The organism is Janthinobacterium silvisoli (assembly GCF_014200725.1).
In the GTDB taxonomy this organism is placed as follows: Bacteria; Pseudomonadota; Gammaproteobacteria; order Burkholderiales; family Burkholderiaceae_D; genus Janthinobacterium.
Window position 1 is genome coordinate 1 of the sequence record NZ_JACHCL010000002.1, and the last position, 228,114, is coordinate 228,114.

A 228,114-nucleotide genomic window follows, 5' to 3' on the forward strand; every position below is an offset into this window, starting at 1 on the left:
CAGGGGAAAACGTACGTCTTTGCTTGCTCATCAAACACCTCTCCATGGCGAGCATTCTCGCCTAAATCAGTGTCCGGGTACATTAAACCACTACAATTTAACACGCATATCGGAATTTTTGGTAATACTGGCAGTGGCAAGTCAAATACTCTAACCAAGCTTTACACCGCCTTGTTTGAAACCAAAGCACAGGATTTTGCTGGCAAGAGCAAGTTCGTACTGCTCGACTTCAACGGGGAGTACACGAATAACCAGTTAATCGGTGCTGAACAAAAGCATGTAATCCGACTTCGGACCAACGCCGAAGGCGGGGACAAGATCACTATCAATGATGACGAGTTCTGGCATACCGAGACGCTTTCAATATTGTTTCAAGCAACCACGAACACGCAGCGGCCGTTCATTAATCGTGTCGTGATGGCCAGGGCTAAGTACCGCGAACAAGAAAATAGCTTAGCACGCTTTTTTTCATATACTTGCAAGTCGGTTTTCACTTCAGCGGGACCAAAAACGGAATGCTTGGATCTTCTGCGTGTCGTCTGCAAGATGACAAAAGCATATGACCTACAAGAATTCATGGCAACGATCAAATGGCACAGCCAGCAGGGGAAGTTTTTTGTGGCGGGGCCTCGTTTTTTCGATTCTGATGGAATTGTTTACGCCGGGTTGCTTCAAGCATTGGTAAATGATGTAGACCTAGCTGACTTCAACGCTTTTGATGAATTCATCTTGCGGGCACACCTGCAGCTCACACTGGACGTTCTCAGCGGATTTGTTCAGTTCGAGCACATCCAGCCGCTACTCAAACGCGCTGAGTCTGCATTCACGAACCTGCGACGCGTCGTCGAAATTTCGGGGGCCAATCCCGAAGATCGTATCTTGACTGTGATTTCGCTTCGGAACTGTAACCAAGATACGAAGAAAGTTCTTCCCTTACTAGTTGCGAAGCACTATTACAACAGCCACCGCAACAGTGTCGCATCCCCGCCGGACAGAACGATGCACCTGATAATTGATGAAGCCCATAATATATTGTCGGAACAATCGGCAAGGGAGCATGAGGTATGGCGGGACTACCGCCTTGAGCTGTTCGAGGAGATCATCAAGGAAGGTCGCAAATTTGGCATGTTCTTAACATTGTCAAGCCAGCGCCCAGCAGACATTTCGCCGACAATTGTCTCGCAACTTCACAATTTTTTTATTCATCGCTTGGTGAATGAACGAGACCTGTATTTGATCGAAAACGCGATCAGTACGCTGGACCAGATATCGAAGGCGCAGATCCCAAATTTATCAAAGGGCTGCTGCATCGTGACCGGCTCTTCATTTGACTTGCCAATGACTCTTCAGGTAGACCTTCTGGAAAGGCATAAGCAGCCAGACAGTGAGGACGTGGACCTCGCCGAAATCTGGTCGAACAACATTGATGATCTCTTTTGAATACGAGTTGGCTTCGCGCTGGCAGTATCCGGCCAGCGTTTCACCTGACCTCTAGAAGGGACATGACGCAATGCACATGAGTAACCTGTACATTTGGTGTTCCACGGCGGAGATTACATCAAGATCGGGAAGGCAGATGATATCCATGCCAGGATCGCTGCTCTTCAGTGCGTATCGAGCGTAAGCACGCTGATACTGAATCGTTTATCGATGATCTGTGGGCCAGCGGTATCAAACTAGGCCCGTCTCAGTCACGTCACTACCAGCAAGTAATGGGTGTAATCCGCGCGAAGATTTCGGACTAGGGAAAACATAAAAATCACAAAGCATATCGGCACCCAACAATTTAAATAACGCATCGAAGACAGCAATACGTTAGAAGGAATAACTCGCCGTCTGTACGCATGGTTGCACACGCACTTCCCTGCCTATTCAAGCCCGCCCTGCCGCCCTCAGCGCAAAACAAAACACAGCACCCTTGCCCGGCTCGCTGCGCAATTCGATAGCGCTGCCGTGCAGTTGCAGGATGCGCTGCACGATCAGCAGGCCCAGGCCGCCGTTGCGGCCGTCGGTGCCGGGGCTGAAGGGGCGGCGGAACAGTTTTTCCAGCAACTGGGGCGGGATGCCGGGGCCTGTGTCGCTCACCGTCACCTGCACTTGCGGTCCTTCCCTGCGCAGCGCCACCGTCACTTTGCCGCCGGCTGGCGTATGGCGGATGGCGTTATCGAGCAGGTTGGTCAGCACGCGCTCGATCAGGCCCAGGTCGGCGTGCACCAGGTTGGCGTCGCGCGGCATGTCGGCGGCCAGGCTGACATTGCCTGCCTGCGCCTTCAACTCGCATTTCTGGAACACGTCCTGTATCAGGTCGCTGAGCAGGAAATCTTCGGCTACCGGTTCGACCGAGCCGTGTTCCAGCCGCGCCAGCTCGAATAGGGACTGCGCCAGCTTGCCCACCTTGCTGCTTTGCGCCAGCGCAATACCCAGGTAGCGGCGGCGCTCGGCCGCTTCGAGCGTGGCGTCTTTCAGCAGCAGGGTTTCCAGGTAGCCATGTAGGGAACCCAAGGGCGTGCGCAAATCGTGGGAAATATTGGCCACCAGCTCGCGCCGTTCCTGGTCTTGCCGCGACAGGGTGCGCCATTGCTCGCCTATCCTGCCGGCCATTTGCCCGAACGCCGTTTCCAGCACGGCAATTTCATCGCGCTGGCCGGCACTGGCTGGCGTTGCCGGCAAAGGCAGCTCCACCGGTTCAGCATGGGTGTCGAAACCGCGCATGGTTTCCGTCAGCCGGTGCAGCGGCCGCGTGATCAGGCGCAAGGCCACCAAGCCCGCCACCAATACCAGCAAACCGACCAGGGCCATCGACCACAGAGTGTTGCGCAGCACGGAGCTGGCCGCCACGCGCGCGGCCAGGCGGTCATGCTCTTCGCCCTGCAGCACCACGTAGATATAACCGGAAACGGGGCCATCCTGATGCGCGCCTGAACGCAAGGCGGCCACGCTGAAGACTTTTTTGCCGTCCACGCTGCGCGGGTCGTCGCCTAAAATCGGCAGCATGCCGCCTAGCAGGAAGCGGTGGATGGGCACCAGGTTCACCACCGGGCGCAGCAGGTGGCCGGCCGGCGCCGCATGGCCGATGATCACGCCATGCGGGTCCAGCAGATAGACTTCGACGCTGGGGTTGACCGTCATCAACTGGTCGAACATGCGCCGCACGGCTTCGGGCATCAAGCCATGTTCGCCCATCACCGGCGTGTCGTGCGCGATGCTTTCCGCCACCCCGCGCGACAAGCCCTGCACCACTTCCTTTTCATGCATGCTGTTCGAACGGATCTGCAGCCAGGCCGAGGCGCCGCAGCAGGCCAGCAGCAAGATGGCAAACACCAGCGACAGCCGCTGGGTCAGGGTGAGGTTCAATTTCACGCCGCACCCTCGTCGGCGGCAGCGAAACGGTAGCCACGGCCCCAGACGGTCAGGATGCGCTGCGGGTCGGCCGGGTCCAGCTCGATCTTGGCGCGCAGGCGGTTGATATGCGTGTTGACTGTATGTTCATAACCATCGTGCTGGTAGCCCCAGACCTGGTTGAGCAGGTCCAGCCGCGAAAACACCTTGCCGGGCTGTTTCACAAAGAAATACAGCAGGTCGAATTCTCGCGGCGTCAGGTCCAGCCGCTTGCCATCGGCGCTGGCGATGCGCGTGATCGGGTCCAGCGCCACGCCGTGCAAGGACAGGCTGCCCTCTTCGCCCTTGCGCTGCTTCAGCATGGCGTCGGTGCGGCGCAGCAAGGCTTTCACGCGGGCCACCAGTTCCAGCACCGAAAACGGCTTGGCCAGGTAGTCGTCGGCGCCCAGTTCCAGGCCCAGGATGCGGTGCACCTCGCTGGCGCGCGCGCTGGTGATGATGATGGGGGTGTAGGTGGGCATGGCGCGCGCCTGGCGGCAAATCTCCAGGCCATCGACGCCGGGCAGCATCAGGTCGAGGATCAGCGCATCCCAGCCGCCCTGGCGCAGCTGCTGCAAACCCAGGTCGCCATCGGCGCAATGGCATACCTCGTAACCTTCATCGCGCAGGTGCAAACGCAGCAGGTCGGCGATGGGCTGGTCGTCTTCAACGATCAGGATGCGCTTGTTCTTGTCCAATTGTCCGGGCCTTTCATAGTCAGTATGGCCGCATTGTGCCTGAGGATGCCCTTTGAAAGTATCACAAATCATTTAACTTTACGTGAGGACTTCGTCACCAGGGCAGGAACACAATGGCTACATCGAATCAACGATTCTTCAAGTAACTCAAGTTCAAGTAACCACGCCAGGAGGTCCTATGTTATCGCGCCGCACATTCTTGCTCACCAGCGCCGCCAGTAGCGCTGCCCTGATCGCCGGCTCGCTTAGCTGGTGCAACGCCACCGGCGCTACCCCAGTCGCCGCAGCCAGCACCGTATATGAAGTCATGCACTCTGACGCCGAATGGAAAAAATTGCTCACAGATCAACAGTTCGACGTGCTGCGCCGGGCCGGTACTGAACGCCCGTACAGCAGCCCCTTGAATTCCGAACACCGGCGCGGCACGTTCAGCTGCGCCGGCTGCCAGCTCCCGCTGTTTTCGTCGAGCACCAAGTTCGATAGCCACACGGGCTGGCCCAGCTTCTGGAAGCCGCTGGCCCGCGCCGTCAATGACAAGACCGACAGCACGCTGGGCATGGAACGCACGGAAGTGCTGTGCCGTCGCTGCGGCGGCCACCTGGGCCATGTATTCGACGACGGCCCGGCGCCCACCGGCTTGCGCTACTGCATGAATGGCGTGGCGATGAACTTCAGTCCCGGCGCGGCCTGAGTATTGCTATCACTTTATCCACCTATAAAAAGAAGACACCATGTTATTACTGCTCCTTTCCTACCTGGGCGGCGCCCTGACCATCGTCAGCCCCTGCATCCTGCCTGTCCTGCCCTTCGTGTTTGCGCGCAGCAGTGAACCGTTCCGCCGCAGCGGCTTGCCGCTGCTGGCCGGCATGGCTTTGACCTTTGCCGCCGTGGCGACTTTAGCTGCGGTCGGCGGCGGCTGGGTAGTGCAGGCGAATCAATATGGCCGCTGGCTGGCCATGGCGCTGATGGCGTTCTTCGGCGTGACCCTGCTGCTGCCGCGCCTGGCGGAAAAACTGACCGCGCCGCTGGTGGCGCTGGGCAGTCGTTTGTCGAACGCGGCGCAGCAACCCACCGCTGACGGCAAGCAAGGCAGCATCAGCGCATCTTTCTTGCTGGGGATTGCCACCGGCTTGCTGTGGGCGCCCTGCGCCGGCCCCATCCTGGGCCTGGTATTGACGGGCGCTGCCTTGAATGGCGCCAGCGTGGGCACTACTTTCCTGCTGCTCGCTTATGCAGCCGGCGCCGCCACTTCGCTGGCCGTGGCCCTGCTGATCGGCGGCAAGGTATTTACGGCCATGAAGCGCTCGCTGGGCGCCGGCGAGTGGATACGCCGCGGCCTGGGCCTGGCCATGCTGGCTGGCGTGGCCGCCATCGCCCTGGGCCTGGACACGGGCTTGCTGACCAAGGTCTCGAACAACAGCACCACTTCGCTGGAACAATCGCTGCTCGATAAATTCAAGCCCAAGCCAGCCGCTGCACCAGCGATGGCCGCCTCGAACGCCATGATGGCCGCCGCCTCGCATACGACTGCCCTGCCGTCCGAAGGCCCGCTGCCGCCGCTCGATGGCGCCGTGCAATGGCTCAATTCGCCACCGCTGACGGCCGCCAGCCTGAAAGGCAAGGTCGTACTGGTCGATTTCTGGACCTATTCCTGCATCAATTGCCTGCGCAGCCTGCCGTACGTCAAGGCCTGGGCCGCGAAATATCACGACCAGGGCCTGGTAGTGATCGGCGTGCATGCACCGGAATTCGCTTTTGAACGCGATATCGGCAATGTACGCAAGGCTGTCAAGGACCTCGGTATTAATTACCCGGTCGCGATCGACAACGATTACAGCATCTGGCGCGCCTTCAGCAACGAATACTGGCCTGCCCACTACTTCATCGACGCCAAGGGCCAGATCCGTGGCCACCATTTCGGTGAAGGCGAGTATGCAGAGTCGGAAAAAATCATCCAGCAACTGCTGGCCGAAGCGGGCAACAAGAACGTGGCAGGCGGCGTCGTCAGCGGCATGCCGGACGCCACCGGTGTCGAGCAAGCCAGCAATGGCGCCGATGTGGGTTCGCCTGAAACCTATCTGGGCACCGACCGCGCCAGCAATTTCGCTTCGCCAGGCGGCGAAAAGAAAGACCGCACGCAGCGCTACACGGCGCCAGCGCAACTGGTCCTGAACCAGTGGGCGCTGGAAGGCAGTTGGCACGCCAGCGGCGAAAACGTCGCCCTGACGCAAGCGCCTGGCCGCATCGTCTACCGCTTCCATGCGCGTGACGTGCATCTGGTGCTGGGCCCGGGCAAGGATGGCAAACCGGTGCGCTTCAAGGTGACGCTGGACGGCGTGGCGCCAAAAACCAATCACGGCAGCGACATCGATGCCGATGGCAGCGGCACGGTCACCGGCCAGCGCCTGTACCAGTTGCTGCGCCTGGATGGTCCGGTGATGGACCACACCTTCAGCATCGAATTCCTCGACCCCGGTGTGCAGGCCTATGCCTTCACCTTTGGCTGATTTTTCAACATTTTTAAAGGAGTAGCTCATGAACAAGCAATCCAAATTCCGTGCGCCAACGCTGTTGAAACTGGCTGGTGGCGCCGCCCTGGCAGCTGTCTTGCTGCTGCCGCAACTGCCAGCCCTGTCGGCCGAAGACGCCGTCGTGATCGCCGCGCCGACCGTCGATGAACCAGTCACTGGCCATGAAGAGACGGCGGTGTTTGCCGGCGGCTGCTTCTGGGGCGTGCAAGGCGTGTTCCAGCACGTGAAGGGCGTGAAAAATGCGGTCTCCGGCTACACGGGCGGCGCGGCGGGCAGCGCGCACTATGAAGAAGTCGGCTATGGCAATACGGGCCACGCGGAATCGGTGCAAGTGACGTTTGATCCATCGCAAGTGAGCTATGGCAAGCTGCTGCAAGTATTCTTTTCGGTCGCCCACAACCCGACCATGCTGAACCGCCAGGGCCCGGACAGCGGCACGCAATACCGCTCGGCGATCTTCCCTGCCACGCCGGCCCAGCGCAAGGTGGCCGAAGCTTACATCGCCCAGCTCGACGCTTCGCACGCCTTCAAGGCGCCCATCGTGACGAAGATCGAAGATGGCAAGCGTTTTTATATGGCCGAGGCTTACCACCAGAACTTCCTGGCCATGTATCCGGACAATGGCTATATCGCCGTCAACGATTTGCCGAAAGTGGCGAACCTGAAGCGTTTCATGCCGACTGTCTATCGTAACGATCCGGTACTGGTGAAGGTCGCCATGCAATAAAGCAATCTTGCCTGCCACTGACAGAAACTGACAGTGGCGGCAGCTAAAGTGCTGCCTTTCCGCGCGCGCACCAGAGTCTCTCCGGTGCGCGCGCCTTTGCCTAGAAAGGACAGCCATGCCACGCGCCATCACCATCCTGAGCGATAATTTTTCCGACTGGGAAACCGCCCTGCTCAATTCCACCGCCCGCCAGTACTACGGTTTCTACACCAGCTTTGCCACGCCGGGCGGCATGCAGGTGGCGTCATCGGGCGGCATGCTGGTCACGCCGCAACTGGCGCTGGAAGATATCGCACTCGATGGGCTCGACGCCTTGATCGTCTGCGGCGGCAGCATCTGGCAAGCGCCGCAGGCGCCCGACCTCACCGCCCTGCTGGCCGCCGCCCATGCGCGCGGCATCGTAGTAGCCGGCATTTGCGACGGCACGCGTGTGCTGGCGCAGGCGGGCCTGCTCGACCAGGTACGCCACACGTCGAACTCGGCCGCCAACCTTGTGCAGACAGGCTATGCGGGCGCCGCCCATTACCAGGATGTGCCGTACGCCGTCGCCGATGGCCGGGTAATAACGGCGCCAGGATCGGCTCCGGTCAGCTTCATGCGTGAAATTTTGCACACCCTGGCTTTCTGCGATGACAATCTGTTAAGTTATTGTTCCCTGCATGCGGCCGAACACGGGCAAATCTGGTGAAATTGCGCCGCATCTTGTCATCGGCACTATAATGTCAGTATCGTGTGCGGCAGCAATGGTGGCGATAGACGGTAACAATTTCATGCAGAGCTGCGTACAATAGCAGCTGGGCCGACACAGGGTTTCACTTTTGCCAGCACTTGCCAGCACATAACCATCTTTTTGACTAGTAAACACACATTATGAGTTCGATGAATGAAGAGCGCGTATTAAGCGTGCACCACTGGACGGATACCCTGTTCTCCTTTACCACTACGCGCGATACGTCGCTGCGTTTCTCGAATGGCCATTTCACGATGATCGGCTTGCGCGTGGACGGCAAGCCGCTGCTGCGCGCCTACAGCATCGCCAGCGCCAATTACGAAGAACATCTGGAATTTTTCAGCATCAAAGTGCCAGGCGGCCCGCTGACCTCGCGCCTGCAGCATTTGCAAGTGGGCGACACCGTCATCGTCGGCCGCAAACCGACCGGCACCCTGGTCTCCGATTACCTGCTGCCAGGCAAGCGCCTGTACATGCTGTCGACCGGCACCGGCCTGGCCCCTTTCCTTAGCATCGTGCGCGATCCGGACATCTACGAACGCTTCGACCAGCTGATCCTGGTCCATGGCGTACGCCAGGTCGACGAACTGGCTTACCACGACCTGCTGGTCGATCACTTGCCTAACCATGAATTCCTCGGCGAAATGGTCACCGACAAGCTGCGCTACTACCCGACCGTGACGCGCGAAGACTTCCGCAACACGGGCCGCATCACCGAGCTGATCGAAAACGGCAAGCTGTTCGAAGACCTGGGCGTGCCTGCGCTGGACCCAGCCGTTGACCGCGTGATGATCTGCGGCAGCTCCGACATGCTGCGCGACCTGAAAGAAATGCTGGAAGAACGCGGCTTCAAGGAAGGCAATACTTCCACGCCAGGCGACTTCGTGGTCGAGCGCGCCTTCGCCGAGAAGTAATTTTTTTCACGTTGAAGTAATTTTTCCACGTTGTTCTGAGGCCCGGCCTTGCCGCATACAGCGGCAAGGCCGGGCCTCAGGCGTTAACGGCCTGCGTTTTACCCTCCCATCCTGCCTCCTGCAGCATCCTTTTTGTCAATACGCATTAATCTTTTGTAGTTTTCAATCAAGCAATGCGATGTACGCTTGACATGCCTTTCTGCCTGCGATAACTTAGGCGCACTATTTCCGTACGGCAATAGTTGCCGTATGAAATAAATTCACGCACACCCCATCCCTATCAATAAAAACCGTCCCAGCACCGGATCAAACGGGGCGACATAGCGGTGGTACGGCAATATCCGCACGGGTCGGAGAAGGTGGCGTATGTGTTTGACGCAGTGATAAAAAAGGAAAAATAATGAACAATAACGCGGTACACGGGCGGAGCAGCAGCAAGCCGGCTCTGCGCCATCTTTCAACACGGGGAGTGCCTATCGCATTGGCACTATTGTTAGCTGCGTGCGGCGGTGGAAGCGATTCCAGCAGCCCGCAATCGCAGCGTCTGCTCGGTTCATCCGTATCATCAGTCGAAACGGCACTGACGCCAGTCGGCGCGACAGCCAGTTCCTCCGAACGGGGCGACCTGAATGCGGCGGCGGCCATCGACCATGACCTGAAGACCCGCTGGGGTAGCGCGTTTACCGACAATGAATACCTGACGCTCGATTTTGGCACCACGCAAACGATTACGCGCGTGCATATCGAGTGGGAAGACGCTCACGCCAGCCAGTACCTGCTGCAAGTGTCGGACGACAATAAAACTTGGACCACCGTCAAGGAAGTCAACGATAGCCAGGGCGGTATCGAGGATATTTCCGGCTTTTCGGGCCAGGGCCGCTACCTGCGCATGCAGGGCGTGCAACGCTCGGGCCGCTACGGCTATTCCATCCTGGAAATCCAGGCTTTCACTGGCACGCCAGATGCGCAGCCGCCGACCACCGAGCCGCAGCCACCTGTCGTCTTCGATCCAGGCCAGCCTGGCGTGGCCATCAAACCGGTAGCGGCTACCTCGTCGCGCCTGGAAAATCCGGGCCTGTCGGCCGCCATGACCCTCGATGGCAAGCTTGACACCCGCTGGGGCAGCGCGTTCGAAGACGGCGCCTGGATCCAGTTCGACTTTGGCGCCAAGACCCAGGTCGGCTACATGAAGCTGCAGTGGCAAGCCGCCTACGGCAAGCAATATGCGCTGCAAGTGTCCGATGACGGCCAGACCTGGACGCAAGTGCGCTATGTAGCCAATGGCCAGGGCGGAACCGAGGAATTCTATAACCTGGGCATCAACTCGCGCTACATCCGCCTGCAAGGCGTGGCACGCTCTTCGCAATACGGCTATTCCTTGCTGGAAGTGGGCTTCAAATCGCCAGGCAGCGATAACAGCTTGCCTGCCAACACCACTTCCGCACTGAAATACCCGCTCAATGGCACCGCTTTGCAGCCGCTGCCTGCCGTGGCCGAACCGCTGGAAACCTTGCAGTTCACCTTGCCCGACGGCACCCTGGTCACCCGCTTCGGCGCGCGCGGCCTGGCTCGCCACGGCCGCGAGCGCGGTGAAGAGTGGAACGAAATCGGCTATGGCCCGAATGAAACGGTGGACCCGGTCACCGGCTTGCCGGTCGATAAAGGCCCAGGCAATTACCTGACGTTCGTACCGCAATACTTCCAGAACCGTACCTGGGGCGTCGAGATCATCGACAACAGCCGCGTTGCCGGCGTGACCAAGCCGACCCTGATCGTCAACCAGTACACCACCGTCGACTTCCTGAACGGCGGCATCGCCTTCTTCCGCGGCTTCGACCGTCCAGGCGTGACCGGCTACGGCTGGATGTCGCCAGGCGAACTGGTGGACCGCAACGTGCCGGTCTGCAAACCTGTTGCCTACCCTGCCAACAACAAGCTGAGCTCACCTAACGGCATCAATGGCGCTTGTACCTTGCTGGTCAAGGAATATCCAGGCCACGGCGGCCTCGATGCGAATGGCTTCCCGAATGGCCAGGACATCAAGGCGCGCAACCTGGTTGCCGGCGACATTATCGAAGTGTCGCCATCGATGTTTACCACCACCCAGTCGATGGGCGCGATCGGCGACAACGGCGGCATCCGCTACTACTCCTACGAGTGGAGCTATGTGGTCGGCGCCGGCCTGCGTCCGTGGTATGGCGTGCAGCCGCGCCTGAACTCGGTACCATTGCCAGACGAAACCTTGTCGGGCGGCCTGGGTTCGGTGTCGTATAACTACTCGGACAATGCCCTGTTCATGTTCCAGCAGCCGCACAACAATATCGGCATGCAAAACATGCAGCGCTTTGTTGAAGGCCGCCGCCTGGTACACACCAACTTCACCACCGGTGACCATAACGAGAATGGCAACGACCGCTACCAGCCTGCTGTCGGCAAGCAAGGCCCGCGCTTCACGCAATCGGTCTGTATCGCCTGCCACGTCGACAATGGCCGCAGCCCGTCGCCAAACTCGATCAACCAGCGCCTCGACACCATGGGCGTGCGCGTCGCTGTGACCGGTCCGGATGGCAAGCAAGTGCCGCATCCGCAATACGGTACCGCGATCCAGATGAATGCCGTGTCGTCGACCGGCGCACCGCAGAACTGGGGCACCACCGTCAGCGTCGGCAGCTTCGATACGCGTAACGTCAGCCTGGCTGACGGCACCAAGGTCGAACTGCGCAAGCCTGTACTGGCCTTCGAAGGCCCGGTCCCCGAGATCTATTCTCTGCGTTCGGCCCAGCCAATGATCGGTACCGGTCTGCTGGAAGCCGTGCCGGAAGCGGACATCATCGCCCGTGCACGCACCACGCCAGACGCCGATGGCGTCAAGGGCCAGGCTAACTATGTGTTCGATCCTGAGTCGGGCGCCGTCCGCCTGGGCCGTTTCGGCTGGAAAGCCGGCAAGTCCACCCTGCGCCATCAGGCAGCCGAAGCGCTGATGCTGGACATGGCAGTGACCTCGCCGGTCTACCCTAACCGTGCCTGCATGAACGGCCCTGTCGCTTGCGCGGCGGGCGGTTCGCAGCCTGGCGTGTCGGAAGCGGATCTGCAAAAGATCTCCAACTACCTGGCACTGGTGGCCGTACCTGCACAGCGCAGCCTGCCGAGCGGCTTCCCGAAAGGCGTGGCGCCGATCGAAGAGCTCGACGTTGATCCTGTGAAAGTTGCTGCTGGTTCCAAGCTGTTCCAGGGCATGCGTTGTGCTGCTTGCCATACGGTAGAGATGAAAACCGGCAACGGCCACCTGTTTGCAGAGCTGCGCAACCAGACCATCCGTCCATACAGCGACTTGTTGCTGCATGATATGGGTCCTGAGCTGGCCGACAAGTTCACCGAAGGCCAGGCAGCGGGCAGCATGTGGCGTACCGCTCCACTGTGGGGCATCGGCTACACGGATAAAGTCATGGGTACCAGCGGCAAGGCCGGCTACCTGCATGACGGCCGCGCCCGCAACCTCACCGAGGCCATCATGTGGCACGGTGGCGAAGGCACGGCAGCCCGCCAACGTTTCGCCAACCTGTCGAAGACAGACCGCGATTCGCTGCTGGCTTTCCTGAAGTCGCTGTAACCGCAATGTAAGATCGTCACCGCCAGGTGACCGACAAGACGCCGCAAGCCGCAAGGTCTGCGGCGTCTTGCATTTCAGCGCTGCATTCAAGTACAGTCAGGCATCGCCCACGCTGAACGAGGATGGCAGTGAAGAAGACCTACCATGGCAGTTGCCACTGCGGCGCCGTGCGCTTTGCGGCCGAGATCGACCTGGCCGCCCCTACCCTGCGCTGTAATTGTTCCTATTGCCTGAAAGTTCGCTGCTGGGCCAGCCTGGTGCCTCCTGACGCCTTCCACCTGCTGGCCGGCGAGCAAGACCTGGGCATTTACCGCTTCGGCGCAGGCAAGGAAAGCCATTATTTTTGCCGTCATTGCGGCGTACGGCCCTTTGGCCAGGGCGACTCGCCCCGCGTCGGCCCCTTTTACGGCATCAGCGTGAGCTGCCTCGACGATGCCGCGGTAGCGGAACTGGCCAGCGCGCCCATCACCTTTGTCGATGGCTGGCACGACGCCTGGGACACGCCGCCACAGGAAACACGCCACTTGTAAGTCTGCGCTGAGCCATGCGATCGGGAAATGGTTGCTACCTCTTAAAGAGTTCTCCTACATACCGGCAGGCGGTGTCCCTATGGCGCACGCTGGGTCAGGCAGGGAGAATGGTCCAGGCAAGATCATTCATCCACTCAAAGAGGACATCATCATGGCAACCAATAGCAACGATAAAACCAGCAACACAGGAAAATCATCGACTACGCAAGACCAGCAGAATCAACAATCGGGCAAACAGTCGGGCAGCCAGCAATCAGGTGGCCAACAATCGGGCACCCAGGGTGGAACACATGAGCAGCACGTCGAAGCTGGCCGTCAAAGCCACAAGAACGATATGGACAAAGGCTCGGCTTCACAGCAATCGGGCCAGAAAGGCGCTAGCCAGCAGTCGGGTTCGGGTGGCAGTTCCGGCTCCAGCTCAGGTTCGGGCGCAGGTTCTAGTTCAGGCACGCGCGGCGGCACGCCCGAACAGCATGCGGAAGCAGGCCGTCAAAGCCACAAGAATGACGACAAGTCGTAATTGACCGTCATCTCGACGTTAGGCTTCGCCGGACAGTTGCCGGATCTACCGTCGGCAACTGTCAGTTTTGCCCGCTGCGCTTATCCAAGGTAGAGCGGATTGCCATCGATATACACGGTAACGTCCTTGCTATCGATGCCGGCTGGCGCGATGCGCGACAGTTTGATGCTGAAGGTGTCAGGATAGGTGTCGAAATGCCACACGAAGCTTTTGCCGTTGACATTAAATTTGATGGTTTCGCCATCTTCGACGTTGACTGACCTGGTCTTTGCATCGATGGTGACGACACGGGCCGGCATATCTGACGCTACTTGGATGCCGTAATCGGCGCTGCCGCCGGTAGGCGCCTGCGCTTGGGCAGCAGGTGCCAGCATGCTTGCAGACAGGGCGGCAATGGCCGCCGAGGCGGCGAGTTTTTTCAATGTGAACATGATGAGTTTCTTTCAATGAGAGCGATTTGTATCGGTATCGATGGTCTGCAGTATGGCCATTGGCACCGGTACATTTATTAAGCTTTCATGAAATTTTTATTAAAGCTGGGGAAGGTAAGGCGCCAGGCAGGCGGCCGATGTGACAAAATTGCCACACAGCAAGCATCGTCACTGGCCAGCAAGCACGCCCCCTAAGCATGTTCCCTAAGCATGTCCCCGTTGTCTGGATCAGCATTCTGGGCGATAATTCAGCCCATGAACGATACCACCACCTTACCCCCATTGCCCGATCGCCTGTCGATCGATCCTAGCAGCCCTTTCCACGTCGCCGCCGTATTCGAGCACGACGTCGGCATCAAGTTCAACGACAAGGAACGCCTTGACGTGGAAGAGTATTGCATCAGCGAACGCTGGATCAAGGTCGCTTCCGCCAAGTCGCTGGACCGCCGCGGCCGTCCTTTGCAAATCAAACTGAAAGGCAAGGTCGAAGCGTTCTACCGCTAAGATTTTTTGTGCGCATTGCAATTCAAAAAGGCTGATCTTGATCAGCCTTTTCCATATCCAGAGTATGGATCAGGCCGGCGTCCAGGGCCAGCGGCAGCCACAGCATGGTCTCGGCCAGTACCTCGGCCACCGGCATGCGACTATCGCGGCTGGCCTGCTGCGCGCACAGCATGACGGATGCGGCTCGCCCGGCGGCCTGCAGGAAATAAAATTGCCACGGCTGCAAGTCATGCATGGCCAGCCGATAATGCAGGCGGCTTATCGCGACATGGCTGGCTGCCGCCCCGGGCTGGTCCGGCATTTCCTCTGCTCCTGAAGCCTGCGCCTGCTGCCAGAAAGCGCGCAAGGGAAATGACAGGGCCAGCAGGCGCGTGCATGGCGCCAGGCAAATCATGGGCATATCGCCGGCCAGGCTATCGAAACCGTGGCGCATGACCGGGCGCGCGTGCTTTTCCAGCCCGGGCGCCCTGCCCGCCTCGCTACGCGCCCGCTCCAGCCGCGCCAGCTCAATGGGAAAGCACAGCAAGGCTGACGCTTCGGCCCCGGCAGCGGCCTGGCTATCAAGCAGGAAATCGGCAAAGCCAGCGCCCAAGTCATACAAGGTAGGCGAACGCGAGGGATGGCGCCAGATGTAGGCACGGGCGAAAAAGTCAAACAGCTCTTCCCCCATCGTCTTGCGCAGCACGGGATAATCGGCTTGCAGGCAGTCGAGCAGGCGCATCACATAACCGTCGGCATAGATGAACAGGCGGTCGCTGCCGTCCGGCGCAGGCCGCAGCACTTGTGCCTGCGCAAGACCATGATGTTGCCGGGCCAGCTCTGCGCCGCGGGCCGCCCCGCCCGGCGTCATCATGGCCGTCAAAAACCAGGCTTGCAATTGTTGCAGTTCCACCTGGTCGGCATTCATGGCATGGCCTGTGCATCAAGGTGGAAAGCCAGCGGCGTCGAAATGGAAGCGCTGGCGCAGATGACCGGGCTATCGCGCACGTCGCCAAGCATGGCGGCATGCGCCTTGTGCAATTCCGCCAGCAATTCGGGATAGTCGGGGATATTGGCGTCCCACTCCAGGCAAGCAGAAACACCGCCCGTCAGTTGCTGCGCCAGCGCATACAAGCGCCAGACGGCTGCCGGCACGGGCGCATCATGCGTATCGATCAGACAAGTACCGCAATCGCTGGGGCCGGCCAGGTGGATTTGCACGATGTGGGAGGCCGGCAACTGGCGGATGTAATGGGCTGCATCATAACCATGGTTAAACGCCGAGACATGTACATTGTTTACGTCGAGCAAGAGCCCGCAGCCGGTAGCCTCGCACAGGCGGCCCATAAATTCCCATTCTGGCATGCTGGAACGGCTAAATTCCACGTAGGTGCTGGGGTTCTCCAGGATCAGCGGGCGCCCCAGGAATTCCTGCACCTGCCGCACGCGCGCCGCCACATGGCGCAAGCTCGCTTCGTCGAGCGGTAGCGGCAGCAAATCGTGGCTGTTGAGCGTGGCCACACCGGTCCAGCACAGATGGTCGGAAATCCAGGCCGGCTTGAAGTCTTCCGCCAGCTGGCGCAGCTGGCGCAGGTACTGCAAGTCCAGCGCATCGCTGCTGCCGATTGACAGCGACACGCCGTGCATGACGATGGGCACCTGCGCCGCCACTTGTTCCAGCACATGGCGCGCATAACCGTGGTTGTCGATGAAGTTCTCGCTGATGATCTCGAACCAGCCGACTTGCGGTCCATGCTGCAGGATGTGTCCATAATGGGGATGACGCAGCCCCAGACCCAGGCCCAGATTGGGCAGGCCCAGGCGGGGCTGCAGCACTTGCTGGCCGCCGTCCATCAAGTCGAAGGTGGCAAGGCCAGGCGCAGGTCGGTTGGCGCCGGCTTGTCCCCTGGTGTCTTGCCGCGCGCCGCCATCACCTTGGCATACGCTTCCCAGGCCTTGTCATGCACGTTTTCACCGAGCTTGAAACTGAGCGTGTCCTTCAAGGGTAGTGACTTGTGTTCCGGTGCAGGGCCGAAGTTATACAAGGTCATGGTCTCTGGCTGTGCATTGGGAAACAGTTGCGACGCAGAAATCGGCACCGCGCAGCCGCCGAAACTGGCGCATTTATTATCGCTGGGAGCACTGTAAACCTGGCTTCCAGGCGTAGGTTTGGGCGCGCCGCACAGATTGCCCGCCACCTTGCTGACCTTGGCGGAATGGCCACAGGAAGAGCCGCCGCACTGGCCACCGCCAGTATCGAGCTGGGCAAAGCCGCAGCCACCCTGGGCCCGGCAACCGTTGGAACCGCGGCAGGTATGGTAGACGGCCAGCGCCGCGCACGACGAGGCAGCATCGCCTTCCAGCTGCATGCCCTGGCAGGCGTGGTAGAGCACGTCTTTTTCCGGCAGCGGCACGCCCGTCGCCAGGGTCGGTGCCTGGCCCAATACAGCCCAGCAGATGGCCATGCGGTCGCCCGCGCCCACCATCGATGGATAAGGAAAAACCGTATCCTGCTTGAGCCAATAAGTGTCGAGTACGGACGTGATGCCATAGATGGCACCGGTGGCTACCGTGCTCAGCATGGCTTGCGTACCGGACTTGTCCTTCAGGCGGTTCAAGGCGCCGGCCACGTCGGACGGCTTGGGAATGTTGGCCGGAGCCGTGGCCGGGTTGTAGCGTGCATTGGTCAGCATGGCTTCGTCCCAGCGATTTCCCTGCGCATGCCATGAAGCCCAGGTCTTGATGGGCAGCTTGTCCTTCACCTGGCCAAAGCGTTCATAGTGATCGTATTCGGCGCTGTCGTGACGGGCGGCGGCATCGCGCGAGGGGGCGCCCTTGCCATCATTCGTATACGACGGGTAATCGGCTTCCAGCGCGGCCAGGTCTTCGCGGTAATCGGGCTTGACGGCAGCAAGCATGACGCTGCGGCGATAGCGTTGAATGGCGGTATCGCTGCCCTCGCCCTGGTCGGTAATGGCCGCCATCATGTCGATCGCCTTGTTGAAGGAGCCGACCTGGCCGCCATCCTGGTCTTGCGGACCGAAACAGGTATCGAAGCGGGGAAATTCGGCCTTTTCATGGCCGCTCACCTTGCTGTTGAACATATCCTGCTGTACCGAGCCATTGACGAACAGCTTTTGCCACAGGGTCTGGCCATCCGTATACTCGATGCTGATGTAGCGGGCATAGCATTCATACATATAACCGATGGTGCCGAACAGGGGCAAGTCGTGTACCGACTTGCCCGGCGTCCAGCCTGGCAGCGGCACCTCGGGGAAATACTTGGTATGGTCGATGCTGTCATAGGCTTGCAGCTGTTCGCGCGCCTGCTGCTCCGGCTGCTCGATGGCCAGGAACAGGTCGCACTGGTTGTCGTTCAGCTCTTCCAGGTTGACCCGCACATGCTGGTAGCCAGCGGTGTCTTTCAGGTCGACGATATGGGGAATGATGGTGAGGTCCTTGCCGTAGCAAGTCCAGCCATGCTGCTGGTTTTGCAGCTCGGTCCCCGTAAAGCATGGCGCGGCGCCGATGGCCGTGCTCAGGTTGGCGGCCATCTGCAGATGCAGCATTTCCTGGATAAACACGCTGAAAATGATATTGAAAGCGTGCTGCTCGGGCGAGTCAGGCTTGGCCGTGGTGCTCATGCCAGGCCACTGGCGCCCATCGTAATAGTTGATGCCCTTGGAATTGATCTGGTGCGTGCCCTGTATCGAATACATGGTGCACATATACAGCGGGATGGTGAACAGTTCCACGCTGACGGCGGCCTGGGCGATGGCCCGCAGGGCGGCAGTATCGGTGGCGAGGCAGTCCAGCGGACGGTTGGTGATAGCTGGCTGCGTACTTCCTAAAACGGGCATTTTCATTCTTGTCTCCACAGGAAAGATGCGTTTCGGACGTCAATTTCTGGCTGGCAAAGTGTGCGGCTGGGAGATCATACGCCAAACAAATATGCTTATTCCATTTTTGCCATTTTATTTTTTTGTTATTGTTTTTATTGATTATTTCGCTGGTGGGCTTTTAAAATCTCTATCCATACGGCACCTTTTAATGACAATTGGATAGATTTTTTGTCCTGCAAATGTGTAAGGTCGATCCGCGCGCGCAGTGCGCACCTACCGATACAAACATTCAGACACCATCAGGTTCTCGCTGGAAAATGTCCAGATGGCCTGAATCATCACAGGCAAGTATGCTTGAGAACGTGACTTCCCTATATCCTCAGGAGAGATAGTATGGCAACTTGCACGGTGTACCACAACCGCCCAGGCGCAGGCCCTGGCCGTATGGCTGCACAAGTGGCACTCGATGACATCCGGCAGCTGCAGCCACTCTGGAACATCACGATGGATTGGGACGCGGACCGTAGTGTCTACACCGCCACGCCCAGTCCAGGTGCAACGGTCACTGCCGATGGCTTGCAAACCATCGTCGAGCCGCAGTTCCAGGGACAGGGTTATCTGTTTTCCAGCACCGCTTAAGTCCAGGCAGCAGGCGCCATGGCTGCTGCCTGATCGGCTATCAGCGCCCTTCGATGCGGATCAGTTCGATCTCGAACAGCTTGGGCCACAGCTTGCCGGTGACAAACAGGCGCTTGCCGTGCGCATCCCAGGCGATGCCGTTGAGCACAGCATCTGGATTGTCGGTGCCCCGCTGATCCGTTGGCAGCAAGCCGGTCAGGTCGATCCATCCCACCACCTTGCCGCTGGCCGGATCGATGCGGGCGATCACGTCGGCGCCCCAGACGTTGGCGAACAGCTGGCCGTCGACCATTTCCAGCTCATTCAGGCGCGTGATCGGCTTGCCCTCGGCCTTGACTTCGACGCGGCGTACTTCGGCCAGGGTTTTCGGGTCCAGCACGCGGATGAAGGCGCTGCCGTCGCTCATGTAGACATACTTTCGGTCGCTGGCCAGGCCCCAGCCTTCGCCCGTGTAGCTGAACTTGCGCTTGAGCTTAAAGGTTTTCTGGTCGAACACATAACCGACTTGCGAAGTCCAGGTCAGGCCAACGATCTCATCGCCCACATCGGTGATGCCTTCGCCGAATACATCCTTGTCCATCATGGTTCGCTGCAACACCTTGCCGGTGCTCAGTTCCACCTTGCGCAAGGACGATTGCCCGTTCTGGCCCGTGCTTTCATACAAATGGCCATCCTTGAAAATCAAGCCCTGCGTAAATGCCTGCGGATCGTGCGGATAGGTATTCTTGACAAAGTAACCATACACGGGGATAGCGGCCTGGGCATAGCCCATCTCGCTCATCAGGCCCACGGTGCATAACAAGCCCAGCAGCAAAGATCCCGCGTGGCGCTTCCAATTGGCTTTCCCGGTGATGTACATTTGTGGTGGCAAAAAGTGGAGAAGCACCTATTGTAAGCGGGCGGCGCGCGCCATGTGCGAACGCAGTAATTCGACCCAGGCGCGGGCCGCAAAGGACAGCCGGCTGCCACGGCGCCAGGCCAGCATCAAATTCCATTCCAGCACCGGTTCCGTCACGGGGACGATAGCGAACTGGGATGCGTCGAGGGTGTCGCAAAACGTTTTCGGCAACAGACACACACCCACGCCCAAGCGTACCAGCGAAGCAATAAAATCCCACTGGCCGCTGCGGCCGGCGATGCGCGGCGTAAAGCCCGCTTGCTGGCAGGCCGCCATCACCACATCGTTAAGGGCGTAGGAATCGCCATAAAATACAAAGGGGCTGTCAGACAGCTCGGCCATGGCAACGGTCTGCCGGCCGCGCCATGGCGATTCCAGCGGTGCCAGCAGGCACAAGGGCGAGCGCACCAGCGGCAGCGCTTCGAAATCTTGCCAGATGCCGGCATTGCCCGAATAGTCGAGCATGGTACCCAGTTCAATATTACCCTTGCGTAATTCACGCTCGATCGCCTGCGAGCCACTTTCATACATTTTCAGTGCTATGCGCGGATAACGCCGGTGGTATTCGGCCAGCCAGGGCGCCATCACCGAATGGGTCTGCGGCGATACACCGATGCATAGTTCGCCCCGTTCCATCTGTTGCAGATCGCGCAATTCCACGCCCAGTTCCGCATGCAGGGCCAGCAAGGCATGCGCACGCGACAGCACCACCCTGCCCGCATCCGTCAAGGTAAAACGCTTGCCCTGGCGATCCAGCAAATCAAGGCCCAGCGACTGTTCCAGCTGCGCAATCATCTTGCTGACCGTCGGCTGCGTCACATGCAGCCTGGCGGCGGCGCGCGTAAAACTGGCTTGTTCGACCACTTCAACGAAGTAGCGCAAGGAGCGTATATCCATGATGCATTCCAATATCGAATGATATCCATGATTTTAAGTCATTTTATCTTTCGATGAGTGGCCCCTACAATGACATCTCCCTCTTCCTGAAAGTGTGTCTTGAAAGCCCCCGCCCGTCCTGCGCCGTATTCCACCCTGTCTTTTCATCTATGGACGCCCATGCAAACCTTATGGCAAGTGGGGCTGCTGATCGTGATCTGGTGGCTGGCTGACCGCGCCGTCAACGCTGTGCATTTGCCGCTGTCCGGCGGCGTGGTCGGCCTGTTCGTGCTGGTGGCCTTGCTACTGTCGGGCAAGATGCGCCCGGCCAGCGTGGAACGGGGAGCCAACTGGCTGCTGGCAAACATGCTGCTGTTTTTTATCCCGCTGGTGGTATCGGTGGTGCAATTCACCCAGTTACTGAAGGACCAGGGCTTGAGCCTGCTGCTCGATATCGGCCTCGGTTTTATCTGCGTTCTGCTGGCCACGGCCTGGACTGTGGAGCATGTGTGCCGTTATGAACGGCAGCGGCGCCTGGCCATGCTGCGCCGCCAGCGCGCTGCGCGGAGAGCCGCATGAGCTTGCTGCCGCTGATATTTTTGCTGCTGACCCTGGTCCTGTTTTACGCCAACCAGGCCTTGCACCGCCGTCACCCACACTTTTTGCTGACGCCGGCCATTTGCACTTCGGCCATCCTGATCGCCACCCTGGCTCTGACATCAACCCCGTTTGCCACCTATTTTGGCGAAACGCAGTGGCTGTCTTGGCTGCTGGGCCCGGCTACGGTGGCGTTTGCCCTGCCGCTGTACCAGGAACGCAAGCTGATCCGCAAGCACTGGCTGGCCTTGTCGCTGGGCAGCCTGGCGGGTATCGCCGCCTCGCTGCTTGCCACCGTGCTGCTGGACCATGTGCTGGGCTTGCACGGCAGCATGGCGCGCAGCCTGCTGGCCCGCTCCGTGTCGACGCCATTCGCACTGGAAGCGTCACGCCATATGGGCGGCTCAAGCCAGCTAACGGGCGTGTTCGTGATCATCACCGGGCTGTTCGGCTTGTTGCTGGGCAGGCCGCTGCTGCAACTGCTGCCCTTGCGCATGCGTATCGCCCGTGGTGCGCCATACGGAGCGGCTGCGCATGCCTTCGGCCTGTCCGTGGCGCGCAAGGTGGGGGGCGAAGAAGGCGCCGTGGCCAGCCTGACGATGATTTTTTCCGGCATCGTCACGGTACTGCTGTCGCCGCTGCTGGGGCCATTGCTGGGACGGCTGCTGGGCTAATCTGTCTCCAGCAGCCTGAAAACCAGCGAGTTTTGAGCATAGTCGGCAACCAGGGTGAGGTCCGTCGCTGCCCCTGCCGACCATAATTGACACCACAGTCGCTTGGACTGCGGCTCGTCTTGCATCTCTTCGCTGTCAAACGGCACCCTGCCCGTCCTGTCTGCCTGGAACGCCAGCGCATACGGCGGCAGCGTCAATTGTTCAAGGTTGTCGCCCGACGAAACCAGCTCCTCGCTAATCTCTTCAGCAATGGCCCGGTTGATGCCAAAGTGCGCTAAAGCAGCTGCATCGCCGCTCTGGATGGCCTTCAACAGCTCGCCAGCGAGCCGATACGCGGTGTCGTTGTCAAATACTGTCATTGCCTGGTTCCCGTGTTGTGAAGCATGCCTTGCACGATCAAATCGATCCCTGCCAGAAAGTCCGCCCGGTCGTCATGCTCGCGTAATTTCGCAGCCACGCTGCGGGTAAACGGATACTCTTGCGCATCGAGCTGCGACCAGGCAGCCGACAGGGTTTCCAGGAAATGTGTTCGTTCCAGATCCTGGACCCGGGCGATCGATGCATTGGCCGCGTTCTGGCCGCCGACGCCCAGCAGATAATTCAACAAGGTACAGGCCGCAACCCATTGCCGGCTAGCCGGTACGCCCAGCGCGGCCACTTGCTGACCCAGCCGCTCGAGGAGTCGCACGGTGGGCAGCTGGCCTGGAGCCTGTGACAAGGCCGAGCCCAGCCAGGGGTGCTGGTCCATGGCATCGAACACGGCCAGCGCCAGGGTCTGGATGTTTTGCCGAGGCGTAGCAGCCGGCAAGGAAACGCCGATAGCCCGGGCCATGATCACGTCGGACGCCGCCGTAAACAAGGCATCCTTGTCCGCCACATGCCAGTAAATCGCCCCTGCGCCCGTGGCCAGCTTCGTTGCCAGCGCGCGGAAGGTCAGGCCATTCTCGCCGCTGCTATCGAGCAAGGCGATCGCCGCGTCGATGATGGTATCGCGCGATAAGGCTGCTTCACCTCTTGAGGCGCGCCTTGAATTCTTCGTTACATTTTCAGTCATCACTTATCTTGACACAGATGATGGCCAGGTGCAAAATCCGAATGGAACATTGTTCCATTAACGTTTTTACGACTTTCCTTAAAGGAAACACCATGCATACACCTATCGCTATCATCGGCGCGGGCCTGGGCGGCTTGATACTGGCCCGCGTGCTGCACGTGCACGGCATCGCCGCCACGGTCTACGAAGCGGAAGCCTCGGCGCAAGCGCGCAGCCAGGGCGGCATGCTCGATATACACGAATACAACGGGCAACTGGCGCTCAAGGCGGCCGGTTTGTTCGATGCTTTCCAGACCCTGATCCACCCGGGCGGACAAGCCACCCGCATGCTGGACAGCCAGGGTGTAGTCTTGTTCGAACAGCCGGACGACGGCAGCGGTGGCCGGCCTGAGGTGCAGCGGGGCGAGCTGCGCCGCATCCTGCTCGAGTCCTTGCCTGCCGGCACGGTGCGCTGGGGCCACAAACTGACGTCCGTTCACGCACTGGGCGACGGCCGGCACAGCTTGACCTTTGCCGATAACACCATGGCCACCACCAGCCTGCTGGTCGGCGCAGACGGCGCCTGGTCCAAAGTCCGTCCACTGGTTTCCGAGGCAAAACCGGTGTACACAGGCACCTCCTTCGTTGAAACCTATCTGTTCGACAGCGATAAACGCCACCCGGCTAGCGCGGTCGCCGTGGGCGGCGGCTCGCTGTTTTCCTTGACGCCTGGCAAAGGCATACTGGCCCACCGCGAACCCGATGGTCTGCTGCATACCTACGTGGCCTTGAGTAAGCCGCAAGAGTGGTTTGCCAGCATCGACTTCAGCGATGCGGCCGCCCTGGCCCGCGTGGCGGCAGAGTTTGCCGGCTGGGCGCCAGCGCTGACCGCCCTGATCACCGATGGCGAAACCACGCCCGTGCTGCGCGCCCTGCATGCCCTGCCCCTGGCCCACCAATGGCCACGCGTACCGGGTGTGACCTTGCTGGGGGACGCAGCCCATTTGATGGTGCCATCCGGCGAAGGCGCCAACCTGGCCATGTACGACGGCGCCGAGCTGGCGCAAGCGATTGCCGCCCACCCAGGCGACGTGGAAGCGGCGCTGCTGGCCTATGAAACAGCCTTGTTCGTGCGCAGTGCAACAGAGGCGCAAGATGCGGAAAAGCTCTTCAAGATCTGCTTTGGTGATGAGGCGCCGCATAGCCTGGTGCGCTTCTTCAGGGGTTTTCAGGAAGCAAAGTGACACGCACTGACGCCGGCAACGTTTATCGGGGATAATAAGCGTCCACGCCCTGTCAACTTTGCCACAATGAAATATCCAGCCATCTTGCCGTTTGGCGAGATCCTGCCGAGCCTGAACGCCTTCGATGCCATCATCGATGTGCGCAGCCCTTCCGAATTTGCCGAAGACCATTTGCCGGGCGCCATCAACTTGCCCGTGCTCAATGACGAGGAACGCGTGCGCGTGGGCACCCTGTACAAGCAGACCAGCGCTTTCGAAGCAAAGAAGCTGGGGGCGGCCTTGATCGCCGCCAATATCGCGCGTCATATCGAAGAGCATTTCCTGGGCCATGCACAGAACTGGAAGCCGCTCGTGTATTGCTGGCGCGGCGGCAACCGCAGCGGCGCCATGGTGCATATTCTGGCGCGCATAGGCTGGCCTGTGACGCAACTCGATGGCGGCTACAAGCAATACCGGCGCCACGTGAATGCCGAGCTGGCCGAACTGCCCGCGAAGTTTGACTTCATCAACGTGCTGTGCGGCCCTACCGGCAGCGGCAAGAGCCGTTTGCTGCAAGTGCTGGACCGGCAAGGCGCGCAAGTGATCGACCTGGAACACCTGGCGGCCCACCGCGGCTCGGTGCTGGGCGGCTTGCCCGAGGCGGACCAGCCATCGCAAAAAGCGTTTGAAAGCGGCTTGTGGCAGCAATTGCGCCATTTCGACCCGGCACTGCCCGTGTTCGTGGAGTCGGAAAGCAAGAAAGTGGGCCGGCTGCGCGTGCCCGACGCGCTGATGGAAAAAATGCGCGCCGCCGACTGTACTGCCGTGCAACTCGATACCCGCCACCGCGTGCAGTTGCTGATCGACGATTACGGCCATTTCGTGTCTGATCCAGAGCAACTGAACCTGCAATTGAGCCATTTGACGCAGCTGCACGGCCGTGAAAAGATCCATCACTGGCAGCAACTGGCGCTGGCTGGCCGCATGGCCGAGCTGGTGGAAGAATTACTGCTCCAGCATTACGATCCGGCCTACCAACAATCGATCAAGCGCAATTTCAGCCGCTACGAACAGGCCGCGCCGCTGGTCTTGAACGATATTTCAGGGCAAGCTTTTGAACAAGCCGCGAGGGCATTATGTGCTATCGTCGGCAATAAAAACCCGCTTTGAATTTGCTCCCCGTACATCTTATCCGCAGGAACCCTTATGTCAGATAGCGCAGCAACCCAAAACACCCCTATCCGCCTGACCGAGTTCGCCCACGGTGGCGGCTGCGGCTGCAAGATCGCGCCCGGCGTACTTGCCGACATATTAAAAGGCAGCGGCGGCTTTCCCTTGCCGAAAGAATTGCTGGTCGGCATAGAAACCTCGGACGACGCCGCCGTCTACCAGCTTAACGATGAACAGGCGCTGATCGCCACCACCGATTTCTTCATGCCCATCGTCGACGATCCATTCGACTTTGGCCGCATCGCCGCCACCAATGCCATTTCCGATGTGTATGCCATGGGCGGCACGCCCATCATGGCGCTGGCCCTGGTCGGCATGCCGATCAACAAGCTGCCGGTGGAAACCATCGGCTTGATTTTGAAAGGCGGCGAAACCGTCTGTGCCCAGGCCGGCATCCCGATTGCGGGCGGCCACACCATCGATTCCGTCGAACCTATCTATGGCCTGGTCGTACTGGGCCTGGTGCATCCGTCGCAAGTCAAACGCAATGCGGGCGCGCGCGCTGGCGACAAGCTGGTGCTGGGCAAACCTATCGGCGTGGGCATCCTGTCGGCCGCGCTGAAAAAAAATGCACTCGATACAGATGGCTACACCTCGCTGATCGACAACACCACCAAATTGAATACCCCGGGCAAGAAACTGGCCCTGCTCGACGGCGTGCATGCGCTGACCGACGTGACGGGCTTTGGTTTGCTGGGCCATACCCTGGAACTGGCGCGCGGCGCCCAATTGCAGGCGCAGATCCAGCTGGCGGAAGTGCCGCTGCTGCCGCAAGTGCGGCAACTGGCCGACAACGGCAATATCACGGGCGCATCGAACCGCAACTGGCAAGGCTACGGCGCGCAAGTGCAGCTGGCCGACAGCCTGAGCGCCATCGACAAGGCAATATTGACCGATCCGCAAACGGCAGGCCCGCTGCTGGTGGCATGCGCGCCGGAGGCTGTCGAGCAAGTGCTGGCGATCTTCCGCGATGAAGGGTTTGCCGAGGCAACCGTGATCGGCGAGATGGCTGAAGGCAGTACCGGGGTTTCCGTATTTTAATCAGTTAATAAAGAGACACACACCATGAGCGCTTTTTCCAAATTTACTGCCATCCTGGTCACCGTGGCCAGCACCTTGACCATCCATTGCGGCCTGGCGCAGGCGCAGCAAGTGCTGCGCGTATCGGCCATTCCCGATGAAGCGCCGACGGAATTGCAGCGCAAGTTCAAGCCGCTAGGCAATTACCTGGAGAAAAAGCTGAACATGAAGGTGGAATTTACGCCCGTGACCGATTACGCGGCGTCCGTGGAAGGCTTGATCAACCACAAGCTGGACATGGTCTGGTTTGGCGGCTTTACCTTCGTGCAAGCCAATGAGCGCAGCGGCGGCAAGATCATACCGCTGGTGCAGCGCGAGGAAGACACCAAGTTCCAGTCCGTTTTCATTACCACCAGCAAGGACATCAACAAGCTGACCGACTTGAAGGGCAAGAACTTCACGTTTGGTTCTGAATCGTCGACTTCCGGCCACTTGATGCCGCGCTACTACCTGCTGGCCGCCAAGATCAACCCGGACACTGACCTGAAACGCATCGCGTTTTCCGGCGCGCATGACGCTACCGTGGCCGCTGTCGCCGGCGGCAAGGTCGATGCCGGCGCCTTGAATATCTCCGTGTGGGAAAAACTGGTGTCGTCCAACAAGGTTGATCCAAGCAAGGTACGCGTGTTCTACACCACGCCCGGCTACTTCGATTACAACTGGAGCGTGCGCGCCGACATGAATCCCGCCGTGCGCCAGAAGCTGACGGACGCCTTTTTGTCGCTGAACCCATCTACGCCTGAAGGCAAGGAAATCCTCGACCTGCAGCGCGCCAGCAAGTTCATCCCGACCAAGGCCGAGAACTACAAGGATATCGAAGCAGCCGCGCGCAATGCGGGCTTGCTGAAGTAAGAAAGCCAGAGGCACAATTCTGGGGTCAGTCCCGACGGGTCTGCCCCCGGCTCTTTGTCGCTGGCTTAATCAATGTAAATGGTCCCCACCCACCGCATGACATTTCAACTTAACAAGCTCAGCGTCCACCACGCCGGCGCCGCCACCAATGCGCTGGCCTTGCGCGAGCTGGACCTCGTCGTCGCGCCGGGCGAACAGATTGCCCTGATCGGCCCTTCGGGCGCGGGCAAGACCAGCTTGCTGCATACCCTGGCTGCCGCCTTGCGCCCCGCTTCAGGCAGTCTGGAAATTCTTGGCGTGCAACCGTGGCAAGTAAGCAGCGCCGAACGCCACGCCTTGCGTACCCGTCTATTCCTGGCGCCGCAAACGCCGCCGCTGCCGCCGCGCCAGCGGGTAGTCAATGCCGTGCTGGCAGGCCGCTTGCCGCAATGGAGCTTGTGGACCGCCATCCGTTCGCTGTTCGTGCCGCTCGATCCGCGCGCCGCGTGGGAAGCGCTAGGCAAATTCAATCTGCAAGACAAGCTGTATGCACGGGTGGACCGCTTGTCCGGCGGCGAACGCCAGCGCTGCGGCATGGCGCGTGCGTTGGTTTCGGATGCCGAAGTGTTCCTGGTCGACGAACCATTGTCCGCACTCGATCCCACCCTGGCTTTGCAAACTATCGCCGTATTACAGGAAGAAGCAAAGGCTCGCCAAGCAACGTTGATTTGCAGCTTGCACCAGGTGGATATCGCCAGGGCTTGCTTTCCCCGCATTATTGGTTTGCGCGATGGCAAAATCGTCTTCGACGCGGCCCGGCTTGATGTCAGCGACAACATGATTGCCGCACTGTACCAAAACAAGGACGATGTTCCTTCCCCCTTTACAACGATCGATGCCGATGGTGCTGCCGTGAGGCTGCATTGTTGAAGTCTGCCACCATGCCGCGCGACCCCGCCTGGCGCGGCCGCCTGATCACTACGGCAGTCGTCCTGATCGTGCTATGGCCGATGCTGGTGCAAGCCGAATTCAAGCCCTGGATTTTATGGGACGCGCAAAGCCTGTCAGCCACCTGGCAATTTTTGTCCAGCTTTGTGCCGCCTGCCCACAGCGCCGAATTCCTGGCCATTGTTGCCACGTCCACCTGGGAAACCATCGCCATGGCCACGGCTGGCATGGCGCTGGCCATGTTGGGCGCCATCCCTTTGACCCTGCTGGTGACGGAGCGGTTATCGATTTCGCGCCTGGGCAGCGGCAAGGTGGCACCTTTGTCCGCCGCCATCCGCCATGCCGTGCGCACCCTGCTGGTGGTGCTGCGCAGCGTACCGGAACTGGTCTGGGCTTTATTGCTGGTGCGCATAGTGGGCCTGGGACCGACGGCCGGCGTGATCGCCATCGCCCTCACCTATTGCGGCATGCTGGGCAAGGTCTACGCGGAAATCCTCGAATCGTCGGACGCTGCCGCCTGCAACGCCCTGCTGAACAACGGCAGCGGCCGCCTGGCCGCGCTGCTGTATGGCGCCCTGCCTGAAGCGGCCGCCGAACTGGTGTCCTATACCATCTACCGCTGGGAATGCGCGATCCGTGGTTCCGTCGTGATGGGTTTCGTCGGCGCGGGCGGCCTGGGCCAGCGCATGGATGAATCGATGAAGATGATGGCAGGCGACGAACTGGCCACCATGCTGATGGTGTTCGTGGTGCTGGTGGCAGGCGCCGATGCCGTTTCGGCCATGCTGCGCAGGAGGCTGTCGTGAACTCCCTGCTGCCAGTCCCGCCTCGCAGACACTGGTCCACCTGGGCCTTGCTGGCTGGCTTGTTGCTGCTCGTCATCACCAGCTTCGCCACCCTGCCCCTGAAATGGGGCGACTTTTTCAGCGCCGACGCCGTGCGCACGACGGCCGACTTCCTGCACGGCTTTGCGCCGCCCGAGTTGTCACCCAATTTCCTGCTCAAGGTGGGCACCGCCACGTTTGAAACGCTGGCCATGTCGGCCATTGGCACCATCATCGCGGCCGTGTTCGGCGCCCTGCTGGCCTTGCCTGCCAGCGGCCGTTTCGGCAAGGCGGCCCGCCAGGCCACGCGGGGCGTATTGAATGTGCTGCGCTCGATACCGGAACTGGTCTGGGCGTCCATCCTGCTGATCGCGGCCGGCCTGGGGCCATTCGCCGGCACCCTGGCGCTGGCGCTGCATACGGTAGGCGTGCTGGGCCGGCTATTTGCCGATGCCTTTGAAAACTGCCCACCCCTGCCCGCCGCCAGCCTGCGCATCAATGGCGCGGGCCCGGCGGCAACGTTTTTGTACGCCACCTTGCCCCAGTGCAGCCCGCAAATGCTGTCCTACACTTTGTACCGCTGGGAAAACAATATCCGCGCCGCCGCCATCCTGGGCGTGGTGGGCGCCGGTGGCCTGGGGCAGATGCTGAAATACCATTTATCATTGTTCCAGATGCAGCCAGCGGCCACCGTCATTATTGCCATGCTGCTCATGGTGGCTGCCGTTGACGGCCTCAGCTATGTGCTGCGGCGCGCCATGACACGCTGATCAAATCAACATGGACGCTGGAAAATCAGCGACAATACTGCGTCAGATAACTATTCTTTTGATTTATGCGCGATATCATTGCTGGTTTTTTACGTTTCCAGAAAGAAGTTTTCCCGCAACGCCGGGAACTCTTCAAGACCTTGGCCACAGGACAAACGCCCAAGGCCCTGTTCATTTCCTGCTCCGATAGCCGCATGGTGCCGGAACTGGTGACGCAACGCGAACCGGGCGAACTCTTCGTGATCCGCAACGCAGGCAATATCGTGCCTTCGTTCGGCCCGGAACCGGGCGGCGTCAGTGCGACCGTGGAATATGCGGTGGCCGCCTTGAAGGTCACCGATATCGTCATTTGCGGCCATTCCGATTGCGGCGCCATGAAGGCCATCGCCACTTGCGCCTGTCTCGATCATATGCCGGCGGTCAAGCATTGGCTGCACTACGCCGATGCAGCGCGCATGATCAATGAATCGGTCGAGCATCCGACCGAACAACATCGTATCGACGGCATGGTGCGCGCCAACGTCATCTCGCAACTGAACAACCTGCGTACCCATCCTTCGGTGGCGCTGGGCATCGCGCAAAAACGCTTGAACCTGCATGGCTGGGTATACGACATCGAGAACGGCTCGCTCGATGCGCTGGACGAAGCCACCGGCCAGTTTGTGCCGCTGGCGGACCACCCGGCTTCGCAGCCGTAAGTGGTGAAAGGCTATGGGTCGACTCTCAGCAGCACGTCGGCGTGATGATGCCCCGTGAAACTGGAAAATAATTGCCCCCGCAACTTGAGCTGCTGGCCAAGTTGCGGCCTCAACGAGGCGTACTGTTCTTTTGATAGCACCAGTTGTACTTCCCGAACGGACTCATGCGCCTGGCGGTCTGACCCGCTATCTGCCTGCGTGCAGATCGGCTGCGCGAGCGTCAGGTAAAAACCGGTTTCCCGCTCGTCGCCGTCAGCCACGCTTTCGAAGTTGGGACTACCTGGAAAAGTCTCCCTGTGCAACTTGCCGGCCAATGTGACTTCTTCCGGCTCATATTTCAGGCAGGCCGCGTTGACTGTCATATAAGAAAAACTGCATAGTGCAATACTTGCAATTTTTAATACGGTGCGCATCGCATCTTTCCTTTCCGACATGCAAATGATACTAGCATGGCTTCGACACATCGCAAGCTTGCCGGCCTTTTCATACACAACCCAATCAATTGCTTAACACTTAGCCCAGAATTTCAAAAATAGACTGCAGCAAACATAGGCGGAGAACGCTCAAGAATAAGAAAAAGGCTGGCGTTTCCAACCTTTTTCTTCGAAAGTGTTATTTTATCAAGCGTAGCTTCCCAAGCGCTGCAGCTTGAACGCACTGACTACCTGCGCCAGATGGCCCGCTTCGCTGCGCAACGCCTGCGAGGCGGCCGCCGCCTGTTCGACCAGCGCGGCATTTTGCTGGGTGGCTTCATCCATTTGCGTGATCGCCTGGTTCACCTGCTGGATGCCGACCGTTTGTTCCCGGCTGGCGGCGCTGATGTCGGCAATGATTTCAGCCACCTGGCGCACGCTGTGCACGATTTCATCCATCGTGCTGCCGGCCTTCTCCACCAAACGGGTGCCCGAGCCGACTTTATCCACTGAATCGTCGATCAAGCCCTTGATTTCGCGGGCGGCGGCGCTTGACCTCTGCGCCAGGCTGCGCACTTCGGTCGCGACCACGGCAAATCCCCTGCCCGCCTCGCCTGCGCGGGCCGCTTCCACGGCCGCATTCAATGCCAGGATATTGGTCTGGAAGGCGATGCTGTCGATCACGCCGATGATGTCGACGATCTTGCGTGAAGAGTCATTGATGGACGACATGGTCTTGACCACCTCGCCCACCACCTGACCGCCTGCGGCCGCCACCTTCGATGCGCTGGCCGCCTTGCTGTTGGCCAGGTCGGCGTTGTCGGCGTTCTGCTGCACCGTGGTGGTCAATTCCTCCATTGCCGCCGCCGTTTCCTGCAGGGAGCTGGCTTGCTGTTCCGTGCGGCTGGACAAGTCCGCATTGCCGTCGGCGATCTCGCTGGCGGCGGTGGCAATCGCGCCCGTGCCGTCGCGTACCTGGCTGACGATGCTCAGCAAACCCTGGTTCATGTCCTTCAGCGAGTGCAGCAATTGGCCCGTTTCATCGCGGGTATCGGCCACGATCACGCTGGTCAGGTCGCCATCGGCCACCTTGCGCGCCACGGCGACGGCATTGGCCAGCGGTTCGGTAATCGAGCGCGTGACATACCAGGCCACGCCGGCACCGATGGCCAGGGCAGCCAGGGTCAATGCCAGCACCAGTTCCTTGGTGTTCGAGGCGTTCTCGATGGCCTGCTTGCCGGACTGCTGCATCAGCTTGTCTTCATGCGCGACCAGTTGGTCCAATACGCCGTAATAGGCCATTTGCGTCGGCCCCACTTCATCGAACAGGGCGGCGTAGGCTTCATCGACTTTCTGCTCGCGCACCAGGCCTGCAAAGTGCGTGCGCGCCGTCACGAATTTGCCGCGCACCTGCGCCAGGTTGGTGATGAATTGGCGGTCTTCATCCGTGCTGGCGCTCTTTTCCAGCTGGTTTATCGAGGCAACGATAATTTTCGCGCCCGTTTCTATGCTGTCGAGCTCGCGCTTGATCTGCGCCGGATCGGACAGCAGCATGGCATTGCGCATGCTGATGACGGCTTCCGTGACCTTGCCCTTGATCTGGGTGGCCAGCACGGTTTTCGGGTACAGATAATTATTGGTGGAATCGATATCGCGGTCCAGCGCATCGATACGTACAAAGGTCAGCGCGGCGATAATCGCCAGCAACGCCGCCACCACACCGAAGCTCAGGCTCAGCCTGTGCCCGATGCGCAAATTCTTGACATCCATTTTCTTCCTTGAGTGATAAATATCGGTACGTAAATACGCACGCTGACCGTCGCGTTGCCCTTGCTAATGATCATGATGATCTTGAGGCAATCTACCAAAATAGCATATTAGACAAATGTTTCACTAAGGAATTATTATTGCGGATTGTACACATTGCGTTACATTGGAAAGAATACGATGGCAGCCTGCCCCCTCATGGGCAGGCCATGTTTTGATATCAGATTGGCGCAGTGAACAGCTGTTGAAGACGATCGACCGTGCCCGGGATACGCTCAAGCCGCGGATAGCGCAAGGAATCGAAATAGTTGATGGCCACCGCATGCGTTGCGCCGTCGGCGTCGTAAGTCAGTTGTATCGGTTTCCTGGACACGGCAGCGGCCTTGATCGCCTCCTTCAAACCCTCATCGGTATAGGCTTGGTCGCCAACTTTCAGCAAGCGCGCGCCCAGGCTGATACCGGCGCGAAATGCCGGCCCCTCCCACGCAACACTTTTTACCAAGCCCTTCTTGCCTATCGTCACACCCAGCGAAGTCGACAGATCCACGGCGCCCAGGTCGGCTTCGTGGTAGCCAAAAAACTCGGTTGGCGTATCCGAGTACACCAGGCGATAGCCGGCACGCTGCAAGCCATCGAGCAGATGCACGTCATCGTGTGCCTGCAAACGGGCCGTGAAATAGGCTGGCCAGTCATAGGACGCGATATTGTTCAGTGCCTTGCAGACATCCTCGAAGGTATAGGTGGAAATGGTGCGCGTGTTTTGCCCGGCGCCAAAGAAAGTCGATGCAAAGTCGGCCATGTTTTTCTTGTCGTGCGTCAGTTCGCGCAGCAGCATATCTACATCCAGCCACAGCAGGACGCCATCACCGTAGTAATCGGTGCGGCGCTGCCAGTCGCGCCAGAAGACAGCCTTGCCTGGCATATAGATCGCGTCCACGTTGCTATCCTGTAGCGATTTCCATTGCCGGCCCACCCGCGCCTTCGATATGCTGGCCACCACCGCCAGCGCATCCCTGCTTTGCTGGACGGATTGCAAGCCTATGCGCGGCGCGATAACGCTGCCCCAGAATTCGGTTTGTCCTTCGTACAGCCACAGCAGGCTGCCGCCTATCGGCAAGTTCAGGTTCGGCTGCCACAGATCGGCTGGCTGGCGCGTACGGCCATTCCAGGAATGGGCAAACTCGTGGATCATCAGGCTGGCCATGAATACTTGCGTGCCGGTATTGCCGAAGTAATCGGCAGGCAGGTTGATCTCGGTTGACTCCTGATGCTCGGTGCCGCCGCCGGACAGCATGACATCGGACAGCGACATCAGGAAATCAAAATGACGGTAGTGGCGCGAACGGAACAAACGTGGCAGCGCATCGGCCATGGCGCGATATTTCGCCAGCTGCTCCGGTGTAATGGCCAAGGCCGATTCCGTATCGCCAAACAGGTTCAGGCGCACTGGCCTGCCCTCCGCTTCACTGAGCAGATAGCGCTTGACGTGCAAGCCTGCATACACGGGCGCATCGACCAGGTCTTCCAAGCTGGCCGCCTTGAAGCTGATCCGATTACCCAGCACCTGATCCGTTTCCAGTGCGCTGGCAAAGTCAAAACCTTGCGGCACCGTCAATTGCGCTTGTACCGCAATATTGCGAATGAACCAGCCGGCTGGATACAGGACGACTTTTTGCCACGGCAGCATCAGCATCGCCGGTGACAATAGCTTGGGGCCGTTCATGGCCGGCACATGCTGGAATTCAAGGTCCAGTTGATGCACGCCGGCGGGTACCGTCAGATGGAAGGCAAACGGATTGGCGGCATCGCGCTGCCATTCAATGCGCTGCCCGGCACCCTTGATGAGCAAGCCCGCCAGGGGCGCTGCCTCCAGCGTGGGCGAGTGGCTGGCCGGTTCCCACTGCGGATACAGCAAGACCATGGGACCAGCTTGTTGAACGGGTATCGATTCCCTGACGCGCAGGATCTTGTGCACGTGGTCGGTCGCATCCACGGCGAGATTGATGGTTCCAAGGAAAGCGATATCTTGCGGCGCCTGGATCGGCGGGACAGGCGGTAGCGGTTGCGGCCCGGCGCTGGCATGGGCTGTGCCTATACTGAGAAAGGCAAGCAAGGCGGCGGCGATGATTTTCATTAAGCAATGGGGCATAGTTATGGGTGGTGAGACTCTACACCTATGTTCCTTTCCATTCATGCCTAAATACTTTTCAGGCTATACAAATTACATAAATAATCGTTGTGTCCGCAAAAACAGTTGTCAAAAATATGGCCGCTGGCGATACTGCTACCCAACAATGCTTCCTTTGATTTGAGCAACCTTGAAGGCCATATGAAAAAATTATTCCTCGGTGCACTCGCTACCTTGAGCCTGCTTGCCGCTGGCGCCGCCAGTGCCGGCACGGTAGATGACTTTATCGGCACCTGGAAACTAAGCAGCACGACACGCCCGGACTATGTGGTGATCAAGAAAGACAGCGTCGGCCTGGTCGCGCTCACCTACAGCCGCAATAGCCTGACCAACAAAATCGTCGAACAGCGCTTTCCAGCAGCCTATGCCGCCGACCAGTTGCTGATCGCTGCCGGCGACCTCAAGATCGATGCCAAAGTCATCGATGGCGTGGCATCGCTGAGCTATCTGGGTTATGCCTATGCCAAGGTGTCAAACGCTACCGATGCGCCACTGAGCTGATGGCCCTGGCAGCTTCCATCACCGTCCGCGCCACGACGCCAACCGACTGGCGCGCGCTGAAAGCCATCCGCCTGGCTGCCCTGCTGGACGCGCCAACGGCGTTTGGCGTCAGCCACGCCAGCGCGGCGGCACAAACCGATGAAGAGTGGCATGAACGGGCCAGCAGTTCCGAGCAGCGAGCCTTTTTCCTGGCCTGGGATGGTCAACAGGCGGTCGGTATCGCCGCCCAGGTCGTCAGTAGTGTTGGGGAATGCCAACTGATCGCCATGTGGGTCGATCCCGGATACCGGGGCATGGACGTAGCGGCACAGCTGGTCGACGCCGTCAAGCAGCGCGCCGTGGCTAGTGGGCATCGCCGGCTGGTGCTCGATGTAGCGCCAGACAATGCCCGTGCAGCAGCGTTTTATCTGAAGCAGGGATTTGTGTTTTTGCCGGAATGGGAGCCATTGGCCAGCCATCCGCATATCCAGGTGCAAAAGATGGAGTGGCTGGCTACTGACAGAAACTGACAGCAGCATGGATCATACTCGCGGCTCTCTGCACTGGAACCCTGCGTCATCATGACAACATCCACCAATACGCCACTCAAACAATCGATGGGCGCGCAGCAACTGCGCACCCTGTCGGCCACCCTGGCTGCGATCGCGCCCGCGTTTGATGAAACCGCTTTTCTTGCCACCGCACTCGACGGGCTCGAACAGCTGAGTCTGATGCAGCGCGTGCGCCGCGCCAGCGAGGCGATTGCCGCAGCCAGCCTGGCCATGGATGGCTACGAGGCGGTCTTGCCGATGCTGATGGAAGCGGCGCCGCGCCTGGGGAACGGTTTTGTTTCGCTGGTGGCGCCCGACTATGTCAGCCAGCATGGCCGCCATGCCTTCGAGCGCTCCATGGATGCCCTGAAATTTTTTACGCGCTACGGTACTTCAGAGTTCGCCGTGCGCGACTTCCTGCGCGACGAACCACAGCGTGCGCTCGATATCATGCAGGGCTGGTCGCGCGATACGGACGCTGCCGTGCGCCGGCTGGCCAGCGAAGGCTCTCGGCCACGTTTGCCGTGGTCATTCCGTTTGCGCATGATCGAACAGTCGCCCGAACTGGCTGCCCCCATCCTCGACAATCTGCGCGCCGACACCAGCCTGTACGTGCGCAAGTCGGTCGCCAATCACTTGAACGACGTCACAAAAACACACCCTGCATGGGTACTCGAACGGGCGGCGTTATGGGGTGTGGAAGATGCAAACACCCGCTGGATCGTGCGGCACGCCTTGCGCACCCTGCTCAAACAGGGCAACCAACAAGCACTCAGCATGCTGGGGGCGGAAACTGCAACGGCGATTGTCGTCGGCAAGTTTGAAGTCACGCCGGGCCAGATCAACCTTGGCGACTCCGTGATCCTGGCATGCCAGTTGAGCTCGACCGCTGCCGAACCGCAAAAGCTGTTGATACACCACCGCATCAGCTATGTGCGGCAAAACCAGTCCACCACGGCGAAGGTTTTCAAGCTCAAGGAAGTGACTTTGGAACCTGGCCAGCATATTGCATTTGAGCGCAGGCAGCAGATCCGCGACTTCACGACGCGCACGCATTATGCCGGCCATCACCAGGTGGAATTGATCGTCAATGGACAGTTGGTCGCGCAGAGTTTTTTTGATCTGGTCCGCTAGTGTTCATCTGGCCTTCCCCAGCATGATGTTGCCCGGCAACATCTGCTTTAAAAGACTATGCCCTGTGATATCTTTGCGATAATCTGTAAGAATATCAACATTTTCCATCGCTACCATGAAAATCCTGTCTGCCCTGATCGTCGCCGCTACTGTGTTTGCCGTTCAACCCGTAATTGCCCAGGAATCGCCAGCCGTCACGGCCGCCAAAATATCGGCCGATGCCTGGCTCAAGCGCATGGATGCGGAAGACTATGCGGGCACCTGGGATACCAGTTCATCCAGCATGCATAAGGAAATGTCGAAATCGAGCTGGAAGATGTTGATCACAGCCCTGCATTGGCCACTGGGCGACTTTAAATCGCGCAAATTCAAGTCGGCCGTGCTGCAAAAAGCGCCCGCCAGCAAGCCGGGCCCAGACCAGGTCGTCATCGATTACGTGAGCCAATATGAAAACAAGGCCGACGTGAAGGAAACTGTCACGACGACCCTGGAGAAAGACAATAGCTGGAAGGTGTCTGGCTTTAATATTAATGGTTGATTCAGCTGTGGTGACTGAGACTAGACTGGCATGAATCCGCTGCAACTTCACTCTGCCGGTGCCACGGTCGCGCATACTAGTCCATTTGCCGCACTTGAGGTGCCGATGGACACGGGAATGCTGGCAAGCGAGCTGCGGGAAACGTGGGTACAGCCTCTCTATTTTGGCATCCATAAAGCTGCCGCTCAAGATTTTCTGGTGGGGAATGCGCACTGCATAACAGTCGAATTGATATCGCAATTATTAGCCAACTTCGACTGGCGTTCGCGAACAGTTGGCGCCTACCTCGTCGCCGTGTCAGACAAAGCGGAATTGACGACCTGGATCGACCGCCTGTTGCTCAGGAGCGATGTGTGTTATGCCGGCGCGGCGTATTGCTTCGCACTCGCGGCCATCAATTCGGAAGAATCTATTGCCTTTCTTGAAGAATACCTGTCCTACTACCTGAGCCAGACCGAGCTCTGGTTCGACCAGGCGCATGCGATGGCCGCGCTCTCTTACCTTGACGATGTAAATGGTACGGCACGCGCCGCTCATTACGGCGAGGAATGGGCCAGCTTCGTGGCAAACAAGACAAACTGGAATCTTGAAGAAAGCATCGCTCGCTTTAAAGAGTCCATGATCAAGCTGCAAAACATCAGATCGCGCATCGCTTTGAACGACGCCCTTTAGGCAGCCCCCTGCCAGAAGAAGACGTTCAAGCCATCGCTAACAGTCAATCATTATTCACGCTTACATTCAATCCCGACAATGAGTATTTGTATTTCAGCTTTCCTGGGTAAAAAAACCGATGACCTGGATGCGCGCTTCATTCAAGCATTTTCAAAGCTTGGCTTTGATGTGCAACTGCATCCGGAGCTCACATTGGCAAAGTCTTCGGCGCAGGGAATTCTTTATCTGCGAATTAGCAAGACGCCAGCTGAGTTCCTGCGCATAGAAGCCGGCACGCCTTTGCTGATTGCGTTTGAGTTTCACATGCAAAAAAGAGAAAAGAAAGAAGCTCGCAGCATGTCATGGCCACCCAGGGGCGTTGCTGCTTATAGTTATACGGCGAGTTCCAGGACGGCCGCAGGAAGAAGCCACTCCGCCGCTACCATGCAAATACTCTCGATGGCCATACTGGCGAAAGAAAGCGATGGCTATTTCCATGCAGACGACGAGGAAGTCGCCTCCCCGGGCGAGCTTGCCCTCGACCGTGCTGTTCAAGAGCAGCATCTGTTTAATAGAATAAACTTCGACGCTGACGCTTATCGTTTTGAATCCTGGCCGCCTATTGACGGAATGACTGCGTTTGTATGGCCCAAAAAAATCGCTCCACCAGAGTCCGTAACGAAAACAATTCCAAAACGCCGCTCCCGATTCAGATACAAATTTTCATGGCTCCATCTAGTGAGTGCATTGTTGGTTAGTTATCTTGTCTTGATCACACTGCTATATCCATAACAACGAGGACTTCCTGATACGATTACACTATGACACTAAATTATAAAATTCGCCCAAGGATGCTGCGCACAGAAGAGGATTTACTAATTCGAGTCTTGCTTAGTTCACAGCAAAACAAGCTCGACTTTTTAAGGCAACTGGATATTGCTTTAGTTAGCGATATGCAGGATGGAGGAATGGGAAGTATCAGGTTCGTCTGTGACGAAAACCGTCACCTGGGACGTGCAATCGTGGAAGCCGACTATGTTGATAGTGATGACGTGCTGGTTAGTATCGTTGTCAATGTGGATCAGAACGAGAGACTTTTTGAAGTGGATATGTGGAAGGTCAATTTTCTTCCACTTAGACGCTATCCATCGCCCGAAGCAGTCACCATAAAAAAGCCAGTTTGAAATTTTCTGCAATCGGCCAGGAGTAGCCGCTTGAACGTTTTGGAAGAATTGATGCCTTTTAATGCTCTACCAATCCATGACGCTACGGTGTCAGCCATTCACATCAGTTGGGAAGCCGCCAGATGCGATACCCGTTTGCGCCCCGTTGGCTTGCCACCTCATTTGCTCGTATTCGAAGGTTTTACAAAGATCAAACCTCCACGACGCGAGAGCTGGGGCCCATCTTCATCGGTCAATAGCTCCATGGAACTGGAGGGCAGGCAATTTGAAACTGAGCTTCAATCGGCTGATACGCTAAGGATTGAAGCTGCGCATTGGACATTTCGGCCGGAAATCGGTTGATAGTTACCAGCCAAAAGCAGACTTACCATCCCTACTACAATTTTTATGAACATAGATGAACTTACACTCCGCCGTGTTGAAACCGCTCTTCTGGACTGTGATGGCTCTTGCAGAGATATCAACTTCACCGAAGACATTTCGACATCTGCAGCCATTGACGTCCTGGCGTATCTGGCATTGTCCTGGACTATGGTACGGTCGATTACAAGCGAAGGCGATGAGATTGCAAACGCCGAATTGCTAGCCTATCTTCGAAAGACATACGGTTCGCTATCGACTGCCTGGAATGGCGGTAACAACCCTGAGCATATTCAAGCGTACTTCCACTGGGATGAGCCAGAAAAAGTGTTTTGCGAGATTACGTTTTTCCCCCAAGACATTGACTCTGAAACCTTCAATATCCTGGACTTTCTGTCGACGCTAAGCAAGTTGACCTTGGCCGCATGCAGCACTGAATATTACGTGCGCTACGAAGATGCGTCCTGGCGTCACGGACAGCATGAGAAAGAAAGCGTTATTCTTTCTCATAGTTAGACTATGGGAAAATGTTCCTCCCGAAGAGCAAGAGCGTCGAGATAGACTGCTTGCTGCATTTTCAGGGTTGTCAAATCATACCCGCCGCAGACAAGCTATTGTGCCTGCCTTAGTCTGCGTTAGCAGAATAGCCCGCTTACTTCACCCTCTGCTTCTCCAGCTTCCTCGCCAAAGTGCGCCGGTGCATGCCCAGGCGGCGGGCGGTTTCGGAAATATTGAAATCGGTTTCGGCCAGCATTTCGTGGATGCGTTCCCATTCCAGGGTCTTGATGTTGGTGGCGCGACTGGTCAGTTCGATCTCGGCGCTGCCGGCCACATGGCCGAAGGCCGCTTCGATATCGTCTGTGTTGGACGGTTTGGCCAGGTATTGGCAAGCGCCCAGCTTGATCGCCTCCACCGCCGTGCCGATACTGGCGTAGCCGGTCAGCACCACGATCAGCATGTCCTCGTTGCGCTGGTGCAGCATCTGCACGCAGGCCAGGCCAGACGTGTTGCCGTTGAGCTTGAGGTCGACCACCGCATAATCGGGCTTGTGGTGTTCCAGCAAGGTACTGGCTTCATCATAATTGGTGGCGTGGATCACGGCGTAGCCGCGCCGCTCGAACGAGCGGGCCAGGGTGCGCGCAAACGCCGCATCGTCTTCCACGATCAGTAATAAACGCTCGTCAGTCATCGTTCTTGTTTTCTATATCCAGTTTGATGGCCGCCAGCGGCAAGGTCAGGTGGACCACCGCCCCGCCCTGCACGCGGTTGCGCGCCGTTACCGTGCCGCCCAGGGTGCGCGCCACGTTGACCACCAGGAACAGGCCCAGTCCGCCGCCAGGCTTGCCCTTGCTGGACTGGTACGGTTTGCCCAGATGGTTCAGCATCGAAGGCTCGAAACCGGGGCCGGCGTCGGTGACGACCAGATGCAAGGCATCCTGTTCGCGCGTGGCTTCGAAGCGCAGCCAGTCCGGCGACGCTTCCAAAGCATTATCGAGCACATTGCAAATGGTTTGTTTCAGGGTCGAATCAAACACCACGGGCACATCGTGCTCGATGCGGTTATCGTATTCAAAATCATGTATCGGGCGGCTGCCGCGCCACTCATCCACCAGGTCACCCAAAAAGGTATTGATGGTGGTTTTCACGGAAGATTCACCGCGCGCCTCGCCGGCCGACAGCAAAATGCCGCTGACGATGCTCTTGCAGCGTTGCAACTGCGCCTGCATTTCGGTGATTTCTTCCAGCAACTCGCCATTCTTGCTCAGCTCCGGCATGCGGCGCCAGTCGCCCAGGATCACGGACAAGGTGGCCAGCGGCGTGCCCAGTTCGTGCGCCGCGCCCGAGGCCAGCAGCCCCATGCGGATGATATGTTCTTCTTCAGCCGCGCGCTGGCGCAAATCGGCCACCTTGGCATCGCCGGCGCGCTGGTTACGGTTGATGCGCGTGATAAACATCACCAGCAAGGCCGCGTTCAGGATAAAGCAGATCAGCAAGCCCTGCACATACAGGCTGGAAAAACCGCGCTCGGGATCGATGGGCAGGATTAGCGGTGGCCCCGGCAGCAAGGCCAGGCCGGCCAGGCACAGGCCGGTGATGGCCACCATGATCCAGGTCGACCACACTTCCAGCAGCACGGCGCTGAGGATGACTTGCAATAAATACAGGAAGGCAAACGGGTTGCTGATGCCGCCGCTCAGGTAGAGCTGGGCCGTCAGCACGGTCACATCGACCAGCAAGGCCAGGAACAGCGCCGTGTTCGACACGGGCTGACGTTCGTGCCAGCGCAACAGGCTGGCCAGGTTGAAGGCGATCAGGCAAGACAGCACTTCCAACATATAGGGCACGGGCAAGGCGATCCCGAGGCCCACGCCGACGCCAAAAATCGTGCTGATCTGGCCGATCACGGCCAGCCAGCGCAACTGGATCAGCAGCTTCATGTTTTGGTGGCCGGCCGGATGTTCCATCTCGGCCGCCACCGCACCGCGTTCCAGCACGGCGCGGTTAGGCAGTATTTCCACCTTAGCCGCCATGCTGTGCAGTTTGCGCTTCCGCCGCACGGGCACGGCGCTTGCGGTCTTCACGCAGCAGCCACCAGCTGATGCCGGCCACCATCAGGGCCAGCGCATACCAGGTGAAGGCGTACACCAGATGGCTGTTATGGAAGGAAATCACGGTCAGGCCACCGACGGGTGCATCGGCTGCCGTTTCCTGATTTTTTTCGGCATCGACAAAATATGGCGCCACCTTGGTCAGCATATTCGAGTTGGCAATCGCCGCCACGTCGCGCGAATACCAGTGTTGCGTGGCAGGATTGTTTTCACGCAAAAAGCCGCCGCCCGTCTCGCTCAGGCGCAGCAAGCCCGTGACGGTAACGATGCCGGCCGGTGTGCTGGCGGCGATGCCGTCACGCTTGGGCACGAAACCGCGGTTGATCAGCACGGTGCTGCCGTCTTGCAGGCGCAATGGCGTCATCAGCCAATAGCCGCTGCCGAGTTCCGTGGTGGCTTGCACCAGGGTATTGAATATGGGGAGATAGGTACCGGACAGCCGCACATGGCGGTATTCATCCGTTTGCTGCGTAATGCTGGCCCATGCTGCAGGTCCAGGTGCGTCCGTTGCGGGCGCATGTACGCGTTGGTCGACGCGCGCGATCAGGTCAAGCTTCCATTGCAGGCGCTTGACTTGCCAGGTGCCCAGGGCACAGAAACCGGCAAACAAGATCCCCGCCAGCAACAGCCATACATAACGCATGACTGTGCCGCGTGGGCCTGGCGCGGCATCTTGCGATGCAGCGCCAGGGGCGCGCCCGATACTGCCTGGGCGCGGTTGACTCATCATGGAGCCGATTGCATGTGCATGGCGTCAGGCATCATGCTAGGCATCATGTTGTGGTTCATGTGGTACATGACCCACAGCGAACCAGCCATGGCAATGACCACCACCATGATGGTGAAGACCAGTGCCATCATGTTCCAGCCGCCTTCCGACTTGGCGTTCATGTGCAGGAAGTACACCATGTGTACCACCACTTGCACTGCTGCAAACGCCAGCAGGACCAGACCCATGGTGCCCGAATCGGTGATGACCTTGTTCATCACCAGCCAGAAAGGAATTGCCGTCAGGATCACCGAGAGGATGAAACCGATGCTGTAGCTTTTCAGGCTGCCATGATCGTGGTTGTCATGGTGGTGGCTGTCATGGTGGCCATGATCGCCGTGTGTGTGGTGCTCGCTCATGGCAGGACTCCCATCAGGTAAACAAAGGTAAATACGCCGATCCAGATCACGTCCAGGAAGTGCCAGAACAGCGACAGGCACATCATGCGACGACCATTTTCAGGTGTCAGGCCATGTTTCTTCAACTGGAACATCAACGTCACGAGCCAGACGATACCGAACGTCACGTGCAAGCCGTGGGTGGCAACCAGCGCGAAGAACGAAGACAGGAACGCGCTGCGTTGCGGGCCTGCGCCTTCGTGGATCAGGTGATGGAACTCATACAGTTCCAGCGACAGGAAGGCCAGGCCGAACAGGCCGGTGATGGCCAGCCATACCAGGGTGCTGCCCAGTTTCTTGCGCTGCATGGCCAGCATGGCGAAGCCGTAGGTGATCGACGACAGCAGCAGCATGGCCGTGTTGACGGCCACCAGCGGCAGGTCGAACAGTGCAGCGCCGGTCGGACCGTCTGCGTAGTTGCGGCCCAATACTGCATAGACGGCAAACAGGCAGGCGAAGATCAGGCAATCGCTCATCAGGTAAAGCCAGAAACCCAGCAAGCTGCCGTTTTCCGGGTGGTGCTCGCGCACAAAGTAGCTGCGCGATGGTGTGGCGCCAGCGGCGCCGGTGTTATGGGCGATGGTATCAGACATGGCTGCTCAGCAATTTAGTGTAAGCGTCTTCGGTACGGGTAACTTCTTCCGCCGAAATATAGAAATCGCGATTGTAGTTAAAGGTATGGATGATGATGGCAGCCATCATGACCACGAAGCCGAGACCGGCGACGAGCCACATTTGCCAGATCAAACCAAAACCAACCACGGCGCTCAGTGCGGCGATCACGAAACCAGCCCAGGTGTTCTTAGGCATGTGAATCTTCGTGAAACCGGACGTAGGACGCTGGTAACCGTGTTTTTTCATGTCTGTCCATGCATCGAGTTCGTGCACTTGCGGCGTGAAGGCGAAGTTGTAGTCTGGCGGTGGCGACGAAGTCGACCATTCCAGCGTACGGCCGCCCCATGGGTCGCCGGTCACATCGCGCAGTGCTTCGCGGTTGCGGAAGCTGACATAGAACTGCACCAGCATCGAACCGATACCCAGAGCAATCGAGACAGCGCCAAACCAGGCGATGATGGTCCACACTTGCAGCGATGGATCTTCAAAGTGGTTCATGCGGCGGGTTACGCCCATCAGACCCAGCACGTACAGCGGCATGAAGGCCAGGTAGAAGCCGACGAACCAGAACCAGAACGAGCATTTGCCCCAGAACACGTTCAGCTTGAAGCCGAATGCTTTCGGGAACCAGTAGTTGATCGCAGCGAACACACCGAACACCACGCCACCGATAATCACGTTATGGAAGTGGGCGATCAGGAACAGGCTGTTGTGCAGCACGAAGTCGGCAGGTGGTACCGCCAGCAGCACGCCGGTCATGCCGCCGATGGTGAAGGTGACCATGAAGCCGATCGTCCACAGCATAGGCAGTTCGAAGCGGATACGGCCGCGGTACATGGTAAACAGCCAGTTGAAGATCTTCGCGCCCGTCGGGATCGAGATAATCATGGTGGTGATACCAAAGAAGGAATTGACGCTGGCGCCCGAACCCATGGTGAAGAAGTGATGCAGCCATACCAGGTAGGACAGGATCATGATGACGCAGGTGGCGTACACCATCGAAGCATAGCCGAACAGGCGTTTGCTGCTGAAGGTGGCAACGACTTCCGAGAACACGCCGAACAGTGGCAAGATCAGGATGTAGACCTCTGGGTGGCCCCAGATCCAGATCAGGTTGACGTACATCATGGCGTTGCCGCCCAGTTCGGTGGTGAAGAAGTTAAAGCCAGCGATACGGTCCAGCGACAGCATGGCCAGAACAGCGGTCAGCACTGGGAAAGCAGCAACGATCAGGATGTTGGTGCACAGGGCGGTCCAGGTGAACACTGGCATTTTCATCCAGGTCATGCCAGGCGCGCGGAACTTGACGATGGTAGCGATCAGGTTGACGCCAGATAATAGCGTCCCGACCCCGGCAATCTGCAAGGACCATATGTAATAGTCTACCCCCACATCCGGGCTGGCAGCGATGCCAGACAATGGTGGATACGCCAGCCAGCCGGTACGGGCGAATTCACCGACGAACAGCGAAGCCATCACCAGCACGGCGCCGAAGGTCGTCATCCAGAAGCTGAAGTTGTTCAGGAATGGGAAGGCCACGTCGCGGGCACCGATTTGCATCGGCACGACATAGTTCATCAGACCCGTCACGAACGGCATCGCCACGAAGAAGATCATGATCACGCCGTGGGCGGTGAAGATCTGGTCGTAGTGGTGTGGTGGCAGGAAGCCAGGGTTGTCGCCAAAGGCGATCGCCTGCTGGGTACGCATCATCAGCGCGTCGGCAAAGCCGCGCAACAGCATGACCAGGCCCAGGATCATGTACATGATACCGATTTTTTTATGGTCGATACTGGTGATCCAGTCGCGCCACAGGGTACCCCAGACGCGGAAATACGTCAGCGCTGCAAGCAGCGCGACGCCGCCCACTGCGACCATGGCAAAGGTCGCGAGCAGGATAGGTTCGTGAAATGGAATTGCATCCCAAGTCAGACGGCCGAATATAAGCTTCGTCAGATCAATATGGTCTAGCATTGTTACTCTCAGAGAAAAAAGGGAGGCGCCAGGCAAACGGCGCCAGTATCTGCAGCGCTAATACCATGCGCTGCCTGATTCATGCAGTTGTTACTTGGCTTGAACGCCCTTTTCAACGACTGCATCGCTAGCGACTACTGCCGTTACGGCCGCTACCGGGCTGTTTGCCACCGGCGCCTTGTAAGGCTCGACCGGCGTAACACACAGGGCGTCCGAAACGATGGTGCGATTCAGGATAGCCTTGTACAAATCAGTCGGCACATTGCTGTAGCGGCGCACAGGTTCACGCTCGCTCGGCTTTTCCAATGCCAGGTAATCGTCGCGGTTCAGCGCGCCGCCACCGGCACGTGCCGTTTCTACCCATTTATCAAAGTCCGCGTCGCTCACGCCATGGAACTTGAAGCGCATGCCCGAGAAGCCGGCGCCGCTGTAGTTCGAGGAGAAACCGTCATACACGCCAGTCTTGTTCATCACGGCATTGAGCTTCGTTTCCATGCCCGGCATGGCGTAGATCTGACCTGCCAGTGCTGGAATGAAGAACGAATTCATGACGGACGAAGCGGTGATCTTGAAGCGGATAGGACGGTCGATCGGCGCATACAGCTCATTGACCGTCGCGATACCTTGCTCAGGGTAAATGAACAGCCATTTCCAGTCCAGTGCCACGACTTCCACGATCATCGGCTTGGTGCTGGCCGGAATCGGGCGGTTGGCGTCGATACGGCTCAATGGACGGTAGGGATCGAGGGTGTGGGTGCTGATCCAGGTCAGCAGGCCCAGCACGATGATGATCAGCAGGGGCGCGCCCCATATGATCAGCTCGAGGCGAGTCGAGTGGTCCCAGTCCGGCTCATATTTGGCCGCGGTGTTGTTTTTACGGTAGCGCCATGCGAAGAGCAGGGTCAGGGCGATGACCGGAACGATAATCAACAGCATCAGCAATGTCGATATAACAATCAGATTGCCTTGCTGAATAGCAATGTCACCGGACGGATTCAGTACCACTGTATTGCAACCAGCCAACAGAGTCAGGGGTAACAAAGCCAGTCCGTGACGAACTTTTAATGAAAACATACAGGAAAATCCAGTACAGGGGATGAAGATATGTTACTGTATTCTCACTGGAGCGCGTTGGCAATTGGACGTTTTGTCCACCCCCTGGCTCGGACTTTTACTCGGCAATAGCTAGCTTTTCAGCCACTACCGCATGAATAGTCCACCTCCGGGCGTGAGACCCCCGGGGTAGTGAGCAAACGCGTTGGCCGAACTCGAAACTATATTGGAGACGATCATCATGTCCAGCACGCGCACACACAACGGGGACGTTCCTGCCGATTTTTCCCCACATTCCCTGCGCGACGCACGCGGGGCCGGCACCGAAGAGTCGCACATCGACCCCGGCGAAATTGCCGTCGGAGTCATCATCGGCCGCGCTTCCGAATACTTTGACTTCTTTGTCTACGCCATCGCCTCGGTGCTGGTGTTTCCGCGCGTCTTCTTCCCGTTTGAAGAGCGGCTCGAGGGCACTTTATACGCCTTTTTGATCTTTTCCTTTGCTTTCATCGCCCGCCCGTTCGGCACCGTGATCTTCATGGAGATCCAGCGCCGCATGGGCCGCAGCGCCAAACTGACCATCGCCCTGTTCCTGCTGGGCGTGTCGACCGCCGGCATCGCCTTCCTGCCCACCTACGCCCATCTCGGCTTCGCCGCCATCATCTGGCTATCCGTGCTGCGTATCGGCCAGGGCGTGGCGCTCGGTGGTTCCTGGGATGGCTTGCCGTCCTTGCTGGCACTGAACGCGCCAGCCAACAAGCGCGGCTGGTACGCCATGCTGGGCCAGCTGGGCGCACCGGTCGGCTTTTTGCTCGCTGGCGGCCTGTTCTTCTATATGCTGGTCACCCTGTCTGACGATGAATTCCTTGACTGGGGCTGGCGCTATCCTTTCTATGTCGCCTTCGCCATCAACGTGGTCGCCCTGTTTGCGCGGCTGCGCCTGGTGTCGACCAATGAATATGCGCGCCTGCTGGACGAACGCGAATTGCAGCCCGTCAGCGTGTTCGAGATGAGCCGTGGCCAGGGCCGCAACGTGCTGATCGGCGCCCTCGCCGCACTGGCCAGCTACGCCCTGTTCCACCTGGTCACCGTGTTCCCGCTGTCGTGGATTTCCGTCTACCAGACGCGTTCAGCGCCCGACTTCCTGAAAGTCCAGATGCTGGGCGCCGTACTGGCCGCCATCGGCATCGTCCTGTCGGGCTTGCTGGCGGACCGCTTCGGCCGCCGCACCACCTTGGGAGTGCTGGCCGTGCTGATCGCCATCTTCAGCGCCTTCGTGCCAACCCTGATGGGCGGCGGCAATACCGGCCAGGACGTCTTCATCCTGGTTGGCTTCAGCCTGCTTGGCTTGTCCTACGGCCAGGCCGCCGGCGCCGTGACAGCCAACTTCCCTGCCCGCTTCCGCTACACGGGCGCCGCATTGACGTCCGACCTGGCCTGGCTGGTCGGCGCCGGCTTCGCCCCGCTGGTGGCGCTGGGACTGTCGGCCAACTTCGGCCTGGCCTACGTCAGCTTCTATCTGCTGTCGGGCGCCGTCGCTTCGCTGGCGGCATTGAGCCTGAACCGGGCGCTGGAGATACGCGACTGACGTATAGATATACAGTCAGCGCTAAACCGATAAAAAGCGCCGGACAGTTCACTGTCCGGCGCTTTTTTCATCTGCCCAATCGCAAGGACATCAAACGATCATGGCAGTGCATGCTCTGGATGCCTCATGAATGATGAGGAAACGACAGCTTTTGTGACATCAATGATAACCATCCAGGCATGCTCACGCCTGGTGCGCTCCCGTGCATGAAAAACATTGCACATCAGTTAAAATCCTTCCCACCGCTTATCCACCCCGGACCCGATGAATACCAAGACGCCTATCGATACCTTCAGTTTCCGCCGCATCCTGGCCCGCAACGTCACCCTGCCCCTGATCGTGGGCGTGGTGACGGCGCTGGTCTTTGTTGGCCTGATCGCCTACCTCTTGTCCTCCTTACGCTCTGTGGAGCATTCGGAAAGGGTGATCGGCAATGCCAATGAAGTCATGAAACTGTCGGTCGACCTGGAAACGGGCATGCGCGGCTATTTGCTGACAGGCGATGAAGCCTTCCTGGCGCCCTATAAATCGGGCAAGGCCAAGATTGCCGTCGAAATGTCGACCCTGCTGGAACTGGTGGCCGACAGCCCGATACAGATCGACCGGCTGCGCCGCATCCGCGCCTTGCAGGGCCAGTGGATGGACTACGCGGAAAGCGTGATCGCGCAGCGCCGCAACAACCAGGAATTCCTGGCCCGCGTGCGCCAGGGCGAAGGCAAGCTGGAGTTCGATGAAATCCGCCGCGAATTTCTCAACTTCATCACCATGGAACAGCGCTTGCGCCAGGAACGCAGCGACCAGGCCGAAAATGGCACCGCGCTCACCGTACTGGTGTTTCTTTTCCTGAGCCTGGGCTTGTCGGGTCTGCTGGCCTACCTGGGACGACGCGAACTGCTGCACTTGTCTTCCATCTACAATGGGGCGCTGGAGCAGCGCGGCAAGGATAATGAAGTGCTGCAGGAACAGGCATGGCTGCGCACGGGGCAGACCGAACTGGCGGAACACACGCGGGGCCAGCTTGCCCTGCCGCAGCTGGGACGGCAAATACTCGATTTCCTGTCCAGGCGGCTGGACGTGGCCGTCGCCACCTTTTATGTGATCGATGACGATGGCAGCCTGCGCCGTACGGCCGTATATGGTTTCACCGAGCAAGGTGCGCGTGAAAAGCAAGTCTTCAAGCTGGGCGAAGGACTGGTCGGTGAAACGGCACGCGAAAAACGCCTCAAGCATATCCGCCAGGTGCCTGGCAACTATCTGACCGTCAATTCCAGTATCGGCCATGGCGCGCCGCTGGAACTGGTGCTGTTGCCGGTGGACAATGAAGGCACGGTGAATGGCGTGATCGAGCTGGCCTTTACGCACGCCGTCGGCCAGCGCGATCTGGAATTGCTGCGCCTGATCGCCGCCAATGTGGGCACCTCGGTAGAAGCGGCCCAGTATCGCCAGCGCCTGCAAAATGTGCTGGAAGAAACACAGCAACTGAATGAAGAGCTGGAAGTGCAGCAGGAGGAATTGCGCACTGCCAACGAAGAACTCGGTGAACAGTCGCGCGTGCTGGAACAGTCGCAAGCGCACCTGGAAGCGCAAAAAGCCGCGCTGGAACATTCCAACGAGCAACTCGCCGTACAAGCGCTGGCGCTGGACCAGAAGAACATGGCCATCGGTGAAGCGCATACCCAACTCGAAGCGCGCGCCGAGGAATTGCAAAAAGCCAGCCGCTACAAGTCTGAATTCCTGGCCAATATGTCGCACGAGCTACGCACCCCGCTCAATAGCTCCCTGATCCTGTCGAAATTGCTTGCCGACAATAGCAACGGCAACCTGACGCCCGAACAAGTCACGTTCGCGCAAACCATTTATTCAGCCGGCAACGACTTGCTGACCCTGATCAACGACATCCTCGACATTTCCAAGGTCGAGGCCGGCAAGCTGGAACTGGTGCCGGAATCCGTGCCTTTCGAGGAATTATTAAGCAGCATGAAGATGATGTTCGGCCCGCAAGCGCAGCAAAAGCACCTGGAATTCGTAGTGCAAGTGGCGCCCGATGCGCCGCCAGCCTTGGTCACCGACCGCCAGCGCCTGGAACAAATCCTCAAGAACCTGCTGTCGAACGCCATCAAATTCACCGATGCCGGCACGGTAACCCTGCACGCCGGCGTCGATGAAGCCGGCAATGCGCGCTTCCAGGTGCAAGATTCCGGCATCGGCATCGCCGACGACCAGCAGCAACGCATCTTTGACGCCTTCCACCAGGCGGACGGCACGACCAGCCGCCGCTATGGCGGCACCGGCCTGGGCCTGTCGATTTCACGCGACCTGGCAGCGTTGCTGGGCGGCAGCATCGAACTGGCCAGCACGCCTGGCCAGGGCAGCACGTTCAGTTTGATCTTGCCGCTGGCCTGGCAAGCAGCAGTGCCACGGCGCCCAGCCTCCGTCAGCGCGCCAGCCATCGAGCCTGCCGCAACGGCCACTGCACCTGCCGCTGTAGCGCTACCTGCCAGGGCCGTACCTTTACCCACCTTCAAGGATGACCGCGACCAGGCGATCACCCCCAAGACCGGCCAGCGCTCGGTGCTGGTGATCGAGGATGAACCGGCGTTTGCCGGCATCCTGTTCGACCTGGCGCATGAGATGCACTACCGCTGCCTGGTGGCGCACGGCGCCGACGAAGGCTTGCGCCTGGCGCTGGAATTTTTGCCCGACGCCATCTTGCTTGATATCGGCTTACCCGATCGTCCGGGCTTGCTGGTGTTGCAGATGCTCAAGGAAAACCCGCTGACCCGCCATATTCCCGTGCACATCGTGTCCGGCAACGACCAGGTACAAGCGGCCATGCAACTGGGCGCCATCGGCTACGCAACAAAGCCGCGCACGCGCGACCAGTTGAAGGAAGTCTTCCTCAAGCTGGAAGCGAAATTCACGCAAAAGATGAAACGCATCTTGCTGGTGGAAGACGATGAACGCCAGCGCGAAAGCGTGGTGCGCCTGATCAGCGACGATGACGTCGAAATCACCGCCGTGGCGCTGGGCGAAGAAGCCCTGGCCCTGCTGAAAACCCAGACCTTCGACTGCATGATCATCGACTTGAAACTGCCCGATATCCAGGGCAACGAGTTACTGGAACGCATGGAACACGAGGAATTGTGTTCCTTCCCGCCCGTCATCGTCTACACGGGACGCAACCTGAGCCGCGAAGAAGAAGCGGACCTGATGAAGTATTCACGCTCGATCATCATCAAGGGCGCCCGTTCGCCTGAACGCCTGCTCGACGAAGTGACCTTGTTCCTGCACAAGGTGGAATCGGAACTGTCGAGCGAGCGCCAGGGCATGCTGCAACAGGTGCGCAGCCGCGAACGCGTGTTCGAAGGGCGCAAGATCTTGCTGGTTGACGACGATGTACGCAACATCTTTGCCTTGACCAATGCGCTGGAGCAAAAAGGCGTGCTGGTGGAAATCGGCCGCAATGGCTTCGAAGCCATCAGCAAGCTCAATAGCGTGGACGATATCGACCTGGTGCTGATGGACGTGATGATGCCCGGCATGGATGGCCTGGAAGCGACGCGCCAGATCCGCGCGGACGGCCGTTTCAACAAGCTGCCCATCATCGCCATCACGGCCAAGGCCATGAAAAATGACCAGGAAGAATGCCTGCAGGCAGGCGCTTCCGATTATCTGGCCAAGCCTATCGACCTCGACCGCCTGTATTCGCTGCTGCGCGTGTGGATGCCAAAGATGGAACGCATGTGACGCAAACGATGCATGCCTCGGTAGTACCCTATACAGATGCGCAACTGCAAGCGTTGATGGAAGCGCTGTACCAGCGCTATAGCTACGACTTTCGCGACTACTCCCTGCCATCGCAGCGGCGCCGACTGAATCACGCACTGGAGCGTTTCCAGTGCAACAGCCTGTCAGCGCTGCAGCGTATCGTGCTGGACGACGCGGTTGCCTTTGGCCAGCTGCTGCAGATTTTGACCGTGCCAGTGACGCAAATGTTCCGCGACCCCGGCTTTTTCCTGGCCTTGCGCCAGCAAGTAGTACCGGTGCTCAAGACTTACCCCTCACCCAGGATCTGGGTGGCCGGCTGCTGCACGGGCGAGGAAGCGCTGTCGCTGGCCATTGTGCTGCACGAAGAAGGCTTGCTGGCGCGCAGCCTGATCTACGCCACCGATATCAATCCGCAAGCGCTGGAAAAAGCAGCAACAGGCGTGTACTCCATATTGCGCATGGAACAGGCCAGTGCCGATTACCTGGCGGCAGGCGGCACGGGCCGGCTGGAAGACTATTACACGGTAGCGCATGCAACGGTGCGTTTCGACGCCCGCCTGCTGGAACACATCAATTACGCCGATCACAGTCTGGCGACGGACAGCGTTTTCGCGGAAACGCAATTGGTCTGTTGCCGTAACGTCTTGATCTACTTTAACAAAACCTTGCAAGACCGGGCACTGGGCCTGTTCCACGAATCGCTGTGCCACCGGGGTTTCCTGGGACTGGGAAGCCGCGAAGTACCGAATTTTTCCAGTGTTGCCGACGATTTCGAGCCGCTGCCGGAAGCAGAAAAGCTGTACCGCAAGCGCGCCAGGAAACACGCATCAGGAGTACACCATGACACATGACAGCAGCACCAAATTATTGATCGTCGACGATCTGCCTGAAAACCTGCGCGCGCTGAACGCCCTGATCCGCGAACACGACCGCAGCATCTATCAAGCGTCGTCGGGCGAAGAAGCGCTGGCCTTGCTGCTGGAACATGATTTCGCGCTGGCCATCCTCGACGTACAAATGCCGGAGATGGATGGTTTCGAGCTGGCGCAATTGATGCGCGGCACCGAAAAAACCCGCCATATTCCCATCGTCTTCGTCACGGCGGCCGGCAAGGAAATGAATTTTTCCTTCCAGGGTTATGAAAGCGGCGCCGTCGATTTCCTGCACAAGCCGCTCGACATCAATGCCGTGCAAAGCAAGGTCAACGTCTTCGTGGCCTTGCACCAGCAGCGCATGGAAACGCGGCGCCAGGTCTTGGCGCTCGAAGAAAGCCGCCGGCAGCAGGAAGCGCTGCTGCAGGAATTGCGCACCACCCAGGCTGAACTGCAGCGCTCGCTACGCATGCGCGACGAATTCATGTCGATGGTGGCGCACGAATTGCGCACGCCCTTGAATACCCTGTTCCTGGAGACGCAGATGCGCACGCTCAATCTGGAGCGCGACAACCTGGCCGCGTTCGCGCCAGACAAGCTGCAAAAGATGGTCGAGCGCGACGGGCGCCAGATCCGCAGCATGGTGCGCCTGATCGACGACATGCTCGACGTGTCGCGCATCAGCAGCGGCAAGCTGTCGATACGCCGCGAGCCGGTCGACCTGAGCAGCCTGGTGCGGCGCCTGGCCGACGATCTGTCACCGTATGCGGCGTCGACCGGCAGCACCCTGGCAGTGCAGGCGCTGGAGCAGGTCAGCGGCTACTGGGACGCCTTCCGCGTCGAACAGATCGTCGTCAACCTGATCAGCAATGCCTTGCGCTACGGCGAAGGTCAACCGGTGGAAATCAGCCTGGCCGCCACCCAAAACAGCGCCGTGATCGAGGTGCGCGACCATGGCATTGGCATCAGCGGCAAGGACCAGGAACGCATCTTCGACGCCTTCGAGCGCGTGGTGCAGCATGACCGCAGCGGCGGCCTTGGCCTGGGACTGTTCATCACCAAACAGCTGGTCGACGCCCACGGCGGCGCCATCACCCTGCAAAGCCAGCCCGGCCATGGTGCCCTGTTCAGCGTCACCTTGCCGCTGGCGGGAAGCTGAGGCCGTCATGACTGCGATGAATAAACCAGCCGGCGGAGCTTTTTTGCTGCAACTGGAACGCCGCGTACGCCAGTTGCAGGGCACAGACGATATTGTCTGCCTGTTGACGCAGATGCTGGGCCAGCGCCTGGGCGCCCAGCAAGTTATGTGTTTTGACGTCGACCAGAAACTGCCGGCCCCAGCCTTGCTGCATGCCTGGAGCGACAACCAGAAGTTCGGCGCCGTGGGTGAATATATACTGGGCGACGAGCTGCGTGCACAATTGCTCGATGAGTGGCTGGCAGCCTGTCCGGTTGCCGTCAGCGACGTCAGCCATGATCCGCGCACGGCCGCGCCAGCCACGCTGGCCACCTTCGCCCGCCTGTCGATCCAGGCCTTGCTGCACGTGCCCATCATCAGGGACAGCCGGCTGGCCGCACTGTTCGTGATACACAGCCGTTCGGTACGCCTGTGGCACGCCGACGATATCGAACTGGCCGTACACGTGTCGGAGCGCATCTGGTCGACCATCGTGCGGGCCCAGGCTGAAGAACAATTGCGCACCTTGCGCAGCGACATGGAACGCCTGGTGGCCGAGCGTGCACGCGCATTCGGCCGCACCTGGAAAGTCAGCCCCGACCTGCTGGGCGTGCTCAACCTGGAGGGCTATTTCGAACACTCGAATCCCGCCTGGCAAGCCACCCTGGGCTGGAGCGAAGAAGAAATCCGCAGCACGCGCTTCCTGGACCTACTGCATCCCGACGACCTGGAACGTACCCGGACCGGCTGGGCAGCGGCCAAACAGGGCCAGCCGGCATTGCGCTTTGAAAACCGCTACCGCCACAAACTGGGTGGATGGCGCTGGCTATCGTGGGTAGCCGTGCCCGAGGGAAACAAGGTGTATTGCAGCGCACGCGACATCAGCGTGGAAAAGAAAAACGCTGAAGAACTGGCAGCGCACCACCGCCTCGCGGTCCCACCTGCGCCAACCAGCAGCCTGGCCCACGACTTCAACGACGTGCTGCAGACTATTGCTGGCAAGCTGCAACTGCTGCAGACCAGCGTGGCTAACAATGAACAAGCGGCGCTGCAGCTGGCCAGTTGCCAGGCGGCGGTCGAACGAGCGGCCACACTGGCGGCACAGTTACTGTCCCGCCGAACAGACTGTTAGCTTGCCGGCACCACACTTTTGCGCTTGAGCGCGGTTGCCAGTTCGTCCAGGCCGTAGGGCTTTTGCAGGAAATGGGCGCGCTGGTCCTGCGCCAGGCTGGCGCCCCAGTCGTGGCCTGAGGCGAACACCACGTCCAGGTGGGGCCAGCCGGCGCGCGCATGGCGGGCCAGCTCGGCGCCGGACATGCCGGGCAGGCTGATGTCGGTCACCAGGATATCGAGTCCCGGCAAGGCCAGCAGTGGCAAGGCTTCCTCTGCGCTACGCACGCCGTGCACCGTATGGCCGAGGATATTGAGCATTTCCGTGCTCATCACGCGGGCATCGTCATTGTCTTCCACCAGCAGCACGCGCCGGCCCGACGGATCAGGCGCGCCAGGCAGGCGGCGGTCGGCCAGCAGATGGCGCACGGTGCGCGCCAGGTCTTCACGCCGGTAGGGTTTGCTCAGCAGCTCTACGCTGGGCGCCAGGCGGCCATCCTGCATGATGACGTTGTGCGTGTAGCCCGAAGTAAACAAGACGGCCAGTTCAGGCAGTAGCTGCCGGGCCTGGCGCGCCAGTTCGGTACTGCCCACGGGGCCGGGCATCACCACATCGGTAAACAGCAGGTCGACGCTGACGCCGCCGCGCAAGATCGTCAGAGCGGTCGCGCCATCACCCGCATGCAGCACTTCATAGCCAAGTCCGCGCAGCATGTCGACTACCGTGTTGCGCACGGCGGCGTCATCTTCCACCACCAAAATGGTTTCGCCGCCGCCCAGCACGGGCCCGGCCAGGCCAGGCGGCGGTTCGGCCAGGCGCTCCAGCGAGCGCGGCAGGTAAATCTTGAAGGTGGTGCCAGCGCCGGGCGCGCTGTCTACCTTGATGTGGCCAGCGCTCTGGCGTATGAAACCATAGGCCATGCTCAACCCCAGACCCGTGCCATCGCCCTCTTTCTTGGTGGTAAAGAACGGCTCGAAAATCTGGTCGATCACGTCACGGTCCATGCCATGGCCCGTATCGGTAATACTCAGCAAGACATACTGGCCGGGCAACACATCGGCATGCAGACGGGCATAGGCGGCATCCAGGGTCACATTGCTCAAGGCAAAAGTGATCCGGCCGCCGTCTTCCATCGCGTCGCGCGCATTGATCGCCATGTTGAGCAGCACGTTTTCCATCTGGTTCGGGTCGACCAGCGTATGCCATAGTCCATCGCTGATAAACGTTTCTTCGGCAATTTGCTCGCCCAGGGCGCGCCGTATCAATTCATGCATGCGGCGCAGCAAGCGTCCCAGGTCGGTCACCAGCGGGCGCAAAGGCTGGCGGCGCGCAAAGGCCAGCAATTGCGACGACAGCTTGGCGCCCCGCTCGACAGCCGCAGCAGCCGACGCCAGGCGCTGCGCCGCCTGCGAGTTGTCGGCCAAAGTCAGTTTCAGCAGTTGCAGATTGCCCGAAATAATTTGCAGCACGTTATTGAAATCATGGGCCACGCCGCCCGTCAGCTTGCCGATCGATTCCAGCTTTTGCGCCTGCAGCAAGGCTTGCTCGCTGCGCACCAGCGCCAGCCGGGCGTCACGCTCATCGGTCACGTCGCGCCCTATCGCATGCACCAGCTCTTGCGCGGGCACCGCCGTCCAGGAGATCCAGCGATAGCTGCCATCGCGGCGCCGGTAGCGGTTTTCCATGCGCAAGGTGGCGCCGCAGCGGGCCATGCGCGCCAGGTCGTCGAGCGCCGCGCTGCGGTCTTCGGGATGCACCAGGCTAATGAAATCCATGCCTAGCGACTCGATTTCAGGCCGCTCCAGTATATTGGTCCAGGCAGGATTGACTGCGATAATCTTGCCGCGCATATCGGCCACCAGCATGATGTCGGTCGACAAGCGCCACATGCGGTCCCGGTCGGCCGTGCGGTTGGCCATTTCCTCTTCCAGCGAGGAATTCAGATAGGCCATCTTTTCCAGCAAATTCTTTTGTTCCTGCACGTCCGTGTTGGTGCCGACCCAGCGCAGGACCAAGCCTTGCTCATCGAACAGCGGCATGGCGCGCGCCAGGAACCAGCGGTAGCTGCCGTCGCTGGCACCGCGCATGCGGAATTCATTTTCATAGGCGCTGGCCTGGGCCACGGCCTGCCGCCAGCTATCTTTGGAAGCCTGGCGGTCGTCGGGATGCACGCATTCGCGCAAACCGCCCTCCACCAGCGCTTGCAGCGACAATCCCGTGTATTCGCAGACGCGCTCGTTGACCCAGTAAGTGTTGCCCTGGCTGCAGGCCAGCCAGGCCTGGTTGGGCATGGCCGAGGCCAGCGAGCGGAACTGGGCTTCCCGGTCGAGCAAGGCGTGGCGCGCATGCCAGTGATCGTCGATGTCTTCGGTAGAGCCATACCATTTCATGGGCTGGCCAGACTCGTCGCGCCGGCAATAGGCGCGCGCCCTTACCCAGCGGTAGCGCCCGCCGCGCCGCTGCACGCGCAATTCCACGTCGCAGGGCTGGCCACTGGCCACCGCCTCGCCCCAGGCCGCTTCGGTGCGCGCCAGGTCTTCCGGGTGCACGGCATCGCGCCAGTCATCGCCCAGGCCTGGGTTTCCCGTCCATTCACGCCAGCGCTGGGCCACGTAATCGAGCTGGCCCGCCTGATCCGCCGTCCACAGTACCTGGGCATTGAGTTCGATGGCGTACTGGAAATGTTCGCGGCTGGCGTGCAAGGTCGCTTCCAGCTCGCTGCGTTCGATCACATGGGCCATGATGCGCGCGGCCACCAGCAGCAGCTCAGTCTCGTCTTGCGTAGGATGGCCAGGCGCCTGGAACAGCAGGCCCAGCACACCGAGGATGTGGCCCTTGGCGCTGAACACGGGGGCAACCCAGCAGGCGCGATAGCCGTGCAACAACGCTTGCTTGCGGCCCAGGCTCCAGTTTTGCTCGCGCGCAATGTCGCCGCAATACACGGGCGCACCGGAAAATGCCGCCACGCCGAATGGCGACAGCGGCGATGGCGGCGTATCTTGCTGCAGGCTATGGCAAAGCTCGTGCGGCAGGCTGGGAGCGGACAAACCACTGATGCGGTCAGCCTCGTCGATCGTGACAACGCAGCCGTGCATGGTTTCCTCGGACTGGCCTTGCAGCGCCAGCAACAGTTGTTCCAGCACATGCGCCAGACTGGCGCCTGCAGCGATGCTTCCCAAGGCGCCATGTTCGGCGTCCAGCAGTTGGATGATGTTGTTTGCGTGCACCTTATCGATAAGCTATGTCACTGATGCCCGGAATATACCATGGTGCAAGCCTATCAAGACAGAAAAGCATAACAGCGTTTTCTATCTGGCCGCCATCTTCAGCGTCTCTGGCAAACGTTGTTGCAGCAGCGCCAGCAAGGCGCGCGTCTTGGCCGCCAGGTGGCGATGGCTGGGATAACAAGCCACCACGTCAAGCGGCATCGCTTCAAGATCGAGTTTGACATGCACCAGATTGCCTTTCTCCAAGTCAGCCTCGCAGGCAGCGCGGGCCAGCAGTGCATAACCTATCCCTGCCAGCGCCGCGCTGCCCGCCATCTCGCCGCTATCGACCCGGTAACGGGCCTGCACGTCCGTGTGCAGTGGCCGGCCATCGGCAGCGCGAAATTGCCAGGCCTTGCCGTGCAAGGCAGCCCGCGTGGTAATACAGGGCAAGCTTGTCAGCTGGCTCACCGTCTGTGGCATGCCGTGCCGTTCGACTAGTGACGGCGAGCCCACCACAATGCTGGGAAAGGACAATAAAGTCTGCTGGATCAATGAGCTGTCGGGTGGCAAGCCGCGCTGGAACACGATCGCCAGGTCCACGTCGTCGCGCACCGGTTCGCTGCCCGTCATCGTGGTCTGGCATTCGATCTCCAGCAAAGGATGCTGGGCCGCAAACTCGGCGACCAGAGGACCGATTCGCCGCGTGCCGAACTCTCCAGGCAGGCTGAGCTTCAATACACCGCGCAAGGTAGCGTGCTGGTCCTGCAACTCGGCTTCCAGCAACAACAAATCGTCCATCAGCGGCCGCGCCCGCGCGTGCAGCAGCCTTCCCTGCCCCGTCATGCGCAATTGCCGCGTGGTCCGCTCCAGCAGCCGCGATCCCATATCCGCTTCCAGCTGGGCGATATGGCGGCTGATGTTTGAAGTGGGCAAGCCCATGGTCCGCGCCGCAGCGGCAAAACTGCCTGCGTCCACGACCGCCAGGAAATAGCGTAAGTGATTCAGATCGATGGTGTTATTCATCCAGATTATCCCGATATTGCAAAGATGCATGCCAATTATCACCCATTCCGCCAATTGCAATGCTGATCTACCATGCCTGTCCTTGATCAACTGGGAGTAAACATGCATATTTTGATATTGGGCGCCGGCATCGCGGGCGCCGCTTGCGCCTTGACCTTGCAGCGCCAGGGCCACCGGATTACCGTACTGGAGCGCCAGCAGGCGCCAGACACCATGGGTGGCGGCGTAGTGCTGTGGCCGAATGCCAGTTGGGTGCTGGAGCAGATGGGTTTGCTGGACGCGGTGGCTGCCAAAGCTGGTACACCGGTGCAGATGCGCCGGCTGGATCGTCACGGCGAATTACTGAGCGCGCTCGATATCGGCCAGCTCGACCGTGCCATGGGCCAGGCCAGCCATGCGATCTTGCGGCGCGACCTGCAAGCCATTTTGCTGGGCAAGCTGCAAGAGCTGGGGGTGGAGGTGCAATATGGCAGGCCAGTGGTCTCGGTGTCTCACGGTGCGGACCAGCAAGCACGGGTGCACTTGTCTGACGGCCAGGTGCTGCAGGCAGACCTGATCCTGGGCGCCGAAGGCCGCATGAACTCAAGCGCGCGGCAGTTTGTGCTCGATGGTGCAGCTTCACCGCGTTATCAGGGGTTTCTTAACTGGGTGGGTATGACACAGATGCCTGCCGATCAGCCGCCCCTGTTCGATGCGATGGCCATCCACGATTACCTGGGCCAGGGATTGCGGTTCGGTATCGTGCCTGTATCTCCGCACGCGTTTTACTGGGCGGGCGCGCAAACGGCGCCGCTTCTACCGGAGTCGGCGCCGCCCAATCTGCAAACCCATCTGCTTGATCTGTTCCACGACTGGCCCGATCCCGTGCGCAGGGTCATAAAGCATAGCCAGCCACAAGCCATCCGCCAGATCGCTATTTACGACCACGATCCCATCGAGCGCTGGCACCGGGGCAACGTCTTGCTGGTAGGCGACGCCGCCCACGCCGCCCTGCCTACTTCAGGCCAGGGCGCCTGCCAGGCGCTGGAAGACGCGTATCACCTGGCGCAGTGCCTGCAACAGTGTCTGCAAGGAAGTGACCTGGAGACGGCCTTGCCTGCGTTCACGGCCCGCCGGCAAACCAAGACAAGCCAGATCACCTTGCAGGCGCGCGCCGTGGCGCAAGCCTTGTTCAACACGGACGAACACGCCTGTCGGCAACGCGACGAACAGGCGCGCCAGGCCGATGCACGGCAAATCATGGCCGATATGGCGCGCGGCTGGGGCAGTGGATTGCCGCTCTCTTCATAGCTATAAGCCTGTGCTACAGTGTTGTTATTACTTCCAGACAACATGAATACGCCCATGCAGCATTCCCTGATCGCCACCGCCCTGCTCGCTTCCATCCACGGCGCCGTCGCCGCGCCCATGAGTCTCGATGACTATCTGGCCTTGCATGGCCCCGAACCGACGGTGCAAATCCCGTATGGCGCGGCGCCCTCGCAATATGCGCAATTGTTCCGCCCCACTGGCGCGGGGCCGTTCCCGGTGGTGGTGCTGGTGCATGGCGGCTGCTGGACGGTGGCGTTCGGCGGCATCAGGCAAATGCACAATGTGGCAGGCGCGCTGGCTGCGCAAGGCATTGCCGTGTGGAATGTGGAGTATCGCCGCGTCGATGAAGCGGGCGGCGGTTATCCCGGCACCTACCAGGATATGCATGCAGCGCTCGACAGCCTGCAAAGCCATGCGACGCAATATCAGCTCGATACCAGCCGTATCGTGGCCATGGGCCATTCGGCCGGTGGGCAACTGGTGCAATGGATCGCCGGCCGGACAAAACTGCCGAAGACCAGCCCGCTGTATCGCGACAACTTCCTGCCCGTCAATAACATCATCAGCCTGGGTGGCCTGGCCGACCTGCGCCATGAAAAAGACTTGATCAAGACTAGTTGCGAGCGCGAGATGGTGCAACTGGCGGGCAGCGCCAGCAGCGAGCGGCCGGACATCTACAGCGACACCAACGCGGCCGAGCTGATGCCCAACGGCAGCCGCACCGTGCTAGCCACCGGGGAACTGGACACCATCTCCCCGCCGAGGGTCGCGCACGACTATGCGGCCAAAGCCACACTGGCTGGCGACCAGGCGGAAGTGCTGATCCTGCCTGGCGCCAGCCATTACGATGAAATCGCCGCTACCTCGAATGCGTGGAAGATGATCTTGCCGGTGATCCGCCAGATGCTGGGTATGGAGGCCGGGGAGATTCGCCCATGAAGGAACTGAAATTCAATATCTTCGGTGCATTGATTTCCGTGCGCGGCGCTCCCGGCGCATGGTCTGCGTTTTATTTCGGCGCCGAAGGCAAGCGCCGCCCCGCCGACTTTGTCATACCCGGCAACTTGGCGGAAGAGGAACTGTGCGAATACCTGGCCGACCTGTTCCATGAAGACGCCACACCGCGCAATCATTCGGCAAAACAATTATCATGAAGCGGGCCATCGCCTTCATGCTGCTGGCCGCCGCTTCCACCCTGGCGCATGCCGGGAATGCACAGCAACTGGAAGACAGCCTGATCCACGCACTGCAACTCAAACCAGGCACGAACGAGCGCAGCGGCTATTCCGGCAAGGCAATCCAGGCCTATAAACAAGCTGGCCTGGTCGGCAGGAGGCCGAACCAGCGCTTTGACTACACCGATTACTATCTGGTGGCCAAGGGTGCCAGCTTCCTGGGCCATGAACTGGTGCTGATCGAAGAGGAATACATCACGCAATATATAGGCTGCTGCGTCAGTCCCGGCGTTGGCGTCACGGTGAAAGTGAACAGCAGCACAAAAAACCTGGCAGCCTTCGCCAAGGCCAATCACTGCACCTTGCTAGATCCGGTCGATCTCAACCATGCACTGCGCGACGTCGCCATCCAGGCCAGGTTTCCCAAGGCACACTATGCCTCACTGAGTTGCAGGGAGCGCGATGCCGATCGTGACGATGACTGATTAGTATCTATACCCAGCGGGACTAAGAATAGCCAGAAGTTACTCCCCAGCTCCGCCCAAGATAACAATCAAACCTGGCGCCGGCGTAAAGCTAAGCCTATCAACGCCAGCCCAGCCAGCGACATCATCACACTACCGGGCTCCGGCACAACCGAAATGGCTTGAGCATCGAATATCCATTTGCCGCTCGTTGCCGTTGCGCTGGTGATCACATTAATACCGCCATTTTGTCCGCCATCGAAAATACTGAAATACATGGCATAAGAAAGGGCTGACGTACTCCATTGCGGGAGATCATCATCGCCATACCACTGGCCGCGCCAGCTTGCACCTTTAGCATCAGACAAAGTATATTCCTGTACACCAGACTGGCCGTTATACAGATTCATAGAGTTCACCGCAACAGTAACCCTGGTCAAGCCATCGGCCTCGGGACGGACCACAAATTTCCCGTCTGCGAAGGTCCCAAACATCGCATTGTGCGCAACCAGGGCATAAGCGCCACCCTCCCCTCCCCCAAAGCGAGCCGTCTCATATGTACCGCCCATCACCATCGTGGGCGCGACACTAACGCTGAATCCGGCATGCGGCACTACGATCAGACCGCCGAATGAGCGCTCAAAGCTACCAGTCGGATAGGAAAAGTGTAAAGGGATGTCCAGCGTATTGCCATTGACGCTAAGGCCGTCGACGCCATATGTATCGGTGTCGTAATAAAAATCCATATTACTACCAACCAACTTTTCATAATTAGCAGCCTGCACAGGAAAGATACAAGCCAGTGCCAACGCTGCGGTAGGCAGGCGACGAAGCAAGTTCAAAGTTTTCATTGAGTGTCCTGAAATATAATCAAGACATAAAGATAACTATATTGTTTCTTTTGGTATACAAATTTTTAATATTTATCAATATCATGTACGGCAAGCCCAAGCAACGCAGCCATGGACAACTCTCAGGCCCGCGACTCAGGCCCGCACTTAAAATCATTGAACAGTGGCAAGGTAACGGGCTAATTGGGCAAAAGTGGCCTTGAACCCTTCCGTCATGGACGAATGCCCCTCAACAAAAGTCTTATGCTGTTCGTCGTTGGCCTGATGCGGCGTCGAGCGCAAGGTCATGGTCGTCTTGCCATCCTCTTCCGTGAGCGTCATGGTATTGAACGATTCCAGCGGCCAGGTCGCGCTGCCTGGATGCTGCACAGGATTGCCCTGCTGATCCGCAAACGACAGGATAGAAACGATGCGCTCCGGGGCATCGATCTGCTGATAGGTGAACTTGCCCCACATCTCATAGCCATTATCGGCCCGCATGCCGTAGTGAAAAATACCGCCAGGTTTGAGATCCAGCGCCAGCACGCTGAGGGTAAAGCCGGACGGGCCCCACCATTGCGCCAGGCGTTCCGGCTCCACCCACGATTGAAAAACCAGTTCGCGCGGGGCGTCGAAAGTCTGGCTGATGACAAAGTCGCTGCTGTCGCGGTACTGGCCCTGCTGGTCTGCCGTGCTCATGCTGTCTCCCTTTGAAGTTAGTCTTGTCCCAGCACCTAATGTAGCAGCGCGGTCAAAAAACAGGAAGGCCCGCACGCGGCATAAAACGGCATGCTAGAATATTAGTTCGAAACCTAACTATTAGACGACTCACCTTATGACCTCTATCGAAGAGCGCTTCTCGACCGCGCTCCACCGGACGGCGCGGGGCTGGCGTAATGCCATCGATCGGCGCCTGAAAGACCTGGACCTTGGGCAAGCGAGCTGGCTGACCATCGCCATGATCGCCAAATCGCCCCAGCCACCCTCGCAAAGCGAGCTGGCGCAGCAACTGGGCGTGGAAAACCCTACCATGGTGTCCATGCTGGACCGGCTGGTGAAATCGGGCTTCGTGTTGCGCCAGCAATCGGAAACCGACCGCCGCGTCAAACTGGTGGTGCTGACGGAATCGGGCACAAAAGTCTATGACACCGTACGCAAGGAAGCCGATGGTTTCCGCAAGGAATTGCTGCAAGGCATAGATCCTGAGCAACTGCGCATCGCCACGGAATTGCTGGAAACCTTGCAGTGCATGACGGAACTGGGTGGCACCGAGGGCGGGTGTTCCTGATGAGTTCAGTTTCCACCGCCCTGCCCGCTTCGCAGGACCCTAGCCTGAACCGGCGGATGATCACGATTTCGATCATGCTTGCCACCATCATCCAGGCGCTCGACGGCACCATCGCCAACGTGGCGCTGCCGCATATGCAAGGCAGCTTGTCTGCCTCGCAAGACCAGATCACCTGGGTATTGACGTCATTTATCGTCGCCGCCGCCATCGCCACGCCGCTCACGGGCTGGCTGTGCGACCGCTTCGGCCAAAAAAATACTTTCCTCGTTTCCGTTGCCGGTTTCACGATCGCTTCGGTGCTGTGCGGCCTGTCGGGCACTTTGTCGGAAATCGTCGCCGCCCGTTTATTGCAGGGCGTGTTCGGTGCGGCGCTGGTGCCGCTGTCGCAAGCGGTGCTGCTCGACATCAATCCGCGAGAGAAACACGGTTCGGCCATGGCCATCTGGGGCATGGGCGTGATGATCGGCCCGATCCTGGGACCGACCTTGGGTGGCTGGCTGACGGACAGCTATAGCTGGCGCTGGGTCTTCTTCATCAATATTCCCATCGGGGCGATGGCCTTTTATGGCATCTGGCGCTATATCCGCAAAGATGCGCCGAAGGGCCGCATGACGTTCGATATGTTTGGTTTCGCCACCCTGAGCCTGGCCATCGGTGCGCTGCAAATGCTGCTGGACCGGGGCGAGCAGAATGACTGGTTCTCGTCCCCGGAAACGTGGATAGAAGCCATCGTGCTGGCCATGAGCTTGTGCTATTTCATCGCCCACACGGCGCTGCGCCCGGCCGGCAAGTCCTTCCTCGACTACCGTTTATTGAAAAACTCGAACTATGTCAGCGGCTTGCTGTTCATCTTTATCGTCGGCCTGGTGCTGTTCGCTACCCGTGCGCTGACGCCGTCGATGCTGCAAGGCTTGATGGGCTATCCGGCCGCGATTGCCGGTCTGGTCACCGCCCCTAGCGGCCTGGGAACGATGATGGCCATGCTGGTGGTCGGCAAGGTGACGGGCAAGATCGATACCCGCATGTTGCTGGCGGCAGGCTTTTCGATTACCGCGTTTTCGCTGTGGCAAATGGCTAACTTCACCCTGACCCTGGTGCCCAGCACGGTGGTGTGGAACGGCATTATCCAGGGCATAGGCCTGGGCCTGGTGTTCGTGCCGCTGAGCGCGGCCACGTTTGCCACCTTGTCGCCCGAGATGCGCGCCGAAGGCACGGCGATTTACAGCCTGGTGCGCAATATCGGCAGCAGTATCGGTATCGCCCTGGTGCAGACCCTGCTGGTGCGCAACACGCAGATCGCCCACGCCTCGCTGACGGAACACATCACGATTGCCAATCCGGCCCTGCAAGATCCGGGCATTGCCAGCGTGTTTAACCTGAGCACCGGTACCGGCATGGCGGCCCTGAATAATGAAATCACGCGGCAGGCATCGATGATTGCCTACCTCGATGACTTCTGGATGATGATGTGGCTGACCATCCTCGTCCTGCCGCTTCTGTTACTGATACGTCCCCCCAAGAAAAATGCGCCTGTCGTGGTCGACCACGCGGCCATGGAGTAAGCATCATGCATAATAAAACCATCAAACTTTCCCTGACCGTCATCGCGTTCAGTCTGGCCCTGGCCGGCTGCGCCAGCATTCCGCCCGATACGCAAGTGTTGCCGCAGCAAGACCTGGCCAAGGTGCAACTGGCGGCCGACATCCACCTGGCCAGCGAAGGCTGGCCTGCCGCCCAGTGGTGGCGCCAGTTCCAGGACGACCAGCTGGACGGCTTGATCACCCAGGCGCTGGCTGCCAGCCCCAGCCTGGACGTAGCCAATGCGCGCATCAACTCGGCCCAGGCCGCGTTCGACTTCCAGCACGCAGACCGCGACGCCAATGTCAGCTTGAGCGCCAATGCCAACCGCCAGCGTTATTCGGGCAATGGCTTGTTCCCTGCCCCCATCGGCGGCAGCTACTATTCGGAAGAAACAGTGGGCGTGCAAGCCCATTACGACCTGGACTGGTGGGGCAAGCACAAGGCGCAAATCGCTTCGGCCTTGGGCGAAGTCAATGCGCGCCGCGCCGAATTCGCCATGTCGGAACAGATGCTGGCCGCCGAAATCGCCAAGCATTATTTCAGCATCCAGACCAACTGGGCGCGCATGGATAACCTGCATGCGCTGGTGAAATTGCAGCAAGACCTGGTGATCGACAAGGAAAAGCGCATCGCCAATGGCCTGGGCGTGAACGACGAACACCTGTCGGCGCAAACCCGCTTGAGTCTGATACAGCAGCAGATCGCCTTGCTGGAAACGCAGATCATCACCGAGCGCGAAGCCATACGCGCACTACTGGGCGCCGACAGCACCGCGCTGGCCAATTTGCAGCCGCGCACGGCTTTAGCCTTGCCGCACGCCATGCCGGGCAAGCTGGGCATGGAATTGCTGGCGCGCCGGCCCGATCTGCAGGCAGCCCGCTGGCGGGTGCAGGCATCGCTCAGCCGCATCGATGCAGCCAAGGCGGCGTTTTATCCCGATATCGACCTGGGCGCATCGTTTGGCCTCGATGCCGTCAAACTGGGCAAGCTGCTCGAATCAGGTAGCCGCACGCTGTTTATCGGCCCCGCCCTGTCCTTGCCGCTATTCGATGCGGGCCGGCTGCAGGCGCAGCTCGGTGGCGCGCGTACGGAACGCAACGAGCTGATCGCCGATTACAACCAGAGCGTCTTCAATGTGGTACGCGACGTGGCCCAGGCCGGCGCCAAATTGCAGGGCGTGGAAAACCAGCTGCGCCTGCAAGATGAAAACATGCGCACCAGCGAAAAACAATTGAGCAACGCCAATGCCCGCCTGAAACAGGGCCTGGCCGACCGCGCCACGCAGCTGAGTGCGGAAATGACCGTGCGCTTCCAGCAAGACCTGTTAATGCAATTGCAGCAGCAGCGGCAAAACGCGGAAATCAGCCTGAACCTGGCCTTGGGTGGTGGCTACCGCGGCGCCAGCGATTTTCCGGACACCAGCACGGCAGCAACTACCTCGACAGCTACACACCAATAACATTGCGAACTAGAGAATTCATCATGAGCAACGATAACAATACAACTACCGTCCAAGCTTCCGACACGCCTGTCGAAGGCAACAACAAGCGCAAGAAAGTCTTGCTGGGCATCACAGGCCTGTTCGTGCTGGCGGGCCTGGGCTGGGCCGGTTACTACAAGCTGGTGCTGTCGAAGGAAGAGCAAACGGATAACGCCTATGTGGGCGGCAACCTGGTCACCCTGTCGTCACAAGTGACGGGCAACGTCAATGAAATCCGCGCCGACGAAACGCAGATGGTGCAAGCGGGCGCACCCCTGATCACCCTGGACGGCATCGACGCCGACCTGGCGCTTAGCCAGGCGCAGGCACGCTTGGGCAATGTCGTGCGCCAGGAGCGCGAACGCTATACGGGCGTGGCGCAATATGAGGCCGTGGTCGAGCAGCGCCGTTTGGCCCTGGCCACGGCGCAGGGTAATCTGGCCCGGCGCGCGCCGCTGGCAGCCGACCATACGATTTCCGGAGAAGACCTGGCCCATGCGAAACAAGCCGTGGATGACGCCAAGGCCGCCTTGACGGTAGCCCAGCGCCAGGCCGATTCCATGCGCGCCGGCGTGGCAGGCGTGCTGCTGGCCAGCCACCCGGCAGTGCTGTCGGCCAAGGATGATCTGGTGCAAGCCTGGCTGGCGGTGCGCCGCAACGCGGTGATCGCGCCTGTCTCCGGTTATGTGGCCAAGCGCAATGTGCAGCTGGGCAGCCACGTCACGCCAGGCACGCCGCTGATGTCCATCGTACCGCTCGATCAGTTGTGGGTCGACGCCAACTTCAAGGAATCGGAATTGCGCAACATCCGCGTCGGCCAGGCTGCCACCATCGAGACGGACCTGTATGGCAGCAAGGTGGTGTACCACGGCAAGGTGCAAGGCATGTCGGCTGGCACCGGCAGCGCGTTTTCCCTGCTGCCAGCGCAAAACGCCACCGGCAACTGGATCAAGGTGGTGCAGCGCGTGCCGGTGCGCATCGCGCTCGACCCGAAAGAACTGGCCACCCACCCGCTGCGCATCGGCCTGTCGACCACCGTCACGGTCGATACCAGCCACGGCGAAGGCGCAACCCTGGATCAACCGATGGTGGCCTCCACCGTGTACAGCACCAAGGCCTTGAGCCAGCCGGTGGATGAGGCAGTGAAGATGGCGGATGCGATTATTGCGCAGAATCTCGCGCATTGAACCATCCATTGAACTCAAACGACATCCGGGGTCAGTCCCTTCGGGATCGGAATACGCTCCATTGGAGTGTATTCCCCCGTCGGGTCAGCCCCCGGTACGTACCCTTCGGGTTAAATCGACCTTACTTCGCCTTCCCCGCAGCAGCAACCTGATCCAATATATGCTTGGGCACGGCGGCGTAGTGCTTGAACTCCATGGTGTAGGTCGCCCTGCCCTGCGTCAAGGAACGCAGGGTGGTGGAGTAGCCAAACATTTCGGCCAGCGGCACCAGGGCGCGCACGATGCGGCCGGTGCCGCCAGGGATGTCGTCGACGCCCTGCACCATGCCGCGCCGGGCTGTCAGGTCGCCCATCACGTTGCCCATGAAGTCTTCCGGCGTTTCCGCCTCGACCTGCATCATCGGTTCGAGCAGCACGGGCGCCGCCTTGCGCATGCCTTCCTTGAAGGCGATGGAACCGGCCATGCGAAACGCGTTTTCATTCGAATCGACGTCGTGGTAGGAACCAAACGTCAGGGTAGCTTTCACGTCCACCACCGGATAACCGGCCAGCACGCCTGATTTCAGCGTTTCCAGGATACCTTTATCGACGGCCGGGATGAATTCACGCGGCACCACGCCACCCTTGATGGCGTCCACAAACTGGTAGCCCGTGCCTGGCTCCAACGGTTCCAGCTTCAGCACCACGTGGCCGTACTGGCCCCGCCCGCCTGACTGCTTGACGAATTTACCCTCGATATCTTCCACCGTGCGCGTGATGGTTTCGCGGTAGGCCACCTGCGGTTTGCCCACGTTCGCTTCCACGCCGAATTCGCGCCGCATGCGGTCGACCAGGATTTCCAGGTGCAGCTCGCCCATGCCCGACATGATGGTCTGGCCTGACTCTTCATCCGTATGCACCTTGAACGACGGATCTTCCTGCGCCAGCCGGTTCAGGGCGATGCCCATCTTTTCCTGGTCGGGCTTGGTTTTCGGTTCGACCGCCTGCGAGATCACGGGTTCCGGGAAAATCATCTTTTCCAGCACGATGATGTGATCGATGGCGCACAGGGTGTCGCCCGTGGTCACGGCTTTCAAACCCACAGCGGCAGCGATGTCGCCCGCATATACTTCCTTGATTTCCTTGCGTTCATTCGCATGCATCTGCAAGATGCGCCCCAGCCGCTCGCGCGCGCTCTTGGTGGGGTTGTAGACCATGTCGCCCGAATTGACCACGCCCGAATACACGCGGAAAAACGTCAGCTGGCCGACAAACGGGTCGGTCATGATCTTGAAGGCCAGCGCCGAAAAGTGTTCATCGTCGGCCGGATGGCGCTCCACCTCATTGTCGTGCTCGTCATGACCCATGATGGGCGGCACTTCCAGCGGCGAAGGCAAGTATTCGATGACGGCGTCCAGCATCGCTTGCACGCCCTTGTTTTTAAAGGCGCTGCCGCACAGCATGGGCACGATTTCATTGCGGATGGTGCGCGCGCGCAAGGCTTGCTTGAGCTCCGCTTCCGTAAAACTGTCGCCATTCAGATAACGCTCAGTCAATTCCGGCGTGGCTTCGGCCGCGTGCTCGACCAGGTTGTCGTGCCACTGCTGCGCCTCTTCCTGCAAGGCGGCGGGGATGTCGCCATAGCTGAACTGCACGCCCTGGCTGGCATCGTCCCAGGTAATCGCGCGCATTTTGACCAGGTCGATCACGCCCGTAAAATGGTCTTCGGCGCCGATCGGCAGCTGGATCGGTACGGCCACGCCTTTCAGGCGGTCGCGGATCTGCTGGCGCACGCGCAGGAAATCGGCGCCCACCCGATCCATCTTGTTGATGAAGGCAATGCGCGGCACATGGTATTTATTGGCTTGCCGCCACACGGTTTCCGACTGCGGCTGCACGCCGCCCACAGCGTCATACACCATTACGGCGCCATCGAGCACGCGCATCGAGCGTTCCACCTCGATGGTGAAATCCACGTGGCCCGGCGTATCGATGATATTGATGCGATGTTCGGGGAAATTGCCAGCCATGCCTTTCCAGAAGGCGGTAGTGGCGGCCGAGGTAATCGTGATGCCCCGTTCCTGCTCCTGCTCCATCCAGTCCATGGTGGCGGCGCCGTTATGCACCTCGCCTATCTTATGGTTCACGCCGGTATAGAACAGGATACGCTCGGTAGTGGTGGTCTTGCCGGCGTCGATGTGGGCGCTGATGCCAATGTTGCGGTAGCGCTCGATAGGTGTTTTGCGGGTCATCACAATCTCCATTGCTAGCCATAGTGCACACAACTTCACGCGGGGATTGCCGGGGAGCGTATGCGGGTTTTTCAGTGTAGCAGACATCGATTTCACCGGCATGACACGGCCGATTTCAGGTGCGCACGTTAGCCACCCCGTAGAAATAAAGCTTTCCGCTATACTTTCCACTAATTACCAAGACAATAAGCAAGACTAGTTGATCAGTATCAATACCGGTAATTCCTTCCCTGCTATGGCGCCTATGAAAATTGAAATAAGAACCCTCATCCTGACCACCTTGCTGGCCTCGCCGACATTTGCCATGGCTGGCGAACTGGAACAACAAATGCAGCGCTGCGCCGTGCTCGGCGACGCCAGCGCGCGCCTGGGCTGTTTTGACACCTTGGCCAAGGCCGTCGAAGAAGCAACCATCGCCAATGGCGGCAACCCGCATGCCACGGCCGCGACCCTCGCGGTGGCCGCCGCCTCGACCACCAGTTCCGCAGCCAACCCTGCCGCCATCGTCACGCCAGACGCCGTCAACGCTGCCATTCCGGTGGTCGCCCAGGCTGGCGCCGCGCCGCCGGAAGCGCCGATATCGCGCCTGACGCAATTGTGGGAACTCGATGACGCATCCAAGCGGGGCCTGTTCAATTTCCGCCCGCACCGCGACAATTACTTGCTGCTGGCCAATTACAGCACGTCTTCGAACGATGAACCGTTCAAGGACTTCACCCCGGGTGGCATCAAGAGCCAGCACGTAGAGCTGACCTACCAGCTGAGCTTCAAGATGAAGATGCTGGAAGACATCGCCGGTACGCCGATCGATATGTGGTTTGGCTACACGCAGCAAAGTTTCTGGCAAGCCTATAACCGCAAGGAATCGAGTCCCTTCCGCGAAACCAATTACCAGCCGGAAGTCATGCTGGTCATGCCGATCGACAAATCACTGGCGGGCCTGGACTTCAAATACCTGAACCTGGGCCTGGTGCATCAGTCCAACGGCCAGACCTCGACCTTGTCGCGCAGCTGGAACCGGCTGTATGCGGAACTGGGCATGGAGCATGAGAACGTGGCGATCGCCGCGCGCATCTGGCGCCGCCTCGACAATGGCGTGGCGGACAATGACAATATCGACATCGTCGACTACATGGGCCATGGCGACGTGAAGGTCAGCTACCGCAACGACGGCCACGAATTCTCCGTCACGGCGCGACGCAACTTCAGCACGCGCCACGGCTCCGTGCAGGCGGGCTGGGCTTTCCCGTTGAAAGCCAACCTGAAAGGCTATCTGCAACTGTTTTCTGGCTATGGCCAAAGCCTGATCGACTATAACTACTCGCAAAAATCGATCGGCGGCGGTTTCCTGGTCGACTTCTAAATGCAAAAATGGCGCCGATGGCGCCATTTCTTCAGGATAGTTCCAACTTAACGCCGGCCGCCACCCAATACACGAGCGGGCAGCATCACGATAGCGCGCAGCAACTCAAACACGCCTTCGACACCGATACCGATCAAACGAAATGGCAGCAGCATCAGCCAGGCCAGTGGATACAGCACCAAGGCCAGCAAGGCCAAGGGCCAGCACACCATCAACAGCAGCAGCCACAGCACGAATCCCAGCATGACACTCTCCCATTTCTCCGAATTAATGAGCGGGGCAAGCTGTCTGGCTCATCCCGCTACTGTGAGCACACTATATAAAAGCGCCACTTCCACGGCAATCGCCATGCGATGAACTGCATGCAGACGGGATGGACGGGGTTAAAGCTGGAGTGAACTGCGCAAAATGAAGGACTATTGGCCGACGCAGATCACTTTAGTGACGTACTCGTGCGCGTTCGGCTTCTTGCTGGTGGCCCATTTGATGGCCTGATTGGCTTCGGCGATGGTCATCACCGTGGCCTTGTCTTTTGACTTGATGAAGGAAACGCCCTCAAACACGCCTTCCTTGCTGCGCATCACCTTGGCAAACACGGGCGGCTTGGTTTCGCCGTCGCTGACTTTGTTTTGTTGCACGAGGTAACGCTGATCGATCTGTTCCATGATAGTAAAGCTGTTCAGTGATAAAGCACGCAATATACCCTGAATGGACAAAGACCGCAGGACGAAATGCCCGCGGCCTTATCTAAAAAACTACTCCAGTAATCAGGCAAACACCGGATTCTGCACCACCGGCTGCAGGCTGGCATCATAGACCACCTGGGCTTGCATGGACGCTTCCAGCGAAGGAATCGAACCGCCCGCGCGGTACTGGAAGCGCACTTGCAGCACATCGCCCGCCTTGACGGCGATCGGCGTAGCCAGCGGCAAGCACATATAGTGGTTGAGCCAGTCGATGGTGGTCGAGTGTTCGGGCACCACCGCCAGGATGTTCTTGGTGACGAAACGCAAGGCATTCAGGGTACCGCTGCGCTCAACCACAAACTTGCCGTCAAAGCCGAACACGCTATCAACAGCTTGCGTAAAGTCGATGATGCTGTAGACGGATGGCGGCGCCAGTTCCAGCACGCCCGGGTGGATGGCGGTGGTTTCCTGGAATTGCACGATGGGCGCATGGAAACCTTCGAAATCATATTCCTGCTGCATCGGCTGCACGGCCATGATCACCGCTTCCGGCAAGAACAGGGGCAGCGGGCCGCCAAAACGGGCCAGGTAGCGGCGCTTGAACGATTCGATCACTTCGACCTGCTTTTCACGCAGCATGCCCACATGGATCATTTCGCAAATGACCACATCGACCGGTTCGGGCGGCAGATACTCAAATGCATCCGCATGCACGACCTCGACTTTTTCACCGTTGGGATTGAGCGCCAGCATCTTGCGCGCTTCTTTCACCATGTCCGGATTGAACTCCACGCACCATACCTTGTCCGCTTTTGCCGCCGCAAACCAGGATAGCACGCCCGTACCGCCGCCCAGTTCCAGCACTTTCATGCCCGGCTTGACCGCGTAATCGATGGCCGACTTGAAGCCATGCATGCGATTCTGGTCCATCAGCATATTGTGGTGGTAATGCACGGGGATAAATTGCCCCAGATAACAACTCTCAATTTCTCGTTCATTCAGCATATCTGTCCTCTTGGAGCCTGGCTCCGATGGCCGATCAATTTTGTCGTTCCAGAAAGCAGTGAGATCGCAGGGGCTGCGTGAGGGGCGGCGACAAAACAGCCGGCGCCTGACGTGCGTATTGTGTGCCATGCGAAAGATCTCCCGATTAATGCGACGGGATCATTATCGTTAATCAGGAGCAAGGACAAAGGGCTGAGATGAGAGGCAATTCCATGCCACTTCCAGCGCTGGCATGGAAACCATTAGTAAGCAGATAATTGCTGACCTTGTTACCGACCTTATTACTTAGCTTATTACTTAGCAGCTGCGCGTGCTTTTTGCGCCGCCGTGATGATGGCTGCCACACGGGGTTTGTCGGCCGCCAGCGCAAACTGGTCGGCAGTCCAGCCATGGTCACTCTTCAGGCTGGGGTCGGCGCCCCAGGACAGCAGCAGCTTGACCGCCTCTTCCTGTCCTTCGCGGGCGGCAAACATCAGCGGCGTGATATTCGTGGTGGCGCGCGCATCGACCACCGCCTGGCGGTCGAACAGAATCTTCATGATGGGCAAGTCGCCGGCCGAGGCTGCGTAATGCAAAGCCGTCCAACCTGGTTGATTGACTTTGGCGCCCTTGGCCAGCAAGGCTTCCACCAGCGCCTGCTTGTGCCTGTAGGCAGCCAGCATCAAGGCCGTATTGCCATTGGCTGCAGGCGTTTCCAGATTGATGCCTGGCGTATTGAGCAAGACCTGGAAGACCTTGTCGGCATCGTCGCGCACGGCCAGCACCAGCGCGGGTTCATCGTAGACCGTCGAGATCAGATTGGGATTGATGCCGTCAGCGAGCATATCGCGCACGGCGCCGGCATTATCAACCGAGACGGCGCGGAAGAAAGACACGGGATCGGGCGCTGCGCAGACGGCAGTGGCAGAGACCATCAAGGTGGCCGCGACGGCCATGCGCAGGGCTCGATTTAACATGAGGAAATCACCGTACCTGGTTGAATAATTTGAAGAAATTATCAGTCGTCTGTTCGGCCACCTGGGCCAGTGGGATGCCTTTCAAGGTCGACAGATACTCGGCAACATGGGCCACGTAACCGGGCTCGTTCATGCGGCCACGGAAAGGCACGGGCGCCAGATAAGGCGAGTCCGTTTCGATCAGGATGCGCTCGAGCGGCACTTCCAGCGCCACCGCCTGCAAGTCCTTGGCGCTCTTGAAGGTGACGATGCCGGAAAACGAGATATAGAAGCCCATGTCGATGGCCGCTTTCGCCACTTCCAGCGATTCAGTAAAGCAATGCATGACGCCAGCCACGCCGCCGTCCGCTACGCCCGCGCCCTCTTCGCGCATGATGCGGATGGTGTCTTCACTGGCTGCTCTTGTGTGAATAATCAAGGGCTTGCGCGTGATTCTTGAAGCTTTGATGTGAGTGCGAAAACGCTCGCGCTGCCACTCCAGGTCACCGGTCAGGCGGAAATAATCGAGGCCAGTCTCGCCGATGGCGATAATCTTCGGATGATCGGCCAGACGCACCAGGTCTTCCACGGACGGTTCAGGCGTGTCCTCGTAATCGGGATGCACGCCGACGGACGCGAAAATATGCGGATACTGCTCGGCCAGCGCCAGCACCTGTGGAAAGTCCGGTAAGTCCACGGACACGCACAAGGCGTGCGTCACCTTGTTCTCCGCCATCTTGGCAAGAATTTCGGGCATGCGAGCGGCCAGCTCGGGGAAATTGATATGGCAATGGGAGTCGATATACATAAGGCAGGATTGTACCGGAGGGCGGGGAAACTGGCAGGGGAAAAAGGAAATCCTGCAGCGACGGACCGGCAGCTGTTTCAAGCACGCGCCGCCCTTGCCCGCTCAAAGCCCCTGGTCTTCGGCGGCCAGGACAGATACTACAGGCACGCGGGCGCCCACATGCAGCCAGGTACAAAGGCAACGATAAGGTAGGCCAGGCAAGACCAGACACCAACCGCCGCAATGCGGCACAGCTTCTTCACCCAAGAGCCTGGAAAGTAGCTGGCTGCCCATGCTGCCGCTCCCAGAGCGAGAAGCAAGGCCAGGGACTCAATAAGCGGCGCCAAGGGCCACCGCAAACGGTATTCCCAGTACATCAGGGCAATCTTGGCGACGGGAACACATGCAATCGCCAGGACAAGTACAAGGAAGTCCGATGGTCGATGGCCTTCTTTAAAATACATGGGCCTACTGTCCCTTTGGTGGCTGCCACAATTCCACCTTGTTGCCCTCGGGATCGATAACCCAGCCGAACTGGCCATATTCCGAGTCCGGCGCCTTGTCCAGCACTGTGCAGCCTTCGTCGCGCAGCGCTTGCAGCAAGGCGTCGAGGTTGTCGACGCGGTAGTTGATCATGAAGGATGCCTTGCCGGGGGAGAATTGCTCGCGGTCACCGCCAACCGACCAGATAGTGCTGCCGCCAGCATCATCCCAGGAAAACGCGGCGCCGCCCCAGGCTTGCACGTCGATGCCCAGATGCCGCTGGTACCAGGCGCGCAGCGCGGCCGGATCCTGTGCGTGGAAGAAGATGCCGCCGATACCGGTTACGCGTTTCATGTCTGTCTCCGTTCAAGGCAAAGAATTTTCCTGAACTGTAGCACGCCCCACTTTATCAGCCTACCCGCTTGCCCAGGATAATCAGGTCGCGCTCCACGCCATCGAGGTTCGCCACTTTCGGCAAATTGGCCCATATGTCAAAACCGAACTTCTTGAACAGGCCCAGGCTGGGCGCGTTGTGGCCGAAGATGAAACCCAGCACCGTATGCACGCCCACCGAGGGCGCGTGGGCGATCGCCTGCGTCAGGCCGTAAGCGCCTATGCCCTTGCCGCGCGCCGCTTCGGCGATGTAGACGGACAACTCTGCCGTGCCCGAATAGGCGGGGCGGCCATAAAAATTCGAGTACGACAGCCAGCCCAGGGGCACAGGTTCAGCCGACGTATCGTCGGCCGCTTCGATAATCCACAGGGGGCGGCGCTCGGGCGTGTGCTCGTGGAACCAGGCCAGGCGCGACTCGACCGTCACCGGCTCCGTATCGGCCGTGACTTCACGCGAAGCGATCGTGGTGTTGTAGATGGCGACGATGGCAGGCAGGTCGGCAAGCGTGGCGATGCGGTGGCGGTAGCTCATATTATGGATTAAATGATGAATTCAAGTGATTGATTTTACTGATAATTCGCGGTGTAATCGAGCAGCATATCTTCCAGGAACAGCTTGGGCGACAAGGGATGCTCGGCGATGGCGCGCCGTTCATTGGCAGCCTTGATGGCGGCCATCAGCCGGCTCACATTGATGCGTGCAGCCAATGCTTCCAGCTCGCGCCGATGGCGCGGGTAATAGCGGATAGTGCCCGACAGCTTGACTGAAAACACGTCATACAGCCAGCGCTGCAAGGAAGCAACCAAGGGCGCCAGCGGCGCTTTCTGCAATTTGTCCGCCGCCTTCAGGGCCGCTTCCACGCCGGGATGGGCCAGCACCTGCAGCAGCTGTTCCGTTTCTTCACGGCTGCCCGATTCGGACTGGGCCAGGGCCGCCAGCGGCGCGCCGCCCTGCTCGCGCAGCCAGCTGTCGGCGTCGTTCAAGCCTTGTGCCTTGAGCCAGGTCAAAGCCTGTTCGTGGCTGGGCATTGGCAGGGCGAACTTGCGGCAACGCGATAATATCGTCGGCAGCAATCGGTCCAGGCTGTTTGAAGACAGCAGAAACAAGGTGCCCGGCGGCGGCTCTTCCAGGGTTTTCAGCAAGGCGTTCGAAGCGGGCGTGTTCAGCGCTTCAGCCGGATACAGCACCACCACCCTCAAGCCCTGGCGGTGCGTGGAGATATTCATGAAATCGGCCAGGTTGCGGATCTGCTCGATCTTGATGTCTTTCGATGGCGTCTTGCTCTTGGCCGCCTTCTTTGCGCCTTCGCCCTCGCCTTCAACGTCGTCAGCGACTTCGTCTTCCAGCGCTTCCGGGCGCACCCGGCGGTAGTCGGGATGGTTGCCCTGGCTAAACCAACCACAGGAAGCGCAGGTGCCGCAGGCATGGCCATCGGGGCGCACGTTTTCGCACAGCAGCGCTTGCGCAAAATGCTCGATAAAGTCAGCCTTGCCGATGCCTTGCGCGCCATGAAACAGGATGGCGTGCGGCATGCGCGGGCGCAAGGCCTGCAATTGCTGCCAGGCATCCTGCTGCCACGGATAGAGTTGACTAGTCATAATTAATCTTTGTAAATCAGTCCATTACAAGACTTTGTTCAAGCAATCCATCAAGCAATTTCGCAAGCTGAACTTGAATGTCCGCAATGCTTTGCGTGGAATCGATGATGCGGAAACGCTCGGGGAACTGCGCGGCGCGGCGCAAATATTCATTGCGCGTGGCAGCAAAGAAGTCGGTCTGTTCCTGCTCGAATTTATCGAGAGCGCGCGTAGCATCCAGGCGGGCGCGCGCCACGGCCAGCGGCACGTCGAACAGGAATGTCAGGTCAGGTTGCAGATGCGGGTGCACCCAGGCTTCCAGCGCTTCCATCTTGCTGATATCCAAACCGCGGCCGCCACCCTGGTAAGCAAAACTGGCGTCCGTGAAACGGTCGGAAATCACCCATTTGCCGCGCTCAAGCGCGGGAGCGATCACTTGCGCGATATGTTCGCGGCGGCTGGCGAACATCAGCAAGGCTTCCGTTTCCAGGTGCATTTTTTCATGCAGCAGCAGTTCGCGCAGTTTTTCACCGAGCTGGGTACCGCCCGGTTCACGCGAGGAAACAAGGTTGACGCCGCGCTGGCGCAGATAGTCGCTCACAAAACCGATATGCGTGGACTTGCCCGCGCCGTCAATGCCTTCGAAGGTGATGAAGCGGGCTTGATGTTGTTGTGTCATGAAACGTCTTTTTTAATAATGTATAAGCACTTTAGCGCTGGTATTGATTCACGGCGCGGTTATGGTCGGGCAAATTAGCCGAGAACTGGCTGGTGCCATCGCCGCGCGCCACGAAATACAGCGCTTGCGTGCGGGCCGGCGCCAGGGCAGCCGTCAGCGATTGCGCGCCCGGCAAGGCAATCGGCGTGGGCGGCAAGCCACCGCGCGTATAGGTATTGTACGGGGTGTCCGCTTCCAGGTCGCGTTTGCGGATCTTGCCCTGGTAGTTATCGCCCATGCCATAGATCACGGTCGGATCGGTCTGCAGCAGCATGCCTGTTTTCAGGCGGTTGACGAACACGCCGGCAATCATGGCCCGCTCGGATTTTTGCCCGGTTTCCTTTTCCACGATGGACGCCATGATGAGGGCCTGATACGGATTCTTGTACGGCAAGGCCGGATCGCGCTTGTCCCACGCTTCCATCAGGCGGCCTATCATGGCAACATGCGCTTGCTTGAAGATTTGCATCTCGCTGGCGCCCTTGGCAAACAGATAGGTGTCCGGAAAGAACAAGCCTTCCGGCTGCGGATACTCGGGGCTGATTTTCGACATCAATTCCGTATCGCTCAAAGTTTCCGTATCGTGCTTCAAGCCCGGGTGATTGGCCATCGCCTGGCGCATCTGCTTAAAAGTCCAGCCTTCGATGATGGTCAGCGATTCCTGCGCGAACTCGCCGCGCGCCAGCTGCATGATCAGGCGCTGCGGCGTGGTGCCCGGTTTCAGCTCGTAGGAACCAGCCTTGATCTTCGAGGTCTTGCCTTCCAGGCGAGCGAGCAGGTTGAACAGAATCGGCATGATGGGCACGCCCGCGTCCGCAATCTGCTGGCCCGCCGCATGCGCGCCGCTGCCCGGGGTGATCGCAAAGGCAATTGCATCGCCTTCCGTGGTGATGGGTTGCTGGGCCCAATACACAAAACCGCCACCAGCACCGATGGCGACAATCACTGAACTGACTACCAATTTTTTAAAGAAAGCCATTGTTCCAATTCTTGTTATGCGAGCTGTAAAAAGCGGGACAACATGCTCGCTGTGTTTGATCCTGCATTAATCATTCTTTAATCGTTCATTTATGAAGAAAAGCATCGTAAAAAGCAGCAATTCTTGCCAGTGTCGACGCGATTTCCGCGACATCACTATAATGAACCCGTAATGATAATGCTTAATCGCTGATCTAATGGAAAATATGGATAACTGGAATCAATTTTTAATCGCGCAAGGCGCCCGTTCCACTCACGTTGACGGTGCCGTGCCTGACACCAATATCGCCGATTTCGGCCAGACCCTGACCACGGTCCAGTTGCAGGATGGCTTCGTCTCCACGGTCACCGACCAGGGTTTGATCGGCATTACTGGCGACGATGCAGCCACTTTCCTGCATAGCCAATTGACCAATGATGTGGAACACCTGAACCAGCAGCAAGTACGCCTGGCAGGTTACTGCACGCCAAAAGGCCGCTTGCTGGCCAGTTTTCTGATGTGGCGCAACGCCACCACCATTTATCTGCAATTGCCGCGCACCATACAGCCAGCCATACAGAAGCGCTTGCAAATGTTCGTGCTGCGCGCCAAGGCCAAGCTGCATGACGCTGCCGGCGATGAAGCAAGCCAAATCGTGCTGGCCATCGGCGGCGAGCGCGCCAATGCGGCCCTGTCTGCCTGGTTCGAACAACTGCCAGCTACGCCTTTCAGCAAGGTCGAGCATGCGCTGGGCACCTTGCTGCGCGTAGCCGATGCCTTTGGACAGCCGCGCTATCAGTGGCTGCTGTCGGCGGCCAACGCTCTCGATATCTGGACGCAACTGGCCGGCACGCTGAACAAAGGCGGCAATGACGCCTGGCGCTTGTCAGAAATCCATGCAGGTGTGCCGCAAATCAGTTTGCCCACGCAAGAACAGTTCGTGCCGCAAATGGTCAACTTCGAATTGCTCGGTGGCGTGAATTTTAAAAAAGGCTGCTACCCGGGCCAGGAAATCGTCGCGCGCAGCCAGTACCTGGGCAAGCTCAAGCGCCGCACTACCCTGGTCAGCATCGCGGATGCTGGCGCGCAAGCGGGCAACGAACTGTTCGCCGTCAGCGATCCTGAGCAGCCATGCGGCATGATCGTCAACGCCGCGCCGAATGGCGCCGGCGGCGTCGATGCGCTGGCGGAAATGAAGCTGGCCGCCATCGAGCAAGGCTCCGGCGAGGTTGGCGCAGTACGCCTGGGTTCGGCCCAGGGTGCGGCCGTGCAATTCCTGTCCATGCCCTACGTGCTCGACGCACTGGACCTGTGAGCCAGCCATGAAAGATCTGTATATTTATTACCAGGTAAAAGACGAGCACGCGCAAGCGCTGGAAGCGCGCGTGCGCGCGCTGCAAGCCAGGCTGGCCGAACAATCGGGTGTGGCGCCGCAACTCAAGCGCCGCCCCGACAGCAAGGATGGCTTGCAGACGTGGATGGAAATCTATCCCGTCGTCGGTGAAGGCTTTGCCGGCGAGCTGGCTGCCGCAACAGACGAAGCAGGCTTGCTGGCACTCACGCATGGTCAGCGCCATACGGAAGTGTTCATGGATTTGCCCCCATGTGCCTGATCGTCTTTGCCTGGAAAGTCAATCCGCACGTGCCGCTGATTGCCGCCGCCAACCGCGACGAATTTTACGACCGCGCCAGCGCCCCTGCCGGCGCCTGGCCTGAACACCCGCAAGTCTACGCAGGCCGCGACCTGCAGGCCGGCGGCAGCTGGATGGGCATCACCCAGCCTACGAAAGAAGACGGATGTTCGCGCTTTGCCGCCATCACCAATATCCGCAGCCCGAAGGATCACCGCGACGATGCGCCATCACGCGGCGCGCTGGTGGCCGACTACCTGGCGGGCAATATGTCGGCGCAGGAATACATAAGACAGATCGCGCCTGGCGCCGGTGACTACAACGGTTTTAACCTGGTACTCGGTGATAGCGACACCCTGATCTGGTTTTCCAACCGGGGCCAGGACGATGCCCGCAATGGCCAGCCCCTGGAGCCGGGCATCTATGGCTTGTCGAACGCCCTGCTCGACGCGCCCTGGCCCAAGGTGCTGAAAACCAAGGCCCAGTTTGCCAGCCTGCTATGCCAGGGTGCACCGGACGAAGCCTATTTCGATATGCTGGCCGACACCACCCGCGCGCCGGACTTCCGCCTGCCCGACACCGGCGTGCCGCTCGACCTCGAGCGCGTACTGTCAGCCGTCTGTATTGAAACCCCTGGCTACGGCACCCGCACTTCCACCGTCGTCAAGCTGTACGCCGATGCGCCGGGCGAGTTGCATGAGCTGCTGATTCAGTAACTGTTTTTCTCCCCTCCCCCTCAGCTTGACTGCTGAGGGCACTCCCTCCTGATCTTGTTCGCAGTGAAATAATGCGTTTTTTTCATCCACGAAAACGTTTGCGCGAAAAAAGAAAGCGCTTGCGCAAGCGCTTTCTTTTGTTTACGATAGATTCAAACGCGGCACGAAAGCAGTACAAAACGTAGCCGCACAGCAGTAACAACAAGAATATTCTGGAGACACCATGGCCACCATGGAAGATGTAGCGAGAGCGGCAGACGTATCGTTGTCGACCGTCTCTCACGTACTGAACGGCACCCGCAAGGTCAGCCCGAAAACCGTCGCCGCCGTCAACGCGGCGATGCAGCAGATTGGCTATGTGCCCAATATGCTGGCGCGCGCGCTGGCCGGTTCGTCTTCCGGCACCATCGGCGTGGCCATTTCCGCCTTCACCAATCATTACTTCAGCGAAACCGTACGCGCCATCGAAGCTGCCTGCACGCGGCATGGCTTGATGATGCTGTTTTCCGATACACACGACGATCCGGCCCAGGAATTGAAAGTGGTGCAAAACCTGCACCAGCGCCGCGTCGACGGCATCGTGCTGGCGCCCTCGGGCGATCCGGACAACCTGGCCCTCAATTACCTGAGCAGCAACAAGATCGCTTCCGTGCTGGTCGACCGCATGTCGCCGCTGCCGTTCGACCAGGTCGGCGTGGAAAATATCGAAGCGACGGCGCAACTGGTCAGCCATCTGATCACCGTACATGGCCACCGCCGCATCGGCTTTATTGCTGGCGCGGTCGGTTTGTCGACCACCAATGAGCGTGTCGAAGGTTATCGTTTGGCACTGGAGCGCGCCGGCATCAAATTCGACCCGGCCCTGGTGCGCCCAGGCGACTCCAACCTGGCGCGCAGCGGCGCGGCCACGCGTGAATTATTGCAACTGGACCAGCGCCCTACCGCCATCGTGGCCGGCAATAACCTGATGACCATCGGCACCATGCATGCGCTGCGCGATGCGCATATTGCCGTGCCACAAGAAGTGGCGCTGGCCGGCTTCGATGATTTTGACTGGGCCGATTACTTCAGTCCGCGCCTGACCGTCATGGCCCAGCCGCTGGAAGAACTCGGTTCGATGGCGGTCGACCTGTTAATCGAACGCATCGCCAACCCGGGCCGTGAACAACACGTGAGCCGCCTGGCGCCAACCTTGCGCGTGCGCAATTCCTGCGGCTGCGCTTAAACAAACTTTCTTCTTAACATGCCTACCTCTGAACACATGGACAACGCCATCTCTCTAGGCATCGACCTGGGCACTTCCGAACTGAAAACCGTGCTGATGGACAGCAAAGGCAGCATCCGCGCCCAGGCGTCCGTGCGCCTGGGCGTCAGCCGACCGCAGGCGGGCTGGTCCGAGCAAGACCCGCAAGACTGGTGGGCTGCTTGCGTGCAAGCCCTGAGCCAGTTGCGTGCGGCCCATCCGCAAGACTATGCGGCCATCCGCTGCATCGGCCTGTCGGGCCAGATGCATGGCGCGGTGCTGCTCGACAAGCACGATCAGTGCATCCGCCCCGCTATCCTGTGGAACGATGCGCGCGCCCACGTCGAAGCGGCCGCCCTGGCGCATGACCACCCTGCATTTGCTCTCGTTACCGGCAGCCTGGCCATGGCAGGCCTGACGGCGCCCAAACTGCTGTGGCTCCAAGAACATGAACCACAGGCGTTTGCCGCGATTGCCTGCGTGCTGTCGCCAAAAGACTATCTGCGCCTGCAATTGACGGGACAAAGCATCACCGATATGTCGGATGCAGCCGGCACCCTGTGGCTCAATATTGCCGAGCGGGCCTGGTATGGACCGATGCTGGCCGCCAGCGGTCTGCGCCCTGATCAAATGCCGCCGCTGGTCGAAGGCGATGCCGCCACGGGTCTTGTGCACGCTGTCGGCACCGAACTGCTGGGCTTGCCAGCCGGCGTGATCGTGGCCGGCGGCGGTGGCGACAATCCTGTGTCGGCCGTCGGTATCGGCGCCGTGTCCGCTGGCGACAGCTTTATTTCGCTGGGCACCAGCGCGGCGATTGTTTCCGTCACCGAGCAGCCCTTGGGCAACCCGGCCGCCGGCGTGCACAGTTTTTGCCACGCCCTGCCCGGCCGCTGGTACGCCATGGGCGCCATTTTATCGGGCGCCAGCTGTCTGCGCTGGGCCACGGGCGTGCTGGGAATGCCGAATGAAGCGGCCTTGCTGGCGCTGGTCGAATCGGCCCTGCCGCTGGTCCAGGGCGTACCATCGTCCGCCCCGCTGTTCCTGCCTTATCTGTCGGGCGAACGCACACCCCACAATGACCCGCAAGTGCGCGGCGCTTTTTTACAGTTGGGCCATGATAGCAATACCGCGCAACTCGGTTATGCGGTGCTGGAAGGCGTGGCCTTTGCCCTGCGCGACGCCATGGCGGCCGTCACCTCGACCGGCGCGACCGTGACGCACTGCCTGCTGGTCGGCGGCGGCGCGCGCAGCCAGTACTGGGCGCAGTTGCTGGCCAATGTGCTGGGCGTGGAAATGCGCACCCTGCATGACAGCGAATTGTCGGCCAGCATAGGTGCGGCCAAGCTGGGCTTTGCCGCCATCGGCGAGCGTAGCGTGCTGGAAACGGGCCTGGCCATCAAGAATACGTTCGCACCGGATGCCGCACAACATGCGGCCTTGCAGGTGCGCTATCAGAAGTACCGCAGCCTGTTTCCCGCCGTACAGGCTTTACATCAAGCAGCGTAGTTTCCTGCGCATGCACTTATAAGGACGAATAGCGATGAATCAACTGCAACAATTGAAGCAACACAGTACCGTTGTCGCCGACACCGGCGATTTCCTGCAACTGGCGCGCTTTGCCCCGCAAGACGCCACCACCAACCCATCCCTGATCCTGAAGGCGGTATTGCAGCCCGACTATGCACCCTTGTTGGAAAGTACGGTCGCCGCCCACAAGAACGCCAGCCTGGACGATATCGTCGACCAGGTGCTGGTGCGCTTCGGCCTGGAAATCCTGAAAGTGGTGCCGGGCCGCGTATCGACCGAAGTCGATGCCCGCCTGAGCTTTGACACCGCTGCCACCGTAGCGCGTGCACGCCGTTTGATCGCCCTGTACGAAGCGGCCGGCATCGCCCGCGAACGTGTATTGATCAAGATCGCTGCCACCTGGGAAGGCATACAGGCGGCACGCGAACTGGAACGGGACGGCATCTTTTGCAACCTGACCCTGCTGTTTTCGTTTTGCCAGGCGGTTGCCTGCGCCGACGCCAAGGTACGTTTGATCTCGCCATTTGTGGGCCGTATCTACGACTGGTACAAGAAATCGGCTGGCGCCGCATGGGACGAAGCGGCCCGTTCCCTGTCCAACGATCCAGGCGTGCAATCGGTCACGCGCATCTACGATTACTACAAGCAACACGGCATCGCCACCCAGGTGATGGGCGCCAGCTTCCGCAACACGGGCCAGATCACGGCGCTGTCCGGCTGCGACTTGCTGACCATCAGCCCCGACTTGCTGGCCAAGCTGGAAGCGTCCGACACGCCATTCGAGCGCGCACTGGGTGGCAACGCTGCACCACAAGCTGCCGTGCATTACGACGAAGCGGCCTTCCGCTACGCCCTGAACGACGACGCGATGGCAACCGAAAAACTGGCCGAAGGCATCCGTGGTTTTGCCGTCGATGCAGGCAAGCTGGACGCCATGATCGAAACCTTACGCAGCAAATAATCAGTAACAAACAATGAGTCATAGTTAAAAAGAAATCAGTTTTTACCTGCAACACCTTGTACCTTGCACCCTAGTAGCTGAGTTTATTTCAACACAATAAAAACCTTGGAGATTCATATGAAAAAGATTCTTACCGCCTCCCTGCTGATGTCCATCGCCTGTGGCGCGTTTGCTGCCGACAAGCCTTTGAAATCGATCGGCATCACCGTCGGCGACCTGGCCAACCCATTCTTCGTGGCCATTGGCCGTGGCGCGGAAGAAAGCGCCAGGAAAATCGGCGGCCCTGGCGTGAAAGTGACCACCGTGTCAAGCAAATATGACTTGAACACCCAGGTCGACCAGATTGAAAACTTTATCGCCAACAAGACCGATATCATTATCCTCAACGCTGCCGATTCCAAAGGCATCGGCCCGGCCGTGAAAAAAGCCCGCGATGCCGGCGTGATCGTGATCGCTGTCGACGTGGGCGCACAAAACGCCTCGGCCACCGTGATGTCGGACAACACCATGGCAGGCGACGTTTCGTGCGCCTACCTGGCCAAGCAAATCGGCGGCAAGGGCAATGTGGTCATCCTGAACGGTCCACCGGTCACGGCGGTGATCGACCGCGTCACCGGTTGCAAGAAAACCCTGGCCGGCTTCAAGGATATCAAGATCCTGTCGGATAACCAGAATGCGGGCGGCAGCCGCGATGGCGGCCTGACGGTGATGTCCAACCTGCTGACGGCCCATCCGAAAATCGACGCCGTGTTCGCCATCAATGACCCGACCGGTATCGGCGCCGAACTGGCCATCAAGCAAGCCAAACGCAGCGACATCAAGCTGATCACGGCAGTCGATGGCGCACCGGACGGCCAGAACGCGCTGAAAAACAAGGCCGGCCTGTTTGCCGCCACCGCGTCGCAAAACCCGTACCGCATGGCGGCCGATGCCGTGCAAGTAGGCTATGACCTCATGAATGGCCGCGCACCGAAACAGACGACGGTGTTGCTGCCTACGCCTATCGTCAATAAGGAAAACGTTGCCGCTTACGCTGGCTGGGTGAAAAACTAAGCAAGCTTGCACCACGTGGAGTTCGCCGCCGTCGCCATGACGGTGGTGGGCGCCAGTTTCAACAGCGAGGACACGTCATGAGCGACGATATTATTTTTGAAATGCGCGGCATCGAAAAGCGCTTCGGCGCCACGCGCGCGCTGCGCGGCGTGCACCTGGTGGTGCGCAGCGGCGAAATCCACGCCGTGATGGGCGAAAACGGCGCCGGCAAGAGCACCCTGATGAAAATCCTGTCCGGCGTCTACACGCCGGATGCAGGAGAAATCCTGCTCGATGGCAAACCCATCAAGATACGTAGCCCGGGCGAAGCACGGGCGCTGGGCATCAACCTGATTTACCAGGAACTGAGCGTCGCCAAGAACATGACGGTGGCGCAAAACGTGTTCATGGGCAGCGAGCCGCAAGGCCGCTTCTGGACCGTCAATGCAGCCGAGATGCGCGAACGCACCAATGCCATCCTGGCCGACCTCGGCTCGCGCTTCCATGCCGACAGCATGGTGGGCGGCCTGTCGATTGCCGAACAGCAGCAGGTGGAAATCGCCCGCGCGCTGGTGCACAAGAGCCGCATCCTGATCATGGACGAACCGACTGCCGCCCTGTCAGACCGCGAAACGGAGCAGTTGTTCCGCATCATCGAGGCCCAGCGCGACAAGGGCCTGGCAGTACTCTACATCAGCCACCGCATGGCCGAAGTCGAACGCCTGGCGCGCCGTATCACGGTGCTGCGCGATGGCGCCTATGTGGGCGAGCTGGGCAAGGATGAACTGGATCAAAAGAAAGTCGTACAAATGATGGTCGGCCGTTCCGCCGACGATTTTTACCAGCACCAGCGCCGCAGCACGCGCGGCGCCGAGCGGCTGCGCGTGGAAAATGTGGGCGGTGGCAAGGTCAAGCCTGCCTCATTGACCCTGCATGCAGGCGAAGTGGCGGGCCTGGCAGGCCTGGTGGGCGCGGGCCGCACGGAATTGGCGCGGCTGATCTTTGGGGCCGACAAGAAACAAACGGGCCAGGTCTGGCTCGACGGCCAGGAAGTCCATATTACGGAACCGCTGGCCGCGATCCGCCACGGCATCGGCTACCTGCCGGAAGACCGCAAGAGCCTGGGCTTGTTCATGCAATTGTCGGCGATGGAAAACATGTCGATGAATATCCTGTCGCAGCACGCCACGGCGGGCGTGGTCAACCATGGCGCCCTGACGGACCTGGCGCGCGAGTCGATTGCCAGCCTGAACGTGAAAGTGTCGGGCCCGGAAGGCATCGTGGGTGGCTTGTCGGGCGGCAACCAGCAAAAAGTCTTGCTGGCGCGCTGGCTGGCCATCAAGCCGAAAGTGCTGATCCTCGACGAACCCACGCGCGGCGTGGACGTGGGCGCGAAAAGCGAAATCTACAAGATCATCCACCAACTGGCCGATGCAGGCACCGCCGTGCTGTGCATTTCCAGCGAACTGGCCGAGCTGGTCGGCATCTGCGACCGCGTGATGGTGATGTGCGAAGGCCGCTTGACGGGTGAAGTCACGGGCGACGATATCACGCAGGAAAAGATCCTCGCCTACGCCACCCTGGTGGACGCAGCTTAAAGAAAATCAATAAGGAGATTCATCATGACTACCCCTACTACAACCAGCGGCGGCGCCGCGCGCGCCAGCTCATCCTTCAATGCATCGGGCCTGATGCGCCGCCTGGGCATGCTGCCCGTGCTGGTCGTGCTTTACCTGGCCATGTACGGACTGACCGTGTACTTTGCGGGCGATGGTCAATCGACCTTCATGACCAGCAATAACACCATGAACATTTTCCGCCAGGTATCGATCAATATCGTGCTGGCGTCGGGCATGACTTTCGTTATCCTGACCAGCGGCATCGACCTGTCGGTCGGCTCCGTGCTGGCAGTCTCGGCGGTGGCAGGCATGCTGATGTCGCTGTCGGCCCAGTTTGCAGGCTTCTCGATTCCCGTGTTTCTGGTCGTCGGCCTGCTGCTGGGCGCCTTGAATGGCGCGCTGGTGGCGCTGGTGGGCTTGAATCCGTTCGTCGTCACCCTGGGTACCATGACCGCCCTGCGCGGCGCAGCCTATCTGCTGGCCGATGGCACCAGCGTGCTCAACACGGACATCCCCAGCTTCGAATGGATGGGCAACGGCACCTTTTTGGCCCTGCCCTGGCTGATCTGGCTGGCCGCCCTGGTTGTCATCATCACGTGGTTCATCTTGCGCAAGACCACCTTGGGCCTGCATATCTATGCGGTCGGCGGCAACGTGCAAGCGGCGCGCCTGACCGGCATCAAGGTCGGCCTGGTATTGATGTTTGTCTACACCATCAGCGGCCTGTTCGCCGGCCTGGGCGGCGCCATGTCGGCCAGCCGCCTGTATGCGGCCAACGGCAACTGGGGTACAGGTTACGAACTCGACGCTATCGCTGCAGTGGTGCTGGGTGGCACCAGCCTGATGGGCGGCGTCGGCTCTGTCTGGGGCACCGTGATCGGCGCCCTCATCATCGGCGTGATGAACAACGGCTTGACGATCCTGGGACTGTCGTCGTTCTGGCAGTATGTGGCCAAGGGTGTGGTCATCGTACTTGCGGTGATACTGGATAAATGGCGCCAGTCGCAAGCCCAGAACTGATTAGTTTTACGCATTGGGGGTCAGACCCGACGGGTCTGACCCCAGCACTATTTAAAACTCCAGGCGCATCTCCACATGCGCTATCCCCGCCTCTTCAAACTGTTCCCCCTGCTGCACAAAACCATGGCGCGCATAGAACGGCGCGGCAGCAGCCTGGGCATTGAGCACCACAGCAGCATCGCCCCGCTCGCGGGCCTTGCTCATCAGCAGCTGCAAAATCTCGCCACCGACACCCGTACCGCGACCCGCCTTGCGCACCGCCATACGGCCGATATGGCCATCGGGCAACAAGCGGCCCGTACCGATGGCGCGACCCTCGGTATCGTAGGCAACAGCATGCAGGCAAACAGCGTCCATGGCGTCGAGCTCGATCTCGGCCGGCACTTTCTGTTCATCGACAAAGACTTCAAAACGGATGGCGGAAGCGTCCTGGCCCAAAGTGGCCCAGTCGCCGAGGCGGATGTTAATAGTGGTCATGATTATCAGAGGTAAAAGACAGGCGGCTATTGTCGCATGGCTGGGCTGGGATCACTCCTGTCTTTCAAAAACCTTGGCTTTTGAAAAATAATGCTGCGTTTAAGCAGTCTTGGCCTAGAAAGCTGCCATCACTTGGCTCTGCTTGTTTTAGTCGCGATCAGCACCTCCAGAGCATGCGCCTGCGCAACACCGATCTGCACCAAACGAGCAAGCACATCATCGATTTGTGGTCTTAAAGGGTAGGAGGCCGATTGGGGCACAGTATCGATTTGCAGAACACCTTCCAGCCACGCGACCATCCGTGAACCAAGCCCGTTATCTACCCAAAGCTGTTTGTTAGCAGGTTGGCGTTGAAGCCAAACTAGCGCACTTGATAGGAAGAACTCCAGATGTGTGGACCGTGGAGATACTTCAAGAAGGTTCATTGTTAAAAGCGCGGAAAACGTAACTGGTCCCATCCCAATCAACCGCCCCAGTTCAGGGAAGAACGGGGCAATCTTACCTATCCCGCGCTCAAACAAATAGCACGACGCATCGCTGAATGGACTATAGTTATTAAAGAAAAAGACAGCAATCGCTGCACCGACCCGGGTCTCGATATTCATTTCCGATCTATCTTGCTCCCTCCTCCACCCAGCAGTATCAATCAAGCGATCAGCAAGGAGCACGCGTAGCTTGAGTGCAATACCGACGTCCAGACCAAGATCACTAAAGTAGGCCTGATCGATCGCGGGTACCAGTCTAGTAACAATATCGAAGAAGGAATCTTCGGGAACGGCGGACACGCGCAAAATATGGGTAACAGTCTCATCGGGTGACATTCGTGTAAAAGAGCGCCCCATGATCGAGAAGAAGATACTGTTCCACTCGCCAGGTCGATTGTCGATATTAGTATCCGGCGCTAGCCCGACCCCGTTCGCCTCAGCCGTCCAGTCGGCATAAGCGTTGACAAAGCTAACACTCCAGGCTGGGTCTACAATCTCCGAACTGAGCGTCAGTTGTCGAAGCCATAGCGCAGCGTTCTGGGAATGAAGCTGCCCGCTCGGTTCAGCAACGCGAACCGGTTGTATCGTAGGGGCATTTTCGCTGCTCCCGAGACTTTGCCGGACTGAAGGTCTCCTAGAAGGCAGTGGTGGCCAAATCGGTTCCGAAGCTGTGTTGTTAAGCCATGCCACCTCGGCTTGGATTGCAGCAGCTACGTGCTGGCGATGTCGCACCTGATTCGCCTTTTTTGTATCACCAAAGTCATCATCCTCATGCATGGGCTGGACTTGAGCCACCAACGCACATCGAAGCAAAGCTGGCACAAAACGTGGATCGATTTCGTAAATGACCGCGAGAGCTGCACCGAAGCCATGCGCTGCGTGCGGATCGTCACGCCCCGCGAGCTCAAGTAATAAGTTCCGATCTTCTTGGCGACCATGTCGACGCCAAAGGTGAATGAGGCCAAGCGCGGCAATTGCAACGGGATTGAAACGCATACCGTGACGTGTCCGGGAAACTGAAATCCCATCTGCCCGGGAAAACATCCGCGCAAACACATCTCGAGCCCACTCTTCGTGCTTGCTCAGCATTACATCGGAACCGTCGCGGGTTAAGATCATAGCCGTAGAAGCGATGGCGCTCGCTCGCGAAAGGGGAATATCTTCCGGCATATCAGACATGGTCTCGAGACGTTGTGCATACGCCAAGGCCTGCTCCACGAGTTCGGAACTTGACTTCGATCCATCCTCTACAGCATTTTGGATTGCCGCGTCAATTCCAGAATCCCTTGCTCGCGCCGAGTTTTTCTTTTGAAGCGTCTCGATGTGCCTCACCTCCTCCGTTGGAGAAACATAAGCAAGGGAACCATTGATAGCTTGCCAATTCATAGGGTTAATCACATTAAGAGCGTGGTGCGCCATGAACCTGGGAGTTGCGAAGGTATCATTAGGTTTTACTGGCCCCAAACGTTCCGAGGCAGCGATAAGCAAACCATGGAGAAGGCTGCGATCAACCGATTCGTTAATAGCGAAATTCGAAAGCAGCGCTTCAAGTGCCCAACGGCGGGAGGGGCGACTTTTTAGGTCGGCAAGCATAATCGAAGCAGTTGGCTCCTTCGGGCCGATTGCCCCCCACTCTCCGAAATCAATTTCCGGAGTGACCTCGAGAAACTGACGAGTTCTATCAGCCGTGAGCAGTTCAGGCGAACCGAGAAACGGTATGGCAATCGCCATTGATTTAGGCCAGTGCGAAATCAAAATATCAACTGCCACCATTAGAAATGCTGCGGGTGAACCTTCAGGACCAAGAACATCAGAAATGATCTGAGCAGGCTCTTCGTTTTTTTCGATACGCGTGTGAGTCCATGCCTCTAATGCAAGCAGCGCTGACTCGACCGCATAGCCATCGCCAGCTTGGCGCGACCATAGATAGGACTGCTCACAAGGAAAGTAGCGTGGACCAGTTGGAAACACGAGCGTAAAACCATCGGTACCTGGCTCCCCTATATCGGGCAACGCAATGATCGCGTGATCAAGCAAGCGACGGATAAGACTTAGGCCATGTTCCGGCGCGACATTAAGTAGTTCAAGGAATGGCCCCTGCGCGGGAGATGACGGAAGAAAGTCGTTATCAAGATGGGTGAATGCCTCGGGCTGGGGTGTTCGTGTGTGCTCTTGTTTTGGGATCAGCCCGGCTAAGGTAATCTCCACGAGCTCTACGGGCGCTGCAACCGCCAACGTACCGCGAAACTTCAGGATCTCACGGATGATGTAATCTGAATTTCGCCGCCCAAGCACACTCCGGAGATAGCATTGAGCACGCTCTGGTACGCGTGCTGCCATAAGAAGAAATGCCTGACGAACATCGGTTTCGAGTTTCTGCAGATCGTAAGAACGAAACGCCTTCGCAAATCGCGGCTTATCACTTGCAAGCAGATGGTGATTTTTTGCATCTTCGATTTCCTCAAGCCAGTCAGCAAGAACGATTGCCATTTTCGGCGTCATCGGCCCCATCCAAAATATGGCTGTTGAAAGGCTTCGGAACAACTCGACAACGTCAGGAAGCACGCAAAGCGGTAGATGTGATCGCCTTATAAGTAACCAATCCGTTAGCTTCGTCCATGAGCCATTGATCGGTCCATATAAAGTGGCAGGAATCTTCTCTGCATCCTCCACATACTCGGCAAGCATTTCCACGAGAGGGCGTGACTCGACAGCGAGCGCCGTACGAATCAATTCGCGTAGAAGCACACCGTCATTCTCCATCAGATATGCAGATGCACGATCCAGTAGCGTAAGAGCAAGCTCGGAGCGCAGAATTGCAAGTAATGCCCAGCGCCGCCACGATGCATGAGCTCCATCGCGACTGACCCGGTTTAAGTACTCTCTCCACGGCTCTCCATCCTCAGACCGTTCCAATGCAAAGCGGGCCCCAAGTTCAATGCCCCGGGCCAAGGATACCGGCACCGCACGATCAAGCGGAAGCTGATCGATGCGGTCAGGGGAATCGTGCAAACGCGACGCCACACCCCACTCACGCAAGACATCATGATGAAATGATAATTGATCGAGACTTAATTCACGTAGCGTTCTACTAGAAACAAGTGCATCCACAACCAAGGCCTCGGCCGTAGCTTCCAAATAGTCGCGGCCCGCCAGAATGGCATCGGAAAGGTTTGCAAGAAGCCGCTTGCGTTCGCGCCGATTTACTTGGGGACCATCAGCTGTGGTCCACCATCGTTCGAGTAGATCTATCTCCGAACGAAGCTGATCGGTGCGTCCATCCACTTCAAGCAAACGGGATAATCGGAAAAGGTTTCGGGCAACGGCATTGGCAGGATGCATGTCGCTGAGCAAGGCCGAGAGAGTTGGGGCTGCAGCTTTGAGCTCCTCTATCTCCTCCGCTCCAAGGTCATCAATGATAACCGGGCGAGCATGCCCCAGCTTTGCCAGGATGTCTGACGGCAACCAGTTTGGCTCATCTTTATCGAAGTCTGTCCTGACTGTAACGATAACTTGGAATGCCGGAATGATCGCTGCTGCCCTCACCAGATCGGTGACTGTAGCGCGCTTGCCAGGATCGTCAAAGAAATCAAGGCTATCGACGAATAGTGTGGCACCGCCGTCGCAAGCAAGATCAGAGAGAAAGGACGCTATCCCACCATCAATCTGAAATTCGGCCTTGAAAGCTGGCCATCCCCCGGGGGTTGTCCGCTCTGGCGTAAGAACAATTACACGACCTTCGGTGGAAACTTGTTCTACAAGCGTCCCCAAAAGACCCGACTTACCGACGCCAGGAGCACCACGAATTTCGATATAACGGCCTTGATCGCGCGCTTCCCGTACCGCATTAAGCTGGGTAGAGCGGGCCAATACTATTCCAGCGATACTCCGACGAAGATCAGCAGCCGCAAGGCCAGCAGCTTCGGCCAAAGTCTCTCGTGATGCTCGGTTTCGCGGCGAGCCCCGTAGTCGGAAACCGTCAATGCCTGAAACTTCACTCAGAAGCTTGCTTCTTTCAAAATCGCCCCCCGAAGCCGCAGCCCGAATAGAAGTCTCGGTTAGAATCTTCCAGAAGACCCCGGCTCGCGCCGAATCAATTGGATCGAGAAAATTTCGGGCTCGCTCAAGCGCCAATTCAATTGAATGTGATCCGGGAGCATCAAAGTCGAAAGTCAGTATCTGAAAGCGACGCAAAACCTGCCAGACTGTTTCGTCGTCACCCATACAACCAGCACTCAGAAGATGACTACGCACCGTTTCTACAAAGGAGCGCATATCGTCATTGCCAACTTTCTTACGCTTAATTCGTCCGTGAAAAACCGATTCAGAGCCAACCTCTCGCGCCCAACGCAGTACATCTTGATATGGACCCGTTATCTTGAAGGATGTTCGTTCAGTCGCGACGGCAAACTGGTGGCGCTGGTGTGTAAAGTCGAGCTTCTGCAGTGCTTGGGCAAGCTGCTCTACGACGCTTTTAAATACCGCATCATTGGGAGAAAATGTGATTGTGCGCTTTACCTGAACCTCAAGAACTGCAGGCTCACCCATATGCGTCACGCCGCGAACGATCACATCATCGAGAGGATGTCCCTCGCCTGCACGCTGTAATTCAACGCTGCCAATCAACACACCCGGTAGGCCGCGCGGATCAGCCTCCGCAAGCATCGTTAGCAGATAATGCGCGGCTACCTGTCCTTCAAAAAAAGCTCCCGCAGGGCCACTGGCCGAAGGGCTTGTTGCGGTTTGTTCGTTAATCGTCATCGTCTGATTCTGGCGGACCGTAGCACAGGAATTAATTTCTTCACAATTATGCCCGAGAATTAATGAACTCAAGGAAACATTACCCTCTTGAATACCTCATGCCGACGCCTGTCAATATCAAAGATGTCTCCAAGTAGAATTTTTGGACGATACGATTTAATAATTACCCCAGCTTCACCACCTGCTTGCCAAAATTCTGCCCTTTCAGCAAACCGATAAACGCCTGCGGCGCACTAGCCAGCCCTTGCGCCACGGATTCGCGGAAGATCAGCTTGTCCGCCGCCACCAGATCTGCCAGTTCCACCAGCCCTTGCGGCCACCATTCCATATGTTCGGAGACGATAAAGCCGCGTACGGTCAGGCGGTTGGTGAGGATCAGGCGGAAGTTGTTGATTGGTGTCGCTTCGCCGTTGTAGCCGGCGATCCAGCCGCAGATGGCGATCCGGCCGAAAGCGTTCGTGCGGGCCAGTACGGCGTCGAAGATGGCGCCGCCCACGTTTTCAAAGACGGCGTCGATGCCGTCGGGCGTGGCCGCTGCCAGGTTGGCTTCCAGGCTGCCGGCCTTGTAGTCGATGCAGGCGTCGAAACCCAGGGTGTCGACCACGTAGGCGCATTTCTCGGCGCCGCCGGCGATGCCGACCACCTTGCAGCCTTTCAATTTCGCCAGTTGCCCCACCACGCTGCCGACCGCCCCGCTGGCAGCCGAGACCACTACCGTTTCGCCCGCCTTTGGAGCCATGATCTGGTTCAAGCCATACCAGGCCGTCATGCCGGGCATGCCCACCGCACCCAGGTAGGCCGAGGCGGGAATGCGCGTGGTGTCGACCTTGCGCAAGATGCTGCCGTCCGAGACAGCGATTTCGGTCCAGCCCAGGCGGCCTTCGACCATATCGCCGACGGCAAACCGGGGATTCTTGGATGCAATCACCTCGCCCACCGTACCGCCGACCATGGTCTCATTCAAGGCTTGCGCCGCCGCATAACTCTTGCCCTCATTCATGCGCCCGCGCATATACGGGTCCAGCGACAGATAATGATTGCGGATCAGGACCTGGCCATCGGTGATTGACGGGATTTCCAGCGTTTCCAGACGAAAATGTTCGGGTTGCACTTCGCCCGTCGGGCGGGAAGCGAGGACGATGCGTTGGAAGGTGGGCATGTGTGCTCCTGTCTCAAACGTAAATTCAGCCCCTAAAGTAAAGGCTGGGGTCAGACCCGACGGGTCTGACCCCGGATTTAAACCTCATAATCCATGCACTGCCGCGCTTCACGCACCGCACCAAAGAATGGTTTGATCTTCACGTGTTCGGGATGGTTCTGATAAGCGTCGAGCGCCTCGCGGTTGGCGAATTCACTGTAGAGCACGATGTCGTAGGTGGCTTCCAGGCCAGGTTGGGCGACGATGGCTTCAAATTTCAAAATACCGGGCACGACGTTGGAACAGCCGTCCAGCAAAGCCTTGAGTTTCAATGCGTTGGCAGCGCGGTCAGCGCCTTCGGCGTGGTCCTTGAGTTTCCAGAAAACGATGTGCTTGATCATGATGGCAGTGCAAGATAAAAGTAAAGCATCACTGTAACCGCTATTGCCATGCCTTGCTGACGATGAAAAAGGCGGCCCCGCAGGCCGCCCCAGACTGGGTTCCAGCAAAAATCAGACGACTTCGAACAGCCCTGCCGCACCTTGCCCGCCGCCTATGCACATGGTGACGACCACGTATTTCACGCCGCGGCGCTTGCCTTCGATCAGGGCGTGGCCCGTCAGGCGCGCGCCCGATACGCCGTACGGGTGGCCGACGGCAATCGCGCCGCCGTTCACGTTCAGGCGGTCCAGCGGGATGCCCAGGGTATCGGCGCAGTACAGCACTTGCACGGCGAACGCTTCATTCAATTCCCACAGGCCGATGTCGGCTACCGTCAAACCCGCTTTTTTCAGCAGTTTCGGGATCGCGTAGACGGGGCCGATACCCATTTCATCGGGTTCGCAGCCGGCCACGGCGAAGCCGCGGAAGATGCCCAGCGGTTGCAAGCCTTTCGCTTCGGCCACTTTCGCATTCATCACGATGGCCATCGAGGCGCCATCGGAAAACTGGCTGGCGTTGCCCGCACTGATCACACCGCCTTCGATAGCCGGGCGGATCTTCGACACGCCTTCGTAGGTGGTGTCGGCACGGATGCCTTCGTCGGAGGAGATCGTCACTTCGCGCGAGACCAGCATGCCGCTGGCCTTGTCGGCCACGCCCATGATGGTGGTCATCGGCACGATTTCGGCGTTGAACAGGCCGGCCGCCTGTGCGCTGGCGGCGCGCTGCTGGCTTTGCGCGCCGTATTGATCCTGGCGTTCGCGGCTGATGTGATAGCGCCTGGCGACGGTTTCCGCCGTTTGCAGCATGGGCCAATACACTTCCGGCTTGTGCTGCTGCAACCAGGTTTCGCGAACCATATGTTTGTTCATTTCATTTTGCACGCAGGAAATCGATTCCACGCCACCGGCCGCATAGATATCGCCTTCGCCGGCAATGATGCGCTGCGCCGCCAGGGCGATCGCCTGCAAGCCCGAGGAACAGAAACGGTTGACGGTCATGCCCGCCGTGCTGACGGGGCAACCGCCGCGCAGGGCAATCTGGCGCGCAATATTGCCGCCCGTCGCGCCTTCAGGAAACGCGCAACCGGCGATCACGTCTTCCACCTCGCCCGCCTCGATCTGCGCGCGCGTAATGGCGGCCGCCAGCACGTGGCCGCCCAGGGTGGCGCCGTGCGTCATATTGAACGCGCCCTTCCAGGACTTGGCCAGGCCCGTGCGGGCGGTCGATACGATAACAGCGTGATTCATTTCATGTCTCCTGTGTGGATTGTTTTAGTCGTCTCTACCAGGAAGAGAATAGCATGCTTAAGTACGGTCGTTCGCAAAAAATGACACCCGATTTTGTAAGCTTGGCGTAAGTTTCAAGCAAGCCTGACGTAAGGTTCGGGGAACACACTGCCTTGCAGCTGTTGCAAGAATGGTCAAAATAGACCTCGGCAACGGTTCCATAAATGGTTCACCATAAACAGGGAGACAAAACCATGGCATCATCACCCGGCTCGGCCGACGTGCGGAAGGTTTCTACCAAGGGAACGCCGATCACACCCGAGGAACGCAAGGTCATCTTTGCATCCTCGCTCGGCACCGTTTTCGAATGGTACGATTTTTATCTGTACGGCTCACTCGCTTCCATCATCGCCAAGCAATTCTTTATCGGCGATCCCACCACCACCTTTATTTTCGCGCTGCTGGCCTTTGCCGCCGGCTTCATCGTGCGCCCATTCGGCGCGCTGGTGTTCGGCCGCCTGGGCGACATGATCGGCCGTAAATATACCTTTTTGATCACCATCCTGATCATGGGCGGCTCCACCTTCATCGTCGGCTTGCTGCCCGGCCACGCTTCGATCGGCATTGCGGCGCCCATCATCCTGGTTTTCCTGCGCATCTTGCAGGGCCTGGCGCTGGGCGGCGAATATGGCGGCGCGGCAACTTACGTGGCCGAACATGCGCCGGAAGGCAAGCGCGGCGCCTTCACGGCCTGGATCCAGACCACTGCCACCCTGGGCTTCTTCCTGTCCTTGATCGTGATCCTGGGCACCCGTTTGGCCACCGGCGAGGCGGCGTTTGAGGCATGGGGCTGGCGCGTGCCTTTCCTGGTTTCCATCGTGCTGCTGGGTATTTCCGTCTGGATCCGCCTGGCCATGAATGAATCGCCAGCATTTGCCAAGATGAAAGCGGAAGGCCGCACCTCGAAAGCGCCGCTGACCGAAGCGTTCGGCCGCTGGAAAAACCTGAAGATCGTTATCCTGGCCCTGATCGGCCTGACCGCCGGCCAGGCCGTGGTCTGGTACACGGGCCAGTTCTACGCCCTGTTCTTCATGACGCAAACCTTGAAAGTGGACTTGGCCACGGCCACCATCCTGGTCGCCATCGCGCTGCTGCTGGCCACCCCATTTTTCCTGTTCTTCGGCAGCCTGTCGGACCGCATCGGCCGCAAATACATTATCCTGGGCGGCTGCCTGATCGCCGCGGCGACCTACTTCCCCATTTTCAATGGCTTGACGCACTTTGCCAACCCGCAGCTGGAAGCGGCGCTGAAGAACTCGCCTGTGGTGGTAGTGGCTGATCCTGCATCCTGCCACTTCCAGTTCAACATGACGGGTACCAAGAAGTTCCCATCGTCGTGCGATATCGCCGCCGGTTTCCTGTCGAACAGCTCGGTGAACTACACCAAGGAAGAAGCACCAGCTGGCAGCATCGCCAAGGTACGCATCGGCAGCAAGGAAATCACCTCGTTCAACGCCGTCATGACGGCCGACGGGCTGAATTTCGACGCCGACAGCAAGGCCCACGAAGCAGCGCTCAAGAAGGAAATCGGCGCCGCTATCAAGGAAGCGGGCTACCCTGCCAAGGCTGATCCTGAGCAGATCAACAAGCCGATGGTGGTCTTGCTGCTGTTCATCCTGGTGCTGTATGTCACGATGGTCTACGGCCCGATCGCCGCAATGCTGGTGGAAATGTTCCCGACCCGCATACGCTACACCTCGATGTCGCTGCCCTACCATATCGGTAACGGCTGGTTTGGCGGCTTGCTGCCCACCACGGCTTTCGCACTGGTGGCCTTCAAGGGCGATATCTATTATGGCTTGTGGTATCCAATCATCGTGGCCCTGGCCACGGTGGTGATCGGCACTCTGTTTGTCGGCGAAACCAAGGATAACAATATCTACGCCGACGATTAAGTTCATGCAGATGCCCCGGCCGCAAGGCTGGCGCTGCAAAGCAAAACGCCGCTGAAACTCTCAGCGGCGTTTTTTATTGGAAAGAGGTTTATTTGCCTGCAGAGGCCGTGCCCTGTTGCCGGCCGCGCTGCTGCACGTATTCCTGATAACTGGTCTGGTTACGTTTGCGGCAAGCGTTGCGGTCATCAAAGTTATTGAGACTGTTGCAATATTCACCGATCTTGTCCCGATTCGCGTCATACAGCACTTCGCAGCCGGTGGTGGCTAACAGACAGCTTAAGATCAGATATTTCATTGCATCTCTCATAGCGGGTTGTGAACACATGGCAAAGACTATCAACTTGCCAGCTTGATAAACCGGCGACTCAATCTTAACGCGATCTGGCCGTTCCCGACAAGCCTGGCAGCATTACTTACTGGAAAGGCTGTGGGGAAAGCGATGCCGGGTCCTCATCGCGCAGCAAGGGATTTCCGGCCGCAAACGCCGCCAGGTGCTCCAGCAACACCCGCACCCTTGCAGGTAAATAGCGCCGCTGGGGCCAGACGGCGTAGACATGGCGTGGCAAGGGCATCCATTCGGGCAGCACCCTCACCAGCCTGCCATCTGCCACGGCATGACGGCATTGCAGTAGCGGGCACAGCAAGATACCTATGCCCGCCTCGGCCATGTCGACGGCCAGCCGCATTTCATTGACGCGCAGCCGCGCCTGCGGTTGCAGCACCATCTCTGCCCCATCACCGGGGCGCCGCAAGCGCCAGCTGCGTAAAGGCTCGGCCACGATCAGCTCATGGCGCTCCAGGTCCAGCAAATTGTGCGGCACGCCAGCCCGTGCCAGGTAGGACGGTGCGGCCACCATCACCAGCGAGGCACTGCCCAGGCGGCGCTGCATCAGCGAAGAATCGTCGAGCGAGCCCACGCGGATGGCCATGTCGGCGCCGCTGACGACCAGGTCCTGCAGCCGGTTCGACACTTCCAGTTCCAGCTGGATATCGGGATATTGCTGCATGAAACTGACCCAGGCCGGCGTTAGCAAGCCACTGGCAAAGTCAACCGGCGCCAGCACGCGGATGCTGCCCGAGACGGCCGACAGGCTGGCGTCGAGCTGCTGCGTGGCCTGGCGCAAGGCATGCACCAGGGGCCGGCATTGTTCATAGTATTGCCAGCCTTCCGCCGTCGGCTGCAAGCGGCGCGCGCTGCGGTTCAGCAAACGGTAGCCCAGCTGGCTTTCCAGTTTTTGCAAACGGCGCGTGACTGTGGCAGGCGGCAAGTTTTCCTTGGCGGCCGCCGCGTTCAGGCTACCGGCCTCCACGATGGTCACGAACAGGGCGAGATCGTCGAGCATGATTTCATTCCTGGAATTTGAAATTAAAAATTTGACTCTAGCATAGATTATCGCAAGTCTTTACGCTGCAATCTTCTCAACTGAACAAGAAAGAAAGACCATGTCCGACGCCATGCGCCTGCGCTTAGTATTTTCCCTGATGATGTCATTCGTGATGAGCCTGCTGATGAGTGCCTGGGTCACCTGGCTCAATATCGGCCTGCATCCCGACTTCATGCTGCGCTGGCGCCACGCCTTCCTGGCCGCCTGGCCGGTGGCGTTCACGGTCGTCATCCTGTGTGCACCCACGGTGCAAGGACTGAGCCACAAACTGATCGGCAAGCTGATCAGTAAATAAGACGGCGGTGACGTGCCGGGGTAGGCTATGCTACGGCTTTTACTACGGAACTTGCCCATGCTCGATCATGTTTCCCTCACCGTTAGCGACCTGGTGCGCGCCGAACGTTTTTATGACGCCATCTTCGCCGCGCTGGGCGTAGTGAAGGTCGGTAGCGAACACAGCGAAGCGTGGATAGGCTACGGCGAGCGCAGCAATGCGGACCACCCCGGACGCAGCTACTTTTCCGTGCGCCTGGGACCACAGCCCGACGATGCGCCACGCCGCCACACCTGCTTCAAAGCCCCCACACGCGCAGCCGTCGACGCCTTCTGGCATGCGGGCGTGCACAACGGCGGTATCGACCTGGGCGCACCGGGTTTGCGCGATTACCACGCCAGCTATTACGCAGCCTTCCTCTACGATCCTGACGGCAACCGCATCGAAGCCGTATGCCACCAGGCAGATAAGTACTAAACAAAGGAATTTCCCCTCTGCCCGGCGTTTCCAGATGGGCACGATTTGCCTATAATGGCTGGCACGCATTCATGAACCTTAAAGGAAATCCATGCCGTCTTTGATCGCAGCGCGCCCCGCGCAGGCCATCCTGCTCAGTTCCCTGAGCCTCTTGCTGTCTGCATGCGCTACCTCTGGCGCCAAGCTCGATACGACGGCCAGCGCCATCCTGCCCGATGCCACCATCGCCTATACCCTGGCGGGCCATGGCAAGCCGGCCGTGGTGTTCCAGTCGGGACTGGGCGATGGCAAGGATGTGTGGGCAGGCGTGCTGCCCGACGCGGCGAAGCACTACACGGTGCTGGCGTATGACCGGCCAGGTTATGGCGCCAGCCCGAAAACCACCGCGCCGCGCGACCCGTGCACGGTGGCAGAGCAGCAACACCAATTGCTGGCAAAGCTGGGCCTGAAGCCGCCGTATGTACTGGTAGGCAATTCGCTGGGCGGCTTGTACCAGTATGTGTATGCGAAACTGTATCCGCAGGAGGTGGCCGGCCTGGTCTTGCTCGACCCCACCCATCCCGACCACTGGCGCCGCATGCAAAGCGATGCCCCCGCCTCGGCCATGGCCATGAAAACCAAGCGTACAGTGATGTTCAATGCCACGGAAACAGCCGAGTTCGATGCTCAGGCGCAGTGCCTGGAACGCATCGATATGCGTACGCCGCCGCGCTCACCGGCCATGCTGCTGGTACGCGGCAAGTTCAGCATCGATGAAATGGGTTCCTATGAAACCATGGTGCATGCACAGGAGAATGACTGGCTGCGCCTGTCCGGCGCGCCCAGGGTCGAGCCCGTCACGGGCGCCGGCGCCGCCATCCAGAAAGACAATCCGGTGATCGTCAACGAAGCGATCAAGACGGTGTTAAAGCAGAAGTAACACTCAAAACAAGGGCAGATGATTCTGCCCTTGTCGTTTTTAGCCAGCAATTCAGCCGTTAAAACCCTTGCCCTCGCCCGCCAGCTTCACCAGCAAAGGCGCCGGGGTCCAGGCCTCGCCATGGCGGCCGCGCGCGTAGCCAGCGATGCTATCGAGCACATTCGGCAAGCCCACCGTATCGGCGTAGAACATCGGGCCGCCGCGGAACAGCGGGAAGCCGTAGCCGGTCAGGTACACCATATCGATGTCCGAAGCGCGCAGGGCGATGCCCTCTTCCAGGATGCGCGCGCCTTCATTGACCAGTGCATACACCAGGCGCTCGACGATTTCCCGGTCGCTGATGGTGCGCCGCGTTACGCCAATCTCGCTGGAATGCTGGATGATCATGGCGTTCACCTGCTCGGATGCATACGCCTTGCGGTCGCCCGGCTTGTAGTCATACCAGCCAGCGCCTGTCTTCTGGCCATAACGCCCCAGCTCGCACAGCAGGTCGGCTGTCTTCGAGTAGGTGACATCCGGTTTTTCCACGTAGCGGCGCTTGCGGATGGCCCAGCCGATGTCGTTGCCGGCCAGGTCGCCCATGCGGAACGGGCCCATGGCAAAGCCGAATTTCTCGACCGCCTTGTCGACCTGCTCCGGCAAGCAACCTTCTTCCAGCAGGAAACCGGCCTGGCGCACGTATTGCTCGATCATGCGGTTGCCGATAAAGCCATCGCACACGCCCGACACCACGCCGGTCTTTTTCAATTTTTTCGATAGTGCCAGCGCGGTGGCCAGCACATCCTTGCCGGTCTGAGCGCCACGGACGATTTCCAGCAGCTTCATCACGTTTGCAGGGCTGAAAAAATGCGTGCCGATCACGTCTTGCGGGCGTTTGGTAAACGCGGCGATCTTGTCCAGGTCCAGGGTCGAGGTGTTCGAGGCCAGGATGGCGCCCGGTTTCATGACGTCATCGAGTTGCTTGAAGACTGCTTCCTTCACCCCCAGTTCTTCGAACACGGCTTCGATCACGATGTCGGCCTGCGCAATATCTGCATAAGCCAGGGTGCCGGACACCAGCGCGATGCGCTGTTCGGCCTTGTCTTGCGTCAGCTTGCCCTTCTTGACCGTGTTTTCATAATTCTTGCGGATGGTGGCCAGGCCCTTGTCCAGCGCTTCCTGCTTGGTTTCCAGCAGAGTTACAGGAATACCCGCATTGGCGAAATTCATGGCGATGCCGCCGCCCATGGTGCCCGCGCCGACAATGGCCGCTTTGGCGATGGTCCGCACCGGCGTGTCGCTAGGCACGTCCGGCACCTTGCTGGCCACGCGCTCGGCAAAGAAGGCGTGGCGCAAGGCTTTCGACTCGGGCGACTGCACCAGCTGCATGAACAGTTCGCGTTCGAATTTCAAGCCATCATCAAATTTCATCGTCACGGCGGCCGCCACCGCTTCCACGCATTTCAACGGCGCCGGGAATGGGCCGGACATGGCTTGCACGGTGTTGCGAGAAAATTGCAAAAAGGCTTCGTGGTTCGGGTAATCGACCTTGCGCTCGCGCACTTTCGGCAGCGGACGCACTTCGGCCACTTTGGTGGCGAAGGCCACCGCGGCCGTCAGCAAGTCCACGCCAGGCGCCGTGACTTCATCGAACAGGGCCGTACCGGCCAGCTTTTCGGATAGCACGGGCGTACCGGAAACAATCATGTTCAGTGCCATTTCCAGGCCCAGCACGCGAGGCAAGCGCTGCGTGCCGCCCGCGCCAGGCAAGATACCCAGCTTGACTTCCGGCAAGGCCATTTGCGCACCTGGCGAGGCCACACGGTAATTGCAGCCCAGCGCCAGCTCCAGGCCGCCACCCATGCATACGCTGTGAATGGCCGCCACCACCGGCTTGCTTGATTGCTCGACCACATTGATCAGGGTATGCAGGGTCGGTTCGGTCAGGGCTTTGGGCGAATTGAATTCCTTGATATCGGCGCCGCCCGAAAAGGCCTTGCCGGCGCCTGTGATGACGATGGCCTTCACGGCCTCATCTTGCAGCGCCTGCCGGATGCCCGCGACAGCGGCCGTGCGGGTCGCCAGGCCCAGCCCGTTGACGGGCGGATTACTCAGCGTAATGACGGCTACGGAGCCATGAACTTGGTATTCGGCGGTCATTGTCTCTTCCTTGTTATATGAGGTTGCATGGGAATGAAGCTTTACTATACCGTAAAAAGTACGCCCGTATTATTTCACTGCCTCCAGAATGACCCTGGTTTGCGCCTGCCCAGCCAGCAGAAGCTATCAAACGGATACCCATTAAGATAATAAAATATTAATTTCAGTAACAAGCTTGCATCGGCTTAAAAACACATGCATTTATCCCAAAATGCGAAGAAAACCACGTGTAAAACATTATTTATGTGCTCCCCTTGTTTTTCACCAATCGCTGGGGAATAATAAAAAATATTGATTCAAATCAATACTCTGCAATTGGTTTACCATAAGGCAGTCCATACGAAAAATAATTCCTGCCGATTAGCGATCAGATATTCTCACCAATTATCACGGATTGATATGTTAATACTATAACATTCTCTCCATTTGTAACGAATCAGCAGTATCAGCATACATCGTTAGTTATTCCTCGACCCCATTGAAGGAAATATTATGGACGCTGCAAGCCATGTCAGTCACTCTCAGGATCTGGACCTACAAGCGATCAATACGGCGCTCAACAGAGTCCAGGCGGTGATCGAATTCGAACTCGACGGCACCATCCTGCACGCCAACGACAATTTTCTGAAAGTGCTGGGTTATACCCTGGCCGAGGTACAGGGCAAGCATCACGCCATCTTTTGCGATCCCGAGTATGCGCAAACGTCGGAATACCGCGACTTCTGGGCCCGGCTGGGACGCGGCGAATTCGACCATGGCGATTACAAGCGCCGCGCCAAGGATGGCCACGACGTCTGGATCAACGCTTCCTACAATCCCGTGTTCGACGCCGATGGCAAACCGTATAAAGTCATCAAGTTCGCCACCGACATCACGGAAAGCAAGCGCCGCAACGCCGAATATGAAGGCAAGGTCAGCGCCATCGGCAAGGCGCAAGCCGTGATTGAATTTGACACGCACGGCGTGGTGTTGGACGCCAATCCGAACTTCCTGGCCGTGATGGGCTATGAACTCGATGAAATCAAGGGCGAACATCACCGCATGTTTTGCGACACCGAATTTGCCAACAGCCCTGATTACAAAAAGTTCTGGCAAAAATTGGCGCGTGGCGAATTCGATAGCGGCCGCTACAAGCGGATCGGCAATCACGGCAAGGTGGTGTGGATACAAGCGACCTATAACCCCATCCTCGACCTCAATGGCAAGCCGTATAAGGTCGTGAAATTCGCCATCGACATCACCGACCAGGTCAACCTGGAAAACAGTATCCAGACCCGCGCCGCCAATGACAGCCGCAAGGTCGACGCCCTGCTGGCCTGCGTGGCGCGCGCGGCGCAAGGCGACCTGACCTGCAATATCACGCCCGAGGGCGACGAGCCGATCGACTTGCTGGCGGGCGGCATCGGCAAGATGATCATCGACTTGCGCGGCGTGATCGGCACCGTGGTGGCCGCCGCCAACGGCTTTGCCGACGCTTCGCATGCGATCGCCGAACGGGCCACCGGCGTGGCCGTGGGCACGCAGGCGCTGGGCGCCACCGTGGAAGAAATGAACGCCTCGATCGATGGCTTGACGTTTTCCATCAATTCCATCGCGGAAAACACCTCCAGCGCCGATTTCCTGGCCAAGGCCACGCAGCAGGAAGCCGAAGCGGGCGCGCGCGCCGTCGCCAAGTCGATCGAAGCGATGGACCTGATCAACCGCTCATCCGAGGACATCGGCGAAATCGTCAAGGTGATCAGCGAAATCGCCAGCCAGACCAATATGCTGGCCTTTAACGCGGCCATCGAAGCGGCCCGTGCAGGCGAACACGGCCTGGGCTTTTCCGTCGTTGCCGACGAGGTGCGCAAGCTGGCCGAACGCTCATCGCAGGCCACCAAGGAAATCTCTAAGCTGATCAACGAGTCGGTCAAGCGGGTCTCCACGGGCAGCGAAATTTCGAAACAGGCCAGCGACGCCTTCGACAAGATTGTCTCAGGTGTCGCCAAGACGACGCTGGCCATTTCTGACATTTCCAAGGCTGCCAACGAGCAATTGCTGACAGCGCGCGAAGTGTCCACGGCGATCCAGTACATCGCCGAGGAAACGGAGAAATCGGCCGCCAACTGCGACAGCATCGCCCGCTCGACCGATGGCCTGAACGAGCGCGCAGGCGGCTTGAACCAGACAGTCTCCGGCTTCGTGGTGTAAGCCATGACGCATGCTCCCGCCCTGACGCCCGAAGTCCTGACGACTTTGATCGCCCTGGTGCGCGAGCATACGGGCATTGCCATGACGCAAAGAAAAAGCATCTTGCTGGAACGGCGCTTGCAGCCACGGCTGCAGGCGTTGTCCCTGCACAGCTATCAGGACTACCTGGACCGCGTGGTGAGCGACCGCGATGAAGTAGCGCATTTCATCGATCTGGTGACCACCAACGACACCCTGTTTTTCCGTACACCGCAGGTATGGGATTATTTTCGCGACCGCTACCTGCCCGGCTGGACCCGTGCCCATCCGGGGCAAACCCTGAAAATCTGGTCGGCGGCGGCGGCCAGCGGCGAAGAACTGTATTCGATCGCCATGCTGTGCGAGCAATTCCAGCAGCAAGTACCCAGCTTTCGCTACCAGATCCTGGCCAGCGATATTTCGCAGCAAATCCTGAACGCCGCCAAGGCAGGCCAGTACAGCGGGCGCTCGGTCGAACGCATCCGCTTGTCGCACCCGGACTTGCTGCGCAAATATTTCACGGCCTCGCCGTATGGCGTGCAAGTGAATGAACAATTGAAGCACAACGTCAGCTTTGCGCTGCACAACCTGCTCGAACCGCTGCGGCCCGCGCAACGTTTTGACGTGGTATTCCTGCGCAATGTGCTGATTTATTTCGATGCCGAGCACCAGGAAACGGTGTTGCGGCAGGCGCGCCATAGCCTCAAGGATGATGGCCGGCTGATCCTGGGCGAATCGGAAACGATCGCCCGCCTGGGCACTGGCTACCAGTTCGAGTTTCCCATGATCTATAAAACAGGTGATGCATGATGCAGACGATGACGACTGGCGGCGGCCGCGCCCGCGCGCCGCGGCAGGAACACTTGCAGCAGGTGGCCATGGGCCAATTGAGCGTTGGCACGCATGAAGAGCAGCTGCAAGCCTTGCTCGGTTCCTGCATCGGCATCGGCTTTATCTGGAAAAAAGGCGGCTGCTGCGGCCTGGCCCATTGTCTGCTGCCAGAGGCGCCCGCAGGTGGAAGCGCAGGCGAACGCAGCGTGGGCGCCCGTTATGTGAGCCAGGCCGTGCCTTCGCTGCTGCGCCTGATGGGTGCGCGGGTAGCCGACTACCCAGACATCGAAGTGGTGCTGGCCGGTGGCGCCAGCATGTTTGGTCCCAGCACCAGCCAGAGCCGCTTGCAAGTGGGCAAGAAAAACGTGGAAGCGGCGCAGAAATACCTGGAACAGTGCGGCTTGCACGTGAGTTTTTGCGCACTGGGCGGCCGGCGCGGGCGCCAGTTGCTGATCGATTGCGCCCACCACAGCTACGCCGTCACCGAAGTGGCAGCCGATGAACCACCGGCACGCGTACGCAAGGGGAGCCCGTATGGACATTGAAGCGGCCACCGTGCAAGCCCCAGCGCGCAATGATGCCAGCACGGAACTGTTCGGCTCGTTTTTCCTCGGCGACGATGAATTCGCCCTGCCCGCCAGCTGCATCCGCGAAGTGGTCAACTTCCCCGACAAAATCACTGCCCTGCCCCTGTCGCCGACCTACCTGGAAGGCATGTTTACCTTGCGCGGCAGCGTGATTCCGGTGGTCAACCTGGCGCGGCTGTTTCACGCCGATGCGCCGCCCGCCGCGCGCAGCCACAAGATCGCCATCCTGGATTTTCAGCAGGTGCTGGTCGGCATTTTGTTTGCCGACACGGGCGAAATCCTGCGCGTGCCCGCCGCGCAACGCAGCGCGCTGCACTATGCGGCCGGCGATACGCACGCCGTGATTGCCGGCACCATCTTGCTAGACGGCGGCGCGCGCCTGCTGCAAGTGCTCGACCCGCAAGCCCTGATCCGTATCGAAAACGTGCCGCATGTGCTGGCGCGCCAGGCTGGCGCTGGCAAAGCAGTCAATCAACTCATCAACGACCGCTATCACGCACAAAGCGAGCGGCGCCAGTGCGTCAGCTTCCACGCGGCCGGCTCTACCTTTGCCTTCGAGATGGGCGCCATCCAGGAAATTATCAGGGTGCCTGAGCTGCACAGCTCGGTATTGAATAGCGAACTGTGCCTGGGCCGCATCCATTTCCGCGGCAGCCAGGTGGCGGTGGTCGATTTCAGCGCGCTGCTGCATGCCTCCACGGCGAACCGCCCAGCCACGGCGGAACAGCGCATTATCGTGGTGCGCCTGGAAGACGCCACGGTAGGTTTCCTGGTCGACTCAGTCGATAGCATCGTGCATTTCTTTGGCGACGAAGTGCTACCGATACCGTTGCTGAGCAAGGCCCGCGCCGCCATGTTTGCCGGCTGCATCACAAAACAGGGCCTGGGAGACATTATCTTCCTCGATCACCGGCAAATCCTGTCGCAAGCGGAAATTGTCGAGATGCGTCAGGGCCACGCGCGCCTGTATCCAGCCCAGGAAGAAGCGGCCAAGGCCAGCGGGCGCAAGATCCAGCGCCAGGTCTATATCACTTTCACGGTGGAAAACAGCTTCGCGGTGGAAATCAAGCAAGTGCGCGAAATCATCGATTTCAGCGGCGCCATCACCAAACCACCCGGCATGCCGCCGTTCATGCGCGGCATCCTGAACTTGCGCCAGCAAATGATCAGCATCATCGATCTGCGCCAGCTATACGCGATGGCGCCCTTGGCTGACGAAAGCGCCGCCAAGATCCTTATCATCGAACGGGGCGAAGACCGCTATGGTTTCCTGGTCGATGCGGTGGACAATATCATGACCATTTCCGACAGCCAGCGCTTTGCCGCCCCGCAAATCATCCGCACCGGCACGCACGACGACTTGCGCAGTGAAATGGACGAAATGATCGACATCGGCAGCAAGGAAAAACCACAAACCCTGAGCGTATTCCGCTGCGACCATTTGCTGGAAAAACTGGCCCAGGCGCTGCCGCGCGCGGCCTGAGCGCCAAGCTTTACAGGCCCGGCAGCTGATGCCCCTTGAACTGCTCGCGCAGCTTGTTCTTTTGTACCTTGCCGGTGGCGCCCATGGGCAAGGCGTCGACAAACAGCACGTCGTCCGGCGTCCACCACTTGGCGATCTTGCCTTCAAAAAATTGCAACAAGACATCGCGTTCAACCTTCATGCCAGGCCGCAAGACCACCACCAGCACGGGCCGCTCGTCCCATTTTGGGTGGAACAGGCCGATGCAGGCAGCCTGCAGCACGGCCGGGTGGGCCATGGCCAGGTTTTCCAGGTCGATCGTGCCGATCCACTCGCCACCTGACTTGATCACGTCCTTGCTGCGGTCGGTAATCTGCATATAGCCATCCGCATCGATGGTGGCCACGTCGCCGGTGGGAAACCAGCCATCCTGCAGCACATCGCCGCCTTCCTGCTTGAAGTACGAAGAAATGATCCACGGCCCTTTTACCAGCAAATGGCCATAACTGACGCCATCCCACGGCAATTGCTTGCCCTCGTCGTCGACGATCTTCATGTCCACGCCATAGATCGCATGGCCCTGCTTGTGCAAGATCTTGCGCTGCTCTTCCTTGCTCATGGCAAGGTGCTTGGTTTGCAAGCCGCCTGTGGTGCCCAGCGGCGACATTTCCGTCATGCCCCAGCCGTGTATCACTTCCACGTCGAACTTGTCGATCAGGATATCCATCATCGCCGGCGGACAGGCCGCACCGCCGATCACCGTGCGGCGGAAGGTAGAAAATTTCAAGTCATTCTGCAAGGCATGGTTCACCAGGCCCAGCCAGACGGTGGGCACGCCGGCCGAAAACGTCACGCCTTCCGACTCGAACAACTCGTACAGCGACTTGCCATCGAGCGCCGCGCCGGGAAACACCATGCGCGCGCCCGACAGGGGTACGGAATACGGCAAGCCCCAGGCATTTACGTGAAACATGGGCACGACAGGCAGGACCGTGTCGGTGGCGCGCACATTGAGCGCGCTCGGCATGGCCGAGGCATACGCGTGCAGCACCGTCGAGCGGTGCGAATACAGAGCGCCCTTGGGGTTGCCGGTAGTGCCCGAGGTGTAGCACAGGGTGGCGGCCGAGTTTTCATCGAACAGCGGCCATTCATACTGATCGGAATGGCTGGCGATCAAGTCTTCATAGCACAGCAGGTCTGGAATGCTGCTGGCCGGCATGCGGTCGCGGTCGCACATCAGCACAAAATGGCGCACCGTCTTGCAATCGGCGGCGATTTTTTCCACCACCGGCAAGAAAGTCAGGTCGAACAGCAATACCTGGTCTTCCGCATGGTTGGCAATATAGGCGATCTGGTCGGGAAACAGGCGCGGATTGATGGTATGCAGCACAGCGCCCGAACCGGAGGCCGCGTAATACACTTCCATGTGGCGATAGCCATTCCAGGCCAGGGTCGCCACCCGGTCGCCCATCACGACACCGAGGCCGCGCAAGGCATTGGCCAGGCGCCGCGTGCGCTGGTGGCAATCGTGATAAGTGTAGCGGTGCAGATCGCCTTCCACCCGGCGCGACACGATTTCACTGCCCGCATAATGGCGCGCCGCAAACTCGAGAATGCTGGAAATCAGCAGGGGCTGATTCATCATTTGGCCCATCACTGGACTCTGTGGAAAGCTCATCGTGTCTCCTCTGGTTAGTATATTTTCATGCAGTTTCGTACGGTCGTGCGTAAACGGTCAACGGATTTCGATATTGCGGTGCAGCATGGAATATTTCATTCCGTTTTTTGCAATGTTTTTAGTCAACGTAAGCCGTCCATTCCACGCCTGAAAAAGCACGCGGCGATACGGTGCGGTAAAATCTCCGCTCTGGGCCGGCACGATCGCCGGTGCACTTTTTGAATGGAATCATCATCACCGCTCATAACCTTCCCCTGGACAATCACTTCGCGTCCCTGCCGCCCGCGTTTTACACGCGCTTGATGCCTACGCCGCTGCCTGCACCCTACTTCGTGGCGGCCAGCGCGCAAGCTGCGGCGCTGGTCGGGCTCGATAGCGCGTGCCTGGCCGAGACCGATTACGTAGCACTGCTCAGTGGCAATAGCGTGGCCGAGCGCTCTTTGCCGCTGTCGGCCGTGTATTCGGGCCACCAGTTCGGTAACTGGGCCGGCCAGCTGGGCGATGGCCGCGCGATCTTGCTGGGCGATATCGCCACGCCAACTGGTCCCATGGAATTGCAGCTGAAAGGCGCCGGCGCCACGCCGTATTCGCGCATGGGCGACGGCCGCGCCGTGCTGCGCTCGTCGATCCGCGAATTCCTGTGCTCGGAAGCGATGGCGGCGCTCGGCATTCCTACCTCGCGCGCGCTGGCCATCATGGGGTCGCAGCAAGGCATCATGCGTGAAACGGTGGAAACAGCGGCCGTGGTCACGCGCATGGCGCCCAGCTTTGTGCGCTTCGGTTCTTTTGAGCACTGGTTTTACCGCAAGAAGCCGGAAGAGCTGAAAATACTGGCCGATTATGTACTCGCCAGTTTTTATCCGCAATTGCGCGATGCAGCAAATCCATATCAAGCCTTGCTGACGGAAGTGTGCGTGCGCACGGCCGAGATGATCGCCCACTGGCAAGCGGTCGGCTTCATGCATGGCGTGATGAACACCGACAATATGTCCATCCTGGGCCTGAGCCTCGATTACGGCCCCTTCGGCTTCATGGAAGCGTTTGATGCCGAACACATCTGTAACCACACGGACCAGCAGGGCCGCTATTCCTATGGCAACCAGCCGCAAGTGGGCCACTGGAATTGCTATGCGCTGGGCCAGGCCCTGTTGCCGCTGATCGGCGAAGTGGCGTTAGCGCAGGCGGCGCTGGACAGCTACCAGCCGGCATTCGCCGCGAAGATGAGCCAATTGCTGCACGCCAAGCTCGGTTTGCTGACCGTGCAAGACGACGATACGCAGCTGTGCGACGGCATGTTTGCACTGATGCAAGCCAACCATGTGGACTACACGAACTTCTTCCGCGCCCTGGGCAATCTGCAAGTGGGCGCGCCGGAAGCAGACACCCAGTTGCGCGACATGTTTATCGACCGCCCTGCGTTCGATGCCTGGGCACAGCAGTACCGTGCCCGCCTGCGCGCGGAAAACAGCGTGGACGCCACGCGCAAAGCCGCGATGGACAAGGTCAATCCAAAATATGTGCTGCGCAACTATCTGGCGCAAGTCGCCATCGAAAAAGCCCAGCAGCAAGACTACACTGAAGTAGCACGTTTATTGGCGATTCTGGAAAAGCCATTTGACGAACAGCCTGAACACCAGCACTATGCGGCCCTGCCGCCCGACTGGGCCAGCCATCTTGAAGTTAGTTGCTCATCCTGAGGTATTACCATGACCATCGAAAAAGTCAAAAAAACCGACGCCGAATGGCGCGCCATGCTCGACTCCATGCAATATCAAGTCACCCGCCACGCCGCCACCGAACGCGCCTTCACGGGCAAGTTCTGGGACCACCATGAACACGGCATCTACACCTGCGTCTGCTGCAATACGCCGCTGTTTGCGTCCGACACCAAGTTCGATTCCGGCTGCGGCTGGCCCAGCTATTTCAAGGCGCTGGACCCGGCCAACGTCACGGAAATCGTCGACCGCAGCCACGGCATGGTGCGCACGGAAATCGTCTGCGCCGTCTGCGACGCCCACCTGGGCCATGTATTCCCGGACGGCCCACCGCCAACCGGCTTGCGCTATTGCATCAATTCGGCATCCCTGCGTTTCGATCCACAGCCCTAAGCCCGCTCTAAGGCGATTTTTATACGACCATAGTAAAGTGTCACCATGAAATTTTTATTCGACCTCTTCCCGCTGCTCGCCTTCTTTGCCGCCTTTAAACTGGGCGGCATGTATGAAGCCTCCACGCATGCCTTCGTTCAGCAATATCTTGGCGGCATCGTCTCGGGCGGTCTCATCAAGGCCGAACAAGCACCATGGGTACTGGCTACCCTGGTCGGCATCATCGCCACCGCCTGCCAGGTCAGCTATCTGCTGCTGCGCGGGCGCAAGGTCGACGGCATGCTGTGGCTGTCGCTGTTCATCTTCGTGGTGTTTGGCGGCGCCAGCATTTATCTGCATGACGATTTCTTCCTGAAATGGAAACCGACCCTGATCTACTGGCTGTCGGGCCTCGGCCTGTTGATCGCGCATTTTGGCTTCAAGAAAAACATGATACGCAAGACCATGGAAGCGCAGGTGCAATTGCCTGAAGCGGTGTGGAATCAATTGCTGGCAGGCTGGATCATTTTCTTTGGTGCCATGGGTGCATTGAATCTGTTTGTCGCTTTCGTACTCTACAAAGGTGACATGGCGGCCTGGGTCAGCTTCAAGGCGTTTGGCGCGACCGGCATTTTCTTTGTCTTTATCGTCGTCCAGACCTTGTTCCTGGCTAAACATATCAAGGAAGAAGCGTAATGACGAACAACAGCGTAAATAACTCTCCGGAAACGCGCATGGAACGCATCCGTGGCCGCCTGGAAACGGCATTATCTCCATTGGAATGCGTGCTGGAAGACGATTCGGCACGCCACCGCGGCCATGCGGGCGCCGCCTCTGGCGGTGGCCATTACAATCTGCGGATTATTTCTAGCCAATTTGAGGGCCTCAGGCTCGTCATGCGTCATCGTCTGGTGTATGATTCCGTGCACGATATGATGCATAATGAGATACATGCATTAGCTATTGTTGCATTGGCGCCGTCCGAAGTATGATATGGATGGCGTTTTTGGCGTAGCAAGAGTATTTTGGCTGACGCAACAACAAATGCTGTATACAAGATTTCTTTCATGCGTTTTTTACGAAACTTTCCCTAACAGGATTTAATAATGACTTTTAAGCCAGCCCGCTTGCTGATCGCACTTCTCGCCGTAGTCGCGGTACCTGTTTTTGCGCAAAATATTGCAGTTGTGAATGGCAAGCCTATCCCGTCGTCGCGCGTTGATGCAGTCGTCAAGCAAGTCGTCGCCCAAGGCCAGCAACCGGATTCGCCGCAGCTGCGCGAAGCCATCAAGAAAGATTTGATTGGCCGCGAAGTGCTGATGCAAGAAGCGGAAAGCAAAGGTTTCGGTAAAGATGCAGCAGTAAAACTCCAAATCGAAAACGCACGTCAAGCCATCGTCATCAATGCACTGGTCGGCGACTACCTGAAAAAGAATCCGGTCAGCGACGCCGACATCAAGGCTGAGTACGACCGCTTCGTCGCCCAAACCGGCGACAAGGAATACCATGTACGCCACATCCTGGTGGGCACGGAAGCCGAAGCGAAAGACATCATCGCCAAGCTGAAAGGCGGCGCCAAGTTTGAAGACCTGGCCAAGCAATCGAAAGATACCGGCTCGGCTGACAATGGCGGCGACCTGGACTGGGCAGCGCCATCGTCCTACCCGAAAGTTTTCTCCGACGCTTTCGTGAAACTGCAAAAAGGCCAGGTTACCGATACCCCGGTACAAACGCCTAACGGCTTCCACGTGATCAAGCTGGACGACACCCGCGCGGCAAAACTGCCGACCCTGGAAGAAGTCAAGCCACAGATCGCTGAAGCGCTGCAACAGAAAAAATTGCAAGCGTATCAAGAAGAAATGATTAAAAAAGCGAAAATTCAGTAAGAATTGACCTCACCCGGCGCCCTTTGTGGCGCCGGTCGTGTATTCTGCATTTGAATGCGCACTGCCAGCAGGCGCAAACCTTTGTACCGAACCAATAATAGGAATGAACATGATTTTGAAGCCAGCCCGCCTGATCTTAGCCTTGGTAGCCGTAGCGGCGATCCCTGCTTTCGCACAAAACGTTGCCACCGTGAATGGCAAGGCGATCCCTGCATCGCGTGTTGACCAGGTCGTCAAACAAGTTGTTGCGCAAGGCCAGCAAGCGGATTCGCCGCAACTGCGCGAAGCCATCAAGAAAGACCTGATCGGCCGTGAAGTGCTGATCCAGGAAGCCGACAAACAAGGCTATGGCACCCGCCCGGAAGTCAAGGCGCAACTGGATAATGCCCGTCAAAGCATCATCATCAATGCCCTGCTGGCTGACTACATCAAGAAAAATCCGGTGAAAGATGCCGACATCAAGGCCGAGTACGACAAGGTCAAGGCGCAAGCCATGCAAGCTGGCGGCCAGGAATACCATGCACGTCACATCCTGGTGGCGACCGAAGCCGAAGCCAAGGACATCATCACCAAGCTGAAAGGCGGCGCCAAGTTTGAAGACCTGGCCAAGGTATCGAAAGACGGTTCCGCAGCCAATGGCGGCGATCTGGGCTGGGCTAACCCAAGTTCCTACGTAAAACCATTCGCCGATGCGCTGGTCGCCCTGAAACCAGGCCAGATCACGCAAACGCCGGTACAGTCGCAATTCGGTTTCCACGTGATCAAACTGGAAGAAACCCGTCCGGTCAAACTGCCTACGCTGGAAGAAGTCAAAGACCGCGTGGCTGAATCGCTGCAACAGAAGAAACTGGCCGCTTACCGCGACGAGTTGATGAAGAAAGCCAAGATTCAATAATTTTTGAATCCCTCGTAAAAAGCGCTCCCCGGAGCGCTTTTTTTATGCCTGCAGGTTTCCTACCCAGCAAGCTTCAGGCAAAACTGAACCAGGCACGCGCGATGCGGCCATCGATCACCTCATAGGTCGCCACCAGCTCTTGCTTGCTCGTGCCTTCCGGCGTCACGCTGGTGACGATTTCATGGTCGATCACCAGCTTGCCGCAAGCGATGCGGTTCAGCAACTGCGCCTGCGGCTTGCTGGCTGCAAAACGGGCCGTGAAGCGCGGGCCGATCTGTGCACTGCCTTGCGCCAATAAGATATCGGGATGCTGGAATTGCTGCGCATCGTCGGCGTAGATGGCCAGTAAAGCGGGCACATCATGGGCGTTGTAGGCGTCCAGTTGAGCCTGGACCACCGAGGTGGGGGAAATAAACGTGTCGTGTGTGGTCGTCATGCAGTGATACCATGGTGAGAGTGGAAAGTTTTAAAGGGTAACATCATGTACCCTGCTGCGCTGCACTTTGTTGGCAACGCTACTGGTAAAATCCGCGCCCATCATCAATGCAACAGGAGTTAACACCATGAAATGGGAAGGCAATCGCGAAAGCGACAACGTGGAAGACCGCCGCGGCGAAAATGACGGCGGTGGCAATGGTGGCGGAGGCGGCTTCGGCTTTGGCGGCCGCTCGATCGGCATCGGCACCATCGTCGTCGCCCTGCTGGGCTCCTACGTGCTGGGCGTTAATCCCCTTACCCTGCTCAATGTCCTCAGTGGCGGCGGCGGGCAGCTCAGTACGCAGCATACCCAGCAGACACCCCACCCTCCTGCAGACGACCGCACCACCAGCTTCGTCCAAACCGTGCTGGGCGATACGGAAGATACCTGGGGCGCCCTGTTCAAGGCGGAAGGCAGCAGCTATGTGAAACCCACACTGGTGCTGTACACAGGCCGCACAGAGACCGCCTGCGGCCGGGGCCAGAGCGCCAGCGGCCCCTTCTACTGCCCGGCCGATCAGAAAGTGTATCTGGACCTCGATTTCTTCCAGCTGATGCAGGACCGCTTCAAGGTCTCCAGCGAATTTGCGGAAGCGTATGTGATCGCGCATGAGGTGGGCCACCACGTGCAAAACCTGCTGGGCTTGTCTGAAAAAGTCGACCAGGCGCGCCGCACGCAATCCGAACGCCAGGCCAACGCCATGTCCGTGCGGCTGGAATTGCAAGCCGACTGCTTTGCCGGCGTGTGGGCCTATCACGCCAACCTGGACCGCAAGATCCTGGAAAAAGGCGACGTGGAAGCAGCGCTCAAGGCCGCCAGCGCCATCGGCGACGACGCCCTGCAACGCCAGGCGCAAGGCCACGTCGTGCCCGACTCATTTACACACGGCACGTCGGAACAGCGCGTGCGTTGGTTCGGCCGTGGCATAGCCAGTGGCGAGATTGCGCAATGCAACACCTTCGAAGCGCGCCAGCTGTAGGCGACAAGTCAAAAGCGACTACTTCAGGTCGATACGCCCGTAGCGCCCGTGAGCCTCATCGTTCGGCCCGGCCGTATAGAACAGCGTGTTGAGCGGCTGGCTATTGAGGCCATTGCCAAAGGCGATACCCCACAGCCCGTCGATCACCAGCGGCGTACCGTCCGCCGTGGCGAGAACGCCGATGATGGCGCCGGTATCGGGATCGTAGGCGTTGATCTTGCCGTCGCCAAAATTGCCGATCAACAGCGTATTGCTGGCGCCGCCGAAATTGGCCGGCGCCATCGCCATGCCCCATGGCGCATTCAGGGCGCCACCGCTCACCAGCCGCTTGAGGAATCTTCCACCGCTGTCGTACACATTCACGATGCCCAATCCGGGTCCCGCTTGCTCATCGTCGCCGCTGGCGGCCCGTTTGGCGTAGGCCACATAGATGCGCTCGCCGATCGTCTGAATGCCGAACGGCGCATAAGCGGCTGGCAGGCCCGGATCGTTGAACGCGCCAGGCAAGACGGCCCTGGCAAAGCCGGCATCGAAGACATCGATGCGATTATTGTGGAAATCTGTTGCGTACAGATAGTTGGCGCCGGCGTAGCTGCTGATCGCCAGGCCCTTGTAGACGCTGCCGCCAGCACTGCCATCGAACACTGTCACGGCAGTAGCCGGGCTGACCGAGGGGGACCAGGCTGAAATGCTGCCGCTTTCGCTGGCAAAAATAAACGGGCTGGCCGCGCTCACGCCGTTCTGGCTGAGCTTGAAATCCTGCGTGCCGTTAAAAACGATACCGGTCGGCCCGGCAGGCGTGGTGACCACCAGCGATTGCAGGACACCATTGCCGTCGTACAAGGTGGATTTCGCCGTGCCGTTGTCCGCCACCCAAACGAAACCCCGCGGATTGAAGGCCAGGCCCCAGGCGTTGACCAGGTTAGGATCGGTATGCGCGGCGCTCACCTGAACCACGTCGGACACCAGGCTGGTATCGGCGTAGGCGCTGATGACGGACGGCTGGTGGTGATGGTGGCCGCCGCACGAAAACAGCGTTCCCGCGAGCACAGCAACGAGGCAGACACTGGCGATCCTGAAGGCATGGTGCGTATTCATGGCGCTTCCTTTCGAGGTAGTGAACACTGTCTGTCCCACCTTACGGCGAGTTTCCCCCTCAAACGATGACGCCGCTCAAAAGCAGGTGGAAGTCCGCCTTGCTCCGCTCCCGGTCATTGGCCGTACTTGAATAAACGTGCGAACAATTGCTGCTGACTATGCTGTAACATGCAAACTGCAAGTAACATCTTGGTATTATCCATCACAACAAGATGTCTTGCTAACAGGAAGCTCCATGAACGCACTCAAAAAATCGCCTGCCTTATTCACCGCTGCAGTCTTGATCGCCTCGGCCTTGACTCTGGCGGTACCGGCCGCAGCCCGCGCCGATGAATTGTCGTCGGCCATCGATGCCGGGCCGGCGGCGGTCAAACAATATCGCGACAAGCTGGAACAGAACAAGAAAACCGTCATTGCCTTTTATAACAAGGCCCTGAACGACAAGGATGCCGAAGCTGCGCTGCAATTTGTCGGCCTGACCTTCCGGCAACATAACCCGGCCGCTGACGATGGCCGCGATGGCTTCCGCAAGTTCATCAAATGGGTGCATGACGATCACCCCAACTCGCATGCCGAGATACGCCAGGCGTTTGCCGATGGCGATTATGTGATCCTCAATACCTATATCAAACGCTTTCCGGACGAGCGTGGCCTGGCTGTCGGCGAAATTTTCCGCCTGGAAAATGGCAAGATCGTCGAACACTGGGACCGTATCCAGGCATTGCCGGAAACGTCGAAAAATACCAATACCATGTTTTGATCCATGCATGCCGGCTTGTCTGTTTCCAATGACGCCGTTTCTCCCGCCCCAATGGGCGAAAGGATCAATGGCGCATGGCAAGAAGCACCGGGCTTGATGTTTGCCGACCGCCAGCGCCTTGGCCCGCGCGACTGGGTGGCGGAACATGCCGAAGCGACTGGCAGTTATCAATTTTATGTGCAGGCCCAGGCACATCGGCAGTGCGGCGAATTCAATGGTCTGCCGCAACATGGCTGGTGCCCGGCTGGCGCTTTGCAATTACTGCGGCCCGATGAATTGGTGTTTCCGGCTGGCGCCGGTCCGGCCCGATTTCTTCACATCACGATCTCGCCCGGCTTCCTGGCGCAGCAGTTGGCGGAACATTTTCCCGGATTTGCAGGCGGCGAGTTCAAGCGCGGCTATCGCAGCGACCTGGCCCTGCACCGGTTGGCGCGCGCCCACGAAACCGGCATCGACCATGGCCTATCCGGCCAACAACTGTACTTTGATCAATTACGCGCGGCCATCTTGAGCCGGCTGCTGCTGGCGTTGACCACGCTGGCCGGCCATGCCTCAACAATTGAAAAAGAAGGTCTGGCGCCATTCAGGGCACGCCGCGTGGTCGATTTTATCGAAGAGAACCTGGCACAAGACTTGCGGCTGGACACGCTGGCGGACATCGCCGGCACCAGTAAATTCCATTTTTCACGGGCCTTCCGCAATACCATGGGCACCACGCCGCATGCCTTCGTGATGCAGCGCCGCTTGCTGCGGGCGCTGGGATTGTTGCGCAGCAAACAGCCGGTGGGCGAAGTGGCGCGCCTGTGTGGCTTCGCCGATCACGCCCATTTGACGCGCCTGTTCAAGCGCAGCTTCGGTATGCCGCCCAGCAGCATTGCCGCTGGCGATGGACTCACGGCACGGTCACATCAAAGCGCCTGGCCAGCCTTTTCAATTCGCCGCTATTGATCAGGCTATTGAATTCCTGGTCGAATTGCAGGCGCAGCTTGTCCGATTCAGTGGAGCGGGGAAAAGCAAAATAGCCGTTCTGTACGTCGATCACCTTGGGCAGCGCCTTGATTTGCCCCTGCAGCCCGAGGCGCACAATCACCGGATCGGTATTGCGGCGGTTGCTGATGAACACGTCGACATGGTTATGGACCAGCATATTGAGACCATTTTCCACGCTGTTGGCCACGCTCACTTGCAGGCCAGGACGGATACGCTCCCAGTCCGCGCCATAGGCCCAGCCATTGAGTAGCACCACGCGGCGCGTCTTCAGCGCAGCGTAATCGCCATCCCAGGCAAAACCGCCCTTCTGGCGCGTGTAGAAAATGATCTGGTCTTGATAAAACGGCTGGGCGGAAAAAACCATGTGAACCATGCGCTCAGGCGATTTATAAGGGCCGATCAGGATATCGGCCTGTCCCTGCGCCAGCATGGCTTGCGCACGCGCCCAAGGCACCACGCGAAAGCGCACCGTATTGCCCGTGCGCGCCGCCATCAGCCGCAACAGTTCTGCACCCAGGCCCGTATAGTCACTGTTGTTCTTGTATTCAAACACGCGTTCAAACTGGGCGCCGACGGCCAGCAATTCGCGCGCCTGCACTGGCAATGCAAAGGCAGGCAACAGCAGCGCCAAGGCCAATAGCCTCTGGCGCAAGCCGTGCTGCCCAGGCCGTTTCATCAGGCGACGATGCGCAGTGAATAATCGGTGGCCCGGATATCCTTGGTCAGGCTGCCGATCGAGATGCGGTCCACGCCCGTCTCGGCAATCGCCCGCACGGTATCGAAGTTGATGCCGCCGGACGCTTCGAGCAAGGCACGGCCAGCCGTCAGGGACACGGCGTCGCGCATCATGTCGTTGCTGAAGTTGTCTAACAACACCGACACAGCGCCCGCCTCCAGCGCTTGCTGCAATTGTTCCAGGCTTTCCACTTCGATCTGCACGGGCACACCTGCATCTAGCGTGCGCGCATTGTCCAGCGCCTGGCGTATGCCGCCCGCCGCCGCGATATGGTTTTCCTTGATCAAAATGCCGTCATACAGGGCCAGGCGCTGGTTCTTGCCGCCGCCCACTCTTACCGCATACTTTTGCGCCAGGCGCAGCCCAGGCAAGGTTTTGCGCGTATCGAGAATCGAGGCCCTGGTGCCGGCGATCACCTCCACGTACTGGCGCGTGGCCGTGGCCACGGCCGACAGCAATTGCAGGAAATTGAGCGCGCTGCGTTCAGCCGTCAACAAGGCGCGTGCCGGCGCTTCGATGGTGCACACGGCGCTGTGGGCCGTCATCATGTCGCCTTCGGCGTAATGCCAGCTGATATCGATGCTGCGGTCCAGGCTTTTCATGATGCCTTCAAACCACGGTGCGCCGCACAGCACGGCTGCTTCGCGCACGATCACGCGGGCCGTGACGATGTTGTCTGGTGGCACCAGCTCGCCCGTCAGGTCGCACTGGCCCACGTCTTCCAGCAAGGCTGCCAGCAAGTTCGCTTCAAAGGCGCGCGCCAGGGCAGGATCGAAAGGGGCGAAAGAATTAACGAGGGTACTCATCATGCGGGACCGATTCCTTGGAACAATTGGGTTTCTTTTGCCAGGTCAGGACCTGGCTGCACGCCGGCCTTCTTGGCGGCGGCAAAGTCGAGCATGCGATTGATGGAGCGCACAGCCAGCTCACCGACGGCAGGATCGACATGGATTTCATTGTGCATGTTTTCCAGAGTCTCTGCCAGGTTCAGCAAGCCATTCATGGCCATCCACGGGCAATGCGCGCAGCTCTTGCAGGTGGCGCTATTGCCAGCCGTCGGCGCTTCGATGAACCGTTTGCCCGGTGCGGCGGCGCGCATCTTGTGCAAGATGCCGTTGTCGGTAGCAACGATAAAGGTATCCGCATCCATATTTTGTGCGGCAGCAATCATTTGCGAGGTGGAACCGACCATATCGGCTTGCGCCACCACATTGGCCGGCGACTCGGGATGGACCAGCACCTTGGCGTTCGGGTATTCTTCCTTCAGCAAGTCCAGTTCGATACCCTTGAACTCGTCATGCACCAGGCAACTACCCTGCCACAGCAGCATGTCGGCGCCCGTTTCTTTCTGGATATACGAACCCAGGTGTTTATCAGGTGCCCACAGGATTTTTTTACCCTGCGCATGCAAATGGGCCACGATGTCGAGGCCGATCGAGGACGTCACCATCCAGTCGGCGCGCGCCTTCACGGCGGCGCTGGTGTTGGCATAGACCACTACTGTGCGGTCCGGGTGCGCATCGCAAAAAGCCGTGAATTCATCGACCGGGCAACCGAGGTCGAGCGAACAGGTCGCGTCGAGGTCGGGCATCAGCACGGTTTTTTCAGGACTGAGGATCTTCGCCGTTTCGCCCATGAAGCGCACACCGGCCACGACCAGCGTCTTGGCGGGATGGTCGCGCCCGAAACGGGCCATTTCCAGCGAGTCGGAGACGCAGCCGCCCGTGGCTTCCGCCAGGTCTTGCAGGTCAGCATCAACGTAGTAGTGGGCGACCAGCACGGCTTCGCGCTCTTGCAGCAGGCGCTTGATGCGCGTGATCAGTTCGGCTTTTTCGGCTGGGGAAGGTGTGGCTGGCGTGCGTGCCCAGGCGTGGGCTGTGCAGCTGGCACCGTCTTGTGGATGTTCATACTCGACGGGTTTGATCGATAAGGTTTGCATGGATGTGTCAAACAAAAACGGGATAGACCGGCACTATCGCATATCGCAGCAAGTTGCGCCGGACCTAGATAAAGAAGCGGTAACCGCGGCGCATCGGTTTGGGTAGCCAGGCTACCCGGCGCACGCCTTGCACCTTGTAAAAGGCAAGACGCGCGCGGCTCAAGACATGAGATTAATCAATGCCCTGGCTAGTCAGATATTCCTCGTAATTGCCACGGAAATCAACCACTTCGTTTTCCTTGATCTCGATGATGCGGTTGGCCAGCGAAGAGACAAATTCGCGGTCATGCGACACGAAGATCAGGGTGCCGGCGTATTTTTCCAGCGCCACGTTCAACGATTCGATCGATTCCATGTCCATATGATTGGTCGGCTCATCCATCAGCAGCACGTTGTGGCGGCCCAGCATCAGCTTGCCGTACATCATGCGGCCTTTTTCACCACCGGACAGCACTTTGACCGATTTCTTGACTTCGTCGCCGCCAAACAGCAAGCGGCCCAGGATGGAACGCACGGCCTGGTCATCGTCGCCCTCTTGCGTCCACTTGCCCATCCAGTCCGTCAGGATGGTGTCGGCAGCGAACTCTTCGGTCGGATCTTGCGGCATGTAGCCGACGTTGGCGTTCTCGGCCCACTTCACGCGGCCTTGATCGGGCTGCAGGCTGGCGATCTCGCCGGCGATGCAGCGCAGCATGGTGGTCTTGCCGGCGCCGTTGGCGCCGATGATGGCGATACGCTCGCCCGCTTCGACCATCAGGCTGAAGTTCTTGAACAGCTGGCGGTCATAGGCTTTCGAGATATTCTCGACTTCCACGGCCAGGCGGTGCAATTTCTTCTCGCCGTCGAAACGCACGAACGGGTAGGCGCGCGACGATGGCTTGATATCGTCAACCTTGATCTTTTCAATTTGCTTGGCACGCGAAGTAGCCTGGCGCGCCTTCGATTTATTCGCCGCAAAGCGGCGCACGAAGTCTTGCAGTTCGGCGACCTTCTCTTTGGCCTTGGCATTGTTGGCCAGTTGCTGGTTGCGCGCCTGGGTCGAGGCGAACATGTATTCGTCGTAGTTGCCTGGATAAATCTTCAAGGTGCCGTAATCCATGTCGGCCACGTGGGTGCAAACCTGGTTCAGGAAGTGGCGATCATGGGAAATGATGATCATGGTGGAATTGCGCTCGTTGAGCACATCTTCCAGCCAGCGAATCGTGTTGATGTCCAGGTTATTGGTTGGTTCGTCGAGCAGCAAGATATCCGGATTCGAAAACAGCGCCTGTGCCAGCAGCACGCGCAGCTTCCAGCCTGGCGAGACATTGCTCATCGGGCCATGGTGCAGATCGATCGCTACACCGGCGCCCAGCAGCAATTCACCGGCGCGCGACTCGGCCGTGTAGCCGTCGTACTCGGACACTTTGCCTTCCAGTTCGGCCGCCTGCATGTAGTCGTCATCGGTCGCTTCCGGGTTCGCGTAAATCGCATCACGCTGCTGGATGGCGGCCCACATTTCCGTGTGACCCATCATGACGACGTCGAGCACGCGCATGTCTTCAAATGCAAACTGGTCCTGGCGCAGCTTGCCCAGGCGTTCATTGGTATCGAGCATGACGTTGCCGCCCGACGGTTCCAGGTCGCCGCCCAGGATCTTCATGAACGTCGACTTGCCGCAGCCGTTCGCGCCGATCAAGCCATAGCGGTTGCCGTCGCCGAACTTGACGGAGATATTTTCAAACAATGGCTTGGCGCCAAACTGCATCGTGATGTTAGCTGTAGAAAGCATGTGGTATTGGGTCTTTATCCAGTGAAAACAGGTAGTTAAATACTTTCCTCCCATTATACAGCACGCACTATCAACTACTGTATAAGCCCACCCAGGAACAATGACTGGCAAGCGCACGCCATCCGGCCTCTCTCCGTATTGCTTGCCTGGCCACGGTATAGTGTATTTTTACATAAGGAAGACAGCATGAAATCAATGACCGCGATGATCGCAGCCATCTCCATGATGGCCCTGACTGCCTGCCAATCGAAGCAGCCCACGGAGCAGAGCCAACAGGAAACCAATGAATGCAAAAACTATCGCGCCATGATGACCGCTCCGATGGCGCCGGACGCCATGCAGCAATTACAGCTTAAATGTGAGCAATCCATGGAGCATGAAGTGAAGGACTAGGCACGATATGCGGCTAACAACAGAATGACATCATTAGAAATTAATATGTCAGTGTCGGCTACGTAAATACAGTAAATATTATTGCTGATTTTTTATTAAAAAACCAATCTCTTTCCGCCTGTCGCTGCATGGACAGCGATGCGAAACAGCCATTTTCCATCCTTTACTTTTTATACATCTTCAGCACTTGAAAAAATTGCCCTTGCCGCTGCTGTTGCGGCGATCGATAACGGGCGGCATACAATGCAGCAGTTGCTTCCTTGTAGGTACTATGCTGTATGGCGACGCTTCCGCTATCGGCTCAACACCACGCCCTTAACGGTTTGCGGATTATTTTGCGGCTGTAGCTGGTAGCTTGCTATATACCAGGGCTTATTCTGCGTTCCGACGTCGCCCCCATCATCACCCCCTTCGTTAAGCGCATCGACAAAACGCACGAGCGCCTGAGTGTCGAGCGCCTCGAGCGTTATCTGGGTCAGCCCGGTCGTCTGCTCATGCGATAACGACAACATCGCCACATCATTTGCATCAGCCTGCTCAATCGATGCCATGACGCGCGTCCACGGATACCGCAGGGTAGCGATGATTTTCGCCTGCTCTTTCTGCTGACGCTGTTTTTCCGGATCGTTTTTGGCCTGCTGCTGCAGAATGGAGCGCCGACGCTCCTGCAACGCCTGCTCAAGCTGGCTGGCGCGCTGCACGTGGCTCGACGCCGCTTCCCGCAGCGCAAGCGACTCAGTCAAGGCCACGCCCGCGCCCCCCAGCGAGATCGCAAGGAATAGCAAGCCCAGCCAGGGTACGCGCCGCTGTTCAATGAATTCAAGCTGCAATATCATGGCGCCACCTCTAGCGGCGGCAAAAACAGCAGGTCGCGAAAATCCATGTACTGGCGCTGTTGCAAATAATCATCACGCAACACTACTTTCTCACGATGCAAAGACGCCAGCGGCATCAGGTCAGCGGCGATAGCCAGCCGGATATGCTGCTGCGCCTGATCGCCCAGCGCATACGCCAAGCGCCGCACTTCCCGGTTAATGAGGTCCGCTTCGCGGCGATGCGCCAGCGCATTCATCGCATCGATCGCACCGTCTTTTTCAATCACAATGGTAAACGCGTCTTTTTCCACCAGCATCAGCGCGCCGGCAGAATCAGGCGCCCTGCTTTGCTTTTCGCGCTGCAATTGCAAGGCATTCCACGCGGTGGCGGCAAATGGCCGTAAAGAAACCAGCCGCATATTACGCTCGCGTGCCAATTGCCGCAGCCGTGCAGCAACGTCGGCGCGCAACGCGCAGGCCACCACCTTACCCCGCGCTGGCAGGTGATCGAGGCGCAATTCCCACTGCGCCGGATTCAAGCCAAGCTGATGCTGCATCTGCGCTTGCGCCGCCGCGTGCTCTTCCAGTCCGTCCTCCAATCCGGCCGGCAGTTCAAGTACCATGAATTTTGCCAGCGCCGAGCCCACATGAACGCTCAGGGTCGCATGGCGGCGCCTGCGCAATGCCAGCGCATCCAGGTTCAGGCTGGACGGCGCAGTAGCATTCCATTGCCATCGAAGCAATTCCTCCTGACGGCGCCAGGGTCCCCAACCGCACTGCCGCCGTGCTAATACTTCACTGCTATTGAGATAGAGATGGTAAGCGTCAATCATGCGCCACCACCCGGTCAATTTCCTCGATGGTGGTGGCGCCACTGGCCACCAGGTCGAGTGCACGCACGTTCAGCGGACGCACACCCAGTTCCAGCGCGTAGCGCTTGATCTCGGTGACATCGGCGCGGTTCAGTATCATCGTGCGCAGCGTATCGTCGAACGGCAGCACCTCGGCCAGCGCATGGCGCCCCTTGTAGCCGGTATGGCGGCAATGCTCGCATCCGCGTCCCCGCGCCAGCGTCAGGTGTGCCAGGTTCCTGTTGGCCAGTTTCAGCCGTTCGATCAACCCCGGGCTGGCGGCCTCGGGTTGGCTGCACACAGGACAGTTGGAGCGTATCAGGCGCTGGGCCACCACGCCGTTCAGGGCCGACATCAGGCTGTATAAATCGATATCCATGTGCGCGAAGCGGCTGATCACGTCAAATACGCTGTTCGCATGCACCGTGGTAAACACCAGATGGCCGGTCAAGGCCGCCTGGACGGCGATTTCAGCCGTTTCCGCATCGCGTATCTCGCCCACCAATATCTTGTCGGGATCGTGGCGCAGGATGGAACGTAGTCCTTGCGAAAAGGTCAGTCCCTTTTTTTCGTTTACGGGAATTTGCAATACGCCCGGCAATTCGTACTCCACCGGATCTTCGATGGTGATGATCTTTTCCTGGCCGGTCTGGATTTCCGTCAGCGCCGCATATAACGTCGTGGTCTTGCCGCTGCCGGTAGGCCCGGTCACCAGCAGCATGCCGTGCGGCTTTTTCGCCAGCCGGCGTATCCGCTCGATCGCATCGGCGTCCAGGCCCAGGCTGGCCAGCGAAATCGCATGGGCGTCGCCGCGCAGCTGGGTTTTATCAAGCAGCCGCACCACGGCATCTTCGCCAAAAATGCTCGGCATAATAGAGACACGAAAGTCCAGCTCACGCGCACCGAGTTCGATGCGGAAGCGCCCATCCTGCGGCACGCGGCGCTCGGCGATGTCCAGCTGCGCCAGCACCTTGATGCGCGAAATGACCTCTTCGGCACGTATCCGGTCCGGCAATTCGGAGGCAGGCACCAGCACGCCGTCCAGGCGCAGCTTGACCTTGACGCCATTACGGTCGCACTCGAAGTGGATATCGCTGGCGCCGGCCTTCCATGCATCATAGATCGCTGCATCGACAAAACGCACGATGGGGCTGCTACTGCGCTCGATGGTTTCGATCGAAATCACATTTCCTGCACCATCGCCAGCGGCACTTCGCTGCTCGGGCACGCCACCGGACAGACCACTCGATGCCTTGATGCGGTGCTGCGCCTGCTCCAGCGCCGCCAGGATGTCGGCCTTGCTGCCCCAGGCCAGCGCCGGATAACTACCCACCTTGTTGGCCAGCCATTGCAGAGCGTGGTCGTCCCAGGGATCGTCCACCACGAAACAATCGCCGCCGTCCAGGCGCAAGGGATAGATCACGCGTTTGACACAGTCGGTAAAGCTCAGCAGCGAAAATTCCGGCGCGCTGGCCAGCATGGCCGCCAGCGGATAGAAAGGCATATCGAGCTGGGCGGGTGCGGCAGCCGCGATGGCGTCAACGCCACATCCGGCCAGCGCCGCCAGTTCGCTGACCAGCGGCTGGCCACTATCGCGCGCGCGCGCCCTCGCCCGCGCCAGCAGGGCGCTCAAGGGAAGCAGGCCCGGTAAACCGGAATCGCTTTTCATCTGTCAAATTCCTCCAGCCAGGTCGAAAACCGGCATATACATCAAAATAATAATCGCACCGATCATCACCCCCACGGCCATCAGCAGAATCGGTTCGGCCACGCGCGTTGCGCGGTCGATGAATACGGTGAATTCCTGGCGATAGGTCTGGGCGATGATGTCCATGATGCGCGCCAGGTTTCCTGACCTTTCGCCGACCTGCAGCAGGCGTTCGGTCACGCTGTCCGTCAAGCCGTTCTCGGCAAACGCCGTCGACAGGCGCTTGCCCTCCTGGATCACGCCGCGCGCGCGCAGTATCTGGTCCTGCAATTTTTTCTCGAAGGCCAGGTTCTGCGCCAGCGGAATGGCGTCAGACAGCGTGTAGCCGCCCTTGAGCAGCATCGACATGGTCTGGTAAATGCGCGCCAACTGGTACAGGCGCAGATAATACTGGACGAACTTGAATCGTCCCAGCGCCCGCAGCAGGAAAATCTTCAGCTTGCCGTTGCGGTGCCCAATCACCGCCAGCGCGGCCAGCGCGGCCAAACCGGCCAGGATCAGGCCCAGGTAATCGCTGGAAAGCTGGCCAGCCTTCATCAGCACTACGGTCGAAAAGCTCAGCTTCTGCGAGAAATCGTCATACACCTTGGCAAAGCGCGGCACCACGTAAGAAATCATGAACAGGCAGACCAGCATGCCGAAACCGATCACCAGGCTGGGATAGATCGCCGCGCTGACCACCTTGCGGCCCAGGTCCTGTCCCACTTTTTCATACGCCACATACTCTTCCAGCGCCTCGTCGAGACGGCTGGTGCGCTCGCTGGCGCGGATCGAGGCAATCAGCAAGGGCGGAAAACCCAGGCGATTCAGTTCCAGCGCCGACGACAGCGGTTTGCCCTCCAGCAGCATCTGCCTGATCTCCAGCAAGACGGTGTGCTTGGCGTCGTCGTTATCCTTGGTGCACAAGGTGTCGATCGCCTCCACCAGCGACATCCCGGATGACAGCAAGGTGCGCAGCTCGTCGCAGAACAGCACCAGGTTGAATCCCCTGAGGCCGGACGCGCCGCGTACCCGCACGCGCCGCCCCTGGGCAGTGACCGACAGTACCGCGTAGCCTTGCTGCTCCACCATGCGCGTGACGGCGGCAGCGTCCTCTCCTTCCAGCGTACGCTCGGCAATGGCGCCCGAGGCGGCGTGGAAAGTACGTATCTTAAATTGCATCGGTATCAAATCCGTTCAGGCAGGCAGCTGGCGCCGCAACAGCGGCCGCCGTCATGGCGCCGCCACATAGACAAACTTCCAGTCGGCGTAACGCGCACCCATCACCGGTGCGGCGCCCGGCAACAACAACGGCTGCCGGCGCAAGGGGACGCCCTCATTCAGGCTGTACACGCCGGCAATGCCGCCATCGGCCGCCTTGACCAGCCCCCATTGGGCGCCCTTGCCGACCGGATCCAGATACACCTTGCGCAGGTGGCGCCGTACGCCGACAAAGCGGCGGTCCTCGACCAGGTCTTGCAGCGTGGGGGGATACGTTTTCACCGAGCCAGGCGCCTGCGCATAGTAGTCGCCGATGGCGCGCACATACGCCTGACCGATCTGGATCAATTCTTCCTCCCGTTCGCGCTGGGTGGCAGCGCTCCACGAGACGCCAACGGCAGCCAGGCCGATGCCGAACATCGCCAGCGCAAACAGCATCGCCACATAGGTAAAGCCGCGCTGGGCCGCAAAAACATCACCACGACGCATACTCGCTCCCGTCGCGCGCGCGGCCGGTGGCACCGCTCTTGACATCAAACACATTGCCCATGTCTTTTTTTTCCGGCGCCACGACGATCCAGCTGTCACTGCGGTCGGTGATCGGATCGACCGGCATCTTGCGCAGGTAATGGCGCACCACGATTTCATCAAGCGTATCGGGATAGCGGCCGTTATCGCCAAAATACTTGTCGATCGCGTCGCGCGTCTGCGCCAGGTTTTGCCGCAATACCGACTCCTTGGCCTTGTCGACATTGCCGAAATAGCGCGGCACGGACAACGACAGCAGCATGCCGATCAGCGCCATCACCACCAGCAGTTCGATCAGGGTGAAGCCGCGGCACGGGCATGGCGGCGGGAATTGCTTCACCATAAGCGGTACGCGATGCCGTTCATGCCCACCTTGTCCGAAGTGGAGTAGACGTCGAACACGTCCTCGCCCTCCTTCGGCGCTTCCGGCGGCGACAGATAGCTGCGCAAGCCCCATGACGCTTCCGCCTTTGCATCGGCTGGCGCAAACGGGTCCCTGGGAAGGCGCCGCAACAGATACATGGTCTGGCCGCCTGCCGTCAGGTCAGGCACGCCCTGCACCAGGACCGCCAGCGACGGCGGATAGCCATTGCCCTGGCCAGTCTTGCCGATACGGCCGGCATCATAAGCTTGCTTGTAGCCATCGATGGCGCGGCGGATTTCCCATAAAGCCTGCTTCAGTTCGCGTTCCTTGTTGCGCGTCGCCGTCAATTCAACCAGCGGCATGGCCGCCGTCGCCAGGATGCCCAGCACGGCCATCACCACCAGCAGCTCGATGGTGGTGTAGCCGGCGCGCAGCGCATGGCCAGGACGGCGCGACTTAAACATGGCTAGCACTCACTTGACCATCACGCGCAGCGGCGCAGGCAATGTCTCGGCATCGATCGGCGTCGAGGAAATCGACTTGGCCGACAGGACGCGAATTTCGGCCGGGCCGGCGGCCAGGGCCTTGAACTTGAAGCTCATCATCGTGCCCTCGCCCTTGACGCCGGCAGCGCCCGTGCGCAAGACCGCCATCGATGCCAGGCCCTTGGCCTGCTCCATCGATTTGCTGGAACTGGCCGTGGCGCCGTCCTGCGTGAAAAAGGCGCCCTCGTCCACGTCGACCACTTGCAGGGTTTGCGGCGAGAACTGCAGTTTGAGCGGCATGCCGCGCAAGGCGGTAGCCGCCTTCACATTGACATGCACCGTGAAGGTATCGCCAGCCTTGACCTCCTGCGGCCCCACCAGCGACACGGCCACTTGCGGTACAGCCGCCGCAGGCGCCGCGCCCTGTTGATCGGGCGCCATGCCAGGTGGCGCGCCGGGCGCGACGAAAGGCGGCATTGTGCCTGGCAGGCCCGGAGCCGGCACGGCGCCCTTGGCCGGCGACGGCTTTTCCACGGCAGGCAAGGTCAACGGCCGGCTGCGCACATCATTTTCGGTACCGGACCAGAATTCGGCCTGGTTCAGGTCTGGGCGGCGAATATTGTGCACGATGCGCGGCGTAACCGACAGCACGATCTCGGTGCGCTGTCCATCGTCGCGCTGCGATGAAAACAGCCGCCCCACCAGCGGCAGGTCGCCGATGCCCGGCACACGATTGGCGCTCATGCGCTCTTCGTTGCTGATCAAGCCGGCCAGCAGCTGGGTTTCTCCATCGCGCAAGCGCAATACCGTGCTGGCCGTGCGGGTGCCGATCTGGTACACCAGCGAACCACCGGCCGTCTTGATTTCGCGCACCAGCGAACTGACTTCCAGGCCAACCTTGATCGCTACTTCATCGTCAAGATAGATATTCGGTTCAACCTCGAGTTTCAAGCCCACATCGACGTATTGCACCGATTCGGAAATGAAGCTGTTATTGTTGGAGCTGCCGGTGGTGGTCACCACCGGCAGCTTGTCGCCGATCAGGATCTTGGCTTTTTCGCGGTTGCGCGCGCGTATCTTGGGATTGGCCAGGATATTCACGTCGCCCACGTCGCGGTGCAGGTTGATGCGCACATCGGGCAGGTTGATGCCGATGGAATCACGGTTCAGGCTTTTCAGGTTACCCAGGGTAAAACCATCCGAACCGGCAGGCGCGATCGGCGTCAGATTAAAGCCGTCGGGATACTTGATACCCAGTTCGGTCAAGCTGGAACGCTTGATTTCCAGCACCTCGACCTCCATCATCACTTCCGGTTCCGACATATCGTGCAGCGCGATCAGGCGTTCGGCCAGGCGTATGGTTTCCGGCGTTTCACGCACCATGATCAGGTTCAGCTTTTCATCGATGAAAGGCTCGCGTATCTTCAGCATGGTTTTCAACAGCAAGGCGGTTTGCTTGACGTCCGCACTGGACAGATAAAAGGCACGGATCACCAGGTCCTGGTATTCCTTGGCCTTTTCCGGCGTTTTCGGATAGATCAGCACGGTGGCCGCATCGAGCACCTTGTAGGTCAGCTGGCTGGTCGACGTCAGCAGTTCGAGCGCATCGTCGAGGCGCGTCTGGCGCAGGAACACGGTGGTGCGCAAATCCTGGCGCACATCCTTGTCGAGCACAAAATTGATGCCGCTGTTGCGCGTCAGCGCTTCGAGCACCATGCGCAGATTGGCGTCGCGGAAGTCCAGCGAGATGGGACGCGTCTCGGCCAGCCGCGCCGCGCTCAGCTCGGATTGTTTGCTGGCCAGTTCCAGCTGCCGCTGCAAGCCCCGCAGCTCTGCATTTTTAGGCGTGTCTTTCAGCGCCGCCTCGATCACCAGCATGGCGCGCTCGCGCATGCCTTTTTCTATCAGCTCGCGGGCGCTGGCAATGGCCGCCTTTTGCCGGGCATCGCGTTCGATTTCCAGCAGCATGGCCCTGGCCCTGTCGTCGTTTGGTTGTATCGCCAGCGCGCGCTGCAGGATTTCCTGCGCCTGCGTTTCATTACCGCGCGAACGCGCCGCCGTCGCTGCCGCCAGCAGGCGCGCCAGGATGGTGTCGCGCGCCGCGAGCTGCCCCGTGCGCAGGATCACGCTTTCCGGATCGTTCAGCAAAGCCTTGTCGTAAGCCTGCAAGGCTTCCTCAAACTTGCCGGCGCCGATCTGGCGCTGGGCATCGTCGCGTATATATTGCGTGCTGCAGCCCGTCAGCAAGGCGGCGCTGCACACGGCGCCAGCCCAGCCCAGATAAATTCCCTTGTAACGCAATGCCTTACTCCCTGTTATTCATAAACGCCGCATCGGCGCCGGCCATTTAATTGCCGGTCTGTACGGCGATCATTATTTTTTCTTCCAGCGGCACATACGTCACCACGATCTGCGTTTCTGTCACTGCATCGATGCGGTATGTATTATCCAACAACTGACGCACATGGATGGGAATAAGTGCATCGCCACGCGCCAAATAAGTGACGGTTTTGCCATCGACGTCGACCATGCGTCCAAAATAGCGATAAGGGAAGCTGGGCGCGCTCGGTGCTGGCGGCGGTGGCGATGGCGGAGGTGGCAGGGCTTTCGGTGGCGGCGGCTGGAAACTGACGAAGCGGAACAGGTCTGTCTTCGACTCCACCAGCGGGTCGCGCTCCAGCAAACCATCCGCCCCGGCGCTGATAACTGCAGCTCCGGGCGCCGGGGAAATAGCAGGCACGGCCCGCCTGTGCGGTGCGGCATTGCTGGCAGACGCAGACGAAGCGCCGTCGTCCTGTTCGCGCCAGGCGGTCCAGCCGCATAGCGCGGCCGTGAGCAGCGCCGCCAGCCATAAGCCTTGCCTGCGGGTCGGCAAGACGGGCATCGATATCGCCATCAGGCTGGCTTCCTGTAAAAATAAGTAAAACGCACATCGATATCGGTCACGACATCGCTGGCGCGCGTGCGCTGCAGCGACAGCGATTCCAGCGCCAGGCCTGCATGCGCAGCCAGCATGGCGGCCAGGGTTTTCTTCAACGGCAAATACGCGCCCTTGATGCGCGCATTGACCTCGACCCGTCCTATTGCGGCATCGGCCTGATTCTCGCCAGCAGGCTTGAAGGATGCATCCGACATCAGCAAACCGTTTTGCGCCGCCAGCGACTGCAGGTCGGCCATCACCAGCGACAGGCTGTCAAAACCGGCCAGCAGCGCCGGCAAGTTTTGCGGCTGCGTTGCCGCCACGTTCGATTGCGCCAGCAATTGCGTCTCCAGCATGCGCACCTTGGCCTGCGCAGCCTGGGTCTCGGCGCGCTGGGCGGGTAGTTCGGCAAAAAACAGCCAGGCGGTGGCGCACAGTATGGCGGCTGTGGCTAGCCAAGGCCAGTGTTTCGAACTGGAAAAATGGAGCTTCTTTAGTTTCTTTAAAGAATACATCGAATATAAACCACAATATATATACTATCAATAAACTATAATCTTCAAAAAATTTCACGGCGCCCAATACCCGCACATTCAACATAGTAAAAATTAAAAACAATATTACCAATCTATTTTTTTCGCCAAATCATGTCAATCCACGTTCTCGCCATTCCGAAAATAAAAATAAAAAAAGCAATCCATACAATAATCGCACCAAATTCACGATTTATGTAAATCGCAATAAGAAGTCCAACGCATGCCACACAAAAACCAGCAAAACTTATTTTTCCACCTACAGACTTTTTTTTATCTTCCATTCTGTCCCATTTCCCACGATTGAAAAATTAATCACTAACACATAAGTTTCTTACAGTACAAGAGAGGACTCCTCCTCCGATAGTCAAACTATGACCAGGCCCAATAATAGCACGACCATATACAATGTTTCCATTTTGATCACGTAAAATTTGACCTGTTCCAGCAAAACCTTTTCCGCCTGCCCAAAATGCTCCATTGTATTCAGTAACTCCAGTAGTCAAAGGCCCAGATCCGACACTCCCTACAGCACCGTGCGAAATCATTGCCGTTCCACCAATCATATTGCAAGAAGTAACATACGCGCAAACATTAAGGTTTGTATCCACAGCAAATCCACCATCTACTGAGTATCCCACTGGAGCAAGCAGGGCAGAAGCACCATAACCTAGACTTGCATTTATAACAGGTGGAGGAGATGTCGAATACAAGGGAGGATTTAAGAAAGAATCCATAATATTAGTAATGGTTTTAATTACCCTGCCAAATGGAGAGTTCTTAAGTCTTTCTGAGCGCGCACAAGCCTTGTCACAATCCCCACTATGCATAGCTTGATTAAATAAATATCCAAACGCTCCCGTCTGCGCACCGTTCCAGAACTCTCCCCCTCCCAATTTGGAGCTCGCTCCACCGACAATTGCCGATATCGTGGTATTTTGCGCCAGGATTGCAGGAGTATTACCGGCCGCATAGCCAAGTCCGTAATTTCCCCAAGCTGCAGAAAAGCTGCCACTCATCGCACCGCTTTTACAGCTACCTCCGTTCGCCAATGCAGATCCACAGCCAACGGCAGCGTGACCCACGGTATTCATGAATTTCGAATAATCTGTGTAACCTTCTGTTCCGGCACCAGCCCAAGTGGATCCCACGGCGTTCATCGCCATGCTGGTTGCACCGCTCACCAAGCCGATGCGAACCGAGCTCATAAATGATTGACCCGAAAAACCAGCCCAAGCTGCCTGCCCAACGGCATTACATGCTGCGGCACCGCCCTCACAGAAAACCACCGACACGATGCTGATGGCTACAGAGCCTAACTGATAGCCAATTTTGGTTCTCGCAATCGCACGGGCGGTAATAAAACTGAGAGGATCCAGGACAAACAAACCAATGCCGACTGTTTTTTTCAAGAAACCACCGAGACTGAAATACCCGCTCGGATCCGTACACGTCATCGGATTGTTATAGCAATAGGCATACCGGTTGTAATTCTGCAGGTTCATCGGATCCTGGATAAAGGGATCGCCCTGCATGAACATGCCCAGCCGCGGGTCGAAAATGCGGCCGTTCATATGAATGACGCCCACGTCGTCCAAGTGCTCATGGCCCGTATAGCCCCGGTCGGTGCCGCTACTGCTATTGTTCCAGTCATACACCAGCTTGCCGCTGGCGTCGTAATTGCCGCCGGCCGTGCGACGCTTGCCAAATGGATCGTAGGAATAGCGCGCCGTCAGCGTGCCGTTATGGTCGGTGGTACTGATCAGGCTGCCCTGCATATCCTTATGCCAGTACTCCAGTTTCACGATGACCAGGCTGGCTGGCACCCATGGCTCCATCTGCCCCGCACCCAGCGCTGGCAGGCTGCCCGTCGTCACCAGCACGCCCAGGCTCATGCCACCGATTGACAGGTAATGCCGGTTGCTGATACTGCCGCCGTTTTGCTCGCTTTCGAACGCCAGGCCGCCGGCATTGTCCGGATGCATCATCCACGTCACGCGCGTGCCGCTGGCACTGACCCGGGTTTCCTTCACGCGCTGGTGATTTTCATCATACTGCCAGCTGTAGCGCGGATAACCGTTCGGTCCTGCCAGGCCATTCTGCGCATCCGGCAAGTTAAAGCTGGTGTAGCTGATCTTGCGGTAGCTGCCCGCACTGGCGTCCGTCAGGTTGCCGTTCGCATCATAGGTATAGCTGGCCGGCACTGCACCGCTGACGCTGGTCAAGGCATGCGGACGCACCACGCCCGGTCCCGACGCCGGATAGCTGTAGGTACCGACGTCGCTCTTGTACAGTATGCTGCCCAGGGCGTTGTATTGCAGGGTAACGATACGCTGGTTACCAGGAATCGCTGTCGACGATACCGTATCGCTGACCAGGCGGCCGATAGGATCGTAATCGTATTTATCGGTAACAGCTACATTGTTTCCCTCTCCGTTCGCATCGGTCCGCGTGACGAGGTGATTCAGGCTGTCCCACTCATACTGGTAATTCAGGATCGCTGCGTTTGTTCCCGTAAAGGCGGCCGTATTGCTGCGCACACGCCCGGTAACCGGTTCGAAATCGGCGCGCACCGTGACGTTGTTGCCATAGAATTGCTGTTCAGCCTGCCCTCTGGCGTTATAGAACTGCCCTTGCCATAACAGGCTGCCCGCTGCGCGCGCTGTCGGTGGCGCGGTGGCAGCGCCGTTTGCACCCGGCAGTGGCGTGATGCTGGCCGACTGCGCCAGGGTCGCCGAGGACAGGAAACCCTTGGGCGTATATTGATAGTCGACCTGCACGCCGGTGGGATAGATCTGGCTTGCCAGGCGGCCATTCGCGTCGAAGCGCGCGCCGCTGGCAAAACTGGGCCCGCCGGCCACGTCCGTGCGTGTATTGACCGGCCGGCCGAGATTGTCGTACGTTACCTTGCGGCTGATCCCGTTGCTGCTGCCACTGGAGCACAGCTTGCCGATGCCCTTGCTGCATGCGCTGCCGTCCAGATAACGGTCATAGCGCCAGTAACTGGCATATTCCGGCTCGGAACGGTTAATCAACCGCCCCAGCAAGTCGTATTCCATGGTGGTCGACTGGCCCAGCACACGCTGGTTTGGACTTTGCTGCCACACCAGTTCACCCAGCGCGTTATAGTCGTACTGCCACAGCCCGGTATCCGGATCGTTCATCGACGTCTTGCGGCCGCGAATATCGTATTGCACGGTAATGATATTTTGCAGCGCATCGCGGGTCTGGATCAGGTTGCCGAACGCATCGTACTGGTGCGCCAGCTGGGCGCCCAAGGCGTTGGTCACGCGTGCGAGCTTGCCATCGATATTCTTTTCTTCCAGGCGCTGCTGGCCATGGTCGTTCTCGTACGTCGTCGACAGGCCCTTGTAAAAAATAATTTCCTTCGCAGCATTCATGGTGCGGCGCTTGCCGAACGTCAAACTGCCATGCCGGCCCAGCGGATCGCTGGTATACACCCGCACTACGCGGCCCAGCGCATCGTAGACATTCATGCTCATGCCATAGTCGCCGCTGCCACTGCTGCTCGACGACTGCGAATCGAGGAAGTACGGCTGCGTGCTGATCAGCGCTGCGCCCTGCTCGTTATAGTCGGTGTCCTGCACCACCAGGCGGCTGGTACCGCCCGGTTGCGCCGCGCCATCGTAGGCTTCCGTTACCGTGCGCACCTTGCGCCCGGCCCGGTCGATATACACGCGTGAAAATGGCCCGATCTTGACATCGGCGCTATTGCGCAGTTCGACATGCACGAAGCTGATCGCCTCTTTCGTCCATTCGGTGCTTGACGGTGCCGGACAGTTGGGACTGTTCGAGCTGACGTCGTCAATATTCCTGTCCGGCAAATAGCAGTAGGCGGTAATGGTGCTGCTGCCATCGGCGCGCGTCTCGCGCACGGTACGGCCAAAGTCATCGAGCTGCACCTGCGTGGTCAAGGCATTCGGCCCCGTCAGGGCCGTCAAGGCGCCAAAGCGGGGGTCGAATTGCTTGCTTTCCTTATGCCCCAGCGCATTCATCGCGGAGGTGGGGAAAGTGCCTGCCGGTACACTAACATTGCCGATGCCGGCTACCGTAACCGTGCTGGCGGCATACACGCTGCTGTTGCTACGGCTGGTGAACGCGGCGCGGCCGCCGGAGCCGCAATCGGAAGTGGTCGCGGTGGTTTTATTGCCGTAAGCGTCATACACATAGCTGGTGGTGACGCAGGACGACGTATCCGGCTCGACCACTTCGCTTTTCAGCAAACCCGTCGCCGGGTCATATTCGAAGGAACTGGAGCGGCTATAGGCCAGCGGATTGGCCGGCGACTGCGCCTGGGCTACGCTAGCGCCGAACGCGCACAGCGCGATCAGCAAGCGGGGAAGTTGACGCATCGCGACCCTTGCCATCGCTGGCAGAGAATGATTGATTTTATTATGAAAGTGAAAGGCCATCTCAATCATCTCCCAGGAGCAGCTCGATGATCGACATCATCACTGCAGGATTGAACGACGGCGTGACCGGCGTGACATTCGGATCAGATCCCGTGCCCGTGGTCGGCGCACCGCCTGACACCGTCGGTAGCAGGCTCGAACTGCCTGTGACATCGCTGAACGCCGTGGCTTTTTTCAATCGGCCCAGTATCCAGCTGTCGCCGCTGGTATTTTCCGCATGGTATTCATTCTTCGTGCGTTTACTGCTGCTTTGTCCCAGGCTAACCGCGCTGGTGACGGTCTCAATCTCGGTCGCGTCGCCGCTGTTGTTGAAGCTATTGGTGGTCGTTACCGTCGGCAATTCCACCCACTCCAGGTCCCAGCCCTGTTCTATGCTTTGGTACAGATACGGGCGCTGCACCTTGGCGCTGGTGGCGCATGGCGCGCCGGGGCTGGCCGACGCCTGGGCGCCTGCTGCCGCCGTCTTGTCGCAATAGATAAAGCTGCTGCGGCTAAGCAACTGCGCATTCGGCTGATCCAGTGCACCGCGGCGGGTTTCCGTGACGCTGGCCGGACCAGGATTCGGGCCATTCTGTATAGTTTGCGTGGTGACCGTCAGGTTTTCGCCATTCGGCGCCGTATTCTGGACTGAATTAGTACGGAAACCCAGCCAGCCGCGGCCGTCGTAGGCCATCTTCATGCCGGCATACGCATATTCAGTCTTTTGCAGTGCACCGGCAAAACCGGAGTCGGCCGTCAAGGTCGCCACCACATAGGTCGGCACCAGCACATCAACCATCGGATACACGGCCGCCTCGGGCGTACCGCGGTCGCTCTTGTAGCGCGCGCCCAGGCTGCCGCTGACCGAATTGGTCAAGGGTACCCAGGTCAGGCTGGTGGTAATGCCGCTGCCCGATTTCACCGCCATCAATTGATCGGCTGGCGTGGCGTCGTTCTTGGCGTACAGAATATTACGGCTGGCATCGCTGCTGGCCGACGGCGAGGCCTTCAGGCGCAGGATTTCGATCGTACCGCGTCCCGTAAAATCGCCCAGCACAAACCGCGCGCTGCCATCGCTTTTTTGTAATTGGTCGTTCGCCGTATTGAGATTGAAGTCGCCGACGCTGAACGTGCCGTCGCCATTACTGACATAAATCACGTTCTTGGACGGATCGTCTTTCCATTGCAGGATATCTGAACGGCCATCGCCGTTAAAATCGGCTACCTGGATGCCTTTAACTTGCCGGTTATACATGTCAGTTTCAACCAGTCCCTGCCCCATTTCTGCGAGATTGGAATTGCCAGCGCTCTTCTGTATATAAGTGCCATCGGCAATCCATAATTTTTGGAAACTGGCATTGGCAGCAGGATTAATGCAGTCAGTACGTCCATCGCCATTAAAGTCCATAGGAAAGTCGCAAGCGTAGACCAGTCTATGTGCCGGGTCAAAATCAAAGTTGCCGTCGCCTCTGGAAATCCAGATGCCGCTATTGACGACAAGATCGGCCAGACCATCACCATTCACATCACTGACATAGGAGATATCGGCACTAGATATGCCTGGTGGTTCACCATACAGCGATACATGAGTTAGGTTAGTCGACTGAAGTTCAACAAACGATCCATCTCGTTGCCCAAGAAACACCTTGCTGCATACCCGATTGGCGCACAATTCGGCATTACTCAAAGGGTTCTTGGTTACTGTATAGGAAGGATTGACAGTCGTAACAATATCCAATAAGCCATCATTATTTACGTCCATCAGATAATATGTAATTCCTAGCGAGCGTGCAACGCCCAGATAGATGCCACTTTCCTCGCATGGAAGCGAAGGATCGCGAGGCCTGGAACAGTCATAACGATCCTCCTCGGAGCTTGCCATCTTCCACAAATCGTTATCCATGCCAACGATAGGACGGACATTGAATGATCCGTCCCCGTTGGAAAGATATAAAATATTCGATACATTGCCACAGCCGCTAGTTTTACTTCCGCGCGTACGCAATATATCGGTCAGGCCGTCACCATTAAAATCAGCGGCAACAGAAACAAAGCAACCATCGCTCTTGAATATATTTTGATCCGTGATATTGAACTGTCCTGCGCCTGCTCCGTTTGGAATGGCCGTAAACTTGCCATCGCCATCGCTGCGGAACAGCCGGTTTTCACCGGGCACATCCGACCAGCGCAGGATGCTGGTACGGCCATTGCCGAAGAAGTCACCCGTCAAGACGCCATAATCGCCTTTCAGGCTGGTCATGACCGTGGTCGACAATTCTGAGCTGTTAAACGTTTCATTCGACGCGTACTTCAAGCCACCGCCAGCCGCATAAGTGAATGTGGTACCCGGCAAACACCTGGTGATATTGCTATCGGCGCATTCGCGCACCTTGACCAGCCGGTTACGTGACGTCACCGGACCATTGTCATAGTCAAGCTTGATCGATTTGACATGCACTGCATTAGCAGGCTTGGCAGCCTGGTTCGCCGGCCAGTTTATATAGGTCGACACCTTGTCGAGCAGCCAGATACTGACGTTCTTGCCGCCCTGATGGTAGGCTTCCGAGCGGTCTTGCGCGGTTCCACGCGGCCGGTCAGGTCGTTCGGTATATTCGAAGACCACCCGGTTCACGGGCAATTGCGCCGCCGTGCCCGTGTAGAGAATTTCTTTCAAGCGCCATTCGTGACCCAGTGTCGCATTGTTCACGGCCGGGCCGCTACCCCAGGCCACATCGCGCTGATCATAACGAAAATCGATGTAATTGCCGACCGTATCGCTGATGCGGCTAACCGCCCACGCCGCCAGTATGTTTTTGTTCGTTACATTGATCTGCGCGCCCGAAGGTGCATTTCCATACTCATAAATCTGGCCGCTCTTGGTCCATACCTTGAAATAGGCCGGCCCATTGGCTGGATCGCCATTTGCGCCGTAGGCGCGAATGCGGGCATAAATATCCTTGTCCGTACGGTATTCGCGCACCATGCCGGCGCCGCCCAGGCTATCTCCCTGCTGGTTCGCAACAGGATTGCCGGCCGCATCGGTCTGTATCAGCCGCTGGCCATCGAGACATAATTTGTCATTGCCCGTATATTCAACACTACGGGCCACGCCATCGGTGCGTTTATTGCCCGCACAACGGGTAATGAGCGAAATGCCCTGTACGCTCCAGCCATAACCGACCGGCCCATTAACACCGCTGGCGCTATACAGCAGGCCGATATTCGGCGTCATGCCGCCTATGCCCGGCGGTACGGCGATCGGTATCGCATAGCTTGGCGTGCCGCTGCTGGACACGCTGACGCCTTGCGCCTGCACGCCAAGACAGACAATAGAAAGAACGGCGCCAGCCAGATAGCGCTCCAGGGAACCCGCAAATCGTCCTTGCTTGCCGATGGTACAAAATGTCATCAATCTATTCTCCATGCCAGCGCAAGGCGCACTCCACATACAAACAGGGCAGGACACCGCTTTCTCAAGCGGCCTCCTACCCTGTGCGAAGAAGTACTGAAGCACTAGCGATATTTGTGAAATAACAACTTCACAGAATATTACTCGATGGAAAATAAAACTTGCAAACAAAATATTAAAAAATAATCACACCTAAAACTTGCGATATTTTTTTGAAAATGATAGAAATTTCTTTCCTTATATGCCGAATACATCGCGTCACTATGGCAAACATATAAAGGAATGCAACGATCAGCCGATAGCAGCAATGTTGATGTATCTAAAATTAAAGACCATCAATGCAACGCCTCATGCTAATTTTCATTTTAATAAGTAGATCAGCACGGATTCACTGTTTACTACTGGGCTCACCGGGCTGCGGCCAGCCATCTGTTTCAAACGCTGCCGCTTTTCCGGCTCCTGAGTACATTGAGCCTCGAAGGCCGTAACATGGCGGTGTTATCATCCAGCCTTTGCTTTTTAAATAGACAGGCAACACTTGAAAAAAATCACTCTCGCCGCCGCCGTTGCGGCCATCGCCCTCGTTGCCAGTGCTTATGCCTCCCCTTACTACGCCTTGCATCAAATGAAAACCGCCATCGCCGAGCGTAATGTCGATGCGCTGGCGCCGCATGTGGACTTCCCTGCCCTGCGCGAGAGCATCAAGGGCCAGCTGGAAAAAACCATGGCCGACAGCATTAAGGCGGCCACGGCCAGCGACAACCCGTTTGCGGCGATGGGCCAAGCCATGGTCACGACCATGCTCGGGAAAATGGTCGACGCCATGGTCTCGCCCGAAGGCGTGGCGGCGATGGTCAGCAAGAGTGCGGTCGGCACAGATGCCGATCAAAACACGCCAGCGGCCGGTGCCGCCCAGGAAAAGGCGGATTATTCCGTGGCGTATGCGGGCTGGGACAAATTTGTCGTGCGGGCCAAAACCGGTGGCGATGAAAAAGGCAGCCTGGTCTTGCAGCGGCATGGATTGTGGAACTGGAAACTGAGCGCGATTGAACTGACGCCAGCGGTGGCAGGGCATTAAACGCGTCGACGCCGCCCTTGTTGAATCACCAATATACTGTATATAATCACAGTACATCAGGTATTCGGTAGAGGAAAACAGCGCATGACAGAATTAAACACCCGGAAGCCAGACGCGATACCTTACGCCATTTCCGTCAGCGATACGATAGAGAGCGAAGTGGAGCAAGTCATCCTGGGTGGCTTGAATGCCTATAACGACAACATCACAGGGACAAACGACAGGCAGGCCTTGACGGTGGTGGTGCGCGACCCGGATAGCAAGCAGGTGCTGGGCGGCGCCATTGGCAGGACGTCGCTGGGCCTGCTTTTCCTGGACTTGCTGTATTTGCCCACGCACCTGCGCGGTAGCGGCCTGGGTAGCCAGATACTGGAGGAATTCGAGCAGGAAGGACGCCGGCGTGGCTGCGTCTCGGCCGTGCTGTACACGATCAGCTTCCAGGCGCCGGACTTTTACGCGCGGCGCGGCTGGCGCCAATTCGGCGAGATCGGCTGCAATCCGGCAGGAACCAGCCGTATCTTCATGAGCAAGAATCTTTAGCGAACAGCGCCAGCGCGGATTTGACGACTGACGGCCTTACATGCCCAGTGACTTTAGCAGGTCGGAATTGTCGTCTTCGTCCGGCGCTGCCGCTGCAGGCGCGGCGGCGGCGTTTTCCTGGTTCGCGTGCTCGGTGGCCATCAGCGCATCGGGGTCGGATTCTCGGGAATCGAAATCATGCAGCTTGATGAACTCGGTGCGGTCGATGGCCAGTTCCAGATAGAAAATATTGTTCTTTTCCGTGTAGAAGGTCACGCGGCGCATTTCCGGACGGTCCAGCGGCGTATCGACGCTGAGCATCACCTGCTTGTTCAGCACCAGCATCTTCGGCTGGTTCTGCGTGATATTGGTTTGCAGCTCGCGCCGGATCTTGCCCGTGAAATCGCCGACGATCTGATTCATCAGCTCGCCCATGATGTTCGACACTTCATCGGAGGTATAGAAGCTGGCCAGCTCCGACTTTGGCATGCCCATGTGCAGCATGTAGCGCTCATAGATTTCCATCGCCGTATCGGCGGCGAAGTTGAGCACCACCAGGCCCGTAAAGCCGCCGTCGAACATGACGAAGCAGCCTATGTCGGGCTTCAGGCCGGTCTTGGTGATGCGCTGCACCATGCCGGAATAATTCACCTTGCTTTGTGTTGCGACGTTGAGCACCCGGACTACCGAGTTGCACAAACTCATCAACAAATCTTCTGTACCGTATACAACATGCTTCTCTGCGCTCATGGCTAACCTCTTTACTTTTTATCGATGACAGCACTGTCCTGTTACAACGCGGTCCGGCATGGCCGCCGCTGATGCTGACAATTGCGTCGTTTATTTCTGTGTAGAAATAACAATCAGAACCGCAGAATACCGAGATGCAAGATTCCCGTCCAGCCATACCTGCATTTACTTGATTATCAGCATGCAAATATGCGCACACTGTGGCTGACGGGGCAAATTGGGTGCCTGTTTTATAATGCTGCGCGAATCGATCATCAACCTCGATCATCCATCAAGAAAGGCATGCAGGAATGACGGCACTGGAACAGCAGATCACAGAAGAAATGACGTCGGCGATCCACGCCTGGTTCGATGAGCGTTTACTACGCACGGACCTGGAACAGGCCGTGCAGCGCACCAGCTTGCAAGTGGGCATCTTCAGCGATTTCCTGCTCGACTACAAACCGGGCCGTACCATCGTCGATGTCGATCTGGATTTCGGCGATGATGAACAGCCGGCGACACCGGCGCGCCTCGACGAAGCACTGATGCGCGACAATATTGCTCCACAGCTCAGCGCATTGATACAGGCGCGGCTGGCGGAGGTGGCCGACACGCCGCTGATCGACTACCGTTTTACGGCCAAAGGGAAATTCCAGACGGCCCAGGGCAAGCTGCACCTGACCTTGCTGGAATACCTCAATGAAAACAAGCGGCAACTGCTGCTGGACCGCATACACACGTATATCGAGCAAAAACTGTTACGTGGAGACAAACCGACGAAACCGCTGGAATCGTTCTTTTTGACGCGACACCTGCTCGATACGCAACTGTTCCCCGTACTCGATGTGGCCTGGACCATCGCTCAGTTCGAGCGCATACAGCAATTGAACCGGGAGCGCCCGCAAGCGCTGGCGGAACACCGTTCAAATATCACCCAAGCCGTGGTGGACTGGGCGGAAAGCGATTTCCTGCCCCGCTATTACGATGTGCAGGCATCGGCCTACCGCGCGGCGGAATATACGCTTAAACCAGGTATGGCGGCCGAAAATGCCGCAGACCAAATCGACCTGCTGTTATATGGCGCCGTGATGATCTTGCGGCATGAACCCAGCTATGCCAAGGCAAAGGGTTTGAAATTTCTCGACATTGCCAAACAGCTGGGTAGCGAACGCGCCATGCGCATGCAAAACGAAGGCAGCGGCCATTTCGCGCCAGACGCCATCGCGCTGAAAACCGCGCAGGTGGAATGCCACGCCCACGATATTTTTGCTGTCATGACCATCGCCATCAAGCAAGAGGAAGCCTCCGCCTACGAACAGGCACTGCTCTTCGTCACACGGCTGCTGCAACAAGGCTTCCCGAAAAGCTACCAGATCAAGCTCAAGTCCAAGGCAAAAAACTATCTGCCGCTCAAGGGACTGGCCAAATCGGATACCCATCGTTTCTTTGCCAACGCCCTCGCCTACCCGGCGCTGCAGCCGCTGCTGCACGACTATGCGCGCGCGGCCATAGGGCAATTCGAATGGTATGCGGATACGGAAGGCGAAAAAAATTGCATGCCTGGTACGTATGCCGTCTTCGGACTGGCTCTGGCCGATGCACGCAATTTCCCCTTGCTAGGCTATTACATGGAAAACGTGGATGAAGAGCATCAATCGGTACAAGACGCCATGACAGCCGCGTTTGCCGTCCAATATGGAGTGACGGCCAGTTCCGTGGCAACCCTGGTGGCGTGCCTGCGCCGCTCCACCGACTCGTTAAAACTCAAGCTGCAGGCCGAGCTGGAAGATGTAGAGAAACTGGGCCTTCTATACCAGCAAGTGCAGGGAATGGAAGGCTACGAGGTGGAAAGCGTGCTGTACCCGATCTGGGGCAAGGTAGAAAAGCTGGCGGCGCTGGCGCGCAAGGCGGAAGGCAAACGCAAGGCACTGCTGGAAGCCTTGCTGGCCAAAATCAGCGCCACCTGAACCAGCCGTGCGTGCAGTGTGCAAACTTATTCATTTCACCATATATAATGCGCTCGCCAAAATTTCCTTAAGGTAATTTTGGCGATGAACATACTAATATGGAGAAACGCATGCATCAAGCCCGGTATTTAAAATCCCTCACCTTGCTGGCAACCCTGGCCAGCGCGGCGCTGGCCCCGCCTGCCATGGCAGCAGAAACTGCAAACACTGATCTGGCGCCTGTCGAGGTAGCGAACCTGTATATCAAGACTGTGGTCAATGAAGACGAGGCCAGCATCGCTGCTCTCAACGATTACCTGCGTGCTACCCGCCTGGCAGGCCATCAGCCTGCGGAATATGCCTCGTTCAGCGACCTGCGAAAAGCGGCGGCAGAGTTTCCCATCGAAATGGGCAAGACCATCGCCGGATTGTTCCCGGCTGCGATGCAAGCGAGTTTGACCCCGGCAGCCCGGCAACTGGCGGCGAATGTGCTGGCGGCAAAAAACGGCGCTATCTGCAAGACCACAGGCGCCGAGCCGGTCAAGGAAGAGAGAGGCATCCAGACTTCCGCCGTCAGTTTCGAATGCCAGATCGTCAAGGCGCCGTTGTCGTGGGCACAGGCGGCGCAGCAACTGGCCAAAAGCGGCTGCAAGGCTGAGCAATGCGAAGCCGGCCTGAAAAAGATTGCCGACAGCTATGCAACTGGCCCGCAACAGACCTGGAGCGCCGTGTTTCCTGTCAGCCGCGAAAAGAGCACGGAAGCGTGGCGTAATGATTTCGCACGAGAAACGTTTAACGACATCTGGGAATACTTGTAAGCCTATAGTGCGCAAGCGGACAGGAGCATCTTTTATAATAGCTTCTTACCATCTCGAAAGGAGCTTCGATGCTATCTATACCTCCTCGCCTATGGTTAGGCCCTGCCATACTGGCCCTGTCCGGTTTGACCGCCTTGCCGGCGGTACAAGCCCAGCAACCGAGCGCTGTCGATGCGCGCGCCATCTGGCCTGAACGCTCCTTGTCGGCCTGCCGCACTGCGCAAGCAGAGGCTGTCGATACCTGTCTGCTGCGCACCATGCAAAAAAGCGGCGCCCGTCCGCAAGCTATCGCGGCGGCAAAAGGGCTGGTCGCCGCTGGCAATCCGGGCTTTATTTCCGCCTGGCGGCCGCTGGGCAAAGCTGGCCTGGCCACCGTGACGTATCCGTTCCGCGCCAATACCAATCAAGGCAGCCTGCTGGTCAGCAGCGATGGCACTGCCGTCGATATAGACTGGGAACTGCTGCGCGATGAAGACCGGGCCACCGATACCTGGCGCACGTTTGCCAGCGCCCACCCTGACTCGCTGCCGTTTGCGCCAGCCTCCTTCGTGGGCACGACGGACAGCGAAGATGGTGGCCACAGCCTGCTGTTTTCCACGCCGCTGAAAAGCTGCCACGCCTGCGCCACCGATGGCAGCTTGCTGGTGTCCTACGAGATCGACAAAGAGGGTGTCGTGCGTAGCCGAAAACTCTTGGCAATTAAATAAATCTGTCAATACAATAGGCCAATGGCCTGCTCATGCCCCGCGCATGCCATCCATCTTTGACTATTGACAGGAATTCATGCGCCGCTCCCGCCTTTCCCTTTTCACCGCCCTGTTGCTATGTCTGGGCGCCAATCACGCGGTCGCCCAGGCAAGCCAGACTGCAGCCGTTACCAGCAGCGCCACGCCTTTGGTGATCGGCGAAAGTTTTACCTTAGCCTCCAAAGCGCTGGGCGAAACCCGTCACATCAATGTATATGTGGCGCGCGCCTGGGATACGCCACCCGATGCGCCGCTGCCCGTGCTGTACATGCCGGACGGCGGCATCCAGGAAGATTTCTTGCACGTAGCGGGCTTGCTGCAGGTGTCGGTTGCGAATGGCACGATGCGGCCCTTCATGCTGGTCGGCATACAAAACACCGAGCGCCGCCGTGACTTGACGGGGCCGACCGATAATCCCGAAGACCGCAAGATCGCCCACGTGGTGGGTGGCTCGGCCGCCTATCGCAGCTTTATCCGTGATGAACTGATGCCGGAAGTCAAACGGCGCTACCGCACCACGCCGGAAACAGCCATCGTCGGCGAGTCGCTGGCGGGCCTGTTCGTGGTGGAAACCTTTTTACTCGAACCGCAACTATTCGACCATTACCTGGCCTTCGATCCCAGCCTGTGGTGGAACCGCAGCGCCTTGCCAGCCCAGGCCGCTGCCCTGCTGGCCAAACAGGGGCCAGGCAAGCATAGCCTGTACCTGGCCAGCAGCAGCGAAAAAGGCATCGCCATCGAAGTGCAGCGTATGGAAGACATCTTGCGCAAGCAGGCGCCAGCGGGCTTGTTATGGCATGTGGAAAAAATGCCGGATGAAACCCATGGCACGATTTACCAGCCTGCCGCCCTGAAGGCATTCCGGGCAGTCTTTCGTCCCGCAGTTACGATAAACTAAGCCATGAACCGCCGAACATGGACAAACTGTAATGTTTCATGGCCGGTGTGCCGCGGGCCTGCCCTGTAAAATGCGCTGCCGGAAAGACCATAAAATACACTGTTTTTTTCGGCACGAAAACTCTCCTGCCTGACGCCTACCCGAGTACAAAACATGACCTTCCTGCAATTATTCATCCTCTCCATCGTCCAGGGATTCGCAGAACTGCTGCCCGTGTCCAGCTCTGCCCACGTCATCATGGCTGAAAAGCTGATGGGACTGGATCCGACCTCGCCCGAACTGACCATGCTGCTGGTGATGTTGCATACCGGGACCATGTTTGCCGTCATCGTGTACTTCTGGAAATCCTGGCGCGCCACCTATTTCAGCTCGACTGCAGCCTTCCGCAGCAATGTCTTGCTGCTGGTCGCCGCCACGGCCATGACGGGCATCGTGGGCCTGGGTTTACTAAAACTGATTACCCATGTGGTGATGGCCGATACGCCGGGCTTTGAAATCGAACACCTGTTTGGCAATGCCAAGCTGATGGCTGCCGCACTGGCCGCCGCTGGCGTGCTGATCATCGTGTCGTCGCGCATGAAAGCGCGCGACACCGGTGTGCTGAGTGTGCCGAAAGCCATCGTCATCGGCGCCGTACAAGGCTTGTGCCTGCCATTCCGCGGTTTTTCGCGCTCCGGCGCCACCATTTCCACAGGCATCGCCATGGGCGTGCCGCAACGCCGCGCCGAAGAATTCAGTTTCGCGCTGGCCGTCGTGCTGACTCCAGCCGTGCTCGTCAAGGAAGGCTGGCGTTTCTATAAAGCCATCGCCGATGGCACCATCGCCCATGCCGGCGGTGTGGGCCACCTGATTGCGCCCAGCCTGATTGGCATGGTGCTGTCTTTCCTGGCGGGTTTGCTGGCCCTGCGCTGGCTGTCGAGCTGGCTGGAACAGGGCCGCTGGCATTTCTTTGGCGCGTATTGCCTGGCCGCTTCGCTGGTGGTGCTGTGGGTGGGGTAAAATCGCGGGGGCTTCGGCCCCAGCCATGCCTCACTGAAAGTCTCTGATGAATTTTGCCGCCACCGCCGCCCTCTCCCTTGCCATGTCCACCGATGCCTTTGCCGCCGCTGTCGGCAAGGGCGCAGCGCTGCACAAGCCGCGCTGGTCGGAAGCCTTGCGAACCGGGCTCATCTTTGGGGTGATCGAAGCCATTACGCCCGTGATCGGCTGGGCCTTGGGCCGGGTGGCCGCGCCTTATGTGGAAGCCTGGGACCACTGGATCGCCTTCGGCTTGCTGGCCATCATCGGCCTCTTGATGATACGCAACGCTCTCGCCACACCCGACGCCGACGAGGCGCCCGCGCAGAAGCATTCCTTCTGGGTACTGGCCGTGACCGGCTTTGCCACCAGCATCGACGCCATGGTGGTGGGCGCCGGCCTGGCCTTGCTGGGCGCCAATATCATTGTCACTGCCGCAGCCATCGGCTTTTCCACCTTCGTGATGGTCACCCTGGGCGTGATGCTGGGCAGAGTTTTGGGCACCGTGGCCGGCCGCCGCGCCGAACTGGTCGGCGGCGCCATCCTGATCATCATCGGCTGCGTGATCCTGTACGAACATATCGGGCACGCCGCCTGAACAGGCGCACGCCGCTGACAGCTGCGCTGCGCGCCCGCGCATTATGCTACATTGAGATCTCTTCGCTCACGCTACACAGGTGACTTTCATGGAAACACTGGAGCTGCTGTTTGCCTCACTGGTGCGCGAAACCGCCGCATCGATACGCGACCATCACGTGCCGTTCGGCATCCGGCACGATGAACAGGCGTATTACGCCTGGATGGATGCGCATCCGATCGATGGCTATGTGCAGGAAGCGTACCGGGAGATCGAGGAAACCGCCCAGCAACTACGTTCCATCCGCGCTGGATAGCTGGCGCCTGACCAAACCTGCTGCGCGTTGGTATAGGCGGCCTGCGATGCTCACCGTACATGCGTACGGTTGCGCTTCTTAGCCGCCTCTACCTGCCGCTCGCGACGGTTTTGTCAGGCGCTGTGACTTTTAGATCGAGGTGTTCATTTGATAATTTAGTTTTGATAAATATCAAATACTCTGCAGTTTTGAATCGAACGGCGGGTCAAGACCGGGACAATGAGGGCTGGCAATAGCATCCTATGGGTCACACTATGGATCAGCAACAAAAACACCATATCAAGGGCTATGAATTCCATGTCACGGGGGCGCTGGAGAAGGATGGGCGTTACCGGGGGCTGATATTGCTCAGCCGGCGAGGCGATACGGCGCAGGTGTATGCCAAGCCCATTCTGATTGAAACGCATAGCAGCTTCAAGTCCGTGCATGCGGCGCTGATCGAGGCGTCGGCGTATGCGCAGGAAATGATCTTCAATGGCGCCATCAAGGCCTTGTTGCCCCCTGCCGATACGCCTGGTGCTGAAAAACCGGCGCCACAGCCATCGAACCTGGCCGGTCACTGAAGGCCAGGAAGGCCAGCGGCTGCGCAGGTATAATCATCGGCACCGCTGGGGGCGCTCTACTGCCCTCCCCGGCTTTCCCTGACCTGATGAGACCTTGCCTTGATGGATACAATAAACTGGCCGCTGGCCTTCCTGATCATTTGCGCGCTGGTTGCCTTGCTGGCCAAAAAGAATGGTCACTCCTGGTATCTATTCTTCTTTGCCGCCAGCGTGCCTTCCGTGCCGCTGTTGCTGTTGTTGCCACACATACTAGACGAGAGCATTTCCGCGCTGCCCGCCGTCAGGCTGGCGACGGTGCTGGTATGCCCAGCCATCGCCCTGGTGCTGGGATTTCGCCAGAAAGCACGCAAGCCCTGACCGTTGATGCTTAGTGGATGCTTGGTGGATACTTAACGGGCTGGGCCTGCATCGGCCAGACGCCAGCCGACCGATAGCGCCACTTGCTGTGCTTCGCGTTCATTGCTGCAATCTTCATAATCGCAGGTATCTTCGTACGCGCCGCAGGCAAGGTTCTGGCTGACAAATGAACCTACCCAGCGGCCATCACGGCGCTGACGGGCCGTGGCACTGATGGTAAAACCTTTGTGGGTGGTCGGGTTTTCCAAAGTCATAATTCCTCCGCATAAAAAGCGTCAGCCACCTGACAGAAGTCCAGTCTGCGCCTTGCCGTGTGGATAGTCTGTGCGCTTGACCACACTCATGCCGAAGCGCCGTCGGCATGCATGAAAACACCGGCGATCAGGTATGATTTCGCCATGTGTGGACGACTCAATCAAAATAACACGGCGCGTGAACTGGCGTCAGCGATGGACTGGACCGACGCGGTGTTCGACAGCGAGGCTGAGCCGTATCTGAATGTAGCGCCCGGCACTTACCGGCCCGTTTTGCATATCCAGGACGGCGTACGCCGCATCGACGATGTGTTCTGGGGCTACCGGCCGGCCTGGGCCACTGCAGCTGCAGCCATGCCCGGCAAGAAGAAAATCCCGATTGCCATCAATGCAAGACTGGAAAAACTTAGCGGTGCGTATTGGAAGCCCTTGCTGCGGGCGGGACGTGGCATCGTCTGCGTCTCGGGCTGGTATGAATGGACGGGCGAAAAAGGCGCGAAACAGCCCTGGCATATCCACCGCCGGGACCGCGCGCCCCTGTTCCTGCTGGCCATGGCCCATTTCGGCCCCTATTTACACAACCGTGAAGAAGCCGGTTTCGTGCTGGTCACGGCCGACAGCATGGGCGGCATGGTCGATATCCACGACCGACGCCCCGTCGCTGTCAGCCGCGAAGATGCCTGGCGCTGGCTCGATCCACAATTGACGCCCGACGCGGCGCTGCACCTGGCGCGCAGCTGCATGCTCGCTACGGCATTGTTTGAATGGCATATAGTCGATAATCCACTGGTAGCGGCGGCCAGAGTCAAACCACTTGCACCACCTTCCGCTCAAGCTTCTTTCGACTGGGATTGAACAGGCGCTTGCGCCTGCATCCGGTAGCGATGCGGCGTAGTGCCCGTCCATGACTGAAATGCGCACACAAACGAATTACCGTCATCGAAAGCCAGCAACAAGGCAATTTCCGCGCCCGACATCGACGCATTCTTCAGATAATGCAGGGCCAGCTCCAGTCGCAGCCCGTCCAGAGTCTGCTGATAATGCTGTCCTTCCACCTGCAGCTTGCGCTGCACGGTGCGTGTGCTCAAGCCCAGCTTGCGTGCGACCGCGCCCAGCGCGGAGACGCCTGCCGGTAGCAATTCCAGCAAGGCGGCGCGCACCCGGTCGGCTGTGCTGGCGCCCTGGTCGATATCGTGCAAGCGCTGGCGCAGGCCGGGCTCGAAAAAGGCCCACATGCTGTCATTGGCAGTCATAAAGGGAGCGCGCGCATCCTCGGCACTGAAAGTGAGGCCATGGATCACTCCCGGCAGCGGCACCACGCCAAAATATGGAGCATAGTCAGCCATGCGTACCAGGGACCGGGGCAGCACCACACGCAAGGGCACGATGGCGCTGCGTGTCGCCAGGCGCGCCAATTGCACGAAAAATACAATTTCAGCAGCCACCAGCACGGGCGGCGGTATCGAGGTCTTGTCGCGCCATGTCAGCGTGACGTGCGTGCGGGCCTCCGTGCGGGCGACGTCGAGTACCACGGGTGAACACAGGCGCTTGAATTTCTGCAGCCGGGACAGCGCCATGTCCAGATCCACGCTGGACAGCGCGGCAAACGCGGCAGGGTCAAACCACTCGACCGACATGGCCCCGGCGATCAATAGTGGCAAGGGCAACCTTGCAGCGGCCGTTTCTTGCTCCAGTGCCAGCCACAGACAATAGTAATCCGCGATGGCAATCTGCCGCCGCTCACCCTGCAGCAAATCGAGGGGCAAGCCAGCGCGCCGTAACAAGCGTGACTGGGGTATCCGTAAATCGGCCAGCAGCAAGCGCCAGCCCAGCGGATGCAGGCTGGCAACGGCATGGCCAGGGCGGTGATGGTGCAAGCTGGTATCGGGCATAGACAGTAATTGTAGCGTGCCTGCAATCATCTCAACGGACATAGGCGCGATCGGCAGCCGCATTGGCGCGTTTCGCCGATGACGGCGCGCCACCGGCCCGGCAAAGTACTCTCCTGCCATTTGGCATGACCAACAAGGACACGGCAATATGAACAAGACCATACTGATCACCGGCGCCAGCAGCGGCATTGGCAACATCACCGCGCGGCATTTCCAGGCCAGGGGCTGGAACGTGATCGCCACCATGCGCGACCCGGCACGGGGAGCGGCACTCGCCGGGCTGGACAATGTTTTCGTGACCCGACTCGACGTGCGGGATGGGGAATCGATCCATGCGGCCATCGCAGCAGGTATCGCGCACTTCGGCAGCATCGATGTATTGCTGAACAATGCCGGCTATGGCGCCAGCGGACCACTCGAGGCGACGCCAGCGGAAAAGATCCGGCGCCAGTTCGACACCAACGTCATCGGTTTACTGGAAACGACCAAGGCCGTGCTGCCGCTTTTCCGTGGCGCGGGGAAGGGCATCGTCATCAATATCTCTTCGCCTGCGGGCAAGGCCGGTTTTCCCTTGAGCTCCCTGTACTGCGGCAGCAAATTTGCCGTGGAAGGCTTGTCGGAAGCGTTAAGCTTTGAGCTTGGCGCCATCGGCATAACGGTCAAGATCGTCACGCCCGGCCATATGGCCACCGAATTCGGCGGTGCTTCCTTTGATTTCAATAACGAGGCCAGCCTGGCCGAATACCAGCCTTTCGTACGCAAATTCGAAGCAATACGGCAAAACTACCCGGCCGGTGGCGATCCGGCTACCGTGGCTGAAGTCATTTATCAGGCAGCAACAGACGGCTCACGGCAGCTGCGTTACATCGCCGGCAACGATGCGCGTGCACTGATCGCCGCCCGCCATGCCAGCGATGACGCCACCTTCATGCAAGGCATCGCTAGTCAGTTCGGCTTGTAAGCCGAAGGTAGCCTTGCCAGACTGCGCCACAGCGCTTCAAACGGCCCCTGCCTGAAATACCTGAGCCAGTAACGGCTCAACACCACCTGCCCCGCCATGATCAGCACGGTCAAGCCCAGCATCCCGGCGGGGCTCAGGCGCGCGGCCCAGCCCAGGCCGGGGCCTTGCAGCAACCAGGTGCCAATGAATGATTGCAGCAGGTAATTGGTCAGCGCCATGCGCCCCACGGGCGCCAGCCAGGAACCCAGCCATTGCAGCATGAAGGGACCAGCCAGCATCAGCGCCGCCACATAGCCCGCCGCCAGCAGCGGTCCGCCGATAAAGAGCAGGACGCCGAACAGCGGTTCGTTCAACAAGGTTTGATATGGGGACAAGGTTTGCCACAAGGTGGCGCTGGCCGATAGCAGATTGAACGGCAAGCCTACAACCAGCCCGACAAGCAATACCCAGCGCCATAGCTGACGGTGGCGCCGGGGCTGCACCAGCCAGCCGAAACGCACGGCCAATATCCCCAGCAGGAACAGCGCAATGATGTGCGGCAGCATCACGATGGCGTACAGCAGCTGCATCGCATAATCGCGCGCGCGCAGCGACGCCACGGCAGCCAGCCCACCTTGCGTGTACGTGGCATAACGATTGGCAAAGGTTTGCAACTCTTCGGCGATAGCTTGCGGGCTGACCCTGGCGCCAAACGGATATAGCAGGCATATGAACAAGAGAAAGCCGCCCGCGACCAGCCAGGCCCGGTTGCGCACGCGGCTCAGGCGAGCAGCCGCCAGCGGCAGGATCAGCATGCCGGCCACCGCATACGAGGCCAGCACGTCGCCGCTCCAGATCAAAAAGCCATGCAGCAGGCCGAACACCAGCAGCCAGCGCAAACGCCTTTGATACGCCGCTTGCGCCGCCGGCCAGGTTCCCAATTGACGTTTCAGCGAACGTGTCTGCAGGGCAAAACCGGCGCCGAACAAAAAAGCAAAGATGGGATAAAACTTGAGTTCGGCGAACGCCGCCACAAAAAAGATGGCGGCCCGGTCCAGCCACGGCGCATCGGGTGCCAGGGTGCCGTAGCGCAAGGACAAGCTGCCCCAGGCAAAGGCCCACACGTTCACCAGCAAGATGCCAAACACGGCCAGGCCGCGCAGCACATCGAGCTGCAACAGGCGGCCGGGTTTGCTGTTCACCGCTTAGCCGCGCAAGGTCGGGTAATCAGCCACGGTCAACTGGAAACCAGCCTGATCCGATTGCAAACGCGCGTGGCCGCCAAACGGCAACGTCACCCTGCGGCGGATATGGCCAAATTCCAGCCCCGTCAACACGGGCACAGGCAGGCGCTGGCGCACATAGGCCAGCATGGCATCGAAGTCATAACCATTGTCGAGCGGACTGAGTTTATACGCAGAAAAATCGCCCAGCAACACGGCTTGCTGGCGGCCGATCACGCCCGCGTGCAGCAATTGCAGCAGCATGCGTTCGACCCGGTACGGATGCTCGTTGACATCTTCCAGGAACAGGATGCCGCCCTCGATCTCGGGAAAGTACGGCGTGCCCAGCAGATGCACCAGCATGGCCAGGTTGCCGCCCCACAGCTTGCCTTGCAGGTCGACCTGCGGGTTGCCCTCGGCCACACCCGTCACCGTATGCGTCGGACCGGCCAGGCAATCCCACAACTGCTGCTGCGTAAATTCAACCGGCTCGTCGCGGATAAAATCGTCGCACACCATGGGACCGGCAAAGCTGATCCGGCCGGTCTTGGCCATCAAGCCCATGTGGAAGGCTGTGAAATCGCTATAGCCGACAAACAGCTTGCCGCTATCGGCCATGGCCTGGAAATCGATCTCGGGCAAGATGCGGCTGATGCCGTAACTGCCGCGCAAGGCGATCACCACCTGCACATCAGGGTCGGCAGCGGCTGCATTCAGTTGCGCCAGCCGCCCTGCTTCCGTGCCGCCGAAACGCTGGAATGTATGTGCCGGGTCGTAATAATTGTGGATAGTGGCGCCTTGCGCCTGCAAGCGGGCGATGCCGCGCTCCAGGGCTGCTTCATCGGGCGCGTAACCGCCGGGCGCCACGATGGCGATACCAATTTCAGGTGTAGTCAAGATAAAATCCGGGCGTGGAAAAAAAGACCGCGCGCCTAGGCGGGCTGGGAGCGCAATTGCTCAGCCATCTTACCTTGCAGATGCATATCGATCAAGGCAAGCAGGCGCTCGATCAGCTGCGGCGGCAGGTCGTGGCCCATGCCTTCGATCACTTCCAGCCGCGCACCCGGGATCAGGGCCGCCGTATCGATGCCGCAGGCCACGGGGATCAAGGGATCGGCCGCGCCGTGGATCACCAGCGACGGGCAGCATATGCTTTTCAACAATTCTGTGCGCTCGCCCGAAGCCACGATCGCCACCATCTGCCGGGCCATGCCTTCAGGGTAACTGCCCCGCTCGAGCGCCGCGGCGATGCGCCGGCGTAAAATTTTTTCAGCAATGGGATAGGACGGGCTGCCGATCACGCGCATGGTAGCCGCCATGTGGTCCATCACTTCCTCGCGGCTGGCCTTGCGCTTCGGCCCCTGCAGCAAGGCCAGCCTTGCCGCCCGCGTGGGGCCGGGCAAACCGCGCCGGCTACTGGTCGACATGATCGATGTCAGGCTCAATACCTGCTCGGGTGCGCGCGCCGCCATCACCTGGGCGATCATGCCCCCCATCGAGACGCCGATTACGTGCGCCGCTTCGATACGCAAGGCGGCCAGCAAGGCGAGCGCGTCTTGCGCCATGTCATCGAGGGTGTAGGCACTTTTCAAAGGCCAGCCAACCAGGTTTTTCAGGTAGGCCAGCGGCAGATGCGGTTTGCCCGCCTGCGTCATCTTGCTCGACAAACCAGCATCGCGGTTGTCAAAGCAGACAACATGGAAACCTTGCTCGACCAGTCCTTCGACGAAGTCTTCCGGCCAGGCGATCAATTGCATGCCTAGTCCCATCACCAGCAGCACGCAGGGATCGGTCGGCTTGCCATGCGTTTCGTAGGCAAGATTGAGGCCATTGGCCATGATGGTTGCCATGCTTGCCTTTCATCCAGTAATAGCCCGCCAGGGCCCTGGAATCAGCATATCACCATTGCGGCCCAGCCATGGCGCCGCACGCGGCAGCCGGGCTGGAGTGTTGCAACTTGACTACGACTACTTGGCGCGAGGCAAACCCTCGGCCAGGTCCATCCACGCTTGCGGCTGGGTCTTGCCCCGCTCGCGCACGCCAAAGAAGGACAGCACTTGTGTGCCTTCATTGTCGAAGAACTCGACCGAGGTCACGCCGCCGCGCTTGACGATCCAGCCGCTGCGCAGCGCCGTGTCGCGGATATGCAGGTTGAAGTCGGGATCGAGCACATTGTAAAAGCCGCCGGCGGCCATGGTTTTTTCCACCTTGCCGCTGTAAATCTGCGTCAAGCCTTCGTTGCCCAGGAACACCATGATGGCGACCTTGTTCTTCGCCGCGCCTTCGAGCAGGCTGCGCAGCGCTTCCGGCGTTACGCGCTCGACGGCACCGGCGGGCGCCAGACGCAAGGCTTGTTCGCGCGACAAGTGGAATTCACGCATGATTTGCGCAAACTGGTGCACGTCCGTCATGTCTTTCCATGCCAGCTGGAATTCTTTCAAGTCGATTTCAGCGTCCGGCTTTTCAGCGGCTTTCGGCACGGCTGCGACCACGTTCAGCTCGGCGCTTTGTTCCGGCAAGCGGAATTTGGCGGCGATCTGCTCAAACACGGCCACGCCAGGCTCGTTGCGCAGGAAAATCTTGTGCACGGCCATGCCGTTGGCATCAAAGAATTGCAGGCTGCGCGTCAGCTTGCCGTCGCGGCCAGGCTGGGCCACGGCAAACGCGTATTTCCAGTTTTCAAAATGAAAACGCAAGTCGATCGCGCCGCCCAGGTAGCCACCGGCGATATTGCGCTGGCGCGCTTCTTTTTCAGGGTCCTGCTTATTGTCGGCCTGGTCCGCCTGTTCGGACTTGTCGCCCGACTGCTTGAATTTGCTGGCCGTGCCCGTGGTTTCGATCACGCCATTTTCATTGCGCGTAATCGCCTGCACCAGACCCAGGTCCAGCGCGGCGCGCATGATTTCGCGCGGCTGGTTGCCATCGGCTTGCAGGCGCGTGACGCCATTGCCGAGATTGGTCGCCAGCAATTGCGCCTCCGACACGCCCAGCGCGCGCGCCGCGTCGCGGATCTGCAGCTTGGGCTGCTCGGTGCGCAGGCTGGACCAGCGTTCTGCCAGGGTGGCTGGGGCCGCGTATGCGTTTGCAATCAGCAGGCTGCCTAGCAGGGAAAGAACGAGTTTCGATAACTTCATGGATAGTCCATTCTATAAAACATGGGAGGCAGCTAAGTAAAATGCCTCCCGGTGGAAAAATTAATAGTTGACGCTCAGGCTGGCGGCGATATTGCGGCCCGGTTTGGCATAGCGCTCGATTTCACTACGGGTGGCCACCGTGGTGCCGGCCGGCAAGGAACGCGCAGCCGAGTAATCCCAGTACTTGCGGTCGGTCAGGTTGTAGACGCCGAAGATGACCTTGGCATGTTTGTTGATGTTCCAGTAGCTGGACAAGTCAAAGGTGGTGTACGACGGCACCTTGAAGCGTGGCGTGGCCACGCCCGAGATCACATCGTCCGGCGCCTGCTTTTCACCGGCATGCAAGGCCACCAGTTCCACCCCGAACAACTGGTTGGCATGGTCATAACCGAACGACAAGGCTGTCTTGGCTGGCGCCACCGACGCCAGGCCAGCCGTCTCGCCCGTCAGGGTGTTGTAGGCGCGGCCCTTGGCGATGCCGGTGGCCAGGTTGGTGTGATAACCCTGGAAAGCAGGCAGCCAGGTACCCAGTTCGGCGCGCAGGTTCAGCTCGCTACCCCAGGTGCGCGCATTGCCGATGTTTTCAGGACGGTACAAGCCATAGGTGATGGTCGGGAAATTGACCGGGTCTGGCGGCTGGATCACGTACTCGATCATGTCCTTGTATTCCGTCTGGTAGACGGACAGGTTCATGCTCAAGCCCTTGCTCACATCGCCCTTCAAACCTAGCTCGAAAGCCGTGCTGGTTTCCTTGCGCAAATCGGCATTGCCCAGGATGGCGTAACCATTGCCGGTGCCCGTATAGCTGAAGGAATCATAGGTGCCGGTGCGTTCGGCGGCTGTCGGCAAGCGCGTGCCACGCGTGGCGGTGGCGTAGGCATCCAGTTGCGGCAGCACTTCTACCGACAGGCTCAGGCTAGGAGTGAAATAGCTTTCGCTTTCCTTGCGCACTTCTTTCGACGCGCCAGGTACGGCAATCACGTAATTTGTCAGATTCTGCGGTTCCAGCTTGCGGTAGTCGCCGCGCAAGCCTGGCGTCAAAGTGGCTTTCTTGCCGGCCAGGTTAAACGTGTAATCGTCGCGCAGATACAGCGCCAGCTTGGTGGTATCGATATCGGCCATGCGGTTCTTGCGCGTGATCTGGTGTTCGCCAGTGGCGATCACGGTGCGGTCTTCCACCCATGGACGGCGCGACTGGGTCTGTTCCAGTTGCGCCCCATACACCAGGGCATTGTCGGCGTTGAGCTGTTTAAAGGCTTCCGAGGTCAGGCCCACGCTATTGTTGGTGAAGCTGGTATCGATATTGCGGAAATACGGCTTGCCGCCCGTGATATAGCGGGCATGGGTTTTATCCTGCACCTTGGAATCTTGCAGATAGACTTTGGAGGTCAGGCGGTCGAACAGGGCAAAGTCTTTCAAGACGATGTCATGGCCCAGGCTGATACGCGTGCGGCGCGTGACGGAATCCTGCTTCACGCCTTCCGGATACGAAGCGCTGACCTTGTTGTCGACTTCGCGCTTGTTCATGCGTTCAAACATGTCCACGGTCAGGTCCAGCTTTTGTTCGCCCGGCAAGGCCCACACCAGCTTGGACAGCAAGGCGTTCGAGTGCCAGTCGTCCGGATTGACGGTGGTATCGCCCCGGCTTTCCGTCTGCTTGCCATCGCGGCGCACATACACGGCCAGCGCTTGCAGGCTGTCGCCAACCTTGGCGGCGCCCGTCAAGGTGTGGGCATTGCTGCGGTTCGAACTGGTGCGACCGAATTTATAGCCGGCGTAATAATCCTGCCCTGCCCCCAGGTAATCCTCGGGCGACTTGGTGATAAACGTCACGTTGCCGCCCAGGCCAGGCGTGCCGGCGCCGACGGAAGTGGTGCCCGAATCGATGCGCACTTCGCGGAAAGTTTCCGGATCAAAATAATCGCGGCCGGTGGCAAACGCGTTCAAGGTCGTGCCATCGGGTTTAGGAGCAGCGTCCGGCAGCGAGATGCCATCGACGTCCAGGCTGACGCGGTTGCCTTCCATGCCGCGCACGTTGTAACCGGTATTGCCCGAGCCATCCCACACGTTGCCGCTGCCCGAAGCGGCGGCCGGTGCACTGATCAAAGGCAGGTAGCGCACCACGCCGCCCATGTCGGTCACGCCCTGGCGTTCCAGGTCGGTGCTGCTGATGACGGTCTTGGTGCCGGCGCGGCGTTCGTATTCCTGCTTGCTGCTGACGACGATTTCCGGGAAGGTCGGCAGCTTGGCCGGTTCCTGGGCAGCCGTGCCGGCGTTGACGGCCGCAGCCGTTTGGGCTTGGACTGGCAGCAAAGGCGCGGCGAACAGGCCCAGCAAGGCGGCACGCAGCACCAGGCTATGGCGGCGAGCGGGTGTGATGGAAATGGAGCGGGCAGCAATACGCTGCGAATGCACTGGTGTCATGATAATCCGGTCTAAGAGTGAAGGCTGGCTCTTGAACCCGGATCGACGAAGTGACGCGAGGAAAGTTTGCTGGCAAAACAATACTGTAACACGAATCATTCTCATTTGAGAATGAGCAAATCGTCTATTCAGAGGTTATTTAGCAACAGTGATCGTGGAAACCGCCAGCCTGGACGGCTGGCGCAAAGACTTATTTTGCCGCCAGGCGGGCTGCCGCCTGCGCGCGGCGGCGCTCGACAAAAAAACGTTTCAAAAAGGCGCCGCACTCGTCGGCCAGTACTCCGCCACTAATCGCCGTCTGGTGATTCAGTGCCGTCTGCTCGAACAGGTTCAGCACGGAACCGCAGGCGCCCGTCTTCGGGTCGCTGGCGCCAAACACCACGCGCGACAGGCGCGCATGCAACATGGCGCCCGAACACATCACGCACGGCTCCAGGGTCACGTACAGTTCACAGCCGGGCAAGCGATAGTTGCCCAGCTTATCGGCGGCGGCGCGCAAGGCCTGGATTTCCGCATGCGCCGTAGGGTCGTGGCGGCCGATCGGCTGGTTGTAACCGACGGCGATGACGACCCCATCCTTGACGACCACGGCGCCCACCGGCACTTCGCCCAGATCCCACGCATGCTGCGCCTGCTCCAGCGCCAGCCGCATAAAGGCTGTATCGGTGGCGCTATCCTGCATTTCAGTCATTGGTGACTTCTGCCCAGCAATTCGGGGTTTCATGCAAGACCAGCTTATGCAGGTGCAAGCCGGTGCCGAAATGGTCGGTAAACGCCGCTTTCAAGATCTCGAAAGCGATGCGGGCCAGGTTTTCCACGGTGGGAATGCGGTCGATGACCACCGTTTTATGGTCGGGCAAGCTGGCCAGGAAGTCGCGCACGGCCACATCCTTTTCATAGACCAGGAAGGCGTGGTCCCAGACGTCGACCAGATGCTGTTTGGCCAGGGTTTTCACGTCGGAAAAGTCCATGATCATGCCGTTGTCGGAATTGCCTTCGGCCTCGATGACATTGCCAACCAGGGTGATTTCCACCGTGTAGCGATGGCCGTGCAAGTTGCGGCACTGGCTTTTATGGTCGGGAATGCGGTGGCCCGCGTCGAATTCAAGCTTGCGTGTGATAGTGAGCATAATTTTTATATTAAGGAATTTGCAGGAGTTTATGGGTTTGCAGGCTCAGCTTCCACTTCGGGTTGCTTTTGCATGTCTCGATGGCCAGTTTCATATTGTGCGCGGCCAGCGGACCGTCCATGGCTTGTACGAAGAAATTCTCGAAATCGAGTCCTTCGTAGGCGGCCAGGTCTTGCTGGAATTGGGGTATCACCACCTTGATCTCGTTACCCTTGTGCACCACCAGGGTGGAGCCCATCTTCGGGCTGACGCAGATCCAGTCCACGCCTGCCGGCACCGGCAAGGTACCGTTGGTTTCGATGGCGATGGTAAAACCGACCGCATGCATGGCGTTGATCAGGGCCGTATCGAGCTGCAACAGCGGTTCACCGCCCGTAAACACCACGTATTTGCTGGCGGTATACTTTTCCGGCCACAGGCTGTTGATCAGCTCAGCCAGTTCCTGCGGCGTCTTGAACTTGCCGCCGCGCTCACCGTCCGTGCCGACGAAGTCGGTATCGCAAAACTGGCAGACGGCCGTGGCGCGATCACTTTCGCGGCCAGTCCACAGATTGCAGCCGGAAAAACGGCAAAACACGGCCGGCCGGCCCGCGTGCGCGCCTTCGCCCTGCAGCGTGTAAAAAATCTCTTTGATGCTATAAGTCACTGTATTTCCTAAGAGCTGGCTGGCGCCACCGCGCGGGCGGGCACATGGATACGGTGGCCGCGCAGGGCAAGCCGGGACCGCAAAAGCCGATTGACAACCCTCTATTATAAGCGTGCAGCACGCTTCCCGTGCAAATACGCCCCGGCCACCGGCCAGCGCTGCTGTCCCCAGCACGCCACAGACATGGGAATAATCCCGAAGTTTTTTGCGTTTAGACAATATAAATATTCTTAAGTTAATATATTTTCAAGTGATGGTATTTCCTGCTGGAAAACAATCAGGGAGCAATAACATGATGCAATGGACGGCACAGCTGAGCAATCGCCTTTGCCTCTTCGCCTGCGCCAGCACTGCCGGCCTGGCGTTCGCAACTGTTGCCGGGCAGGCAGATGATGCCGAGGCGCCATGGCCAGCCAGCGATGCCGATCTGTTCAACCTTGTTACAGTCTGCGCCATTTTGCTGGGCTTGCTTACCTTGCTGCTGTTATGGCGTCAGCGCCAATTGCGCAACAGTAGCGCACAGGCGCTGCTGGCCACGCATGGCAGGCTGCGTCAATTGAACAGCGAGCACCAGCAAGTGCGTGAAGAGGAGCGGCGGCGTATCGGCCGCGACATCCATGACGACCTGGGCCAGCACTTGCTGACCCTCAAGATGGACCTGGCAATGCTGCAAAAGAATGCCCATGGCGCCTACCCGCTGCTGGCGCGGCAACTGGCCCTGATGGTACAGAATGTCGACCTGAGCATCGCTTCGCTGCGTAGCGTCATCGACGACTTGCGTCCGCCCGCGCTGACACAGGGCTTGAGCGCCGCCTGTGGCGCCTTGCTGGAAGAATTTTCGCGCGTTAACGACATCGGCTACGACTATGCACTGGGCTACGATGATGGCACCCAGGCCGAGGCCATTGCCGGACCGCATGACGCCCTGCTCTACCGGGTGCTGCAGGAAACGCTGGCCAATATTGCACGCCATGCCCAGGCAACACACATCAAGGTCAGGCTGGAAAGGCCAGGCGCCGACGGCGCAGTGCATCTCGACATCATGGACGATGGCATCGGCATGCCAGCCCTCCCCAGGCAAGGAGGCTGCGGCCTGGCTGGCATGCGCGAACGTCTGGCCGCTGCAGACGGCACCCTGGAGATCGCCAGCCAGGCTGGCGGCGGCACGCGCATCCACCTGACCTTGCCATTAAGCACATAAGCGCACATCACCCTATCATTGAAACTATTGCTTATCATCAATAACAAAAGCGGCACGTATTGCATCATGGTTCTCCCCTTGCTCCTCCTCCCCTAAGGACCCGCTCATGCCGGACAGCCACGCATCCCTGCCTGGAACCGCTACGCCGCTCGCCGCCGCACATGGTTTTGCGGTACACATGATGGAAATGCTGGTGGTGCCCACCTTTGCGCTCGATGTTGCAGGCAAGGTGATACTCTGGAACCGCGCCTGCGAGCGGCTCACTGGCGTGCCAGCCAAGGAAGTACTGGGCACGGACCGGCACTGGCGCTGCTTCTATGTCCGGCAGCGCCCTACCCTGGCCGATTTGCTGTTGCAAGGACGTGGCAGCGACTTGCACGCCTTGTACCAGCAGCAGCAATACCGTCATAGCACGGGCAATAACCTGTGTGCCGAAAACTGGTGCGACATGCCGCGCACGGGCCGGCGCCGCTACCTGGCCATCGACGCCAGTTCCATCTTTGACGGCAGCGGTGCGCTGATTGCGGTGATGGAAACCCTGCGCGACATGACCGATGAAAAACGCGCTCAGGTGGCGCTGGAACGGCTGGCCACGCGTGACGGCCTGACGGGCCTGGCCAACCGGCGCTGTTTTGACGACACCCTGCACGCCGAGTGGCAGCGCGCCCTGCGCCAGGACCAGCCACTATCGCTGCTGATGGTCGATGTCGACAACTTCAAGCAATACAACGATAGCCATGGCCATGTGAAAGGCGACCAGTGTTTGCGCAAGGTGGCAGGTGCCGTCTCGGGTGAAATGCGCGCCAACGACCTGGTTGCCCGCTATGGCGGGGAAGAGTTTGCCGTGATCCTGCCCAACCAGACGCTCAAGGGGGCGGCCATCGTTGCCGAACGCATACGGTGCCGAGTGGAACGGTTGCAATTGCCGCGTAGCACCGCCGGCGATTTCCGCGCCACGGTCACCGTCAGTATCGGCGCGGCCACTGCCCTGCCCGGCCCCGGAACGGAACTGGGCCAGTTGATACACACGGCCGACAGCGCCCTGTACCGCGCCAAGCACCTGGGCCGCAACCGCATCAGCCTGCCGGAAGCACCATCGTTTCCACAAAGAGCTTGACGATGGAGAACGATCGTTCTACTATCTCTGCATGGATAATACAGATACCTCCTCGTCTGCCCGCCAAACTTTGCTGGCGACAACCGAAGCGCTGATTTACGCTGGTGGCATCAACGCCACCGGCATGGACGCCATCGTCAAGGCGTCCGGCGTAGCCCGCAAAACCATCTACCGCCATTTCGGCACCAAGGATGCACTGGTGGCGCAGGCGCTGCGCGAGCGCGATGCGCGCTGGATGCGCTGGTTCAGCGAGACAAGTTGCCATGCTGAACCAGGCACGGCACGTTTGCTGGCCAGTTTTGATGCGCTCACGCAATGGTTCGCCACGCCGGACTTTCGCGGCTGCGCCTTCATCAACGCCGCCGGCGAGATCGGCGACCCGGCCGATCCCATCCGCATGGTGGCACGCGAACACAAGACCAGCCTGCGCGCCTTTGTATATCAACTGGCCATCGACGCTGGCGTGACCCAGGCTGATGCACTGGCCGATGCCTGGCTGATATTGATCGACGGCGCCATCAGCGTGGCGCTGATCACGGGCGACCTGCAGGCCGCCAGCCGTGCGCAAGCCCTGGCGCGCTGCCTGCTACCCACCTTTTTTGCTCCCATCACCAAGGAATCCCCATGAACGACAGCACCTTGCGGCCACCACTGCCCCCTTTTACACGCGAGAGCGCGATTGAAAAAGTCCGCCTGGCCGAAGATGGCTGGAACAGCCGCGATGCGGCCAGGGTCGCGCTGGCCTACAGCCTCGATACCCGCTGGCGCAACCGGACCGAATTTGCCGTCAACCGCGATCAGGCACGCGCCTTTCTGGAACGCAAATGGAACAAGGAACTCGATTACCGCCTGATCAAGGAACTGTGGGCGTACACGGATAACCGCATTGCCGTGCGTTATGCCTATGAATGGCATGACGATGCCGGCAACTGGTTCCGTTCCTACGGCAATGAAAACTGGGAATTCGGCCCTGACGGCTTGATGACAAACCGCCACGCGTCCATCAACGACATGCCGATCAAGGCCAGCGAGCGCCTGTTCCACTGGCCGCTGGGGCGCCGCCCGGACGACCATCCAGGATTATCGGCACTGGGACTGTAAGCTAAACACGACAGCGAGATGGCGGCCATGCCATCTTGCACTATGCACAGCCTTGCGGATATTCTATGCTCCTTTGTTGCAACCCGTTCAACAACAGGAGACCCTGTGTCAAAAATCAAGCCCGCGTTTATTCCGCTCTTCGCCCTGGCCTTATCGGCCATGGCGTCTTCCAGCCTGGCCCAGCATACCGCTACCGCCACGCCTGCCACTCAGACCAGCAGCGCCAAAAGCGCCGCCAAGGCTGACTTATTACCCTTCAAGGCCACTGAAAAGACCTTGGCCAATGGCTTGAAGATCATCATCGTGCCGACCGGTTTCCCGAACATCGTTTCGCTGCAAATCCCCGTACAGACAGGTTCGCGCAATGAAGTGGAAGCGGGCAAGTCCGGTTTTGCCCACTTCTTCGAGCACATGATGTTCCGCGGCACCAAGGCGTACCCGCCAGAAAAATACCAGGCCATCATCACCAAGGCCGGTGCGCGCCAGAACGCCTACACCAGCGACGACCTGACCAATTACCACACGACGTTTGCCAAGGACGACCTGGAAACGGTATTGAAGGTGGAAGCCGACCGCTTCCAGCACCTGGACTATTCGGAAGACGGCTTCAAGACCGAATCGCGCGCCGTGCTCGGCGAATACAACAAGAACAGCGCCAATCCGGTCTCTAAACTGTTCGAAGTCATGCGCGACAGCGCCTACACCACGCATACCTACAAGCATACGACGATGGGCTTCATCAAGGACATCGAAGACATGCCCAACCAGTATGCCTACTCGAAGATCTTCTTCGACCGCTGGTACCGCCCGGAACGCACCACCGTGATCATCGCCGGTGACGTCGATCCGCAAAAAGCCATCGCGCTGGTGGAAAAATACTGGGGCCAGTGGCAGCGCGGCAAGCCGCAACCGGCCGTGCCGGCCGAACCGGCGCCGCATGGCCCCGTCTACACGCACGTGGCCTGGCCGACGCCGACCCTGCCATGGGTAGCGGTCGGCTTCCATGCGCCAGCGTTTTCCGTGAAGAACAAGGACCAGGCCGCGCTGGCGACCCTGCTGTCCCTGTCGTTCGGCAATACCTCGCCGCTGTACAAGCGCCTGGTGCAAAACGAGCAAAAGGTGGACCAGCTGTTCGAGATGACGCCGGACCGCGTCGATCCGACCCTGGCCGTGATCGGCGCACGCGTGAAAAACAGTGACGACGCCGTATATGTGCGCGACGCCATCCTGAAAACCGTGGCCCAGCTGCGCACCACGCCGGTCAGTGACAAAGACCTGGCGGACGCCAAGTCGGCAGAGAAATACGGTTTGATCCGCTCGCTGGACAATACCGAGCAAATCGCCGGCACCCTGGCATCCTTCGTGCATTTCGACCGCTCCTACGCCACCATCAACCAGTACTACCGCCTGATCGACTCGCTCACGCCAGCCGACCTGCAAGCGGCCGCACAAAAATACCTGACCGACGACGGCCTGGTGGTCAGCACCCTGTCGCACCAGGCTTTGCCAGCGGCGATCGCCACCACGCCTAAACTGGCCAGCCTGCTGCCAGCAGTTTCCACCACCAAATTCGACGTGCTGGTACAAAAATCGGCCTTGCCGCAAATCCGCTACAAGCTGCTGTTCACCGTGGGTTCGGCGCAAGATCCGCAAGGCAAGGAAGGCCTGGCTGCGCTGACGGCTGCGATGGTCACGGCGGGCGGCTCCAGCGAGCGCAAGATCGACGAAGTCAAGCAAGCCCTGTTCCCGCTGGCCGGCAGTTTCAACCAGCAGACGGACAAGGAAATGACCACGTTTACGGGTTCCATCCACAAGGATAACTGGGCACAGTTCAACCAGATCGCGCTGCCGCTGCTGCTCTCGCCCGGTTTCCGCGAAGACGACTTCCGCCGCCTGAAGGATGCGCAAAAGAACGCGCTGCTGCTGGACCTGAAAGACAATAACGAAGAGGAATTCGCCAAGGAACGCCTGCAAACGAATGTCTACGCGGGCACGCCGTATGGCCACCCTGTGCTGGGCACGGTAGCAGGCATCGATGCGATCACCCTGGACGACGTGAAACAGTTCTGGAAAACCGCTTACACGCAGGGTGCCGTGAAGATCGGCATTGCCGGTGATGTTTCAGACGCCATGACGGCCTCGCTGACGCAGGCGCTGGCGGCACTGCCGGCCGGCCCGGGCTTGCCAGCGATTGCCAAACCGGCAGGCCACAAGGCCAATGGCCTGGAAGTGGAAATCATCGAGAAAAACACGCGCGCCACGGCCATCTCGTTTGGCCTGCCGCTGGACGTGACCCGCACCGACCCGGACTTCCCTGCCCTGTGGCTGGCGAAAACCTGGCTGGGCGAGCACCGTGCCTCGAATTCCTATCTGTATCAGCGCATCCGTGAAATCCGCGGCATGAACTATGGCGACTACGCGTATATCGAAGCCTTCCCGCGCGGCATGTTCCAGTTCTTCCCGAATCCTAACCTGGGCCGCAAGGCGCAGCTGTTCGAAATCTGGATCCGCCCGGTCGCCCCGGAAAACGCCCATTTCGCCCTGCGCGTGGCGCTGACGGAACTGGGCAAGCTGGTCGACAATGGCTTGACGCAGGAAGACTTCGCCACCACCCGCGACTACCTGATGAAAAACGTGTTTGTCATGACCTCGACGCAAGACCAGCAACTTGGTTACGCGCTGGACTCGCAATGGTATGGCACGCCGGAATTCACCAGGCTGATGCGCGACGGCCTGTCGAAACTGACCTTGGCTGACGTCAACCGCGCCATCAAGCAGCACTTGTCGGCGAAGAACCTGTCGGTCGTGGTAATTGCCAAGGACGCGGCCGGCCTGAAGGAAAAGCTGGTCAGCGATGCCTTCTCGCCGATCAAGTACGACGGCAACAAGCCGCAGTCACTGCTCGATGAAGACAAGCTCATCGGCGCCATGAAGCTGAACATCAAGCCCGAGGCCGTGACCATCACGCCAGCGGCTGCGGCGTTCGCGCAGTAATCGTCGTACCTGCCCGCATGCATCCGGCACTGGCTGCCGGATGCATGTGGCCTGGCCAGCGATATATCGATGAGGGCGATGAGGGCGATGAGGGGAGCTAGGCGCGGGAACGGTACTGCTCTATCCACTTCACAGACTGTGCGATGCCGCCGAATGGAAAGAAATGCAGGCTGACCTTGCCATGTGCTTCCGTCAGGCCGCTGGCCAGACGATCAACAAACAGGTCCGGCCCCGCCGTGCCGAACAGCTTGCCAATTGAAACGCCGTATTTGGACCACATCGATGCGCAAGCGCTGACGCCGCACAGGGCGGCATAGCGCGCCAGCACGGCGATGTTCGCGGGGCCAGGTACGCCCACGCGTACGGGATGGTCAATGCCACGCTCGCGCAGCGCTTTCAACCACGCCAGCACAATCTCGGCGTCAAATGCAAACTGCGTAACAATCAAGGGCGCCATGCCGCGCTGGCCTATGCTGTGGCACTTGCGTTCGAGCACATCCCACTGCTCGGCCTTGTTCATGACCGGATGGCCTTCCGGGTGGCCGCCCACGCCGATCAGCTTGATGCCCGAGCGCTCGAAAACGCCTGTGTCGATTAGCGAGGCACTGTCGGAAAACGGCCCCATCGGGGTGGATGGATCTCCAGCGATCACGAAGCAGCGCTCGACGCCCGCTTCAGCAGCCGCGCGCCTGACGAAAGACTCAAACTCGGCCAGCGAAGCGATGCGGCGCGCAGAAAAGTGCGGCATCGGTTCAAAGCCGAGCCTGCGTATGGCCAGCACTGCGGCCAGTCGCGCGTCATTGTCTTCGCGTGGCAGGTAGGGAACCGAAATGGTAGACGCGGGCAATATCCGGGGCGCCGCTGCGCTCAAGGCAGCAATATCCTTCGCACTGACTTCCAGGGAATAGGCGTCCGTGATGTCGCTGGCGGGCAGCGGAAACGGTTTGCGTTCGACGGCGACACCCATCAGTTGCTCTCCTGCGTAATGGCGGCGGCAGGCTGGCGGGCCAGTTCGATGAAAGCCCGCACATAGTCGATGGTGGTGTCCGTCTCGCGCGCGCCAAGGAAAATCTGCTTGGCGACGCCGCGCAGACCCAGCCGCACAGGCACCACGTCCATCTTGACCGCGTATTCCTCGACCAGCCAGCGCGGCAAGGCCGCCACACCACGGCCGCTGGCCACCATCTGCAGCATGATGTCGGTGGTTTCGATGGCTTTGTGGCGCCTGGGCGCTACACCGGCCGGCAACAGGAACTGATTGTAGATGTCCAGGCGTTCGATATCCACTGGGTAGCTGATGAGCACTTCCTGGGTCAGTTGCTGGGGCTTCACATAGGCCGCGGTAGCCAGCGCATGGCCCTTGGCCACCACCAGCACCTGCTCGTAGTCGAACACGGGTTCAAACTTCAGCCCCGGCTTGAACAGCGGATCGGGCGTGACCAGCAAATCGATTTCATAGCCGAAAAGCGCGCCGATCCCGCCGAACTGGAACTTCTGCTTGACGTCCACATCCACGTCGGGCCATGCGGCCAGATAAGGGGAAACCACTTTCAGCAGCCACTGGTAGCAAGGGTGGCACTCCATGCCGATGCGCAGCGCACCGCGCTCGCCCTGCGCGAACTGGCCCAGGCGTTCTTCGGCCAGGTCCAGTTGCGGCAGCACCCGGTTCGCCACCGCCAGCAGATACTGGCCAGCCTGCGTCAGGCGCAGGTTGCGCCCTTCGCGCAGCCAGACGTCGGTGCCCAGTTGCTGCTCCAGTTTCTTCATGCTGTGGCTCAGGGCCGACTGGGTCAGGTTCAGCACGCCCGCGGCGGCCGTCAACGACCCTTGTTTCTCGACCTGCTGAACGATGCTGAGGTGGATGCGCTCAAGCATTTGGATGATCCTTATTCATGGATGTATGAAATAAAACCATTATACTTCATAGATCTGCGCCGCTATCATCTGCTATCGATACATATGAGAGCAAAAATGACACGTCCACTGCGTTTAGTAGCGGTTTCCGGCGGGCTGCAACGCCCCTCCAAGGCTGCCGCCCTGACCGAGCACCTGATGGACCTGATCGCCGGCGAATTCCCGTGCGAACAACGCCTGGTCGAACTGGGTCAGCTCGCACCACAGCTTGCCGGCGCGGTCTGGCGCTCCCATCTACCCGATACGGTGGAGCGGGAACTTGCAGCGGTCGAGCAAGCTGACATCCTGGTGGTGGCAACCCCGGTCTACCGCGGCTCCTACACCGGACTGTTCAAGCACTTCTTCGACTTCATTGATCAAGACGCCCTGATCGACAAGCCAGTCTTGCTGGCTGCCACCGGCGGCAGCGAGCGCCATGCCTTGATGATCGACCACCAGTTGCGGCCGCTCTTCAGCTTCTTCCAGGCACGCACATTGCCGCTGGGCGTCTACGCGACCGACAAGGATTTTCTCGACTACCGCCTGCAGAACGAGGCCCTGATCGAGCGGGCTACGCTGGCAGTCCAACGGGGCTTGCCCTTGATCGAATTGACGCGCCATGCAAGATATGCGACCGCTGAAGAGATGGTCGCGGCCTGAAAAGAGCAGGAATTTTAAAGCACTGAATACGCAATCAACCTATTCAGATTTTTTCGCAGATTAGGACACCAGAGCACAATGAGCAAAGATTTTTCATTCAACATCAAGAGTATCTCTTTCGATGAAAACTATCATCCATCAGAAAATACACGCCTGACAACCAACTTTGCCAATTTGGCCAGAGGGGCAAGTCGCCAGGAGAACCTGCGCAATACCCTGAAGATGATAGACAATCGCTTCAACAACCTGGCGCATTGGGACAATCCGAAGGGCGATCGCTACTCTGTCGAACTCGACATCATTTCCGTTGAAATGAATATTGATGGCGAAGGCGGCAATAATCCACTGCCATTGATCGAGATATTGAAACCGAATATCCTCGATAAAAAAACTGGTGAACGTATTGATGGTATTGCGGGCAACAACTTCTCCTCTTACGTACGCGATTACGACTTCAGCGTGCTGCTGCCAGAGCACAATAATGATAAATCCACCTTCAGCATCCCGGATGATTTTGGCGATTTTCACGGCAAACTGTTCAAACACTTTGTAAATTCAAATACGTATAAAGCGCACTTTAAAAAACCGCCGGTGATCTGCATCAGCGCCTCGAGCAGCAAGATCTATCACCGGACTGAAAATAAGCATCCCATATTGGGCGTTGAGTATCAGCAAAATGAATTTTCCTCGACGGATCAATATTTCGAGAAGATGGGCATGCAAGTCCGCTACTTCATGCCGCCAAACAGCTTTGCACCGCTGGCTTTTTATTTTATCGGTGACCTGCTGGGCGACTACACGAATCTCGAGCTTATCGGCACCATCAGCACGATGGAGACCTTTCAAAAGATTTATCGCCCCGAAATTTACAATGCCAATTCTGCGGCAGGACAACTTTATCAGCCTAGCCTGAAGAACCAGGACTATTCATCGACGCAAATTGTCTATGACCGGGAAGAGCGCAGCCAGCTGGCTGTCAAACAGGGAAAATATACAGAGGAGCATTTCATCAAGCCCTACAAAAATATTCTTGAACAATGGGCTTCCAATTACGCTCTCTGATTAACCAACATACACGACATCACTATCATGAAAAAATTATTACCTACTTCAACTGCCGGCAGTTTGCCTAAACCTTCCTGGCTTGCACAACCTGAAAAACTGTGGTCACCGTGGAAATTGCAAGATGATGAATTAGTCGAGGGCAAACAAGATGCCCTGCTGTTATCCCTGCAAGAACAACAGCAGGCTGGCATCGATATTGTCAGTGATGGCGAGCAAACCCGTCAGCATTTTGTCACCACGTTTATTGAACATCTCGATGGCGTTGATTTTGAAAAACGCGAGACCGTCAGGATTCGTGACCGCTATGATGCGAGCGTGCCGACCGTGGTTGGCGCAGTGAGCCGTCCAAAGTCGGTGTTTGTTGAAGATGCCAAGTTTTTGCGCAAACAAACCAAGCAGCCGATTAAATGGGCCCTGCCAGGTCCGATGACGATGATCGACACGCTCTACGATAACCACTACAAGAGCCGTGAAAAGCTGGCCTGGGAATTTGCCAAGATCCTCAATCAGGAAGCCCGGGAATTGGAAGCGGCTGGCGTCGACATCATCCAGTTTGATGAACCCGCATTCAATGTCTTCTTTGATGAAGTCAATGACTGGGGCGTTGCTACCCTGGAACGGGCGATTGAAGGCCTGAAATGCGAAACCGCCGTGCATATTTGCTATGGCTACGGCATCAAAGCCAATACGGACTGGAAAAATACGCTGGGTTCCGAATGGCGTCAGTATGAGGAATCTTTCCCCAAGCTGCAGCAATCGAATATCGACATCATTTCGCTGGAATGCCACAACTCGCACGTGCCCATCGACCTGATTGAACTGATTCGTGGCAAAAAAGTGATGGTGGGCGCGATTGACGTGGCTAGCAATATCATTGAAACGCCTGAGGAAGTGGCCAACACCCTGCGCAAGGCGCTGCAGTTTGTCGATGCCGACAAGCTCTACCCTAGCACCAACTGCGGCATGGCGCCACTGGCGCGTGCAGTAGCAAGAGGCAAACTCAATGCGCTCAGTGCTGGCGCAGAAATCATCCGCAGGGAACTCTCGGCCTAACAGTCTGCTGAAATAGCATGTCGGTCCATCGTTTACAGCGATGGACCGATTTTTTTTGCACGCCCACTTTATAGGCAACGCATCCACGACGCACTTCAGCCGATTATGAAGGGCGACAAATTTCCTGGCTGTCATAACACCTGTCTTTTTATTGTGTCACATATTTTTACATATCCGGCCTGAATGAAAGTACATGGCCATGCTATCTTGCAACTTTAAAAACTGTTGAGAGATAAGCCATATGTTGCAATGCCTGTTGCCTGCCCTGTGCCTGTCCTTGGCTGTGTCGTCCGCCTGGGCGCAAACCGATACTGCTGCCGTCGCCAGCGAGCCTGAAGTCGTCGCCGCCGGCGAGCAAATCCTGGTGGTGGGACAGCGACCAGGACCGGGATTGTGGAAGGTAAGCAAGGACAACCATGTGCTGTGGATATTTGGCACATATTCACCCCTGCCGCAAAAAATGGAATGGCGTTCGCAGCAGGTGGAAACCATCCTGGCCCAGTCGCAAGAATATCTGACGGCGCCCAGCGCCAAGGCCAGCGTGGGCTTTTTCCGGGGCCTGACCCTGTTACCGAGCCTGATCGGCCTGAAGAAAAATCCCGATGGCGCCACCTTGCACGACGTGCTGCCGGCCGATGTGTACGCGCGCTGGCAGCCGCTGAAAGAAAAATACCTGGGCGACGACGATAGCATCGAGCGCGAGCGGCCTATATTCGCGGCCGACACCCTGTTCGAGGCTGGATTAAAGCAAGCCGGGCTATCGAAGGGTTATGAAGTCAACCGCAAGATCGACAAGATGGTCGAGCAGCATAAACTCAAGGTCGTCCAGACTGGCATCGAACTGCCGATGGATGACCCATCGAAGCTGTTGAAAGACTTCAAGAAATCGCAGCTGGCTGACGCCCAGTGTTTCTCAAAGACCCTGGCGCGCCTGGAAAGCGATATCGACGCCATGCGCCTGCGCGCCAATGCCTGGGCCAAGGGCGACCTGCAAGGCATACAGAAACTCGATTACGCGGACCAGGAAAACGAATGCAGCAATGCCATGAGCAATGGCGAGTTCGCCAGGAACCAGCCGGGCTTCCAGAATATCAAGGAACGCATGCAGACGGCCTGGCTGGCCGCCGCCGAAAAAGCGCTGGCAAGCAATGCCAGCAGCTTCGCCTCGCTGCGCCTGGCCGACATTCTCGATCCACACGGCTACCTGGCGTCGCTGAAGGCCAAGGGGTATCGCGTGGAAGATCCGGATGGCGAGGTGTATTAAAGTCCCCTTCTCGCCTTATGCAAACGGATTGGCCACGGTCGTCACCACCGGCGGTGGCAACTGGTCCGGCAATGCTGCTTTTTCGAGTTGCGCTACCACATCGCTCAACAAGGTTTGCAGTTGCCGGGCCAGCGCCAGGCCAGCCTGGTCCTGGGTCAGGTCGATATCGCCGCTGATGCTGATGCGGTCCAGCCGGTTTTCTATCGACAGGCCGCCGATGGACAGCACATCGCTTTCATTAGCGTAGGGGATGAATTTCTTTGCGCTCATGGTTTTCTTTCTCCAGATTCAGGCAGATTATTTCTTGGACTTGCGGTTCACCTTGGGCAAGCTCAGCATGGACATTTTTTGCTGCCGCGTCAGCGACGGTAACAGATTGATGCCTATCCTGTCTTCCAGTTGGGCGATGCTCAGCACTTCGTAATCCTTGGTGTCGACATTGGCGATGAAGTAAGCGGCGCCAGCGCGCTGGCGCGGGCTGTAGACGGCCTTATACAAGTGGCTGGGCACCAGCACATTGCCCACCTTGCGCAAGTTACCGCCAATAAAGGCTGGCCCCGTGAGCACATACAGGTCGCCCTCTTTCTTGGCCATCTTGCGCACGGCGCCTTCGATGCCGGCCCAGATATAGCGGTTGTTGGCGCTGTCTTGCGGCACCATATTGGCCAGGGTAAAACTGTCTTGCTGGCTGATGCGGTCCGGCATGTCGCCATTGGGCGCCATGTGGCCCCGGTCAAAACCGCTGCGCGCATAGTCGCTGAGCTCGGCGCGCTGGCCCGCTGGCAGCCGGCGTTCGGCATGGAAGGTGTTTTCGCGCGACAAAGCCTGCGCCGCTGCCACATTGCTCGCTGTCAAATGTTCGGCCGACCACAGCGGCGTGCGCGTCAGGCCTGAATGCATGACGCCAAACACCGTGTAGCACAGTTCGGTAGTTTCCACGTCCATCCTGGGATTGGTAATTTCCGGCTTGCGGCCATCGACATACATGGCGGGACAGGCGTCGGCATGCGCCAGGTTCGCGGCAAAAGCAGAGGCCAGCAAGCCGCACGCCAGGGTCAGCCTGGCGATCGATCGTTGAATCATAATTCCTTAGTTGAAATCTTTGCGGGCCAACATTCTAGCGGACGATGACGCCGCACGACAACGCGCTGTGCAAGCTGATACCGAGGTGGCGCAAATAATGCGGCGACCGAATGGCGCGCATGGATTGATATCTGCTAAGATTGAATCGATTTGTTCGTATCGTATCTACTATTATAATTTGGAGAGCATATGATCAAGAAGACCCTGCTAGTCATCGTCGTCATCGTCGCCGCCATCCTGGGCTACGCCACCACCAAGCCCGATACCTTCAGCGTGCAGCGCGAAGTGTCCATCAAGGCGCCTCCAGAAAAAATCGCCGGCATGATCACCGATTTCCATTACTGGGCGGCCTGGTCGCCATGGGAAAAACTCGATCCGGCCATGCGCCGCACCTTCAGCGGCCCCACCAGTGGCCTGGGCGCGCAATATGCGTGGCAAGGTAACGACAAGGTGGGCGCCGGGCGCATGGAAATCACCGAAGCGGCCAGCCCTGCGCGCACCGTCATCAAGCTCGATTTCCTGAAGCCGTTCGAAAGCCATAACACGACCACCTTTACCCTGACGCCCGATGGCGACAACACGAAGGTAAACTGGACCATGACCGGCCCCAGCCCTTACGTGAGCAAGGTTATGAATGTGTTCGTCAGCATGGATACCATGATAGGCAAGGATTTTGACAAGGGCCTGGCCAATCTGAAGGCCGTCTCGGAGCGCTAGGCGTTACGCCTGCACAGGCACACTAACAGGGCCCGTGCGGCCCTGTTTCCTGTTGATGTATCGCGATTGGAAAGCACCGGCATCAAGTACGTGCCAATATCCCTATTTCAGGAAAAGAATACTGGCATCTTCAACCACGCCATAAGTCACACAGGTGCCTTTCCCCATCCCATAAACAGTGGCGTCGCTCGATTTTGCAAGCAAGGCCATGGCATACATGGCCTTGCCGCCGGCGGTTGCCGCATCAAATGACATGGAATGGTTATAACCGGCAATAGCGCAAGCCGGCTGTGTACCCACGATGGTATCGGCAAATGTTACCAACCCCTTGCCATCGAAATCAATGCGTACCTCGACGACCTTGCCAATGATTGCCCCTTCGGCATGGACTGGCGACGCCACGAATGACGCCGCAAAAGCCAAACTCAATAAAATATGCTTCATCTTCAGATAGATAAAATAAAAATATATTTTATATTGAAAGGTGCCCTGAACATAGCCATTTTGGATATCAATAGTATTAACTTTGAAGCCGCAGCGTTCATTACAAGAGAATTACCCGCGACCAAACCGCCGGCAGAATCGTTGGCAAACGGAGCGTTACTTAAAACTGCTCGATCCAGGCAGCGAGGTGGTCCGGTTTGAGGGCGGGTTCGGCCTGCACCAGCCTGCCCTGCAGGCCCTGTTCGGTGGAACTCAGTTGCAAGGACCAGCCGCGCCGCGCCAGCCATAGCAGGCTGGCCAGCCAGAACGCGTGCACGGGCGAAACAGGCGTGCTGGTCGGTGTTTCCAGAAACTCCGTCAACAAACGCGGTTCGAGAAACAGCGCCGTGCCGCCCCTGTCTTGCAGGGTTTCACCAAACACGGCGTGCAGCAGTTCAATCGCTTGCTCCACCCCAGGACCGGGATGCTCGCGCTCCAGCGTGGCCAGTTGCTGACGCACGGCAGCGCCAAACGCCGTGCTGCGGAACGCTTCCGAACTGACCAGGTCGGCATGATCCATCGTCAGCCAATCGGGTTCGGGCGGCGTCACGCCGGCCGTCAGCGCCGCCGACAGATACGCTTCCACCGGCAATTGCTGCTCCGGCCCGGCCAGGCTGGCGCACAGCAGGTACAGGCTGCCGATGCGGTTGGCGGTCACCTGGCGCTGGCGCACCAGCAGTTTTTCACGCAGCAATTGTGCGTGCTCGTTGCGCAGCTGCGCCAGGTCCAGCGCCTGCTTCAACTCCATGCGCAGCGCAGCGATATCCCACGGTTTCTGGATGTAGCGGTGGATCTGCCCCTGGTTGACGGCTTCCACCGTATGCTCCAGTTCGGAATACGCAGTGGTCAGGATACGCACGATGTGCGGGTGGCGGTCCCAGGCATACGACAACAAGGCATTGCCGTAGGCGCCAGGCATGCGCTGGTCCGATACCAGCACGGCAATGCGTCCGCCCTGCTCGTCGAGGATGCGCTTGCCCTCCTCGACCGAGGTGGCAGTCAAAACTTCGGCCAGCGGTGCGATGGCACGCTGGAAATACTTGAGGGCGTTGGCTTCGTCATCGACGTAGAGTATCGTCGGCAGTTCCTGCTCCGGCGCGCGCTGGGGCGGCAAAGGCAGCTTGGCGTCAATCATGCTCGTTCCTTATATGGACGGGGAAACTCAAGGTGACCGTGGTATCGCTGTCAGCGCCATTGCTAACAATACCGATATCGATATTGCCACCAAAAGAATGCATCATGCGCTGACAGAAAATCATACTCCAGGCAGGCTCTGCAACGCTATCGCTACTGATGGGATCATGCAACAGACGCTCGGGCAAGTCCGGCAAAATGGCGGGCCCATTGTCGCTCAGGCTGATATGCCGGTTGCCTACGTTGAAAACCAGCCGCGGATGCGGGTGCGCCGCCAACCTGCGCAAGGCATACCCAAGCACGGAAGACAGGATCAATGCAACGCAATTGGGCGATTCGGTAATGGCGAAGTCATCTTCGATCACCAGCGTGATGGCCGCACGCTGGGTGGCAGACAGCGGATATGTGTCGAGCAACCCTGTCAGCATCTGGCCAGCACTGGCGGCACGGCGCCCACGCCCGCCACGCATGCCTGGTCCCGCGCTGGCCAGGCGCACGGTATCGACAAAACTGGCCAGTATCGCCAGGCAATAGCGGGCGTTGTCATGCATCAGGGCCGCCGCTTCGACGATCTCGGCCGCTGGCGCCTCGACCATTTCCACCACCGCGGCACGCCGCTCGATACCGCGCGCGAAATTGGCGATCGCCCCCAGCGGCGTGTTCAACTCATGCGCCAGGAAGGCCAGCGATTCGTCGATGGCCATCAAACCCTGGCGGCGCGCCGCCCGTTCGCGCCCGGTCTGCACGGCCAGTTGCAGCGCACTCAACATGGAAGGCATGTCAAACGGCTTTTCCAGCAGGCGGAAAAGGCTGCCGCCATTGATCAGTTCAAGCAGCACCTGCTTGTCGGCATAGGCCGTCACCAGCATGCACACGATATGCGGATACCAGCGCGCCACTTCCTGCAGCAATTCACTGCCCAGGCGACCCGGCATGCGGTAATCGGTGACCAGTACATCGACTTCGCCGCCCACGCCGACCAGCAAGGCCAGTGCGGCATCGACACCGGGCGCCGTCAGCACACGGTAGCGTGCGCCGACAGCTTGGCTGAAATACTTGCACGCCAGTTCCTCATCATCGACGTAGAGCACGGTGGCGCGGCTATCGTCCGTCATGTTGACGCCCCTCCCAATCCGGTCGCGGCAAGTCGAAATTCATGCTGGCCCAGGAACCGAACTCACTTTCGGCGCTCAGGGTGCCGCCGTGGCGCTCGATCACGCCATAGCTGATGCTCAGACCCAGACCCAGTCCCTGCCCCACTTCGCGGGTAGTAAAAAATGGTTCAAACACGCGCGCCAGGTTTTCCGGTGCGATGCCGGGGCCATTGTCGCGCACGCTGATTCGCAGCCGGTCGCCATCCCAACGGGCGCTGATGCGGATCTCGAACGGCGGCACATTGCGCTTGCGCATGGACAGTGCGGCATTGCCCAGTAGATTGATCAGCACGCCAACGATGGCGGCCTCGTCGCCGCGCACCATGGTATCGTCGGGCAACTCGCGCACGATGCTGACGCCTTTCGTTTCATGGCCCACCAGGCGGATGGCTGCGTCGAGCGCGCGGGCCAACGGAAAATGTCCATTTTCCAGCTGTTTGCCATTCTTGCGATAGGCAAAGGTTTTCAGGTCCGACACGATGTGCTGCACGCGCTGCATACCCTGCCTGGCGTCGGCCAGGCATTCACTGATCAGCGCGCTTTTCTTGGCGGCCGGGTCTTCGATGGCCACCTCGATGGCCATCATGCAGAAATTGACAGGGTTATTGACTTCATGCAGCAAGCCCGCCGCCAGGGTGCCGATGGCGGCCATCTTTTCCTGCTGCAGCATCTGCCCCTTGATATCAGCCAGGTTGCGGTTGGTTTCCTCGAGTTGCATGTTCTTTTGCGCCACTTCCGCCTTCAATTGAAACAGCATGAAGCGGGCGCGTTCATTAAAATAGGTAAACACGGTACTGATGCTGGCCGACATGATCAGGAACAAGGTATTGACGACAAAGGCCGCCCGCAAGTCAAAGCCCCGCGCATACCAGACGCAGGCGCAGACATACAGCAGGCAGGAAATGGCGCCAAAGACCATGTTTTGCCACAGGCCAAAGGCCAGCACGATGCCCGAGGAATAAATCGCCAGGGTCATGCCCACATAATAGATCGAGCCTGCGCCTTCGGTGACGGCGATCATCCAGGCGATCATCAATTGCGGCAGCAGCAGCCAGATAAACGTCAGCCACTGGATACGTTCCTGCGCCCAGCGCGTGCGCATGGCCAGCACCACGCACAGTATCAGGGCCGCCACCAGGATGCGCGCACCCGCGAAGGCGGCCTGCTTGCCGGGATACAGGGCGGAATCGAGACCCATGCCCAGCAGTATCAGCACAATGCCCGTATAGGCGCCGCCACGGCTGAATTCCAGGCGAAAATTACGCAGGGCTGCCGCGTAGGCCTCCAGCAAACCTGCGTTATCCATCATGAAATACTCACTTCGGCAAAGACATTGACGCCGGTGGCGTCGACATAGATATGATGTTCCGTTGCATGCGCTGGCAGCAAGGCGGACAGAGACTCTTCATTGCGGTAGATCAAATGCCACTCAAGCAGATGTTCCATGCCGAACTTTCCGGGGTTACTCGAATGCACATTCGTCACCAGCAAGCGGCCACCCGCTACCACCCGGCCGGCGAAATGCTGCAACAAGCGCATGCAGACCTTATCGGACAGATAGTCGAACAGGCCGGCGCAATACACTACGTCGCAACGATCGGACCGGGCAGCAATACCGTTGCCGCGGCGCCGCTTGAGCAGATTATGCACGGAATCGTGCACATAACCGATATCGACCTCTTGCCCCGTACGCTGCAGGATGGCGCCCAGGCGCGCACGCGTCCAGTCCAGCGTTTCGGCGCTGAAGTCCACCAGCTCAAAGCTCAGCCATTGCGCATCGGCACAGTTTTCCAGGAAACGCTGCACTTCGATGGCCGGGCCGCAACCCACATTGAGCACCCTGAAAATGCGCCCCGCCGCGCGGGCCTGGGCTGCCTTGCGTGTCAGGAAACCGGTCAGGATATCGATGCGGTTGCGGTGCGCTGTCGCCACCGCAGCCTGCAGGAAAGCCGCGTTGACGATCTGGAAGTAGGTCGTTGGCCCCTGGCGCGGATCGTCCAGCAGCTGGTTGACCATCTGGTAATCGCCGGCATAACCGAGCGGTTTGGTGAATGTACGAAACACAAACGGCGCGCGCAGGATCAGCGGGTGCAGGGCCGCCTGGGCAAAGGCCCGATGGGCCGGCGCATGATCTGCCTCGACCAGGGCCGCCGCTGCCTCCAGTTGCCGCAGATAATGCTGGGTTTGCTCCATCAGCGGCAGCGCCAGTTCATAGAAGACATCAGGCCTCAGGCGGCCGTTCTCCTTTGGCAGCGCTGCGGACAAATCGACCTGTTCGACCCAGCGCGCCACTTCCGACAAGAAGGCGCGCATCTCGTTGACGACGATCTGGTAATCGCCGCGGATACGGAAACGCTCGCTCCAGCCCGATACAAAAGCCGTGGCCTCGCGCGCCACGGCGCCCTTCACCAGCACCACATCGCTCAATTCACGCCACGGGTCGATCAAGGTGACCGAGATGATCGCCGTCAAACCCGTATTGACGCTACTGATGACGACTGCCTTGCCGACGTAGGCGTTTTTCGCACCCATGCGTACCGTCAGCTCATTGAGCACTTCGCTCACCTGCACGATGGCATCGGGATTGTAAATCTCCATCACCATTGAATTGCGCTGCAGATTGAAAATAGTGCCGCGGATTGCCTCACCCCCGGTAGTGCGGAAACTGACGACTGGATCGATTTGCGATTGTGAATACACGATAGGACATGGTCAAGATGCCTGGTCCCGGACGCACTGCTTGCACGGGCGCGCCTGAGGCCAAACGGGTTGAGGGCAAGGCGCGTGGGCGGCAGCCGCCAGAGCGCCATCCTTTGAATCGAGCTAAACCATATAAATCATTAACGGCGTGACGCCAAGGCGCGTCTTTGCAGTATCTCTTGCCGAGTGTACACTGTATGTAAGAGCACGGGCAATCGTTGCTGAACGGAAGGCATTTCCAGTGCGCAAACGCCACACCAGTACAACTTTCCCTCGCTACACCGCATCGAACAGCGCCAGCGCATGGCTCAGCAATTGCGGCGCCTGCTCCGTTCAGCGCTTGAAGCAATAGCGAAAATTGGTGGCGCCGTGAAAACCGGCATAGGCGGTCACGGCCTCGTTATCATCACCATGCGCCTGAAATGGACAGACAGCTTTGTGCGCGCGCACGAGATCGGGCCCGGCCTGGAAATAACTACCGTGATGCGCAAGATGCAGCTTGCAGCCCCGTACCCTTGAGCAACGGCGCCGTGGTCAATAGCGTCAGGCCGCTGCGGTAGCCGATACCAAGGGCGGCGTCTCGACCGAACGGCTCAGCTCAGCCAGCACCACTTCCGGCACGCCATCAGCCAGCGAACAGGCATGGCGCAAGCTCAGGCGAATTATGCGCTTGTCATTGGCGTGGTGGCGCATCTGGCCCACCATGAAACACAAATGGCGCGCGGCCACGGCCGCATCTTCACGCGGCACACCCGGCATCAGCACGGCAAAGCGGTCGTCCGCGTAACGGCACAGCAAGTCGTCGTTACGCAAGTTCAGCAGCAGCATGTGGCCCACGGCCTGCAGCACGCGGTCGCCTTCGCGGTGGCCATGTTCTCGTTGAATCAAATGAAAGCTATTAATATCGAGCAAAACCAGCGCGCAATCGACGCCCGGATGGCGTTCTTGCTCCAGGCGCATCTGCGTGCGCAAATAGCTGGCATCGGCCAGCTGCGTGATACGCTCGAACACGCGGTGATCGCGGAACAAACGCTCGCCTTTTTGCAAGTGCCCGCTCAGGCGGAGCTGTTCCTGGCGCCAGTAATACATGCCGATGGTCAGCACCAGCATGCCCAATGGTACCAGCGCTTCACGCCAGCTGCCCCACATTTCACGCTTGTCGACGGCAAAGAATTCGTCCAGGCAAGCGGCCCATGAACCGAGCATGATGGCGCACAGGCCGCCCGCGATCAGCCGCATCGCCAGCCCCCGGGACCGGCTGCTGAGCGCATATAAAAACCACACGCCGGCAATCACGGCCGTGCCCCCTTCGGTAACGATGTCCATCCACTTCCACGCATGCGATGGCCTGACGGCGCCCGAGGTGGCATACAGCACGAAAAACAGGGACAGCGCGAGCGCGGCGCCGATCAGGCTGTTGCGGTGAAGTTGCTGCATGACGTTATCCTTAAAACAAAGCTGTCTCAACGATAGCGTTTGCCGATGACGGCACGATGACATGTCCGCCTACGGTGCACAGGATAGCCATCACTCATCACAAGGCATTCAAATTGCCCAGCATCTTCGCCGCCTGCTGTTTGAAGTCAAGAATCGCCGCATCCTCCATTTTCTCCAGCTGGCGGTAAGCCATACCGATGCGGGGATTGCGTTCCAGCACACGCGCATTGCGATGGAAAAAATCCCAATACAGCGCATTAAATGGACATGCCTTGTCACCGATACGTGCCTTTTTATCGTAATGGCAGCCTTTGCAATAATCGCTCATGCGGTCGATGTACGCGGCGCTGGAGACATAAGGCTTGGTGGCCAATAATCCGCCATCGCCAAACTGGCTCATGCCCACGGTATTGGGCAGTTCCACCCATTCAAAGGCATCGATATAAATCCCCAGATACCAGTGGTGTACTTCGGCCGGATCCAGGCCGGCCAGCAAAGCAAAATTACCGATCACCATCAGGCGCTGGATATGATGGGCGTGGGCTTGTTCCAGCGACTGGCTAATCGCCTGTGACAGACAATGCATTTTGGTTTTGCCATCCCAAAACCAGGATGGCAATGCACGCGTATGGCCAAAGAAGTTTTTACTCTCATAGCCTGGCATATGCGCCCAGTACACACCGCGCACATATTCTCGCCAGCCCAAAATCTGCCGGATAAAGCCTTCTACTGCGGCCAATGGCGCATGGCCCGCATGGTAAGCCGCTTCTGCCCTGCCCACGACTTCGCGCGGATTGAGCATTTTCACATTCAGCGCAAACGATAACAAAGAGTGAAACAGGCGCCAGGCCTGGCTGCTCATGGCATCCTGGAAGTCGCCGAAATGCGGCAACGCATTGCCAATAAAGGCGTCGAGCTGCAGCAAAGCTTCTTCGCGGCTCAAAGCCCATGGCAGACAATCTGCCCTGGACGCACCAAAACTTTTTACACCCGCCGCCACGATGGTGTTCCACAACAGAGAATGGTCGTGCAAGATGCGGGGGTCTATGGGTTCGGCCGGCGTGCCGCGCCACGGCTTGCGGTTATCGTGGTCAAAGTTCCACTGGTCACCGACCGGCTTCTTTGCATCAGCCATCAAGACCCCGTGTGCAACACGCATCTGGCGGTAGAAAAACTCCATCAGCCATTGCTTGCGTCCGGCGAAAATATCGGCCGCTTCATTACGGGTGGTATAAAAATGGTCGCTGTCGACCATCAGCCACGATATGCTGGAACGGCGCCCCTGCTGGTACAGCTGCTCATCAAGGCGCCACTCGTCGGGCGCCTGGTATTCAAACGCGCTGGCGCGATAATGCGTAATCAACGCCTCGATATTGTCCGGTATCGAGCGTACGCTCTCCACATCATCGATCGTGATGTAATGCACCCGGTGCCCGGCCGCGTGCAGCTGCCGCGCCATCTCGCGCATGGCGGCAAAGATGGCCAGGATTTTTTGCGCATGATGCAGCACATAATCCGTCTCTTGCCGCACTTCCATCAGGATGTAGGTGGTGGCGTCGTCCACTTCGCTGAACCAGCGGTGCTGCAGATTGAGCTGGTCACCCAGTATCAATCGCAGGGTGTGTTTTGCTTGGGGCATGATGATGAGGTGCTGTGGCTCAGTAAAACCACACTTTAATTCCGATCCCCGACTTTACCGCGCAAGTTGGGAATCGTGGCCATTTTTTTATGCTGGCGCTGGTGTTGTTGCTCAGCCAATATACTGCAGCATGCGCTGCTCGATGAGCTATTCTGATCTAGCCTCAACACCGGCGAAATATCAGGCTGGCATTGACGCCACCAAAACCGAAGCCATTCGAGATGGCGTAGTCCGTCGCTATTTTCCGCGCCAAGCCGCTGACGATGTCGAGGCCCTTCGCAGCCGGATCGGGCTGTGCCAGGTTCAGGGTGGGCGGCGCCATTTGGTCGCGCAGGGCCAGCACGGTAAAGATCGCTTCCACGCCGCCAGCCGCGCCCAGCAAATGTCCTGTCGCAGACTTGGTGGCGGAGATGGCGGGGCCGCTCCCCGTGCCGAATACGGCCTTGATGGCGGCGAGCTCACTGGTGTCGCCAACCGGCGTGGAGGTTGCATGGGCGTTCAGGTGCCCGATCTGCCCGGGGGCGATGTTGGCTTGCCGGATCGCCAGTTCCATGGCGCGCCGTCCGCCGGCGCCGTCGTCGGGTGGTGACGTCATGTGATACGCGTCGGCGCTGGTGCCATAACCGACCAGTTCCGCGAGTGGCGTGGCGCCACGGCGCAAGGCGTGCTCCAGTTCTTCGATCACCAGCATGCCGGCCCCCTCCCCCATCACAAAACCGTCCCGTTCAAGATCGAAAGGGCGCGATGCCTGGGTGGGGCGGTCATTGAAGCCGGTAGACATGGTTCTGGCTGCGGCGAAAGCGCCGAAACTGACGCGATCGATGCAAGCCTCGGCTCCGCCGCACACGGCAATATCGGCTTCACCGGCACGTATCAAGCGGGCGGCATCACCTATCGCCTGAGCGCTGGCGGCGCAAGCGGTGACGGGTGCACCCAGCGGGCCACGAAAGCCATGGCGAATCGAAATATGGCCAGCCGCCATATTGGCCAGGAAACTGGGCACGGTAAACGGAGACAGCCTTCTTGGCCCCCGGCCATCGGTGGTACGCACCGCATCGACGATGGCGCCGAAGCCGCCCACGCCGGACCCGACGATGGTGGCCGTCCTTTCGCGCGCATTGTCGGTGTCGGGCTGCCAGCCCGCCTGCTGCAAGGCTTCCTGCGCGGCCGCCAGGGCAAACAGGCTGAAGCGGTCCATTTTCTTGTGGTCCTTGGCTTCCACCGCGACGGCAGGATCGAAACCCCATGGGGACTCTGGCGTTAATCCCGGCACGGCGCCAGCGACCTTGGCGGCAATTGCTTCCGTGAGTTCTTCGGGCAGCAGCGCCAATCCCGAATTGCCATCGAGCAGGCGGCGCCATACGGCCTCGGTTCCACATCCCAGGGGCGACACCACGCCCATGCCAGTCACGACAATTCGTCTTGTGTTCAAAACATGCTCCTCTTGGACCCGAAAAATGGGCAGATAGAAATTGGCAAAATACGCCATGCAACGGCCAAGTCACGCCGCAGGCGTCTTGGAAATCAAAGCTTAGTATAGGGAGATACTCGAGAAGGAATTGACACATCGCGCCAATGAATATGCAAAATGCGCCATAATGCAAAGACCATGACGCTATCCCGGCAAAGCACCGTTACTGTTTCATCCCACTTCCTGCACGGGATGCTGGACTTTGTTCGCACCCGTCACGGAGAAAAAGTGATGGCGCAGGTACTCGCCAGCGCCGCCATCCCCCAGTCCCTGTTGCTGCAGCCTGATGCCCGATTGACGCGCCAGCAATACGTGGCGCTGTACCGGACAGTCGCAGCGACACTCGATGACGAAATGCTGGGGCTGTGGTCACGGCCCATCCGCACTGGCACCTTGAAATATCTCATGCTCAGCCTGCTGGACTCTCCAACCTTGCTGGTCGCCCTGCATCGTTTTGTGCGCTTCTGGAATCTGCTGCTCGATGATTACCGGCTACAGATTTCAAGCAAGAATGACCTGGTGCGGCTGGCGCTGGTGGAAAGAGCGCCTGGCACGCCAGTCACGCCGCTGGGGCATGAGTTGATGATGAAGCTGATACACGGCATCGCATCCTGGCTGCTGGGCAGGGAAATCAGCCTGCAGAGGGTCGAATTCAGCTACGCCAGGCCCAGGCACGTGGGAGACTATGCCTTTCTGTATCCCGGCGAGGTGGGCTTCAATGCCGGCATGACCAGCATTTTTTTTGCTTACCAGGATTGTGCGGCCTCGTTCAAACGCGAGAAGCACGAGCTATGGGCCTTTTTGAAACGCGCACCGGAAGACTGGACCTTCAGTGTTTTGCAGCGCGCTTCCATTGCAGCAAGAACACGCGAATTTCTTGAGGCCCATATTACACGGCCGGTGACGATACACGATCTTGCGCAGGCATTACACACCTCCGTGCGCACGCTGAACCGTCGATTTGCAGAAGAAGGAACGCATTTCCAGGCGGTGAAAGACGGCCTGCGGCGCGATATGGCAGTCCATAGCCTGAGCAATTCCAACATGAGCGTAGCAGCGCTGGCGTTTGATCTGGGTTTCTTCGACGCCACAGGTTTCTGCCGCGCATTTAAACAGTGGACTGGCAGCAGCCCCTCGGAGTATCGCAAGGGCAGCCGCCAGGGCGATTGATGATGGGAGCAAGCCGCCTATCATGCGGCGGTCAAGTCACGCTCACTACTAGCTTGACGTACTGAACCATGGCCAGTTTTGCCCTATTGTGTTGAAGAAGTCGAGCGGTAATAATTTCGGGAGATCTCAGACTTCCAAGCAGTCGGTGATCGTTCAATAGCCGCGGTTCTGGCCATTCTGGGCTGGCAGGATTTCTATCTAATCGTCAACGTACCTGCGTTTTTCAACACAACAGGCCATTAGCTAACGATTCTTCGACTTGACTTTAGCCTGTTTGACAATGCACAGCCAGAAAACCGTGATACCCCTGCATAAGCGACGCCATCGATGAATCCCTATCTATGACCATTCTGTCAGTGGTTATCTGGCTCTTACGTATTAAAATAGCAGCCCATGACCTCCACCACCACGACTTCTCCCGTTCCCGACAGCTTCCTGCTCCCTTCCCTGGCCGTTCTGGGAGGGCAGATTTCTGTCAACCTGGGGGCGGCGATGGCCAAGCATCTGTTTCCGGTAATTGGCGTGGAAGGCATTACGGCGTATCGGGTGGGATTTTCGGCGCTGATCTTGCTGGCGATCGTGCGGCCGTGGCGCTTCCGGCTTGAGCGCAAGGATGTAGTCAATCTGCTGGTCTACGGTAGCGTGCTGGGACTGATGAATTTGCTGATTTACCGGGCGTTTGCGCTGATACCGATTGGCATCGCGGTAGCCATCGAGGTGACGGGGCCGCTAACGGTGGCCATGCTGTCGTCGCGGCGGCCGCGCGACTTGCTGGCGGTGGCGTGCGCCGTGTTTGGGCTGTATCTGCTGCTGCCGCTGCAAGGCGGTGCGGGCGGTTTGAACCCTGTGGGCGTGGCCTATGCACTCGGTGCGGCGTTGTGCTGGGCGCTGTATATCGTGTTCGGCAAGCGCGCTTCGAGCTTGCAAGGAGGCCAGGCCGTAGCCTGGGGCATGACGGTGGCCGCCGTATTGATGGTGCCGCTCGGCGTCAGCTATGCCGGCACGGCCTTGCTGGCGCCATCGATTGCCTTGATGGGACTGGCAATCGCCATGCTGTCGAGCGCCCTACCCTATTCACTGGAAATCTTTGCCTTGCGCCGCTTGCCACAAGGCGTGTTCGGCATGTTCAGCAGCGCCGCTCCCGCCATCAGCGCGCTGGCCGCCATGCTGGTATTGGGTGAACACCTGAGCCTGATCCAGTGGCTGGCGATAGCCTGCATCGTGTTTGCGTCGGCCATGGCTGCCTTGGGAGCACAGGGAGCTAAACGATAAGACCTCAATGAGCGCAGGCAGGCTATTGGGCTTGTACCCTGCCCTGTAAAATAGCTGCTTGTCACTCAAGCACTATTCTGCCGCAACCATGAAAAGCTTCCTGAATCAGTCCCTCCAGACTCGCCCTTCCCGCCTGCTGCTGTCACTGGCCATTGCGCTGCTGACGCCCCACTGCGCCGTCGCTCACGCTGCCCCGGCCGCACCAGTCCCTGCTCTCAAGGGTAATGCCGAAGCGGGCAAGACGGCATTTCGCAAGTGCGCGTCCTGCCATCAGGTGGGGCCATCGGCACGCGGCGGCTTTGGGCCCAAACTGACGGGCGTGATTGGCCGCAAAGCCGGCTCGACCACCGATTACAAATATTCGCCCGCCATGAAGAATGCAAATTTCCTCTGGACCGAGCAAAACCTGGCCAGCTTCCTGAAAGCGCCCAGCGACTTCGTCCCCGGCAACAACATGCGATTCTGGGGTATCAGCGACCAGCAGCAGGTGGCCGATCTGTTGGCTTACTTGCGCACACAATAGTCCCGCTACCAGGCATTAGCGATGCCTTAGCCATCCAGCGCATCGAGCACGCCTTTTCTCTTCTTGTGCGCTGCTTCATAGTCGCGCACCTGCTTTAACTGGGCGGCTGTCAAATCATCGAGCTTCTTGCGAATTTGCGCCACCGTCAGGTGCTGATAGCCGTCTATGGGCAGATCGCGGTCAGGCGCCTTGCCAGCCTTTTCGGTATTGCGCGCAGCTTGGGTTTCGCCCTGTTCGGCCCGCTGCTTGTTGACGATGCGGGCCGCGACTTCTTCTTCGCGGCCACGATAACGCCCTTCCTGCTTGAAGCTTTTTTCCAGCTGCTTGAATTCGCGCTCGCGTTTTGGATTGGCGCCGGTAGGCATGCCTTCCTCCGGTTTCAAGATTGGACAGTCAAATCAGGGCGTGGCTGGCAGCTTTTTCACGCACAGATAAATCGAATAGATCGCCGCCAGACCCACCAGCACATACACGCCGCGCGAGGCTGTGCTCATGACGCCCAGGATGCGGGCCACGATGTCGATATCGAACAAGCCTATCAGCGCCCAGTTCAAGCCGCCTATGATCAACAGCACCATGGCGATCCAGTCCAGTGCATTCATGCGCCGTGCCACCCGCTCTGTGCTGACTATGCCATCCGTTCCCGCTTGAATATTCGCCATCTTGCCCTCCTGAAGATAAACCAAAGAAAGCCTGTCGCCAGGCTCGTCGAGATCACAGTGTAGGCGCGCTGGTAGCAGGCGCCAGTCAGACGATACCCGGCATCTGCGTAGGAGAACTCTGGAATTGATCAGGTGATTTTATCCGGCAACAGCATGGCAGCGAGCCCGGCTACAGCTGCTTGTACATGATGGTAGTGGCGTCCAGTCCGCTATGGTCGGCTGACAGCGCATAGCCAGGAATCACGCCTGCCACGGCATAACCGAGCGATATATACAGCGGTTCGGCATTGTCATCCGTGCGCGTATCGAGGGTCAGCAGGCTGCGCGGCAACTGGCGTGCCCGGGCTTCCACTTCCAGCATCAGCAGCCGCGCAATGCCGCGCCGGCGAAAGGCGGGACCAACCATCAGCTTGCGTACTTCGGCCCGGTGCTGCTGATTGGCCGGGCTATCCCAGTCCAGTTGCACCGTGCCCACAATCTGCCCCTCCTGTTCGGCCACCAGCAGCAGGCGCCGGCCACCTTGCACGGCTGGCAACACGTTTTGCGTCCAGAAGACCGTGCTTTCGGGTGCCGTAAAAGGCAGGATGAAACCGATGCTGGCGCCATCGTGCACACAGTCTTGCAGCAGCCCGGCCAGTTGCGGCAGTTGCCGCTCGATATCGGATACGGCGTAGGAGCGGATCAGGATAGAATTGGCGGCGGTCATGGCAATCTCAGACGATGAATAAAAAATAGCGGGCGCCGGTTTCTGGTCCGGCATCGAAGGCGCTGGGGCCAGATAATTGATAGCGCAGGCAATCGCCAGCATGCAGGAGATGGCTTTTACCCTCCACCGTCACCGTCAACACGCCTTCCTGCAGCAACAAATGGTGTTCCATGCCGGGCCGGGGCGAGGCCGCGTAAGCGAGATGCGCGCCAGCGGCCAGGAAACACTCGAGCGCCTCGCCAGCCAGCGCATGCGATGGCGGCGATACGGAGCGGCGCTGGAAACCGGCTTGCGTATCCTTCCAGACTGGCTGCTCTTCACGCCGCAGCAACGGCGGAAAATCGTCTTCCACCATGCGCATCAAGCGCGACATGCTCAGGCCATACACGGCGCACAGCCGGCCCAGCACGCTGGTGGTGGGACTGACTTCCGCATTTTCCAAACGCGACAAGGTGGCGCGGCTGACCTGGCTTTGCGTGGCCAGCTGGTCCAGCGACCAGCCCTGTTCGACACGCAGCTGCTTGAGGCGCTGGGCCAGCCGCTGTTCGGCACTATCGTCTTGTTGAGTAATATTTTCCATATTTGGGAATATATTCCACATATGGGATTTCAGCAAGCAAAGTTTAGGCAGGTGCGCGCCTTGCCTGCCGGCACAGTTCCAGGAAACTCGACAGCCTCGGCGACAACACTTTTTTTGCCTGCCGTATCAGATAAAAATTGCGCTCCAAAAGCGGCAGCATGGTGTCGAGCTCCACCAGTTGCCCGCTGGCCAGCAAGTCCGCCACCACCACACGCGATAGGCAGGCAATGCCCAGGCCGGCCGCGGCGCCATATTTGATCGCTTCGGAATTGGAGAATTCAGCCGCCGGCCGCAGATAATGCAGATACGGCAGCAGTGCCTGCTCCACCGCCTCCCGCGTACCGGAACCTGCTTCACGCAACAGCCAGCCGGCCTGGTTCAGTTCGGCAAAACTCAGCAAATGCCGTGATTGCGCCAAAGGGTGCGTGGGTGCGGCCACGACCAGCATCTGGTCGGCCAGCCACGGCTCGACCAGCAATCCCGCCTCATGGCATGGTCCTTCGATCAGCCCGATATCGACGCGAAATTCCGCCACGGCAGCGGCGATATCGGCCGTGTTGGCAATCGTCACTTGCGGAATGCTGGGGCCGTATAGACGCGCCGCCTGGGCCAGGATTTGCGGCAGCAGATAGATACCGATGGTAGTGCTGGCGCCGATTTGCAGGCTGACGGGAACCGATGGATCGGTACCCGCGAACTGGCGTTCGATGCTGCCGGCCGCATCGCGCATCTGTCGCGCCTGTGGCAACAGCAGGCGGCCATTGTCGTTCAGCATCAGGCGCTTGCCTACCCGGTCAAACAGTTGCGCCCCCAGTAAGGTTTCCAGCTCGTTCAAGGCCGCGCTGGTGGCCGATTGCGATAGCGCGATCAGCCCGGCAGCGGCACTGGTGCTGCCCGTATCGGCCACGGCCAGGAATATCTGTAATTGCCGTAAGGTCAGCGACATGGGTTTATTACCTATTTTTCAGGTTAAATGTACAAAAACAATCCGTTTTACCATTTAATAAGCACTCTGTACAGTGATGGCATACGCATACAAAGTAATGGAGCACAACATGTTTTCCCTATCGACCACTGGCAGCAACCGCTTTTACGACCGCTGCGCCCGCCTCCTGCCCGGCCTGCTATTGAGCGCCATCATCGCCTACGCAGCGATACAACTGGGCAAGCTGGACTGGATGCAGACGCACGGCATGAGCGCGCTGACCCTGGCCATCATCGTCGGCATCACCCTGGGCAACACCACTTACGCAAAACTCGCGCCCGCATGCGATGCCGGCGTCACGCTCTCCAAGCAAAATCTGCTGCGCTTGGGCATCATCCTGTACGGCTTCCGCCTGACCTTCCAGGATATCGGCCAGGTGGGCCTGGCCGGCATCGCCATCGATGCGCTGGTATTGACGTCCACTTTTGGCCTGGCAATATTGCTGGGCACCAAGGTGTTCAAGCTGGAACGCAATAGCGCCATCCTGATCGGCGCAGGCAGCTCGATTTGCGGCGCGGCAGCCGTGATGGCCACCGAACCCGTGCTCAAGGGGCGTGCGGAAGACGTGACGGTGGCCGTATCGACGGTGGTAGTGTTCGGCACCCTGGCGATCTTTGTGTATCCACTGCTGTATCAAGCCAATCTGCACTGGCAGTTGCTGGGCGCCACGCCAGCTACCTTCGGCGTGTACATCGGTTCGACCGTGCATGAAGTGGCGCAAGTAGTGGCGGCCGGCAAATCGATCAGCCAGGACACGGCCAACGCCGCCGTGATCGCCAAGATGGTGCGCGTGATGATGCTGGCGCCCTTCCTGGTGATACTGTCAGCCGTACTGGCACGCAGCAAAGGAGCGGGCGCAAGCAAGCCTGGCGCCAGGCTGGCGATACCCTGGTTTGCCTTTATCTTTATCGCCGCGGTGGCCTTCAATTCGATGAACTTACTGCCCGGCAAACTGGTGGCGTCCATCACCGATATCGACACGGCCTTGCTGGCGATGGCCATGGCAGCGCTGGGCTTGACCACGCACCTGTCAGCCATCCGCCGCGCCGGTTTCAAGCCGCTGCTGCTGGGGGGCCTGCTGTTTGGCTGGCTGATCGTGGGCGGCGCCGTCATCAACCATCTGGTCGCCGCCCTGTTCACGCTGCTGGCCTAAGCGCGCTACAATGAAGGGCTGTGCCTCCATTGCCTTCAGAAAATACCATGCATATCTCGAACTGGCTGCTTTTTTGCAGCGTCTCCCTGCTAGTCACGTTTTCGCCCGGCCCGGCCGTGTTGCTGGCCATTTCGAATTCCATCGCCGTCGGCCCGCGCCGCGCCATGATCAGCAGCATGGGCAATGGCACAGGATTATTCATTATTTCCGGCATCGCCATGGCCGGCATGGGCGTGGTGCTGGCGACGTCGGCCACCGCCTTCATGCTACTGAAACTGGCTGGCGCCCTGTATCTGGTTTATCTGGGCGTCAAGCAATGGCGCAGCAAGACCAGCATCGTTGCCAATGCACCGGTGCAGCCAGGCGCTGCCAATCCGAATTCGAATGGCAAGCTGTATCGCCAGGGCATGATGGTGGCACTGACCAATCCCAAGGCCATCCTGTTCTTCTCTGCCCTGTTTCCCCAGTTCATCGTGCAAGGCCAGCCGGTGGCAATGCAATTTACCGTGCTGACCACCACCTTTGTTGCCTGCGCGATGGCGGCCCATCTGTTTTACGCCCTGCTGGCACGCTTGCTGAAAAGCCAGCTGGCCAACCCGACGCGTGCACGGCTGTTCAACCGTATCTCGGGCGGCGGCTTCGTGCTGCTGGGATTAAGCTTGCTGCGCCTGCGTGCCAAAGCCGCTTAAGAACGCCTCGATGCTGGCCACCAGCACCAAAGGTGTTTCATTGATCGGATAATGACCCGCATTGGCCAGCACTTCCAGCCTGGCTTGCGGGTAGCAGGCCAGATAAGTCTGCTCCATCAAGCTCCGGTCGAAACGGGGATCGTATTCACCGACCAGCACCAGCATGGGCAACGACACTCTCCGCGCCTGCACCTCGGCACTGAAATCGGTCCCGCTCCAGGCCAAAAAATAGGCGGCAAACGCCGCCGCATCGCAACACTCCCAGGAATACGCCGCCTTCCAGTCCAGCCATGTGCCAGGCAAGCGGCCGCCCGTGCTGCGGTCGATGATGCTGCGCCGGGACGCCAGATTATCTGCGGCGTCCAGGAATAGCTCGCGGGCTGCCTCATCCATCGCTACGCCGCAACTGGGCACGGGCGCCACGGCCACCAGTTTGTCAATACGCTGGGGCGCCAGCAAGGCCATCTTTTCCGCCACCATGCCACCCATGGAATGGCCGATCACGCTGAATCGATCGAAGCCCAGATGGTCGGCCAGCGCCAGCGCGTCAGCAGCCACCTCGTCTATCGTGTAATCGCTATCCACACTGCGCATGCCGCCATAACCGCGCTGATCCATGAACACATAAGTGAAGGCCGCGCCATCGAGCCATGCTTCCATAGCAGCAAACGAATGCGCGTCGCCAAACCACCCGTGCAGCACGATGATGGCGTGGGGGCCGTGGCCCACGCGGTGAAAGGTATTGACCATGACAGTTCCTGCGCAGATAAAAGAAGTGCATGGTAGAACTGCATAAGCATGCCCGCTTTCGATGTCAGGTCAAATAGTATAGAGTTCAGGCCATGTCCGACTTCGATCATCCCCATTTCTATACGGAGCTGCCACGCGAGCTGATTGCGACGGCCCGCAACTATGCGGCAGGCGCGCGCTTTCCCCTGCATAGCCACCCGCGCGGCCAGTTTGCCTATGCTGCCACGGGCGCCATCAGCGTGTTGACGCCGCAGGGCAACTGGCTGGTACCGCCGCAGCGCGCCTGCTGGCTGCCTGCCGGCCTGGAACACGGCATGCAGATGCATGGCCAGGTGACGATGCTCAATGTCTTTATCAGCACGCAAGCGGCGGCCGGCCTGCCCCACCATTGCAGCGTACTGGACACATCGCCTCTGCTGCGCCAGTTGCTGGCCGACGCCGTCACGCTGGACGCTTTGTATGTGGAAAATGCGCGCGATGGCCGGCTGATGGCCTTGCTGCTCGATGAAATCGCGCTCATGAGGCCGCTGGCCTTGAATGCGCCGCTACCGCAAGAACCCAGGCTGGCCCGTTTGTGCACGGAACTATTCCAGCAACCCCGCCTGGACATCGACGTGGATGCGATGGCGGCCAGGGCCAACATGAGCCGGCGCACTTTTACGCGCCTGTTTCGCCAGCAAACAGGGCTGGGTTTTGCGCAATGGCGGCAACAAGTGTGCCTGCTGAACGCCATCACGCGCCTGGCGCAGGGCCAGGCTGTCACGCGCGTGGCGCTGGACCTCGGCTACAGCAGCCCCAGCGCCTTTACGGCGGCATTTCGCAAGGTGCTGGGCAAGGCGCCCAGCGACTATTTATCCTGAGAAATGATGGCCTCTATTCTGCGCGCAATGTCTTGCGCCAGCTTCTGGATATGGTAGCCATCGACAAAACCATGGTGGGCCTGGGCTGAAAACGGTATTTTCATACGGCCATCTTCTTGCGCAGGACCAAACTTACCCCAGGTAAAAGTCGGGATATCGGCGTCACGGTGGTGGTACACGGGATGCTCGATGGCCGCCAGCTCCAGCCATGGCAGGCTGGTGATGTAGACATTGTTGCGCCGCTCGCGCTCACTGGCATCTTCGCCCGTGTTGATCAATGCGGAACTGGCTTCAGCAAACCGCTTCGCTTCCAGGCTGCGTTCGATAAACAAGTCCAGCTGATCCGTCATCACGAAACGCGTGTAGTTCAGGTTATCGTCGCAATTGATGACCGTGTAAGACGCCGGAAACTCATCGATCTTGATGACTTCATCGCGGTAGATGCGATACAGGAAATTATCGCTCTCCTTTACCGTGTTCAACACGCAAAACAGGAAGAAGTGGAATACGGGTATCTGGCGCTGCTTGCACCATGGCCGGAAATCCGGCACATCGAGCTGGAAGCAGAGATTGACCAGGGGATTTTCAAATTCGCGGAAGAGCTCGTAGCGGTCGCGCCGCTTTTCAAAATTTTTCATGCGCCGAGTGTAGACGATGGCTAATACCTCCGGCAAGGGTCGGGTCAACTGCATATCTTTATGGTTAAAATAAATTTCTCAAATGTAATGTTTTCCAAAGAAACCATCTAACATTTCATGCTATATTGAAATTAACCAAATAAAAACCGGTCCAGCTGCCGCCGCCCCGACCACTCCCACCAACCACCACTGCAAGGAAGAGCGACTCCATGAAGCGAAGCAAACATACCATGACTATATTGGCCACCGCCGCCAGCCTGCTGGCCGCGTCCCATGCCCAAGCCGGCGTGGGGGCGACCACACCCTTTACCAGCTATGAGGCGGAAGCCGGCACCCTGGTCAACGGCGCCAAAGTCGTGTCAGTAACAACGGCGCCGACCACGCGCTTCGCCAGTCCGGAACTGGAATCCTCGGGTCATGCTTATGTTGCATTGACGGGCAATCACCAGGAAGTGTGGTGGACCAATAATACCGGCAAGCCGATCAGTTTCATCAACGTGCGCGCCAGCATCCCCGACGCGCCGGGTGGCGGCGGCATTACCGCCACCTTGAACCTGTACGTCAACGGCGTGTTTCGCCAGCACCTGAACCTCAATTCGCGCCAAAGCTGGATTTACGAGGGCCAGGAATACCAGGCCAGCGACCAGAACCCGGCATCGGGCAAGCCGCGCGCCTTCTTCGACGAAAGCCATGCCTTCATCGTCGGCGATCCGATTGGCCCGGGCAGCACTTTTTCGCTGCGCAAGGATAGCGATAATACAGCCGACTTCTACAATATCGATGTGATCGACGTTGAAAACCCACCGGCGCCGCTGGCCCAGCCCGCCAATTCGATTTCCATCACCAGTTGCGGTGCGGTTGCCGATACGGCGCCGACCAACGGCATGGGCAATCCGAATGCAGTGGATAGTACCAACGCTATCCAGAGTTGTATCAACCAGGCGCAGTCGCAAAACAAGAGCTTGTGGATACCGCCAGGCACGTTTTACCTGAAAGGCACGAATGGCCTGGTGGCCAAGGGCATTACCATCGAAGGCGCCGGCATGTGGTACAGCACGATATACCGCGACGTGCCCTTGCCGAACGCGAATGGCCTGGGCGCCATCTTCCAGGTGACCTCATCGACCGTGCGCAACTTCCATGTCGACTCCAACTCGCGCAGCCGCGAACCGGTCGATGGCGCGGGCGGCGCAATGGATACCACCGGCACCAATTGGCTGGCGGAAAACATCTGGACCCAGCACGTCTTGTCTGGTTTCTGGGCTTCGGGCACTGGCGGCACCGTGCGCAATAACCGGCTGACCTCGATCTGGGCCGATGGCTGCAACCTCAATAACGTGGCGCTCGACGCCACGGTCGGCAACTACCTGACCGCCACCAATAACTTTGTGCGCGGCACCGGCGACGATGGCATGGCGATCAACTCGGTCAACTATAACGATACCGACCATGGCCGCGTGTTTTACTCGCCGATGAGCAATATCACCCAGACCAACAACACCATCATTGGCGCCTGGAATGGCAAGGCGCTCGGCGTGTATGGCGGCAGCGGCCACCTGGTGGCGAATAATTACATCGCCGACACGGCCCGTTATACCGGCCTGGGCGTAGGCCGCTTCGGCGTCAATGGCAGCGACTTGCACTCGTCCCGCATCACCGGCAACACCATCGTTCGCTCCGGCGGCAATGGTTTCGACCAGGGCCAGCCAGCGCTGCATATCGGCAATGGCAGCGATGGCCAGAACGTGGGCATCGTCGACGATATCGAAGTCAGCGACAACACCATCGTTGGCTCGCTGTATGACGCCATCGGCTTCTCGACGTCGACCAATATCCGCCTGGAACAAAATACCGTGACGGCCCCATGGCGCAACGGCGTGGTGATCGGTGCACCGTTCTACCCGGCGCCTACAGGCAGCGCGGCCATCAGCAACAACACGGTGGGCGGCATCAGCGCGGGTAAAGTTCCATACGCTAACTACTCGACCGGCTACCAGGCCACGCTGAGCGGCAACAACTGGTAACTTCAGCTGTCGATGCCCTTCTGCACTTTCCACGCCAAGGGCAAAGTCAGCAGCAAGACCGCCGCCAGCACCATCAATGCGATGGGTACGCTGGCGGCATCACCGAGCGCACCGAACAGCACCGGCGACAGCGCACCGCCGCCGATGGTGCCTGTATAAAATAGCGCGAACGCATGCTCACGCTTGCCAGGTTCCGCCAGTTCCGGCACCACGCCATACAACACGGACGAAGTGCCATTCAGCGCCAGCCCCAGCAAGGGCAGCATGGCCATCACGCCAAATAAGGGCAAACATAAAACCAGAACGATCAGCAGCGAAGTCATGGTTTCCGTGATCCACACGGTTTTCATCATGCCGATGCGCGCACCCAGATAACCGCATAGCAGCTTGCCAAAGGCGCCGCCCACGAACAGCAGCGACAGCGCTACACCGATACCGGCCGTGCCCGCGCCCTTGCTTTTCAGCAGGAACGGTAAAAAAGTCAGAAAACCCATGCGCACGGCGCTGTCCAACGTACCGGTCGCCAGCAAGGCGCGGAAACCGCCCTTGCTGCCATTGCCGACGATAGTCTTGCCGGCCTTCTTCTGATTAACGTGCAATTCACCTGCCTTGGGCAATAGCCACCACAGCAAGCCGGCCGCCGCCAGGCCCAGCAGCCCGATCAGGCTGACGCTGGCTTGCCAGCTGCATACCAGCAACAGCAAACCGACCAGCGCCGGGATCAGGGTCTTGCCGATATCGCCGGCAAAATTGTATTGCGACAAGGCTTCCTTCACGCCGCCGCCCGCCTCGTGCGTATCGGTGACGATGGATGAGGCCAGTGGATGCTGGGTGCTGGCGCCCAGGCCACCGAGCAGCAAGGCGAATAGCAAGACGGCCAGCCCACCGGCCTGCCCCGCCACCAGATACGCCACACCAGCCAGCGCCGTGCCGCCTATCAGCAACCGCTCGCGTCCCCAGCGCTTGGCCAGGCGGCTGGCCAGCAACTGGAAACCAGCCATCATGCCCGAATACGATCCCCGCAACAGCCCCACCATGGCGTAGCTGATGGCAAATTGCGCCTGCCAGATGGGCAGCAGCACATAGATCACATCGGTCAAGCCGTCATGCACGGCATGCGCGCTGCAGGCGGCGATCAGCGAGCGGCGGCGGGTGGATTTTTCTGTAGGGTCAAGGGACGGCGCGGCGGCGGGATTGGTGATGGTCATTGCTCTGCATGCGTAAAGATCAACAGGTGATCAGCTTACTATATCTGGCGACCGATTAAGGTCTTGAGTTTGCATGGGCAATCGCTACTGGCTGTAATCGCAGCTGACGCAGCCCCCTGAATATGTTACCGTCCGATAACGATATCAAGCATTGCTTAAAAGCATATGTTCGCGGAAATTTCAAAGGGCAAACTATGGGCAAAATGTGGAAATTTCTTTTGCTGTATGCGATCACGCTACCTGCGGTGGCAGCTGAATACACCCAATCTGCGACCAGTTTTGAGGCGGCAGTAAGCAATATAAGCACCTCGCCGTCTTACGTGATGGTGACGATAGCCGATGCCAATACGGGGTTGGAGCGGCAAACATGCACAACGGCCAATCTCCTGGCAGGCGCCATACACTTTGAATACGGCCTGGGGAATGACCATGCAGGACTCAAACGTGCCACGGAGCTGGCATTGTCAAATACCAGCCATCATTTTGTCTTCACAAAACAGGCGGCCTTGGACAATGTGCGTATCGATTTTTCACCGCAGGATCTGGACAATGTGCGCGCATGGCTTGCGCCCGTGTCGAACCAGGACCTGATGGCGGGCGCGCATCCATGGACCGGCCGTGACACGCCCTATTCAGGGCGCCGTTACAGGAGCGCCGTCGCCTGTGTATTGATAGAACGGGGTTTATCGCCGTATATGGCGGATATGACAGGACAAGTGGTAGTCGCGGGCAGCAAGGATATCCCGGTCTATGCACCGGCTAAAGGACCAGTCCATCCTTAAGCGAATACCAGCAGCTCCAGCCTTGCGCCACCCCAAGGCGGCGCAAGCCGGCTAGCCTTACTTGGCCATCGCATCCTTGGCCATGCCATCCTTCTTCATTTCATCCTTCTTCATGCCGTCCTTGGCCATCGCATCTTTAGCCATGGCATCTTTCTTCATGCCATCCTTGGCCATATGATCCTTCTTCATGCCATCCTTCTTCATGCCGTCCTTGGCCATGCCATCTTTAGCCATCGCATCCTTGCCCATGGCATCTTTTTGCATGGCGCTGGCAGGCGCAGCCATCGCATCTTTCTTCATTGCGTCCTGAGCAAAAGCAGCGCCCGACATGAGGATGGCGGAAGCGATGATAGCGGTGATAGTGGTTTTCATGGTGTTTTTCCTTAGAAATAAATGAGCGAAATTGCCCGGTACTACAATTAAAAAATTAGTTTTCTATCAAACAAACAACGTCACGGCGGCAAGAAAATAACGTCTCGGCGGCAGGAAGAAGCGTCGCGAGCGGAAGGCAGAGGTGGCTAAGAAGCGCAACCGTACTTCAGTACGGTGAGCATCGCAGGCCGCCTATGCCGACGCGCAGCAGCTTATTCCAGCCGCCATCACGACCCGCCAAACCAGTTGTATCCCTGGTCTTCCCAATACCCGCCCGTATAGGTATTGCTCACATAAATGGCGCGGATATGTTTGGGGTTCTTGTAGCCGAGCTTGGTCGGCATGCGCAGCTTCATCGGGTAGCCGTATTTCGGCGGCAATTCCTGGCCGTCATAGGTCAGGGCCATGATGGTTTGCGGATGCAGCGCGGTCGCCATATCGATGCTGGTGAAATAATCGTCGTCGCACTTGAAGCCCACGTATTTGGCCGTCTTGTCGGCGCCGATCAGGTTCAGGAAGTGCGCGAACGGCACGCCGCCCCATTTGCCGATAGCGCTCCAGCCTTCCACACAGATATGGCGCGTCACTTGCGACTCTTGCGGCAAGGCGCGCAATTGCGCCAGGCTCCAGGGCGTACGGCGCGTCACCAGACCGCTCAGTTCCAACCGCCAGCTGTCGCCGTCGATCTGCTTGACTTCGTCTTCGCCATAAAAGGCATTGAACGGAAACGGCTTGGCGATCATCGAATCAGGGTACGTCGGCGCCAGTCTGTTCGGATCGAACAGCAGGCCCTGCACCTTGTCATTGAAGCGCGATACCTTGTTCAAGCCGGCTTCGATGCTGGACTCGTCGCTGACGTCGCAGCCGGTCAGCAGGGCCAGGCCGCCCAGAGTCAGGCTGCGCTGCAAGAACTGGCGGCGCGATGGTTCTTTGATCTTGCGCAAGGCGTCGGCCAGCATGGCTTGTCCCTGCTCTTGCACGATGATGGTTTTTTTCATGGGAATACTCCTCTTAGCGGCCGCGCAGCATGGCGATCAGGGTCTTGGGTACCAGCGCCACCATCACCAGGTGGATGCCGACGAAACCGACTAGGCCTACCATGGCGATGAAGTGCACGCGGCGCGCGCTGTCGTAGCCGCCCAGCAATTCACGCAGGATGGGGAATTGCACCGACTTCCACAACACCAGGCCAGACATCACCAGCACGATGCAGTCAAGCATCACGAACAGGTAGGCGGCGCGCTGCACCATGTTGTAGTGGCGCGGGTCGGCGTGGGCCAGCTTGCCTTTCAGCGCCGCCAGCAAATCATGCAAGATGGCGCGTGGCGACAGCGGGAAAAACTGGCGGCGCAAGCGTCCGGTGGCAATATTGATGCCCAGATACAGCAAACCATTGGCCAGCAGCAACCACATGGCGGCAAAATGCCATTGCAGCGCGCCACCGAGCCAGCCGCCCAGGGTCAGGCCGCTGGGCAAGCTGAAGGGGAAAAACGGCGATGCGTTATAAATGCGCCAGCCGCTGGTGGCCAGCACCACCACGGCCACGGCGTTGAGCCAGTGGGTCAGGCGCAGCCAGGCCGGGTGGATGATGTCTGTTTTCAAGGATGGGGATCGCATCACAGTACTCCTTTTTCACATTGAGGCGTGCTGACGGCTTGTAAAATGGCGCCGCCACCTGCCTGTTGCACAAAAGCGGCGACCTGCAGATGGTCGGGGCGCCAGCCGGCCGGTATGCTCAGTTCGCGGTGCAGGCTGGCATGCCCCTGCTGCAGGGCAACCGGTCCCAGCCAGACGCGCACTGCCGCGTCATGGTGCAGGGTGGCGCCCTGGTTTTCACCGCGCAGCACGGTCGAAGACAGCGCGTTTTCGCTGAGCGCCAGGTACAGCATGCCGCTCGTGCGGCCATCGGCTGCGCTGGCGTCGGCAGCCAGTTGCAGCTTGCCATCCGGGCCGCCCGCCGCCGACACGCTGATGTTGACAGGCGCTGTGACGGCGTTGATGCGGCGGATGGCGGCAGGCAGTTGTGTGTCCCAGCCGCGCAACTCGCTGCCGCCCACGAAGAACTGCGGCGTGTAGGCGACGTGGCGCGGCTGGTAGGACAGCAACTCGGCCTGGCGGGCGTCGAATGGCTTTTGCGCCAGGCGGTCAGCCCAGCCGATCTGGTCCCAGTACGTCACATGCAAGGCCAACGGCACGATCAGGGCGTCAGCACCCGCTTCCCGGTGCAGGGCGCTCAGGCGCTGGTCCGCCGGCGGGCAGCTGGAACAGCCTTCGCTGCTATACAGCTCCACCAGGGCGGCGGTCTTCACGCCGCTCTTCGCTTCGCAGCGCGCCGCCGCCATTTGCGCAAACGCTGGCCCGGCCTGGCCCAACATGAGCACGGAAATGATACTGGCGGTACTGAGGCACTTGATGTTCATGGTGACTACCCGTTATAGTGGTTCGGTAAAGTGAAACAGATGAAGTTCGCATAACTAAACTACGAAATCATGCTAGCGACACTGGTCAATTCGCCCCATGGCGCGGATTGGTTACAGCCACCATCAAATATTTTTTCGTGAATTTATTTTTAAACACCTGTCACCAAAGGCTGGCATGCAACGAATACCTGTAAGCGAGCATCTGCACGGCACCGAGTTGCGCCTGCACGGACTGATGCTGCGCGGGCTTGATGGCGATGCAACGGCCTACCGTAGCTTCTTGCAGGCAACGGCGTCGCATTTGCGCGCCTTCCTGCGGCGGCGTTTGCAGAGCTGGCCCGATGAAGTGGAAGATATGGTGCAGGAATGCCTGCTGGCCATCCACAACCAGCGCCTGACGTACGATATGGGCGTGCCACTGACGTCGTGGATACACGCGATCGCCAGGTATAAGCTGATCGACTGGCTGCGGCGCCATGCGCGGCGCGATGCGCTGCATACGCCGTATGACGAGGAAGATGAAACGCAGGACTTGTTTTCCAGCGCAGATGCGGAGGCGGCCGAAGCGAGCCGCGACCTGAGCCAGCTGCTGGCCACCTTGCCGGCCCAGCAGCGCGACGCCATCGTACATACCAAGCTCGATGGCTGGTCCGTGCGCGACACGGCCCAGGCAATGAATATTTCGGAAGCCAGCGTCAAAGTAGCCGTGCACCGCGGCTTGAAGGCACTGGCGGCCAATTTGAGGACAACATCATGAAAACAGACGATTTGATCGCCATGCTGGCCAGTGGGCCAGACGTGGCGCCCACCCCGCCACCGGGCGCGCACTGGCGCATGGCCGCCACCCTGGCTGCCGGCGTCGGTGTCAGCGTGGCCCTGATGGCCACCTTGCTGGGCGTGCGCCCCAACCTGGGCCAACTGCTATTTTTACCTGACTTCTGGATCAAGGTCGGCTTTGTGCTGTCGGTGACGCTGGCGGGCGCCTATGTCGGCCGCCGCGCCGGCTTGCCTGGCGCGCATGCGCAGCCGCTGCTGATCGCCGTCCCCCTGCTGTTGATGTGGGCGCTGGGCGCCATCATCATGATGGAAGCGCCGCCGGAGCAACGGGCGGAACTGTTCTGGGGCACCACCTGGCGCGCCTGCCCCTTCCTGATCGCCATGCTGTCGCTGCCCATCATGGTGGCCGTGCTGCGCCTGATGCGCCAGATGGCGCCTACCCGCTTGCGCCTGGCCGGTGCGGCAGCCGGTTTTGCGTCGGGCAGCGCGGCCGCCCTCGTGTATTGTTTGCACTGCCCGGAAATGGCCGCCAGCTTTATCGGCTTCTGGTATGTACTGGGCATGCTGGTGCCAACCGCCATCGGCGCGCTGATCGGGCCGAAAGTGCTGGCCTGGTAGGCTGAAAGCTTGCCGCCTATCGACTCCATACCCTCAAGTTCACACATACTCACGGCGGCCGGCATCCTGCCCGGCCCGCCTTTCCCACCTGCATGCCCCGCAATAGCGGTTCAAGGCTGCCAGCAGCGTGTGTCTTCCCATCCAAAAAAGATTTATTTCTGCCAACACCCAAGGCAGGCGTAGATTCAAGCTGCGCGCGTCTACCGTTCCAGCCAGGAACATTCAATCTGCCTCCCAAAAAATTGTAAGCAATTGAATCTGATCTTGCTTGCCGTCCGTACAAGTCAGGCAGCCCGCAATTCCTTGTAGTTATGTTACACAAACAACAATTCAGGGAGAATCGACATGTCTTTGTTACGTTCGAAAACCGTACTGGGCGCCGCCATACTGGGCAATCTTCTGGCACTCGCCTTCACCCCAACCGCTTTTGCCTCCAGCCACCGCGAGGCGCCATTCATCACGCAAAACCCGAAAGTGGACGCCACCGACTTCTATATGTTCCGCAGCTACGAAGCGGGCCGCAGCGCCTACACCACCCTGGTCGCGGACTACGTGCCGCTGCAGGATGCGTATGGCGGGCCGAATTACTTCGCGCTGGACCCGGCCGCCCTGTATGAAATCCATATCGATAACAATGGCGACGGCAAGGAAGACATCACTTTCCAGTTCCGTTTCAGCAATACCAACAAGGACGGCCAGTTCACGGTAGGCGGCAAAAAAGTGTCAATACCGCTGGTAATCAATGGCGGCCCGATCGACAGCGTCAACCCGGCCGGCCTGAATGTACGCGAAACGTATAGCGTGACGGTGGTGCGGGGCGACCGCCGCAGCGGCACCAGGAGCGCCGTGACCAATGCCAGCGGCGGCGGCACCGTGTTCGACAAGCCGGTCGACAATATCGGCAATAAATCGATTCCCAACTACGCCGCCTATGCCGCGCAGCACGTGTACACCGTCAATATTCCCGGCTGCGCCACGCCGGCGCGCATGTTCGTCGGCCAGCGCAAGGACCCCTTCGTGGTGAACCTGGGCGAAACCTTCGACCTGATCAACATCAAGGCGCCCGCCACGGAATTTGCCGCCAATGCCGAATCGGCAGCCAAGGATGACCTGGCCCTGAAAAACGTCACGGCGATTGAAATGGAAGTGCCGACCGCCTGCCTGACGGCCGGTACCGACCCGGTCATCGGCGGCTGGACCACGGCCAGCCTGCGCCAGGGCCGTTTGCTCAACCCGACGCCGAACACCGCCACCAGCGCCTCGAAGGAAGGCGGCGCCTGGGTGCAGGTATCGCGTCTGGGCATGCCACTGGTGAATGAACTGGTGATCGGCCTGAAGGACAAGGACCGCTTCAACGCCAGCAAACCGGTGAACGACGCCCAGTTCGCCGACTATGTGACCAACCCGACCGCCCCGGCGCTGGTAGAAGTGCTGTACGGCTCGGCCGGCGCCAAGGCGCCCACCAACTTCCCGCGCAATGACCTGGTGGCGGCCTTTTTGACCGGCATCAAGGGCGTGAACCAGCCTGTCACCGTTGTGGCGTCGGAAATGCTGCGCCTGAACACCTCGATCGCCCCCACGGCTGTCGGCTCGCAAAACCGTCTGGGCGTGATCGGCGGCGATAACGCCGGCTTCCCGAATGGCCGCCGTCCCGGCGACGACGTGGTTGACGTGGTGCTGCGCGTGGCCATGGGCAAGCTGTGCACACTTAATATCGGCTGCGCTCCCAGCGATGCACCGGCTGGCGGCCTGCACTTCACCGATGGCGCTTATCTCGACGAGACGTTTTTCACGGCGGGTTTCCCCTACCTGAAAACCCCTGTCGCCGGCTCGCCGCAGCAATAGTCATCCTCAATAAAGGAGTAGATCATGAAAAAGCTCTTGATGACAGGCGCCGTGATCACGGCGGCGCTGGTAGCAGGCTGCGGCGGTGGTAGCAGCAGTAGCGACAATGGCAGCGGCAACGGCGGCGTCAATCCACCGCCGGTGGTCTTGCTCGATAGCTTCTTTGTCGCCGTCAGCAATCTGATCCTGACGACCAGCGATGACAAGGAACCGGTCAGCATCGACGCCATCGTCGCTACCGCCCCGGAAGATACCGAGCCGGTGCCGCTGTAAGTCTTTGCAGGCATCGGGAATGCACTCCCGGTGCCTGTGCCCTCCACCGTTCGCCCGAAAGCGTCCGCGATGAGATTATCTGTATTCATGCTCTGTATTTGCCTGGCCGGTTCAGTGCAGGCAGCCCCCTACACGCCCAAGGATGGCAGCGCCGTTATCGAACATTTGCCGCGCCGCGCAGACGCTACGCAGATCGAATTGCGGGCCCTGCGCGCGCGCCTTAACGCCACGCCGCAAGACATCGCGCTGGCCACCAGCCTGGCGCAGCGCTATATCGGCTTGGCCCGCAGCGAAACCGATCCGCGCTACCTCGGTTATGCGCAAGCCGCGCTGGCGCCGTGGTGGCGGCAAACGGCGCCGCCGCCCGCCGTGCGCCTGCTGCGCGCCACGATTTTGCAAAGCACCCACCAGTTTGGCGCTGCCCTGCAAGACCTGGACGCCGTCATCGCGCAGGAACCCGCCAATGGCCAGGCATGGCTGACGCGGGCCACCGTGCTGACCGTGCAAGGCAATTACAGCAAGGCCACGGCCGACTGCGCCCGCCTGTCCGCCTTTACCGCGCAACTGGTCACCGTCACCTGCATCGCCAGTGTGGCGGGCGTGACGGGGCGCGCCGCCAAGAGCGAGCAATTGCTGGACCTGACCCTGCGCCGCAGCACCGGGGCGGCGCCCGAAATGGAAAGCTGGGCCTTGACCCTGCTGGCCGAAATGGCCACGCGGCGTGGCGAAACGTCGCTGGCAGAAAGCCGCTACCGGCAAGCGCTGGCCCAGCATCCGCGCGACAGCTATCTGCTGGGCGCCTACAGCGACTTTTTGCTCGACCAGCAGCGTCCGCAAGAAGTCATCAAGCTGCTGAAAGACCAGCAGCGCATCGACGCCCTGCTGCTGCGCTACGCACTGGCGCTGCAGGCGACACCCGGCCAAGCCGCAGCCCTGGCGACGGCGACCGATGAATTGACGGCCCGCTTCAACGCCGCCATGCAGCGCGGCGATACCGTGCATCAGCGCGAGCAGGCGCGTTTTACGCTGTTGCTGCAGCACGATGCACGCGGCGCCGTGCAACTGGCGCAGAAAAACTGGGCCATCCAGAAGGAAGTACCCGATATGCGCATCTTGCTCGAAGCCGCGCTGGCCGCGCGCGACTGCCCGGCTGCAGCCCCGGTGCTGGAATGGATCAACGTCCATCAGGTGGAAGACGTGGCCTTGCAGGCGCTGGTGAAAAAGCTCGGCGCTGCAGACCAGCGGGGAACCGTATGATGGTGCGCGCCATGAAGCGGTTCCTGCTTTGCCTGGCCCTGTTTGCGTGGCTGAGTCCTGCGCAGGCGCACAAGCCCAGCGACAGCTACCTGAGCATCGATGTACGCGGCCAGCAGATAGCCGGCCAGTGGGACATCGCCTTGCGCGACCTCGATTTTGCCATCGGCCTCGATGGCAATGGCGATGGCGAGCTGACCTGGGATGAAATCCGGGCCCGCCACGCCGCCATCGCGGCGTATGCACTGCAGCGGCTGCAAGTGGCCAGCGGCGCTGGCCCTTGCCCTTTGCAGGTCACGCAGCAACTGATCGATGACCATACCGATGGCGCCTACAATGTGCTGCGCTTTCATGGCCTGTGTCCGGGCGCCGCCCCGAGCAGTCTGTCCATAGGCTATACCCTGTTCGCCGACCTGGACCCGCAGCACAAGGGCCTGTTAAAACTGAGCAGCGACGGCCACATGCAAACGGCCATCTTCGACCCGGACAGTCCCCGCCAGACCCTGTCACTGACCGCGCCCAGCCGCCTGGCCCAGTTCGGCGCCTATGTCAAGCACGGCATCTGGCATATCTGGATAGGCTACGACCACATTTTGTTCTTGCTCTCCCTGCTGTTACCAGCAGTGCTGCTGCCAGCGGCACGCGAACGGCAGCAAGGCTTGAAGGCCGCCTTTTTTGACGTGCTCAAAGTCGTCACCGCCTTTACCCTGGCCCACTCGATTACCCTGACCCTGGCCAGCCTGTCGGTCATCTCGCTGCCCTCACGCTGGGTGGAATCGGCGATTGCCGCGTCCGTCGTGCTGGCGGCCTTGAACAATCTGTTTCCGCTGTTCCGGGGCCGCCGTCCGGTGGCGGCCTTTGTCTTCGGCTTGATCCACGGCTTTGGTTTTGCCAGCGTGCTGCTGGACCTGGGTTTGCCGCAATCGTCGCTGGTGGCCAGCCTGTTCGGCTTCAATGTGGGGGTGGAAATCGGCCAGCTGGCGATTGTCGCCGTTTTCCTGCCGCTCGCCTGGCTGTTGCGCAAGACCTGGTTTTACCGGCAGTTGATGACGGTGGGCTCGCTGCTGATCGCCATCATCGCCGCTATCTGGCTGCTGGAGCGGGTAGCCGATATCAAGCTGATCTCAGGCTGATCTAAGCTTGATCTCCTTTGACAGCACTTTCGGGATACAATACGAATCATTCTCAATTGCATTGAAGTCCATCCGTCCTGCCGGACCATGGCACAGGAAGCTTGCATGGTTCACCCCGAATTGGAACTGCATCAGCAAATCAAAGTGCTTTATAGCGACCACCATGGCTGGCTGCAGGGCTGGTTGCGCCGCAAGCTGGGCAATGCCTTCGATGCGGCCGACCTGACGCACGATACCTATTTGCGCATCATCACGCGCGGCAGCGCTCCCCAGCCCGAAGAGTCGCGCCAGCAACTGGCGCAGATCGCCAACGGCCTGGTGGTCGACCTGTTCCGGCGCCGGCATATTGAGGCCGCTTATCTGGAAGCGGTGCGCGCCATGCCGGAAACGGCCGTCCCCTCGCCGGAAATGCACGCGCTGATCATCGAAGCGCTGGTGGAAATCGATACCATCCTGGCGCGGCTGCCGGCCAAGGTACGCGAGGCTTTTTTACTATGCAAGGTCGAGGGCCTGAACTACCGCGAGATAGCGCTGCGCCTCGATGTCTCGGTATCGTCGGTGGAAAAATACATGGTGCGCGCGCTGCTGGCCTGTTGCGCGGCGCAGCAAGCATGAGCATGTTGAACAGCCAGGCCGACAATACCCCCATTTCGCCAGCCATCATGCAACGCGCGGCCGAATGGATGGCGCGGCTATGGTCGGACGACGCCAGCGAGGCAGACGCCATCGCCTGCGCCGACTGGCGCGCTGCCCACCCTGAACACGAACGGGCCTGGGACAGGCTGCAACGCTTCACGCAGCAATTCGACACCATCCCGAATGTGGTGGTGCGCGGCGCGCTGTCCAAGCCGCCACGCCCTGGCGGTGCGGATCGCCGCCGTGCGCTGCAGCTGCTAGGCCTGGTGATCGCCGGCGGCGGCTCTGCCTTCCTGCTGCACGAGTCCAACATGTGGAAACGCAGTACCGCCGATTACAGCACTGCCCTCGGTGAAGTGCGCGCGGTGCTGCTGGCTGACGGCACGCACGTGGTGCTCGATACCGCCAGCGCCATCGATGTGCGCTACAACGATCACGAACGGCGCATCATCCTGCGCACCGGCGCCATTCTCGTTACCAGCGCGCCCGATACGGCTGCCATCCACCGGCCGCTGCTGGTGCAGACCGAGCAAGGCACGGCGACAGCACTGGGCACGCGCTTCAGCGTGCGCGCTGGCGATGGCGTGAGCAAGGTGGCTGTGTTCCAGGGACTGGTCGAACTATGGCCGGCACAGGCAAATATGGCCGGCGTGCGCTTGCGGGCGGGCCAGCGCGGCAGCTATGGCATGCATGCCGTGCACGAAGTAGCAGCCGTCGACGACAGCGCTGCGGCGTGGACGCAAGGCAGGCTGGTGGTCGAACGCATGCGCCTGGCCGACCTGGTGGCGGAGTTCAGCCGCTACCGCCATGGACTGCTGCGTTGTGATGAAGACGTGGCCAATCTGCGTGTGACGGGCGTATATTCCTTGCACGACATCGACCGCTCGCTGGAAAACCTGGCTTTGAGCCTGCCCGTGCAAGTGCGCTACCGCACGCGTTTCTGGGTTACGGTAGGTGCGCGCCAGCCAGCATGAAAAAATAAATCCAAATGAGTTGAAAATAAGTTGAGGGTTTTCTTGTCTCGTTCGGAATACGGGAAGAACAAACATTTCTTCTCACCGTACAAAGGACACCCTTCATGACAGCTCGCACGCCTGCGCCGACCAATCTGCGTCCCTCTGCCCTTGCCATCGCTATCCAGGCACTATTCCTCGCCGGTGCCGCCTATGGCACCCTGGCAGTCACGGCGCCCAGCACCCACGCACAAACATTGGACAGCGCGGCAGCCAAGCGCCCGTACGCGATACCGGCCGGTACGCTGGAACGTGCACTGACCAGCTTTGCCAGCGCAGCCGGGGTGGAATTGTCAGCCGATGCGGCGCTGTTGCAAGGTAAAAGCAGCCAGGGTTTGACGGGCAACTACACGGTGCGCCAGGGTTTTGAGGCCTTGTTGCGCGGCCAGGGCTTGCGCCTGGTGGCCGGTGCAAATGGTGCGTATGCACTGCGCGCCGAAGCGACATCTGCATCGGCGGCGGCCAGCATGGCATCGAGTGACACCACGGCCGCCACCCTGCCCGCCATCACCATCAATGCCACGACGGACCGTGAAACGGCCACCGGCCCGGTGCGCGGTTATGTGGCGCGCCGCAGCGGTTCAGCCACCAAGACTGATACGGCGCTGAATGAAAATCCGCAATCGATCTCGGTGGTGACGGCAGATGAAATCAGTGACCGCAATGCCGAATCGCTCGATGAAACCCTGCGCTACACGGCGGGCGTGACGCCGAACCAGCGCCCGCTGGGTAGTGACGATTCCTCGCTGCTGCGGGGCTTTACGATAGAGACGACCGGCATCCTGCAAGACGGCTTGCGCAATTCTGGTCGCACTTTCGGGGCAAGTATCGAGCCATATGGCCTGGAACGGCTGGAAGTGCTGCGCGGCCCCGCTTCGGTACTGTATGGTCAAATCCCGCCGGGCGGCGTAGTCAATGCCGTCAGCAAGCGCCCCAGCGCAGACGCGGTGCGTGAAGTGGGCATCGAATACGGCAGCTACCAGCGCCGCCAGCTGAAAGCCGACGTGGGCGGCGCCATCGATGGACAAGGCGCCTGGACTTACAGAGTCGTCATGCTGGGCCGCGAGGCCAATACCCGGCTGGACCACGACAGCGACAACCGTTTGTATTTCGCGCCCTCGCTGACCTGGCAAGCCGATGCCGATACGCGCCTGACCTTGCTGGCGCGCCATGAACGCGACAACCAGCAATACGCGTTTCCCAACCAGCTGCTGGAACCAGGCCCGCGCGGCCAGGTCGATCCGCACGTCAACCTGATGGGCTACGACAACCGTTTCAAGCGCAGCAACACCATGCTGGGCTACGAGTTCGAACACAAATTCAACGATACCTGGACCTTGCACCAGAACCTGCGCTACACGCGATTGAAAAACGAACGCACCGACATGTTCCCGCTGGGCCTGAGCGACGATGGCATCGTCAAACGCTACTTCCGTCCGGTCGACACGGAATCGACCAGCGTGCTGGCCGACACCCAGTTGCAGGCGCAGTTCGCTACCGGCGCCCTGAGCCACCATGTCTTGCTGGGTATGGACTATGCGAACTTCCGCAATACTGACGATTATATTTACCAGGTAGGCTTTATCGCGCCGCTCGACCTTTACCATCCCGTGTATGAAAAGCAGCTCAAGCAGCCCTCTAAAAATCCCACCATCGTCTACGCGCCTGCACGCCAGCTTGGCCTGTATGCACAAGACCAGTTGAAATGGGACCGCTGGGTGGTCACGGCAGGCCTGCGCCGCGACAAAGCTAACCAGTCGCAAACCACCACCAGCGTGCTCACCGGCGCGGTGCGGCCCGACTACGAACTATCGCCATCGGCCACCACCGGTCGTTTGGGCGCCGTGTATCTGTTCGAGAATGGCTGGGCGCCGTATATCAGCTATGCCAGCTCGTTTTCGCCCGAACTGGGCAAGGCCATCGATGGCGGCGCACTGAAACCATCGCGCGGCAAGCAGGTGGAAGCGGGGGTACGTTATGAACCCGTGGGCCAGCGCGCCAGCTACACGGCGGCCATATTTGACCTGGTGCGTAACAATGTCTCCACCGCCGCCATCGGCAATCCGGGCTTCCTGCTGCAGACAGGGCAAGTCACTTCGCGCGGGCTGGAACTGGAAGCGCGCACCGAGTTCGCCAGCCAGTTGAGCCTGATCGCCCAATACACCTACCTGGACACCAACATCAACCGTAGCACCAATGGCGACCAGGGCTTGCAGCAGCCAGGCGCACCGCGCCACAGCGCGTCAGCCTGGGCCCGGCAGGCATTCAAGGTAGCCGATACCCTGCCCGCCTACGCGGCGCTGGGCATGCGCTTCCTGGGCGCCATGCGTTCCAATTCCGATGGCGACAACCTCAATATCCGCAATGGCGGCATCACGCAATGGGATGCCGCGCTGGGCGTGACGCGGGGGCCGTGGCAGTTTTCGCTCAACGTCAACAACCTGCTGAACAAGCAGTCGCTGTATGACTGCGGCTACCTGCCCGGCCTGTGCTACCGCAATGCAGAACGCACGGCCAACGTCAGCGCCATGTACCGCTTCTGATGCCGCTTCAGATGCGCCCCGTCCTGGCAGCGCTGCACCGCTATGCCGGCCTGCTGATGGCCGGCTTTTTGATCGTGGCCGGCCTGACGGGCAGTCTGCTGGCGTGGAAGGATGAACTGGAAGGCGCGCTGCTGCCGGGCGTCTTCAGGGTCACGCCGCCCGCGCCGGGCGCGGTGCCGCTGGACGCCCTGCTGCTGCGCGAGCGGGTGGCGGCGCACTTCCCGCAGGCGCAGATCAGCTACGCACCGCTGTCGGCGCCTGCCGGCCACAGCATGCAGTTTTACCTGCCCCACCGCGACGATGCGCCGCTGGCCAGCGATGAAGTATTTGTCGACCCGTACACAGGCGCGATTTTGGGCCAGCGCCGCTGGGGCGAGATCAACCAGGGCCTGATCAACCTGCTGCCCTTTATCGAACGCCTGCATTACGCGCTGGCGCTGGGCGACACGGGTTTGCTGATCTTTGGCCTGATCGCCATCTTGTGGACAGTGGACTGCTTTATCGGCGCCGCCCTGACCTTCCCTGCCCGCCTGAAAAAACGCGCGCCAGGCGCCAAGCCATGGCTGCAGCGCTGGCGCCCTTCCTGGCTGCTGCGCCGCCACGCCGGCAGCTATAAACTGGTGTTCGACCTGCACCGCGCAGGTGGATTATGGCTGTGGGCGATGCTGCTGGTGTTTGCCTGGAGCGGCGTGGCCTTCAATCTGTATGACGTCTATGCGGCCGTGATGAAGCCCATTTTTCCCCATCAGCCCACCGAGGAAGTCGTGGCGCAGCATACGCCCACGCAGGGGCCGCAGCTGGACTGGCAAGCGGCGCGCATCCAGGGCCGCGTGCTGATGGCCGCGCTGGCGGACCAGCAGCACTTTTCGATTATCGAAGAAAACGCCCTGTCGTATGAGCGCGCTCTGGGCCTGTACAGCTACAAGGTGCGCAGCAGCCGCGACGTGCGCGAACAGAAGGGACTGACCACCGTCATCTTTGACGCGGCCAGCGGCAAGCTGGTGACTAGCTGGCTGCCGACCGGCACGGCCAGCGGCGACACCATCCGCAGCTGGATCAGCGCGCTGCACATGGCGTCGATGTGGGGCTGGCCCTTCAAACTGTTTATCTGCGCCATGGGCGTGGCGGTGACGGGCCTGAGCGTGACGGGAGTGTTGATCTGGCGCCGCAAGCGCCAGGGCAAACTCAAAAGAACTTAAAAAGCATACGCCAGGCTCAAACGCACCGAGCTTGGTTCGACCGGATGAAAATGCCGGTCGTTCACGCCATTGACGGCTTCGCCGGGCAGGCGCGAGGCGTAGTAATAATCGATGTCGCTGGCGCGCTTGTCGAACAGGTTGAAGACATCGAGCGAGATGCGCGTCTTGCGGTTGAGCTGGTAGGCCAGACGCGCATACGCCAGGGTGGTCGAAGCGGAGCGCACGGAGTTGTCTTCGATCAAAGGGCGCGGACCGAAGTAGCGCAGCTGGAAGGCGCCCGACCATGGCCCCTGGTCGCTCACCGTCACGCCGAACGAAGCCACCTTGTCAATCGAACCGGGGATATAGTTACCGAGCGGGTCGTCCTGCGTATAGCGCGAGCGCGAGGCGGCCAGGTCCAGGTCGAATAGCAGCCACGGCGCGGCGATGTAGTGGTTATTCCATTCGATGCCGTGGCGGCGGCTGGCGCGGCTCGGTTCCGTCTCCCCGGCGTCTCCCACGAACAGCAATTCCGAGGCGATATCGAGGCGCCAGAGCGCCAGCGAACTTTGCAGGCCCGGCAGCCATTCCGTGCGTGCCCCCAGTTCCATGCCCTTGGTAGGCACCAGCGGCGTGACCGGTGTCGAGACGCCACCGTCCGGCAAACGCGTTTGCGTGGTGCCGCGCGCGTCGTTGCTGTGAAAGCCCTTGCCATAATTGGCGAACAACTCAGTCTTGCTCCAGGGACCGAAGATCAGGGAGAGCTTGGGCGAAAACACATGGTCGCTGGCCGTGCCGCTATTGCCGTCTATGCTGCTATTCACATTGAAACGGTAAGCGTCATAACGCAGGCCCGCCACCGAGCGCAGCCACGGCAGCCATAACACGGTGCTTTCGCCATACAGGCCCAGGCTGCCCTCGCGCACCGTGTCTTCACGCACCGTGCTTTGCCGCACGCGGTCCAGCGTGTCATACAAGCCTACCGGCGAGAGCCAGTCATAACGGCCTTGCAGGCCCAGCTTGTTGCGCATAGACAGGCCCGCCAGCTGCGTGTTCCAGCTTTCGCTCATATTGAAACCGGCCACCGTGCGCCGTTCGCTTTGCTGAAACTGGTCGCCCTGCCCGGGATTATTCAGGAAATAGGTGAAGTTGCTGTACAGGTCCAGCCGCGAACGTATCAGATAGGCGTCGAACTCGAACAGCCGGTTATCGGTGCGCTTGCGCATGGCATAGGACAGGCTGTAGCGCGCCGTGTTGCCGCCGTCGCTGGGGTCGAGCGCGCCAAAGCGGCCGACCAGGCCGGCATCCACCGCGCGCTGCGGTATCTGGTCGGTGGAATTCCAGCTATTTTGATAAGCCATGGCAGTGACGCTATAACCATCGTCCTGCGTGCCCTGGCTGTAGCGCAGCAGAGCACTATATTTTCTGACGTTTTCCGGGCTGTCCCAGGGGCCATTGTTGCGGTTTACTTCCAGGCCGTACAGCAAGGTGCCCTGCCCCGCATCGACGGAATCGGCCACTACGCCGCGCAGATAACCATGCTGGCCGACAGAGATACTGGCCTGCCCTTGCGGCAATTTGTCGGCCAGGCGGATATGCGCGCTGCCGGCCGAAGCGAAATCGCCTTCGCTGGCAAAATACGGTCCCTTCTTGTAATCGATGCGCTGCACCAGTTCCGGGATCAGGAAGTTGAGGTCGGAATAACCCTGTCCATGCGCATGCGTGCGCATATTGACGGGCATGCCGTCGACATAGGTGGCAAAGTCTGTGCCGTGGTCGAGATTGAAACCACGCAGGAAATACTGGTTGGCCTTGCCGTCACCACTATGCTGGGTAACGATCAGCCCCGGCACGAATTCCAGCAATTCACCGGTGCGCAAGGCAGGCCGATTGACGATCAGATCAGTAGTGATGACACCCTGGCTGGCCGCATCCGAGGTGCCGACGGCATTGTCGTAATGGCCGCTAACTCTTACCGTGCGCCCCTCATCTTCTACCTCGGCTGCCGCATCAGAGGCCATGGCCAGCAATGCCAGGCTTAAAGCTGCCGCCAGTTTGCTTTTTATCAATCGCATTACGCCCCCAGTTTTTATGATGAAAGCAGCTACCCCGACTATATACGGGATGCGGCTTTCTCCGGATTCAATATTGTCAGCAAATTCAGGAGCTTTCGTGGACACCATCAGCACTAGCAGCCGGCCAGCCCTGGCACCCCGCAAGAAAGACGTGCTACCGCTGATCCTGTTATCCATCTTGCTGGCGGGAATCGTTTCCGTGATCGCTGGCGCCGCGCTGGCGCCGCAATACCGGGCCGTGCCCGCCCTGCTATGGAGCCTGGGCTTTTGCGTCAGCGGCATGTTGCTGGGATTTTTATTCGGCATACCCCGCACCCTGCCATCGGGCACAGTCAATGTCGCGCCCCCCGAAGCGCACGCCAACGACGGCGCCCCTGCTGCCAGCACAAGCATTGCTTCGGGCAATACCAGCAATACCCTGTTCCTTGGCACGCCAACGCCGATGGAAATCAATTCCAATCTGGTGGAAGTATCGGACTGGCTGACCAAGATCATCGTCGGCGTGGGCTTGATCGAACTGAAGTCCTTGCCGGCCACGGCCCGCGGCGTGGCCGCCTTCATCGCCCCCAGCCTGGGCGTCGATGCACCTACCGGCATGGCCGTGGTGGGCGGCATCATGCTGTTCTTTTCCGTGCATGGTTTCCTGATCGGCTATCTGCTGACGCGCATCTACCTGTCCATCATCATCAAGCGGGCCGATAGCATCGTCAAGAATGAATCGGTACGCCTGGAAAGCGGCAAGGAAATCGATGTGGCCGAACTGAGCCGCTTGCAGCAGAAATCGCTGGACGACTTGCAGGAAGCGGTGACACGGCTGCTGGTGGCGCCGCCGCCAGGTGGCGCAGACGCCGTGTCCGCCATGGCCAGCCTGCCCGCGGCCGTCAAGCCACTCAATAATCTGCTGTGGGTGGATGACCATCCCAGCAAGAACACCTTGCTGGTGGAACAGCTGGAAAGGGACAATATCAAGGTCGACCAGGCCGTGGCGAGCCGGCAGGCGCTGGCCATGCTGCAAAAGAAAGCCTACGACTTGATGATCACGGATATGGCGCGCCTGGAAAATGGCAGCGCCGTCAAAGATGCAGGCGTGCACACGGTGCGCGAGGCACGCCAGCTGAAACCCGAGCTGCCCGTCATCATTTACTGCAACAAGGACACGGCGGCCCTGTACAGCACGGAGGCGGAAGCGGCCGGCGCACGCTTCATCACCACCTCTGGCACCAGCTTATTGGCCGCCGTCAATAAACTGCTGCGCACCGCCCCCTGATACGGCTACAGCTTCTCCATCTTTTGCCGCACGGCCGGCGCCGTGGCCGAGGTCGGCGCCAGTTCCAGATAGGTCTGGTAAGCCGCCCTGGCCTTGGCTGCATCGCCGGCCTTGGCGTAAGCGTCACCCAGGTTCAGATAGGCGATCGCACGCGACGGGTCCATCTTGACGGTATTTTCAAACCAGCGGGCCGCTTCGCGGTATTTTTCCTGCTTGTAGAAAACAAAGCCCAGGTTATTGGCCGCCAGCGCAAAGTCAGGCCGCAGTTTCAGCGCTTCCGTAAATTGCGCTTCTGCCTGTGCGTAGTGCTTTTCCTTGTACAGCTGCAAGCCACGGTCGTTGGCCCTTTGCGCCAGCTGGCGCGCCGAGGTCGGCACGGCGCTTGGCGTGACGATCTTTTGCTCGCCGCCCTGCAAGTCCTTGACCGTGACGCTGGCAGCTGCCGGTTTGGCGTCCAGCTTGCTGTTCAGGGCAATCGCTTCCGTCGACAACTGCGTCGTATTAGGGCTGAGGAATTCCGTTTCGGCCGGCAATTCAAACACGAAGTCGCCCCCTTCCGAACCGGGCAAGCTGCCAAAGGCTGGCGTCTGGTTCGATACGCTGGACACGGCCGGCGCCACATAGGCCGCCAGTTCCGTGGCCGTAATCAAGCCATCGCCGTTCAAGTCGGCCTTGCCGGCCAGGCCTTGCAGCAAAGTCCAGGTGAAGACGGAGTGGCCGTTCGGGCCGCCATCGGCGACCAGCTGGTCGCCGCCGCCCGCTGTCAGCATTTGCCGGCCGATACGCTTGGCATTATCGCGCAAGAAATTGGTGGAACCGGCGCCGCGCGTCAGACCCAGGCCGCTGTAACAGGCATCCATCACAAAGAAGGCATGCTTGGCCGTCAGGCTTTCGGCAATATTCTGGATTTCCGTCATCGGTATCGCGTCCGTGGCAAATTGCGCCGGATCGGAATCGACCGGCACGATATAGCCGAGGTCGCGCCCCGAACTGAGTTTGCGCGTGGCGCCGTGGCCGGCAAAGAAGACGAAGATGCGGTCATTTCTTTGCACGCCGCCATGGGCAAGCTTGTCATGGAAGGCGGCCAGAATATTATTGCGCGTCGCTTCGGCGTTTTTCAGGGTCACCACGCGCTCGGCGGCAAAACCAAACTTGTCGATCAAGGTTTCGCGCACGCTCTGGGCGTCGCGCACCGCATATTGCAGCTTGGGCCACCTGGCATAATCGTCGATACCGATCACCACGGCCCAGGAATTGGCGTAACCCGTACTGACAGGCACTTTTTCAGCTGCCGGCACCGTGCTTTTCGCCACCTGGAAACTCGTGCCATCCCAGCCCGCGAATTGATAACCTTCCGCCACCAGGCGGTCCAGCACGGCTGGCAAGGCTTTTACCGTGCGTTCATGAATATCGTGGAACAAAATGATGCCGCGCCCCGCCTTGTCGACCGAGGCCAGCACCCGGTTCGTGATGGAACTGGGCACGGGGTCGGCCCAATCGAGCGAATCGATATTCCACATCACCGATTTCAGATGGGCACTGGCCAATGCCGCCATGCCCTCGCTATTGCGCGCCCCATACGGGAAGCGGAATAGCGCGGCGCGGTCCGGGCTGATGGCTTTGAGCAAGGTGTCGGTACCGAGGATTTCGCCTTTCAGCTTGTCACCCGTCTCCTTCGATAATTGCGCATGACTGAAACTATGGTTGCCCACGGCATAGCCTTCAGCCATCAGCTTGCGGGCTACTTCCGCGTTTGCGCCCAGCTTGGCATGCCCTTCCGCATCGATGGAACCCAGGTTGCGGCCCACGTTGAAGAACACGGCCGGTACGCCATATTGTTTCAGGATTGCGCTGATTTCTTCCGTGTAGCGGCGGTGCGGGCCGTCGTCAAAGCTCAGCACGATGGTTTTCTTTGGCAAACCCAGTCCAAAGATTTCCGCTTCGTCTTTTTTCACCTCAGGTTTAATCTCGCCGCCAGGAGGCACGGCATACGGCACGACGATGCCGTTTTCCTTGAGGATTTGCTCGCGGTTATACAATTTTTTCAGGTGCGCCACATAATCGTCCCAGCGTTCGCGCTTGAGCTCGATCGCGCGCTGGCCCAAGTTGCCAAAGATCTGGCGGATTTCCTTTTCATAATTGCGCTCGATCTCGCCCAGCGCATCGAGGTCTTCCGAAATGCGCTTGTGCACCTTGATCGCTGGCAAGGAGCCATCCCTGGCCACATCGGCCAGCATGCTTTGCAGCAGTTCGCGAAAAGCCAGCCGGTCCGCATCGTACAGGCCGGTATCGGATTCGATATACGTCAGCAGACTGTCGAGCGCCTCGAAGCGGCCCGGATTGCTTGATGCCGTCAGCTGGTCCAGCATGGCATCAAGTTTGGCGATGCGCTCCTGGTTTTCATGGAACAGGCTTTGCCCCACCTTGCGCGCCTGGTCGCGGGCGCCGTCCGGCAAGGATTGCTCATCGGCCAGCAAGACGATGATCTTGCGGAAATTGGCCAGCAAGTCGCGCAATTGCGCCGAAATGGCAGCAGCATCTACGGCGCCTTGCGGCGTTGTGGCAGGAGCGCCTGCATGGGGCGCAGCAGGCGTGCTGGTCGCGGCAGGACGCATGAATGTGTAGATGCCGGCACCGGCGGCCAGCGCCACGACCATGGTGGCGGCTATCTTGATCGGCTTGGAAGTCACAGGCTAGTCATTCCCTTCACATACTATTGAGCAAATTATTGCAGTGCAAACGCACAAGGCCCATTATTGTAGAGCACGCTTGGCAATTTGATCAGCCCGCTCTGATGGAAGTGGCAATATAATAGAGGATATATGCCGCATTGCAACACCAACACTCTGGGACAGGACAGACGATGAAAAAGAAACTCTGCGCAGGTGCGCTCATGCTGGGCATGGCGCTGATGGTGCTGCAACTGCGCGCGCATGCCGGCGATGGGATAGCCTCGGGCATGGCGTCGGCTGTCACCTGGGATGAAGAAGACTAAGGACGAAAATGCTTGCGCAGCCCCTGCCAGCATTCGAAATAATCGTTTTGCAGTAAGCCGCCATCGAGTGCAAACGGCGTGGGCCGGAGGATGCTGCGGGTTTCAAACATGAAAGCCATGGTGTCGCCCACTTTCACCGGCGTGGCCGTATCGCTGTGCGAGGCTTTTTCAAAGGTTAACGCATCGGGGCCGTGGCCTGACATGCAATTGTGCAGGCTGGCGCCGCCCGGCACGAAACCGGCAGCCTTGGCGTCATACACGCCATGGATCAGGCCCATGAATTCGCTGGCCACGTTGCGGTGAAACCATGGCGGACGGAAGGTATGTTCGGCGGCCAGCCAGCGCGGCGGGAATATCGCAAAGTCGATCGCACCGAGCTGCGGGTTTTCACTGGGCGCCTGCAGCACCAGGAAAATCGATGGATCGGGATGGTCGTAGCTGATCGAGCCTATCGTATTGAAGCGGCGCAAATCATATTTATATGGCGCGTAATTGCCATGCCAGGCCACCACGTCCAGCGGTGAATGATCGAGCGTCGTGCGCCACAGATGGCCGCCAAACTTGGCGACCAGTTCACATTCGCCATCGATATCTTCATAGGCCGCATGGGGCGTGAGAAAATCACGCGCATTGGCCAGGCCGTTCGATCCGATCGGTCCCAGCTCAGGCAGGCGGAAAGCGGCGCCAAAATTCTCGCAGATATAACCGCGCGCCTGGCCGTCCGGCAGGCTGACCCTGAAACGCACACCGCGTGGTATGACGGCGATTTCCTGCGGTTCCACTTCGATCAGTCCCAGTTCCGTGAAAATGACCAGCCTGCCCTGCTGCGGCACGATCAGCCATTCGCCATCGGCCGAATAAAAACAACGCTGCATAGCCCGGTTCGCTGCATACAGGTGTATCGCGCAACCGCTCATGACCTGCGCGCTGCCATTACCGGCCATCGTCACCAGGCCATCGATGAAATCCGTTTCAGCGTGTGCCGGTGGCAGCGGCAACGGGTCCCAGCGCAGCTGGTTCGGCGGCGTGGGGGGCATCGTATGGAAATCGCTGACGATGCGCGTATTGTCCAGCAAGGCAAACGGCCGGTGCTGGCTGGCGGGGCGGATACGGTATAGCCACGAGCGCCGGTTCTGCGCACGCGGCGCCGTGAACGCCGTACCCGACAACTGCTCCGCATACAGCCCCAGAGGGGCGCGCTGCGGCGCATTCTGCCCTTGCGGCAAGGCGCCAGCGAGTGCTTCGCTGGCAAATTCGTTACCAAAGCCGCTTTGATAGCGCGCCGCCGTCATGCTGCTGTCCTGTCTTTTGGATGATGCATGCTGTCTCCTTCATGCGTTTTTCGCTCATGATACGCCGCTTTTCAGGCAGGAGCCCAGACGTGAAAACGGCGGCGCCCTGTCAGGAACGCCGCCGGTGTATCAATATAGCAAGATGCCGATGTTTCGATTATCCGCGTGGTTTGATCGGCACATCCTTCACGACTTGATCGCCATAGGTGAAGGTGCCGCGGCCTGTCCAGTCATTATCGGTGACGAAAGTAGCCGTGAACTTGGCCAGATAGGTACCGATGGCGGGTGGCGGCACGGACACCGTATATTCGCCGCTCAAGGTAAACACACGCGTGTAATTTTGCAAACCCAATCCGTGCGCGTGGCCGCTGACGGGACGGATCACCACGCGGCCATTTGGTGGAGCGATGGCCTGTGCAATCAGCGCCTCGCCGCTTAGCGCGCCATCGGCCGAGTTGTACAGCACAGCCAGATTCAGGATCGGGGCACCGGGCGAGCCCAGATTGCCGGCCGTCAGATACAGGTGTTCGACCACGTTTTGTTCAGGTGTTGCCATTATCTACTCCTTTTCGGGTGATGACTCCTGAGCCATGAAAGAGATCGCGGATCGCGACAGGCGCTGGCGATGGCCTTGCCGAAGGTGAGCTTACATGCAAGTCATTCGGCACTCTGCAACCATCATAGGTGCAATTTTAATGTCAATATACTCACATTATTGCCTTGTATTTCGGGAGTTTTATGCACGCCCATCAGAAAGCGGTTTGTTGGCGAAACGTGGCAACACCATTTGATCTGTCGCAAAGATTGTGCAGATAGAGAGCAGAAATAAAAACGCCCGGCTAAGCGGGCGTTTGGATAAAACAAGCAGGCTTTGTTAGCCGCGCTGCGGCAGCACCCAGTCCGGGCGCACGAAATGGCAGGTATAGCCATTTGGCAAGCGCTCCAGGTAATCCTGGTGCTCGGGCTCTGCTTGCCAGAATGGGCCGGCCGCTTCCACTTGCGTGACGACCTTGCCTGGCCACAGGCCGGAAGCATCGACATCGCGGATGGTGTCCTGCGCTACCTGCTTTTGCGCTTCGCTGGTGTAGAAAATGGCCGAGCGGTAGCTGGTGCCCAGGTCATTGCCCTGGCGATTTTCCGTGCTGGGGTCGTGGATCTGGAAAAAGAATTCGAGGATCTTGCGATAGCTGATGACGGCTGGATCGAAGACGATTTCGATAGCTTCGGCGTGCGTGCCATGGTTGCGGTAGGTGGCGTTGGCCACGTCGCCGCCGCTGTAGCCCACGCGCGTAGTCAGCACGCCCGGATAACGGCGCAGCAAGTCTTGCACGCCCCAGAAGCAGCCGCCTGCCAGGATGGCGGTTTCAGTGTTGTTGTCATGTGCCATGGTGGTTGGTTCCTTGTTCAACATTACGTAAAACAGCCATCTTACCGCGTCGTGGATTTTTCGGCTGGCCGTGCCAGCAAACGCTGGAGTTGCGCCGCCTGATAAGCGCCGATGGCGTCGTTGAACAGGCAGCGTATCAAGGGATCGTCAACGATATCGGCTTCGTCCAGCAGCGCCTGCGTGGCCGCATCGAAAGCATGATCGTTGATGCGCATATACATCGACGTCAGCGATTCACCGAGCACCAGCGCCGCATGGCACTTCACCAGCGGTACTTCGGTAGTCCAGCCGGGCGCCTCGTCCGTCTGTTCCACCAGCGCGATCTGGTCGCCATGCGTGCGGTAATAAAGCACGGTGGCCGCACCGTCATGGCCATACAACGACAAGCGCCACAGCCGCGGCGCCTGGAAATAGCTGTCCTCAGCCAGTTCCATGTCGCGATAGCGCTGCAGCAAGCCCTCACGGCAAAAATCCAGCACCAGCGCGGCGTCAGGCTCGCTCAAGGGCGCGAAGCGGCGCGCGATGTCCGCCGTGGCGGGCGGGATCAAGCCGGGCCGGTAATCGAAGTCCACATCCTGCGGCCCCACCGGGATCACCCACGGCAGCGGCGCGGCGGGTGTCAAGCTCTCGCGATCGAGCAGCACAGAGGTGGATGGATCGAGCCTGAGTATCTGCGCATCGGGCAGCGCGGCGCCGATTTCCTGCGCAAACTGGCGATAGCTGACGGGGAACATGGCGTGGTTATACCAGGACCAGTCTTCCTGCACGAACTGGCAGGAACTGGGCACGATGTAGCGCGGCGCCAGCGCGCGCAGCTGCGGCAGCCAGTCGTCGGGCAGCTCCACCGGACCTGGAATGGCGCGTGATGGCGCGATCACGGCGATTTCACGCATGGTCTGGAAGGGCCACAAGACCATGTCCCATGGCGCGTAGGCCGCCAGTTGCGCGATGGTTTCAGGGCCGATCCAGGAATCGACCACGTTCAAGACATTCAGGCCCGCCGCCCGCACCTGGAACAGGGAATCGACATCATCGTCTAACGCGCGGCGCGCGATAATCTCGATGCTGCCCACCTGCACCGGCAGATCGACCTGCAGGCGGTGCACCTGCGCAAAGCCCAATGCTTTGATCATCGCGAACAGCTCGTCGAACACGCAATACAAGTAGATGGGCGTGCTGCGGTCGAATTGATCGAGGCTGTCGAGCGACAGATGATCGTCATGCAAATGCGAGATGAAGATCGCATCGAGGCGCAGGCTGCGCACCTGTTCCAGCTCGAAGCGCACGGAGGGAAACGCGTGGCAGTTGCGGCTGAACGGATTTTCGACGATGGGATCGAAAGCGATGGACGTGCCATCGTTTTCAAAGACATAACCAGCGTGCAGGATGCGGGAGATTTTCAGGGACATGGGCAGCTTATTATTCAACAGCGCGCCATCATAGCGGAAATGGCGCGCCCTGCCCTATTCAAGCCGATTTCTTAGTATGGATTGGTCAGTACATCCATCGCAAAATAGCTAAAGATCATGTCAGCGCCCGCACGCTTGATGGCGCCCAGGGTTTCCTGCACCACGCGGCGTTCATCGATGGCGCCTGCCTGTGCGGCAAACTTGATCATCGCGTATTC

Annotated in this window: 220 protein-coding genes (1 of these 220 only partly in view); 115 read left to right on the forward strand and 105 right to left on the reverse strand. The window is 59.2% G+C overall.

Annotated elements, in window-relative coordinates; all coding sequences use genetic code 11:
• A partial coding sequence (locus tag HDE75_RS10105) for an ATP-binding protein (RefSeq protein ID WP_183677965.1) occupies window positions 1-1,440 on the forward strand: 1,440 nt, incomplete at its 5' end.
• A gap of 432 nt (window positions 1,441-1,872) precedes the next feature.
• On the opposite strand, the gene HDE75_RS10110 is transcribed toward HDE75_RS10105, so the two are convergent.
• Both HDE75_RS10110 and HDE75_RS10115 read right to left on the reverse strand, forming a co-directional pair.
• Window positions 1,873-3,360 carry a sensor histidine kinase gene (locus HDE75_RS10110; protein WP_183677964.1) on the reverse strand — a complete coding sequence of 496 codons (1,488 nt, stop codon included), beginning with the start codon at window positions 3,358-3,360 and terminating at the stop codon, window positions 1,873-1,875.
• Complete coding sequence (locus HDE75_RS10115; RefSeq protein ID WP_183677963.1) at window positions 3,357-4,076, reverse strand: response regulator transcription factor; 720 nt, start codon at window positions 4,074-4,076, stop codon at window positions 3,357-3,359. The genes HDE75_RS10110 and HDE75_RS10115 overlap by 4 nt, the downstream gene beginning before the upstream one ends.
• Window positions 4,077-4,254: 178 nt before the next feature.
• Between HDE75_RS10115 and msrB (HDE75_RS10120) the strand changes: the two genes are divergently transcribed.
• The 8 genes from msrB (HDE75_RS10120) (at window position 4,255) to HDE75_RS10155 (ending at window position 13,638) form a co-directional block, all read left to right on the forward strand.
• Complete coding sequence (msrB, locus tag HDE75_RS10120) at window positions 4,255-4,767, forward strand: peptide-methionine (R)-S-oxide reductase MsrB (RefSeq protein WP_183677962.1); 513 nt, start codon at window positions 4,255-4,257, stop codon at window positions 4,765-4,767.
• 40 nt (window positions 4,768-4,807) lie between these two features.
• Window positions 4,808-6,583, forward strand: coding sequence for a cytochrome c biogenesis protein DipZ (locus HDE75_RS10125; protein ID WP_183677961.1), 1,776 nt, complete (start codon window positions 4,808-4,810; stop codon window positions 6,581-6,583).
• Window positions 6,584-6,611: 28 nt separating this feature from the next.
• Window positions 6,612-7,334, forward strand: coding sequence for a peptide-methionine (S)-S-oxide reductase MsrA (gene msrA, locus HDE75_RS10130; RefSeq protein WP_183677960.1), 723 nt, complete (start codon window positions 6,612-6,614; stop codon window positions 7,332-7,334).
• A gap of 115 nt (window positions 7,335-7,449) precedes the next feature.
• Complete coding sequence (locus HDE75_RS10135) at window positions 7,450-8,022, forward strand: DJ-1/PfpI family protein (protein ID WP_183677959.1); 573 nt, start codon at window positions 7,450-7,452, stop codon at window positions 8,020-8,022.
• 182 nt (window positions 8,023-8,204) lie between these two features.
• Entirely contained in the window at window positions 8,205-8,978 is a 774-nt protein-coding gene (locus tag HDE75_RS10140) for a ferredoxin--NADP reductase (protein ID WP_183677958.1), read from the forward strand.
• 481 nt (window positions 8,979-9,459) lie between these two features.
• Window positions 9,460-12,588: a di-heme oxidoredictase family protein gene (locus tag HDE75_RS10145; RefSeq protein ID WP_409254910.1), complete on the forward strand. Its 3,129-nt coding sequence runs from the start codon at window positions 9,460-9,462 to the stop codon at window positions 12,586-12,588.
• 122 nt (window positions 12,589-12,710) lie between these two features.
• The gene (locus HDE75_RS10150) at window positions 12,711-13,118 is read left to right on the forward strand and encodes a GFA family protein (protein ID WP_221291841.1); all 408 of its coding nucleotides are present in this window, start codon (window positions 12,711-12,713) and stop codon (window positions 13,116-13,118) included.
• Between the two features lie 151 nt (window positions 13,119-13,269).
• Window positions 13,270-13,638 carry a hypothetical protein gene (locus tag HDE75_RS10155; protein ID WP_183677955.1) on the forward strand — a complete coding sequence of 123 codons (369 nt, stop codon included), beginning with the start codon at window positions 13,270-13,272 and terminating at the stop codon, window positions 13,636-13,638.
• Between the two features lie 80 nt (window positions 13,639-13,718).
• On the opposite strand, the gene HDE75_RS10160 is transcribed toward HDE75_RS10155, so the two are convergent.
• Entirely contained in the window at window positions 13,719-14,069 is a 351-nt protein-coding gene (locus HDE75_RS10160; RefSeq protein WP_183677954.1) for a CzcE family metal-binding protein, read from the reverse strand.
• 255 nt (window positions 14,070-14,324) lie between these two features.
• Between HDE75_RS10160 and HDE75_RS10165 the strand changes: the two genes are divergently transcribed.
• Window positions 14,325-14,573 carry a DUF3297 family protein gene (locus HDE75_RS10165; RefSeq protein ID WP_183677953.1) on the forward strand — a complete coding sequence of 83 codons (249 nt, stop codon included), beginning with the start codon at window positions 14,325-14,327 and terminating at the stop codon, window positions 14,571-14,573.
• Between the two features lie 22 nt (window positions 14,574-14,595).
• Here HDE75_RS10165 and HDE75_RS10170 read toward each other — a convergent pair whose 3' ends face one another.
• From HDE75_RS10170 to HDE75_RS10180, 3 genes are read right to left on the reverse strand one after another with little or no spacing between them, the layout of a single operon-like run.
• The gene (locus HDE75_RS10170; RefSeq protein ID WP_183677952.1) at window positions 14,596-15,480 is read right to left on the reverse strand and encodes an HvfC/BufC N-terminal domain-containing protein; all 885 of its coding nucleotides are present in this window, start codon (window positions 15,478-15,480) and stop codon (window positions 14,596-14,598) included.
• Entirely contained in the window at window positions 15,477-16,406 is a 930-nt protein-coding gene (gene bufB, locus HDE75_RS10175; protein ID WP_183677951.1) for an MNIO family bufferin maturase, read from the reverse strand. Before bufB ends, HDE75_RS10170 begins: the two co-directional genes overlap by 4 nt.
• On the reverse strand, window positions 16,406-18,418 hold the full coding sequence (locus tag HDE75_RS10180) for a ferritin-like domain-containing protein (protein ID WP_183677950.1): 2,013 nt from the start codon (window positions 18,416-18,418) through the stop codon (window positions 16,406-16,408). The genes bufB and HDE75_RS10180 overlap by 1 nt, the downstream gene beginning before the upstream one ends.
• 369 nt (window positions 18,419-18,787) lie before the next feature.
• On the opposite strand from HDE75_RS10180, the gene HDE75_RS10185 reads away from it, so the two are divergent.
• Window positions 18,788-19,033 carry a hypothetical protein gene (locus HDE75_RS10185; protein ID WP_183677949.1) on the forward strand — a complete coding sequence of 82 codons (246 nt, stop codon included), beginning with the start codon at window positions 18,788-18,790 and terminating at the stop codon, window positions 19,031-19,033.
• Window positions 19,034-19,073: 40 nt separating this feature from the next.
• On the opposite strand, the gene HDE75_RS10190 is transcribed toward HDE75_RS10185, so the two are convergent.
• Complete coding sequence (locus HDE75_RS10190) at window positions 19,074-19,892, reverse strand: glutaminyl-peptide cyclotransferase (protein WP_183677948.1); 819 nt, start codon at window positions 19,890-19,892, stop codon at window positions 19,074-19,076.
• Window positions 19,893-19,919: 27 nt separating this feature from the next.
• The gene (locus tag HDE75_RS10195) at window positions 19,920-20,828 is read right to left on the reverse strand and encodes a LysR family transcriptional regulator (protein ID WP_183677947.1); all 909 of its coding nucleotides are present in this window, start codon (window positions 20,826-20,828) and stop codon (window positions 19,920-19,922) included.
• 159 nt (window positions 20,829-20,987) lie between these two features.
• On the opposite strand from HDE75_RS10195, the gene HDE75_RS10200 reads away from it, so the two are divergent.
• Both HDE75_RS10200 and HDE75_RS10205 read left to right on the forward strand, forming a co-directional pair.
• A complete protein-coding gene (locus tag HDE75_RS10200; RefSeq protein ID WP_183677946.1) occupies window positions 20,988-21,386 on the forward strand; it encodes a CidA/LrgA family protein in 399 nt (132 codons plus the stop codon).
• On the forward strand, window positions 21,383-22,078 hold the full coding sequence (locus HDE75_RS10205; protein ID WP_183677945.1) for an LrgB family protein: 696 nt from the start codon (window positions 21,383-21,385) through the stop codon (window positions 22,076-22,078). Before HDE75_RS10200 ends, HDE75_RS10205 begins: the two co-directional genes overlap by 4 nt.
• Here HDE75_RS10205 and HDE75_RS10210 read toward each other — a convergent pair.
• Window positions 22,075-22,437, reverse strand: coding sequence for a hypothetical protein (locus HDE75_RS10210; protein ID WP_183677944.1), 363 nt, complete (start codon window positions 22,435-22,437; stop codon window positions 22,075-22,077). The genes HDE75_RS10205 and HDE75_RS10210 overlap by 4 nt on opposite strands.
• A complete protein-coding gene (locus tag HDE75_RS10215; RefSeq protein ID WP_183677943.1) occupies window positions 22,434-23,132 on the reverse strand; it encodes a TetR/AcrR family transcriptional regulator in 699 nt (232 codons plus the stop codon). The genes HDE75_RS10210 and HDE75_RS10215 overlap by 4 nt, the downstream gene beginning before the upstream one ends.
• Before the next feature lie 92 nt (window positions 23,133-23,224).
• Here HDE75_RS10215 and HDE75_RS10220 point away from each other — a divergent pair, with 92 nt between their 5' ends.
• From HDE75_RS10220 to HDE75_RS10255, 8 genes are all read left to right on the forward strand, one after another.
• Window positions 23,225-24,355, forward strand: a complete 1,131-nt coding sequence (locus tag HDE75_RS10220) for an FAD-dependent oxidoreductase (RefSeq protein WP_183677942.1) — start codon at window positions 23,225-23,227, stop codon at window positions 24,353-24,355.
• 66 nt (window positions 24,356-24,421) lie between these two features.
• Window positions 24,422-25,504 carry a tRNA 2-selenouridine(34) synthase MnmH gene (mnmH, locus tag HDE75_RS10225; protein ID WP_183677941.1) on the forward strand — a complete coding sequence of 361 codons (1,083 nt, stop codon included), beginning with the start codon at window positions 24,422-24,424 and terminating at the stop codon, window positions 25,502-25,504.
• A gap of 36 nt (window positions 25,505-25,540) precedes the next feature.
• Window positions 25,541-26,605, forward strand: a complete 1,065-nt coding sequence (gene selD / locus HDE75_RS10230; protein ID WP_183677940.1) for a selenide, water dikinase SelD — start codon at window positions 25,541-25,543, stop codon at window positions 26,603-26,605.
• Window positions 26,606-26,629: 24 nt separating this feature from the next.
• The gene (locus HDE75_RS10235; protein ID WP_183677939.1) at window positions 26,630-27,496 is read left to right on the forward strand and encodes a putative selenate ABC transporter substrate-binding protein; all 867 of its coding nucleotides are present in this window, start codon (window positions 26,630-26,632) and stop codon (window positions 27,494-27,496) included.
• 96 nt (window positions 27,497-27,592) lie between these two features.
• Window positions 27,593-28,405: a phosphonate ABC transporter ATP-binding protein gene (locus HDE75_RS10240; RefSeq protein WP_183677938.1), complete on the forward strand. Its 813-nt coding sequence runs from the start codon at window positions 27,593-27,595 to the stop codon at window positions 28,403-28,405.
• Window positions 28,406-28,416: 11 nt separating this feature from the next.
• Window positions 28,417-29,229: a PhnE/PtxC family ABC transporter permease gene (locus tag HDE75_RS10245; RefSeq protein ID WP_183678170.1), complete on the forward strand. Its 813-nt coding sequence runs from the start codon at window positions 28,417-28,419 to the stop codon at window positions 29,227-29,229.
• Window positions 29,226-30,017, forward strand: coding sequence for a phosphonate ABC transporter, permease protein PhnE (gene phnE / locus HDE75_RS10250; RefSeq protein WP_183677937.1), 792 nt, complete (start codon window positions 29,226-29,228; stop codon window positions 30,015-30,017). Before HDE75_RS10245 ends, phnE begins: the two co-directional genes overlap by 4 nt.
• A gap of 65 nt (window positions 30,018-30,082) precedes the next feature.
• Window positions 30,083-30,715, forward strand: coding sequence for a carbonic anhydrase (locus HDE75_RS10255; protein ID WP_183677936.1), 633 nt, complete (start codon window positions 30,083-30,085; stop codon window positions 30,713-30,715).
• 11 nt (window positions 30,716-30,726) lie between these two features.
• On the opposite strand, the gene HDE75_RS10260 is transcribed toward HDE75_RS10255, so the two are convergent.
• The 3 genes from HDE75_RS10260 to HDE75_RS10270 form a co-directional block, all read right to left on the reverse strand.
• Window positions 30,727-31,128 (reverse strand): DUF4431 domain-containing protein, encoded by a 402-nt coding sequence (locus HDE75_RS10260; protein WP_183677935.1) that lies wholly within the window; start codon window positions 31,126-31,128, stop codon window positions 30,727-30,729.
• Window positions 31,129-31,335: 207 nt separating this feature from the next.
• Entirely contained in the window at window positions 31,336-32,898 is a 1,563-nt protein-coding gene (locus tag HDE75_RS26935) for a methyl-accepting chemotaxis protein (protein WP_183677934.1), read from the reverse strand.
• Window positions 32,899-33,115: 217 nt separating this feature from the next.
• Window positions 33,116-35,029 (reverse strand): M61 family metallopeptidase, encoded by a 1,914-nt coding sequence (locus tag HDE75_RS10270; RefSeq protein ID WP_183677933.1) that lies wholly within the window; start codon window positions 35,027-35,029, stop codon window positions 33,116-33,118.
• A 195-nt stretch (window positions 35,030-35,224) separates the two neighbouring features.
• On the opposite strand from HDE75_RS10270, the gene HDE75_RS10275 reads away from it, so the two are divergent.
• The 9 genes from HDE75_RS10275 (at window position 35,225) to HDE75_RS10315 (ending at window position 40,497) form a co-directional block, all read left to right on the forward strand.
• Window positions 35,225-35,584, forward strand: coding sequence for a hypothetical protein (locus HDE75_RS10275; RefSeq protein ID WP_183677932.1), 360 nt, complete (start codon window positions 35,225-35,227; stop codon window positions 35,582-35,584).
• Window positions 35,584-36,093 (forward strand): GNAT family N-acetyltransferase, encoded by a 510-nt coding sequence (locus tag HDE75_RS10280; RefSeq protein WP_183677931.1) that lies wholly within the window; start codon window positions 35,584-35,586, stop codon window positions 36,091-36,093. The genes HDE75_RS10275 and HDE75_RS10280 overlap by 1 nt, the downstream gene beginning before the upstream one ends.
• Window positions 36,094-36,144: 51 nt before the next feature.
• On the forward strand, window positions 36,145-37,248 hold the full coding sequence (locus HDE75_RS10285; RefSeq protein WP_183677930.1) for a DNA alkylation repair protein: 1,104 nt from the start codon (window positions 36,145-36,147) through the stop codon (window positions 37,246-37,248).
• A 115-nt stretch (window positions 37,249-37,363) separates the two neighbouring features.
• The gene (locus HDE75_RS10290) at window positions 37,364-37,786 is read left to right on the forward strand and encodes a DUF4019 domain-containing protein (protein ID WP_183677929.1); all 423 of its coding nucleotides are present in this window, start codon (window positions 37,364-37,366) and stop codon (window positions 37,784-37,786) included.
• Window positions 37,787-37,816: 30 nt separating this feature from the next.
• Window positions 37,817-38,458 (forward strand): DUF6000 family protein, encoded by a 642-nt coding sequence (locus HDE75_RS10295; RefSeq protein WP_183677928.1) that lies wholly within the window; start codon window positions 37,817-37,819, stop codon window positions 38,456-38,458.
• A gap of 78 nt (window positions 38,459-38,536) precedes the next feature.
• Window positions 38,537-39,229 (forward strand): hypothetical protein, encoded by a 693-nt coding sequence (locus HDE75_RS10300; protein ID WP_183677927.1) that lies wholly within the window; start codon window positions 38,537-38,539, stop codon window positions 39,227-39,229.
• Window positions 39,230-39,258: 29 nt separating this feature from the next.
• Window positions 39,259-39,621: a DUF6984 family protein gene (locus tag HDE75_RS10305; protein ID WP_183677926.1), complete on the forward strand. Its 363-nt coding sequence runs from the start codon at window positions 39,259-39,261 to the stop codon at window positions 39,619-39,621.
• Between the two features lie 30 nt (window positions 39,622-39,651).
• Window positions 39,652-39,963 carry a hypothetical protein gene (locus tag HDE75_RS10310; RefSeq protein WP_183677925.1) on the forward strand — a complete coding sequence of 104 codons (312 nt, stop codon included), beginning with the start codon at window positions 39,652-39,654 and terminating at the stop codon, window positions 39,961-39,963.
• A 45-nt stretch (window positions 39,964-40,008) separates the two neighbouring features.
• Window positions 40,009-40,497 (forward strand): hypothetical protein, encoded by a 489-nt coding sequence (locus HDE75_RS10315; RefSeq protein ID WP_183677924.1) that lies wholly within the window; start codon window positions 40,009-40,011, stop codon window positions 40,495-40,497.
• Window positions 40,498-40,633: 136 nt separating this feature from the next.
• Here the strand turns inward: HDE75_RS10315 and HDE75_RS10320 are convergent, their stop codons facing one another.
• The 7 genes from HDE75_RS10320 to cyoA all read right to left on the reverse strand — a co-directional run bounded on the left by HDE75_RS10320 (window position 40,634) and on the right by cyoA (window position 47,420).
• Window positions 40,634-41,170 (reverse strand): response regulator transcription factor, encoded by a 537-nt coding sequence (locus tag HDE75_RS10320; protein WP_183677923.1) that lies wholly within the window; start codon window positions 41,168-41,170, stop codon window positions 40,634-40,636.
• On the reverse strand, window positions 41,163-42,512 hold the full coding sequence (locus HDE75_RS10325) for an ATP-binding protein (RefSeq protein ID WP_183678169.1): 1,350 nt from the start codon (window positions 42,510-42,512) through the stop codon (window positions 41,163-41,165). The genes HDE75_RS10320 and HDE75_RS10325 overlap by 8 nt, the downstream gene beginning before the upstream one ends.
• Entirely contained in the window at window positions 42,502-43,320 is an 819-nt protein-coding gene (locus HDE75_RS10330; RefSeq protein ID WP_183677922.1) for an SURF1 family protein, read from the reverse strand. Before HDE75_RS10330 ends, HDE75_RS10325 begins: the two co-directional genes overlap by 11 nt.
• The gene (gene cyoD / locus HDE75_RS10335; RefSeq protein ID WP_183677921.1) at window positions 43,317-43,718 is read right to left on the reverse strand and encodes a cytochrome o ubiquinol oxidase subunit IV; all 402 of its coding nucleotides are present in this window, start codon (window positions 43,716-43,718) and stop codon (window positions 43,317-43,319) included. Before cyoD ends, HDE75_RS10330 begins: the two co-directional genes overlap by 4 nt.
• The gene (cyoC, locus tag HDE75_RS10340) at window positions 43,715-44,350 is read right to left on the reverse strand and encodes a cytochrome o ubiquinol oxidase subunit III (protein ID WP_183677920.1); all 636 of its coding nucleotides are present in this window, start codon (window positions 44,348-44,350) and stop codon (window positions 43,715-43,717) included. The genes cyoD and cyoC overlap by 4 nt, the downstream gene beginning before the upstream one ends.
• Window positions 44,343-46,346 carry a cytochrome o ubiquinol oxidase subunit I gene (gene cyoB / locus HDE75_RS10345; RefSeq protein WP_183677919.1) on the reverse strand — a complete coding sequence of 668 codons (2,004 nt, stop codon included), beginning with the start codon at window positions 46,344-46,346 and terminating at the stop codon, window positions 44,343-44,345. The genes cyoC and cyoB overlap by 8 nt, the downstream gene beginning before the upstream one ends.
• Window positions 46,347-46,436: 90 nt before the next feature.
• Entirely contained in the window at window positions 46,437-47,420 is a 984-nt protein-coding gene (gene cyoA, locus HDE75_RS10350) for a ubiquinol oxidase subunit II (protein WP_260173934.1), read from the reverse strand.
• Between the two features lie 220 nt (window positions 47,421-47,640).
• Between cyoA and HDE75_RS10355 the strand changes: the two genes are divergently transcribed.
• The 5 genes from HDE75_RS10355 (at window position 47,641) to HDE75_RS10375 (ending at window position 55,936) form a co-directional block, all read left to right on the forward strand.
• On the forward strand, window positions 47,641-48,987 hold the full coding sequence (locus tag HDE75_RS10355) for an MFS transporter (RefSeq protein WP_183677918.1): 1,347 nt from the start codon (window positions 47,641-47,643) through the stop codon (window positions 48,985-48,987).
• Between the two features lie 264 nt (window positions 48,988-49,251).
• Window positions 49,252-52,734, forward strand: a complete 3,483-nt coding sequence (locus HDE75_RS10360) for a response regulator (RefSeq protein WP_183677917.1) — start codon at window positions 49,252-49,254, stop codon at window positions 52,732-52,734.
• Window positions 52,735-52,742: 8 nt separating this feature from the next.
• On the forward strand, window positions 52,743-53,606 hold the full coding sequence (locus tag HDE75_RS10365; protein WP_183678165.1) for a CheR family methyltransferase: 864 nt from the start codon (window positions 52,743-52,745) through the stop codon (window positions 53,604-53,606).
• Complete coding sequence (locus HDE75_RS10370; RefSeq protein ID WP_183677916.1) at window positions 53,596-54,786, forward strand: hybrid sensor histidine kinase/response regulator; 1,191 nt, start codon at window positions 53,596-53,598, stop codon at window positions 54,784-54,786. The genes HDE75_RS10365 and HDE75_RS10370 overlap by 11 nt, the downstream gene beginning before the upstream one ends.
• Window positions 54,787-54,793: 7 nt before the next feature.
• Entirely contained in the window at window positions 54,794-55,936 is a 1,143-nt protein-coding gene (locus HDE75_RS10375) for a PAS domain-containing protein (RefSeq protein ID WP_183677915.1), read from the forward strand.
• On the opposite strand, the gene HDE75_RS10380 is transcribed toward HDE75_RS10375, so the two are convergent.
• Window positions 55,933-59,142: a PAS domain-containing protein gene (locus HDE75_RS10380; RefSeq protein WP_311735098.1), complete on the reverse strand. Its 3,210-nt coding sequence runs from the start codon at window positions 59,140-59,142 to the stop codon at window positions 55,933-55,935. The genes HDE75_RS10375 and HDE75_RS10380 overlap by 4 nt on opposite strands.
• Window positions 59,143-59,223: 81 nt before the next feature.
• Window positions 59,224-60,147, reverse strand: coding sequence for a LysR family transcriptional regulator (locus HDE75_RS10385; protein WP_183677914.1), 924 nt, complete (start codon window positions 60,145-60,147; stop codon window positions 59,224-59,226).
• Between the two features lie 102 nt (window positions 60,148-60,249).
• Here HDE75_RS10385 and HDE75_RS10390 point away from each other — a divergent pair, with 102 nt between their 5' ends.
• The 4 genes from HDE75_RS10390 to HDE75_RS10405 are packed head-to-tail and all read left to right on the forward strand — an operon-like array spanning window position 60,250 to window position 63,118.
• Window positions 60,250-61,437 (forward strand): FAD-dependent oxidoreductase, encoded by a 1,188-nt coding sequence (locus HDE75_RS10390; protein ID WP_183677913.1) that lies wholly within the window; start codon window positions 60,250-60,252, stop codon window positions 61,435-61,437.
• 54 nt (window positions 61,438-61,491) lie between these two features.
• A complete protein-coding gene (locus tag HDE75_RS10395; RefSeq protein ID WP_260173937.1) occupies window positions 61,492-62,397 on the forward strand; it encodes an alpha/beta hydrolase in 906 nt (301 codons plus the stop codon).
• Window positions 62,394-62,612: a DUF7661 family protein gene (locus HDE75_RS10400; protein ID WP_183677912.1), complete on the forward strand. Its 219-nt coding sequence runs from the start codon at window positions 62,394-62,396 to the stop codon at window positions 62,610-62,612. The genes HDE75_RS10395 and HDE75_RS10400 overlap by 4 nt, the downstream gene beginning before the upstream one ends.
• Entirely contained in the window at window positions 62,609-63,118 is a 510-nt protein-coding gene (locus tag HDE75_RS10405) for a hypothetical protein (protein WP_183677911.1), read from the forward strand. Before HDE75_RS10400 ends, HDE75_RS10405 begins: the two co-directional genes overlap by 4 nt.
• 68 nt (window positions 63,119-63,186) lie before the next feature.
• Here the strand turns inward: HDE75_RS10405 and HDE75_RS10410 are convergent, their stop codons facing one another.
• Together HDE75_RS10410 and HDE75_RS10415 are read right to left on the reverse strand one after the other, a co-directional pair.
• Entirely contained in the window at window positions 63,187-63,948 is a 762-nt protein-coding gene (locus tag HDE75_RS10410; RefSeq protein ID WP_221291842.1) for a PEP-CTERM sorting domain-containing protein, read from the reverse strand.
• A gap of 153 nt (window positions 63,949-64,101) precedes the next feature.
• Window positions 64,102-64,626, reverse strand: coding sequence for an SRPBCC family protein (locus tag HDE75_RS10415; RefSeq protein WP_183677910.1), 525 nt, complete (start codon window positions 64,624-64,626; stop codon window positions 64,102-64,104).
• 136 nt (window positions 64,627-64,762) lie between these two features.
• Here HDE75_RS10415 and HDE75_RS10420 point away from each other — a divergent pair, with 136 nt between their 5' ends.
• The 4 genes from HDE75_RS10420 to HDE75_RS10435 are packed head-to-tail and all read left to right on the forward strand — an operon-like array spanning window position 64,763 to window position 69,463.
• A complete protein-coding gene (locus tag HDE75_RS10420) occupies window positions 64,763-65,215 on the forward strand; it encodes a MarR family winged helix-turn-helix transcriptional regulator (RefSeq protein ID WP_183677909.1) in 453 nt (150 codons plus the stop codon).
• Entirely contained in the window at window positions 65,215-66,777 is a 1,563-nt protein-coding gene (locus HDE75_RS10425; RefSeq protein WP_183677908.1) for a DHA2 family efflux MFS transporter permease subunit, read from the forward strand. The genes HDE75_RS10420 and HDE75_RS10425 overlap by 1 nt, the downstream gene beginning before the upstream one ends.
• 5 nt (window positions 66,778-66,782) lie before the next feature.
• Window positions 66,783-68,255, forward strand: a complete 1,473-nt coding sequence (locus HDE75_RS10430; RefSeq protein WP_183677907.1) for an efflux transporter outer membrane subunit — start codon at window positions 66,783-66,785, stop codon at window positions 68,253-68,255.
• A gap of 23 nt (window positions 68,256-68,278) precedes the next feature.
• The gene (locus HDE75_RS10435; RefSeq protein WP_183677906.1) at window positions 68,279-69,463 is read left to right on the forward strand and encodes an HlyD/EmrA/EmrK family protein; all 1,185 of its coding nucleotides are present in this window, start codon (window positions 68,279-68,281) and stop codon (window positions 69,461-69,463) included.
• Window positions 69,464-69,584: 121 nt separating this feature from the next.
• Here the strand turns inward: HDE75_RS10435 and fusA are convergent, their stop codons facing one another.
• Window positions 69,585-71,693 (reverse strand): elongation factor G, encoded by a 2,109-nt coding sequence (gene fusA, locus HDE75_RS10440; RefSeq protein WP_183677905.1) that lies wholly within the window; start codon window positions 71,691-71,693, stop codon window positions 69,585-69,587.
• A gap of 244 nt (window positions 71,694-71,937) precedes the next feature.
• On the opposite strand from fusA, the gene HDE75_RS10445 reads away from it, so the two are divergent.
• A complete protein-coding gene (locus tag HDE75_RS10445; protein WP_260173940.1) occupies window positions 71,938-73,056 on the forward strand; it encodes a phospholipase A in 1,119 nt (372 codons plus the stop codon).
• Window positions 73,057-73,103: 47 nt separating this feature from the next.
• Here HDE75_RS10445 and HDE75_RS10450 read toward each other — a convergent pair whose 3' ends face one another.
• From HDE75_RS10450 to mltG, 10 genes are all read right to left on the reverse strand, one after another.
• The gene (locus tag HDE75_RS10450) at window positions 73,104-73,301 is read right to left on the reverse strand and encodes a hypothetical protein (RefSeq protein WP_183677904.1); all 198 of its coding nucleotides are present in this window, start codon (window positions 73,299-73,301) and stop codon (window positions 73,104-73,106) included.
• Between the two features lie 171 nt (window positions 73,302-73,472).
• Window positions 73,473-73,721 (reverse strand): hypothetical protein, encoded by a 249-nt coding sequence (locus HDE75_RS10455; protein ID WP_183677903.1) that lies wholly within the window; start codon window positions 73,719-73,721, stop codon window positions 73,473-73,475.
• Window positions 73,722-73,823: 102 nt separating this feature from the next.
• Window positions 73,824-74,747 carry a methyltransferase domain-containing protein gene (locus HDE75_RS10460; RefSeq protein WP_183677902.1) on the reverse strand — a complete coding sequence of 308 codons (924 nt, stop codon included), beginning with the start codon at window positions 74,745-74,747 and terminating at the stop codon, window positions 73,824-73,826.
• A 293-nt stretch (window positions 74,748-75,040) separates the two neighbouring features.
• Window positions 75,041-75,703, reverse strand: coding sequence for an ankyrin repeat domain-containing protein (locus tag HDE75_RS10465; protein ID WP_183677901.1), 663 nt, complete (start codon window positions 75,701-75,703; stop codon window positions 75,041-75,043).
• Between the two features lie 7 nt (window positions 75,704-75,710).
• Window positions 75,711-76,490 (reverse strand): TatD family hydrolase, encoded by a 780-nt coding sequence (locus HDE75_RS10470; RefSeq protein ID WP_183677900.1) that lies wholly within the window; start codon window positions 76,488-76,490, stop codon window positions 75,711-75,713.
• Window positions 76,491-76,937: 447 nt separating this feature from the next.
• Entirely contained in the window at window positions 76,938-77,306 is a 369-nt protein-coding gene (locus tag HDE75_RS10475) for a VOC family protein (RefSeq protein ID WP_183677899.1), read from the reverse strand.
• 55 nt (window positions 77,307-77,361) lie between these two features.
• Window positions 77,362-77,877: a GNAT family N-acetyltransferase gene (locus tag HDE75_RS10480; protein WP_183677898.1), complete on the reverse strand. Its 516-nt coding sequence runs from the start codon at window positions 77,875-77,877 to the stop codon at window positions 77,362-77,364.
• 35 nt (window positions 77,878-77,912) lie between these two features.
• Window positions 77,913-78,944, reverse strand: coding sequence for a DNA polymerase III subunit delta' (locus tag HDE75_RS10485; protein WP_183677897.1), 1,032 nt, complete (start codon window positions 78,942-78,944; stop codon window positions 77,913-77,915).
• Window positions 78,945-78,960: 16 nt separating this feature from the next.
• A complete protein-coding gene (gene tmk, locus HDE75_RS10490) occupies window positions 78,961-79,602 on the reverse strand; it encodes a dTMP kinase (protein ID WP_183677896.1) in 642 nt (213 codons plus the stop codon).
• 31 nt (window positions 79,603-79,633) lie between these two features.
• Window positions 79,634-80,620 (reverse strand): endolytic transglycosylase MltG, encoded by a 987-nt coding sequence (mltG, locus tag HDE75_RS10495; protein ID WP_183677895.1) that lies wholly within the window; start codon window positions 80,618-80,620, stop codon window positions 79,634-79,636.
• Between the two features lie 196 nt (window positions 80,621-80,816).
• On the opposite strand from mltG, the gene ygfZ reads away from it, so the two are divergent.
• The 9 genes from ygfZ (at window position 80,817) to HDE75_RS10540 (ending at window position 90,348) form a co-directional block, all read left to right on the forward strand.
• Window positions 80,817-81,914 (forward strand): CAF17-like 4Fe-4S cluster assembly/insertion protein YgfZ, encoded by a 1,098-nt coding sequence (gene ygfZ / locus HDE75_RS10500; RefSeq protein ID WP_183677894.1) that lies wholly within the window; start codon window positions 80,817-80,819, stop codon window positions 81,912-81,914.
• A gap of 7 nt (window positions 81,915-81,921) precedes the next feature.
• A complete protein-coding gene (locus HDE75_RS10505) occupies window positions 81,922-82,212 on the forward strand; it encodes a DUF4936 family protein (protein WP_183677893.1) in 291 nt (96 codons plus the stop codon).
• Window positions 82,203-82,946 carry an NRDE family protein gene (locus HDE75_RS10510; RefSeq protein WP_183677892.1) on the forward strand — a complete coding sequence of 248 codons (744 nt, stop codon included), beginning with the start codon at window positions 82,203-82,205 and terminating at the stop codon, window positions 82,944-82,946. Before HDE75_RS10505 ends, HDE75_RS10510 begins: the two co-directional genes overlap by 10 nt.
• A gap of 223 nt (window positions 82,947-83,169) precedes the next feature.
• The gene (locus HDE75_RS10515; protein ID WP_183677891.1) at window positions 83,170-84,171 is read left to right on the forward strand and encodes a LacI family DNA-binding transcriptional regulator; all 1,002 of its coding nucleotides are present in this window, start codon (window positions 83,170-83,172) and stop codon (window positions 84,169-84,171) included.
• Between the two features lie 48 nt (window positions 84,172-84,219).
• On the forward strand, window positions 84,220-85,695 hold the full coding sequence (xylB, locus tag HDE75_RS10520; RefSeq protein WP_311735124.1) for a xylulokinase: 1,476 nt from the start codon (window positions 84,220-84,222) through the stop codon (window positions 85,693-85,695).
• 34 nt (window positions 85,696-85,729) lie between these two features.
• Entirely contained in the window at window positions 85,730-86,677 is a 948-nt protein-coding gene (gene tal, locus HDE75_RS10525; protein WP_183677890.1) for a transaldolase, read from the forward strand.
• A gap of 117 nt (window positions 86,678-86,794) precedes the next feature.
• Window positions 86,795-87,730 carry an ABC transporter substrate-binding protein gene (locus HDE75_RS10530; RefSeq protein WP_183677889.1) on the forward strand — a complete coding sequence of 312 codons (936 nt, stop codon included), beginning with the start codon at window positions 86,795-86,797 and terminating at the stop codon, window positions 87,728-87,730.
• Between the two features lie 77 nt (window positions 87,731-87,807).
• Window positions 87,808-89,307, forward strand: a complete 1,500-nt coding sequence (locus HDE75_RS10535) for a sugar ABC transporter ATP-binding protein (protein ID WP_183677888.1) — start codon at window positions 87,808-87,810, stop codon at window positions 89,305-89,307.
• A gap of 24 nt (window positions 89,308-89,331) precedes the next feature.
• Entirely contained in the window at window positions 89,332-90,348 is a 1,017-nt protein-coding gene (locus HDE75_RS10540; RefSeq protein WP_183677887.1) for an ABC transporter permease subunit, read from the forward strand.
• A gap of 51 nt (window positions 90,349-90,399) precedes the next feature.
• On the opposite strand, the gene HDE75_RS10545 is transcribed toward HDE75_RS10540, so the two are convergent.
• From HDE75_RS10545 to HDE75_RS10565, 5 genes are all read right to left on the reverse strand, one after another.
• A complete protein-coding gene (locus HDE75_RS10545) occupies window positions 90,400-90,825 on the reverse strand; it encodes a GNAT family N-acetyltransferase (RefSeq protein ID WP_183677886.1) in 426 nt (141 codons plus the stop codon).
• Between the two features lie 128 nt (window positions 90,826-90,953).
• Window positions 90,954-96,071: an NACHT domain-containing protein gene (locus HDE75_RS10550; protein ID WP_183677885.1), complete on the reverse strand. Its 5,118-nt coding sequence runs from the start codon at window positions 96,069-96,071 to the stop codon at window positions 90,954-90,956.
• A 163-nt stretch (window positions 96,072-96,234) separates the two neighbouring features.
• Complete coding sequence (locus tag HDE75_RS10555; RefSeq protein WP_183677884.1) at window positions 96,235-97,230, reverse strand: NADP-dependent oxidoreductase; 996 nt, start codon at window positions 97,228-97,230, stop codon at window positions 96,235-96,237.
• A gap of 77 nt (window positions 97,231-97,307) precedes the next feature.
• The gene (locus HDE75_RS10560; protein WP_183677883.1) at window positions 97,308-97,610 is read right to left on the reverse strand and encodes a Dabb family protein; all 303 of its coding nucleotides are present in this window, start codon (window positions 97,608-97,610) and stop codon (window positions 97,308-97,310) included.
• A 111-nt stretch (window positions 97,611-97,721) separates the two neighbouring features.
• A complete protein-coding gene (locus tag HDE75_RS10565; RefSeq protein WP_183677882.1) occupies window positions 97,722-98,900 on the reverse strand; it encodes an acetyl-CoA C-acyltransferase in 1,179 nt (392 codons plus the stop codon).
• Between the two features lie 233 nt (window positions 98,901-99,133).
• On the opposite strand from HDE75_RS10565, the gene HDE75_RS10570 reads away from it, so the two are divergent.
• Entirely contained in the window at window positions 99,134-100,834 is a 1,701-nt protein-coding gene (locus HDE75_RS10570) for an MFS transporter (protein ID WP_183677881.1), read from the forward strand.
• A gap of 88 nt (window positions 100,835-100,922) precedes the next feature.
• Here the strand turns inward: HDE75_RS10570 and HDE75_RS10575 are convergent, their stop codons facing one another.
• Together HDE75_RS10575 and HDE75_RS10580 are read right to left on the reverse strand one after the other, a co-directional pair.
• Window positions 100,923-101,129 carry a hypothetical protein gene (locus tag HDE75_RS10575; RefSeq protein WP_183677880.1) on the reverse strand — a complete coding sequence of 69 codons (207 nt, stop codon included), beginning with the start codon at window positions 101,127-101,129 and terminating at the stop codon, window positions 100,923-100,925.
• A gap of 118 nt (window positions 101,130-101,247) precedes the next feature.
• On the reverse strand, window positions 101,248-102,177 hold the full coding sequence (locus HDE75_RS10580) for a LysR family transcriptional regulator (protein ID WP_183677879.1): 930 nt from the start codon (window positions 102,175-102,177) through the stop codon (window positions 101,248-101,250).
• Between the two features lie 100 nt (window positions 102,178-102,277).
• On the opposite strand from HDE75_RS10580, the gene HDE75_RS10585 reads away from it, so the two are divergent.
• From HDE75_RS10585 to HDE75_RS10595, 3 genes are all read left to right on the forward strand, one after another.
• Entirely contained in the window at window positions 102,278-102,514 is a 237-nt protein-coding gene (locus tag HDE75_RS10585) for a DUF2798 domain-containing protein (RefSeq protein WP_183677878.1), read from the forward strand.
• Between the two features lie 57 nt (window positions 102,515-102,571).
• On the forward strand, window positions 102,572-102,970 hold the full coding sequence (locus tag HDE75_RS10590; protein ID WP_183677877.1) for a VOC family protein: 399 nt from the start codon (window positions 102,572-102,574) through the stop codon (window positions 102,968-102,970).
• A 91-nt stretch (window positions 102,971-103,061) separates the two neighbouring features.
• Window positions 103,062-103,889, forward strand: coding sequence for an alpha/beta fold hydrolase (locus tag HDE75_RS10595; RefSeq protein ID WP_183677876.1), 828 nt, complete (start codon window positions 103,062-103,064; stop codon window positions 103,887-103,889).
• Between the two features lie 51 nt (window positions 103,890-103,940).
• On the opposite strand, the gene HDE75_RS10600 is transcribed toward HDE75_RS10595, so the two are convergent.
• The gene (locus HDE75_RS10600; RefSeq protein WP_183677875.1) at window positions 103,941-106,028 is read right to left on the reverse strand and encodes a 3-hydroxyacyl-CoA dehydrogenase NAD-binding domain-containing protein; all 2,088 of its coding nucleotides are present in this window, start codon (window positions 106,026-106,028) and stop codon (window positions 103,941-103,943) included.
• Between the two features lie 492 nt (window positions 106,029-106,520).
• On the opposite strand from HDE75_RS10600, the gene HDE75_RS10605 reads away from it, so the two are divergent.
• Genes HDE75_RS10605 through HDE75_RS10620 form a run of 4 tightly spaced genes read left to right on the forward strand, consistent with a single transcriptional unit; the run spans window position 106,521 to window position 111,137 of the window.
• Complete coding sequence (locus tag HDE75_RS10605; RefSeq protein ID WP_183677874.1) at window positions 106,521-108,218, forward strand: methyl-accepting chemotaxis protein; 1,698 nt, start codon at window positions 106,521-106,523, stop codon at window positions 108,216-108,218.
• A gap of 3 nt (window positions 108,219-108,221) precedes the next feature.
• A complete protein-coding gene (locus HDE75_RS10610; RefSeq protein WP_183677873.1) occupies window positions 108,222-109,046 on the forward strand; it encodes a CheR family methyltransferase in 825 nt (274 codons plus the stop codon).
• The gene (locus HDE75_RS10615; RefSeq protein WP_260173945.1) at window positions 109,043-109,612 is read left to right on the forward strand and encodes a chemotaxis protein CheD; all 570 of its coding nucleotides are present in this window, start codon (window positions 109,043-109,045) and stop codon (window positions 109,610-109,612) included. Before HDE75_RS10610 ends, HDE75_RS10615 begins: the two co-directional genes overlap by 4 nt.
• On the forward strand, window positions 109,602-111,137 hold the full coding sequence (locus HDE75_RS10620) for a chemotaxis protein CheW (protein WP_183677872.1): 1,536 nt from the start codon (window positions 109,602-109,604) through the stop codon (window positions 111,135-111,137). Before HDE75_RS10615 ends, HDE75_RS10620 begins: the two co-directional genes overlap by 11 nt.
• Window positions 111,138-111,147: 10 nt before the next feature.
• Here the strand turns inward: HDE75_RS10620 and HDE75_RS10625 are convergent, their stop codons facing one another.
• Complete coding sequence (locus tag HDE75_RS10625) at window positions 111,148-112,794, reverse strand: 3-(methylthio)propionyl-CoA ligase (protein WP_260173946.1); 1,647 nt, start codon at window positions 112,792-112,794, stop codon at window positions 111,148-111,150.
• 218 nt (window positions 112,795-113,012) lie between these two features.
• Here HDE75_RS10625 and HDE75_RS10630 point away from each other — a divergent pair, with 218 nt between their 5' ends.
• The 6 genes from HDE75_RS10630 (at window position 113,013) to HDE75_RS10655 (ending at window position 117,662) form a co-directional block, all read left to right on the forward strand.
• Window positions 113,013-114,491: a protein adenylyltransferase SelO gene (locus HDE75_RS10630; protein WP_183677871.1), complete on the forward strand. Its 1,479-nt coding sequence runs from the start codon at window positions 113,013-113,015 to the stop codon at window positions 114,489-114,491.
• 9 nt (window positions 114,492-114,500) lie between these two features.
• Window positions 114,501-114,902 carry a peptide-methionine (R)-S-oxide reductase MsrB gene (gene msrB / locus HDE75_RS10635; protein ID WP_183677870.1) on the forward strand — a complete coding sequence of 134 codons (402 nt, stop codon included), beginning with the start codon at window positions 114,501-114,503 and terminating at the stop codon, window positions 114,900-114,902.
• Window positions 114,903-114,947: 45 nt separating this feature from the next.
• The gene (locus tag HDE75_RS10640) at window positions 114,948-115,577 is read left to right on the forward strand and encodes a septation protein A (protein ID WP_183677869.1); all 630 of its coding nucleotides are present in this window, start codon (window positions 114,948-114,950) and stop codon (window positions 115,575-115,577) included.
• Window positions 115,577-115,873 carry a BolA family protein gene (locus HDE75_RS10645; RefSeq protein WP_183677868.1) on the forward strand — a complete coding sequence of 99 codons (297 nt, stop codon included), beginning with the start codon at window positions 115,577-115,579 and terminating at the stop codon, window positions 115,871-115,873. The genes HDE75_RS10640 and HDE75_RS10645 overlap by 1 nt, the downstream gene beginning before the upstream one ends.
• Before the next feature lie 114 nt (window positions 115,874-115,987).
• Window positions 115,988-116,767, forward strand: a complete 780-nt coding sequence (locus tag HDE75_RS10650; RefSeq protein ID WP_183677867.1) for a peptidylprolyl isomerase — start codon at window positions 115,988-115,990, stop codon at window positions 116,765-116,767.
• A 109-nt stretch (window positions 116,768-116,876) separates the two neighbouring features.
• Complete coding sequence (locus tag HDE75_RS10655; RefSeq protein ID WP_183677866.1) at window positions 116,877-117,662, forward strand: foldase protein PrsA; 786 nt, start codon at window positions 116,877-116,879, stop codon at window positions 117,660-117,662.
• Window positions 117,663-117,735: 73 nt separating this feature from the next.
• On the opposite strand, the gene HDE75_RS10660 is transcribed toward HDE75_RS10655, so the two are convergent.
• Complete coding sequence (locus tag HDE75_RS10660) at window positions 117,736-118,098, reverse strand: nuclear transport factor 2 family protein (RefSeq protein WP_183677865.1); 363 nt, start codon at window positions 118,096-118,098, stop codon at window positions 117,736-117,738.
• 127 nt (window positions 118,099-118,225) lie between these two features.
• Here HDE75_RS10660 and ypfJ point away from each other — a divergent pair, with 127 nt between their 5' ends.
• On the forward strand, window positions 118,226-119,119 hold the full coding sequence (gene ypfJ, locus HDE75_RS10665; RefSeq protein WP_183677864.1) for a KPN_02809 family neutral zinc metallopeptidase: 894 nt from the start codon (window positions 118,226-118,228) through the stop codon (window positions 119,117-119,119).
• An 18-nt stretch (window positions 119,120-119,137) separates the two neighbouring features.
• Here ypfJ and HDE75_RS10670 read toward each other — a convergent pair whose 3' ends face one another.
• Entirely contained in the window at window positions 119,138-120,217 is a 1,080-nt protein-coding gene (locus HDE75_RS10670) for a TIGR03118 family protein (RefSeq protein ID WP_183677863.1), read from the reverse strand.
• Window positions 120,218-120,452: 235 nt separating this feature from the next.
• Between HDE75_RS10670 and HDE75_RS10675 the strand changes: the two genes are divergently transcribed.
• Entirely contained in the window at window positions 120,453-120,977 is a 525-nt protein-coding gene (locus tag HDE75_RS10675; RefSeq protein ID WP_183677862.1) for a nuclear transport factor 2 family protein, read from the forward strand.
• A 15-nt stretch (window positions 120,978-120,992) separates the two neighbouring features.
• Window positions 120,993-121,925: an AraC family transcriptional regulator gene (locus HDE75_RS10680; RefSeq protein WP_183677861.1), complete on the forward strand. Its 933-nt coding sequence runs from the start codon at window positions 120,993-120,995 to the stop codon at window positions 121,923-121,925.
• Here the strand turns inward: HDE75_RS10680 and HDE75_RS10685 are convergent.
• From HDE75_RS10685 to HDE75_RS10700, 4 genes are all read right to left on the reverse strand, one after another.
• The gene (locus tag HDE75_RS10685) at window positions 121,870-122,643 is read right to left on the reverse strand and encodes a substrate-binding periplasmic protein (protein ID WP_183677860.1); all 774 of its coding nucleotides are present in this window, start codon (window positions 122,641-122,643) and stop codon (window positions 121,870-121,872) included. The genes HDE75_RS10680 and HDE75_RS10685 overlap by 56 nt on opposite strands.
• Entirely contained in the window at window positions 122,643-123,509 is an 867-nt protein-coding gene (gene nadC, locus HDE75_RS10690) for a carboxylating nicotinate-nucleotide diphosphorylase (protein WP_183678150.1), read from the reverse strand. The genes HDE75_RS10685 and nadC overlap by 1 nt, the downstream gene beginning before the upstream one ends.
• Window positions 123,509-124,642, reverse strand: a complete 1,134-nt coding sequence (gene nadA, locus HDE75_RS10695; protein ID WP_183677858.1) for a quinolinate synthase NadA — start codon at window positions 124,640-124,642, stop codon at window positions 123,509-123,511. The genes nadC and nadA overlap by 1 nt, the downstream gene beginning before the upstream one ends.
• A 172-nt stretch (window positions 124,643-124,814) precedes the next feature.
• On the reverse strand, window positions 124,815-126,413 hold the full coding sequence (locus HDE75_RS10700) for an ABC-F family ATPase (RefSeq protein WP_183677856.1): 1,599 nt from the start codon (window positions 126,411-126,413) through the stop codon (window positions 124,815-124,817).
• Window positions 126,414-126,599: 186 nt separating this feature from the next.
• Here HDE75_RS10700 and HDE75_RS10705 point away from each other — a divergent pair, with 186 nt between their 5' ends.
• Window positions 126,600-126,806 (forward strand): hypothetical protein, encoded by a 207-nt coding sequence (locus HDE75_RS10705; protein ID WP_221291843.1) that lies wholly within the window; start codon window positions 126,600-126,602, stop codon window positions 126,804-126,806.
• Window positions 126,807-127,099: 293 nt separating this feature from the next.
• Here HDE75_RS10705 and HDE75_RS10710 read toward each other — a convergent pair whose 3' ends face one another.
• The 13 genes from HDE75_RS10710 to HDE75_RS10770 all read right to left on the reverse strand — a co-directional run bounded on the left by HDE75_RS10710 (window position 127,100) and on the right by HDE75_RS10770 (window position 144,031).
• Entirely contained in the window at window positions 127,100-127,642 is a 543-nt protein-coding gene (locus tag HDE75_RS10710; RefSeq protein WP_183677854.1) for a hypothetical protein, read from the reverse strand.
• Entirely contained in the window at window positions 127,639-128,496 is an 858-nt protein-coding gene (locus tag HDE75_RS10715; RefSeq protein WP_183677852.1) for a hypothetical protein, read from the reverse strand. Before HDE75_RS10715 ends, HDE75_RS10710 begins: the two co-directional genes overlap by 4 nt.
• Entirely contained in the window at window positions 128,447-130,141 is a 1,695-nt protein-coding gene (locus HDE75_RS10720) for a GspE/PulE family protein (RefSeq protein ID WP_183677850.1), read from the reverse strand. Before HDE75_RS10720 ends, HDE75_RS10715 begins: the two co-directional genes overlap by 50 nt.
• 3 nt (window positions 130,142-130,144) lie before the next feature.
• The gene (locus HDE75_RS10725) at window positions 130,145-131,341 is read right to left on the reverse strand and encodes a type II secretion system F family protein (RefSeq protein ID WP_183677847.1); all 1,197 of its coding nucleotides are present in this window, start codon (window positions 131,339-131,341) and stop codon (window positions 130,145-130,147) included.
• A gap of 51 nt (window positions 131,342-131,392) precedes the next feature.
• Window positions 131,393-131,869: a type II secretion system protein gene (locus tag HDE75_RS10730; RefSeq protein ID WP_183677846.1), complete on the reverse strand. Its 477-nt coding sequence runs from the start codon at window positions 131,867-131,869 to the stop codon at window positions 131,393-131,395.
• Window positions 131,856-132,251 (reverse strand): type II secretion system protein, encoded by a 396-nt coding sequence (locus HDE75_RS10735; RefSeq protein ID WP_183677844.1) that lies wholly within the window; start codon window positions 132,249-132,251, stop codon window positions 131,856-131,858. The genes HDE75_RS10730 and HDE75_RS10735 overlap by 14 nt, the downstream gene beginning before the upstream one ends.
• Window positions 132,245-132,736 (reverse strand): type II secretion system protein, encoded by a 492-nt coding sequence (locus tag HDE75_RS10740; protein ID WP_183677842.1) that lies wholly within the window; start codon window positions 132,734-132,736, stop codon window positions 132,245-132,247. Before HDE75_RS10740 ends, HDE75_RS10735 begins: the two co-directional genes overlap by 7 nt.
• 9 nt (window positions 132,737-132,745) lie before the next feature.
• Complete coding sequence (locus tag HDE75_RS10745; RefSeq protein WP_183677840.1) at window positions 132,746-135,058, reverse strand: cohesin domain-containing protein; 2,313 nt, start codon at window positions 135,056-135,058, stop codon at window positions 132,746-132,748.
• Between the two features lie 46 nt (window positions 135,059-135,104).
• On the reverse strand, window positions 135,105-135,653 hold the full coding sequence (locus HDE75_RS10750) for a hypothetical protein (protein WP_183677838.1): 549 nt from the start codon (window positions 135,651-135,653) through the stop codon (window positions 135,105-135,107).
• Window positions 135,653-136,192 carry a GspMb/PilO family protein gene (locus HDE75_RS10755; protein ID WP_183677836.1) on the reverse strand — a complete coding sequence of 180 codons (540 nt, stop codon included), beginning with the start codon at window positions 136,190-136,192 and terminating at the stop codon, window positions 135,653-135,655. Before HDE75_RS10755 ends, HDE75_RS10750 begins: the two co-directional genes overlap by 1 nt.
• A gap of 113 nt (window positions 136,193-136,305) precedes the next feature.
• Window positions 136,306-136,494 carry a hypothetical protein gene (locus HDE75_RS10760; protein ID WP_183677834.1) on the reverse strand — a complete coding sequence of 63 codons (189 nt, stop codon included), beginning with the start codon at window positions 136,492-136,494 and terminating at the stop codon, window positions 136,306-136,308.
• A 27-nt stretch (window positions 136,495-136,521) separates the two neighbouring features.
• Window positions 136,522-140,643: an RHS repeat-associated core domain-containing protein gene (locus HDE75_RS10765; RefSeq protein WP_183677832.1), complete on the reverse strand. Its 4,122-nt coding sequence runs from the start codon at window positions 140,641-140,643 to the stop codon at window positions 136,522-136,524.
• Window position 140,644: 1 nt separating this feature from the next.
• Window positions 140,645-144,031, reverse strand: a complete 3,387-nt coding sequence (locus HDE75_RS10770; protein WP_183677830.1) for an FG-GAP-like repeat-containing protein — start codon at window positions 144,029-144,031, stop codon at window positions 140,645-140,647.
• 538 nt (window positions 144,032-144,569) lie between these two features.
• Between HDE75_RS10770 and HDE75_RS10775 the strand changes: the two genes are divergently transcribed.
• Together HDE75_RS10775 and HDE75_RS10780 are read left to right on the forward strand one after the other, a co-directional pair.
• On the forward strand, window positions 144,570-145,109 hold the full coding sequence (locus HDE75_RS10775; RefSeq protein ID WP_183677828.1) for a DUF2939 domain-containing protein: 540 nt from the start codon (window positions 144,570-144,572) through the stop codon (window positions 145,107-145,109).
• A gap of 84 nt (window positions 145,110-145,193) precedes the next feature.
• Complete coding sequence (locus HDE75_RS10780; protein WP_183677826.1) at window positions 145,194-145,649, forward strand: GNAT family N-acetyltransferase; 456 nt, start codon at window positions 145,194-145,196, stop codon at window positions 145,647-145,649.
• A 36-nt stretch (window positions 145,650-145,685) separates the two neighbouring features.
• Here HDE75_RS10780 and HDE75_RS10785 read toward each other — a convergent pair whose 3' ends face one another.
• The gene (locus HDE75_RS10785) at window positions 145,686-146,378 is read right to left on the reverse strand and encodes a DUF3334 family protein (RefSeq protein ID WP_183677824.1); all 693 of its coding nucleotides are present in this window, start codon (window positions 146,376-146,378) and stop codon (window positions 145,686-145,688) included.
• Between the two features lie 290 nt (window positions 146,379-146,668).
• On the opposite strand from HDE75_RS10785, the gene HDE75_RS10790 reads away from it, so the two are divergent.
• From HDE75_RS10790 to HDE75_RS10830, 9 genes are all read left to right on the forward strand, one after another.
• Window positions 146,669-148,327: a DUF6138 family protein gene (locus HDE75_RS10790; RefSeq protein WP_183677822.1), complete on the forward strand. Its 1,659-nt coding sequence runs from the start codon at window positions 146,669-146,671 to the stop codon at window positions 148,325-148,327.
• Window positions 148,328-148,437: 110 nt separating this feature from the next.
• On the forward strand, window positions 148,438-149,124 hold the full coding sequence (locus HDE75_RS10795) for a hypothetical protein (RefSeq protein WP_183677820.1): 687 nt from the start codon (window positions 148,438-148,440) through the stop codon (window positions 149,122-149,124).
• Between the two features lie 68 nt (window positions 149,125-149,192).
• Window positions 149,193-149,831, forward strand: coding sequence for a hypothetical protein (locus HDE75_RS10800; RefSeq protein ID WP_183677818.1), 639 nt, complete (start codon window positions 149,193-149,195; stop codon window positions 149,829-149,831).
• A 76-nt stretch (window positions 149,832-149,907) separates the two neighbouring features.
• The gene (locus tag HDE75_RS10805) at window positions 149,908-150,768 is read left to right on the forward strand and encodes an alpha/beta hydrolase (RefSeq protein WP_183677817.1); all 861 of its coding nucleotides are present in this window, start codon (window positions 149,908-149,910) and stop codon (window positions 150,766-150,768) included.
• A 153-nt stretch (window positions 150,769-150,921) separates the two neighbouring features.
• Entirely contained in the window at window positions 150,922-151,767 is an 846-nt protein-coding gene (locus HDE75_RS10810; RefSeq protein ID WP_183677815.1) for an undecaprenyl-diphosphate phosphatase, read from the forward strand.
• 46 nt (window positions 151,768-151,813) lie between these two features.
• Window positions 151,814-152,383, forward strand: a complete 570-nt coding sequence (gene mntP / locus HDE75_RS10815; RefSeq protein WP_183677812.1) for a manganese efflux pump MntP — start codon at window positions 151,814-151,816, stop codon at window positions 152,381-152,383.
• An 88-nt stretch (window positions 152,384-152,471) separates the two neighbouring features.
• Entirely contained in the window at window positions 152,472-152,678 is a 207-nt protein-coding gene (locus HDE75_RS10820) for a hypothetical protein (RefSeq protein ID WP_183677810.1), read from the forward strand.
• Window positions 152,679-152,932: 254 nt separating this feature from the next.
• Window positions 152,933-153,241 (forward strand): hypothetical protein, encoded by a 309-nt coding sequence (locus HDE75_RS10825; RefSeq protein WP_183677808.1) that lies wholly within the window; start codon window positions 152,933-152,935, stop codon window positions 153,239-153,241.
• Window positions 153,242-153,343: 102 nt separating this feature from the next.
• Complete coding sequence (locus HDE75_RS10830) at window positions 153,344-153,598, forward strand: hypothetical protein (protein WP_183677807.1); 255 nt, start codon at window positions 153,344-153,346, stop codon at window positions 153,596-153,598.
• Between the two features lie 32 nt (window positions 153,599-153,630).
• On the opposite strand, the gene HDE75_RS10835 is transcribed toward HDE75_RS10830, so the two are convergent.
• The gene (locus tag HDE75_RS10835) at window positions 153,631-153,852 is read right to left on the reverse strand and encodes a hypothetical protein (RefSeq protein WP_183677805.1); all 222 of its coding nucleotides are present in this window, start codon (window positions 153,850-153,852) and stop codon (window positions 153,631-153,633) included.
• Window positions 153,853-153,996: 144 nt separating this feature from the next.
• Between HDE75_RS10835 and HDE75_RS10840 the strand changes: the two genes are divergently transcribed.
• Window positions 153,997-154,707: an SOS response-associated peptidase gene (locus tag HDE75_RS10840; protein WP_183677803.1), complete on the forward strand. Its 711-nt coding sequence runs from the start codon at window positions 153,997-153,999 to the stop codon at window positions 154,705-154,707.
• Here HDE75_RS10840 and HDE75_RS10845 read toward each other — a convergent pair.
• Entirely contained in the window at window positions 154,683-155,744 is a 1,062-nt protein-coding gene (locus HDE75_RS10845; RefSeq protein WP_183677802.1) for an AraC family transcriptional regulator, read from the reverse strand. The genes HDE75_RS10840 and HDE75_RS10845 overlap by 25 nt on opposite strands.
• Window positions 155,745-155,892: 148 nt before the next feature.
• Here HDE75_RS10845 and HDE75_RS10850 point away from each other — a divergent pair, with 148 nt between their 5' ends.
• On the forward strand, window positions 155,893-156,705 hold the full coding sequence (locus tag HDE75_RS10850) for an SDR family oxidoreductase (protein ID WP_183677800.1): 813 nt from the start codon (window positions 155,893-155,895) through the stop codon (window positions 156,703-156,705).
• On the opposite strand, the gene HDE75_RS26940 is transcribed toward HDE75_RS10850, so the two are convergent.
• The 8 genes from HDE75_RS26940 to queE form a co-directional block, all read right to left on the reverse strand.
• The gene (locus tag HDE75_RS26940) at window positions 156,690-157,886 is read right to left on the reverse strand and encodes a DUF418 domain-containing protein (RefSeq protein WP_183677798.1); all 1,197 of its coding nucleotides are present in this window, start codon (window positions 157,884-157,886) and stop codon (window positions 156,690-156,692) included. The two genes, HDE75_RS10850 and HDE75_RS26940, sit on opposite strands and share 16 nt — an antisense overlap.
• 3 nt (window positions 157,887-157,889) lie before the next feature.
• Entirely contained in the window at window positions 157,890-158,804 is a 915-nt protein-coding gene (ldcA, locus tag HDE75_RS10860) for a muramoyltetrapeptide carboxypeptidase (RefSeq protein WP_183677796.1), read from the reverse strand.
• 35 nt (window positions 158,805-158,839) lie between these two features.
• On the reverse strand, window positions 158,840-159,757 hold the full coding sequence (locus HDE75_RS10865; RefSeq protein WP_183677794.1) for an alpha/beta fold hydrolase: 918 nt from the start codon (window positions 159,755-159,757) through the stop codon (window positions 158,840-158,842).
• A gap of 117 nt (window positions 159,758-159,874) precedes the next feature.
• Window positions 159,875-161,041, reverse strand: a complete 1,167-nt coding sequence (locus HDE75_RS10870) for a hemin-degrading factor (RefSeq protein WP_183677792.1) — start codon at window positions 161,039-161,041, stop codon at window positions 159,875-159,877.
• Between the two features lie 60 nt (window positions 161,042-161,101).
• On the reverse strand, window positions 161,102-163,465 hold the full coding sequence (locus HDE75_RS10875) for a TonB-dependent hemoglobin/transferrin/lactoferrin family receptor (RefSeq protein ID WP_183677790.1): 2,364 nt from the start codon (window positions 163,463-163,465) through the stop codon (window positions 161,102-161,104).
• Window positions 163,466-163,655: 190 nt separating this feature from the next.
• Window positions 163,656-164,156: a tRNA adenosine(34) deaminase TadA gene (gene tadA / locus HDE75_RS10880; RefSeq protein WP_183677788.1), complete on the reverse strand. Its 501-nt coding sequence runs from the start codon at window positions 164,154-164,156 to the stop codon at window positions 163,656-163,658.
• Window positions 164,149-164,595 (reverse strand): 6-carboxytetrahydropterin synthase QueD, encoded by a 447-nt coding sequence (queD, locus tag HDE75_RS10885; protein WP_183677786.1) that lies wholly within the window; start codon window positions 164,593-164,595, stop codon window positions 164,149-164,151. The genes tadA and queD overlap by 8 nt, the downstream gene beginning before the upstream one ends.
• A 10-nt stretch (window positions 164,596-164,605) precedes the next feature.
• A complete protein-coding gene (queE, locus tag HDE75_RS10890; protein ID WP_183677784.1) occupies window positions 164,606-165,241 on the reverse strand; it encodes a 7-carboxy-7-deazaguanine synthase in 636 nt (211 codons plus the stop codon).
• A gap of 292 nt (window positions 165,242-165,533) precedes the next feature.
• Here queE and HDE75_RS10895 point away from each other — a divergent pair, with 292 nt between their 5' ends.
• The 5 genes from HDE75_RS10895 (at window position 165,534) to HDE75_RS10915 (ending at window position 171,654) form a co-directional block, all read left to right on the forward strand.
• Window positions 165,534-166,442: a sensor histidine kinase gene (locus HDE75_RS10895; protein WP_183677782.1), complete on the forward strand. Its 909-nt coding sequence runs from the start codon at window positions 165,534-165,536 to the stop codon at window positions 166,440-166,442.
• A gap of 106 nt (window positions 166,443-166,548) precedes the next feature.
• Window positions 166,549-167,559 (forward strand): sensor domain-containing diguanylate cyclase, encoded by a 1,011-nt coding sequence (locus HDE75_RS10900; protein ID WP_260173947.1) that lies wholly within the window; start codon window positions 166,549-166,551, stop codon window positions 167,557-167,559.
• 31 nt (window positions 167,560-167,590) lie between these two features.
• Window positions 167,591-168,187, forward strand: a complete 597-nt coding sequence (locus HDE75_RS10905; protein ID WP_183677780.1) for a TetR/AcrR family transcriptional regulator — start codon at window positions 167,591-167,593, stop codon at window positions 168,185-168,187.
• Window positions 168,184-168,660 (forward strand): nuclear transport factor 2 family protein, encoded by a 477-nt coding sequence (locus HDE75_RS10910; RefSeq protein ID WP_183677778.1) that lies wholly within the window; start codon window positions 168,184-168,186, stop codon window positions 168,658-168,660. The genes HDE75_RS10905 and HDE75_RS10910 overlap by 4 nt, the downstream gene beginning before the upstream one ends.
• Window positions 168,661-168,765: 105 nt before the next feature.
• Window positions 168,766-171,654 (forward strand): M16 family metallopeptidase, encoded by a 2,889-nt coding sequence (locus HDE75_RS10915; RefSeq protein WP_311735099.1) that lies wholly within the window; start codon window positions 168,766-168,768, stop codon window positions 171,652-171,654.
• Window positions 171,655-171,751: 97 nt separating this feature from the next.
• Here HDE75_RS10915 and HDE75_RS10920 read toward each other — a convergent pair whose 3' ends face one another.
• Window positions 171,752-172,621, reverse strand: coding sequence for a methylenetetrahydrofolate reductase (locus HDE75_RS10920; protein ID WP_183677776.1), 870 nt, complete (start codon window positions 172,619-172,621; stop codon window positions 171,752-171,754).
• Entirely contained in the window at window positions 172,621-173,529 is a 909-nt protein-coding gene (locus tag HDE75_RS10925; RefSeq protein ID WP_183677774.1) for a LysR family transcriptional regulator, read from the reverse strand. Before HDE75_RS10925 ends, HDE75_RS10920 begins: the two co-directional genes overlap by 1 nt.
• 96 nt (window positions 173,530-173,625) lie before the next feature.
• Here HDE75_RS10925 and msuE point away from each other — a divergent pair, with 96 nt between their 5' ends.
• The 4 genes from msuE (at window position 173,626) to HDE75_RS10945 (ending at window position 177,589) form a co-directional block, all read left to right on the forward strand.
• On the forward strand, window positions 173,626-174,207 hold the full coding sequence (msuE, locus tag HDE75_RS10930) for an FMN reductase (protein WP_183677772.1): 582 nt from the start codon (window positions 173,626-173,628) through the stop codon (window positions 174,205-174,207).
• A gap of 78 nt (window positions 174,208-174,285) precedes the next feature.
• Window positions 174,286-175,269, forward strand: a complete 984-nt coding sequence (locus HDE75_RS10935; protein ID WP_183677770.1) for a DUF1852 domain-containing protein — start codon at window positions 174,286-174,288, stop codon at window positions 175,267-175,269.
• A 27-nt stretch (window positions 175,270-175,296) separates the two neighbouring features.
• Window positions 175,297-176,325: a methionine synthase gene (locus HDE75_RS10940; RefSeq protein WP_183677768.1), complete on the forward strand. Its 1,029-nt coding sequence runs from the start codon at window positions 175,297-175,299 to the stop codon at window positions 176,323-176,325.
• Between the two features lie 241 nt (window positions 176,326-176,566).
• Window positions 176,567-177,589: a TraB/GumN family protein gene (locus HDE75_RS10945; protein WP_183677766.1), complete on the forward strand. Its 1,023-nt coding sequence runs from the start codon at window positions 176,567-176,569 to the stop codon at window positions 177,587-177,589.
• Between the two features lie 15 nt (window positions 177,590-177,604).
• Here HDE75_RS10945 and HDE75_RS10950 read toward each other — a convergent pair whose 3' ends face one another.
• Together HDE75_RS10950 and HDE75_RS10955 are read right to left on the reverse strand one after the other, a co-directional pair.
• Window positions 177,605-177,859 (reverse strand): hypothetical protein, encoded by a 255-nt coding sequence (locus tag HDE75_RS10950; RefSeq protein WP_183677764.1) that lies wholly within the window; start codon window positions 177,857-177,859, stop codon window positions 177,605-177,607.
• Window positions 177,860-177,886: 27 nt separating this feature from the next.
• Complete coding sequence (locus HDE75_RS10955; protein WP_183677762.1) at window positions 177,887-178,672, reverse strand: DNA/RNA non-specific endonuclease; 786 nt, start codon at window positions 178,670-178,672, stop codon at window positions 177,887-177,889.
• A 189-nt stretch (window positions 178,673-178,861) separates the two neighbouring features.
• Between HDE75_RS10955 and HDE75_RS10960 the strand changes: the two genes are divergently transcribed.
• A complete protein-coding gene (locus tag HDE75_RS10960; RefSeq protein WP_183677760.1) occupies window positions 178,862-179,389 on the forward strand; it encodes an SRPBCC family protein in 528 nt (175 codons plus the stop codon).
• A gap of 102 nt (window positions 179,390-179,491) precedes the next feature.
• On the opposite strand, the gene HDE75_RS10965 is transcribed toward HDE75_RS10960, so the two are convergent.
• The 5 genes from HDE75_RS10965 to HDE75_RS10985 form a co-directional block, all read right to left on the reverse strand.
• Entirely contained in the window at window positions 179,492-179,833 is a 342-nt protein-coding gene (locus HDE75_RS10965) for a hypothetical protein (RefSeq protein ID WP_183677758.1), read from the reverse strand.
• A gap of 160 nt (window positions 179,834-179,993) precedes the next feature.
• Window positions 179,994-181,007 (reverse strand): response regulator, encoded by a 1,014-nt coding sequence (locus tag HDE75_RS10970; protein ID WP_183677756.1) that lies wholly within the window; start codon window positions 181,005-181,007, stop codon window positions 179,994-179,996.
• Window positions 181,000-182,121 carry a response regulator gene (locus HDE75_RS10975; protein ID WP_183677754.1) on the reverse strand — a complete coding sequence of 374 codons (1,122 nt, stop codon included), beginning with the start codon at window positions 182,119-182,121 and terminating at the stop codon, window positions 181,000-181,002. The genes HDE75_RS10970 and HDE75_RS10975 overlap by 8 nt, the downstream gene beginning before the upstream one ends.
• Complete coding sequence (locus HDE75_RS10980) at window positions 182,108-183,466, reverse strand: sensor histidine kinase (protein ID WP_183678142.1); 1,359 nt, start codon at window positions 183,464-183,466, stop codon at window positions 182,108-182,110. Before HDE75_RS10980 ends, HDE75_RS10975 begins: the two co-directional genes overlap by 14 nt.
• Window positions 183,466-184,860, reverse strand: coding sequence for a class I SAM-dependent methyltransferase (locus tag HDE75_RS10985; RefSeq protein ID WP_183677752.1), 1,395 nt, complete (start codon window positions 184,858-184,860; stop codon window positions 183,466-183,468). Before HDE75_RS10985 ends, HDE75_RS10980 begins: the two co-directional genes overlap by 1 nt.
• Window positions 184,861-185,163: 303 nt before the next feature.
• On the opposite strand from HDE75_RS10985, the gene HDE75_RS10990 reads away from it, so the two are divergent.
• Window positions 185,164-185,379 (forward strand): hypothetical protein, encoded by a 216-nt coding sequence (locus HDE75_RS10990; RefSeq protein ID WP_183677750.1) that lies wholly within the window; start codon window positions 185,164-185,166, stop codon window positions 185,377-185,379.
• Between the two features lie 24 nt (window positions 185,380-185,403).
• On the opposite strand, the gene HDE75_RS10995 is transcribed toward HDE75_RS10990, so the two are convergent.
• The 3 genes from HDE75_RS10995 to fabF all read right to left on the reverse strand — a co-directional run bounded on the left by HDE75_RS10995 (window position 185,404) and on the right by fabF (window position 189,338).
• Window positions 185,404-186,297: a GGDEF domain-containing protein gene (locus tag HDE75_RS10995; protein ID WP_183677748.1), complete on the reverse strand. Its 894-nt coding sequence runs from the start codon at window positions 186,295-186,297 to the stop codon at window positions 185,404-185,406.
• A gap of 97 nt (window positions 186,298-186,394) precedes the next feature.
• Window positions 186,395-187,936 carry a cryptochrome/photolyase family protein gene (locus HDE75_RS11000; RefSeq protein WP_183677741.1) on the reverse strand — a complete coding sequence of 514 codons (1,542 nt, stop codon included), beginning with the start codon at window positions 187,934-187,936 and terminating at the stop codon, window positions 186,395-186,397.
• Between the two features lie 163 nt (window positions 187,937-188,099).
• Window positions 188,100-189,338 (reverse strand): beta-ketoacyl-ACP synthase II, encoded by a 1,239-nt coding sequence (fabF, locus tag HDE75_RS11005; RefSeq protein ID WP_260174126.1) that lies wholly within the window; start codon window positions 189,336-189,338, stop codon window positions 188,100-188,102.
• A gap of 207 nt (window positions 189,339-189,545) precedes the next feature.
• Between fabF and HDE75_RS11010 the strand changes: the two genes are divergently transcribed.
• The 3 genes from HDE75_RS11010 (at window position 189,546) to HDE75_RS11020 (ending at window position 192,372) form a co-directional block, all read left to right on the forward strand.
• On the forward strand, window positions 189,546-190,577 hold the full coding sequence (locus tag HDE75_RS11010) for an AraC family transcriptional regulator (protein WP_183677738.1): 1,032 nt from the start codon (window positions 189,546-189,548) through the stop codon (window positions 190,575-190,577).
• 393 nt (window positions 190,578-190,970) lie between these two features.
• Entirely contained in the window at window positions 190,971-191,849 is an 879-nt protein-coding gene (locus HDE75_RS11015; RefSeq protein WP_183677736.1) for an EamA family transporter, read from the forward strand.
• An 88-nt stretch (window positions 191,850-191,937) separates the two neighbouring features.
• Complete coding sequence (locus HDE75_RS11020; protein ID WP_183677734.1) at window positions 191,938-192,372, forward strand: c-type cytochrome; 435 nt, start codon at window positions 191,938-191,940, stop codon at window positions 192,370-192,372.
• Between the two features lie 26 nt (window positions 192,373-192,398).
• On the opposite strand, the gene HDE75_RS11025 is transcribed toward HDE75_RS11020, so the two are convergent.
• The 5 genes from HDE75_RS11025 to HDE75_RS11045 form a co-directional block, all read right to left on the reverse strand.
• On the reverse strand, window positions 192,399-192,737 hold the full coding sequence (locus tag HDE75_RS11025) for a hypothetical protein (RefSeq protein WP_183677732.1): 339 nt from the start codon (window positions 192,735-192,737) through the stop codon (window positions 192,399-192,401).
• Between the two features lie 33 nt (window positions 192,738-192,770).
• On the reverse strand, window positions 192,771-193,034 hold the full coding sequence (locus HDE75_RS11030; RefSeq protein ID WP_183677730.1) for a DUF378 domain-containing protein: 264 nt from the start codon (window positions 193,032-193,034) through the stop codon (window positions 192,771-192,773).
• Between the two features lie 169 nt (window positions 193,035-193,203).
• Window positions 193,204-193,740 carry a GNAT family N-acetyltransferase gene (locus HDE75_RS11035; protein ID WP_183677728.1) on the reverse strand — a complete coding sequence of 179 codons (537 nt, stop codon included), beginning with the start codon at window positions 193,738-193,740 and terminating at the stop codon, window positions 193,204-193,206.
• Window positions 193,741-193,747: 7 nt separating this feature from the next.
• A complete protein-coding gene (locus HDE75_RS11040) occupies window positions 193,748-194,320 on the reverse strand; it encodes a helix-turn-helix domain-containing protein (protein WP_183677726.1) in 573 nt (190 codons plus the stop codon).
• Between the two features lie 43 nt (window positions 194,321-194,363).
• Window positions 194,364-195,266 carry a LysR family transcriptional regulator gene (locus HDE75_RS11045; protein ID WP_183677724.1) on the reverse strand — a complete coding sequence of 301 codons (903 nt, stop codon included), beginning with the start codon at window positions 195,264-195,266 and terminating at the stop codon, window positions 194,364-194,366.
• 109 nt (window positions 195,267-195,375) lie between these two features.
• Between HDE75_RS11045 and HDE75_RS11050 the strand changes: the two genes are divergently transcribed.
• Window positions 195,376-196,458 (forward strand): YeiH family protein, encoded by a 1,083-nt coding sequence (locus tag HDE75_RS11050; protein ID WP_260173949.1) that lies wholly within the window; start codon window positions 195,376-195,378, stop codon window positions 196,456-196,458.
• Window positions 196,459-196,505: 47 nt separating this feature from the next.
• The gene (locus HDE75_RS11055) at window positions 196,506-197,147 is read left to right on the forward strand and encodes a LysE family translocator (RefSeq protein WP_183677720.1); all 642 of its coding nucleotides are present in this window, start codon (window positions 196,506-196,508) and stop codon (window positions 197,145-197,147) included.
• On the opposite strand, the gene HDE75_RS11060 is transcribed toward HDE75_RS11055, so the two are convergent.
• Window positions 197,112-197,897: an alpha/beta fold hydrolase gene (locus tag HDE75_RS11060; protein ID WP_183677718.1), complete on the reverse strand. Its 786-nt coding sequence runs from the start codon at window positions 197,895-197,897 to the stop codon at window positions 197,112-197,114. The two genes, HDE75_RS11055 and HDE75_RS11060, sit on opposite strands and share 36 nt — an antisense overlap.
• A 92-nt stretch (window positions 197,898-197,989) precedes the next feature.
• Here HDE75_RS11060 and HDE75_RS11065 point away from each other — a divergent pair, with 92 nt between their 5' ends.
• Window positions 197,990-198,757, forward strand: a complete 768-nt coding sequence (locus tag HDE75_RS11065; RefSeq protein ID WP_183677716.1) for an AraC family transcriptional regulator — start codon at window positions 197,990-197,992, stop codon at window positions 198,755-198,757.
• On the opposite strand, the gene HDE75_RS11070 is transcribed toward HDE75_RS11065, so the two are convergent.
• The gene (locus HDE75_RS11070; RefSeq protein WP_183677714.1) at window positions 198,745-199,395 is read right to left on the reverse strand and encodes a CatA-like O-acetyltransferase; all 651 of its coding nucleotides are present in this window, start codon (window positions 199,393-199,395) and stop codon (window positions 198,745-198,747) included. The genes HDE75_RS11065 and HDE75_RS11070 overlap by 13 nt on opposite strands.
• 230 nt (window positions 199,396-199,625) lie before the next feature.
• Between HDE75_RS11070 and HDE75_RS11075 the strand changes: the two genes are divergently transcribed.
• Entirely contained in the window at window positions 199,626-201,419 is a 1,794-nt protein-coding gene (locus HDE75_RS11075) for a mycodextranase (RefSeq protein ID WP_183677712.1), read from the forward strand.
• A gap of 2 nt (window positions 201,420-201,421) precedes the next feature.
• Here the strand turns inward: HDE75_RS11075 and HDE75_RS11080 are convergent, their stop codons facing one another.
• Window positions 201,422-202,627 (reverse strand): MFS transporter, encoded by a 1,206-nt coding sequence (locus HDE75_RS11080; protein ID WP_183677710.1) that lies wholly within the window; start codon window positions 202,625-202,627, stop codon window positions 201,422-201,424.
• Between the two features lie 122 nt (window positions 202,628-202,749).
• On the opposite strand from HDE75_RS11080, the gene HDE75_RS11085 reads away from it, so the two are divergent.
• Entirely contained in the window at window positions 202,750-203,409 is a 660-nt protein-coding gene (locus tag HDE75_RS11085; protein WP_183677708.1) for a hypothetical protein, read from the forward strand.
• 57 nt (window positions 203,410-203,466) lie between these two features.
• Here the strand turns inward: HDE75_RS11085 and HDE75_RS11090 are convergent, their stop codons facing one another.
• The 4 genes from HDE75_RS11090 to HDE75_RS11105 form a co-directional block, all read right to left on the reverse strand.
• Entirely contained in the window at window positions 203,467-203,781 is a 315-nt protein-coding gene (locus tag HDE75_RS11090; RefSeq protein WP_183677707.1) for a pentapeptide MXKDX repeat protein, read from the reverse strand.
• A gap of 227 nt (window positions 203,782-204,008) precedes the next feature.
• Window positions 204,009-204,779 carry a molybdopterin-dependent oxidoreductase gene (locus HDE75_RS11095; protein WP_183677706.1) on the reverse strand — a complete coding sequence of 257 codons (771 nt, stop codon included), beginning with the start codon at window positions 204,777-204,779 and terminating at the stop codon, window positions 204,009-204,011.
• Window positions 204,780-204,792: 13 nt separating this feature from the next.
• Window positions 204,793-205,398: a cytochrome b/b6 domain-containing protein gene (locus HDE75_RS11100; RefSeq protein WP_183677704.1), complete on the reverse strand. Its 606-nt coding sequence runs from the start codon at window positions 205,396-205,398 to the stop codon at window positions 204,793-204,795.
• Window positions 205,398-206,201: a DUF1223 domain-containing protein gene (locus HDE75_RS11105; protein WP_183677702.1), complete on the reverse strand. Its 804-nt coding sequence runs from the start codon at window positions 206,199-206,201 to the stop codon at window positions 205,398-205,400. The genes HDE75_RS11100 and HDE75_RS11105 overlap by 1 nt, the downstream gene beginning before the upstream one ends.
• A 175-nt stretch (window positions 206,202-206,376) precedes the next feature.
• On the opposite strand from HDE75_RS11105, the gene HDE75_RS11110 reads away from it, so the two are divergent.
• The 10 genes from HDE75_RS11110 to HDE75_RS11155 all read left to right on the forward strand — a co-directional run bounded on the left by HDE75_RS11110 (window position 206,377) and on the right by HDE75_RS11155 (window position 217,492).
• Window positions 206,377-206,958 carry a sigma-70 family RNA polymerase sigma factor gene (locus tag HDE75_RS11110; protein ID WP_183677700.1) on the forward strand — a complete coding sequence of 194 codons (582 nt, stop codon included), beginning with the start codon at window positions 206,377-206,379 and terminating at the stop codon, window positions 206,956-206,958.
• A complete protein-coding gene (locus tag HDE75_RS11115; protein WP_183677698.1) occupies window positions 206,955-207,596 on the forward strand; it encodes an NrsF family protein in 642 nt (213 codons plus the stop codon). The genes HDE75_RS11110 and HDE75_RS11115 overlap by 4 nt, the downstream gene beginning before the upstream one ends.
• 345 nt (window positions 207,597-207,941) lie before the next feature.
• Window positions 207,942-209,441, forward strand: a complete 1,500-nt coding sequence (locus HDE75_RS11120) for a DUF4331 domain-containing protein (RefSeq protein ID WP_183677696.1) — start codon at window positions 207,942-207,944, stop codon at window positions 209,439-209,441.
• A 24-nt stretch (window positions 209,442-209,465) separates the two neighbouring features.
• Window positions 209,466-209,714 (forward strand): hypothetical protein, encoded by a 249-nt coding sequence (locus HDE75_RS11125; protein ID WP_183677694.1) that lies wholly within the window; start codon window positions 209,466-209,468, stop codon window positions 209,712-209,714.
• 69 nt (window positions 209,715-209,783) lie between these two features.
• Window positions 209,784-210,971, forward strand: a complete 1,188-nt coding sequence (locus tag HDE75_RS11130; RefSeq protein ID WP_183677692.1) for a tetratricopeptide repeat protein — start codon at window positions 209,784-209,786, stop codon at window positions 210,969-210,971.
• 11 nt (window positions 210,972-210,982) lie between these two features.
• Window positions 210,983-212,101, forward strand: coding sequence for a HupE/UreJ family protein (locus tag HDE75_RS11135; RefSeq protein WP_221291844.1), 1,119 nt, complete (start codon window positions 210,983-210,985; stop codon window positions 212,099-212,101).
• Window positions 212,102-212,206: 105 nt separating this feature from the next.
• On the forward strand, window positions 212,207-212,716 hold the full coding sequence (locus HDE75_RS11140; RefSeq protein WP_183677690.1) for a sigma-70 family RNA polymerase sigma factor: 510 nt from the start codon (window positions 212,207-212,209) through the stop codon (window positions 212,714-212,716).
• Window positions 212,713-213,711: a FecR domain-containing protein gene (locus tag HDE75_RS11145; protein ID WP_183677688.1), complete on the forward strand. Its 999-nt coding sequence runs from the start codon at window positions 212,713-212,715 to the stop codon at window positions 213,709-213,711. The genes HDE75_RS11140 and HDE75_RS11145 overlap by 4 nt, the downstream gene beginning before the upstream one ends.
• A 104-nt stretch (window positions 213,712-213,815) precedes the next feature.
• Window positions 213,816-216,293: a TonB-dependent siderophore receptor gene (locus HDE75_RS11150; RefSeq protein WP_183677686.1), complete on the forward strand. Its 2,478-nt coding sequence runs from the start codon at window positions 213,816-213,818 to the stop codon at window positions 216,291-216,293.
• Window positions 216,294-216,304: 11 nt separating this feature from the next.
• Window positions 216,305-217,492 (forward strand): PepSY-associated TM helix domain-containing protein, encoded by a 1,188-nt coding sequence (locus tag HDE75_RS11155; RefSeq protein WP_183677684.1) that lies wholly within the window; start codon window positions 216,305-216,307, stop codon window positions 217,490-217,492.
• Here HDE75_RS11155 and HDE75_RS11160 read toward each other — a convergent pair.
• Window positions 217,489-219,546 carry a TonB-dependent receptor gene (locus HDE75_RS11160; RefSeq protein WP_183677682.1) on the reverse strand — a complete coding sequence of 686 codons (2,058 nt, stop codon included), beginning with the start codon at window positions 219,544-219,546 and terminating at the stop codon, window positions 217,489-217,491. The genes HDE75_RS11155 and HDE75_RS11160 overlap by 4 nt on opposite strands.
• A gap of 97 nt (window positions 219,547-219,643) precedes the next feature.
• Here HDE75_RS11160 and HDE75_RS26945 point away from each other — a divergent pair, with 97 nt between their 5' ends.
• Window positions 219,644-220,813 carry a response regulator gene (locus tag HDE75_RS26945; RefSeq protein ID WP_183677680.1) on the forward strand — a complete coding sequence of 390 codons (1,170 nt, stop codon included), beginning with the start codon at window positions 219,644-219,646 and terminating at the stop codon, window positions 220,811-220,813.
• Between the two features lie 5 nt (window positions 220,814-220,818).
• Here the strand turns inward: HDE75_RS26945 and HDE75_RS11170 are convergent, their stop codons facing one another.
• On the reverse strand, window positions 220,819-223,503 hold the full coding sequence (locus tag HDE75_RS11170; protein ID WP_311735101.1) for a polysaccharide deacetylase family protein: 2,685 nt from the start codon (window positions 223,501-223,503) through the stop codon (window positions 220,819-220,821).
• A 173-nt stretch (window positions 223,504-223,676) separates the two neighbouring features.
• Here HDE75_RS11170 and HDE75_RS26745 point away from each other — a divergent pair, with 173 nt between their 5' ends.
• Window positions 223,677-223,808: a hypothetical protein gene (locus tag HDE75_RS26745; RefSeq protein WP_260173950.1), complete on the forward strand. Its 132-nt coding sequence runs from the start codon at window positions 223,677-223,679 to the stop codon at window positions 223,806-223,808.
• Here the strand turns inward: HDE75_RS26745 and hmgA are convergent.
• The 5 genes from hmgA to hemB form a co-directional block, all read right to left on the reverse strand.
• Window positions 223,805-225,100: a homogentisate 1,2-dioxygenase gene (gene hmgA, locus HDE75_RS11175; RefSeq protein ID WP_183677678.1), complete on the reverse strand. Its 1,296-nt coding sequence runs from the start codon at window positions 225,098-225,100 to the stop codon at window positions 223,805-223,807. The genes HDE75_RS26745 and hmgA overlap by 4 nt on opposite strands.
• A 157-nt stretch (window positions 225,101-225,257) precedes the next feature.
• Window positions 225,258-225,656: a DUF1842 domain-containing protein gene (locus tag HDE75_RS11180; protein WP_183677676.1), complete on the reverse strand. Its 399-nt coding sequence runs from the start codon at window positions 225,654-225,656 to the stop codon at window positions 225,258-225,260.
• 318 nt (window positions 225,657-225,974) lie between these two features.
• A complete protein-coding gene (gene msrA / locus HDE75_RS11185) occupies window positions 225,975-226,487 on the reverse strand; it encodes a peptide-methionine (S)-S-oxide reductase MsrA (protein ID WP_183677674.1) in 513 nt (170 codons plus the stop codon).
• Between the two features lie 41 nt (window positions 226,488-226,528).
• Window positions 226,529-227,896: an MBL fold metallo-hydrolase gene (locus tag HDE75_RS11190; RefSeq protein ID WP_183677672.1), complete on the reverse strand. Its 1,368-nt coding sequence runs from the start codon at window positions 227,894-227,896 to the stop codon at window positions 226,529-226,531.
• A 71-nt stretch (window positions 227,897-227,967) separates the two neighbouring features.
• Window positions 227,968-228,114, reverse strand: the 3' end of a protein-coding gene (gene hemB, locus HDE75_RS11195; RefSeq protein ID WP_183677670.1) for a porphobilinogen synthase. 828 nt of this gene lie beyond the right edge of the window; only the last 147 of its 975 coding nucleotides appear in the window; its start codon lies beyond the right edge, outside the window — the gene reads right to left on this strand; it ends in the stop codon at window positions 227,968-227,970.

Bases quoted from the DNA above. Each gene is read 5' to 3' on its own strand.
- HDE75_RS10615 (WP_260173945.1), top strand. From the start codon at position 109,043: ATGATGCAGACGATGACGACTGGCGGCGGCCGCGCCCGCGCGCCGCGG.
- HDE75_RS10390 (WP_183677913.1), top strand. From the start codon at position 60,250: ATGCATATTTTGATATTGGGCGCCGGCATCGCGGGCGCCGCTTGCGCC.
- HDE75_RS10125 (WP_183677961.1), top strand. From the start codon at position 4,808: ATGTTATTACTGCTCCTTTCCTACCTGGGCGGCGCCCTGACCATCGTC.
- cyoA (WP_260173934.1), bottom strand. From the start codon at position 47,420: ATGTTTTCATTAAAAGTTCGTCACGGACTGGCTTTGTTACCCCTGACT.
- HDE75_RS10895 (WP_183677782.1), top strand. From the start codon at position 165,534: ATGATGCAATGGACGGCACAGCTGAGCAATCGCCTTTGCCTCTTCGCC.
- HDE75_RS10140 (WP_183677958.1), top strand. From the start codon at position 8,205: ATGAGTTCGATGAATGAAGAGCGCGTATTAAGCGTGCACCACTGGACG.
- HDE75_RS11065 (WP_183677716.1), top strand. From the start codon at position 197,990: ATGTCCGACTTCGATCATCCCCATTTCTATACGGAGCTGCCACGCGAG.
- HDE75_RS10710 (WP_183677854.1), bottom strand. From the start codon at position 127,642: ATGATATTGCAGCTTGAATTCATTGAACAGCGGCGCGTACCCTGGCTG.
- HDE75_RS10965 (WP_183677758.1), bottom strand. From the start codon at position 179,833: ATGAAGCATATTTTATTGAGTTTGGCTTTTGCGGCGTCATTCGTGGCG.
- HDE75_RS10135 (WP_183677959.1), top strand. From the start codon at position 7,450: ATGCCACGCGCCATCACCATCCTGAGCGATAATTTTTCCGACTGGGAA.
- HDE75_RS10960 (WP_183677760.1), top strand. From the start codon at position 178,862: ATGATCAAGAAGACCCTGCTAGTCATCGTCGTCATCGTCGCCGCCATC.
- HDE75_RS10585 (WP_183677878.1), top strand. From the start codon at position 102,278: ATGTCCGACGCCATGCGCCTGCGCTTAGTATTTTCCCTGATGATGTCA.
- cyoD (WP_183677921.1), bottom strand. From the start codon at position 43,718: ATGAGCGAGCACCACACACACGGCGATCATGGCCACCATGACAGCCAC.
- HDE75_RS10315 (WP_183677924.1), top strand. From the start codon at position 40,009: ATGAACATAGATGAACTTACACTCCGCCGTGTTGAAACCGCTCTTCTG.
- HDE75_RS10375 (WP_183677915.1), top strand. From the start codon at position 54,794: ATGACTGCGATGAATAAACCAGCCGGCGGAGCTTTTTTGCTGCAACTG.
- HDE75_RS10320 (WP_183677923.1), bottom strand. From the start codon at position 41,170: ATGACTGACGAGCGTTTATTACTGATCGTGGAAGACGATGCGGCGTTT.
- HDE75_RS10545 (WP_183677886.1), bottom strand. From the start codon at position 90,825: ATGACCACTATTAACATCCGCCTCGGCGACTGGGCCACTTTGGGCCAG.
- HDE75_RS10705 (WP_221291843.1), top strand. From the start codon at position 126,600: ATGAAATCAATGACCGCGATGATCGCAGCCATCTCCATGATGGCCCTG.
- HDE75_RS10535 (WP_183677888.1), top strand. From the start codon at position 87,808: ATGAGCGACGATATTATTTTTGAAATGCGCGGCATCGAAAAGCGCTTC.
- queD (WP_183677786.1), bottom strand. From the start codon at position 164,595: ATGCTCACTATCACACGCAAGCTTGAATTCGACGCGGGCCACCGCATT.
- HDE75_RS10760 (WP_183677834.1), bottom strand. From the start codon at position 136,494: ATGGAAGATAAAAAAAAGTCTGTAGGTGGAAAAATAAGTTTTGCTGGT.
- HDE75_RS11000 (WP_183677741.1), bottom strand. From the start codon at position 187,936: ATGCCCCAAGCAAAACACACCCTGCGATTGATACTGGGTGACCAGCTC.
- HDE75_RS10950 (WP_183677764.1), bottom strand. From the start codon at position 177,859: ATGAGCGCAAAGAAATTCATCCCCTACGCTAATGAAAGCGATGTGCTG.
- HDE75_RS10625 (WP_260173946.1), bottom strand. From the start codon at position 112,794: ATGAGCTTTCCACAGAGTCCAGTGATGGGCCAAATGATGAATCAGCCC.
- HDE75_RS11145 (WP_183677688.1), top strand. From the start codon at position 212,713: ATGAGCATGTTGAACAGCCAGGCCGACAATACCCCCATTTCGCCAGCC.
- HDE75_RS11075 (WP_183677712.1), top strand. From the start codon at position 199,626: ATGACTATATTGGCCACCGCCGCCAGCCTGCTGGCCGCGTCCCATGCC.
- HDE75_RS26745 (WP_260173950.1), top strand. From the start codon at position 223,677: ATGAAAAAGAAACTCTGCGCAGGTGCGCTCATGCTGGGCATGGCGCTG.
- HDE75_RS10360 (WP_183677917.1), top strand. From the start codon at position 49,252: ATGAATACCAAGACGCCTATCGATACCTTCAGTTTCCGCCGCATCCTG.
- HDE75_RS11090 (WP_183677707.1), bottom strand. From the start codon at position 203,781: ATGAAAACCACTATCACCGCTATCATCGCTTCCGCCATCCTCATGTCG.
- HDE75_RS10650 (WP_183677867.1), top strand. From the start codon at position 115,988: ATGACTTTTAAGCCAGCCCGCTTGCTGATCGCACTTCTCGCCGTAGTC.
- HDE75_RS10190 (WP_183677948.1), bottom strand. From the start codon at position 19,892: ATGTACATCACCGGGAAAGCCAATTGGAAGCGCCACGCGGGATCTTTG.
- HDE75_RS10800 (WP_183677818.1), top strand. From the start codon at position 149,193: ATGCTATCTATACCTCCTCGCCTATGGTTAGGCCCTGCCATACTGGCC.
- nadC (WP_183678150.1), bottom strand. From the start codon at position 123,509: ATGAGTACCCTCGTTAATTCTTTCGCCCCTTTCGATCCTGCCCTGGCG.
- HDE75_RS10400 (WP_183677912.1), top strand. From the start codon at position 62,394: ATGAAGGAACTGAAATTCAATATCTTCGGTGCATTGATTTCCGTGCGC.
- HDE75_RS11035 (WP_183677728.1), bottom strand. From the start codon at position 193,740: ATGACCGCCGCCAATTCTATCCTGATCCGCTCCTACGCCGTATCCGAT.
- HDE75_RS10200 (WP_183677946.1), top strand. From the start codon at position 20,988: ATGCAAACCTTATGGCAAGTGGGGCTGCTGATCGTGATCTGGTGGCTG.
- HDE75_RS11155 (WP_183677684.1), top strand. From the start codon at position 216,305: ATGCGCCCCGTCCTGGCAGCGCTGCACCGCTATGCCGGCCTGCTGATG.
- HDE75_RS10215 (WP_183677943.1), bottom strand. From the start codon at position 23,132: ATGACTGAAAATGTAACGAAGAATTCAAGGCGCGCCTCAAGAGGTGAA.
- HDE75_RS10925 (WP_183677774.1), bottom strand. From the start codon at position 173,529: ATGCTTGAGCGCATCCACCTCAGCATCGTTCAGCAGGTCGAGAAACAA.
- HDE75_RS10275 (WP_183677932.1), top strand. From the start codon at position 35,225: ATGAAAAAATTATTCCTCGGTGCACTCGCTACCTTGAGCCTGCTTGCC.
- HDE75_RS10865 (WP_183677794.1), bottom strand. From the start codon at position 159,757: ATGGCAACCATCATGGCCAATGGCCTCAATCTTGCCTACGAAACGCAT.
- HDE75_RS11180 (WP_183677676.1), bottom strand. From the start codon at position 225,656: ATGGCAACACCTGAACAAAACGTGGTCGAACACCTGTATCTGACGGCC.
- HDE75_RS10805 (WP_183677817.1), top strand. From the start codon at position 149,908: ATGCGCCGCTCCCGCCTTTCCCTTTTCACCGCCCTGTTGCTATGTCTG.
- HDE75_RS11055 (WP_183677720.1), top strand. From the start codon at position 196,506: ATGCATATCTCGAACTGGCTGCTTTTTTGCAGCGTCTCCCTGCTAGTC.
- HDE75_RS10280 (WP_183677931.1), top strand. From the start codon at position 35,584: ATGGCCCTGGCAGCTTCCATCACCGTCCGCGCCACGACGCCAACCGAC.
- HDE75_RS10945 (WP_183677766.1), top strand. From the start codon at position 176,567: ATGTTGCAATGCCTGTTGCCTGCCCTGTGCCTGTCCTTGGCTGTGTCG.
- HDE75_RS11115 (WP_183677698.1), top strand. From the start codon at position 206,955: ATGAAAACAGACGATTTGATCGCCATGCTGGCCAGTGGGCCAGACGTG.
- msrA (WP_183677674.1), bottom strand. From the start codon at position 226,487: ATGGCACATGACAACAACACTGAAACCGCCATCCTGGCAGGCGGCTGC.
- HDE75_RS10830 (WP_183677807.1), top strand. From the start codon at position 153,344: ATGGATACAATAAACTGGCCGCTGGCCTTCCTGATCATTTGCGCGCTG.
- HDE75_RS10460 (WP_183677902.1), bottom strand. From the start codon at position 74,747: ATGCTGAATGAACGAGAAATTGAGAGTTGTTATCTGGGGCAATTTATC.
- HDE75_RS10820 (WP_183677810.1), top strand. From the start codon at position 152,472: ATGGAAACACTGGAGCTGCTGTTTGCCTCACTGGTGCGCGAAACCGCC.
- HDE75_RS10450 (WP_183677904.1), bottom strand. From the start codon at position 73,301: ATGCTGGGATTCGTGCTGTGGCTGCTGCTGTTGATGGTGTGCTGGCCC.
- HDE75_RS10530 (WP_183677889.1), top strand. From the start codon at position 86,795: ATGAAAAAGATTCTTACCGCCTCCCTGCTGATGTCCATCGCCTGTGGC.
- HDE75_RS10720 (WP_183677850.1), bottom strand. From the start codon at position 130,141: ATGAAAAGCGATTCCGGTTTACCGGGCCTGCTTCCCTTGAGCGCCCTG.
- nadA (WP_183677858.1), bottom strand. From the start codon at position 124,642: ATGCAAACCTTATCGATCAAACCCGTCGAGTATGAACATCCACAAGAC.
- HDE75_RS10990 (WP_183677750.1), top strand. From the start codon at position 185,164: ATGGCTCAGCAATTGCGGCGCCTGCTCCGTTCAGCGCTTGAAGCAATA.
- mnmH (WP_183677941.1), top strand. From the start codon at position 24,422: ATGAAATATCCAGCCATCTTGCCGTTTGGCGAGATCCTGCCGAGCCTG.
- HDE75_RS11125 (WP_183677694.1), top strand. From the start codon at position 209,466: ATGAAAAAGCTCTTGATGACAGGCGCCGTGATCACGGCGGCGCTGGTA.
- HDE75_RS11085 (WP_183677708.1), top strand. From the start codon at position 202,750: ATGTTACCGTCCGATAACGATATCAAGCATTGCTTAAAAGCATATGTT.
- hmgA (WP_183677678.1), bottom strand. From the start codon at position 225,100: ATGACGGCGGCGCGCTATCAAAGCGGCTTTGGTAACGAATTTGCCAGC.
- HDE75_RS10700 (WP_183677856.1), bottom strand. From the start codon at position 126,413: ATGCTTTCTACAGCTAACATCACGATGCAGTTTGGCGCCAAGCCATTG.
- HDE75_RS10185 (WP_183677949.1), top strand. From the start codon at position 18,788: ATGGCAACTTGCACGGTGTACCACAACCGCCCAGGCGCAGGCCCTGGC.
- HDE75_RS10835 (WP_183677805.1), bottom strand. From the start codon at position 153,852: ATGACTTTGGAAAACCCGACCACCCACAAAGGTTTTACCATCAGTGCC.
- HDE75_RS10445 (WP_260173940.1), top strand. From the start codon at position 71,938: ATGAAAATTGAAATAAGAACCCTCATCCTGACCACCTTGCTGGCCTCG.
- msrB (WP_183677962.1), top strand. From the start codon at position 4,255: ATGTTATCGCGCCGCACATTCTTGCTCACCAGCGCCGCCAGTAGCGCT.
- HDE75_RS10415 (WP_183677910.1), bottom strand. From the start codon at position 64,626: ATGAGCACGGCAGACCAGCAGGGCCAGTACCGCGACAGCAGCGACTTT.
- HDE75_RS10210 (WP_183677944.1), bottom strand. From the start codon at position 22,437: ATGACAGTATTTGACAACGACACCGCGTATCGGCTCGCTGGCGAGCTG.
- HDE75_RS10670 (WP_183677863.1), bottom strand. From the start codon at position 120,217: ATGAATACGCACCATGCCTTCAGGATCGCCAGTGTCTGCCTCGTTGCT.
- HDE75_RS10510 (WP_183677892.1), top strand. From the start codon at position 82,203: ATGTGCCTGATCGTCTTTGCCTGGAAAGTCAATCCGCACGTGCCGCTG.
- HDE75_RS10675 (WP_183677862.1), top strand. From the start codon at position 120,453: ATGAACGCACTCAAAAAATCGCCTGCCTTATTCACCGCTGCAGTCTTG.
- HDE75_RS11135 (WP_221291844.1), top strand. From the start codon at position 210,983: ATGAAGCGGTTCCTGCTTTGCCTGGCCCTGTTTGCGTGGCTGAGTCCT.
- HDE75_RS10255 (WP_183677936.1), top strand. From the start codon at position 30,083: ATGCGCGATATCATTGCTGGTTTTTTACGTTTCCAGAAAGAAGTTTTC.
- HDE75_RS10645 (WP_183677868.1), top strand. From the start codon at position 115,577: ATGACGAACAACAGCGTAAATAACTCTCCGGAAACGCGCATGGAACGC.
- HDE75_RS10465 (WP_183677901.1), bottom strand. From the start codon at position 75,703: ATGTTAAATCGAGCCCTGCGCATGGCCGTCGCGGCCACCTTGATGGTC.
- HDE75_RS10955 (WP_183677762.1), bottom strand. From the start codon at position 178,672: ATGATTCAACGATCGATCGCCAGGCTGACCCTGGCGTGCGGCTTGCTG.
- HDE75_RS10660 (WP_183677865.1), bottom strand. From the start codon at position 118,098: ATGACGACCACACACGACACGTTTATTTCCCCCACCTCGGTGGTCCAG.
- HDE75_RS11040 (WP_183677726.1), bottom strand. From the start codon at position 194,320: ATGGAAAATATTACTCAACAAGACGATAGTGCCGAACAGCGGCTGGCC.
- HDE75_RS10235 (WP_183677939.1), top strand. From the start codon at position 26,630: ATGAGCGCTTTTTCCAAATTTACTGCCATCCTGGTCACCGTGGCCAGC.
- HDE75_RS10370 (WP_183677916.1), top strand. From the start codon at position 53,596: ATGACACATGACAGCAGCACCAAATTATTGATCGTCGACGATCTGCCT.
- HDE75_RS10575 (WP_183677880.1), bottom strand. From the start codon at position 101,129: ATGAAATATCTGATCTTAAGCTGTCTGTTAGCCACCACCGGCTGCGAA.
- HDE75_RS10740 (WP_183677842.1), bottom strand. From the start codon at position 132,736: ATGTTTAAGTCGCGCCGTCCTGGCCATGCGCTGCGCGCCGGCTACACC.
- HDE75_RS10870 (WP_183677792.1), bottom strand. From the start codon at position 161,041: ATGAAGTTATCGAAACTCGTTCTTTCCCTGCTAGGCAGCCTGCTGATT.
- HDE75_RS10605 (WP_183677874.1), top strand. From the start codon at position 106,521: ATGGACGCTGCAAGCCATGTCAGTCACTCTCAGGATCTGGACCTACAA.
- HDE75_RS10910 (WP_183677778.1), top strand. From the start codon at position 168,184: ATGAACGACAGCACCTTGCGGCCACCACTGCCCCCTTTTACACGCGAG.
- HDE75_RS10905 (WP_183677780.1), top strand. From the start codon at position 167,591: ATGGATAATACAGATACCTCCTCGTCTGCCCGCCAAACTTTGCTGGCG.
- HDE75_RS10765 (WP_183677832.1), bottom strand. From the start codon at position 140,643: ATGGCCTTTCACTTTCATAATAAAATCAATCATTCTCTGCCAGCGATG.
- HDE75_RS10330 (WP_183677922.1), bottom strand. From the start codon at position 43,320: ATGATGAGTCAACCGCGCCCAGGCAGTATCGGGCGCGCCCCTGGCGCT.
- HDE75_RS10600 (WP_183677875.1), bottom strand. From the start codon at position 106,028: ATGACCGCCGAATACCAAGTTCATGGCTCCGTAGCCGTCATTACGCTG.
- HDE75_RS10850 (WP_183677800.1), top strand. From the start codon at position 155,893: ATGAACAAGACCATACTGATCACCGGCGCCAGCAGCGGCATTGGCAAC.
- HDE75_RS10640 (WP_183677869.1), top strand. From the start codon at position 114,948: ATGAAATTTTTATTCGACCTCTTCCCGCTGCTCGCCTTCTTTGCCGCC.
- HDE75_RS11025 (WP_183677732.1), bottom strand. From the start codon at position 192,737: ATGCCTACCGGCGCCAATCCAAAACGCGAGCGCGAATTCAAGCAGCTG.
- HDE75_RS10555 (WP_183677884.1), bottom strand. From the start codon at position 97,230: ATGCCCACCTTCCAACGCATCGTCCTCGCTTCCCGCCCGACGGGCGAA.
- HDE75_RS10995 (WP_183677748.1), bottom strand. From the start codon at position 186,297: ATGCAGCAACTTCACCGCAACAGCCTGATCGGCGCCGCGCTCGCGCTG.
- HDE75_RS11080 (WP_183677710.1), bottom strand. From the start codon at position 202,627: ATGACCATCACCAATCCCGCCGCCGCGCCGTCCCTTGACCCTACAGAA.
- ygfZ (WP_183677894.1), top strand. From the start codon at position 80,817: ATGGAAAATATGGATAACTGGAATCAATTTTTAATCGCGCAAGGCGCC.
- HDE75_RS11140 (WP_183677690.1), top strand. From the start codon at position 212,207: ATGGTTCACCCCGAATTGGAACTGCATCAGCAAATCAAAGTGCTTTAT.
- HDE75_RS10975 (WP_183677754.1), bottom strand. From the start codon at position 182,121: ATGACGGACGATAGCCGCGCCACCGTGCTCTACGTCGATGATGAGGAA.
- HDE75_RS26935 (WP_183677934.1), bottom strand. From the start codon at position 32,898: ATGGATGTCAAGAATTTGCGCATCGGGCACAGGCTGAGCCTGAGCTTC.
- msuE (WP_183677772.1), top strand. From the start codon at position 173,626: ATGACACGTCCACTGCGTTTAGTAGCGGTTTCCGGCGGGCTGCAACGC.
- HDE75_RS11020 (WP_183677734.1), top strand. From the start codon at position 191,938: ATGAAAAGCTTCCTGAATCAGTCCCTCCAGACTCGCCCTTCCCGCCTG.
- HDE75_RS10425 (WP_183677908.1), top strand. From the start codon at position 65,215: ATGAGTTCAGTTTCCACCGCCCTGCCCGCTTCGCAGGACCCTAGCCTG.
- HDE75_RS10655 (WP_183677866.1), top strand. From the start codon at position 116,877: ATGATTTTGAAGCCAGCCCGCCTGATCTTAGCCTTGGTAGCCGTAGCG.
- HDE75_RS10260 (WP_183677935.1), bottom strand. From the start codon at position 31,128: ATGCGCACCGTATTAAAAATTGCAAGTATTGCACTATGCAGTTTTTCT.
- msrA (WP_183677960.1), top strand. From the start codon at position 6,612: ATGAACAAGCAATCCAAATTCCGTGCGCCAACGCTGTTGAAACTGGCT.
- HDE75_RS10410 (WP_221291842.1), bottom strand. From the start codon at position 63,948: ATGAAAACTTTGAACTTGCTTCGTCGCCTGCCTACCGCAGCGTTGGCA.
- HDE75_RS10685 (WP_183677860.1), bottom strand. From the start codon at position 122,643: ATGAAACGGCCTGGGCAGCACGGCTTGCGCCAGAGGCTATTGGCCTTG.
- HDE75_RS10795 (WP_183677820.1), top strand. From the start codon at position 148,438: ATGCATCAAGCCCGGTATTTAAAATCCCTCACCTTGCTGGCAACCCTG.
- HDE75_RS10730 (WP_183677846.1), bottom strand. From the start codon at position 131,869: ATGCGTCGTGGTGATGTTTTTGCGGCCCAGCGCGGCTTTACCTATGTG.
- fusA (WP_183677905.1), bottom strand. From the start codon at position 71,693: ATGACCCGCAAAACACCTATCGAGCGCTACCGCAACATTGGCATCAGC.
- HDE75_RS10970 (WP_183677756.1), bottom strand. From the start codon at position 181,007: ATGATTGACGCCAAGCTGCCTTTGCCGCCCCAGCGCGCGCCGGAGCAG.
- HDE75_RS10515 (WP_183677891.1), top strand. From the start codon at position 83,170: ATGGCCACCATGGAAGATGTAGCGAGAGCGGCAGACGTATCGTTGTCG.
- selD (WP_183677940.1), top strand. From the start codon at position 25,541: ATGTCAGATAGCGCAGCAACCCAAAACACCCCTATCCGCCTGACCGAG.
- HDE75_RS10845 (WP_183677802.1), bottom strand. From the start codon at position 155,744: ATGCCCGATACCAGCTTGCACCATCACCGCCCTGGCCATGCCGTTGCC.
- HDE75_RS10560 (WP_183677883.1), bottom strand. From the start codon at position 97,610: ATGATCAAGCACATCGTTTTCTGGAAACTCAAGGACCACGCCGAAGGC.
- HDE75_RS10540 (WP_183677887.1), top strand. From the start codon at position 89,332: ATGACTACCCCTACTACAACCAGCGGCGGCGCCGCGCGCGCCAGCTCA.
- HDE75_RS10750 (WP_183677838.1), bottom strand. From the start codon at position 135,653: ATGGCGATATCGATGCCCGTCTTGCCGACCCGCAGGCAAGGCTTATGG.
- HDE75_RS10305 (WP_183677926.1), top strand. From the start codon at position 39,259: ATGACACTAAATTATAAAATTCGCCCAAGGATGCTGCGCACAGAAGAG.
- HDE75_RS10205 (WP_183677945.1), top strand. From the start codon at position 21,383: ATGAGCTTGCTGCCGCTGATATTTTTGCTGCTGACCCTGGTCCTGTTT.
- HDE75_RS10240 (WP_183677938.1), top strand. From the start codon at position 27,593: ATGACATTTCAACTTAACAAGCTCAGCGTCCACCACGCCGGCGCCGCC.
- HDE75_RS11100 (WP_183677704.1), bottom strand. From the start codon at position 205,398: ATGCGATCCCCATCCTTGAAAACAGACATCATCCACCCGGCCTGGCTG.
- HDE75_RS10920 (WP_183677776.1), bottom strand. From the start codon at position 172,621: ATGGGTGTCGCCGTCGAACGCAAACCGTTTCCGCTGCCCGCCAGCGAC.
- HDE75_RS10755 (WP_183677836.1), bottom strand. From the start codon at position 136,192: ATGTATTCTTTAAAGAAACTAAAGAAGCTCCATTTTTCCAGTTCGAAA.
- HDE75_RS10810 (WP_183677815.1), top strand. From the start codon at position 150,922: ATGACCTTCCTGCAATTATTCATCCTCTCCATCGTCCAGGGATTCGCA.
- mntP (WP_183677812.1), top strand. From the start codon at position 151,814: ATGAATTTTGCCGCCACCGCCGCCCTCTCCCTTGCCATGTCCACCGAT.
- HDE75_RS11110 (WP_183677700.1), top strand. From the start codon at position 206,377: ATGCAACGAATACCTGTAAGCGAGCATCTGCACGGCACCGAGTTGCGC.
- HDE75_RS10595 (WP_183677876.1), top strand. From the start codon at position 103,062: ATGCCGTCTTTGATCGCAGCGCGCCCCGCGCAGGCCATCCTGCTCAGT.
- HDE75_RS11050 (WP_260173949.1), top strand. From the start codon at position 195,376: ATGTTTTCCCTATCGACCACTGGCAGCAACCGCTTTTACGACCGCTGC.
- mltG (WP_183677895.1), bottom strand. From the start codon at position 80,620: ATGGCTTTCTTTAAAAAATTGGTAGTCAGTTCAGTGATTGTCGCCATC.
- HDE75_RS10550 (WP_183677885.1), bottom strand. From the start codon at position 96,071: ATGACGATTAACGAACAAACCGCAACAAGCCCTTCGGCCAGTGGCCCT.
- HDE75_RS10590 (WP_183677877.1), top strand. From the start codon at position 102,572: ATGCTCGATCATGTTTCCCTCACCGTTAGCGACCTGGTGCGCGCCGAA.
- HDE75_RS10150 (WP_221291841.1), top strand. From the start codon at position 12,711: ATGGCAGTGAAGAAGACCTACCATGGCAGTTGCCACTGCGGCGCCGTG.
- HDE75_RS10245 (WP_183678170.1), top strand. From the start codon at position 28,417: ATGCCGCGCGACCCCGCCTGGCGCGGCCGCCTGATCACTACGGCAGTC.
- HDE75_RS10475 (WP_183677899.1), bottom strand. From the start codon at position 77,306: ATGAAACGCGTAACCGGTATCGGCGGCATCTTCTTCCACGCACAGGAT.
- HDE75_RS10270 (WP_183677933.1), bottom strand. From the start codon at position 35,029: ATGAAAATCATCGCCGCCGCCTTGCTTGCCTTTCTCAGTATAGGCACA.
- HDE75_RS10940 (WP_183677768.1), top strand. From the start codon at position 175,297: ATGAAAAAATTATTACCTACTTCAACTGCCGGCAGTTTGCCTAAACCT.
- HDE75_RS11070 (WP_183677714.1), bottom strand. From the start codon at position 199,395: ATGAAAAATTTTGAAAAGCGGCGCGACCGCTACGAGCTCTTCCGCGAA.
- HDE75_RS10610 (WP_183677873.1), top strand. From the start codon at position 108,222: ATGACGCATGCTCCCGCCCTGACGCCCGAAGTCCTGACGACTTTGATC.
- HDE75_RS10160 (WP_183677954.1), bottom strand. From the start codon at position 14,069: ATGTTCACATTGAAAAAACTCGCCGCCTCGGCGGCCATTGCCGCCCTG.
- tadA (WP_183677788.1), bottom strand. From the start codon at position 164,156: ATGACTGAAATGCAGGATAGCGCCACCGATACAGCCTTTATGCGGCTG.
- HDE75_RS10840 (WP_183677803.1), top strand. From the start codon at position 153,997: ATGTGTGGACGACTCAATCAAAATAACACGGCGCGTGAACTGGCGTCA.
- HDE75_RS10570 (WP_183677881.1), top strand. From the start codon at position 99,134: ATGGCATCATCACCCGGCTCGGCCGACGTGCGGAAGGTTTCTACCAAG.
- HDE75_RS11095 (WP_183677706.1), bottom strand. From the start codon at position 204,779: ATGAAAAAAACCATCATCGTGCAAGAGCAGGGACAAGCCATGCTGGCC.
- HDE75_RS10365 (WP_183678165.1), top strand. From the start codon at position 52,743: ATGCATGCCTCGGTAGTACCCTATACAGATGCGCAACTGCAAGCGTTG.
- HDE75_RS10480 (WP_183677898.1), bottom strand. From the start codon at position 77,877: ATGAGCTACCGCCACCGCATCGCCACGCTTGCCGACCTGCCTGCCATC.
- HDE75_RS11120 (WP_183677696.1), top strand. From the start codon at position 207,942: ATGTCTTTGTTACGTTCGAAAACCGTACTGGGCGCCGCCATACTGGGC.
- fabF (WP_260174126.1), bottom strand. From the start codon at position 189,338: ATGGGCGTGGTGTCGCCCCTGGGATGTGGAACCGAGGCCGTATGGCGC.
- HDE75_RS11105 (WP_183677702.1), bottom strand. From the start codon at position 206,201: ATGAACATCAAGTGCCTCAGTACCGCCAGTATCATTTCCGTGCTCATG.
- HDE75_RS11150 (WP_183677686.1), top strand. From the start codon at position 213,816: ATGACAGCTCGCACGCCTGCGCCGACCAATCTGCGTCCCTCTGCCCTT.
- HDE75_RS10170 (WP_183677952.1), bottom strand. From the start codon at position 15,480: ATGAATGCCGACCAGGTGGAACTGCAACAATTGCAAGCCTGGTTTTTG.
- HDE75_RS10405 (WP_183677911.1), top strand. From the start codon at position 62,609: ATGAAGCGGGCCATCGCCTTCATGCTGCTGGCCGCCGCTTCCACCCTG.
- HDE75_RS10785 (WP_183677824.1), bottom strand. From the start codon at position 146,378: ATGAGCGCAGAGAAGCATGTTGTATACGGTACAGAAGATTTGTTGATG.
- HDE75_RS10875 (WP_183677790.1), bottom strand. From the start codon at position 163,465: ATGACACCAGTGCATTCGCAGCGTATTGCTGCCCGCTCCATTTCCATC.
- HDE75_RS10900 (WP_260173947.1), top strand. From the start codon at position 166,549: ATGCCGGACAGCCACGCATCCCTGCCTGGAACCGCTACGCCGCTCGCC.
- HDE75_RS10435 (WP_183677906.1), top strand. From the start codon at position 68,279: ATGAGCAACGATAACAATACAACTACCGTCCAAGCTTCCGACACGCCT.
- HDE75_RS11190 (WP_183677672.1), bottom strand. From the start codon at position 227,896: ATGTCCCTGAAAATCTCCCGCATCCTGCACGCTGGTTATGTCTTTGAA.
- HDE75_RS10395 (WP_260173937.1), top strand. From the start codon at position 61,492: ATGCAGCATTCCCTGATCGCCACCGCCCTGCTCGCTTCCATCCACGGC.
- HDE75_RS11060 (WP_183677718.1), bottom strand. From the start codon at position 197,897: ATGGTCAATACCTTTCACCGCGTGGGCCACGGCCCCCACGCCATCATC.
- HDE75_RS11045 (WP_183677724.1), bottom strand. From the start codon at position 195,266: ATGTCGCTGACCTTACGGCAATTACAGATATTCCTGGCCGTGGCCGAT.
- HDE75_RS11010 (WP_183677738.1), top strand. From the start codon at position 189,546: ATGACGCTATCCCGGCAAAGCACCGTTACTGTTTCATCCCACTTCCTG.
- cyoC (WP_183677920.1), bottom strand. From the start codon at position 44,350: ATGTCTGATACCATCGCCCATAACACCGGCGCCGCTGGCGCCACACCA.
- HDE75_RS10195 (WP_183677947.1), bottom strand. From the start codon at position 20,828: ATGGATATACGCTCCTTGCGCTACTTCGTTGAAGTGGTCGAACAAGCC.
- msrB (WP_183677870.1), top strand. From the start codon at position 114,501: ATGACCATCGAAAAAGTCAAAAAAACCGACGCCGAATGGCGCGCCATG.
- HDE75_RS10735 (WP_183677844.1), bottom strand. From the start codon at position 132,251: ATGGTGAAGCAATTCCCGCCGCCATGCCCGTGCCGCGGCTTCACCCTG.
- HDE75_RS11130 (WP_183677692.1), top strand. From the start codon at position 209,784: ATGAGATTATCTGTATTCATGCTCTGTATTTGCCTGGCCGGTTCAGTG.
- HDE75_RS10470 (WP_183677900.1), bottom strand. From the start codon at position 76,490: ATGTATATCGACTCCCATTGCCATATCAATTTCCCCGAGCTGGCCGCT.
- bufB (WP_183677951.1), bottom strand. From the start codon at position 16,406: ATGGACGGCGGCCAGCAAGTGCTGCAGCCCCGCCTGGGCCTGCCCAAT.
- HDE75_RS10780 (WP_183677826.1), top strand. From the start codon at position 145,194: ATGACAGAATTAAACACCCGGAAGCCAGACGCGATACCTTACGCCATT.
- HDE75_RS10935 (WP_183677770.1), top strand. From the start codon at position 174,286: ATGAGCAAAGATTTTTCATTCAACATCAAGAGTATCTCTTTCGATGAA.
- ypfJ (WP_183677864.1), top strand. From the start codon at position 118,226: ATGAAATGGGAAGGCAATCGCGAAAGCGACAACGTGGAAGACCGCCGC.
- HDE75_RS11015 (WP_183677736.1), top strand. From the start codon at position 190,971: ATGACCTCCACCACCACGACTTCTCCCGTTCCCGACAGCTTCCTGCTC.
- cyoB (WP_183677919.1), bottom strand. From the start codon at position 46,346: ATGCTAGACCATATTGATCTGACGAAGCTTATATTCGGCCGTCTGACT.
- HDE75_RS11030 (WP_183677730.1), bottom strand. From the start codon at position 193,034: ATGGCGAATATTCAAGCGGGAACGGATGGCATAGTCAGCACAGAGCGG.
- HDE75_RS10220 (WP_183677942.1), top strand. From the start codon at position 23,225: ATGCATACACCTATCGCTATCATCGGCGCGGGCCTGGGCGGCTTGATA.
- HDE75_RS10180 (WP_183677950.1), bottom strand. From the start codon at position 18,418: ATGAAAATGCCCGTTTTAGGAAGTACGCAGCCAGCTATCACCAACCGT.
- tmk (WP_183677896.1), bottom strand. From the start codon at position 79,602: ATGACACAACAACATCAAGCCCGCTTCATCACCTTCGAAGGCATTGAC.
- HDE75_RS10770 (WP_183677830.1), bottom strand. From the start codon at position 144,031: ATGACATTTTGTACCATCGGCAAGCAAGGACGATTTGCGGGTTCCCTG.
- HDE75_RS10285 (WP_183677930.1), top strand. From the start codon at position 36,145: ATGACAACATCCACCAATACGCCACTCAAACAATCGATGGGCGCGCAG.
- HDE75_RS10455 (WP_183677903.1), bottom strand. From the start codon at position 73,721: ATGGAACAGATCGATCAGCGTTACCTCGTGCAACAAAACAAAGTCAGC.
- HDE75_RS10825 (WP_183677808.1), top strand. From the start codon at position 152,933: ATGGATCAGCAACAAAAACACCATATCAAGGGCTATGAATTCCATGTC.
- HDE75_RS10725 (WP_183677847.1), bottom strand. From the start codon at position 131,341: ATGCAATTTAAGATACGTACTTTCCACGCCGCCTCGGGCGCCATTGCC.
- HDE75_RS10355 (WP_183677918.1), top strand. From the start codon at position 47,641: ATGTCCAGCACGCGCACACACAACGGGGACGTTCCTGCCGATTTTTCC.
- HDE75_RS10790 (WP_183677822.1), top strand. From the start codon at position 146,669: ATGACGGCACTGGAACAGCAGATCACAGAAGAAATGACGTCGGCGATC.
- HDE75_RS10505 (WP_183677893.1), top strand. From the start codon at position 81,922: ATGAAAGATCTGTATATTTATTACCAGGTAAAAGACGAGCACGCGCAA.
- HDE75_RS10295 (WP_183677928.1), top strand. From the start codon at position 37,817: ATGAATCCGCTGCAACTTCACTCTGCCGGTGCCACGGTCGCGCATACT.
- tal (WP_183677890.1), top strand. From the start codon at position 85,730: ATGAATCAACTGCAACAATTGAAGCAACACAGTACCGTTGTCGCCGAC.
- HDE75_RS10385 (WP_183677914.1), bottom strand. From the start codon at position 60,147: ATGAATAACACCATCGATCTGAATCACTTACGCTATTTCCTGGCGGTC.
- HDE75_RS10980 (WP_183678142.1), bottom strand. From the start codon at position 183,466: ATGGATAACGCAGGTTTGCTGGAGGCCTACGCGGCAGCCCTGCGTAAT.
- HDE75_RS10485 (WP_183677897.1), bottom strand. From the start codon at position 78,944: ATGACTAGTCAACTCTATCCGTGGCAGCAGGATGCCTGGCAGCAATTG.
- HDE75_RS10420 (WP_183677909.1), top strand. From the start codon at position 64,763: ATGACCTCTATCGAAGAGCGCTTCTCGACCGCGCTCCACCGGACGGCG.
- HDE75_RS10620 (WP_183677872.1), top strand. From the start codon at position 109,602: ATGGACATTGAAGCGGCCACCGTGCAAGCCCCAGCGCGCAATGATGCC.
- HDE75_RS10325 (WP_183678169.1), bottom strand. From the start codon at position 42,512: ATGGCGGCTAAGGTGGAAATACTGCCTAACCGCGCCGTGCTGGAACGC.
- HDE75_RS10290 (WP_183677929.1), top strand. From the start codon at position 37,364: ATGAAAATCCTGTCTGCCCTGATCGTCGCCGCTACTGTGTTTGCCGTT.
- HDE75_RS10565 (WP_183677882.1), bottom strand. From the start codon at position 98,900: ATGAATCACGCTGTTATCGTATCGACCGCCCGCACGGGCCTGGCCAAG.
- HDE75_RS10165 (WP_183677953.1), top strand. From the start codon at position 14,325: ATGAACGATACCACCACCTTACCCCCATTGCCCGATCGCCTGTCGATC.
- HDE75_RS10580 (WP_183677879.1), bottom strand. From the start codon at position 102,177: ATGCTCGACGATCTCGCCCTGTTCGTGACCATCGTGGAGGCCGGTAGC.
- HDE75_RS10430 (WP_183677907.1), top strand. From the start codon at position 66,783: ATGCATAATAAAACCATCAAACTTTCCCTGACCGTCATCGCGTTCAGT.
- HDE75_RS11160 (WP_183677682.1), bottom strand. From the start codon at position 219,546: ATGCGATTGATAAAAAGCAAACTGGCGGCAGCTTTAAGCCTGGCATTG.
- HDE75_RS10300 (WP_183677927.1), top strand. From the start codon at position 38,537: ATGAGTATTTGTATTTCAGCTTTCCTGGGTAAAAAAACCGATGACCTG.
- HDE75_RS10155 (WP_183677955.1), top strand. From the start codon at position 13,270: ATGGCAACCAATAGCAACGATAAAACCAGCAACACAGGAAAATCATCG.